We start from the raw sequence: 230,686 nt of genomic DNA, 5'->3' as shown, positions 1-230,686 counted from the left end.
AAAGGTATGGATAAAAGTAATAAGACTAGCCAACAACAAAATGTTAACTCAGAACAATTTGACCTTGGAAATGAAGATGAAAATAAAAATAAAAAATATACTGTATTTGTAGACCCAGGTCATGGGGGAAATGATAAAGGGACTCAAAGTAAAACTAGTAATAGATATGAAAAAGACCTAAATCTGCAGATTTCCAAAAAATTAGCAAATAAATTATCTAAACAAAAGGATATTCAAGTAGTAGTATCTAGAACTGATGATACGTATATATCGTTAAATGATAGAGTTAATTTAGCAAATAATAGTTCTGCTGATGTGCTTGTTTCCATTCATTTAAATGCAGAAGAAAATGGGAATACAGCAACAGGTATAGAAACTTGGTATAGGAATAAAGCTACAGATGGTTCAAAAGAACTTGCACAGACAGTACAAAGTACTATAGCATCTTATGTTAAAGTTAGGGATAGGGGCATAGTTGAAAATAACTTTGAAGTGCTTAGAGAATCAAGTATGCCTGCCATATTGGTAGAGTGTGGTTTTTTAACAACACCTTCAGAGGAACAAAAAATAATAAATGAAAGGTATCAAGAACAACTTGCAGAAGGAATTGTTCAAGGTGTACTTTCATACTTAGATTCTAAAGGGAATAAATAAGTTAACTTTATTTTATCATGTTAAAAATGTTGTTTGAGTTTAGAAACTATGAAATTAGATATTATTATATCTATATCTAATTTCATAGTTTTTTTTGCAAAAAATAGATATTTATGAAATTTAAGAAAATAAATTTAGTATAGTATAATGCAGTTCTTTATATGTGATTTTAACTTACATTGATTTGCTACCAATTGTGCTTTATAATTAATATATAAAAAGTTTAAATGTAAGATAACTTAAAAAATAGGGGAATTTATATGAATAAAAATAGTATGACAAAAATTTACAGTTTAAATAAAATAATTTTTATCATAATTGGAATTTTGGGAATAGTTTTACTTACAAGGCACATTGGAACAGACATTAAAGTTTTAATTTTAATTTTATTGACCTTATTTAGTATAAATGTATTTATTTCATATCTTAAAATTAAGCTATATGAGGATAAAATTAATTTAGAATTAATAAATAATCCAGATAAGCTTATAAATATTACTAAAGATGAGAATTTTCTAAAACATATTCAAAATTATATCATCAGCAATAAGAGAGAAAACTGTGTTATGGCTTGTTTTGATTTATGTAGACTCAAACTTATAAATGATATATATGGTTATGAGCTAGGGGATGAAGTATTAAATAATATTTCAAGTAACTTAAAAAATTATTTTAGAGAAGAGGCTGTTTATGGAAAGTTAAAAAGTGATGTTTTTATATTAATAATAAAGCTTGAAGATAGAGAACAGAAGATTCCTTACTTAGTAAATCTTATTAAGAATAAAATTGTGACATTAAGTCAGATTGACAGTTTTAAAATGGATATAAATATTGAGGCTTCTATTGGAATTTATAGATTTAATAATGATGAAATTAGTATAAAAAAAGCTATGGATAATGCTGATATGGCAAGGATTAAATCAAAAGGGCTAAAGCATATAGAGTATGTAGAATTTGATAATGAGATGAAAGAGGAAATACAATCAATTATGAAAATAGAGCGAGATTTATTTTTAGCTATTAAAAATAAAGAGTTTGTAATTCACTATCAACCCAAAGTCGATTCAAATACAAATAAAATTATAGGTTCAGAAGCATTAATAAGATGGGTACATCCATCCTTAGGTATGGTTGGACCAAATAAGTTTATACCTATAGCTGAAAGAAATGGTCTGATAAATAATATTGGTAGGTGGCTAATTCAAGAAGTTTTTATTACTATTGATAAGTGGATTGCAGAAGGCATAAATGTCCTACCAGTTTCAATAAATCTTTCTAGAGTAGAACTATATAAAAATGATTTAGTTGATTTTTTTAAACTGATGTTTAATACATATAATGTTCCTAAAGAGCTTATAGAATTAGAAATTACAGAAACAACAGCCCTAAGAGATGTAAACTTTATAAGTGAAAGGCTTTATGAGATTAAATCTTTAGGTATGAATATTTCATTAGATGATTTTGGTGTAGGTAATTCAAATTTTATCAATCTTAAGGGGATACCACTAGATATTATAAAAATTGATAGGTCACTTATATTAGATATAGTTACAAATACAAAAACAAAATTTATGGTAAAAGCAATTATTAATCTTTCACATGATTTAAACTTAATTGTTATATGTGAAGGGGTAGAGGATATGAATCAGGTTAACGTTTTAAATGAAATGGGCTGTAATTTCATACAAGGCTATGTGTTTTTTAAACCTTTAGATGAGATTAGTTATAAAAGACTTCTTATTGATAGAAATTATATGAATCTGGAGGATACTCTTTTAGATAAACGCATGGCAGTTGAGGAGGAATAAGGATGATTTCAGAAGATGTAGATTATTCAATAAGAATCATAAGAGCTATATTTAATAATGGAGAGGATAATCCAATAGATGCTAAAATGATATTAAAAAATGAAGATATACCAATGCTAACACTATATAGATTGCTTAGAAAGCTTTGTGCAAATAACATTCTTACTTTTAATAAAGAAGATGGCAAGAAATACATGTTAAATGTATCATTGGATACAATAAGTCTAAGAACTATTGTAGAAGTAATTGATGGAAAAATATATATAAACAAATGTACGAGATATGTATCTAATTGCGATAATTGCTTAAAAGGTTGTAAATTAAATCGCGAATTACTAGAAATAGAAAAAGAAATTTATAAACTTTTATCGAGAAAATCTATAAGACAAATACTAGAATAAAAAATTTTCAGCTATGATAATAATTGGAGGTTTTCGGTTATGGATGATATATCTCAAGATAATTTTCTACTATCTAAAGAGTATGAGAATAGTTTAGATGTAGATACTAAAAAAGCAAGTGGAATATATTATACTCCTAAAATCATTGTAGATTATATTGTAAAGAAAACTTTAAAAAATCACGATATAATTAAAAATCCATATCCACGAATACTCGATATTTCCTGTGGGTGCGGAAATTTTCTTTTAGAAGTATACGATATTTTATACGATTTATTTGAGGAAAATATATATGAATTAAAAAAGAAATATGATGAAAATTATTGGACTATTGATAACATACACCGTCATATATTAAACTATTGTATATATGGTGCTGATATTGATGAAAAAGCCATAAGTATATTAAAAGATAGCTTAAGGAATAAAAAGGTAATAAACGATTTAGATGATTCTGATATAAAGATTAATCTATTTTGTTGTGATAGTCTTAAAAAGAAATGGCGATATAAGTTCGATTACATAGTTGGTAATCCACCATATATTGGTCATAAAAAACTTGAAAAGAAATATAAAAAATTTCTCCTAGAAAAATATAGTGAAGTTTACAAGGATAAAGCTGACTTATATTTTTGTTTTTATAAAAAGATTATAGATGTCTTAAAACAAGGAGGAACTGGTAGTGTTATAACTCCAAGATATTTCTTAGAAAGTCTATCGGGTAAAGATTTGAGAGAATATATTAAGTCAAATGTCAATGTTAAAGAAATAGTAGATTTTTTAGGTGCAAATATATTTAAAAATATAGGTGTATCTAGTTGTATCTTCACTTTTGATAAGAAAAAATCAAAAGATACGCATATAGATGTATTTAAAATCAAAAGTGAGGATATATGTGTAAATAAATTTGAAACACTAGAAGAACTTCTAAACAGTAGCAAATTTGAGCATTTTAATATAAATCAGAGTTTACTATCTGACGAATGGATGCTTGTAAATAAAGATGATGAAATTTTTTATAATAAGATACAAGAAAAATGTAAATATAGTTTGGAAGATATAGCAATAAGTTTTCAAGGAATAATCACAGGATGTGACAAAGCATTTATTTTAAGTAAAGATGATGTAAAATTGAATCTTGTAGATGATAAATTTTTAAAGTGTTGGATAAAAAGTAAAAATATAAATAAGTATGTAGTAGATAAAAGTGATTATAGGCTGATATACTCAAATGATATAGATAATGAGAATACAAATAAAAGGATACTAGATGAGATTATAGGGATGTATAAGACAAGGTTAGAAAACAGAAGAGAATGTAAAAGTGGAATAAGGAAATGGTATGAACTTCAATGGGGTAGAGAAAAGCTTTTCTTTGAAAGAAAAAAGATAATGTATCCTTATAAATCAAATGAAAATAGATTTGCTATAGATTATGATAACAATTTTTCAAGTGCAGATGTATATTCTTTTTTCATAAAAGAAGAGTATTTAAACAAATTTTCATATGAATATCTAGTTGGAATTTTAAATTCCAGTATTTATGATAAATACTTTAAAATAACTGCTAAAAAAATGAGTAAAAATATATATGATTACTATCCTAATAAGGTTATGAAGATAAGGATTTTTAAAGATAATAATTATGAAGAGATAGAGAATTTATCAAAGCAAATAATATCAATTTTATTAGATAAGTCTATGGATAAAGGAAAAGTAGAAAAATTGCAGATAAAAATAGATAACTTAATAATGGATTCTTTGGGTATATAAGCATCTGTAAATACAAAAAAATTACAAGGTATTAATTATTTATTTAAATTTAGAAATAAAAAGTTAGCCATATAAAAAATATTAAAAATATATACTTTTCAATATTTTTTTGATAAAATAAAAATGAATTTGTGCAATTTTATTTTTCTCCAATAACTAAAAATAGTTTTTTGAATTAATATTTGCTGAGGAATAAAAATCAGAAATGTTTTTGATATAGTAGGTGATAATATGAAAGGATTAGTTTTAGAAGGTGGAGGAACAAAAGGAGCTTACCAAATAGGGGCATATAAAGCTTTAAGAGAGCTTGGTATAGAGTTTCAAGGAGTAACTGGCACATCAATTGGTGCTTTAAATGGAGCATATATAATCCAAAATGATATTGAAGTAATGGAAGATATTTGGTTAAATTATGATTATACTCATTTTATGAATATTGATAGAGAAACCTATGAGAGATTTAAAAATGTAGATTTCACTACTAAAAATATCAATGCAGTGTTTGAACTTATAAATAAAGCTAGAAAAAATGAAGGTATAGATATAAGCCCTTTAAGACAACTAATGGAAACAACATTAAATGAAGACATAATAAGGAAATCAAAAAAAGACTTTGGACTTGTTACTGTTTGGTGGGATAAAAAGATTAATCCATATCCATTGTATATTGAAGATATACCGAAAGGAAGACTGATTGATTATTTAATCGCTAGTTCCAGTTTGCCTATTTTTCAAACGAATATGATGGATGATAAATTGTATCTTGATGGAATGTTTTGTGATAACATGCCAATTGGGCTTTTAGAAGACAAAGGTTATGAAGATGTTGTTGTAATTAGGCTGCTTGATGATTTTATTGGTAAAATAAATCTTAGTAGACACCAGAATATAAATGTAAAAACTATAATACCGTCAGAGTATCTAGGAGGTTCTCTTAATAAAGATAGAGATAATGTAGAAAAAAATATTCGATTGGGTTATTTAGATACTATGAAAGCATATGAAAGATGCACTGGGATTAAGTATTATTTTGATGTAGAATATAAGTACAATGAAGAATACTGTTTTGATAAATTTAAAAGTATGAGCAATGAAACAATACAATATATTTGTAATTTACTGAATATAAAAAGAGATGCTTCACTTAGAACTGTTATGGAAAGTGTAATACCAAAGCTTGGTGAGGTGCTTGGATTGCCAAAGGACTTTTCATATAGAGATTTATTTTACTGCATATATGAAAAAAAACTTGAAGAAAATAGTATAAACAGGATAAAATTATATGATTTTAACAAGGTTATAGATGTTGTAAATACAAATATTGATTCTAATAAAAATTTAGCTTCTAATTTTGAAATTAGACCTAAAATTAGTATTAAAAAGAACAAAAACACAAAATTATTGACAAATTGTATTATAAAAGACATAAAAAATCAAAGTTAAATAAAAAACAAAAAAAAATTTGTAATTATGCTCGAAAAAAGTGTATATTAGTAGTATAATATTTTTGTAGCACTAGTGGGAACAAAAAATGACCATAGGACAAAAAAGTACCACTAAGTACCATTAAAGTAAAAAATAGGAAAACAATTTTAAAAAATATAAAATGTAAAGTTTATAGGAGGATTTAAAAAATGGAAAAAGTAGTTAGTATCAAAAATGCAAGTGGATTACATGCTAGACCAGCAGGAATGTTTGTTAAAAAGGCAGCTGAATTTAAATCAACAGTAGAGGTTGTAGCAAAAGACAAAACTGTAAATGCAAAATCAATAATGGGAATAATGAGTTTAGGTTTAGCTCAAGGAGAAGAATTAAAGTTAGTTGTAAATGGAGAAGATGAAGAAGTAGCTTTAGCGGCAATGGTTGAATTAGTTGAAAGTGGATTTGGAGAATAGATATAATAATTTTTAAAAATTTGATATTTATAATCTAATTATTACTTAAAGTAACAAAGAAGTATTAAACGTATACAGACCAACATTTGTAGATATTTAATTTCTTTGTTACTTTCATGTTTATTTAATCAGAAGATTAAGACTATTGTTAATTGGGTATGAAAATACAAATATTTTAGAAGATGAAATAAGATATTTTTAATCATAAATTCAGAGTAAAAATATAGTAACAAGTAGTTTATAAAATTTTATAAAAAATTATTAGGGAAATAAAACTATAAAAATATAAAGTATTTATATAAATTTATAGAGTTTATACGTCAGATGATATTTTTTAGGAGGTAGGGTTATGGCTTACAAAGGAATAGGTGCTTCTCCTGGTGTTGCTTTAGGGAAAGCGTTAGTAGTTGAGCATAGTGAATTAGTAATTGAAAAAAAATCTATAGATAATATTGAAGTGGAAATTGCTAAATTAGAAAATGCAGTTGCAGTTTCTAAAGAAGAATTAGTAAAAGTTAAGGAAAAGGCTTCTGAAGAATTAGGAACAGAGGAAGCAGAAATATTTGAAGCACATTTATTAGTTTTAGAAGACCCAGAATTAATTGGTTCTGCAATAGATAAAATTAAAACTGAAAGTGTAAATGCAGAGTATGCTTTAAATGAAATAAAAGAGATGTTTGTTAGCATGTTTGAGTCTATGGACAATGAGTACATGAAAGAAAGAGCGGCAGATATAAAAGATGTTACAAATAGAATACTTAGACATATATTAGGAATTAAAGTTGTTGATTTATCTGCTTTAAGCGAAGAGGTTGTATTAATAGCACATGATTTAACTCCATCAGACACAGCAACTATGAATAAAAAAATGGTTTTAGGATTTTTAACTGATATAGGTGGAAGAACTTCTCATACTGCTATCATGTCTAGAACTTTAGAAATAGCTGCAATCGTTGGATTAAATGATATAACTTCAAAAGTTAAGGATGGAGACTTTGTAGTTTTCAATGGGGACACAGGTGAAGTAATCGTTAATCCAGATGAAGAGACTATAAATAAATATACTGAGTTAAAGGCTAAGTATGAGGATGAGAGAAAAGCGTTACAGCTATTAAAAGGAAAGCCATCTGTAACTTTAGATGGGAAACATGTAGAATTAGCTGGTAACATAGGAACACCTAATGATATAGAAGGTCTAATAAAGAATGATGCTGAAGGTGTTGGTCTTTATAGAACAGAATTTTTATACATGGATAGAGATTCTTTCCCAACAGAAGAAATACAATATGAAGCATACAAGGCTGTATTAGAAGGAATGGATGGAAAGCCTATAGTTATAAGAACCTTGGATATAGGTGGAGATAAAGAATTAAGTTATTTAAGTATGGAGCCTGAAATGAATCCATTCTTAGGTTACAGAGCAATAAGACTTTGCCTAGATAGAAAAGATATATTTAAGACTCAATTGAGAGCTTTATATAGAGCTAGTGTTCATGGAAGATTAAGAATCATGTTCCCAATGATTTCATCTTTAGAAGAGTTATTACAAGCTAAAGCAGTTGTAAAAGAAGTTTTAGCAGAACTTGATTCTGAAGGTGTGGCTTATGCTAAAGATGTAGAAATTGGTATGATGATAGAAGTTCCATCTGCTGCTGTAATATCTGATGTATTGGCTAAACATGTAGATTTCTTCTCTATAGGAACTAATGATTTAATTCAATACACTTGTGCAGTTGATAGAATGAATCAAAAGATAAGTTATCTTTACAATCAATTTAATCCAGCTGTTTTAAGACTTATAAAGACTGTTATAGACAATGCACATAAAGAAGGAAAATGGGCAGGTATGTGTGGAGAATCTGCTGGAGACCAAAAAATGATACCAATACTTTTAGGTATGGGATTAGACGAGTTCTCTATGTCTCCAATATCAATACTTCCTGCTAGAAAGTTAATAACTTCAGTTAAAGAGTCAGATATGAAAAAATTAGCTGATGATGTACTTAATATGGGTACTGCTGAAGAAATAAAAAGCTATATAGAAAAGACTTTTAATATATAATTAATATTATATAGTTACTAAAATTCATTTTTCTAAATAACAAAATTATATTTTACGAATTAAAAAGGATATGTTTCAAAATAAAAATTTGAAGCATCTCTTTTTTATAAAAGATTACTAAGAATTACTTAATCTGTGTAATAGTCGTTTTGTGAAAAAGCAAAACTACATTGTGACTATAGTAGATATGGATGTTATTAGCAATAAAAGTACTATTAAAATGAAGATTCATTCTTAAATGGTATCAAAAGTAGTTGTGATGGAGTAACATAATAATTTTGTAATGTAATAGTAAGAATTAAAAAAATATGGTATTGAAAAATAATTAAAAGTATTTAATAATAGAATTAGGGAAGAATAAGTTTATAAGTAAAAACAATTGATTAGTAGTTAATAAAATAAATGTGATATCCAAATAAATCCTAAATCTAATTTGAGTTTTAATATAGATAGTCTAAAGTTTGATTATTAAAGATTTAATTGTAAGTTGTTACAGTTGATGATATTGATTAGAGATTAAAGTTTAGAGTAGAAAGTTACCTTAAATTTAAAAATGCAAGATAACCCAATCTAAAAATTATAACCACTCGATAGGTTTAAGGATTTATTTGTTTATTATAAATAGGAGGGTGTCTCAAAATGAACTTTTTAGTTTATGAGGCACTCTCTTTTATATAGAATTAAATATATTTTATTATTTCAACAATGAAAAAGAAGCTTATCTCTATTTTGAGACAGCCTCTTTGTATACTATTATTAATTTAATTAATAATATAATTTAAAATTATAATACTAGTTAAGATTTCCTGCTTTATTAGTAAATAATTCTTTAATAGCATTGTTTCTGGAAACTAAATCACTATCAGAGTTGTTTGTTTTTTTCATAATCACTGAATAACGTTTTTTATTTATAAAAAATATTAAAATCTTATCATCATCAAAATTGTATTCTTTATATCTATCAATAGACTCATAACCTAGATTTAGAATGTTTTTATCTTTTATACTATCTACATCTAAAATATATGATGGGTCAGCCTTTAGTAATATATTAATTAAACATTTTTCTTCACCAGCACAGAATAACTCCATCTTACTTGATATAGATTTAGATTGCTCTGAAGTTATTTTTGCAGGAATAAGGTTGTCATTATCATCTCTTAGAAGATAACCATGTGTGTCTTGTTGATATACTAAATTAACTTTTTTCTTAGGAACACTAATCATTTTATCTAAATGTACATAATGATGATTTTCAACAAAACCTTCATTTAATATTTCAACAAAGTTATTAATTTTACCTAGGCAAAAAGATTCTATAGATTCTTTACAGAATTTATTTGTAAATGGTATTATGTTTACGTTTTCCTCGTCTGTATTCCATGCTATAGCATAATCCAACGAATATACTTCTTCCTCTATATCTGCAAAATTATATTGTACTATGTTTCCTTTCAAAATTACTCGACCTCCATCTTATAATATATTTAATATACTTTATAAAACTTATATTATATTTAAATAATATCATAAATCGGATAAATATGATATAGTAAATAAGAAAAAATTTGAAAAAAATCACTATAAATGAGTGATAAATATAAATAGTGTATACTAATGGGATGAGAAATGTCCACTATTAACTTTATTACCCCACATATATAAGATAAAATTATTAATATAAAATATAATCTATCGACAATGAATAGACTTTTAAAGAAACTTAATATAAAATTAATTAAATAAGTGCTTAAAAACGATTTACTTTAATGATAGAATCATATTAAAGGAGGATAATTTTATGGATATAAAGAATAAAATTAAATCTATATTTTTACCAGAAAAAAATGACTATTTAGATGATGAAGAATTTGAGTATGATATAGAAAATAATGAGGAAGATTTAAAGGAAGATAACAAAGTACATTTAAATGATTTAAGCAGAGTAAAATATGATTACAGAGAGTTAAAAGACATAGAAAACCAAACAGAAGAGATGTGTCTGCTAGCAGTAAAGCAGGATGGTACTATAATTGAATTTGTAAAGGACAAGACTTATAGAGTATGTATGGAAGCCGTTAAACAGACGTATAAAGCTCTTAAGTATATAACAAATCAAAATGAGAATATTTGTATAGAAGCAGTCAAACAGAACTACAGAGCTTTGTATTACATAAATAATAAGACAGAAAATGTATTAATTGAGGCTATAAAAAATGCATCAACTTACGATGTTATGGAAGTTTTTAAATTTGTAGAAGAGCAGACAGAAGATGTATGTATAGCATTTATAGAAAGGGCATCAAAAAATGATGTTGCAGAGATACTAAAAGGAATAAAAGAGCAAACTCTAACTATATGTTTAGAAGCTGTAAAAAAAGACGGAAAATCTTTAGCTTATGTCAAAGAACAAAGTAATAGTATATGTTTAGAAGCTGTAAAGGAAAACTATAGTGCATTATCTTGTGTAAAAGAGCAAACAGAAGAAATATGTATAGAAGCAGTAAAACAGAATGATTTTGCATTGTATTATGTAAATGAGCAGACAGAAAAAATATGTATAGAAGCAGTAAAAAGAAGTTATATGGCTCTACAGTATGTAAATAAGCAAACAGAAGAAATTTGCTTGGAAGCAGTAAGAAATGATGGAAGAGCATTACAGTATGTAAAAGAGCAAACAGAAGAAATTTGCTTGGAGTCAGTTAGACAAAATGGAAAAGTATTGCAATATGTAAAAAAACAGACTGAAGATATATGTATAGAAGCAATAAAAGGTTCATTTGAAGAGCTTGAAATAAAAGAAATCTTAAGCTATGTAAAGACACCAACGGAAAGAATATTTGTAGAAGCAGTAAAGCAAAATGGAAAAATTCTTAAATATATAGAAAATCAGACAGAATTAATATGCCTAGAGGCAGTAAGAGAAAATTATAATGCTCTACAATATGTAAAAGAACAAACAGAAGAAGTTTGCCTAGAAGCAGTTAATCAAAGTTATGAAGCTCTTAAATATGTGAGAGAACAAACAGAAGAAGTTTGTTTAAAAGCAGTAAAACAAGATTATAGAATGTTGAAATATGTAAATAACCAAACAGAAAAAATATGTTTAGAAGCGGTAAAGCAAAATTATAGAGCTTTAGAATTTGTTGATAATCAAACAGAAAAAGTTTGCTTGGAAGCAGTGAAACAGAATAGGAAAGCACTACAGTATGTAAAACAAAAACAAAGTTAAAAAGGTAAAAATATATAGAAAAATATATGTAAATAAATGAAAATTGATATTTTGTAATAAATAAAGACACATGGCTTATAGTAATAAGTTATGTGTCTTTATGCATATAAAGCTTAATAAAACTGTTTTATTATAATTTTTTTGTTATATAAATAATAGATAGAAAATTATATAAGTCTATTTTTGACCAGTTTTACAATTTTAACAACTAGTTTTGTAAAATATATTGAATTTTCTCAAAAAAGTAGGTACTCTATATATGTAAAATTTTTTGGGAGGTAAAAATGTTTAAGAGATATGCTGATAAAATGACATCTACTTTAATTTGTAATAAGATGATAGATAATAATGAATCTAAAGTCTATTCTTATGGCTTTGAAATATTGATAGCTTTCATAATTAATATAACCACCATATTGTTTATAGGTTTTTTATTTGGTAAATTTACATATGTATTGTTTTTTTTAATGTGTTATTGTCCAATAAGACAATTTTCAGGAGGGTATCATGCAGACAATTATTTTAGATGTCTATTGACTTTTGTTTTTATAATTTTATCTACAATATTAATTATAGAAAATCTAAATATAGACTTATTTAAAAATATTATTATGGTTATTGCTAGTATTAGTTGGGTTGGAATTTGTGTTCTATGCCCAATAGAACATAGGAACAATCCTATAAGTGATAGAGAGAAGTTGGTTTACAAAAAAATTGCTATACTTATATCTACAGTAGTGTCATTAATGACAATTTTAAGTTTTTCTTTGAGTATATTTGTAGATTATTTCATATATAGCGTATTTGCTATGTTTTGGATTTTTATGATGTTAGTATTAGGTAAGCTAAAAGCTAAAAATATAAGTAGAATATGTATGAGGGAGAATTAAGTTATGGAGAAATTTATTGTAAAATTTATGAAGTTTGCTAGTTCATTGGCACTTAGTACTGCTATCTTGACAGCTAATAGTACTTGCCCATGGATTATACATCAGCCTAAGGTACCTAAAGAAATCAGTAATTTAAAGAAGATAAATTAAACAAAAGCACTTATTTATACAAAATTATTATAAAAAAGAAATTATTATAAAAAAGAAATTATTATATTTTGATAAGGTTAAAATCATATAAAATCGGGTACAAAATTTATTTTATTTATTTTATAGGAGCCTAATACTTATTTGATAATATATTAGTGCGCCAATTTAGGGGGATATAGTGTATTCAATGAAATGACTTACGGGGAGTAAGTCATTTTTGTATTTTATGTATTTTAGGTAAACTTGTGATATAATGAAGGGTAAAGTTTAATTAAAACAATAAAAAACTTTAGCATAGATAGTAATTTAGGAGGTAGAGTATGAGTATGATACATAAATTTTCTATGAATGGATATAATATCGTTTTAGATGTGAATGGTGGAGCTGTTCATGTGTTAGATGATGTTGCATACGACTTATTAGATTTTTATAAAGAAAAAAGTAAAGAAGAAATATTAGAGATGTTAAAATCAAAGTATCAAGAAGAAAAAATAAATGAAGCATATGAAGAAATATCAAATTTGGAAAAAGAAGGTCTTTTATATACAGAAGATACATATCAATATCATCCAAGTTTTGTACATAGAGAGCCTGTAGTAAAAGCCTTATGTTTAAATGTAGCCCATGATTGTAATTTAAAATGTAAATACTGTTTTGCAGCTCAAGGTGATTTTGGAGGAGAAAAAGAACTTATGAGTTTTGAAGTAGGTAAGGCAGCAATTGACTATTTGATTGCTAATTCAGGAAGTAGAAAGAACCTAGAGATAGATTTCTTTGGGGGAGAACCTTTGATGAATTTTGAAGTTGTAAAACAATTGGTTGATTATGGAAGAAGTATTGAAAAAGATTATAATAAAAATATAAGATTTACAATAACTACAAATGGTGTACTGTTAAATGATGAGATTATAGATTATATAAATGAAAATATGCACAATGTAGTTTTAAGTTTAGATGGAAGAAAAGAAGTTAATGATAATATGAGACCAACTTTAAATGATAGAGGAAGTTATGATATTACATTACCACGATTTAAGAAACTTGTAGAAAAAAGAGCAAAAGACAAGTATTACTATATAAGAGGTACTTTTACAAGAGATAATTTAGATTTTTCTAAAGATGTTATGCATTTTGCAGATTTAGGATTTAAATTAACATCTGTAGAGCCAGTCGTTGGAGATGAAAGTAATCCATATGCACTTAGAGAAGAAGATTTACCTAAGATATTTGAAGAGTACGAAAAATTTGCTGTAGAGTATGCAGATAGACAATTACAAGGAGATGGATTTAAGTTTTTCCATTTTATGATAGATTTAAATCAAGGTCCATGTGTAATAAAAAGAATAACTGGATGTGGGGCTGGAAATGAGTATCTTTCTGTAACACCAAATGGAGATATATATCCATGCCATCAATTTGTTGGAAATGAAGAATTTAAAATGGCAAATATATTTGATGAAAAAATTGTACTTCCAGAAAACTTAAAAAATATGTTTAGAGAAGCTCATGTATATACTAAAGAAGAATGTAAACAATGTTGGAATAAGTTTTACTGTTCAGGTGGATGTCATGCAAATGCGATAAACTTTAATAATGACATATCAAAACCATATGAATTAGGCTGTGAAATGCAAAGAAAACGTACAGAGTGTTCTATAATGATACAAGCTAAGTTGATGTTAGAAGGAGCAACCAACTAAATTTATATTTTAAAGGAGTTGTTTATATGATTAGAGAGTATTTAGAAGATAAGCCTTTAATTGATGAAAGTGTATTTGTAGCAAAATCAGCAGATATAATTGGAAATGTTAAAATAGGCAAAGATTCAAGTGTATGGTATAATGCAGTAGTTAGAGGTGATGAAGGTCCAATAATTATTGGAGAAAATACTAATATACAAGATTGTTCTATAGTGCATGGAGATATAGAAACTATAATTGGTAATAATGTAACAGTTGGACATAGGTCAATAGTTCATGGTTGTAAAATTAGCGATAATGTGTTAATTGGTATGGGTTCAATAATATTGGATAATTCTGAAATAGGAGAATATACTCTGATAGGAGCAGGTACATTGATTACTTCTAATAAGAAGTTTCCACCAGGCGTTTTGATAATGGGTTCTCCTGGAAAAGTTGTTAGAGAACTTACAGAAGAAGATAAAAGATATATTGATGAATCCTATAAATGGTATATAGAAGCAGCACAAAATCAAAAATATTAAATTAAAGAGTGGTTGTTTCAAAACATATTTAAATCTGTTTTGAGACAACCACTAATTTATTTTATTAGATTTTGTTGATATTTTACTTTTTAAAGAGTATTTGATTAAGCTAGATATAAAATGTCAAAAATAAAAATCAACTGAGTTAAATAATTTTAATAAAATTGCTAGTATATGTGATAAAATTAAATATTAAAGAGGATATAAGATATTAGAATATCAATTGGTGAAATGATGTCATATATGATAAATTAAGGTGTAAGTTTTTGGGTATACCTATCTTAGGAGTGAAAAGATTTGAGAATAAGTTATAGAAATTTAAAGCGATATAGAGAAATCGGATATGTTTTAATAAAGTATGGTTTTAGTTTTATTGTAGAAAGACTAAATATAGAAGGAATTGCCTATAAAATACCACCATTTGACCCACCAGAAGAAATAAAAAATATGACAACTGGTGAGAGAATGAAAAGAGTTTTAGAAGAACTAGGGCCTACATATATAAAAATAGGACAGATATTAAGTACAAGAAAAGATTTATTAGACCAAGATATAATTGATGAGATATCAAAACTTAGAGATGATGTAGAAAAATTTGACTCAAATATAGCTATTGAGATATTTGAAGAAGAAGTGGGTTCAAGTATAGAAGAAATATTTTTAGAATTTAAAGAAGAACCAATAGCAGCAGCTTCAATTGGTCAAGTTTATGAGGGTGTACTTAGAACTGGAGAAGAAGTAATTGTAAAAATTCAAAGACCCAATATAGAGAAAATAATAAAATCTGATTTAGAAATTCTTAGAACAATTGCAAATACTTTAAAGGATTTAAAAAAAGATTTTAATTTAGATTTAGTACAAATGATTGAAGAATTTCAAACTCAATTAATGAGGGAACTTGATTACACATTTGAAGCTATAAATGCAACTAAATTTTCTAGGATATTTAAAAATAGTGATGAAGTATATATACCTAAAATTTACTCAGAATATAATACTAAGAAAATTTTAGTAATGGAGAAAGTTAATGGTACAAAGTTAAGTGATGTAGAAAAAATAAAGAGGCTAGGTTATAACACAAAAACTATTGTTGAAATAGGAGTTAGGTCTTTTTTTACACAGGTATTATCTCATGGCTTTTTTCATGCAGACCCACATCCAGGTAATATATTCGTAGTTGCTAAAAATAAGATAGCATATATAGATTTCGGAATGATTGGAATTATTGATAATAAAACTTTAAATCAATTAAATGAAATTGCATTAGCAGGTGTAGAAAAGAATGTTGACAAAATAATATATCTATTGATAGAAATGGATGCATTAAATGGAGAGGCTGATGTTAAAGGGCTTAGACAGGATTTACTTTATCTAATACATTACTACTATGATATTTCTATAGAAAAAATAAATGTAACAGATATATTAAATGAACTATTTAGATTTTTTAGACAGTACAAAATAGTCATGCCTGTACAACTTGTAACTCTTGCCAAGACGGTCATAACATTAGAAGGGACAAGTAGAACTTTAAACACAGATTTTTCTTTTAGTTCTATGGGAAAAGAGTTTATGAAACATCATTATAAGAGTAAATTTAATCCTAAAAATGTTGTTTTAAATTCAAGACAAAATGTAGAAGAAATATTACTAGATGTAAAAACTATTCCAAAGCAATTAAAAGCAATTTTAAAAAATATAGAAAGAAATAACATAAAAATGCAAATTGAAGATGTTAAAATGACAAGATTAGAAAATTGTATACTAGAGTTAACATCTCAAATATCTCTGAGTTTGGTGTTGGCATCGATTATAGTAGGTTCTTCTCTTATAATTGCATCTCCAAATATAGAAAATAATATATGGATAAAGTTTACTGCTATAGCAGGTTTCTTTATTTCTTTTATAATAGGGCTTTGCTTAGTTATAAGGAGTGTTAGGTCAAAATACAAAAAAGATTAGGGGGAATTAAATTTGAAAAAATGGATATTGAAATATAAAGGGGAGATAGAGGAAAGTGAATTTAGCAAAAAACTTAATATTTCCCCGGAAATCTGCCAAATTTTAAAAAATAGAGGTATATGCACTGAAAAAGATTCAGAAATATTTATGAATCCATCATTAGAGTATTTAAGAGACCCTTTTTTGATGAAAGATATGCAAAAAGCTGTTGATAGAATAAAGTCAGCTATTGAGAAGAACGAAAAAATTTGGATTTATGGAGATTATGATGTTGATGGTGTGTCATCTACTTCTATTTTGTGTATATATTTTAAGAGTATAGGTTATCATGTTGATTACTATATTCCTAATAGATTAGAAGAAGGGTATGGTATAAATGAGGAAGCTATTAAGCTTATAAGCTCTAGGGGATGTGACTTGATTATAAGTGTTGACTGTGGAATTACATCAGTATCTGAGGTCAATATAGCGAATGATTTAGGCATAGATGTTATAATCACAGACCATCATGAATGTCAGAATGAAATTCCATCAGCTTTTGCAGTAATAAATCCAAAACAAGAAGATTGTAACTATCCATTTGATTCACTATGTGGATGTGGTGTAGCATTTAAAATGATTCAAGCGTTGACTCCAAAAGAAGAATTTAAAACTAGTATGTATGATTATTTAGAAATAGTAACCTTGGCAACTATTTGTGATATTGTTCCACTTATAGATGAAAATAGAATAATTGTAAAAAATGGTTTAAAATCAATGAAAGAAGGCAAAAATATTGGATTAAGAGAACTTATAAAAGTTTGTGGTGTAGAAAGTGATAAAATAGGTTCTTCTCATATAGGTTTTGCAATAGGTCCTAGAATAAATGCTTCAGGTCGATTGGGATATTCTTACTTAGGAGTAGAGTTGTTTACTACTCAATCGCAAGAAGAGGCGGTAGAAATAGCTAATATATTAGAAGAAAAGAATAATGAAAGACAGATGATAGAAGCTAAGATGTATCATGAAGCTGAAGAAATCTTAAAGTCTAATAGTAGATATAATGATGATAAAGTTTTGGTTTTAGCCAAAGAAGGTTGGCAACATGGAATAATAGGAATTGTAGCATCAAAGCTAACCGAAAAATACTATAAACCGACGATTCTTTTAGGGATAGAACATGGAGAAGCTACTGGTTCAGCAAGGTCAATAAAAGGATTTAATATATTTGAAGCTCTTGTAAAGTGCAAAGACTTAATGAACAAATTTGGTGGTCATGAACAAGCAGCAGGGCTATCTTTAAACTCAAACAATGTTGAAATTTTGGCTGATGAAATAAATAAGTTTGCAGATTATAATTTGACTGAAGATGATATGATAGAGAATATAAATGTTGAATTTGAATTACAAGAAAAGGTGATAAATTTAAATCTTGTAGAAGAATTACATAAGTTAGAACCTTTTGGATTAAATAATCCAAATCCTAGATTTATAGTTAGGAATTATATTTTAAAAGATTTAAGAATTATAGGTAAAAATCAACAGCATCTGAAATTAAGTATAGAAAAAGAAAAAAGCTATGAATGTATAGGATTCAATATGGGTCATTTAAAATCATTGTATGAAGTAGGAGACAAAGTAGATGTATTGTTCCAATTAGATGAAAATAACTATATGGGAAATAGGAAAGTACAATTTTTACTTAAAGATATAAGATTAGCTCGACCTAAAAATGCAAGTAATGACAAACTTTCACTAAAATTAATGTCAAAAATAATACCAAAAGATACACAAAACTTGTATAATATATCTGTATCTGACTTTGAATTATTTGATGGAAATACAGATATAAATATATTTGATTATTTTGCAAAAGATACATTAATAATATCTAATTCTATAAATGGATTTTATAGAGCGGTATCAGATATATCACTTATAGATTTGGATTTTAACATAAATTACAATATTATTGAAGATATTAGCAAAAACACTGATAAATTAGAACTTATATTTTCTCCTAATATTGATAAAATAGACTTAAAAAGATATAATAATATTATTCTTTATGATTATTTATACAATAAAGGCGAATATTCGTATATATATGAGAATAAAAGAGAAGAAAGTGAAATTATAAAATATTATAATAAAACAGACCTATTATATTTAAAGAATGTAGTTAGTAATATAGTTCCATCAAGAGATGAATTTATAACAATTTATAAACAAGCACTCATAAAAAAAGAAATTGATTTGGATATGGTAAATATAAGGGGAACTTTTAATGTAATTCCATTAAAGTTTTTTACGATATTGAATGTATTTAGAGAATTAAAGTTACTTGATTTTAATTTAAATTATGAAAAAAATTCTGTACTCATAAGAATATTGCCAAAACCACAGAAAAAATTAGACTTAAATGAGAGTTTAATACTCAATAATCTAAAAAATTTAGAAAAACAATACAATAGCAGTTATTAGGAGGCGTTTCCCATGGATTTAAAAAACTTTATAAGGAATATTGATGATTTCCCAAAGCCAGGTATAGATTTTAAAGATGTTACAACTCTATTTAAAGATGGAGAGGCATTTAAATATGCAGTAGATTCTATAGTTGAAGAACTTAAAAATAAAGGTGTAGATTTAGTAGTAGGACCAGAAGCAAGAGGATTTTTGATGGGTACACCTGTAGCATATGCTTTAGGAGTAGGATTTGTTCCAATTAGAAAACCTGGAAAATTACCAGGAGAAGTTGAGAGTTATGAGTATGGCTTAGAGTATGGTACAGATACTTTAGAAATACATAAAGATGCAATTAAAAAAGGTCAAAAAGTGGCAATAGTAGACGATTTATTGGCTACTGGTGGAACTATGGAAGCTGCTGCTAAGCTTGTAGAAAAATTAGGTGGAGAAGTAGTTTCTATGCAATTTTTGATTGAGCTAGAATTCTTAAATGGGAGAGAAAAATTATCTAACTATGATGTTAATTCTCTTATAAAATACTAGTATTTTTACAATAGTTGGTATAGCACCAACTATTTTCATATATATTAAAATTTTATACAAAATAGGTGGTTATATGCATGATAAAGAATTACAAGAAATAATTGAAAAAATAAAAGTTTATGCACCTAATGCAAATTTTGAAATGGTTGAAAAAGCCTATAATCTTGCAAAAAAAGCGCATGAAGGACAATATAGAAAATCTGGAGAGCCATATTTAATTCATCCATTAGCAGTAGCGAATATTTTAATAGAGATGGAATTAGATATTGAAACTATAACAGCTGGTTTACTTCATGATGTTGTAGAAGATACGGAATATACCTATGAAGACATAACAAAAGAATTTGGCAAAGAAGTGGCGGATTTAGTTGATGGAGTGACAAAACTTGGTCAAATAAAATATCGTTCAAAAGAAGAAACTCAATCTGAAAACTTAAGAAAAATGTTTTTGGCAATGGCAAAAGATATAAGGGTTATACTTATAAAACTTGCCGATAGATTGCACAATATGAGAACATTAAAATACATGCCTCCAGAAAAAGCAAAATATAAGGCAAAAGAGACTCTTGAAATTTATGGAGGTATAGCACACAGATTAGGTATTTCCAAGATAAAGTGGGAACTAGAAGACAGAGCATTAAGATTTATGGACCCAGAAGGGTATTATGATTTAGTGAATAGAGTGTCAATGAAGAGAAGTCAAAGAGAGGATTATATACAAGGGATTGTTGAACTTCTTAAAGATAAGTTTAAAGATTTAAGTATACCATGTGATGTATATGGTAGACCAAAGCATTTTTACAGTATTTATAGAAAGATGCAAAAAAAACATAAGACTTTTGAAGAGATTTTTGATTTAACAGCTGTAAGGATATTAGTTGATAATGTAAAGGATTGTTATGCAGTGCTTGGTATAGTTCATACATTATGGAGACCTATTCCAGGTAGATTTAAAGATTATATAGCAATGCCAAAACCAAATATGTACCAATCACTGCATACTACTGTTGTAGGTCCTGATGGAGAACCTTTAGAGATACAAATAAGGACTCATGAGATGCATAATATAGCTGAAAATGGTATTGCAGCCCATTGGAAGTATAAAGAAGGTATCTCTAGTAAAGAATCTAAGGTCGAAGAAAAACTTCAGTGGTTGAGACAGATGATGGAGTGGGAAAAAGATTTAAAAGACCCACAAGAGTTTATGGATGCACTTAAAGAAGATGTATTTAATAGTCAGGTTTATGTATTTACTCCAAAAGGAGATGTAATTGAATTACCAGCAGAATCAACACCTATAGATTTTGCATATAGAGTTCATACAAATGTAGGTAATAAATGTGTAGGAGCTAAAATTGATGGAAGAATAGTTCCTATTGATTATAAGCTTCAAAATGGTAATATTGTCGAGGTGCTTACATCATCTAACTCTAATGGACCAAGTAGAGATTGGCTTAATATAGTGAAGACCCCAAACGCAAAAAGTAGAATTAGACAATTTTTCAAAAAGGAAAGAAGAGAAGAAAATGTCGACCGTGGAAATACAATATTAGAAAGAGAATTTAAGAAGCATGATATACCACAAAAAGACCCTCTTGTTGAAAAATATATGGCATTAGTTGCTAAGAAATTTAATCAACCAAGTGTTGAGGATTTAGTTGCTACTGTAGGTTATGGTGGTATAATGTCATCTCAAGTTGTATCTAAAGTAAAAGACTTATATTTAAAAGAGATTAAAAAAGCTAAAAAAGAACAACAGATACAAGAGGAAGATTTGAATAAACACAATATAAGTGAAACAGAATACAGTAAAAAAAGAAAGAAAAATGCATCACAAGGGATTATAGTAAAAGGGCTTGATAATATCTTAGTAAGATTTGCTAAATGTTGTAATCCTCTTCCAGGAGATGAAATTGTAGGATATATTACTAAGGGTAGGGGAGTAGCGATACACAGAGCTGATTGCCCAAATGCAAATAATAATGGAGATTTTTTCCAGAATAGATTGGTGGAAGTTTCATGGAGTTCAGCAGGAAAAGGTAAGTTTGAAGCAGAGATTCAAATAAAAGCTATTGACAGAAGAGGAATTGTTAATGAAATAACTCATATTGTTGCAATGGATAAACTTAGTTTAAATGGAATAAATGCAAGAAAAGGTAAGGATAGTATTGTAAGTATAAACTTACTTGTAGAAGTTAATGACACAGAGGAATTAAAAATTCTAATGAAAAAATTAAAAGCAATTCCTGGTGTAGAAAGTATTTATAGAATGACAAATTAGAGTTAAAATAATAGGGAGGAAGCTATGAGAGCAGTAGTGCAGAGAGTATCTTCATCTAAAGTTACAGTAGATGAAAACACTATAGGTCAAATAAATAAGGGGTTACTAGTATTGTTAGGAGTGACTCATGATGATAAATCAAGTGATGTAGATTATATGATTGACAAAATATTGAATCTGAGAATTTTTGAAGATGAAAATGACAAGATGAATTTATCTCTAATAGATATAGGTGGAGAGCTTTTAGTAGTATCTCAATTTACTTTATACGGAGATTGCAGAAAAGGAAGAAGACCTGGATTTAGTAATGCAGCTAGACCAGAACTTGCAAATAGTCTTTATGAAGAGTTTGTAAAAAAGGCAAAAGATAAAGGCGTAACAGTTGGGACAGGTCAATTTGCAGCTCATATGATGGTAGAATTAACTAACGATGGTCCAGTAACAATACTATTAGACTCAAGTAAATCTTTTTAAGGGGGAAAACTTTAATGATTATAAAAAAATTTGTAGATACTTATTTTGGAGTAAATACTTATGTATTAGGTGATGAAAAGACTAAAAAATGTGCAGTTATAGACCCAGGTGGAAGTTTAGTAGATACATTAAGCTTTGTAAAAGAAAATGAATTAAATATCGAATATATAATCCTTACTCATGGGCATGGAGACCATATAGGATATGTTAAAGATATTAAAGAAAAAACTGGTGCTAAGGTAGTTGCACATATTGATGAAAAAGAATTATTAAATGATAAAAATAAAAATTTAAGCTATACAATGAGATGTGGAGCACAGGAGTTTGATGCAGATATATATGTAAATGATAAAGACAAGCTTGAACTTGGTGAATTAAAAATGACTTTCTTGCACACTCCAGGACATACTCAAGGATGTATGTGCATAAGAGTTGAAGATGAAATGTTCACAGGAGATACTTTGTTTGCTGGAAGTATTGGTAGAACTGATTTGTATAGTGGAGACTTTCATCAAATGGAAAAATCACTTAAGAAATTATGTAAATATGAAGATGCTATTAGAGTATATCCAGGACATGGTCCAGCTAGTACTCTAGGGGTTGAAAAGAAGACAAATCCTTATATGTAATTTTATAGTAGTATTAAATAATGTATCAAACATTTAATAACTGTATTAGAGATGGGGTTCTTCTACTGTTAAATAGAAGGAGTTAAGTTGATGTTATATGTTTTTTTAAAAGGACACGATTATAAGTATGAAGTAGCAGAACTTATAAAATTGTTTACTAATGAATTTAGTTTACTGACTCTGATAAATGTAGTAATAATATGGAGTCAATGTATTTAATAAATAGATTGATTTATGAAAATGGTGTATTGTCTTCAAGTACTGAGTGTTGTGAAGATGGAAACTTAAAGTATGAATCAATACAAAATATAGAAAATATGAATCTTGAATTTTTAAATGGATTTGATAATAGCAAATCAATTGAAGGTTTTTTGAATAAGTTAGATAATGAAAGTAAGAGAAACTTTAAAAAGTTATGTAAAGAAAGTATCAAAAAAAGCATGTTTATAGTGCTTAAACAAATATTTAATTCTTATGTACCATGGGGAATTTTGACTGGCATTAGACCAGTCAAAATTGTCCACAATCTAATGGATAAAAAGCTAGATGATAATAGTATAAGAACCATTCTAAAAGATAATTATTTTATAATAGATGAGAAAATAGATTTAGCTCTGGAAATCGCCAAAAAAGAGCGAGTATTTATGTATCCTATAGATAAAAATAAAATTTCTCTTTATGTAAGTATTCCATTTTGTCCAACTAGATGTGTATATTGTTCATTTCCTTCAAATTCATTAAAGCAATTTGGGCATTTGAAAAGAGAGTATGTTTATAAATTGATTGAAGAAATTAAAGGTTTTGCCAAGATTATTAAGGAGACTAATAAGGAAATTGAAACTCTATATATTGGTGGTGGAACTCCAACTACACTTGATGAGGAAGAATTAGATTTGCTTATAGATTCATTATTTAATGAATTAGATTTAAGTAAAATTAGAGAATTTACTGTAGAAGCAGGTAGACCCGACACTATTACAGAGCAAAAACTAAGAGTGTTAAAAAAACACAATGTTAGTAGAATTAGTATAAATCCTCAAACTATGAATGATGAGACTTTAGTGAAAATTGGAAGAGAGCATAGAGTCTCTGATTTAGTAGATTGCTTTAATATGGCTCGTAGAATGGGATTTAATAATATAAACATGGATATAATTTTAGGGCTTATAGATGAGGACTTAAATATGGTAAAGAACACATTGGAGGAAATAAAAAAGCTTTCTCCTGAAAGTCTTACAGTTCATACATTAGCCATAAAGAGAGCTTCCAACTTAAATATAAATATGGATAAGTATAAAGAACATCTAACACAGTATGAAGAAATGGTGAAAATGATAGATTTATCAATGAAATATGCAAAAGATATGGGGCTAAATCCATATTATATGTACAGACAAAAACATATGTTAGGAAATTTAGAGAATATAGGTTATGCTAAAGAAGGATATGAGTGCATTTATAATATACAGATTATGGAAGAAAAACAAAGTAACTATGCATTAGGTGCAGGTGCTATATCGAAATTTGTTTATGTAGATGAAGATAGAATTGAAAGAGTAGAAAATGTAAAAAATGTTGAACAGTACATTGAAAGAGTAGATGAAATGATAAAAAGGAAGAAAGAAGAGGTATATAAAAATGTTGACTAAAGCTCCTAGAGGAACTAAAGACATAACTCCAAAAGAGGCTTATAAATGGCGTTATGTAGAAAATAAATTTAGAGAAATATGTGCTTTATATGGATATGAAGAAATGGTAACACCTATATTTGAACATACAGAACTTTTTAAGAGAAGTGTTGGAGATACTACAGACATAGTTCAAAAAGAAATGTATTCTTTTAAAGATAAAGGTGATAGAGAAATCACTCTAAAGCCAGAAGGTACAGCTGGTGCAGTTAGAGCATTTATTGAGAATAAACTATACGCAGATACTCAACCAACTAAACTATTTTATGTTACACCTTGTTTTAGATATGAGAGACCACAAGCTGGTAGACAAAGACAATTTCATCAATTTGGTATAGAGGCACTTGGAAGTGATACACCTTCAATGGATGCTGAAATAATAGCATTAGCCGTTCAATTTTTTAATGAAGTTGGTTTAACTGACTTAGTGGTAAGTATAAATTCAGTTGGTTGCCCAGTTTGTAGAAAAAAATATAATAATTTATTAAAAGAATATCTTGATTCAAAAGCAAGTGTGTTATGTGAAACTTGTAATGAGAGAAAAGAAAAAAATCCAATGAGAGTTATAGATTGTAAAAATCCTACATGTAAAGAAAATATTAGAGATATACCATTTATAGCAGACAACTTATGTGATGATTGTAAAACTCATTTTATGAAATTACAAGAATACCTAAAAGAGATGGATATAAACTTTGTAATTGACAAGACAATTGTTAGAGGCTTAGATTACTATAGAAAAACTGCTTTTGAAATTATATCTAATGATATAGGTGCACAAAGTACTGTATGTGGTGGAGGCAGATATGATGGTCTTGTTGAGCAACTAGGAGGTCCAAAAGGGATAAGCGGAATTGGATTTGCATTAGGTGTCGAAAGACTTTTACTTACGCTTGAAAGCAATGGAATTGAAATAGAAAATCCACAGTCTACAGATATATTTATAGTAACAATAGGTGAAGAAGCAAATACAAAAAGCTTTAAACTATTAAAAGAACTGAGAAAAAATCATATAAGTGCAGATAAAGACCATATAGAAAGAAGTGTCAAGGCACAATTTAAATATTCAGATAAAATAAATTCAAAATTTACAATAGTAATTGGCGATGATGAACTTAAAAACGACACTGCAACATTAAAAAACATGAAAACATCAGAGCAAACTACTGTAAAATTAAGTACATTAGTTGAAGAATTAAAGCAAAAGCTGTAAAATAAGAAAGTATGATGTTTTGTGTATTAGATAAATATATAGCATTAAAATTAAATAAAATGGAGGTAGTATCTTGGAAACTTTAAAGGGTTTAAAGAGAACTCACTACTGTGGAGAGTTGAGAGAAAAAAACATAAATGAAGAAGTTGTACTTATGGGATGGGTACAGAAAAAAAGAAATTTAGGTGGTCTTGTATTTGTTGACTTAAGAGATACAAGTGGCTTATGTCAAATAGTTTTTGATACAGATGTAGATAAAGAAGCTTTTGAAAAAGCTGAAAAATTAGGGTCTGAATTTGTAATAGCTGTAAAAGGAAAAGTATGTGAAAGACAATCTAAAAACCCTAATATGCCAACTGGAGATATAGAAATATTTGCAACTGAACTTAGACTTTTAAACAAGTCAGAAACTCCACCTATTTATATAAAAGATGATGATGATGTTTCTGAAGCACTAAGATTAAAATATAGATACTTAGATTTAAGAAAACCATCTATGCAAAGAAATTTAAAATTAAGACATAAAGTAATGAATATTACAAGAAATTACTTATCAAACAATAGATTCTGCGAAATAGAAACACCATTTTTAATAGCTCCAACACCAGAAGGAGCAAGAGATTATCTTGTACCAAGTAGGGTTAACCCAGGAAAATTTTATGCGTTACCACAATCACCACAATTATATAAACAATTATTGATGGTAAGTGGTATGGATAGATATTTCCAAATAGTTAAATGTTTTAGAGATGAAGATTTAAGAGCGGATAGACAACCAGAGTTTACACAAATAGACTGTGAAATGTCTTTTGTTGAGCAAGAAGATGTTATGAGCATGATTGAAGGTTTGCTTGAAGTGATATTTAAAGAAGTTTTAGATGTAGAGTTGACACTTCCGCTTCCTAAGATAACTTATGCAGAAGCTATGTCTAGATATGGTTCAGATAAACCAGATACTAGATTTGGATATGAATTAACAGACATATCTGATGTTGTTTGTAATTGTGGGTTTAAAGTGTTTGCTGATGCTACACAACCAGGAAAAAGTGTTAGGGGTATAAATGTAAAAGGAAAAGCTGATGATTTTACTAGAAAACAAATATCATCACTAGAAGAACATGCTAAGACATATAGAGCAAAAGGTCTTGCTTGGATGAAAGTAGGACAAGAGGGAGTAACTTCTCCAATAGCAAAATTCTTTAATGAAGAAGAAATTAATGCTATACTTACAAGAATGAATGCTGAAGTAGGAGATTTACTTTTATTTGTAGCTGATAAAAATTCAATAGTATTTGATGCTTTAGGGCAAGTTAGACTTGAAGTAGCAAATAGACTTAATCTACTAGATAAAAACGTCTATAATTTATTGTGGGTAACAGAATTCCCAGTTTTTGAGGAAGATGAAGAAACAGGTACATTCTCAGCAATGCACCATCCATTTACATCACCTATGGATGAAGATTTAGATAAGCTAGAAGAAGGTGACAAGGCATCTTTGAGAGCTAAAGCTTATGATATTGTATTGAATGGTTATGAAATAGGTGGAGGCAGTGTTAGAATATCAAATTCTGATGTTCAATCAAAAATGTTTAAAGCACTTGGTTTTACAGAAGAAAGAGCTAATGAAAAGTTTGGTTATTTACTAGAAGCATTCAAATATGGGACTCCTCCTCATGCTGGACTAGCTTTTGGTCTTGATAGACTTGTTATGTTACTTGCAGGAGCCGATAATATAAGGGAGGTTATTGCTTTCCCTAAAAATCAAAATGCTGTTTGCCCTATGACAAATGCTCCAACATTAGCAGAAGTTGAGCAATTAGAAGAATTAAGTATAAAGGTCGATATAAAAGACAACGAATAATATGTAATTATTAAGAAGTTAAAATATAAAAAGTCTGGGTATAAAGTGTATTTATATTCAGATTTTTTTGTTTATTAAGACTGTCTTTATCTTTGCTCTTCTAGCCATATTTTAATATATTATCCTTATATTCTTGTCTAATATAATGAAAATACTATATTTAAGAATTTTATTATATATTAGTTTTTAAACATTATAATCGTTATAAAACTAGTTTTTAAAACAATTATAATGTTTTAATTAAAAGGTGTATATGTAAAAAATTTGGAATAAATCTAATATATGTTTTAATAGGTTAAATTAAAATAATAATTTTAGACTATTTATCTATCTATAACTTAAATTATATCAAATTGATAACAAACTAGATATTATACTTTTTTGTAGAGTAGAATTATAATTATATAAAGAAAAAATTCTACTAACAGTGAAAAAAAAGTAGAAAAAAGTAGAAATTGTTCTTTTATAAAGAAAGGGAGGGATAATATTGCAAGAGAGAGAAGAATTAGTTTTAAATCCAGTTCCAAAAGAGGAAAGAGTTGGATGGTTAGCCCCATTATTTAATATGCTTGGTTCTAACATAGCTATATCTGAACTAATGGTTGGAGGTACTTTAATTTTAGGAATGACTCTTTCTAATATGATTATTACATCAATTATAGGGAACTTAATATTAGTTGCAATCATTATGATACAAGGCTATATAGGTTACAAAGAGGGACTAAATACATACGTATTAGCTAAGGGGGCATTTGGAGAGATAGGAGGAAAGTATCTTATATCTCTATTACTTGGTATAACTAGTTTTGGATGGTTTGGTGTACAGGCAGGGGTTGCAGGATTATCAGTACAAAAGATATTCCCAAGTGTAAATCTAACACTAGTTACGGTTATACTTGGATTATTAATGGTAGTTTTTGCATTGTATGGCTTTAAAGCTATGGCTAAGTTTAATTACTTAGTTATACCACCACTTATAATATTAATGGTATGGGGAGTTTTTAAAGCTTTTTCCACTTATGGGGTCGAAGCTATTTACAACTATACTCCTCAAACAACAATGAGTATGGTTGAAGGTCTTAATATTGTAGTAGGTCTTATTATAGTTGGTGCAATTATATCACCTGACCAGTTAAGATATACGAGACGAGTAAAAGATATTTGGATTATTGGTTTTTTAGGTCTAGGGATTATTTCATTATTCCAGCAAGTTGCAGCTGGTGTAATGTCTATGGGAGCACCTACTTGGGATATAACCGAAGTATTGGCTAATTTAGGTTTTGGATGGGTAGCATTTGTCATTTTAATACTTGCATCTTGGTCAACTAATGTATCAAATGCTTATTCAGGTGGATTAGCACTAAAAACTATTTTTCCGAATGTAAAAAGAAATATTTTGACTTTAGCTGCAGGTCTAATAGGTACAATAATAGCAGCTACTGGTATAATATTTAAATTTCAATCATTTTTATCTTTCTTGGGAATAGCAGTTCCAGCCATAGCAGGAATTATGTGGTGTGAGTATTATTTTATACAAGGAAGAACTTATAAGCATAGAGATGGAATAAATTGGATTGCAGTAATAAGTTGGCTAATAGGTTTTGCAGCATCATATTATAGTTCAAAAATAAATTTCTTAATACCACCAATAAATGGAATTGTAGTGAGTATGATTATTTATTATATATCAATGAAATGCTTTGGAATCAAAAATAAATAAAGGGGGCAATGATATGGGTCGTAAGGTGAAAATAGGTATAATTCAACAGCACAGTGTACTTGGAGATGTTAAAAAAAATATAGAAAAAGCAGTAGAGATGATAGATGATTTAGGAAAACAAGGGGCAGATATAATTTGTTTACCAGAATTATTTGCTACAGGATATAATTTAGAGTCTTTAGGTGGAGTTAAAACATTAGAATTAATAAGAGAGCATAACAAATACATAGAAGAATCAATGTCAGAAGCCGCTAAAAGAAATAATGTATACCTGATATCTCCGTATGGAACTTTAGAAAAAGGATCTACACATGTTTATAATTCAGCAGTTATATTTGATAGAAAAGGTAAGATTATGGGAGAATACTGTAAAAATCACCTATGGTCATTAGAAGCAGTATACTTTAAAGTAGGGGAAAAAGTAGAGGTATATGATGCTGATTTTGGTAGATTTGGTGTAATGATATGTTATGATGCAGGTTTTCCAGAAGTATCTAGAGAATTGACATTAAAAGGTTCTGAAATAATATTTATACCATCTGCATGGAGAATACAGGATGAAGATATGTGGGATTTAAATGTATCTCAAAGAGCCTTAGAGAATACTATATACACAGTAGGTGTAAACTTAGTAAGTAATGATTCTAATTTAATACTGTTTGGGAAGAGTAAAATATGCAATCCTAGAGGCACTGTAATAACTCAATTAGATACATATAGAGAAAAATATGTCTTATCAGAGATTGATTTAGATGAAATAAAAAAGTATAGGGAAGATATCCCATATTTGAAAGACAGAAAAATCAGCTATAACATATAATTCTATGCTATAATACAAGTTTAATATAAAATAACAAGAAGAGGATGTATCAACGTCAAGGCTAAATTTATTGTAGTTGATATATCCTCTTTAATATTATCAACTTTGATTTAAATATTTTTAAAATAGTTGATAAGAAAGTTTTTAAACAACAACACGGCTTTAGATTCATAGTTTTCACTGAACCATGAAAGATTTAAATATCTTTTAAATTCAATGTCTTTGATATGTAACAATTTAATTTCAGGGTCTTGAGATAATCCCCATGATTTTCCACATATAAACCCAACTCCTTGAAGTGATTTTATAAGAGCATAAATTGTATATGGTGAATCAGATTCAAATGCTATTTTGGGTTTGAAATTAGCTGATTCACATAGAATATCTATTACCTCTCTATAATTCTCACCCTTCGTTATAACTATAAAGTTTTCATCTGAAACTTCACTTAGATATACTTCATCCTTTAAGGATAAAGGGTGGTTTATTGAAACTCCTAATAATATTTCCTCGCATGTTAAAGTTATACTATTTTCTGAGTTTAGTTTTGTAAATGAAGAAGATATGTACAAATCAAAATCACTTTTTTTATAAGATGATGGCAAAGTATGTGACACATTAAAAGTAATATTAGGATATAGTTTTCTAAAATTACTCAAAAGTGGTGGTAGCACATTAGCCGCTGCAGGAGATAATATCTTTACTTCTCCTGTATTTTCTAAAGAAGTATCTTGTAATTCCTTTTTTGAACTTTCTACTAAATCTAAAATGATATCTACTCTTTTTAGAAACAATCTTCCATACTCATTTAAAACAATGTATCTCCCTTTTCTATCAAACAACTGAACTCCAAGTTCTTTTTCTAAGGACGAGATAGTTTTACTTAAAGCTGGTTGTGCTATATTTAATTTTTGTGATGCTTTTGTTATGTGCTCCATTCTAGCAACAGTTTGAAAATACTTAAGATGCAATAAGTCCATAATATAAAATACACCTCTTTTAATATAACCTTAGTTATATAGACTTGATAATTAATTATATATTATACATTATAATACAAAACTTGTATAATAAACTATAATATATCAAAAAGTTATTTAAATAGTTATTAATACACTTTGCATAATCTAACTAATATAAGGAGATATTTAATATGAAGTTGACTAAGGAAATATTGGAGTATGCTCTAATAGGAGGTACAATTTTAGGTGGAGGAGGTGGAGGTGCAAAGGAAAGTGGAAGAGAGCTTGGAGAATGTGCTTTGGAATATGGATTTCCAGAGCTAATAAGTATAGATAAATTACATGATGATGCAATTATTTTAAATGTATCAGCAGTAGGAGCTCCAGCTGCACCACTTAAGTATGCCGATAGCAATGATTATATAAATACAGTAAAAATTTTTGTTGATAAATTAGGATTAAATGTACAAGGTATTATTACAAATGAAAATGGAGGATGCGCAACGATTAATGGATGGCTTCAGTCTTCTGTACTTAAAATACCACTGATAGATGCTCCTTGTAATGGAAGAGCTCATCCAACAGGGCTTATGGGAAGTCTTGGGTTGCATAGAGATAGAACATATAAGTCTTATCAAGCTGTGTCTGGAGGAAATCCAGAACTTGATAATCATGTAGAGGGGCTTGTAGAGGGGTCTTTAGATAAGACTTCGGGAATTGTTAGACAATGTGCTGTAGCTGCAGAAGGATTAGTAGCAGTGGCTAGAAATCCTGTAAAAGCTTCTATTGTAAAAGAAAATGCTGCGATAGGAGGAATAAGTCATGCTATAGATTTGGGAAGAGTATTTTACTTAGGTTTAGCAATATCAAAAGATGAGGCAATAAATAAAGTTGTGGAATTTTTGGATGGAGAGATAGTATCAGAAGGGGTAATAGAAGTTTTAGAGTTAGAAACTACAGGTGGGTTTGATGTAGGTAAATTGATTGTAAACGGTTGCGAGGTAACTTTTTGGAATGAATATATGACAATAGAAAAAGATAATAGTAGAATTGCAACGTTTCCAGATTTAATTATGACTTTTGATAAAAATACGAGCATGCCTGTTACATCAGCAGAAATTAGAGAAGGACAAGAGATAATTTTAATAAAAACTTCTAAAGAAAATTTAAAACTTTCAACAACGATGAAACAGGAAGAACTGCTAAAAGATATAGAGGATATATTAGATAAAGAGATAATTGCATTTAATTAATGTATATAGTAGTTTAATTGCTTGAAGCATTAGAATTAATTAAATTTAAAAAAGTAGAGAGCCTATAAACACGTACTTAGTAAAAAATTTATAAAATATAAATAAAAAAATAATAAAATGTTTGTACCAATATAAATATTACAGGAAAATTACAAACAAAAGAAACTAAAGTTGGATGGTGAGCAAATATGATGTTAAAACAAATTTTAGAAGTTTATGATATTGTTGATAGTGCAAAAGTTGATGGGGAATGTGTAAAAAAATATTTAGAAAGTTATGGCGGAAAAGATATATTAGTAAAAACTTTGAGTACAGAAAAAGGCTCTACTGATTTAGTAAAGTTTACAATACCTGGTAAAAATGGAAAATCCTCAGGAGGAACGGCTAAGACACTAGGTGTGTTAGGAAGATTAGGAGGGATTGGAGCCAGACCTGAAATGATAGGTATGGTTTCAGATGCTGACGGTGCTTTAGTAGCAATAGCAGTTGGAGCAAAATTATTAGATATGCAAAATAAGATGGATTTTCTTGAGGGAGATGTAATAGTTTCAACTCATATATGTCCAGATGCACCTACTAAAGAACATAAGCCAGTTCCGTTTATGGATTCTCCAATTGATATGAAGACCATGAATGAAAACGAAGTTGATTTAAACTGTGATGCTATATTATCAATAGATACAACTAAAGGAAATAGAGTGATAAATACAAGAGGATTTGCTATATCACCTACAATAAAAGAAGGATATATACTAAAAACAAGCAATGATTTATTAAATATAATGCAGACCACTACAGGAAAACTTCCTTATGTGTTTCCTGTGTCAATACAAGATATAACTCCATATGGAAATGATTTATGTCATATAAATAGTATTCTTCAGCCATCTGTGGCTACAAAAGCACCTGTAGTAGGTGTAGCTATAACAACTGAAACGACAGTTGCAGGTTGTGCAACTGGAGCAAGTAACTATTCTGATTTAGAAAGTGCAGGTAGATTTGTTGTTGAAGTAGCAAAATACTATGGTAATGGAAAGTGTGAGTTTTATGATGAGTCTGAATGGAGTATTTTGATGAAGAGATATGGAAGCTTAAACAAGTTCCAAACCTTTGGTAAAGAATAAGGTTGTACTTTATTAATGTTTTAGAATAGTCAATATGACTTAGATTTTTAAATAAATTTGTAGAACAATAAAGAGAACTTTTAATATACAGAGAAATCTCTTTATTGTTCTATAATATTGTATTTAATAATTATTTCTATTTTGATAACTTAATTCTAGGATTTATTACTATGCATATTACCAACATACAAACACTTAAAATCCAATGCCTAATTCCAAATTTAGATATTAATAAATTCAATCCTGCTATAGTAAATAAGCAATATTTCATTATAATTAAAAGTGCATTTATAGAAATTCCTTTCATAGAAAGTATTCTAAATCCAATGAGAGACATTCTAAGTCCTATAAATGCCAACAATATACCTGTAATATCTTGAATTAAGTAATAGTATTCAAATTTCATATTCAATCAACTCTTCTCTTAACAGTGTCAAATATCTCTAACTCTTCAATTTCATCATCTGTATATGTAAGCATAGTAAATCCAGTTACACCATAAATAAATGAAATTATAGGAGTAATCCAACTTAAGAAACAATATGGAATAAATTCTAGTGGGCTTACACCAAGAGTCTGAGCACAGAAAACAGCATTTGAATTCCATGGTATTAATGGACCACCAAGTGTAGCTGTATCTTCTATAATTCTAGATAGATTTTGTGGTTTTAATTTAAATTCTTTATATATTGGAGACATTAAAGTTCCGACAAATACAGAAGTGAACATCATTGATGAACTAAATGCATTTGCAAAGTAACTTACTATAAAAGTAGACCCAACCAATTTAGTTCTTGATTTTCCTATTTTAGTTATAAGAGGTTGAAGTAGTACTTCTAAGAAGCCGGTTTTTTGGAGAATACCAGCAATAACGAAAACTACAAATACTAGTAAAACGGTTTCAGCCATACTCATTATTCCACCACGATTTAATAGTTTGTCAGCATACACAAATCCAGTATCTATAGTAAATCCTGATAACATGTAATTCAAAACATCACCTATTTTTTCTCCTTCTTGAAATACAGCTATAATAAGTCCCATGATAGCTGAGCTTAGTATAGATATAATAGGTGGTTTTTGTAATAATAAAAGCAATAATAAAAATAATATTGGAATCATTGCTACTAAACCAATATGAAAGTTTGAATTTAATACATCTTTGATTTGATTTATTTGAACATAGTCGATAGTATTATTTGAATACTTGAATCCGATTACTGTATACAGAACTATACATATTGCATATGCAGGTCCTGTTGTGTAAACCATGTGCTTCATATGTGTAATTACGTCTGTCTTACAAACTGCTGCAGCTAAGTTTGTAGAATCTGATAGAGGTGACATCTTATCTCCAAAGAAAGCACCAGAAATGACTGCACCAGCTGTTAAACCAAGAGGAATACCCATGCTAGTACCAATACTCATCATTGCTATACCAGAAGTTCCAAGAGTACCCCAAGATGTACCAGTAGCAACAGAAGTCAGTGAACAGACTATTAATGTTGTAAGTAGAAAATATTTAGGTGTTATTATTGTTAGACCACTATATACTACTGTTGGTATTGTACCAGCAGCTATCCAAGCTGCTATTAGTACACCAACAGAAAGTATAATTAAATTTGATTGAAAGGCATCTTTACCAACTTCAAATCCAAAAGCTTCTATTTCATCATTAGTATAACCAAGCTTCATAGCTGCAGGAACTACTATAAGCCATGAAAGTAAAAACATTGTAGTTATAGAAGCATTAAATACAACTATACCAACTGATGTTAAAGCTATTATTGCAAGCATTACTAACAAGGAATATCTAAATGAAGGTATTTTTCTTTCTGTATCCATTTTCATAGTACAAATTCTCCTTAAATATTTTTAGTTAATTGCATTTTTTATTCTTATAAGAGCTTCTTCAAGCATACTTCTTGGACAAGCTAAGTTTATTCTTTGATACCCACTCCCTCCAATGCCAAAACTGTTTCCTTGATTTAAAGCAACCTTCCCCTTTTTTACAAGTATACTTTCTAGTTCTTCATCACTTAATCCAAGTGCACTAAAGTCTACCCATAATAAATAAGTACCTTCTGGTTTTCTAACTTTAAGTTTTGGCATATTTTCATTTATATATTTTATAGCAAAATCTATGTTAGATTCTAAATATTCCAAAAATGATTCTAACCAAGGCTCACCATTATTATATGAAGCTTCTGTTGCAACTAAGCTAAAGCAATTATTTCTCTTTATATCAATTCTAGTAAAGGCATCATCTAACAATTTATAGTCTTTTTCATCTGGTAGTACTACATATGATGATTGCAGGCCAGCTATATTAAAAGTTTTAGTTGGAGCCATACAAGTAATTGTATTTTTTTCAAATTCTTTAGAAATAGATGCCATAGGAATGTGTTTATGTTTTTTTAATATAATGTCACTGTGTATTTCATCAGATATTATTTTTACATTATGCTTAAGGCAAATATCTCCTAGTTTTTTTAATTCATCTTTTGTCCATACTCTACCAACTGGATTGTGGGGATTACAAAGTATGAATAATTTTACATCTTTAATTTTGTTTTCAATGTCTTCATAATTCATTACATAGTTTCCATCTTCTAGTTTTTGTAATGGGCTTATAACCAATTCTCTACTATTATTTTTTACAACACTATTAAAAGGGCTGTAAACTGGTTCTTGTATCATTATTTTATCGTTTTCTTTTGTAAGTTCGTTTATTAAAAGACTTATGGCTGGTATTACACCTGGACTATAAATTAACCACTCACTTTTTATTTTCCAATTATGTCTTCTATCTAGCCAATTCACTATAGATTCATTGTAAGAATCTGGTCTTGTTGTATAGCCATAAATCTCTTGTTCCAGTCTATTTCTTAAGGAATCAATTATACAAGGTGCAGCTTTAAAATCCATGTCAGCTACCCACATAGGAAGCAAATCATTAGTTCCATACTTTTTTTCCATCTCTGACCATTTAGATGAAAAATTATTGCTTCTATCAACAATTTCGTTAAAATTATAATTCATTATAAAAACCTCCAGTAATTTTAAATTTTATGTTAATAATATTAAGCAAACAACATGCCAAGATTGATAATAAAAAATATTTATCCATAAGTTAATATGTAATACTAAGTAATTCCAGAGTATAGATAAGATAAAAATATTAACTATATTTAGAAGTTTGTGGAAAAGGTTATTTCTAATAAATTTTCAGATATATGAAAATGTAATTAAATAGGTTTAAATGGTTCAACTGTTTAACTTATTAGACCTATTTATATTTTTTAGAAATTCAACTCCTTTTGGTGTTATAATTGAGCCACCACGACCAACAAGTATGTCAACAAGTCCAAAGTCTTGTAATTCTAGAAGTATATTTCTAATCTGTTGTTCCGTCAAAAATCTATTTTCCTCTAAAGCTATTTTATATAAGCTTTTTCTGCCAATTCTTTCTTTTAAATCATAAGCTTTTTTTAAATTATCCAGTATAAATATGTATTCATCTAGAGACCTTTTAAAATTATAGTCGTATTTTATAAAGTTTTTTTCTTTGTTAATGTTGAATTGGTACTTTCCTATATTATCAGTCACTTTATTACAGATAGTTCTGCTATAATTTGAATCTATGGTATCCAATATGTACTCAGGCAAATCACATATTTCTATAATATCTTTTCCCAAGTAACAGAAGTATTCTCCTAAGTTTCTTAATTCTCTTACATTTCCTTCCCATTTATACATTTTAAAGATTTCTTTTACTTCTTCACTTAGACTAAAATTACATGGAATATCATATTTTAATGAGCCAAAAATTTCAAATATATCAACAGGTCTTTCTCTAAGAGGATGTATTTTAAGAGGAAGAACATTCAACCTAAAATATAAATCTCTTCTAAACATATTTCTAGATACAAGTTCCTTTAAATTTCTATTAGTAGCTGCAATTATTCTTACATCAATATCAATGACATTATTAGAACCAATACGTCTTACTTGTTTTTCTTGTATGACTCTCAGTAATTTAGATTGAGAGTTTAAATCCATTTCTCCAATTTCATCTAAAAATATAGTTCCATTGTTAGCTAATTCAAATAAACCAATTTTTCCACCTTTTTTAGCACCAGTAAAAGCACCTTCATCGTAGCCAAATAATTCACTTTGCAGTAGATTTTCTTGAAAAGTACTACAATTTACTGCTACAAAAGGTCCATCTTTTCTCCTAGAAGCACTATGAATGGATTGAGCAAATAATTCTTTACCAGTACCACTTTCACCAATTATCAAAATAGATGAGTTTGATTGAGCCATTTTATTAGCAATTTTTTTTGTATTAATAGTTTGTATACTAGAACCTAATATGTCATCAAATGTATATTTACTGATATTACCGGAGTTTACTAATTGTGCTCTTAACTTAGCTTGCTTTTTTTCTAATTGAGAGAACTTTGTCATCTTTAGTATAAATCCATCAAATACATTTAATTGTATGTGTTTAATTTCTAAATTTATATCAATATGATTTATTTTAATCAATTTCTCAAAAAATGGAGTTTTATTGGTCAATATGTTTTGGAAATTGATGTCCTTTATACAATCACCAATGAATGAGTCAATCATTTCATTTGCATTTATAGATAAAATTTTTCTAGCCATATGGTTATAGAATTGAATTATCCCATAATTATTTGTGCATATAATTCCATCATCAATTATAGATAATAATAAATCAAACTGTCTTTCAAATTTATTTGCATCTAATAATAATTCACCTGTACTATAACTTGTAGGAATTATTTTCTCAACGTATTTTTTTATTAAGTCATCCTTTATTAGATGTTTTAGTTTAGTTTTTGTAGCAATTTCAACAATACAACTTAAATCTATTATTCTGTATTTTAAGTCTATAACTTCACAATTTTTAAATTTAGGTAATATTTTCTCACCAGGAGTCAGGATTACAGCATCTGTGGGAGTAAATTCAATCTCTGGATAGCAAGGCAAGATATTGATATTATCTATTCCTAGTCTATGTATTAAAGAAATTGTTTCTATTGCCATATCCTTACTTAAGTTATATACATAAATAATTTTATCTTTTTCTAATTTAGATATCATATCAATACTGTTCTTTTCAAATGTTAACTTAGGAACAATAATTTGAGCATCATAGTGAGATAATTTTACTATTTCATCATACTTTAAATAAGCAGATAGGAGTATAAGTTTTTCTTTAAAAAACTTTAAATTTCCCTCTTCAAATGAGTATAAGTTTATTTTTAGATTATCACCTAAGAATTGTCTTATTTGGTTTTCATAAATTTCTCCAGCATCTTTTTTTAAACTTACAATAGCTAATTCCATTTGTTTCATTTTAACCTCTCATATAAATTTGACTTATTTTAGATTACATAACAATTAAATTGAATTAAATAATATTATTTAATTGTTATTATAAATTTATTATAGACTACACATTGAAGTAAAAGAAATAGCTAAAATTATTCCTTTTATTTTTGTTTTTTGTATCTATTTGGTATAATAGTATTAGAGCATATAATAATTTAGGCAAAGTTTTTAAACAAGTTGGTAAGTAGAGCACATTTGTATAAGACATCATTAGAGTATGAGGTGAATTTATGAAAGAGAGAAAACTAGCACAAAGCAATGAGAGAGAAGCTCTCATAAAAAGATTAAAGAGAATAGAAGGTCAAGTTAAGGGTATACAGAAGATGGTAGAACAAGAACGTTATTGTGTTGATATATTGGTTCAAATATCCGCTATAAGGTCTGCTATAAATAGAGTAGGCACAATTATCTTGGAGAACCATATAAAAGGATGTGTAGCAGAAAGTATCAAGCATGATGATGGTGAGCAAACTGAAGAGATGATAAAAGAACTTATGGATACTATAAATAAATTTACGAAATAAGGAGGCGGTTAGTTATGAATCAACAAGGATTTATTATGGAAATTGTTGATGATAAAACTGCAAAATTAAAAATGCAAAGACATTCAGCTTGTGCTGCTTGTGGAAAATGTGCTACTACAAATTCAGCAGAGTCAAAAGAAATATTAGTAGAAGTAGATAACACAATTGGTGCAAAAGTTGGTGACCATGTAGAAGTGAGTATGGATAATATGAATGTATTAAAAGCAGCTGTAATGGCCTATATAATACCTCTTATAGCACTTCTTGTTGGAACAATAGGGACTTATTATATATTGGGGGCAATTGGGATGACAACTGGGGTTGAAGCCGTAAGTGGACTAGTTGGAATTTGCCTTACAATACTTTGTTATTTGTACTTAAAGAAGAATGACAAAAAATTCAGAGATAGTAGAGAGTTTATACCAGTAATAACAAGAATATTAATTGACCTTTAAAATAATTATAATTAAAAACAGCAATGTACCTTTTGGATAAATACTCAATGTGTATTTGTAAAGTTTTAGTACATTGCTATTTTTATATTTTTATTTTGATTTTCTGTAAGGAAGAAAGTTTTTTCTGATTTTTAAAAGGTTCAATGTTCTTACAAAAGAAGTTACAACTAATACACCAAGTGATATTGCAGCGCTTAGAAACAGTGCATCTGTACCTTTTGACATAGCCAGAGAATAATTCTTCTGAATCAAAGATAACATTGTATTGTATAGCCCAATTCCTGGTATTAGAGGAAGAATTCCTGGAATTACGAACACAATAGCTGGTTGCTTTAGTTTTCTAGCCAAAGTCTCACTACATGCTGAAACTAAAGCAGCAGCTATAAAACCTGCAAAAACTGCATTTGTAGTAAAATTAAATAAATAAACATACACAATCCAACCAACTCCTCCAGTTATTCCAGCTGGAAGAAGTAGATAAAGTGGGGCATTAAAGAAAACAGCAAATCCAGCAGTTGCAATACCTGAAAATAAAAAATGTAAAATCATCGACATATCAGTCATTAGAAAGGACCTCCAATTCTATACCATGTATCAAGAACAAAACCAACTCCAGAAGCAATTGCAATAATAATCATAGCAGCATCAAAAGCACGAGAAATTCCTGATATTAAATTACCTGAAATTAAATCTCTAATAGCTTTTATAAAAGCAACTCCTGGGAGTAGTGGCATTATGGCACCAACTATAAGCATTTTAGGGTCGTCTAAAATGCCTATTTCAACTAGTAGAACTCCTGAAAGTGCAATTAAAAAAGAAGATACTAAACAGGAAAACGCAGATATAGCACTTATTTTCATCGTTTTATCGTAAGTAATTGCAGCAAAAATTGCTATTATAAATGTAAGTATAAAATTTAATACATAATTCCCTCCAAGCAAACAAGCAAAACAAGCAGATGCAATTCCTGTACAAGAGTAAAACAACCATAAAGGATAAGGTTTTACATCTTGGATTTCATAAAGACGTTCAATAGCACTATCAATATCATATTCTTTGTCACTAACAAATTCTCGAGAAAAGCTATTTAATAAAGAAATCTTATTTAAGTTTATACCTCTTGATTGAATCGTTTTCATAAACGAAAAACCATCAAATTTTTCATCTGAAATAATTATTACTGTAGGAGTTGTAAAAATATTTACATGATAAAATCCTCTTGACCTGCATATTCTAAGGACGCTGTCTTCAACCCTAGATGTTTCAGCTCCATTTTTTATCATAAGTTCCCCTACAAATAGAGCTAATTTTAGAATGTTTTTCTTATATTCAAGTTCCTCATTTTGATTCATAAATTCACCTCCAAATTAAAAAACGTAATATTGAAATTATATCAAATTTTTAAGCAATATTCCTTAATATATATATAAATATATTATCTTTTTTTTATTTCAAAATAGTCACATTTAAATTATATCCAATTAAAAGAATTAGACAATATTATTTATTATATTTTAACTTAAAAATAAAGAAAATAACTATATTAAATATGGAAAAATAGGAAAACACTTGACTATTAGTTAGTAAAGGACTATAATAATAAATTATCATATTGATAAAAACGAAAATTATGAAATGTCTGTAAAAATAAAATTTGAATAATAACTAGGAGGAGTAATATGTTTGAGAACTTGAAAAAAGCAGATCCTGAGATTTATGAAAGTATGAAAAGAGAGTTAAAAAGACAGCAAAGAAATATTGAATTAATAGCATCTGAAAATATAGTATCAGTTCCAGTAATGGAAACTATGGGAAGTCATCTTACAAATAAGTATGCAGAAGGTTACTCAGGCAAAAGATATTATGGTGGATGTGAGTACATAGATGAAGTTGAAACTCTTGCAATAGATAGAATCAAAAAAATATTTAAAGCAGAACATGCTAATGTTCAACCTCACTCTGGAGCAAATGCAAATATTGGCGTATATTTTGCTATGCTAAAACCAGGTGATGTTGTTATGGGAATGAATTTATCTCAAGGTGGGCATTTAACTCATGGTGCTCCAGTTAATATTTCTGGTCAATATTATAAATTTTATGAATATGGTATAGATAAAGACAGTGGACTTATAGATTTTGATGAAGTTAGAAAAATAGCACATGAAGTAAAACCTAAAATGATAGTTGCAGGAGCAAGCGCGTATCCTAGAGAGATAGATTTTAAAAAATTTAGAGAGATAGCTGATGAGGTTGGAGCATTACTTATGGTAGATATGGCTCATATAGCAGGTCTTGTGGCTGCTGGTCTTCACCAAAATCCATGTGAAGTGGCTGATTTTGTTACAACAACAACTCACAAAACTTTAAGAGGACCTCGTGGAGGTGTTATTCTTTGTAAAGAAAAATATGCTAAAGCTATAGACAAAGCAATATTCCCTGGGACTCAAGGTGGACCTCTTGAGCATATAATTGCATCTAAAGCAGTTTGTTTTAAAGAAGCTTTAAGTGAGGAATTTAAAAAGTATCAAATACAAGTTGCTAAAAATGCAAAAGCTTTAGCTGAAGAACTTATTAAAAGAGATTTTAAATTGATTTCTGGGGGTACAGATAATCATTTAATACTATTAGATTTAACTAATAAAAACATAACTGGTAAAGCAGCAGAAAAAAGATTGGATGATGCTTATATAACAGCTAATAAAAATACAATTCCATTTGACCCAAATGGTGCTCTTGTTACAAGTGGAATAAGACTTGGTACTCCAGCTGTAACTACTAGAGGTATGAAAGAAGAAGATATGGCGGTAATTGCTGAGGCTATAGACCTATGTTTAACTTATGATGAAGAATCTAAGGCTAGAACATTGGTTGTTGGTTTAACTGAAAAGTATCCTTTATATGAAGAATATAATATTATGGATTAATTATAAAGAATAATTAAGTAAAATACATTTAAATAATTACAATGATTGTATATGTATTTGAATATATGGATATGAAGAAGGTGTCTCAAAATGAACTTTTTAGTTCATGAGGCACTCTTTTTTGTATGAAATCAAATATATTTTCATCATTTAAATAATGAAAAATATGCTTATTTCTATTTTGAGATAGCCCCTTTGTGTTTTTTAATTAAAACTTTAAGATTTCTTAAGAATTATACTAGGTTTTTCTAAAGATTTAAAGTCTATACTTATAAATATAGTAATTAGAGGAAAAGAAAGACTTTAATGAGGAGGGAATCTTATGAAAGTATTAATTCTTACAGGAAAATTTGGCATGGGTCATTACTCAGCCTCAAATTCTTTAAGTGAAGATATAAAAGCAAAATTTAACAATTCAGAAATAATAATTAAAGATATATTTGAATACATTATGCCTAACTATTCAGAGAAAATGTACAAGACATTTTCTATTCTTGTAAATCGGGGAAGTAGTCTTTATAATTTGTTTTATAAATGTACTGAAAATGGAAATAAAGATATAAAATTTACTTTTTCAGATTATTTTTTAACTAAATTAGATAATTTACTTAATGAAGTACAACCAACAGTAGTTATTTCAACTTTTCCATTCTGTTCTCAACTAGTATCAAGATATAAGGAAAAGTACAATTCAAATCTTCCTTTAATAACATGTATAACAGATATAAGTAGTCACTCAGAATGGATTAGTAAAAATACAGATTGTTATTTAGTAGCTAGTAAATCTACTAAGGAAGAACTTGTTTTTAAGGGAATAGATGAAACTAAGGTTAAAGTTAATGGTATTCCAGTAAAAAAAGAATTTAAAAGAATAGGACATGTAAATCACTCAACTAAAAAAAATATTCTCATAATGGGTGGAGGATTAGGATTACTACCTAAATCAGAACAATTTTACAGAGAGTTAAATGATTTAGAAGGAGTAAAAACTACTGTAATAACTGGTAATAATAAAAAAATGTACTATAAACTATGTGGTAGATATGAAAATATAGAGGTAGTAGGTTACACTAATGAAGTATATAAATATATGAAAAATGCTGACCTTATTATTTCTAAACCAGGTGGAATAACACTATTTGAGACTATTTATTCAGAACTTCCAATATTAGCATTTAATCCATTTTTACAACAAGAAATAGATAATGCTGGCTTTATATTAAACAATGAGATTGGGAGAATACTTGGTAAAAATAAAAAATACTATGTAGATGAGATAAAAGATTTAATTTATGATGATGCTACTCTCAAAGAAATGAGTGGCAATATGAAAGAATTAAAAAAACAGTTTGATAATAATACCTTAGAAAATATTTTATTTTCATTTGATGAACAAGGAGCGTGTAGAGAATGTATGTAGTAGGTTTAATTATATTTGTTGCATTGATTTTTTTAGCCCATTCAATTATACCTACATACTATAATAAACTATTAAATAAAGAGGTATTAAAGAATATGACTGGAGAAAATGAAATTGCACTTACATTTGATGATGGACCAGATAAGAGATATACAGAAAAATTACTAGATGTGCTGAAAGAAAATAATATACAAGCCATGTTTTTTGTGGTTGCAAAGAATGCTGAAAAAGAGCCTGAAATTATAAAAAGAATGTTAAGAGAAAATCACATAGTCGGTTTACATTCATTGGAACATAAAAACGCATGGCTTTACAGTTACAATTATGTTAAAAAAGATTTTATGGAAAGTGTAAATATAATAAAAAATTTAGGTGTAGATATAAACTATTATCGTCCACCGTGGGGGCATACTAATATATTTTCAAACTACTTTGTTAAAAAATATAATCTAAAAATGACCTTATGGGATGTAATGGCAGAAGATTGGAGTAAAGATAGTACTGTAGAGATTATTATAAACAAGTTGATGAGTAGAACAAAAGAAAATTCTATAATTTGCCTGCATGATGCAGGTGAAAATTCAGGAGGTGCAGTAGATGCACCTGAACGTACTATTGAAGCTTTGAAAATAGCCATTCCAAAACTTAAAGATAGTGGTTTTAAATTTGTAACACCAGAAAGGATGTAGTTATGATAAGTAAAACTGAAAAGAAAAATAAATGCCTAGGTAGTGTAGCTTTTTTAGTTTTACTAATGGGCATAACAGGATATTTTGTTTTTAGAGGACAATCAATTGAATCATTAATAGAATCATTAAAAGGTGCAAGTCCTATGTTTATACTAATTGGATTTGCGATGATGATTATATATGTTGTTTGTGAAGGTATAAATATATATTTAGGTATAAAAGCGTTAAAGCAAAAAACAACTATTTTAAAATGTATGGGATATGCTTTTATTGGATTCTATTTTAGTTCAATTACACCTTCAGCATCAGGAGGTCAACCAGCACAAGTTTATTATATGAAAAAAGACGATATAAATATTTCTTATTCTTCACTTATACTATTAGTTATTGTTGTTATTCATCAAGTAGTTATATTGGCATATAGCGGAATAATGTTCATTATGGAGCGTGAATTTATACTAAACAACGTAAGTGGAATGAATATTTTACTAATATATGGTGTAATAACGAATTTTGCTCTTGTAATTGGAGTAATTGCAATTATATTTTCAAAAAAATTGGTAAATAATTTTATAATATCAATAACAAACTTATTAGGTAAGCTAAGAATAATAAAAGATGTTGAGGGAGCTAGAAAAGTTATAACTTCTCAAATTGAAGAGTATATAAAAGGCGCTCAATATGTAAAGCAGAATCCAAAACTTGTAATACAAATTTTAGGCATAACCATTATACAAATAACAGCTATGTTTTTAGTACCGTTCTTTGTATACAAAGCTTTCCATCTGTCAACATATACTGTATTTGAGATATTAGCAATACAATCACTACTTAATATTGCTGTTTCATCACTACCATTACCAGGAGCTGTTGGGGCTTCTGAAAATAGTTTTATGACATTATTTAATATATTTTTCCCAGGCAATTTACTAGTTCCAGCGATGTTACTTAGTAGAGGAATAAGTTTTTATGCATTTGTAGCTATAAGTGGATTGATATGTATTGTAGTACATGTAAAATCTTCTGAAAGAGTAAAATCAGTAAAAAAAGTTGCTTATATAAGAAATATTATGTAGATTATTTTTATTAATATATCAATTTGTGTATACATTTTAATTGAATTTTAAATATGTTTACAAGTGTAGAAAGTATTAAAATGTATGACATTGCTAAGCTTTTGCTAATAAAGTATAATATTTATATAGTTTGAAATATTTAAGAAATATAGCAAAAAAAGGAGCTTAGCGATGAATAAAGAGATTCCAAAAAAAATTTTAGTAGCTGATGATAATCCTGAAATTAGGGAAATCGTAGAAATACTTTTAACTGGTGAAGGTTATGAAGTTATTATGGCAACGAACGGAGAAGAAGCTGTAAACTTAGTAGATAGTACGATTGATTTAATTATTTTGGATGTTGTTATGCCTGTAAAGACTGGGTTTGTTGCATGTAATGAAATTAGAGAAAAAACGACAGCCCCAATATTATTTTTGACTGCAAAAACTCAAGATTCTGACAAGGTTATTGGATTTTCAGCAGGAGGAGATGACTATTTATCAAAGCCTTTTTCATATTCTGAATTAATTTCAAGAGTTAAGTCACTACTTAGACGTTATTATATATATCAGGGAAAGGAAAAGGAAAGAGAGGTAAACATATTAAAAACAAAAGAATTATGTGTAAATTTAGATACTCAAGACGTTACACTAAATGGAGAAGCTGTGTTTTTGACAACTATAGAATATAGTATATTAGTTCTTATGTTGAAAAATAGAAAAAAAGTTTTTTCATCTGAAAATTTATATGAAACTATTTGGGATGAGCAGTATTTTTATACAGCAAATAATACAATAATGGTTCATATTAGAAATTTAAGAAAAAAATTAGAAAAAGACCAAAAAAATCCACAATATATAAAAACTGCATGGGGAAAGGGGTATTATATTGATTAGCAAAATTAAGCCATCAAAGTTGGGAGTTATACTATTGATATATGTAGTAATCTCAGCTGCAGTGGCTTTCATTTTAAATATACCATTTTACTCTGCTGTTGAATCTATAGTAAAAGATGTATCAGAAGGAAAAGTGTATTTTAAAAAAGAAGTAGACCAACTTATGGATAATTTCCAAATTTATGTGAATGACAATGCTATAAGTTCAGATGATGGAGACGATATAGCAAAATGGAATGGTGATAATTGGTTTGTTTCTATGAAGATATATAAAGGAAATAAGGTTTTTTATGATACATTGTACTATCCTAATGAAGTGCCTGATAAGAGTGAGGAAAATGAATTTTATAGTAGCCCCATGGCTAGAAGTTATGAGATACAATTTTCTGATATTAAAACTAATATAATTGTAGTAGCTTTGTTTAGATTTAGATTTCAAAATTTTATAGAAGCAATTTCTATTACATTCATGGCGCTTACATTTATTATAACATTCTTACTATTGTTTAGTAGAAAGATAAAATATCTAAGAAAAATAGAAATGGGTATAAAGATAGTAGAGAGTGGTAGTTTAAAGTATAGAATTCCAGTAAAAGGTAATGATGAATTATCATCACTTGCATCTAGTATTAATGAGATGAGTCATACATTGGAGAATCAACTTATAAAAGAAAGAGAGATGAAGAATAAAAATAAAGATATAGTAACTTCAATATCACACGATGTTAGAACTCCATTAACATCAGTAATTTGTTATTTAGATTTAATTAAAGACCATAAATATAATAGTCCTGAACAATTGGAACAATACATAAAAAATGTAAGGTCTAAAGCATATCAAATAAAAGACTTAACAGATGACCTTTTTACCCATTTTGTTAATTCTGGAGAGGAAGTTTCAAAAGGGTATGAAAAAATAAATGCTAATGAATTTATTTTTCAATTGCTTTTAGATAGTTCATATACATTAGAAGAGAAAGGATTTCATATAACAATAGAGAATGAGCTTTATAACCAATATCATATTTATGTAGATGTTACACAATTTAGAAGAATATTTGATAATTTATGTTCTAATATAATAAAATATGCTAGGAGAGATAAGCCTGTATTATTTTTAATTAAAGTGGAAGATTCTAAATTATTAATTATACAAAAAAATAGAGTAAGCAACTTTTCTAAGAATGTAGAAAGTTTTGGAATTGGTATAAAGAATTGTGAGAAAATAGTTGCATATCACAATGGAAGTATAAATGTAAGTTCAGATGATAAAGAATTTTCTATTGAAATATCTATTCCAGTAAAAGAATCTTAAAAATTTAAATTGTATATTGTGTAACTGACTATTGTGTACCTGTAAGCAAGTAACAAGTTTACTTACAAGACCATATAATATTATTATCTTAAAAAAAGGGGACATAATAATATGGTTTTGACAGGAGCACATTATATTTACATTCTATTTATGGTAATTATATTAATTACTATGATTATGAAAAAGGATACAATAGTACCATGTATATTAGGTGTTTTTTTTATGGGCTTGTTCTTTGAAAAAAATATTTTTGGTGCTATAACAGCAGTATTTAACTCTTTTATTATATCTTTAAATGAATTGGGACCAATTATTTTAATTATAGCTATTATGGTTGCGCTATCTAAAGCTTTAGAAGCTAATAATGCTATACAGTATATGGTAAGACCGTTTTCGAGGGTTATAAAAAATTCTAATACAGCATTTTTTGTAACTGGATTTGTTATGTTAGTTCTTTCTTGGTTTTTCTGGCCAACTCCAGCTGTCGCCTTAGTTGGAGCTGTATTTTTACCTGTTGCTATGAGAGCTGGATTACCAGCAATTGGTGTTGCAGTAGCATTAAATTTATTTGGTCATGGTCTTGCCCTGTCTACAGACTTTGTTATTCAAGGAGCTCCAAGTATAACAGCTGGGGCAGCAGGAGTTGCAGTATCATATGTTATAAATGATGGTATGATTTTGTTTTGGGTTATGGGAATAGTAACCATATCTATGGCATTTTATACATTGAAAAGAGACATTAACAAAGGCATGTTTAGAGAAGAACTAAAAGGTTTTGTAAGGGAAGAAGTAGAAGAGTTTAATGGAAAATCTAAAATAGCAACTATTTTAGTAGCTTTAGGATTTCTCGCTGATATAATTGCTATGTATGTGTTTGACCTAAAAGGAGGGGATGCATCAGCTCTTTTGGGTGGAACAGCAGTATTTTTAATAATCATTATAAATACTATAAATTTTGGTAAAGGTAGTTTTGAAAATGTATGTGAGAATATAATAGATGGTTTTGTATTTGGTATAAAAATATTTGGGGCAATTATACCAATAGCAGCATTTTTCTATATGGGTGAAGTTGCACCTTTGATAGGTGTATTTGGAAAAGTATTAGCACCAGGTTCACAAGGTTTATTATCTGATATAGGTATAGCTCTTTCTCAAACAATACCACTTAATAAATTTGCTGTATCAGGTATAGAAACTGTAGTAGGAGCAATAACTGGGCTTGATGGTTCTGGATTTTCTGGAATTTCATTAGTTGGTTCACTTGCCTCTGTATTTGGAACTGCTATCAATGCAAGTGTTGGTGCATTAGCTGCATTAGGACAAATCAGTGGTATATGGGTAGGTGGAGGATGTCTAGTTCCTTGGGGGCTTATTTCAGCAGCCGCAATTTGTGGAGTTAGTCCAATAGAATTGGCAAAGCGAAATTTTGTTCCAGTTATAACCGGGTTGGTTGTAACAACCATAGTAGCAATGTTTATTATTTAATAAATTAAATAAACCTTTAATTGTACAAATTAAAAATAGATGTATAGCTATAATTTATCATAACGGTTTTGCTAATTCTAAGCCATACATCTATTTTTATTGATATTTTTATTAGTATTATTTAATAGAATAATATTTTTTATTATATTATATATAATATCTAAAATACTATTATCTATTTTAGTATATTGCCAAATTTCCTGATATTTTATTGCTTGCCCTACCAACATATATAAGGCATCACAAGTTCTTTTACCTATACTATTACCAAACAAAAACTCTAATTTTAATTTATTATTTTATTATCTATATTATATTAACTATACTAGTTTGTAGACTTTATGTGTAATTCTAAATATTAATACTTTAAGAGTTCAAATTCATATCCTAGTTTTCTTGCATTTGATATAAAATCATTTAAAATTTCTGTACTAGTTTTGGAAACTGCATGTAGTAGCAATATAGAACCATCATGTAGATTATCCATTATTTTTTGTGTTGCTTCTTCGTGTGATGGTTGTTTTTCAGTATCCCAATCTCTATATGCAAAACTCCAAAATACAGTCTTGTATCCTAAATTTTTAGTCATTGCCAAGCTTTTTTCTGAGTATTTTCCCATAGGAGGTCTAAAAAATTTAACCATATCTTTTCCAGTTACATCTTTATATAGTTTTTCAACATCATAGAATTCATCATTAAAGTTTTTTAAATTACTTGTTTTTGTTGGCATAGATGGATGAGTCTTACTGTGATTTCCAACTATATGCCCTTCAGAAACCATTCTTTTTACTAAATCGTTATTTTCTTTTATATATGGAGATGTAACAAAAAAAACCGCTTTAACCTGATTTTGTTTTAAAATATCGAGTATCTTTGAAGTGTATCCATTTTCATAGCCTTCATCAAATGTAAGATATAATGTTTTCTGACCATCCTTTGTAGGTCCATTGTATATAGCATCATAGTCAGAAAATTTAAATCCAATCTCAGTATTTACTTCTGGTGTTTGATGTTTATTGTTTGGTATATAAAACCAATCAAGAGCAGTGTTATCTAAAGAGGATACATCTAGTTTGTTATTATCATTATTATTAGTGTTTTTTGATGGTTTATCTGTTCCGTCTGAAACGACCACATTGGAAGTATCCTTATCACTATCTATTTTTTTAGTATCTTCTTGTAATTGTGTTTCATTATTTCGATTTGCGTTTTGCTTGCTTTGTGAATTTGAACATCCAACAATAAAAAAAATAGATATAGAAAGTAGTGTTAAAAAATATAATACCTTTCTAAACATTTTGAAGCTCCTTTCTGAATTAATAACAATTACATATAGTATTATTATAATTGTAAACTATTATTAATAATAGTTACATCTTCAAAAATAAAGTCACAATAGTATGATAAAGTATGAATAATCAATAAATAAAAAAATGAAAAAAATAAAAAAAGTAGTTGACCATACTGTGAGAAGGTGTTATTATAGTAAATGTGCTCAACAAGAAGTAACAAAATGACAAGCACAAAGAAGTTAATTGAATGAAATGAACTTTGAAAATTAAACAGTAGGTTAATTTATATTAAAAAACAAACCATAAAGCCAGATATTTTGATAACAATAGTATCTGAGCCTGATAAACTTTTATTTGAGAGTTTGATCCTGGCTCAGGATGAACGCTGGCGGCGTGCCTAACACATGCAAGTTGAGCGATTTACTTAGGTAAAGAGCGGCGGACGGGTGAGTAACGCGTGGGTAACCTACCCTGTACACACGGATAACATACCGAAAGGTATGCTAATACGGGATAACATATTTAAGAGGCATCTCTTGAATATCAAAGGTGAGCCAGTACAGGATGGACCCGCGTCTGATTAGCTAGTTGGTAAGGTAACGGCTTACCAAGGCGACGATCAGTAGCCGACCTGAGAGGGTGATCGGCCACATTGGAACTGAGACACGGTCCAAACTCCTACGGGAGGCAGCAGTGGGGAATATTGCACAATGGGCGAAAGCCTGATGCAGCAACGCCGCGTGAGTGATGAAGGCCTTCGGGTCGTAAAACTCTGTCCTCAAGGAAGATAATGACGGTACTTGAGGAGGAAGCCCCGGCTAACTACGTGCCAGCAGCCGCGGTAATACGTAGGGGGCTAGCGTTATCCGGATTTACTGGGCGTAAAGGGTGCGTAGGCGGTCTTTCAAGTCAGGAGTGAAAGGCTACGGCTCAACCGTAGTAAGCTCTTGAAACTGGGAGACTTGAGTGCAGGAGAGGAGAGTGGAATTCCTAGTGTAGCGGTGAAATGCGTAGATATTAGGAGGAACACCAGTTGCGAAGGCGGCTCTCTGGACTGTAACTGACGCTGAGGCACGAAAGCGTGGGGAGCAAACAGGATTAGATACCCTGGTAGTCCACGCTGTAAACGATGAGTACTAGGTGTCGGGGGTTACCCCCTTCGGTGCCGCAGCTAACGCATTAAGTACTCCGCCTGGGAAGTACGCTCGCAAGAGTGAAACTCAAAGGAATTGACGGGGACCCGCACAAGTAGCGGAGCATGTGGTTTAATTCGAAGCAACGCGAAGAACCTTACCTAAGCTTGACATCCCAATGACATCTCCTTAATCGGAGAGTTCCCTTCGGGGACATTGGTGACAGGTGGTGCATGGTTGTCGTCAGCTCGTGTCGTGAGATGTTGGGTTAAGTCCCGCAACGAGCGCAACCCTTGTCTTTAGTTGCCATCATTAAGTTGGGCACTCTAGAGAGACTGCCAGGGATAACCTGGAGGAAGGTGGGGATGACGTCAAATCATCATGCCCCTTATGCTTAGGGCTACACACGTGCTACAATGGGTAGTACAGAGGGTTGCCAAGCCGTAAGGTGGAGCTAATCCCTTAAAGCTACTCTCAGTTCGGATTGTAGGCTGAAACTCGCCTACATGAAGCTGGAGTTACTAGTAATCGCAGATCAGAATGCTGCGGTGAATGCGTTCCCGGGTCTTGTACACACCGCCCGTCACACCACGGGAGTTGGAGACGCCCGAAGCCGATTATCTAACCTTTTGGAAGAAGTCGTCGAAGGTGGAATCAATAACTGGGGTGAAGTCGTAACAAGGTAGCCGTATCGGAAGGTGCGGCTGGATCACCTCCTTTCTAAGGAGAATTACCTACTGTTTAATTTTGAGGGTTCGTTTTTACGAATACTCATTGTTAGCACTTTAAGCAACGGAATTTATTCGTTGGCGCTGTGCTTTAGCACTTTAAGCAACGGAATTTATCCGTTAGCACTTTGAAAACTGCATATATATTTAGTGATATGACATCTAATTTGTAATATATAAAGCTGATAACTTTTTAAAATTATCAAGTTGATAGACTTTAATCTATCAAACCTTTTTAACTGGTCAAGTTATTAAGGGTGCAGGGCGGATGCCTTGGCACTAGGAGCCGATGAAGGACGTGATAAGCTGCGATAAGCTTCGGGGAGTTGCACGTAAACTTTGATCCGAAGATTTCCGAATGAGGAAACTCACTTAGAGTAATGTCTAAGTATCATTAAGTGAATACATAGCTTAATGAGGGGAACTCAGGGAACTGAAACATCTAAGTACCTGAAGGAAGAGAAAGAAATTCGATTCCGTAAGTAGCGGCGAGCGAACGCGGATTAGCCCAAACCAATAAAGTTTTCTTTATTGGGGTTGCGGACATATCATAACGAAGAGGTATCGTAATTGAAGAGGTTTGGAAAGACCCACCACAGAAGGTAATAGTCCTGTATGTTAAACGAGAAGACTTCAGATATGATCCAGAGTACCACGGGACACGTGAAACCCTGTGGGAATCAGGAGGGACCACCCTCCAAGGCTAAATACTACCTAGTGACCGATAGCGTATAGTACCGTGAGGGAAAGGTGAAAAGAACCCCGGGAGGGGAGTGAAATAGAACCTGAAACCCTGCACTTACAAGCTGTGGAAGCACATTTCTTGTGTGACCGCGTACTTTTTGTAGAACGGGCCAACGAGTTACGTTAAGTAGCAAGGTTAAGCACTTAAGGTGTGGAGCCGTAGCGAAAGCGAGTTTTAACTGAGCGTTCAGTTACTTGACGTAGACCCGAAACCGGGCGACCTACCCATGAGCAGGATGAAGCGAAAGTAAAATTTCGTGGAGGTCCGAACCCACGAGCGTTGAAAAGCTCGGGGATGACTTGTGGGTAGCGGTGAAATTCCAATCGAGCCCGGAGATAGCTGGTTCTCCCCGAAATAGCTTTAGGGCTAGCCTCAAGGTGAGAGATACGGAGGTAGAGCACTGAATGTCCTAGGGGGTATTGCACCTACCGAAGACTATCAAACTCCGAATGCCGTCATCTTATACTTGGGAGTCAGACTGTGGGTGATAAGATTCATAGTCGAAAGGGCAACAGCCCAGATCGTCAGCTAAGGTCCCTAAATGTAAGTTAAGTGGTAAAGGATGTGGGATTGCACAGACAACCAGGATGTTGGCTTAGAAGCAGCCACTCATTCAAAGAGTGCGTAATAGCTCACTGGTCGAGTGATCCTGCGCCGAAGATTTCCGGGGCTAAAACTTACTACCGAAGCTACGGCATCATTATGATGGGTAGGGGAGCTTCCCATACGGGTTGAAGCATGACCGTAAGGACATGTGGACAGTATGGGAGTGAGAATGTTGGCATGAGTAGCGAGATGTGGGTGAGAATCCCACAGGCCGTAAACCCAAGGTTTCCAGGGGAAGGTTCGTCCGCCCTGGGTTAGTCGGGACCTAAGCTGAGGCCGAAAGGCGTAGGTGATGGACAACAGGTTGATATTCCTGTACTACCGATAACCGTTTGAGAGATGGGATGACACAGTAGGATAAGCTAAGCACACTGTTGGTTATGTGTGCCCAAGCATTGAGGCAGTCAGAGTAGGTAAATCCGCTTTGATAATGCTGGGATGTGATGGGGAGCGAAATTTAGTAGCGAAGTAGCTGATTTCACACTGTCAAGAAAAGTCTCTATCGAGGTTAAAGGTACCCGTACCGCAAACCGACACAGGTGGGTGAGGAGAGTATCCTAAGGCCAGCGAGAGAACTGTTGTTAAGGAACTCGGCAAAATGACCCCGTAACTTAGGGATAAGGGGTGCCACCATCCGGTGGCCGCAGAGAATAGGCCCAAGCGACTGTTTACCAAAAACATAGGTTTCTGCTAAGTCGCAAGACGATGTATAGGAGCTGACGCCTGCCCGGTGCTGGAAGGTTAAGGGGATCTGTTAGAGCAATCGAAGCAGTGAACTTAAGCCCCAGTAAACGGCGGCCGTAACTATAACGGTCCTAAGGTAGCGAAATTCCTTGTCGGGTAAGTTCCGACCCGCACGAAAGGCGTAACGATTTGGGCACTGTCTCAACAACAGACTCGGTGAAATTGTAATTCCGGTGAAGATGCCGGATACCTGCGACAGGACGGAAAGACCCCATGGAGCTTTACTGTAGCTTGACATTGGGTCTTGGTACTACATGTACAGGATAGGTGGGAGGCTTTGAAACCAGGACGCCAGTTTTGGCGGAGCCATCCTTGGGATACCACCCTTGTAGTACTGGGACTCTAACCATAGGCCATGAATCTGGTCTTGGGACACTGTCAGGTGGGCAGTTTGACTGGGGCGGTCGCCTCCCAAAAGGTAACGGAGGCGCTCAAAGGTTCTCTCAGTACGGTCGGAAATCGTACGTAGAGTGTAAAGGCAAAAGAGAGCTTGATTGCAAGACATACAGGTCGAGCAAGGATGAAAATCGGACTTAGTGATCCGGTGGTTCTGCGTGGAAGGGCCATCGCTCAACGGATAAAAGCTACCCTGGGGATAACAGGCTTATCTCCCCCAAGAGTCCACATCGACGGGGAGGTTTGGCACCTCGATGTCGGCTCATCACATCCTGGGGCTGTAGTAGGTCCCAAGGGTTGGGCTGTTCGCCCATTAAAGTGGTACGCGAGCTGGGTTCAGAACGTCGTGAGACAGTTCGGTCCCTATCCGTCGCAGGCGTAGGAAATTTGAGAAGACCTGTCCTTAGTACGAGAGGACCGGGATGGACGTACCTCTGGTGTACCAGTTGTCCTGCCAAGGGCATGGCTGGGTAGCTATGTACGGAATGGATAAGCGCTGAAAGCATCTAAGCGCGAAGCCAACTTCAAGATAAGATTTCCCACCGCAAGGGTAAGACCCCAGAAAGACTATCTGGTTGATAGGTCGAAGGTGTAAGTGCAGTAATGTATTTAGCTTATCGATACTAATAGGTCGAGGACTTGACCAATATTTATTTGATGTTTATTCAGTAAAATATATGTGTAGTTTTTAGAGTGTTAATTAAAAAATTAGTTCTACTATATAATAAGTTTGCTGGTGTGGCTCAACGGTAGAGCAGCTGACTTGTAATCAGCAGGTTGTAGGTTCGATTCCTATCACCAGCTCCAGTAAAGACTGTGTTCTTAACATAGTCTTTTTTTATTGTCTAATAGATTTATTATTTTATATTATATATTTTTAGTACTTTACAAGTTATAGACATAAATGATGACACAGTTTAAAATTTTTATTTTAAACTGTGTCTAGAAGTTTTAAATGCAGGGAGATTTAAATAAAATGTTCAAATACATATTAAAAATATTCCTAATTTGAAGCTAATTTACCATGAATAACCATTCTAGCATCATCAAATTCATAAGTACAAGTAGAAAGTGTAACTATTTTATCATTACCGTTTACCTTGATAGGTGATTTGTGTAATGATTTAGAAGTAATATCTTTTATGTAATTTTGATAATCTGATTCACTGTTAAAACTCGTTTTTAAATAATCATAATCTGATTCTACAATGTAAGCAGAAAAAACATCATATAAAAACTCTTTTTCATTAATTATAATTTTTATTTGGTTATTTTCTTTAAAAAATTTATCATCTTTAAACTTATTTAGATTATTAAACATAGTTTTATTTTTCATATTATGTCCATATATTATGACATTTTGGTCATCAAAAGATTTATTTCTATAATCCATGAACAATGTACCTGAAATGGATTCTTTTTTATAAAAATCTCTGTCAAGATAGTAAGAATTATCTTTAGATTGTACAACTGGATAGTTTATATTTGTATTTTCAACAGAAAGCCAAAATTTAAAATCACTGTTAATTTTTGATAAGTCCTCTTTTTTATATTCTTTTTCTTGAAGTTCTGAGGATGTTTTAGTGTCATGATTGTATTTGGTAAGTTTCGAGTATATATTAAATCCACTGTAAAATATTACTAATATTAGCATAATGTTAATTATTACTCTATATAATTTTTTCAATATATCACCTCAAGTTAAAAATAGTTTATATACCTATATTACACTATTTTTGAATAAATTTAAATTTTTAGTATAATATTACTTTGACATATCAAAGAATTTATGTTAACATAACTAAGTAAAATAAATATTAAGTAAGCCAGATAATCGCATGTAGTCTTACATGAGGAAAGTCGGAGCTCCATAGAGCAGGGTGCTAGGTAACGCCTAGTGGGAGCGATCCTAAGGATAGTGCAACAGAAATAAACCGCCACTTATGTGGTAAGGATGGAAAGGCGAGGTAAGAGCTCACCAGCAGCTAGGTGACTAGTTGGCTATGTAAACCCCACCTGGAGCAAGACCAAGATAGGAATAAAGAGTGCTGCTCGTACTCTCCGGTAGGTAGGTCGCTTGAGCTTATTGGTGACAATAGGCCTAGAAAGATGATTATCTAATACAGAACTCCGCTTACAGACTTGCTTAACTATTTTGATAGTCAAAACATCAGTTTAAACTGATGTTTTTTTATTTGTAAATTTGTCTAATCTACTTTTAAAATTTTGAGGAATATTGTAATATAAGTTAGTACAGATATTAAAAATGGTATAATATAAGATATATATAAAAAGAAAACGTAAAATGATGTAAATAATATGATATGATATAAGATGTAGCAAATTTAGTAAATAATTGTTTAAATATCATAATTAAATTGGCAACTTTACACAATGTAAATATTACAATAAAATAATTGATTTAAGGAGTGAAGGTTTTGAGTGAAAATAATATAATAAGAAACACTGTTTTAAATGTCACAGCAAGTTTTTTAAAACAAGAGTCTAAAATAAATGAAAAGCTAGATGGCGTTTTGGAAAAGAAATTTGAAAAAGTAGAATTTAATGAAGCAAAATATGCTGAGCTTTTAAAATTTAATATATTGTTTTATAAGACATTAGCAAGAAATACAGAACCACTTATTGGTAAATGGATAGTAGATAAGTACATACCTGAAATAGATGAATTAGAAAAAGATTTAGAATTAACTACAGCAAAATGTAGAAAGTATGTAAATAATGCAATGAAAGAAGGGTTAGACTCTCTAAAAGCCAATGATTTAAATAGTTTTTTAGCTTATGATAAAATGGAACTATCAGAGAGAAGAAGACGTTTAGAAAAGGATTATAAGGTTTTAAATCTATATAAAGACCTTCTTAACATATCTCTTAGAAAAATAAGTTTAGAAAAGAAAGAATGTGGAGGTTTATTTCTTAAAAATCAGGCAGATGCTAAAAGAGAATTAAAAAGAGAAATCATATTCTGTGTAAACAAAATATTAGCTAGCAATAAAGATGTAGTACCTAAGAATGTGGAAGCAAATAATGAAAAAGATAGAGTAGAAATAAAAGCAACAGAAATTGAAGATCTACAATTAGGCAAGGATAATTCAGAAAATGATATATTATTAAATGAAATTAAAAATTCAAAAGTAAAACGTGAATCAAAGTCAAATGATGTAGAATCGAAGTTTATGGATAAGTTAAATAGCTTAAATAATGAAAGCATATCTCAAACAATACACAATGAATATAAGAAGCTGTGTGGATTAGAAGAACTTCATTATGTTGAAGGATATGGTTTTGGTAAAGAAATTATTAAGGATTTTGCTTGTGCAACAGTCGTATTAGAATTTCTAAAGAGAAGAAATAGAGACCTTATAGAAGGTGCAATGAGACTGACTATAATTGGAGAATTTGGTTCTGAAAATTTTAAGGACTTTGTGGACTATGTAATTAAAAATAAAACAGAAATTAGTGAAGATACGTGGAATAAAGCACATAACTTAATAAAAGATAACTATAATGAATTAGAAAATCATGAGATTGCATCAAAAAGGACTAGAAGAAAAAAAGATATCGATATTGAAGAATACATTTACATGATAAAAAATGCAGATAAAGATATTTGTTTTAGAAGTAGTATTTCCATAGAAGATGATATTGAAGAAGAGGCTAAAAAAGAAGTAACTAGTCATAATGGAAATATAGGTGATGCGGTAGAAGATAAAAATAATATAGATAGAGAATACAATATCAATAAAGAAGATATAATTGAGTCAGAAAATAAAAAGAGTAAAAAGAAAGATAAATTATTTGGATTCATTAAAAAAGATAATGAAGAAGTTGAACAAGAAGATAATAATTTAAATAACATTTATTCTGATGTAACTTTAGATAAACCGATTGAAAATAATCAAGAAAAATTACAAGAAATAAAGCAAAAAGAAGTAAATCAAAATATAGAGGAAGAACGTAGTGTAAAAATAGAAAAACCAATAAATAATAACTTAGATGAAAAAGCATCTTTAAATAGTGAATCTAAGCATGAAAGAGAAGGTAAGAATTTAGAAGAGGAAAAAGTAAAAGAAACAAAAGAAGAAAAAGTAGAAAATGAAAAATCAATAGTAATACCTATTAATAAGAAAGAAAAAGGTAATAAAAAATTGAAACATTCTTCTAAGGACAAGTCTAGAGAACATAATACAGAAATGAAAAATTATGTATCAAATAAAGATGACTCTATAGATGATAAAGAGGTTACCTCTAAGAAGAGTAGATTAAAAGAAACTATTATAGCAGTAGTTATAGTGGCGATTGTTGGTGTGGGATACTTTATAACAGTAGGCAATAATAAGAAAAATGACAAAGATAATACTACAAAAACATTAACTCAGCAACAAGCAGGTAACACACTAACTGAAGAAGAGAAAAAAGCAAAAGCTGAAAAAGATAAAAAAGAGGCAGAAGAAAAGGCAAAAGCTGAGAAAGAGGCTCAAGAAAAAGAAAAAGCTGAAAAGAAAGCGAAAGAAATGGAAGCATATAAAGATGGTAAAGGTGTATATTACACTATTTATGCAGGTTCACTTAAAGTTGAAAAAACAGCGAAAGAAACAGCAAAAGAATATGAGGCTAAAGGTATTTCTTCAACAATAATTCAAGAAAATGGATACTATAAGATAAAAATAGGTGATTATTCTCAATATGGAGAAGCACAAGAAAAATGTAATGAACTAGCTAAGAAATCTATTGATACATATATAGCAATGTATGATAAGTACTATGATTATAAATTAGAAGAATTGAAAGAATCAGCTCCTTCGTTGAGTGCTGAAGAACTTAAACAAAAATATGAAGATTTAAGAAGTGAGTTAAAGAACAAGTCTGGATATAGTGAATATGTTAGACATTTAGATAAACTTTATGAAGAAATAGTTGAAGGTGTTTAGAACATTATAAAAAAGGAGAAATTATGTCTCAGAATAAAGAGTATTAAAAGATATTATTTATTTTGAGGCATTTTGTTCACCTTTAGAAAATACTTATAATTCTGTTTAGGTGGTGAAGGTATGTTGAAATTAGGAGAAAAAATCATATATGAGCTTTCAGATGGGTTTGAGCTTAGTGGTATCAGTAGATACTCAAAAGAATATAAAAAACTTCATATAACAAATCTAGGAAATATAATAATTAGCAAATCAGATGAAGTTAATAATGATACAGGGGTAAAATATATATATAGTTTTTCAGATAATAAAGAAAAATTAGAAGCAGTTTTAGAAGATTCTCAAATAATTGTCTGTGGAAATAACTTGCCTTTTTACATAAAAAGTGAAAATTCAAGTAAGAATGTTACAGCAAATTTAACCATGAAAATAACTTTGGATGAATATGATTTAATCTGCAAAAGCCAAAGGGAATTTATCTTTTACCTAAAGGATAATATGACTATATTAAGTTTGGATGACAATAAGTTTTATATGGGTGGAATTAATAAAGATAATGAGAAGTTCATATTTATCAGTGGGAAAAATAGATTTGAGATAAACTTTGACGATATAGAAAGATATATTTTAGAAGATAAAAAAGTGTCTTTAAAGGGATATTTTCATATGGAAAGAGAGGGGATTATAGTAAGGTCTGTATATATATTTAATAACAATATAGCGAGTGTAATCCCATCTGATTTAAATGAGAGGGTTAAAGATAATAAAAAAATAGGAAACCTTCCTAAAGATTGTGATATAGTATTCTGTAAGATATCAGGAAATATAGATGGATTTGATTATAAAAATACAAATATGCTTTTAGTGAAATATCAAGACCAATTAATTTTTATAAATAAGAAGTCTAAGAAGACTATTGTAAAGTCAGTAAAAGATAATTTTTCAAAGTTAAATTTGGAAGAAGATACAATATTATATGATAATAAAAATGTGTTTAACCTACATATAAATGATAAAAATAGAGAGATTATGCAAATAGATGATTTAAAAGATATAGAAAATGAAATAGTAGGATATACATTAAAACATGCTCCATTTTTTATTCAAGAGGATTTCGATAGTCTGACTATTCTAAAGTCTTTTCAAAAAGAAATCATATCTATAAAAAATAGTGATGTAAAAGATATTGTAATTAATAAAGAACTTGAAAATGAAAATTCTAATTTTGTAGAAACAGAAATAAAATTTAATAATCAAAAAATGATTTTAAATTTAAGTAAAAATATGGTTCAAAAACTTATGCAAGATGTCTTTATATATGCAAAACAACCTTTACTCAAAGAGAATTCTATTGAAGTTATATATAAGAATTGGTCTAAAGCTATGAATGATATGATAATATTTAATTTTTTTGGAAGTATTTATTATATGAAATCTGAATTTGATAAGATTTTAGAAAAAGAATTAAATGATGAAATAAGAATAGAAGTTATAAATTCACTTTATAAGCAAATACAAGAACAAAGAAACAATTTAGATTTATTGTCAGCATATATGCCAAGAATATTAGAAAATCAAGAAATAGATTTATTTGAAAAGTATAATGCTAAACTTGATATACATGTATTTAAACAGATTAAAAATTTACTGTCTGACTTATCATATAATATAAGTAGTTATTTAAATGAAGTTGAAAAAAGCTTAGATAATATTATATTTGTAATTTCAGGAGAAGATAAGAAGAAATACAATTATAGAATGTTAAAGGAAAGTGAAAGTGCAAGTCTTGATGTATTTTTAAAACAAGCTATATCGAGATTAGACCATTTAGTAGAAAATATGTATCCCTACTATGTGGATGAAACTAGTAGGGAAATGTTTAAGTTATTTGAGTTATTGTGGAAAAACTATAGAAATATTGATGATGATAGTATAAAAGAAATATTATTCGAGAGAATAACAAATACATATGTATTTAAACAATTGACATTAAACAATGGTACAAAAGAAAGAAGAAAAGACATAATTGAAAAAATATATAATTCTGTTGACTATGGAACCAATAAACTAGATGAGAATATGTTTTTCACAGGAGGAATAAAGTATGTCAAGTAAATACAATGTTTGGAATTTTAATTATGAGTTTTTAGGATTAAACTCAGGTGATGAAAAAGATAATGAAGTTTATTACGAGATTGATTTAGATGAAATTTTAAATGAAAACTATATAGATGAAGATATAGATGATGATTTAGATTCTGATGAAAATAGCATTTTAGGAGAATTAATATCAGAGATGGATATAGATGAAGATGTCAGCGTTGATATGACATATCAAGAACTAGAAGTTGATTTAGAAGATTTAGATTCTTATCTGGATGAGGATATAGATAGTGATATAAAAGGCATATTGGATGAAATTTAGTACCTGTATAAGTTTTAGATAAAATATAAACAATACAATATTAACTTATAAAACTAAAGGTAGATGAAATTTCATCTACCTTATATTGTCTTATGGCATTAAGTATTGGGATAATATAGAGTTTGAAGAAAAAGTATAAATATGGTATATTAATTTGGTACAATAGAAAATTTACGAAGAAGGGTGAAAAAATGCAGATGACAGTTAAAAAAGCGATAATACCAGCAGCCGGGCTAGGAACTAGATTTTTACCAGCAACAAAATCACAGCCCAAAGAAATGCTTCCTATAGTAGATAAACCAACTTTACAGTATATAATAGAAGAAGCTATAGAATCGGGAATTGAAGAAATTCTTATAATAACAGGTAGAAATAAAAAATCTATAGAAGATCATTTTGATAAATCAGTTGAATTAGAGTTAGAACTAGAGCAAAAAGGTAAGACAGAAATGTTAGAAATGGTAAGAGATATATCGAATATGGTAAATATTCATTATATAAGACAAAAAGAGCCAAAAGGTCTTGGACATGCAATTTTCTGTGCGAAGAGTTTTATAGGTGATGAACCTTTTGCTGTATTATTAGGTGATGATATAGTAGATTCAGATGTTCCGTGCCTAAAACAATTAATAGATACCTATAATGAGTATAAAACAACTGTACTGGGTGTTCAAAAGATAGCTAAAGAAGATACTAATAAGTATGGTATATTAGATGTAAAACATATAGAAGATAGAGTATATAAAGTTAAAGATATGGTTGAAAAACCTGCAATTGAAGAGGCTCCATCAGATATAGCCATACTTGGAAGATATATAATAACTCCTGCAATATTTAACATATTAGAGAAGCAAACACCTGGTAAAGGTGGAGAGATACAATTGACAGATGCACTTCAAACTCTTGGAAAACAAGAGGCTATTTATGCTTATAAATTTGAAGGTAAAAGATATGATGTAGGAGATAAGATTGGTTTTTTAGAGGCTACAATAGACTTTGCTTTAAAGAGAGAGAATCTAAAAGATGACTTAATGGATTATATGAGAAAAAAAGTAAGTGAAAAATAAATATTAGAAAAGAGGTAATTACAATGGCAGTTTTAGTAGCTGGAGGAGCAGGATATATAGGAAGCCATACAGCAATAGAACTTTTAGAATCAGGTTATGAAGTTGTTATAGTTGATAACTTAAGTAATAGCAACTCAGTAGTGGTTGATAGAATTAAAGAATTATCTAAAAAACCAGTAAAATTTTATAATATTGATATTAGAAATAAAAATGAAATGCATGTTGTATTTAAAGAAAATAATATTGAATCAATTATACATTTTGCAGCTTTAAAGGCAGTTGGTGAATCAGTAGAAAAACCAATTGAATATTATAGCAATAATCTAATAAGTACATTAAATTTATTTGAATTAATGAGAGAGTATGGTGTTAAAAAATTTGTATTTAGTTCTTCAGCTACTGTATATGGAGACCCACATACTTGTCCTATATTAGAGGATTTCCCACTTTCTGTAACTAATCCATATGGAAGAACTAAACTTATGGTAGAGCAGATGTTAGTAGATATATCAAAAGCAGATAAGTCATTGGATATAGCTCTTTTAAGATACTTTAATCCAGTTGGTGCCCATAAAAGTGGTAGAATAGGTGAAGAACCAAATGGAGTTCCAAGTAATCTAATGCCTTATATAACAAAAATAGCAGTAGGTAAATTAAAAGAATTAAGTGTGTATGGAAATGATTATCCAACACATGATGGAACTGGAGTTAGAGACTATATACATGTATTGGATTTAGCCGCTGGTCATGTAAAAGCACTACAAAAACTAGAAGAACATCCAGGGCTTGTTGTTTATAATTTAGGTACTGGAAAGGGATATAGTGTTCTTGATTTAGTAAAAGCATTTTCTAAGGCAAGTGGAAAAGAGATACCATATAAGATTGTCGGAAGAAGAGCTGGAGATGTAGCTATGTGTTATGCAGATTCATCAAAGGCAGAAAAAGAACTTGGATGGAAAGCTAAATATGAACTTGAAGAGATGTGTCAGGATTCTTGGAGATGGCAAAGCATGAATCCAAATGGATATGAGGAATAGAATATATATGTATAAATGTAACAAATTTGTAAATATAAGGTATTGGTAGTTTTATGTTATAATTAGACACATGTAGTAATGTTTCTAAAAGAGGGGGAAGTTATAGTGAAAAAAAGTCTAAAAAGGTATTTAGTACTAGTAATGACTTTAGTTTTAGTATTTGCATGTGGAGTACCAGAATCAAACGCAGCTAGCAAACATGTGATTATAGTAAACTCAAGAAAAAATACTTTAGGATACTTTGTAAATAGTAAACTTGTAAAAGAATTTAAAGTTGCAACGGGTAAAAAGGGGTCAGAAACACCAACAGGAAAAACAAGAGTAGTTAACAAGATAAAAAATAGACCATATTATAAAGGGAATATACCTGGAGGAAGCCCAAGAAATCCATTAGGAGATAGATGGATGGGATTAGCATTAAAAGGAACTTATGGAGATACATATGGAATACATGGAAATAATAATGAGAGTTCTATAGGAAAGCATATTTCTGGTGGATGTATAAGAATGCATAATAAAGAAGTTAGATGGTTATTTGACCAAGTTCCTGTGGGTTCAGATGTAATTATAGATTATAGTAATGACAGTTATGTAAAGATAGCAGCAAAATATAAGATAAATTTAAACCAAACAGGATGGAAAACAGAAAATGGCAAGAAGTATTATGTAAAATCTGATGGAACATACCAAAAGAATAGTTGGTTAAAAGTAAATGGAAAAATGTATTATTTTGATAATTCAGGAGTAATGCAAACAGGATGGAAAACAATTAATAACAAAAAATATTACTTAGGAACTGATGGGGTAAGAGTATCTGGATGGAAGGTAATAGATGGAAAAACTTATTACTTTAATTCAGATGGAGTAATGCAAACAGGATGGCAGGAAAAGAATGGAAATAAATACTATCTAGGAGATGACGGTCTATCAGTAACAGGATGGCAAGAAATAGATGGTAATAAGTATTACTTTGATAAAACAGGAGTAATGCAGACAGGATGGCAACAAATAGAAGGTAAATCTTACTATTTAGATAAAGATGGAAAGATGCTAACTGATACTCAAAAAATAGATGGAAAAGATTATACTTTTAATGAAGATGGAACTATAAATCCTACATGGGACACAATTATAGGGACAAATAGATTTGATACAGCTAAGAAGATAAGTTCAGTTGGAAACTGGAATGTTGATAGTTCAGATGCTGTAATACTAGTAAATGGTAATGCAATAGCTGATGGTATAACAGCAACGCCTTTAGCAAGTAGTTATAATTCAACAATACTACTTACTAATACAGATGAGTTACCAGCTGAAACTGTTGAAGAAATGAAGTTATTGGCACCTAAAACAGTAATCTTGATAGGTGGAGAAAGCGCAATAAGTTCTAAACTAGAGCAAGAAATAAAAACTACTTTCAATACAGAAACAAAGAGAATAGCAGGTCAAGATAGATATCAAACTGCTATAAGAATAGCTAAAGAACTTGGAAATCGAGAAGAAATAAAAACTGCTTATATGGTTTCTGGAAATGGAGAAGCTGATGCTTTATCTGTAGCTTCTAAAGCTGGAGAAGAAAAGCAACCTATAATATTAGTTAATAAAGATGGAATTACAGAAGAATCTTATATATGGCTAACAGAAAGAAAATTAGAAAATGCATACTTTATAGGTGGACCAAGTGCAATTAGTGATTCAGCAATAGCAAAAATGAATGAGATAACTACTGAAGATATTTCAGGAAATAGAATATATGGAGATAGTAGAGTAGATACTAATGCTAAAGTAATAGAAAAATTCTATGAAGATACTGATTTACAGGCTGTATTAGTTAGTAAATCAGATGCTTTAGTAGATGCCCTATCAGCTGGACCATTAGCCGTAAGATTACATTCACCAATAGTTTTAATGGATAATTCAGGACTATCATCAGAGCAACAAAGAGTCTTTGCAAATAAAAAAGTTGAAACTCCTTATCAAATAGGAGGAGGAGTATCTTATATAGTAATGGATAAATTAATAGATATTCTTGGAAAATAGTAAAACCATATATTGAAAAATAATTATAATTGAGATGTGAAAGTCAATCGATAGAAGATTGATTGTTTTACATCTCAATTTTTTAGTGTAAAATTAAGTTTAAGCTATATAAAAATCTTGGAATATTTTTAAAACTCATATAAAATAAATATAGATGGTATCATCATATGTTAAGAAGGTGAGTAAGATTATAAAGAAAAAATATATAATGTTTATTGATGAAAGTGGAAGAGCTGATATAAATCATGAAGAGCCATTTACATTGACAGGAGTAATTTTTGAGTATAAATATGCAGTGAGTCAAGGAGATTGTACTTGTTCTTTAAGGAAAGAAATGGATGCATTTAAAGAACACTGTTTTGGAACTAGCAACATAGGAATACATTTGACAGATATATCAAGAAAATCAAGAGCATTTGAAAAGTTTGACGATTTACAGATTAAGTTATTCTATGATGAGTTGCCTTTATTTCTATCTAGACTAGAATGTACTATAATATCAGTAACAGTAGATAAAGCTAGATTAAAGAAATATTATGTACCTTCAAAGGAACCATATGTCGTGGCTTTTATACATGTTCTTCAGAATTTTTATTCGTTTGTAAATAATGAAACTGTAGAATCTGCAAGAATAGTTATAGAATCAAGGGATGATGTTTCAAACTTAAAAGTACAAAAGGCATTTTTTGATGTGTTTAATAATGGAACAATATACTTAGATATAGATGAAGAATTAAGAGATAAGATTAAGGGTTTTATAATTGCTAAAAAAGAAGATGCATATTATAGAGAAGGTTTAGAAATAGCAGATATTTTATGTAATCCTCTTAGCAGGGCAAGAAGAGGGTTAATAGAAGCTAATCCAAAGTGTATTCAATATGGAGAAAAAAATAAAATATTTAAATCTGTAAGAAATAAAATATACACTCCAACTAGTGCGAATGATATAAGAAATTGGGGATTTAAAGAAGTTCCTCTTATAGAGCCTGTTGGGCCATGGCTTGAAAAAATGCGGTAGATAGAGTTGACAAGTTTTAAAAAATCTGTTATTATATAAGTAGATTAGTTATTCAGGAACTGAATTCAGTTGCTGTTATATAACGATAATTACTGAGACTCGGATGCCGACTGTCAGTTAGGAATCTATACTTTTAAGAGTATAGATTTTTTTATTTTATAAAAAATAAAGGAGGAGATACTTCTATATACAAATGTATATTATCAATACATATAATAAGATAGTAAAAGAAATTTATGAAGAAATAATTGTAAAATTAACTGAATTTGATAAACAATTTTAAATTTAGAATAGGTTTATATTAAAAATAATTAAAATTAAAACTAATAAGGATATTATTTACTGTTAGAAGATAGGGTATTTACATAATTAATATTACTAGAATTTAAATTTCTAGTAATATTTTTTTGCATAGAAATGTAAACTTGACGAAATAAGTAGTATAATCAATATAAATTACATCATGTAAGGGAGGAGAAATTAGTGGATAATGTTTTTAAGCAATTGCAGGAAGTTAAAGGTTATGATGGATACAAAGAATCATTTGAAATGAATTACCTATGTATATATGAAAATATACCTTTAAGAAAACAAGTAAATCTTGCAAATAATCTAGTGGATGGAATTTTAAATATGTATAGAAGTGAATCTAATGAAATCTATTTGTTGGAGAATAATACTAAGGATTTAATTTGCTATTTTGAAATTTTTATGAAAAAGATAAATACTTTGGCAAAAGAAATGATTATTGATGAGAAATGGTTATATAAATTAACTAAAGAATTAATATATAAAAGTAAAAAAGTTGAGTATGTCAAACTTGGGTTAGTTTTAAGTGAGAAATATCTAGATGTAGAAAACTTAAGAGAAGTTGTAGATACATTTTCTAAATCTGGAGAATACATATTTTATTTGAGTAATACTATTAAAAGGCTTGAATTTTACAATACATATCTATTTAATTTATCTAAAAAGGCTACAGGTTCAATAAAAGTATTTGCTATTATTAATATGGAAAATTTGGATTCTAAGATAAATTCCTATCTAATTGAAGATGGTTATAAAGATACAAAATATGAACAATTATTGATGAATTATATTATTTCTATTGTCGATTTGAATGAATATCTTGAAAAGCGAGATTTAGATGAAGAAAAGATAAATAATTTGGCATATCTTATATGTAACTATTTGCTAAGTGTAGAATTTAAATACATAGGAAATAAATTAGAACTAGTAAATCAATTTTTACCGATTGTAGTGAATTATGGAACTAACTTTGAAAGTTTATATTCGATTTTTTTAATAGCTATAAATATCTTAAAAGATGAAAGTATAGAGTGCAATAAGGTTGAGTTTGAAAAAGAAATGAATAATATTTTACTTAGTGAAAAATGGAAAAATACATATTTTAAAGCATTAAGAGATGCTAGTGGAAAAACAGAAGATATGATAAGATTGTCAGAAATTTATGATGTAAATTTGTCTTTTGATGATTTGTTGCCGTATTTGAGTAGAGACATTAGAGATTTTGAGGTATATTGGCATATATCTAAAAAGGGAGTGACAAGTTCTAGATTAAAATTATTAAATTTTTTTGAAAAGACATTTAAAATAGATAATTTAATTGGGAAAATGGAAGATATAGAAAAAGATAAATTAACTCAAGAGTATTATGATGATATGTTATTTTTTATTGTGCTTAAAGGTAGTAAATCACTATATCCTGAAGGAAAGAATATATCTTTAAAAGGAATATTTGGAAATATAAATGAGGTAAGAAAAGAATCCATAAATATTTTAAAAAGATATAGAGAGAAGTTATCTATTGAAGAATTAAAGATAGTTAAAGAAGCCTACGAAAAAGAAAAAAATGTCATATTGAAGGATGAATTGAGAAGAGTATTATATGAAAGTAATAATTTAAAGAAAGAATTTGTAAATATTGAAAAAATAAAAGTAGATGCTCATGGTAAGGATATCTATTTAACTTCAATAGATGTTGCTGGTTCAATATTTAGAAATAGAGAATGTCTTGAAAAAGAATTGGAGAAGAGTAATATGTACTATTTAACTAGAGAGAAAGATAATTTATATGATGAAAAAGCTATTAAAATAGTTGGCGAAACTGGATATGTAATAGGTTATGTTCCAAGAAAAGAAAACTATATTTTGAGCAATTTATTAGATGGAGGAAAACTATTATATTGTAGAGTAACTGAATATAATTTGTATGAAGATTATATTTATGCAAATGTGTATTTGAGTTATAAAGATGTAATTGAAACGGTTGAAAACTCTCTAAAGATGATTTTAGATAAAAGTAAAATAAAACTTATAAACTAAGACTTTTATAAATTGTTTATAAATTAGGTTGTAAACAATAATATCTGGTACTATTTGGTTGAAATGTAGAAAAATTTAAATACCTTAAGTTTTATGAACAAAGCTAATGAAGAGAAAATAAAAAATTGTTTTGTATATATGATGCATAAATATACTTATGTATTCATATTTACAAAACAATTGAAATTTATATTATTTTATGATTTTAAATTTAGATGGAATTTTAACTTCTGCCTTATCTTTTATTTTAGAAGCTTGTTCCTTAACTTTATTTAATAATTCAGCTTCATCTACAACTAATACTTTTCCTTCCTTCATCAACCATTTACCGTCACAAATAGTAGAGTCTACGTTTTCACTAGTCATAGAATAAACTATATTTCCAATTGGATTGTGCATTGGTAAACAATGAATTGTATCTGGATTTAGAATAATCATGTCAGCTTTTTTTCCTACTTCAAGACTACCAATTTCTTTTTCTAATAAAGCACATTTTGCTCCATTTATAGTAGCCATTTCCAATACTTCTTCAGCTGGGACGACTGTTGGGTTTAAAGTTCTACCTTTATGTATTAATGAAGTCAAATACATGTCTCTCATAAGGTCCATTCTGTTATTTGAAGGTGCTCCATCAGTGCCAATTGAAACAGGTATTCCTTTTTCTAACATTTCAGGAATTGATGCAAAACCTAGAACCACCTTCATAGCTGAACCAGGGTCATGAGAGACTTTTACATCATGTAATCTAAATAAATCAATTTCTTTATGAGTAAGCCAAACTGTGTGAGCAGCTAAAAGATTTGGTCCTAGCACACCTAATCTATCAAGATATTCAACTGTTCCAACTCCATTGTTTTGTTTTACAAATGAAATTTCATCGGCTATTTCGGCGATATGCATATGTATACCTGTATTGTACTTGTCAGCTAACTGTTTAGTCCTAACAAGTAATTCTTCAGTTGTATTAAAAATAGTTCTTAATGCAAACCATATTTTAATTCTCTCATTAGATGTATTATTAAATTTATGAAATAAGTCCAATTGAGTATTGATTTCCTCATCAGTAGTTTTTTGCCATGCCTCAGGAAGACCATCTCCTGTATCCATAACTGATTTAGCTAAACATGCTCTAAGCCCAGTTTTGTCAACAGCTTCAACCATAGCATCTACATATTGACCACCAGATTCTAAAAATGTAGTAACACCAGATTTTATTAATTCAACACAACATGCAGTAGATGAAATCAATGAATCCTCATAATTGAAGCTACTTTCATATGGCCAGATTCTTTCTCTAAGCCAAGTTAAAAGTACAACATCATCTGCAAGACCACGTCCTAATTGTTGAGATAAGTGAACATGTGTATTGACTAGTCCTGGCATTAGTATTTTTCCTTTAGCATCGTATATCTCAGCATCTTTATCTGCAATATTAATATCAAATTTGCCAACTTTTTTTATAATATTATTTTCAATAAGTATATTTCCATTTTCATACACCTCTCTATCTGCATTCATAGTAATTAGATATGCATTTTTTATAAGTAATTGTGACATAAATACCACTCCTTTTCTATGTATTTTTATATCTATATATTATGATAATAGATTTTCTATACAAAGTTAATAGCAAAATCAATTTATATATAATTTGATTTTGCTATTTATAAATTTAAAATAAATAAGATTTTATTCTATAGAATTTAAAATATTAACTTAGAACTAAGTTTATAACTGCAAGTAAACCTATAACCCAAAGTGTAATACTGATTTTATCAGTTTCTTTAGCTACAACATGCATTATTATATATGAAATAAATCCAAAGCATAAACCAATACTTATACTATAAGTTAAAGGCATCAACAAAACTGTAACAAAAGCAGGTACTGCTATTTTGCTATCGGCAAAGTCAATTTGTTTTATGCTTTCAAACATGAATACACCAACCATAACAAGTGCAGGTGACGCAGCATAAGTAGGAACTATGCCAAGTAATGGTGTAAATATAAGTGTAGCTAAGAATAATGCTGCTGTTACTATTGAAGCAAGTCCAGTTCTTGCACCTGCTGCGATACCAGAAGCAGATTCTCCAAATGTTGTAACTGTACTAGTTCCTAAGAATGAACCTATTAAAGTAGAAGAAACGTCTGCATATAACATTTTTCCTAAATCTTTTATTTCGCCATTTTCATCCTCAAGACCCATTTGTTTACAGCAAGTAATAAGAAATGCTAATGAATCAAACATGTCTATAAACATGAAAGAGAATATAGGTCCAATTAATGAGAATTTCAATGCACCTACAATATCTAATTTAAAAGCAATTGGTGCTATACTAGGTGGTGCTGAAATTATAGCTGTTGGTAAATCTACAAATCCAAATATAATAGATAGTATTGTTGCAACTACTATACTTATCAATATTCCACCTTTAACTTTTTTATATTCTAGTATTGCCATTAAGATAAGAGCAAAAAGAGCTATTAAAACTGTCGGTGTAAAATCTGCAAGTGAAACTATAGTATCTGGATTTGCTATTATAACACCCATATTTTTTAAACCAACAAAAGCAAGGAAAAGTCCTATACCTGCCGAAGATGCTACTGCTAGTTCTCTAGGAATTGCGTCTGCAATTGTCTTTCGAAGACCTGTTACTGCGAGTGTAAAGAATACACATCCAGATAAAAACACTACCCCAAGACCTGTTTGCCATGAGATTCCCGCCCCTATAACCAAAGAGTATGTGAAAAATGCATTTAATCCCATACCAGGTGCTAGAGCAAATGGTGCATTTCCTAAAAGTGCAAATATAAGTGTACCAATAGCTGTAGCTAGTATAGTAACTGTTATAAGTGCGGCTTTATCCATTCCAGTCTCAGATAATATTGCTGGATTTACAAAAACTATGTATGCCATTGTTAAGAATGTAGTAACTCCACCTATCACCTCTGTTTTAAGGTTAGAGCCACGTTCGCTAAATTTAAACATTTTGTCTAAAAAGCTTAATGATGAATTATTTCCATCTGGTTGTACGTTTTTAGTATTTGGTACCATTTTTACCTCCAAAAAACTTTAAGATATAAACAAAAAATATATATTCATATAGATAGAATAGAATATATATTCAAAGTTGACATTCTATTCATAGAAAACCCATTTAAGGTAGGCTTGTAGAAACTATTAGACCATATTACTAATATTATATGAATATTTTCTATTTGTTTTTCTGTTGTATTATATCGTAATATTGTATTATTTACAATAAATATAATAAAATTATTCGTTTTTTTGTCAATTTTATAAAAATTTAAGGATATTTACTATCAGAAATTATTATTTTCAATAATAAAATGTGTATGTGTATAGTGTCCATTATGTTTATAATATTTTATACTATTAATGGAAGTTTACTATAAATAAGTTTGTGATATAATTATAAAAGTATTGAATACACGGATATTTCGTAAAAACTTTTTAATATATCAAATATACATATATTAAGTTAATATATTAAAAAAAATAATGTCAAAAATAATATAATTTATAGTGGAGGGGAAAATGACTAAAATTATTAAAGTACAAAAACCTAAATTTACAGGAGAATTAGAAACTATTGAAAATATTGAGGATATGATTGAAGATATATTTAATGATGAAAAAATATTTAATAAAATTATAGAAAATAAAGTTATAAGTGATTTAGATTCTGTAAGAGTTAGCTTTGAATCTTGTATATTTAGAAATGTATCTTTTGAGAATTGCAACTTAAAAAAGATTGATTTACTGGATGTGGTATTTGAAAACTGTAATTTATCAAATACATTTTTTGATGGAGGAAGTGTATATAGAGTTGAATTTAAAAATAGTAAATTGATAGGAGTTAGATTCGATGATTGTATACTTAAAAACGTTTTGTTCAAGGATGTTTTAGGCAAGTATTCTAACTTTTCGTTCTCTAAATTTAAGATAGTTTCTATTTTAGATTCAAATTTTGAAAGTTCTGTATTCCAAGAAGTAAAAAGCGACAATTTAGTATTAGAATATACAAACTTAAAAAAATCAAACTTTAATGGAACTAAACTTTCTGGTGTAGATTTTGCTACTAATAATATTGAAGGATTTGAGGTTGGGATAAATGATATTAGAGGAGCAATTTTTGATGTGTCACAAGCAATTGATTTAACGAAATTGATGGGAATTATTATAAAATGAAAAAAAATTCACAAAATATATTGGGAAAACGTTAACAATGTATGAATTTTTACTAGATTGACATTTTTCTGAAAATAAAGTAAGATTATCTTAATATTCAAAATATTTTCAAAGGGGGTAATTTAGTGTGAGTAAGCAGATGAGAGATATTTTTATAGTTGGTTTTGCTTTATTTTCTATGTTCTTTGGTGCAGGAAATCTTATGTTCCCTCCATTTCTAGGAATGGAATCCGGTAAAGACTGGTTAATTCCTCTTGTTGGCTTTGTTGTTGCGGATGCTGGTATAACAATGCTTGTTATTATAGCAACTGCACGATGTAAGGGAAGCATGGATGATGTACTTAGGAGAGCTGGTAAAGGCTTAGCGAGAGTAATGAGTGTAGCTGCTCTAGCATGTTTAGCACTTCTTGTTATACCAAGAACTTGTGCAACAACATATGAAATGGGTATTATACCTATATTTGGAGACCATGGTACAGTAGCTAAAGCAGTATTTTCAGTAATATTTTTTGGATTAACTTTAGCATTTACTATTAGGTCTTCTAAGGTTATAGACATAATAGGTAAATATTTGACTCCAGCGTTATTATTAGTATTATTTGTTTTAATAGTAAAAGGTATAATTTCTCCAGCAGGACCTATGAGTCCAGAGCATATGATAGATAAAAATCTATTTGGTGAAGGTATAGCACAAGGTTATCAGACAATGGATGCCCTAGGTGCAGCATCTATGGCTACAATAATGCTAATGTCTATAATAGGTAAAGGATATACATCAGATAAAGACCAAATAGGTATGACTATTAAAGCTGGTTTTATAGCTTGCATATTTTTAGCAATAGTATATGGTGGTCTTGCTTATCTAGGAGCAACAGTTTCAACTATATATGATACTAGCATACCTCAAGCATCTTTATTAGTTGAGATAACCAGTATACTATTGTATGGTCAGACTGGAAAGATAATTTTAGGTATAATTGTAGCACTTGCTTGTTTGACTACTTCTACAGGTCTAACAGCATCGATTTCAAATTATTTTGAAGGAATAAGTAAAGCAACTTATAAACAACTAGTTATAGGTATATGTGTGGCTAGTATGGTTATATCAAATTTAGGTGTTGACTCTATAATTGCGATATCAGTTCCAATCTTACAAACTATATATCCTGTTTTATTAGCAATAGTTATCATGGAGTTGGCTGGCAAGAGTATAAAAAATGACAATGCATTTAAAGGTGCAGCATATGTTACGTTAGTGGTTAGCGTATTATCAGCTGTAAATGGAATGACAGGAAATATTCCATTTATGCAAATCTTACCATTTGCGGGTTTGGGCTTTAACTGGGTAGTACCAGCTATATTGGGTGGAATAGTTGGTAACTTTATAAAAAGCAATAAACAAATAGCATAATAATTTGTAATTAATTTAATTTTATAATATATAATTTTTTAGTACTATGGCTAGGTTTAATTAAAACCTACCCATAGTACTTTTTAGATTGGATTAGAATAGTATGCATATAATTTTTTATAATATAATTTTTCTTTGAAGTATGATAAAATTAGTAATAGTGATAAGAAAGTACAAATTTAGGAGGTTTTAACTAATGCTTAGAAAAATAACAGCATTTATGCTATCCATATGTTTAATCATTGGACTTACAGGCTGTAGTTTGCTTGCAGGTAAGAAAGATAAAAAGAAAATTATAGATGACTTTAAAGTTGCGGTAGTAACTCAACCATTATCTGAAAATAAAGTACAATACAATATGGTAGAAGATATGGTAAAAGAATATGAGGAAGCTAATGAAATTGATAAAGAAAAAGATGGTGAATCTAAAGTTAAACAAACTATAAAACATGTTGTATTACCATCAAATTTTACTTCTAATATAGATAGTTCTATAAATAAGATAGTAAAGTTGGCTGATGATGAAGAAATTCAGGCGATTGTAGTATCAACTGACCAAGCAGGGCTTTTGCCTGCTTTACAAAAGGTAAAGGAAAAGCGCCCAGAAATAATAACTATTTCTGCACCTATGGGAGATGACAAAAACCAATTAAGCCAATATGTTGATGTAAACTTAGGAATTGATACAGAAGAAAGAGGAAAGGTATTAGCTGAACGTTCAAAAGAAATGGGAGCAAAAGCTTTTATTCATTATGTTTCTACGGATGACTTGAAAGATGCTAATATAGCTAAAAGACTAGAAAAGATTAAGGATACTTGTAAAAATATAGGGTTGCAATTTGTACAAGTTAATACACCAAATATAAACACTGAAGAAGATATAAACAAAGTCAAGCAGTTTTTAAATGAAGATATTGAAAAACAAGTTAAAAAATATGGAAAAGATATAAATGTATTTGGTGTAAATGAGTATATGGATGAAGTTATATTGACTAAGGCTTTAGAATTAAAGTATATAGTTGCAGAGCAAAGTAATCCATCACCAATACAAACGTATCCTAGTGTTATGGGCTTAAAAATATCTAAAAAAGATGCTCAAAATTATGATAAAATAAACGATATGATAAGTGAAAAGGCTAAGGCTTTTGGTATGTCAAATAGACTTGGCGGATATCCTATGCCAACGGATGCTTTTATACAATCACTAGCAATTTATCTTGCTACTGAAATGGTAAAGCAAGACTTAACGCAAGAAGATGTATGTGACCCAGACTATTTAGAGGCATTTGCAGAATTAAAATTTGGAATTGGTTCAGAATTTACACCTTTAACAGACGTACTTTATAATTATCAGTCAATAATCTTAAATCAATTAATTTATTAATATTAAAAGCTATGAAATTAGTAATAAAATGCTAATTTCATAGCTTTTTCTGATATAAGTAAGTTTTATTCTTTTCTAAAAAAATTTATAGAAAAATAAAACCTTATAATTATAGATATAAAATTTGATAAAGTAAAGATGAATTACTATAGATTTAAATTATATTATTTTCTATTATTTTTATGCTTTTTTCAGTTATAGATGAACCCTTTCTTCCTTTACCAGAAATTAAGTATCCATTGAGTGTTAAATATTCTAGCATATTTCTTACTTCATATTCTGTAACATTATATTCCATAAATTTCATTAGCTTTGTTCTTCCCATTGGTTTCATGTACAATGATTTTAGGATAGAAATACATATGTTTTTGTCATATTGACTTAAATCATTGAATATAGATACATCATTTGACAGATGATGATTATTTAATTTTGAAGCTATATTTTGTGGCAAATCATTTATTGTAAGATAATTAGAGCCCATGTAAGCCATATATTCAATACAATTTCTTAGTTCTCTAGTATTACCCATCCAAGTGTATGAATTTAGAGCTTCTAAAAGACTTTTATCGAGCTTGATGTTTTTATAGGGAAGTTCTTTTAAAAATGATTCTAAAAGAAGAGGTATATCTTCTAATCTGTTTCTAAGAGGAGGTAAATCTAAAGTGAACATACTTATTCTATAAAATAAATCCATCCTAAATTTATTTTCTATAATTAATTTTTCTAAATCTTTATTTGTGGCAGCTAATATTCTCACATCAATTGGAATGATACTTGTACCACCAATCTTTCTGATTTCTTTTTCTTGTAAGACTCTTAAAAGTTTAACCTGCAAATTATGTGGCATGTCTCCTATCTCATCTAAAAATATAGTGCCAGTATGGGCTAATTCAAATAATCCTTTTTTTCCTCCTTTTTTTGCCCCAGTAAAAGAACCATCTTCATATCCAAATAGTTCACTTTCAAGTAATTCACTTGGTAATGAAGCACAATTTATTGCTACAAAAGGTTTATTTTTTCTATTTGAATGATTGTGTATTGATTGAGTAAAAGCTTCTTTGCCCGTCCCTGTTTCACCTGTTATTAATACAGGATTATCTGTGAGAGCCATTTTTTTTGCTTTTTTAATACAATCTTTTATAATAGCACTGTTTCCAATGATATTATTAAATTTATATTTAGCTACATAACCTCTTTTAACAGAATCACTTCTTATTTTCTGTTCCAATATTTCTATATTGTTCACATCCTTTAATGTAATTAAGCAACCCTCTATATTTTTATAAAGATAAAATGGTTTTTTAGAAAGTATGAATTTTTTATCTATTTCATCTATGTATATAATCATATTATCTATATTTAAATTCTTTGTAATTTTATCTAAGAAACTCTTTGGCAGATATTCCATTAAGGAGGGAGATTTTATAAGTTTTTTATCTAGTTCCAACATACTAAGCAAAGATTTATTTACAAAAGTAACTTTGTTAAAGGTATTAAAAAATATTAGACCGTCACCTATTTCATCAATAGTCATGTAAAGTATAGTTTTTAATTTAGATATATTATCTAATGACGTATTCAAGAAGTCATGACTTAGTGTCTCTTTAGATAATTTGTATAATTTTTCTATGAATTTCTCGTTTTTTAGCTTTAGTACCACTAATAGTGACATATATGTATCCAATGAAATTTTTCTCCATCCTAAATCAACAATATTTTTTATGTATTTTGGTATAAATCTAATCTGACCTGGTGTTATGGCTGTATCTAAATCATATATTTCGTCACAATCTGGATATGTTGGTACAAAATCTATATGATTTATTCCAATTTTATATAGATAAGTAGCCATCTCAAATGCTGAAGTTTTATTGGTGGTCATAAGCAATGATTTTGTACCTGGAGGTAATTGCATCATTTTTTCATAGCCAAGTTTTGAAAGTGCTTTAGCTCCATGAATAATTTCAATGTCTTCTTTAAAATGCTTTATTAAAAAATTACTAGTTAAAGGTGATAGAGAAAGAACTACATCTCCCTCTAAATTTTCTTTTATACCATCAAGTATATTTTGTGTTTCTATGATTATTTCATCTCCAAAAAAGCTTATCAACTCTTCTTTGTAGTGGTCACTGTTTAATTTATCATATGTTATAAGAATTAATTTTTTTTTGTCCATTTTGTTTCTCCCCGAAAAGTAGTATTTATTTTTCTTTAAAGTATAAGATAAGTTATATTATACAACAAATAATAGAATAAATTTAGAGATTTGATTAAATAATAGGTTTTTTTAGGCTTTTATCCTATAAAAACCTATTTATAAGTGTATTTTGAAAGATAAGTAAGGTGATTTTCTGTATTGTGAGGTTTATATTGGTAAGTAACAAAAAAAATAATCTACTTATAAATTTAAGAAGTTAGTAATTATAAGTTATTTGATTATTGGAATAAATTTACAGTAAAAATATAAATAAAAAACCCTTATCATTAAAGTATTGGCACAAGTTTTGCTTATTGAATAAATGTACTAATAAATTTTATTCAAATAGGAGGGAGAATTTACATGAGCAAATTGGAATCAACAACAGAAAAAGTAGAGGTAAAATGGTATGGATACGTAGCATTAATATTGGGTGCATTATTTTTTTCAGGAATATTTAAAGATGCACCAGGTCCATTAAAGGTATTGGACTTTAACAATGTATTGGGTTCTTTTGGAACGCTAGGAACCGTTAATGATGGTGTAGGTACATTGGCTGCAAACTTTAGAGGAGATGGAGGTACTGGTCCTAGAGATGGGTGGTTATATGCATTGACACTAATACCATCAGTTATGTTTGCACTTGGAGTAGTTAGAGTTATAGACCATCTAGATGGAATGAAGGCAGCTCAAAAACTTCTTAGTCCACTATTAAAACCATTATTAGGATTACCTGGATTTGCAGGGCTAACTTTAATAGCTAGTCTGCAATCTACAGATGCAGCTGCATCTATGACCAAAGAACTTAAGGATGATGGATATATAGATGAAAAACAAAAGGCTGTATTTTGTGCATTTCAATTTTCAGGTGCATCTGCAATAACAAATTTCTTTGCCTCTGGAGCAGCATTATTTCCATTTATAGGAGATGTACCAATATTTATACCACTTGCTTTAATATTAATTATGAAATTTGTTGGGGCAAACTTACTTAGATTATATTTAAATAAATTTGACAAGGGGGAAGCTTAATATGAGTGAGGTAGCAAAAAAAGAAGTAAAAGTTAAAAAAGGAAATGTGATAGACGCATTTATTGGAGGAGCTAGAAATGGATTTCAAATAAGTACAAATTCAATGGCTCCAAATGTTATCTTTGGTTTTGCTATAATTTCTGTATTCAATTTAACAGGTCTTTTAGATTTAATAGGTACAATATTTACACCTGTAATGAGCATATTTGGTCTTCCAGGTGTTGCAGCAACTGCTATAATGACAATATTTATATCAATGGGAGGAGCATCTGGAGTAATAGCAGGTTTGTTTACAGCAGGTCAGATAAACCAAGCACATGTTGCAATTCTCTTACCAATGTTATTGCTTTCAGGAGCTCAGATACAATTTATGGGTAGACTTTTAGGAACAGCTGAATTAAAGACAAAATACTATCCACACATGTTTGTAATAGCAACCTTAAACGGATGTATTGCAATGCTTATAATGAATTATTTCGTAGTATAGGTAATTATAATAAAAATTTAAGATAAATTTAAGGTTTAAAATTTTAAGGAGGAATTATATTATGGAAACTACCAAAGATTATATTGAGTATGTACATAAAGTGTATGACTATCTACACACTATACCAGAAAAGGGATTTGAAGAATACAAGACATCAGAGTTTATTTTAAAAGAGCTTGAAAAAATGGGGTTTGAAAATATTAATAAAGGTATTGCAGGAACTGGTATTATTGTAACCATAGACTCTAAAAAAGAAGGGCCAGTATTTGCTATAAGAGCAGATATGGATGCGTTGGAATTTATAATAGATGGAGAAAAGAAAATGATACATGCTTGTGGTCATGATGGTCATACTTCTATGCTTTTAACAGCTGCAAAGTTAATAAAAGAAAGAAATCTGGTAAAGAGAGGAAAACTAAAAATACTTTTTCAACCAGGCGAAGAAAAATTATATGGAGCATTAAGAGTAATTGATTCTGGTTTGTTAGATGATGTAGAAGAAATGGTGGGCATGCATTTAAGACCTGGACAAGATTGTAGGTTGGGGAAGGCTATACCTGCAATGTATCATTGTGCTAGTTGTATAATGGAATTTACGATTAAAGGTATTACTTGTCATGGTTCTAAACCACATTTGGGAGTAAATGCAGTAGATGCTGTTTGCTTAGCTGTAAATGCAATAAATGCTATAAGAGTAAATCCAGCTGTACCAAACTCTATAAAAGTAACAAATGTATCGGTTAAAGGAGAAACTTATAATAATATACCAGATGAAGCATTTATGGCTTTAGATATAAGGGCAGAAAGTAATGATATAATAGAGGAATTAAAAGAAAAAGCTATACATGCTGTAAAAACTGCTGCAAGTTCTATAAATGCAGAGGCTGTATTACTTTCAAAGGATGGAGTACCGGCAGCCGAATTTGATGAAGAGCTTGTAAACTTAGCTGAAGAAACTATAAAAGATGTATTGGGAACTGATGCATCAATAGGTATATTTAAAAATTCTGGAGGAGAAGATTTCCACTATTATACACAAAAACTAAAGTGTAAAACTACATATATTGGATTGGGAGCTGATGCTACACCAGGATTCCATAATCCAAATGTAACATTTGATACAAAAGCTTTAGAATATGGTGTAGATATATGGTGTAGATTGGTTGAAAAGAGATTAGGATAATATCCAAACTAATAATTCTCTATTTAAAATTATATAAATTATAGAAAAAGATTGCTTATGTTAATTGAAAAACAATTAATATGAGCAATTTTATTTTGATATAGTGAAATTATTTTTGCAATGTTGAAAAAAATTATGTTAATAAAAATAATTATATTTTAAACCTATTGGTCAAAAAAGTGTTATTATTATAATATGTATAATTGTAAAAATATGCTAAATTTCATCTAGTAATAGACTTAATAATTATATAATTTGTATTTTTAGGAGGGGTAAAATGAGTAAATATAATTTTGACAGAGTAATAGATAGAGTAGGAACAGATTGTATAAAATGGGATTTTAGAACTAATTGTTCACCAAAAGCGCAAAAAGATGGCTTACCTTTTTGGATTGCAGATATGGATTTTGAATGTGCAGAACCAATAATAGAAGCATTATATAAAAAAGTTGACCACAAAATATTTGGATATAGTTCTAATGATAGTGAGGAATACTTCAATGCAGTTTGTGGATGGTATAAAAGGAGATTTAACTGGGAAATAAATAGAAAAGATATTATTTTTAGTCCAGGTGTTGTACCAGCTATTGCTATTTTAGTAAGAATATTAACTGATTCTAATGAAGGTGTGATAGTTCAAAAGCCAGTGTATTACCCATTTGAAGCTAAGATAAAAAGCAATAATAGGGAAGTTATAAACAATCCTCTAGTATATGAGAATGGGACTTATAGAATGGATTATGATGATTTAGAAGAAAAAGCTAAGTGTAGTAAAGTACTTATACTTTGTAGCCCTCACAACCCTGTGGGAAGAGTTTGGAGAGAAGATGAATTAAAAAGGGTTGTCGAAATATGTAAAAAATACAATCTGTGGATAATAGCTGATGAGATACATTCTGATTTAATTAGAAAAGGATTTAAACATACTCCTTTACAATCATTATGTCCAGAGTACAAAGATAAAATAGTTACATGTATAGCTCCAAGTAAAACGTTTAATCTGGCTGGAATGCAATTGTCTAACATAATAGTAAATAATGATGAATTAAAAAAGAAATATCAAGAAGAGGTTACAGCTGTTGGAGTTGCAACTTCACCAAATCCTTTTGCTATTGTAGCCACAATAGCAGCATATAATGAAAGTGAAGATTGGCTTAATGAATTGAATGAATATTTAGATAGTAATATAAAATTTATTGATGAATACTTAAAAGAAAATTTACCAAAAGTAAAACTTATTTATCCAGAAGGAACGTATCTAGCATGGTTAGATTTTACTGCTTATGGATTAAATGAAGTAGAACTTGAAGAGTTAATGTTTAAAAAAGCTAATGTATTATTTGACGAAGGTTATATATTTGGAAAAGAAGGAATAGGATTTGAAAGAATAAATGTAGCATGTCCACAGTCTTTATTAAAAGAATGTATGGATAGATTAAAGACTACATTTGAAAATTTATAAAGTATAGGTAAAAAGTTCTAAAGTGTTTAAAAATAAAAAAATAATAAACTTGACAAATTTTAACTAATCACTTATCATACTATTATGAATAAATAGAAAACATAAGAGAGCTAAATTTTACTGAATTAAACTCTTAAAGACGTTGAAAGGAAGAGTAGTTATAGAATGTAATTAAAGCGAGTTGGTGATGGTGTGAGACCAATATGAAGTCTATAGTGAAGAACATCCTGGAGTTGCTAACCGAAATTTTAAAAGAGTAGGCTTAGTCGGAACCAAACCGTTATCATATTGGGATGTATCGAGTAATATCTGTACATTATGAGCTGGGTTTGGATTTATTTCAAGCTAATCAGGGTGGTACCGCGGAAAAGCAACCTTTCGTCCCTTTTATATAGGGATGAAGGGTTTTTTTAATGGAAAAATATATAAATTAGGGAGTGAATAATATGAGCACAATAATACCAAAGGATTATAAAAGTAGTTTGAATGTAATTGATACACAAATAGCTATAAAAAAATTAAAAGATTTTTTTGAAATGAGACTAAGCAATGAATTAAATCTTATAAGAGTTTCTTCTCCATTATTTGTATTGCCAGAAACAGGTGCAAATGATAATTTAAATGGAGAAAAGGCTGTAAGTTTTGATATACCATTTATGAATAAAAATGCAGAAATTGTTCAATCACTTGCAAAATGGAAACGATTAGCTCTTAAAAAATACGGTTTTGAAGTTGGTAGTGGTTTATATACAGATATGAACGCAATAAGAAAAAATGAAGAATTGGATAACATACATTCTCTTTATGTAGACCAGTGGGATTGGGAATTGGTTATAGATAAAAGTAGCAGAAATGAAAAGACTTTAAAAGATGTTGTAAAAAGATTGTATGGAGTGTTTAAAGATACTGAAATATTTGTATGTAGTATGTATGAAGGTATAAAAGAAATATTACCAGAAGAAATAACTTTTATAACATCACAAGAATTAGAAGATATGTATCCAGAATTATCTCCAAAGGAAAGAGAAGATAAAATTGTAAAAGACAAGAAGGCAGTATTTATAACTCAAATAGGAAAGACATTAATATCAGGAGAAAAACATGATGGAAGAAGCCCTGATTATGATGATTGGGAACTGAATGGAGATATATTATTTTATAACCCTATTTTAGATTCAGCATTAGAATTATCTTCAATGGGAATTAGAGTTGACGAAGAATCTCTTGATAGACAATTAAAACTTGCTGGATGTGAAGATAGAAAAGAGTTTGACTACCATAAGATGCTTTTAAATGGTGAGCTTCCATATACAATTGGTGGAGGAATTGGTCAGTCAAGAATATGTATGTATTTCTTACAAAAAGCTCATATAGGAGAAGTACAAGTTGGAGTATGGCCACAGGATATGATTAAAAATTGTAGTAGTGCAGGAATTGAGTTATTATAATTTAAATGTAAATTAATTGATAAAATTTATATCTAATATATTCATCAAATTAATTATATCGGTTATAATGTAGAATAACCTATAATTATAAGAGGTGATAAATATGGATTTTCTAAAAAGAGTTATTAATATAATTTTAGATGTTCTTAAAAAAATTTTGGTGAGATTTAAAGATGCTAAATTTGGTTTGATTTTTGTATTTGATTTACTTAAACTACCGGATTTTATGACAGATAAAAGAATTAATATAGTTAATAAAATAAAAGTAGTTTCTGTATTAATTTTTACTATATCCTACTTTGTATCTGGAGTTGATATAATTCCTGAGATGATTGCAGGGGCATTTGGTTTTATAGATGATGCTATAGTATTAATTTGGAGTATAGGTATCGTGAATGAAGAAATTAATAAGTATAGAGTTATTGCAAAACAGGATAAACATTCAAATATAATTGAAAATGTCGACTTTTCTATAAAAGATGAAGAAGAATAACAATTTATATCTGTTATTCTTTTTTTTATTAACAAAAAATGGTTAAATTGTTGACGGAGAGGTAAAACTCTATTATCATAATAAGTGGATATACAATATTTAACTAAGTACTCAATGTACAAGGATACTTAATTTAAAAAAGTTATGGAGGGTAAATATTATGAAGAAAAAACTAGGTTTAGTGCCCAAACTAATCATCGGTATCATAGTCGGTATTTTAATCGGAAGTTATGCACCAGAAATAATTGTACAAATATTAGTAACAGTTAGTACTTTATTCTCAGCATTCCTAAAATTTGTTATACCATTTATAATTATAGGTTTTGTAACAGCAGGTATAGCTGATTTAGCAACAGGTGCAGGAAAGCTATTGGGAATAACTACAGCAATAGCATATGGTTCTACTCTAATAGCGGGATTATTGTCATTTGTAGTATCTACATTAGTCTTCCCAAATTTTATTGATGCAAGTGTTGCAAGTCAAATTGGAGACCCAGAGGCAGGAATGTTAGCTCCAATATTCACAATTCCATTAGAGCCTATGGTAGATGTAACAGCAGCAATAGTGTTTGCATTTGTAATGGGACTTGGAATATCAGCTTTAAGAAATCACGGAAAAGGAGAGACTTTATTTAATTTCTTCCAAGAATTCCAAGATATCGTAACGAAAACGTTGTCAACAGTAATTATACCTTTATTACCTTTATATATAGCAGGAACTTTTGCAAATATAACTATAGCAGGACAAGTATGGACAATATTAGGGGTATTCTGGAAAGTATATTTAGTAGTAATCCCTTTACATTTTGTATACATGGCATGTCAATTTACAGCAGCAGGAATGTTTTCAGGAAAAAATCCAGTAAAAATGTTAAAAAATCAAGTGCCTGGATATTTAACAGCGATAGGTACTCAATCTTCAGCAGCAACTATACCAGTTAATGTTGGTTGTGCAGAAAAAAACGGAGTAAGTAAGCAAATAAGAGAGTTTGTTGTACCTCTTTGTGCAACAATACACTTATCAGGTAGTATGATATCAATAACAGGATTTACAACAGCTGTTTTGATGATGAATGGTATGCCACATGGCGTAGATGTATTATTCCCTTATATTGCAATGTTAGGTATAGCAATGGTTGCAGCACCAGGAGCACCAGGTGGAGCTATAATGAGTGCACTTCCTTTCTTACCAATGGTTGGAATACCATCAGATGGTGGTCTTGCAAGTTTAATGATAGCTTTATACTTAACTCAAGACAGTTTTGGTACAGCATGTAATGTATCAGGAGATAATGCAATAGCAGCAGTAGTAGATAAAATAAATGATGGAATGAGTAAAAAAGGAAATATAGAAAATCAAAGTGTTTAGTTTGTAAATAATGAAAAAGGAGGCTGTCTCAAAATAGATAAGCCTCTTTTTCATTGTTGAAATGATGAAAATATATTTGATTTAATATAAAAAATTATAAAATAAAGTAATTTTTTATTTAAAAATTGCCTTAAGAGATGACATTAGTAATTTATTTTCATTAGGTTTTAATATACATACCCTAAAGAAATACTCATCTAGCCCTTCAAATGAATAACAATCTCTTATTATTATTTTTTGCGGAATTAGTTTCTCGCGAAGAGATTTAGCAGTCAATTCCCTTGTCTTAATTTTACACAGTATGAAGTTACCCTTAGTATCATATACATCTAAGCTTTTTATATTTTTAAGTTCTTTAAGTAAGTAATCTCTTTCAGTGTTCATTAAAGAAATAGTACTTGATATAAAGCTTAAATCACTAAACATGATTTCTCCCATTTTAGAAGCTATTATGTTTATATTCCATAAATCTAGATTTTTATTTATTTCATTTTTAACATTAGTATCAGATATAAGACCATATCCAAGCCTTATGCCAGGTGTTGAAAAAAACTTTGATGTACCCCTTATAACGAATAAATTAGAATAATCATCAACTACTTGAGTACAAGAGTATATATCTGTATCAGTAAACTCTACATAAGTCTCATCAATCATCAAAAATGAGTCTGTGTTTTTTAAAATTTCTATTACTTCTACTTTAGTAAATGCAAATCCAGTTGGATTATTAGGATTACAAATTACTACCAAATCATAATCTTTAGCGTTTATAGTCTTTATAAGATTTTCCAAATTTATATGAAAATTATCTTCTTCTTTGGCAAAGTATTTATCTATAGAACAATTAATTTTGGATAGCTCTTTTTCATACTCTGAATAAGCAGGAGAGAGTAAAAGAGCATGTTTAGGATTAATTGTATGTATAAATGATGAAATTAGTTCTGTAGCTCCACTACCAAGTACTATATTATCTATAGAACATTTGCAGTAACTGGATATAGAAGTTTTTAAGTCTATGTAATCAGGGTCAGGATACATAGATACTATATCCATATTGTTTACAATGTATCGTTTGGCTAAATTTGATGTACCAAAAGGATTTATATTTGAGCTAAAATCCATAAATTCTTCTTTTGAAAAGCCATATTTACTAGATAAACTATATAGATTAGCTCCATGGTTTGTGCTCATAAAAGTACCTCCAAAAATAAAATTATATAATTGATAAAAATAGCTGATTAATATGTGTACATATAGATTATAATACAAAGGAATATTTATTCCAAATTTTTAATGGAAAAAGCAAGAAAGTATGGATAAGCTGTTAATTTAGATTTAAAAATCCTGAAAAAGATTTTAATTGATATTTTGGTATGCTATAATATATAAGTTAATAGAAGGAAAGCGGGAGGATACAAAATGTACAAAGTTACAGGAAAAATGTTGACAGAAAAACAAATAAAAGAAAAAGTTTATGAATTAGGAAAAGAAATAGAAGAAGACTTTAAAGGTGAAGATTTACTAGTGGTAGGTATACTTAAAGGAGCTAGTGTATTTGTTTCAGATTTAATAAGATGTATAGATTTGGATGTAAATATAGATTTTATGAGTGTTACAAGTTATGGAAACTCAACAGAGTCTTCTGGAACAGTTAAAATATTAAAAGATTTGGATGTAGATATTGAAGGAAAGAATGTGTTGATTGTAGAGGATATAATAGATTCTGGTTTAACATTAAGTAATCTAGTTGCAGCTTTAAAAACTAGAAATCCAAAATCTTTAAAACTATGTACTCTACTTGACAAACCTCAAAGAAGAAAGGCTAATATACCTGTAGACTATGTTGGATTTGTTATAGAAGATAAGTTTATTGTTGGTTATGGAATAGATTATGCTGAGAAGTATAGAAATTTACCTTACATAGGTATAGTTGAGGATGTAGAATAGACTTAAATGTGAATCAAAAGCACTAATCTCTAAGGGAGTTAGTGCTTTTTGGTTAAGTGTATAAAATTTTAGTAAAGGAGATACTGTATGGATATTCAATTAAGTATATTATTATTTTTCCAAAATTTGAGAAATCCAATTTTAAACTTTATATTTCTTTTATTCACGATAAGTACAGAAGCACCATTATTAATATTAATTACAACAATCATATACTGGTGTATAAATAAAAAATATGGACAGAAAATACTGTTTGCTATAATTGGAAATTTTGTTGTAAATTTAGGTATCAAAGAGTTTGTAAAAGCCCCCAGACCAATAGGAATAAAGGGGCTTGAGTCACTTCGAGTTTCTACGGCTGGAGGTTATTCTTTTCCAAGTGCTCATACTCAAACTGCAACCACGTTTTGGGTTAGTATTATGACTATATTTAAAAGGAGATATATCCATTTAATAGGTGTAGTAATGGTTTTAGGAGTAGGATTGTCTAGGCTATACTTAGCTGTTCATTGGCCAATAGATGTGATAACTGGTTGGATATTAGGTATATTTTTTACAGTAATATTTGTAAAAATATTTGACTATATTGATGATAATAAAAATTATATTTTACTTGTAGCTTTACTTGTACCATTTGTAATAGTAGCTATATTTCTAAATAGCCCAGAATATTTTGAAAAGTTTGGTATTATAGTAGGGTTTGTGTTTGGATATATAGTTGAGGATAGATTTGTTAAATTTAACACAGATAATAATAACAAAAAAATTAACTTTAGTAGTAAAAGCAAGAAGAGTAAAAATATAATTTTTTCAAGAATATGTAGGTTTTTGACTGGGATAGTAACAATAGGAATGTTATATATTGGCATTAAGTTGTTTATTTCAATGCTAATAGTCACTTTAAATATAAGTGACTCTAGTATTAGTATAATTTTTATGAATTTTATTAAGAATACAGTGGTTGTTTTTTATGGAGTAGCAGGAGCTCCTGCACTGTTTAAACTTTTGAAATTAAATTGATTTGAGTTATATGGTAAATGGTTTAAATTAAAAATATTAAGGGTAGAAAAGAGTGATTATTTGAAGAAGGTAGTAGTAATAGGTGGTGGACCAGCAGGAATGATAGCTGCATCAACTGCATGTGAAAGAGGCTGTGATGTAATATTAGTTGAGAAAAACCATAAATTAGGAAAAAAACTTGCAATAACAGGGAAAGGTAGATGTAATATCACTAATGCTTGTGATATAGAGGAATTAATAGAAAATGTTCCTACAAATGGAAAATTTTTGTATAGCGCTTTTTATACTTTTACAAATGATGATGTAATAAGTATGTTTAATAATCTTGGGGTAAAAACTAAAACAGAAAGAGGGAAAAGAGTTTTTCCAGAAAGTGATAAAGCATTTGATGTTGTAAAGGCTCTTGAAAAACAACTCAAAATTAAAAAAGTAAATATATTATTAAATTCGAAAGTAGAAAAAATAATATCTAAAAATAATAAAATTGAGAAAGTAATTTTAAACAATAAGAAAGAAATTAAGTGTGATTCAGTTATAGTGGCAACTGGTGGATTAAGTTACCCACTTACTGGTTCTACTGGTGATGGATATAAATTTGCAATTTCACAGGGACACACAATTGTAGATACAAAACCATCTTTAGTTGGTATAGAAGTACAAGAAAATTTTACGAAAGATTTAGAAAAATTATCATTGAGAAATGTTGAGATAAGAGTATTTAATAGCAAAAAAAAGAAAGTTTATAGTGATTTTGGAGAACTTGAATTTACTAAGTTTGGTTTAGATGGACCTATAATCAAGTCTGCAAGTTGTAGAATGAAAGATACGAGTAAAGAAAATTACACTATATTGTTGGATTTAAAACCTGCATTAGATGAAGAAAAATTGGATAAAAGAGTTCAAAAAGATTTTCAGAAGTATACAAATAAAAAATTTGAAAAAGCATTGGATGATTTACTTCCAAAAAAACTTATACCTGTAATAATAAAATTGAGTGAAATTAATCCAGATACAGTTGTTCATCAAATTTCTAGAGAGCAGAGAAAAAACTTAGTCCATTTATTAAAAAATTTAAAGTTTACAGTAAAGAGATATAGACCTATTGATGAAGCTATAATAACTTCTGGTGGTGTAAAAGTAAATGAAATAAACTCAAGTACTATGGAATCAAAATTAGTAGAAGGTTTATTTTTTGCTGGAGAAGTAATAGATATAGATGCATATACAGGAGGATTCAATTTGCAAATAGCTTTTTCTACTGGATATTTGGCAGGTTTTAATTGCTAAAAATTACCTGAATTAAAAATGTTTAAAATCACATAATATTATCAGCAACACAAAATAAATTAAACAGAAGGAAGGTAATCAACATGGCAAGTAACAATAACAACAACAGAACAGTAGTACCAGGAGCAAAAGAAGCTTTAAACCAAATGAAATTAGAAATAGCTAATGAACTTGGTATGACTAATTATCAACAAGTTGATAAAGGAAACCTTACTGCAAGAGAAAATGGTTATGTAGGTGGATACATGACTAAAAAATTAGTTGAAATGGCTGAACAACAAATGGCTGGAAAAAGCAACAGATAGTTAATAAATAATTATTTATAACTATTGGCTATTAGTTTAGCTAGAGCTATCTCAAATATAGAAAGTAATTTCTAAATTGAGATAGCTTTTTTTTATTAAATTTTAGATAGATACATTTTTATGTAATAAATTTTATGGATTTGGATAAAATAATACAAATGAATATGTTACATAAGGAGTGATGTAAAATGAGTAGTGTAAATTTTGAGGATTTAAAAAACAAATTTATTAATAGTGACCTAGATGAAAAAATAAGAATATATACAACAACAGAAGGTTTATCAGTAGAACAATTTAAAGAACTATTGAAGTATTATCCAATACAACATTTATCTAAATTAGAAAAGGCACTTGGATAGTATTGTTTAGTCCAAAATTAAAAAGGCAATTTATTTAATATTAAAAGTATTTTTTATTAAATAAATTGCCTTTTTATAATAAATTTAGATTATCAAGCTTTTGATATATAATTATAGATTCTCTCATTTCCAAGTTCAATAGACCCAGTATTAATAAGAGTAACGATTCCTTCTATATCTTTAGAAGTTAAGTATTTATATGGAATTAATAAGTTATAGCCAGTACTATTTAGTAAGTTTTTTAATTGGGTTACTTGAGAGATATTGAAACACTTTGCAGTTTTAGTAGATTTTTTTCTTAGGTTAAATAAATTTTCATTCTGAATCTTTATTAAAGTTTCGATATAGTCTATATAAGATGCCTTAAATTCTGATTCATTAACTATTTTTTCATCAACTATACTACCGATAAAATCATGAGATAATATATTATCTGCAAATTTATCTGCTGTTAATTTTCCAGATGTTATGCCTTTTTGGTATTTTCTAAGAATTTTTTTAGTGTAGCAGTATATTTTATTTCTCGTTTCTAAATCAAGTTGTTCTATTTGCACAAAACCACTTCCTTCTAATTATAAAAATATTTATTAAAAAATCTATGCTTAACTAATAAAGCTTCAATAACTTATTTACAATAAATACTAAATCATAAAATATTTGTTATTTTTTATTATTACCAAGTATAAAAAATATTATAATTGTAAAACTTACAAGTATATGTAAAATATTTAGAAAATATTTAGGAGTGATGAAAATGTTAAATGGGATAATAAAACTTTTTTATTCAGAAATTGTAAAAACAAAGATTAATAATTTAGATTCAAGTGGATATTCCTTAAGAGATGAATGTAAAGAAATTAGAAATATAACTTTAAAGATAGACAGTGTATTTTTTAAACTCTTAAAGCTAGCTTTTGGTTCAATATTGCTTATGGTAGCATTCAATTTAAACTTGGTATTAGGTATAGGAGTGTTTTTAATTGGTGTAGTTTACATTCTCTATAAAAGAAATATGGAAGAACAAGTAAAAGAGCATATAAATAATGTAAAGAATAATATCGACATTTCCAAAATTACTTTTATGGATGAAAAAGGGAGAACAGGTCTAAATGCATTAATTACATTGCTACTTATAGGATTATTGACAGGATTTAACTGGATATTAGTTGCTAGTTTTGTCGTTATTTTTGTTTTTACTATAAAGAATGTATGTTAAAATACTAATAAATAGTTTAATATATAGGGGGAGAAATTGAGTATGACTAATGGCAGTTATAAAATGAAGAATTTAGTGGAGATATCCGCTATGGTGACTGAATCTACAGATTTTTTTAATATAAAAGATGACATAATAGAAAAAATGTTAGAAGTTGTTCATCCCACAAAGGCATGTGTAAATCTATTTTATAAAAATGATTCTAAATATGCCTACTTAGTATGTTCACAAACCTTAGAATATGTACCTCAAATTTTTCCAATAAATAGTCTTAAAGGTGCAAAAATTGATTTTGACACGTATCCAGAGTATATACATGAAGCTGTAAATGAAAAAAAGATAATATATGTGGAAAATGTATTTGAAGATTCTAGGGCAGAAGGTGAACGAGATTTAGCAAAAGCTGAAGGTTATATTGGGAGAATCGTTTTTCCTTTTATAATAAATAATGTAGTTGTTGGATTTATGACTTGCTTTTTAAAAGAGGATGATTATTTAACAGAACAAGATATAGATTTTATATCCTCTGTTGCATCACTCCTAAGTTTGTCAATAGAAATAACTAATAAAAATAATAATGTACAAATTTTAATTGATAAGTTAAGAGGCTCAATAAGTGCTATAAATGAAGCTACGAAAAAACTATATCTTAATAAAAGTATTGATGGGTTTTTAGAAAATTTAAGTAAACAAGCGTGCAATATTACTAATAGTAAAGAAGCTTTAATAATTATAACTGGTCATCGTAATAAGGATACTATATTTAGCTGTTACAATGTTGAGCAAAAAAAGAAAACCAATTTATATCCTATGATTGATACATTTTTAAAGAAAGAATCATTAGGAGGGTACCTAAATAACTTAAAACCATGTTCAAAAAAGGGAATAAATTTGGAAAGTTATATATATTACAAACTTCAGGATAAAAATGAGACTATAGGATGTATAGTTTGTGCAAATAGTAAAAGCTATACTAGTGATGATTTAAATATTCTTAGTATATTGTCCAAACAAGTTTCTGTTGGGATGCAATTATATGAATATAATGAAAAGGAAGTAAAACACAAAGTTCTTGAAAATGAGTTGAATATACTAAATAAACAACAACAGCTTATTATGGATAAGGGTAAAATGGATTGCAATGATGAGAAAGAACTTTATTTTTACCATAAACCAGCAAGGGTAGTAGGTGGAGATTTTTATTATGCTACAAAAGTAGATGATGAACATATAGTTTATATTGTTGCTGATGTAATGGGACATGGAATGGTATCAAATTATGTTGTCGCAATGATAAAAGGTGCTTTTAAAGTATTATGTAATCAATATAATACACCAAGAGAAATAATGACAAATTTAAATAGAATGCTATATGATGAGTTTGACAAAATGGGGGTATTTACAACATGCTTGGTAGGTATTATAGATACTAAAGAAAATATTATTACAATATCTAATGCAGGTCACTATAGTCCTGTAGTTGTAAAGAAGGATGGTACAATAGAAACTAATTTAAATTGTAAAAAGGGTATACCTATTGGAATAATGGAAGATGCTACTTATGAAAATAATACTCTTTCAATGGAAGATTATGCAATGGTATGTATGTATACTGATGGAATTTTAGAGATAAAGAATTCATCAAAAGAAGAGTATGGTATAAACAGATTAGAAAACTTTCTAAAAGAAAACTTTAGATTAAATCAACAGTTAATAGTAGAGAATCTAAAATTGGATTTAAAGAACTTCTCATCAAAAGATAGTTATGATGATGATATTTTAATAGTTATGTTAAAGGATAGGTAGATTGATTATGGGTTTGAATGATAAAAAAGAACTTAAAAGTCCAGAGATTATGATAATAAATGGAAGTCCAAGAATTAATAAAAATTGCAGTTTTATAGCGAATGAAGTAAAATCTATGCTAGAAGAGAATGGATTAAGTTGTAAAATATTTAATATATACGATATGGATATTGAATATTGTACAGCATGTGGGTTTTGTGAAAAAACAGGATATTGTAAGTTTAATGATGATATGAAACCATTATATAAAATGTTTGACGAGTCAAAAGGAACTATAGTAGTAAGCCCAGTACATTTTGATTCAATATCAGCTAAATTAAAGACTGTTGTTGATAGAACTCAAGCTATATATGCAAGTAAATATGTATTAAATAAACCTTCAATTGATAGAAGTAAGAAACGGATAGGAATGTATATTGCAGTGGGGGGTAGTAAATCATATGACTCACAATTTAAAGGTGGACAGATTGTTATGGACTTTTTCTTTAAGAGTATAAATACTAAACTTTTACACAATATATATTTAAACAATACAGATAATGTATCCTATATAGATAATCAAGAATTTAAAGATATAATATATAAAAATTTAAAGATATATATTGATTCAATATAATTTGATTTTGTAGGTAATATTATGTATAATTGTATTGCAATAATTTAAAATAATTAAAAGGAGGGAATTTCAATGAAATTACCAATAGCATTATCTAACAAACATGTTCATTTGAGTCAAGCTGATATAGACATATTATTTGGAGCAGGTCATGAGTTAACTAAGTTTAAACCATTATCTCAACCAGGACAATATGCCTGTGAAGAAAAAGTGGATTTAGTAGGACCAAAAGGAACTTTAAAAGGAGTTAGAGTACTAGGGCCAGCTAGAGCTCATACTCAAGTTGAAATATCTTTAGCAGATGGTTTCCCATTAGGAGTAAAAGCACCAATAAAAGAATCTGGTGATATAGCTGGAACTCCAGGTGTTAAATTAGTAGGGCCTGCTGGGGAAGTTGAAATGAAAGAAGGAGTTATAGTTGCTTCTAGACATATACATATGAGCAATGAAGATGCTGCTAAATTTGGTGTAACTGATAAACAAATAGTAAAGGTTAAAACATCTGGACCAAGAGCATTAGTATTTGAAAATGTATTAGTAAGAGCTAGTGATAGCTTTAATTTAGAGATGCATGTTGATATGGAAGAAGGAAATGCAGCAGGTGTTAAAAACGGAGATTTAGTAGAATTAATAGTTGATTAATATTATAAATTAAATTTATGCTAGTAGATATTTTATTTGCTAGCATATTTTTAAATGTAATAAATTTCTATAGGATAAAATTAATCTATTAGATTAATTTATAAAATAAAGGGGTATTATAAAAAAGGTAATAAAAACTTACAAAAATATGATGTAATATGGTAAAATTATAAATATAAAAATTTACATATAATGAAGATAACTATTTTAATTTTTATACTGATACAAACAAATAGATAAAAAAGTTTGAAAAGTCTAACTTAATTTATTATATATTGTATACAAAATTATGAAAAAAACTTAACATATTTAATTTTAAAAAAAATCTACTTAAATATGTAATTAATTTACAATTTTCAAAGGAATTTTATCTAATCTGTAGTATTATATTAGAAGATAGAGTATTTGCGCGACTATATGTGTGTTTGTATTTTTGTTGTGTAAATTATATGTAAATATAAAAAATAGACTTGTTATAAACAAGTACAATTGTAGCTATCAAGGAGGATACATATTATGGCTAAGTTTATGAAAACACTTGATGGAAATACAGCTGCAGCTCATGTTGCCTATGCGTTTACAGATGTAGCAGCTATATATCCAATCACACCATCTTCAACTATGGCTGAAGTAGTTGATGAATGGGCGTCACAAGGAAGAAAAAATATATTTGGACAAACAGTTAATGTTGTTGAAATGCAGTCAGAAGCAGGGGCATCAGGAACATTCCACGGTTCTTTACAAGGAGGAGCTTTAACTTCTACTTTTACAGCATCTCAAGGTTTATTATTAATGATACCTAACATGTATAAAGTTGCAGGAGAGTTATTACCAGGAGTATTCCATGTAAGTGCTCGTGCTTTAGCATCTCAAGCTTTATCAATATTTGGTGACCATCAAGACGTTATGGCTGCTAGACAAACTGGATGTGTATTATTAGCTTCTGGTTCAGTTCAAGAAGTAGCTGATATAGCGCCTGTTGCACATTTAGCTGCAATAGAAGGTAGATTACCATTTATACATTTCTTTGATGGATTTAGAACTTCACATGAAATCCAAAAAGTTGAATTATTAGAAAATGAAGATTATGCAAGTTTATTAAACTTTGAAGCAGTTCAAGCATTTAGAGATAATGCTTTATCTCCAAATCATCCAGTTGCTCGTGGTACTGCTCAAAACCCAGATATATATTTCCAAACTAGAGAAGCTTCTAATAAATACTATCAAAATATAGTAGGTATAGTTGAAAAATACATGGAAAAAATGAGTAATTTAACAGGTAGAAAACATAGTTTATTTGATTACTATGGAGCAGAAGATGCTAAATACGTATTAGTGGCTATGGGTTCAGTAACAGAAACAATTGAAGAAACTATAGATTACTTAAATGCTAAGGGAGAAAAATATGGTTTAGTTAAAGTTCATTTATATAGACCATTCTCAATGAAACATTTCTTAGATGCTATGCCATCTACTGTTGAAAGAATATGTGTACTTGATAGAACTAAAGAGCCAGGTTCAACTGGTGAACCATTATACTTAGATGTACGTGATGTATTCTATGGAAAAGAAAATGCTCCTATGATAATAGGTGGAAGATACGGATTAGGTTCAAAAGACACTACTCCTTCAGATATAAAAACTGTTTTTGATAACTTAGTTTCAGAACAACCTAAAAATGGATTTACAGTAGGTATAGTTGATGATGTAACTAACACTTCTTTAACTCCATCTGAATCAATTAAAATAGCTTCTAAAGGAACTATAAGATGTAAGTTCTGGGGATTAGGTTCTGATGGTACTGTTGGAGCTAATAAGCAAGCTATAAAAATAATCGGTGACTATACTGAAAAATATGCTCAAGCTTACTTTGATTATGACTCTAAAAAATCTGGTGGTGTGACTATGTCTCACTTAAGATTTGGTGATAGTCCAATAAGAGCTACTTATTTAATAGATGAAGCTGACTATATTGCCTGTCATAAACAATCATATGTTTATCAATATGATTTATTAAAAGGTCTTAAAAAAGGTGGTACGTTTGTACTTAACACTATATGGGACCAAGCAGGGATTGAAGAACATTTACCAGCTCATATGAAACAATATATAGCTAAAAATGATATAAAATTCTATACAGTTAATGCTGTTAAACTAGGACAAGAAATAGGTCTTGGAAATAGAATAAACATGATAATGCAATCTGCATTCTTTAAATTAGCTGAAATAATACCAGAAGAAGATGCTGTTAAATACTTAAAAGATTCTATAGTTAAAGCTTATGGTAAAAAAGGTGAAAAAATAGTTAACATGAACTACGCTGCTGTTGATGCAGGAATAAATGCTTTAGTTAAAGTTGAAGTTCCAGCTTCTTGGGCAAATGCTGTTGATACAGATAAAGAAGAAGTTAAAGAGCCAGAATTCATAAAAAATATACTAAGACCAATGACTGCACAAGAAGGAAATAACTTACCAGTAAGTACATTCAATGGTATAGAAGATGGAACATTCCCTTGTGGTACTGCAGCTTATGAAAAACGTGGTATAGCTGTTGATGTTCCTGAATGGATAATAGATAACTGTATCCAATGTAACCAATGTTCTTTTATATGTCCTCATTCATGTATAAGACCAGTATTGGTTACTGAAGAAGAATTAGCTAATGCTCCAGAAGGATTTGAAGCTAAAAAAGCATTAGGTAAAGGATTAGAAGGATTAAAATATAGAATTCAACTTAGTCCACTTGACTGTACAGGATGTGGAAACTGTGCTGATATATGCCCAGCCAAAGAAAAAGCTTTAGTTATGAAGCCAATAGATACTCAACTTGACACAGAGTTAGATAATTGGGCATTTGCAGTAAATCCTGATAAGGTAGCTCCAAAAGGTGATGTTATGCCTGTAAACACTGTTAAAGGAAGTCAATTTAGACAACCATTAATGGAGTTTTCAGGAGCATGTGCTGGATGTGGAGAAACTGCATACATTAAAGTAGTTACACAATTATATGGAGATAGAATGATGATAGCTAATGCTACTGGATGTTCTTCTATATGGGGAGCTTCTGCACCATCAATTCCTTATACTTGTAACCATGAAGGTAAAGGTCCATCTTGGGCAAACTCTTTATTCGAGGATAATGCTGAATATGGATTTGGTATGTATACAGCTGTTAAGCAAATAAGAAATAAAATAGTAGATGCTATGACAGAGTTAGTTTCTATGGATATCTGTGAAGATGCTAAAGCAGTATTTACAGAGTGGTTAGATTCTAGAAATGATGGAGAAGCTTCTAAAGTAGCAAGTGCTAAGGTTGTTGAATTATTAGAAAAACCAGCTTGTGATTGTACAGATGCAAAGGCTAAAGAATTAGTAAAAGCTATAAAAGATAGAAAAGATTATCTAGTTAAGAGATCTCAATGGATACTAGGTGGAGACGGTTGGGCATATGATATCGGTTATGGTGGATTAGACCATGTTCTTGCATCTGGTGAAGATGTAAATGTGCTTGTATTTGATACAGAAGTTTATTCAAATACAGGAGGTCAAGCATCTAAAGCTACTCCAGCTGCTGCTATGGCTAAGTTTGCTGCTTCAGGTAAAAAATCTAGAAAGAAAGATTTAGGAATGATGGCTATGACATATGGAAACGTATATGTAGCTCAAGTTTCTATGGGTGCTGATAAAAATCAATTTATCAAAGCAGTTATAGAAGCTGAAAAACATGATGGACCATCTTTAATAATAGCTTATGCTCCATGTATAAACCATGGATTAAAAGAAGGTATGGGAAGAACTGTAGCTAATGAAGCACAAGCTGTTGCTTGCGGATATTGGCATTTATATAGATTCAATCCAGAAGCAAAAGCTGAAGGTAAAAACCCATTCACTTTAGATTCTAAAGAACCAACTGCAAGCTTCAGAGATTTCATACTTGCACAAGTAAGATATTCTGCTATAGCTAAACAATTCCCAGAAGAAGCTGATGGATTATTTGCTAAGGCTGAAGCTGATGCTAAAGAAAGATATGAAGGATACAAAAAATTAGCTGAATAATATTAAAGTATTATAATGCTTATATAAAACTGATAAAAAGGGGTGTCTCAAAGTGAACTTTTGTTCATGAGGCACCCTTTTTTGTATGAAATCAAATTAATTTATCATATTATTTTATTCTTTTTTTGTTAGTATATAATAGAAGAAATTTAATGGCACCTATAAGGAAGTTTTTATTTTTTTATAAGTGATTTTTAAAGGATATACTGTTAAATAATATTTATGGTATGTATACTTGGATTTAATAATTTTAAATATAGATACAAAAGAGTATCTCATTTGTGATTTTTTTTATCACTGAGAGATACTCTTTTGATATGTATGGAAAAAGAGTACTTTATCCTACAAATATTTGTGTCCAATAAATTGAACCACCATTTTTTTGTGCTACTCCAACACCTATTTTACTGAAATTTGGATTCATTATATTTTTTCTGTGACCTTCAGAATTCATCCATGCATTTACAACTTCTTTTGGAGTCTTTTGACCCATAGCTATATTTTCACCAGCTGTTTTATAGCTTATTCCAAACTTTTTTAACATGTCAAATGGAGAGCCATAAGTTGGAGAATTGTGTGAAAAGTAATTGTTATCAATCATATCTTGAGATTTTTTTGTAGCAACATTTGATATAGAAGAATCAAGAGTAAGAGGATTTAATCCAGCTTTAGATCTTTCTATATTCACTAAGTCAACAACTTCTTTTTGGTAAGCTGAAAAATTTTCACTTGTAGAACCCGAGTTGTTATTATCATTAGGCTTATCAGTAGAGTCTGAATTATTGTTGTCTTCAGGTTTATTAGACTCTGGTTTATTGTTATCAGGTTTATCAGTAGAGCCTGAATTATTGTTATCCTCAGGTTTATTAGACTCTGGTTTATTGTTATCAGGCTTATTATTAGAGTCTGAATTATTGTTGTCTTCAGGTTTATTAGACTCTGGTTTATTGTTATCAGGTTTATTAGTAGAGCCTGAATTATTGTTATCCTCAGGTTTATTAGTGTTGTTGCAATTCTTGTCATTATGATTCTTATCTTTGCAAGAATTATCTTTATCAGGCTTAAGTTCTGGTTTTACAGAACAATTTGGTTTTGCAGAAAATTTGTATTTAGTATTACTGTATACTAAACTTTTGTTACTTATATTTACATTATTTTCAAGTGATGAAGCACTTGCAGTAACAGCACTGGAAGCTGTTGCTAAGGTTAGCACTCCTAAAGCTAATATAGTTTTTAATTTTGTTGGTATATTTTTTCTCATTATTAAACACCTCTCAATCTAAAAATTCTAAAAATGTTACTAATTTGTAACCTTTAGTGTAGGGGGTACCCGTGAATCTATACTAACATAAGAACAAGCATTTTTTTACTGTAAAGATATGTAAAAAATATATATATGGAATAAATAGGTATATTTCAGGAGTCTGGAAATTTGTATTAAAAATCTGTGTAGTATGGAATTACTACTTTGGAGCAAATAATATTTTTATAATAATTCTATAATGTAAATTTATACTTATAATAAATTTTTTTATATATTTAGTGAAATTTATTAAATAGATGATTTAGTATTAGTAAAAAATTATAATTATTCAAATCTTTAAGAAATAAGAAGGGGCTAAAATAAGAAGAGGCTGTCTAAAAATAAAGATAAGCATCTTTTTTATTATTGAAATGCTGAAAATATATTTTATTTCATACAAAAAAGAGAGTGCCATGAACTAAAAAGTTCATTTTAAGACACTCATTTTATACTATAAATTCTAATTTGTTTTAGTTTAATACATTAATAATCCTAATGTAATTACAATGATTTCTGCTATTAATGAGCCAACTGCAACTACAATGAAAGTTTCTTTAAATCCAGTTTTATGTGTTAACTTAGATAAGCTTAAGAATGTAAGAAAAACACCACTTTGTGGAACTATAGTTAGTATATTTGAAGCTATTGTAGCAACACGGTGAATTAACTCTGGATTTAGACCAGTACTTAAATAATAATCTGCAAAGTTTGGCATTACTATTCCTAATGCACCAGAAGATGACCCTGTTATTGCTGACATTGTTGAAGTCAAAACAGTAAGACTTATAAGTGGACTACCTGGTATTGACATTATAAGTTTACTAAATACATTAAAACCTGGTGCAGCCATTATTACCGCTCCAAATGCAACAGCAGAAGATGTAGCAAATATAGGACCTATAGAACCACTAGCACCTATACTCAATGTCTGAATTTTAGATGACAAAAATTTACGGAATAAAAGAGCAGATAAAAGAATTGCAACTATTAAAGCTATGTAAATTACATTTTTTTTCATAAATTCTGAGCCAAAAGTACTTCCAGTTATAGCTATAATTACAAGTGCTAATAGAGGAAAAATACTTGCAAAAAATCCTGGTAATTCTCTATCTAAAGATTCTTCTTCTAATTCTGAAGTATAAGTTGCATAAGTTTCACCTTTTCTAAGGCTTTTGTTCAGAGCATATTTCATGTAGATAAGTCCAAACACAGCACAACCTATACTACCTGCGATACTTGGTATAGTAGCTGCAGTAAGAGAAGTATTTAGGTATTGAATAGGGATAACATTTTGAATGGCTGGTGTTCCAGGAATTATAGTCATAGTAATTGTAGCAATACCAAGCCAAAGAGGTATCTGAATAAGGTTCCAAGAAATATCAAGTTTTTTAAATAGAGTTCTTGCAAGTGGAATGACTGCAAACATAACTACAAATAAACTTATACCACCATATGTTAATATAAAACTTACTATAAATATAGCAACTAAAACTCTATAAGGATGATTAGAGCCAAATTTATTTAAAATAAAATCAGCTATGGATACAGTAGCTCCACTTTCCTCCATAAATTTAGCAAGTATTGAGCCTAATAAGAATATTGCAAAATAGCTCATTATATAGTTTCCAAGTGCTCCCATATAATTGTTTTTGTCAGCACCTAGCATTGATGTTACAACATCCATTTTGTTTAAGAGAACAACTATTAAAGTTGCTATTGGAGCAGCTATAGTTATATGAATTTCTTTAATTGAAAAATATATAATAGCTATGATACCAACAATTATACCAATTGGTGCGATAATACTCATAAATATCCCTCCTTAGTAGAAGGACCTGAAGAATAATTTCTTCAAGCCCTAAATATAATAACTATTGTGCAGTATATCCTCCATCTAGAAGGCAAGCTTGTCCTGTAATACCCTTAGCCTTATCACTTGCTAAGAACATAGCATAATCGGCAATTTCTTGGACATCTAATAGGCGTTTTTGTGGTACAAGTGGGTATAAAACCTCTTCTAAGACATTTTCTAATGGTATATTACGAGTTTTTGAAAGGTCATTAAACTGACCTCTGACAAGTGGAGTGTCTACATATCCAGGGCATAAAGCATTAACTGTTATACCAGAATCAGCAGCTTCAAGAGCAGCAACCTTTGTTAATCCTATAAGCCCATGCTTTGCTGAGTTATAAGCAGCCTTGCCAGCAAATCCTATTACACCATTGATTGAAGCCATATTTATTATACGACCGAAACCTTGTTTTTTCATTATAGGGAACGCTTTTTTAGTAGCTATAAAAGGTGCTGTTAGCATTATTTTTATCATAAATTCAAATTTGTCAGTTGGGAAATCTTCTATCATAGAAACGTGTTGAAGCCCAGCGTTATTTATTAATATATCTAATCTGCCATATTTTTCAACAGTTTTGTCTATAGCGTGGTTAATTTCTTCTTCTTTAGTTACATCACACTTTACATTCATGCAATCATAACCTTCTTTTTGTAACTCTGCTGTAGCCTTATTTAAGGCTTCTTGATTTATATCAGAGAACATTACTTTAGCACCATTTTTTAAGAATGATTCAGCTATTTGCTTACCTATTCCACTTGCAGCTCCTGTTACGAATACAACTTTGTCTTTAACCATTTTTATTTCCTCCAATTTTGTTTTATTTTTATATTAATATTTTAAGTAATATAAATTTATATCTAATACATTTTTATTTTCTAGTTTTAATTACCTTAAACAACAGATGTGCTTCCATTCAATGAATCTGATAATATTAAAGGTGCTTCAGTAGCAGAAATAACATCGTCCAATGTGAAAGCTGGATTTATTTCCTTAAGTAAAATTCCATCTGATGTTACTTCCATAACTCCCATTTCAGTAACTATCAAATCTACAGCGTTTGTTGCAGTAAGTGGAAGAGTACAACTATTTAATATTTTTGCTGAACCTTTTGAAGTATGTTCCATTGCTACAATAACCTTCTTAGCTCCAGTTACTAGGTCCATAGCTCCACCCATACCTGGAACCATCTTACCTGGAATCATATAATTTGCTATGTTACCATATTTGTCAACTTGAAGGGCACCAAGAACAGTTATATCAACATGACCTCCTCTGATTATTCCAAAAGAAGTAGCACTATCAAAGAAACACCCTCCAGGAAGTATAGTAACTGGTTGACCACCTGCATTTACAATAGTTTCATCACTTGAATGTCCATCTTCAGCTGCTCCTAAACCCAAGAAACCATTTTCAGATTGTAAGATAACGTTTACATCATCTGGAATATAATTTGCTACTTTGGTTGGTAAACCTATACCAAGATTTACAACAGAACCATCTTTTAATTCCTTAGATACTCTGTTTGCAATATATTCTTGCATTTCTAATTTATTCATTATAAATTACCTCCTTCAACGATGTAATTCACAAAAATACCTGGTGTATTAACTTCATTTGGGTCAATATCACCAATTTCAACGATTTTATCTGCTTCAACTATTGTAATTTTGGCAGCAGAAGCCATTAAATTATTAAAATTGTTCATAGAACCCTTATAAACTAGATTACCTGCCTTATCAACTTTTGATGCAAATAGAAGAGCAATATCTGCATGAAGTGGTTTTTCAAGAAGGTATTCTTTATCATCAACAACAATTTTTTGTTTTCCTTCTTCAACAAGAGTACCAATACCAGTAGGTGTTAGTATACCTCCCAAACCATAACCAGCTGCACGTATTTGTTCAGCAAGAGTGCCTTGAGGAACTAATTCAACGTCTGTTTCATTGCTGTTCATTTGTCTTCCAGTTTCTTTATTTAATCCTATGTGAGAGGCAATTATCTTTTTGAATTGCTTATTTACAACCATTTTGCCAACACCTTTGTCAATAAAGCCAGTATCATTACAAATTAGTGTCAAATCTTTTATATTTTTACTACATAAATAATCAATTAAATTTTCTGGTGAACCATTAGCCATGAATCCACCAACCATTATTGTATCTCCATCTTTTACATGAGATAGAGCTTCATCGATGCTAACTATTTTATTCATATTTCCTCCTATCGTGAAACCACCATTGATATTCCTTGACCACCACCAATACAAAGTGTTGCAAGACCAGTTTCAGCTTTACGTTTTTGCATTTCATAAATTAGAGTAACAAGTATTCTAGCACCACTTGCCCCTATTGGATGTCCTAATGCTATTGCACCGCCATTAACATTTAACTTTGATGAATCTATTTGAAGTTCATTTTTGACAGCTAATGCTTGAGCAGCGAATGCTTCATTTGCTTCTATTAAGTCTATATCATTGATATTAAGCCCAACTTTTTCTAATGCTTTTTTAGTTGCAGGGATTGGACCAGTACCCATTATTTCAGGTTCAACACCAGCTGATGCATATGATTTTATTTTAGCAAGTGGTCTAATTCCTAGTTCGTCTGCTTTTTGTTGGCTCATTAATATCAACATAGCTGCACCATCATTAATACCAGATGCATTTCCAGCTGTTACAGTACCATCTTTTTTGAATGCAGGCTTAAGTTTAGATAAATCTTCAAATGTAATACCTAATTTAGGATATTCATCTGTGTCAACAGTTTCCATTTTTCCACGACGTATTAAAACATCTACTGGAACGATTTCCTCTTTAAAACGATTGTTTTTTATAGCTTTCTCAGCTTTATTTTGACTTTCTAATGCTAATTTATCTTGCATTTCTCTAGTAAATTCAAATTTAGTTGCAATATTTTCTGCAGTTATTCCCATGTGATATTGATTAAAAGCATCAATAAGACCATCTGTTAACATACTATCTACCATAGTTATGTCTCCCATTTTATTACCAAAACGGGCAGTTGGAACAATATAAGGAGCTTGGCTCATATTTTCAGTGCCACCTGCAATGACTACATCATTTTCACCAGATGTGATTGATTGAGCAGCTAGCTGAACACTTTTAAGCCCTGAACCACACAATTTATTTACTGTATAACTTGGGACAGCATTTGGTATACCTGAATTTATGGCAATTTGTCTAGCAACATTCTGTCCAAGTCCTGCTTGAAGTACATTTCCAATTATTACTTCATCTATTTCAGATAAATTAAGCCCTACACGTGATATCGCTTCTTTAACAGCTATAGTTCCAAGTTGAACAGCAGAGGTATTTTTAAATACTCCTCCGAAACTTCCTATAGGTGTTCTGACTGCTGATACGATTACTACATCTTTCATATCTAATAGTTACCTTTCTTGAATGATAATTAAAAATTTTCTGAATAAAAAAATTAAGGAACTCTATAATTTACTTTTAATACAAGCTTGTTTTTAAGTATTTCAATTATTTTTATTCCTAATGCTTTAGGTTTTCCTGTTTCTAATTATAGATTACGGCGAAAAAAGCGTTTTGTCTAAGTCTAATTTTTTATATAGTGTATAAGAAAAATTTATAGGATAAAAATTTAGAGAAGATTTAGAAAAATATTTTGTTAAAATATTAATGAAATTATGTTGATTTTCCTATAAAATGTTCTTATAAGAAAAAATATAATCTAAACTATACTTTTAAGAAAGGTGGTTTAAAATGGATATAAAACAGTTAAAATATTTTGTTGAGATAGTTAAGTCTGGTTTTAATTTGTCAATAGCGTCTAAGACACTCCATATATCCCAACCAGCACTAAGTCAAATTATAAAAAATTTTGAAGAGTGTGAAGATGTGTATTTATTTGAAAGGTATAAAGGCAGATTAAATGGATTAACACCAGCAGGAGAAAGATTTTATGTAAATGCAGAACATATTATAAATGAATACAAAAATATGATGGAAGATTTAAGAGAAGATTCAGTTCAATTTAAGGGAAAAGTTAGAATAGGAATACCTCCGCTTATACTTGGAATAGCCTTTTCAGATGTAGTTGCACAGTTAGTTGCAAACAATCCAGATATAGAATTTGATATAGTAGAGAAGGGAGCATATGATTTAAGTAGGATGCTTATCTTACAAGAATTAGATTATGCAGTACTATTACATCCACATAAAATTGATAAAAGTGTGGTAACAGAACATGTACTTCAAGAAGATGAACTAACAGCCTTTTTAAATGTAAATCATCCACTTGCTAAAAAAAATAAGATAGATTGGAATGATTTGAATGAGCAGTTACTTGCAATATTTAACCCCACTTTTATGATACACCATAAACTAATACAAAAGTTCGCTGATGAAAATGTTAAGTTAAAAAGGTATATTATGTCTGGCTCATGGGATTTTTTATTGCTATCAACTACAAATTCTGATTTTATAACCATTTTACCATCACCAGTCCATGACTTCTTTGAAAATAGTAAAATTATAGAAAAACCATTTAATCATCCTATTACGTGGAAAGTTGTACTATGTAGACCTAAAAAAGAACGTTATAGCCATGTGGACCAGTATGTATTTAAATTTATTATAGATTTCTTTAATAAAAAGAATTTATAATATGTTATTAAAATAACGAAAAAAATGAAAAATTTCAATCTTATTTAAAGTGAACTATTAATTTTTCAACTACATATTAATTAAGGGATAACATATTCTACTTAATGTAGATAGTTATCTAAAACTAGAATCTATAAAACATTTATTTAAAAAAATAGGAAATAGTTTTCAATAATTTACTTGACATATATATTTATTTATAATAGAATAAAATCATAAATTGAATACAATATTTATGATTATTAACAAACTGGATTGTTACTGGAAAGCAGGCAATACCTAAGTTAAGATATACAGGTGAATTGTATCTTAATTTAGGTGTTTTTTTATGAATAAGGGAATTTGTATTTTGGGAGAGATATTGATTATGATTATTCAACAAATTTATAATAATAATGTTGTATTAGTTCTAGATGAAAATATAAAAAAAGAATTAATACTAACAGGATGTGGAATTGGGTTTCAAAAAAAGAAAGGTCAAGAAATAGACGAAAGTAAAATTGAAAGAACTTTTGTAATACAAGATGAAAGTTTTGTAGATAAAATTGGAAAACTAGCAAGCCAGGTTGATGAGAAGTTTTTTGAGATTAGCACAGATATAATTGCTTATGCAGAAAACATTTTGAATACTGAACTTTATGAATATATTTATGTGGCACTTACTGACCATATTGCATTTGCAATTAAAAGGTATAATGAAAATATAACTATAAAGAATGATTTACTACATGAGATAAAAAGGATTCATAAAAAAGAATACGAGATTGGTAAATGGGCTGTAGACTATATAAATAGAGAATTTAATGTGGAATTTCCATTAGATGAAGCTGGTTTTATAGCAATGCATATAGTAAACTCAAATTATAAAGGAAGTTCAAAAGAATCACTGTTAATTACTAAAATTGTAAAAGACATACTCAATATTATAAGATACTACTATAGAGTTGAATTTAAAGAAGATGATATAAATTATGATAGGCTTCTTACTCATTTAAAATTTTTTGCAAATCGATTAGTAAAAAGAGAGGAAATCAATGATACAAATAATGAAATTGTAGATATAATCAAAGTAAAGTATGAAAAAGATTATAATTGTGCATATAAAATAAAAACTCATGTAGAAAATAATTATGATTACTATGTAAGTCAAGATGAACTACTTTATTTAACATTACATATCAAAAGAGTTATATCTGTATTAAATTTATAATGAAGAGTAATTTAATGCAAAGTATATGAGTTTAATATATTATGTTTAATTTTAATATATTGTTTAAAATTTAATATCAAATAATAATTTTAAAACATTAAGATTGTTACTGATAATGCAGGCAAGACTTATGTTTATAAAAAAATTATAATAGTTTATTTTTAATTCTAAGATTAAGTTAATATAGGTCTATTTATATTAGCATAAATTTTATTTTAGGATTAAGTGTACTAATGTAATTTTTTATAAACTTAAGTCTTTTTTATTTAAAAAAATATAAAATAATAAGGGGAGAAAAGTAAATGAAAAAAATATTTGGTGTTTTACAAAAGGTAGGAAAATCTCTAATGCTACCAGTTGCATTACTTCCAGCAGCAGGTATATTGCTTGGTGTGAGTAATGCTTTAGCAGGAGACGCGTTGTTGGCTCATTTTCCAGCTTTGGCGAATCCTACATTTCAACTTATAATAAGTATAATGGAAAGTTCAGGTCAAATTATATTTAATAACTTACCACTTATATTTGCAGTTGGGGTAGCTGTTGGTTTGACTGAAGGAGAAGGTGTTGCAGCATTGGCAGCCATAGTAGGTTTTTTAATTCTTAATACATCTATGGGTGTCATGGCGGGTGTTACAGAAAATATGATAGATAATTCTATGTATGCAAGTATTGTTGGAATACCAACAATTCAAACAGGAGTATTTGGTGGTATTATTATAGGGATAGTGGCTGCTTATCTTTACAAAAAGTTTTATAAAATTGAATTACCTCAGTACTTAGGTTTTTTTGCAGGTAAAAGATTTGTGCCAATCGTTACTTCATTAGCTTCTATAGCAATAGGAATTATATTAGCTTTTGTTTGGCCACCAATACAAGAGGGATTACTTAGTTTTTCAAAAAATGTTATAGAAGCAAATCAAACACTAGCAGCATTTATGGAAGGTTCTTTAGAAAGACTATTAATACCATTTGGTTTACATCATGTTTTCCATAATCCATTTTGGTATCAATTTGGAGAATATGTAAATAAAGCTGGTGAGCTTGTAATGGGTGACCAAAAGATATTCTTTGCTCAACTTAAAGATGGAGTAAATTTCACAGCAGGTACTTTTATGGCAGGAGCATTTCCATTTATGATGTTTGGACTTCCAGCAGCAGCTCTTGCTATGGTGCATGAAGCAAAACCAGAAAAGAAAAAATTTGTAGCAGGAATAATGGCATCAGCAGCATTGACTTCTTTTTTAACAGGAATAACTGAACCAATAGAATTTGCATTTTTATTTGTTGCACCAGCATTATTTGCAGTACATTGTCTATTTTCAGGTTTATCATATGCAGTTATGCAACTATTAGGTGTTAAAATTGGTTTTACATTCTCAGGAGGATTAATAGACTTCTTGTTATTTGGTGTTCTTCCTAATAGAACTCCATGGTACTTAGCTATTTTAGTAGGTCTTGGATTTGCAGTATTATACTATAGTGTATTTAGATTTATGATAAGAAGGTTTAACTTAAAGACACCAGGAAGAGAAGATGAGTCAGAAACTAATATTGAGGCTATTGAGATGTCTAAAAATGAGTTAGCATCAAAGATTTTAATTGCTTTAGGAAATAAAGAAAATCTAAAGAGTCTAGATGCTTGTATAACAAGACTTAGATTGGTTGTAAATGATATAGATAAAGTAGATAAAGAAAAATTAAAATCACTTGGAGCAGCAGGTGTTATGGTTATTGGGAACAATGTTCAAGCTATATTTGGACCAAAATCGGATGCAATAAAGTCTGATATAAAAGATATAATAGAGGGAAAAACAAAGGTTGAAAATACTGCTAATAAAAATATTGATAAAAATAAAATGAAAAAAAATAATACAGAGGTTGACAAGATAGTAGATACTTTATTAGAAGAAGAGATTTATTCACTAACAAATGGAGAGATATTAGATATAGAAGAAGTGCCAGACTCTGTATTTTCAAGCAAATTGATGGGTGATGGCTTTGCAATTAAATCTAGTGATGGATTAATCTATTCACCAGTTGATGGAACTATTGGAGTTATATTTCCAACCAAACATGCAATAATAATAAAATCTAACAAAAGTGGAGTAGAAATACTTATACACTTAGGTATAGAAACTGTAAACTTAGAAGGAAATGGATTTGAAGTATTCGTGAATGTAGGAGATGAAGTCAAAGCAGGAGAAAAGTTAGTTAAAATGGACTTAGAGTATATTGAGAAAAATGGTCTATCAACTATAAGTCCTGTAGTATTTACGAATTTAGAGCAAAATCAGAAATTAAATATTAAAAAAGGAATAACTACAGCAAAAGAGGAAAATCGAGTGAGTATATTAAGAGATGATATTGAAAAAATAGGATAGATACATGATAATGTAATTAAAATTTATGTTAAATTTAATAAATATATATGAATAGGTTTAGTTAATATCCAATTTAGTTAATATATGTTTTAAGTGATAGAAATATATAAACTTATATTTTGAAATATTAGTAAACTTGAGGTATTAGTAAGAAAAATATACTAATACCTCAAGTTTTTATCAAAATAAAATTTACATGAATTGTTTATTCATCTAAAAGAGTAACATCTAAAGGATTTTTATTGTTTATATAATTTTTAGGAGATACACCATAGTATTTTTTAAATGCCCTTACAAAACTAGAATAATCGTTGAATCCGCATTTACTACAAACTTCACTCATAAGATGACCATTAATTATTAGTGATTTTGCCAAAATTAATCTTTTTTGCACTATATAATTGTGTATGGATGTTCCAGTATGAGATTTAAATTTTCTCATAAGATAGTATTTGCTTATAAAAAATTCTGAAGATATACTATCTATTGAAAGTTTATTATCTATATTTGAATTTATATAGTTTAATACTTTCTTAATAGTCTCATCATAAAAAACATCTTCTGTTGATTCTATATTTTCATTTTTTAGGAAAATTCTGTTTAAGAATATCATAAGTTGTATAAATAATGCATTTCTCAATATTTCATTTCCAAATTCAGTATTGGATTCAGAAATATTTATTTGTTCAATAAAAGTCTTAATGGATTCAATATCATGTATATTTAAACGCAATCTATTACATTTATTTTCTGTAGCTATTTTAAAACATTTTTCTAAATCACTAGTAGTATCACTATTTTTTTTCATAAATTCTGGGCTAATCCATATTGCAATTCTTTCATAAAATACATTTGAATCTATAACTGGTTTATGGATTTCATTATTGCTGATAAAAAGTATATCCCATGGTTTTAGTTTATAAGGAATACCTTCAACAAAATAAGTTACATTTCCATTTATAAATATAATTATCTTATTAAAATCGTGATTATGGTATTCAAATTTTATATCTTTTTTATCTCTAATATTAAATATTTTAAAGTTATCATTTAAGTACCCGATTTTATTATCCATAGTTTTTATAAAAGACCTTTCCTCAGTTATATTATAGAAAATTATAGAGCATTTTTTGCAATATTTCAAGCATTTTTAACCATTCACATAGTAAAAAATTCTTAATATAATATTATATGTAGTGTAATTTTAGCAGAAAGAGTTTAAAGGGAGGAAAGCATTTATGAAACTAAATGATATTATACAGGGGTTGGATATAATCAATGTCAAAGGTGAATTAAATATAGATATTAATAATGTACAATATGATTCAAGAAAGGTCACAGAAGGTACATTATTTATATGTATAAAAGGATTTGTATCAGATGGTCATAAGTATATAAAAGATGCCATAGAAAAGGGAGCAAGAGCCTTTATTATTGAAGAAGATGTAGAAATAAAAGGATATACATTTATAAAGGTAAAAGATACAAGAAAAGATATGGCAAAAATAGCTGATAATTTTTACAATCATCCATCTCAGAAATTTAATGTTATAGGAGTTACAGGTACTAACGGAAAAACCAGTATAACTACTATACTAAATGAGATATTAACTTTAAATAAAAATAAAGTTGGTCTTATAGGGACTATAAAAATTTTTGATGGAAAAAAAGACATTGTTTCTAATTCAACAACTCCAGAAAGTATAGATTTACAATATCATTTTAATAATATGTTGGATAATGGATGTGACTACTGTGCAATGGAAGTTTCATCACACTCATTGGCATTAAATAGAGTTGATGAAACAGACTTTAAGCTAGGCATATTTACGAATTTAACACCAGACCATTTAGACTTTCATGAAGATTTAGAGGATTATAGAAAAGCCAAAGAAAAATTATTTTTTAAGACTACTATGGCAAATATAATAAACATAGATGATGAAGGTGGAAAAAAGATATACGAAAATATAAAAGATATAAATGTACCTTGTTACACTTATGGTGTTGATACTAAAGCTGATTTTATGGCTAGAGATATAAAATCAGATTCAGATGGAGTATCTTATAGATTGATAACGCCTTCGTATGAAGAAGTTATATTTATACCAGTTCCAGGAATGTTTACAGTATATAATACTTTAGCAGTTATAGCTGCTTGTTATGTACTTGGCATACCTAAGCCAGTATATAAAGAAGGTCTTAGACTTTCTAATGGAGTATCAGGAAGATTTGAAACAGTTCCAAATGATAAAGGTATAAGTGTAATTGTAGACTATGCTCATACTCCTGATGCACTTGAAAATGTACTAAAGACAACTCAACAATTTGCAGAAGGAAAAATAATTTCTGTATTTGGATGTGGTGGAGATAGAGATACTGAAAAGAGACCTTTGATGGGAGCAATTGGACAAAAATATTCTGATTTATGTATTATAACTTCTGATAATCCAAGAACCGAAGAGCCAGAAGCAATAATAAAAGATATACTTGAAGGAATTGATAAGAAAAAAGAAAATTATCATATTGTTGTTGATAGAAAACAGGCTATAGCAAAAGCTATAGGTATGGCAAAAAAAGATGATGTTGTGATTATAACAGGCAAGGGACATGAAAATTATCAAATTATAGGTAAAGTTAAGCATCATTTTGATGATAAAGAGGTTGCAGGTGAATATTTAAGTAAAATGTAATATGAGAGTTCAATAAAATGTGTCACTTAAGAATGTAATATCAAACTTTATTTTGATATTACATTCTTATTTTCTATATGGAAATTATTGTAAAATAGATAATATGATAATATAAATTCTAATATCCACATTAATTAATTTATTATTGTAATAAGGTTTATAATTTTGTATAATTACAGTAAATATGGAAAAATAAGTATCATTATAAAATGCTTACAATAATTGACATAAGATAATAATTATATACATACAGGTTCTAGAAAGGCAGGAAGCATAATGTTAAGTGATGCAAAAAATAATAGGCATGGTTTGTCCATAATTGCTGTCATAAGTATCTTAGTAATTACAATTTCCTGTTTGATTTATGGTTCAAGGTTGAATAAGACATTAGGTGAAGAAACGAATCAATATCTTTCAGAAATAGCAAATCAAAGCGTAAATGTATTAAAAAAACAAATTAATGGAGATATAAGGTTACTAGAGTCAATTTCAATATTTATTGAAGGAGAAAAGTCTTTTGAGGTAGATAGTATCCTTTCTATACTGAAAAGAGAAGCTGTTAATAGTTCATTCAAAAGAATGGGAGTTATTTTACCAAATGGTACAGCATACACCACAGATGGTTATATAGGAGACTTATCTAAAAGAGACTATTTCTTAAAATCAATGCAAGGAGAAGTGGTTATAACAGGAAAGTTAAAAGATGTAATAGAAAATGATAAAAATACCAATAGTGATATTAATGTGTATTCTGTACCAATTTATGAAGATAATGAGGTTAAAGGAGTTATATTTGCTACACATAGCACAAAGCTGTATGAAAAAATACTTTCTGTACCTACATTTAATGGAAAAGGATATTCTTATATAACTAATAGTAATGGTGATATTGTTTTAAATCCAAGTAGTAAAAACGCCAATTCTACTAAAGAAAATTTATTTTCTTACATTGACAAAAGTTATGTACTATCAAAATCTACCCTTAATGATATGAAGTCAAATATAAAAAACTTTAAATCAGGTTCATTAAGTTATAATATGTCTGGAAGTGGATATTATTTAAGTTATGCCCCAATAGGAATCAATGGTTGGTATCTTTTTTCTGAAGTTCCTAAAACTGCTATATCTGCAAAATCATATGCTATTATAAAGCTTACATTATCAGCATGTGTAGCCTTGATTATAATATTTACGGCATTAACAATTTATATATTATTTATACAAAAAGAGAGTAAGGAAAAATTAGAAGACTTTGCTTTTAAGGATAACATTACAGGTATTGGCAATTCAAATAAATTTAATCTTGAAGGAGGAAAGTTTTTATCCTCTCATGACAAAAAAAATCTAGTTTTAATTTATTTCGATGTAGATAAGTTTAAGCTAGTAAATGATAGGTTTGGGTATGAAGAAGGAGATAGAGTATTAAAAGAAATAGCAGATATAATTAAGAATATATTTAAAGAGCAATCTGTATTTTCAAGAATTTCAAATGACAATTTTGCTATAATATTTGAAAAGAAAAAGGATGGGGAGTCAATTATAGAAATATGTGAACTTATACGTAAGAGGTTGTCAATGATAAAAACAAGTTTGGGAGTAGAACTCAATTTAATTCCATCTATAGGTGTATATTTTGTTGAAGATGAAGAAACAAATATTTCTACTTGTCTTGATAAAGCCATGATTGCAAAAACTGCAGTAAAAAGAAAATATTTAAAAGTTTATGAGATTTATGCCGAAAATTTAAAAGAAATTCTCATAGAAGAACGTGATATTGAACAAGAAATGCATGATGCTTTAAAAAATAAGCAATTTGAAGTTTACTTACAACCTAAAATTGAGTTGTCAACTACTAAAATTGTAGGTGCTGAAGCCCTTGTACGTTGGCAACATCCTAAAAAGGGATTAATAAGTCCAGGTGTATTTATTCCCATTTTTGAGAAAAATGGTTTTATAACAGAATTAGATATGTTTGTATTTACTCAAGTTTGTAAAAATATCAAACGTTGGGAGAATGAAAACTTACCTATATTTCCTATATCAATAAATTTATCAAGAGTACATCTTGAGAATCCAGGTTTTATATCTGAGCTTAAAAACATAACAAAAAAATATGGAATTGAACCAAATTTAATTGAGATTGAATTGACAGAAAGTGCAATTTTTGATAACACAAAAATATTATTTAAAATAATGCATACTTTGAAAACTGTTGGATTTAGAATTTCTATGGATGATTTTGGTTCAGGTTACTCTTCTTTAAATATGCTTAAAGATATGCCAATTGATGTATTAAAATTGGATAGACAATTCTTTATAACAGTTGGAGATACAAAGAAGAGCCAAATTGTAGTTTCAAGTATTGTTCAAATGGCAAAGCAACTTGATATAAAAGTTGTTTCAGAAGGGGTTGAAACCTTAGATCAAGCAGAGTTTTTAAGATTTATAGGTTGTGATATGGCTCAAGGATTTTTATTTGCTAGACCAATGCCAATAGGAGAATATGAAAAATTAATATTAGATAGATATAGTGTAAAAGGAAAAGAAATAAATTAAATAAATCTACAAAACATAACATAAAAATTTATAAAAAGTGAACTTTGTTAATTAATGTTCACTTTTTCATATAAAAAAGAGAGTTTTTCATTGTGATTATTATAAATCATTTGGAATAACTCTCTCTTTTAAAAAAAATATATTATTATTACAAGATAATAAAAAATTTTATTATTATAACTATAATCATTTAATCATAATACTTACAATAGTCAAAGTTTATACGATTAATCATTTTAAACATTAAATCTAAATAATATCACATCTCCATCTTTAACTATGTATTCTTTGCCTTCCAATTTAACCAATCCTTTTTCTTTAGCAGCGGCCATAGTACCATGCTCAACTAAATCATTAAAAGCTATTGTTTCAGCTCTGATAAATCCTCTTTCTATATCAGAATGTATCTTTCCTCCTGCTTGAGGTGCTTTACTTCCAACTTTTATAGTCCATGCTCTAACTTCTTTTGGACCAGCAGTTAAGAATGAAATTAAACCAAGTAAAGCATAAGATGATTTTATAAGTTTATCAAGCCCTGACTGTTCAAGACCTAATGTCTCTAAAAACTCTTTCTTTTCTTCAGCAGAATCAAGCTCAGAAATTTCTGCTTCTATTTGTGCACATACAACAACAACTTCAGCATCCTCTGTTTCTGCAAATGCTTTAACTTGTTGAACATATTTATTATTTTCTCCATTATCTGCCAAATCATCTTCAGATACATTTGAAGCATATATTACAGGTTTAGATGTAAGTAAATCCAATGAATTTACGAATGTTTGTTCATCTTCTGTAAATTGCATAGTTCTTACACACTTACTTTCCTCTAAAGTAGCCATAATTGATTTTAATAAATCAAGTTCAGAACCTAAAGTTTTATCAGCTTTAGCAGCTTTTTGAGTTTTATGAATTCTTCTTTCAAGAATTTCTATATCAGAGAAAATTAATTCTAAGTTTATAGTTTCTATATCACGAAGTGGGTCTACAGAACCGTCTACATGTACAACATTTTCATCCTCAAAGCATCTAACAACATGTACTATTGCATCAACTTCTCTTATATGTGATAAAAATTTATTTCCTAAACCTTCTCCTTTAGAAGCACCTCTGACCAAACCAGCTATGTCACAAAATTCTATAGCAGTAGGAACTATTTTTTCAGAATTATATAATTCTTGTAATTTGTTTAATCTTTCATCTGGAACAGATACAACACCAACGTTTGGGTCTATTGTACAAAAAGGGTAGTTTGCAGATTCTGCACCTGCTTGAGTTATTGCGTTAAATAGTGTGCTTTTACCTACATTCGGTAAACCAACTATACCTAATTTCATATTAATCGTCCTCTCTCTTATTCTTTTTATATTCTTTATATAACTTTAAACAATCAATCTGTGGGATTACAAAATTGTTTTAATTATAGGCATACATATTAATTATACATCATATATATCAAGCTTGTAAACTAGACTTTAAAGTATATTGACTTAAATAATATTTGTATTTAATTTAAATAAAAATATTGCTTTTAGAAAATAATAAAAAGGATATAATTAAATAGAAGGTTTTTATATGCAAGTGTATACAATTAAAAAATAAATAAATTTCAATTCAAAAATTGATGTTTAAATGAAAATAGGAGGTACATATGGTTAATACTAAAAAAATAATAAATTTAGGTAATAATATTAATCTTACTTTGATAAAAACAGAAAAGTTTAAATCGAATCTTATAAGTTTATATGTTCAGAGATTATTGGATGAAAAAGAAACTACAAAAAATGCTCTGATACCATCAATAATAGCAAGTGGAAGTGCGAAATATCCCAGTGCTAGAGCAATATCCAATAAATTAGATGATTTATATGGTTCATCTATGGGAGCTGATGCTGTAAAACGTGGAGAACGTCAAGTATTGAGTTTTAAAATAATCAATATAAGTGAAAAATATTTAGATGAAAGTATATTTGAAGACGTAGTAGAGTTTTTTAATGAAGTAATAAATAACACACTTGTTGTAAATGGTGGATTTAAAGAAGAATATTTAAATATTGAAAAAGAAAATTTAAGAGAAAAAATACAGTCAATAATAAATGATAAAAAAGAATATGCACAAGATAAATGTATTGAGGCTATGTGTAAAGGTGAGAGATATAGTGTAAGTGAATTTGGTTATGAAGATGAAATAGATAGTATAACTTCAAAAGATTTATATGAACATTATAAAAACATACTTAAAACATCACCAATAGATATAGTTGTAGAAGGTAATTTTGATGAAGATAAAGTTTTAGATATAATAAGTAAAAATTTAAAGTTTGAAAGAGAAGAAATTATAGATATACCAAAAGCGGATTTTATAAAAAATGTAGATGAGGTAAAGGTTATAGATGAACAAATGGAAATAACTCAAGGTAAGTTAGTTATGGGTTATAGAGCAAATGTGGATTATGCAGATACAGATAGATATTATGCTCTAGTAGTTGGAATTAATGTCTTAGGTGGTGGACCACACTCTAAATTATTTGTTAATGTAAGAGAAAAAGAAAGCTTATGCTACTATATATTCTCCTCAATAGAGAAGTACAAAAGTATCATGTTTATATCATCTGGTATAGAAACTAAGGATTATGATAAAGCTGTGGAATTGATAAAAGAACAAGTAGAAAGTGTAAAAGCAGGTGATATATCTGATGAAGAATTAGAAAATAGTAAACTTGCTTTAGTTAATTCTATGAAATCTATAACTGATAATATAGGTGGTATGTCTGATTTTGTTTTTTCTCAGTCTATGGCAAAGACAAATTCTGAAGTGCAGGACATAATATCTAGTATAGAAAAAGTTACTAAAAAGGATATAGTTGAAGCTATAAAAAATATAGAACTTGATACTATATACTTCTTAAGAAATTAATGGAGGAGATGTCTATGGAAAAAATAGTTAATGATATATTGAGAGAAGAAGTTTATTATGAGAAATTGCAAAATGGACTGGATGTATATTTTATGCCAAAAAAAGGATTTATGAAAAAGTATGCTATTTTGGCTACTAATTATGGCTCGAATGATTTGGAATTTGTACCAATTGGGGAAGATAAAAAAATTAGAGTGAATGAAGGAATTGCACATTTTCTAGAGCATAAGATGTTTGAGCAACCTGATGGAGGAGATGCATTTGATAAATTTTCTAAATTAGGAGTAAACGCAAATGCGTTTACTAATTTTACAATGACAGCATACTTATTTTCTGCTACTGAGAATTTTTATGAAAGTTTAGAACATCTAATCGACTATGTTCAAACGCCTTATTTTACAGATGAAAATGTTGAAAAGGAAAAAGGTATAATAGCACAAGAAATAAAAATGTACAATGATGACCCTGATTGGAATGTATACTTTAATTGTTTGAAGGCAATGTATGTGAATTATCCCACTAGAATTGATATAGCTGGTACAGTAGATAGTATATATAAGATAACTAAAGAAGAACTATATAAATGTTATAACACTTTCTATAATCCAGGGAATATGGCTTTATTTGTTGTTGGCGACCTAGATGTAGATAAAGTTATAGAGGTAACTAAAAAATCAAACAATTACGAAGTAGATAAACTTTCTAAGAGTATAGAGAGATTTTATCCAGAAGAACCAGAAAGTGTAAAAGAAAAAGAAGTTATAGAAAAATTCCCTATATCTATTCCTATGTTCAATATAGGTTTTAAAGATAGTAATGTAGGTTTAAAAGGGAAAGAACTTTTGCGTAAAGAGATTGTAACTGATATTCTTGTAGGTATGCTATTTAAAAAAGGAAGTAAGCTTTATGAAGATTTGTATATGCAAGGGTTAATAAATGAAAATTTTGGAGCTGGATTTTCGTCTCAAGTGGATTATGCTTTTAGTATAATAGCTGGAGATTCTAAAGAACCTAAAAAAGTAAAAGCGATAATTCTTGAGTATATAGAAAAATCAAAAAAAGAAGGATTATCAAAAGAAGAGTTTGAAAGAACTAAAAAGAAAAAAATAGGGTCATTTATTAAGTGTTTTGATTCTATAAACTTTATAGGAAATAGTTTTATATCTTATGTATTTAAGGACATAAATATCTTGGATTATTTAGATGTTATTAAAGATGTTACTTTTGAGGAAGTTGAAGAAAGGTTAAAGGAACATTTTAAAGAAGAATATTGTGTTATTTCTATTGTGGAGCCTAAATAGAAATTTAACTATAATAAGAATAACCAGTTAAATTTTATATTGTGTGTTTAAATATTTATTCTAAAAAGAAATAGACTTGTAAAATATATTTATATAAATTAAGTTGAAAAATTTAATAAGTATAAATAAAATATATAAGAGGTTGGTGTATACATGCACCAATCTTTTTGATTTCAAAGAATTTTACAACCTAGTGTGGAAAGCCCACTCCTTTAGGTGTGGGATGGATAGCACAAATAGTGTATAAACAAATAATGTATAAAAGGTATTGACACATACACGTATAATGTTAATATAAATACATGGAAAATAAATATAGAAGAACTCAAACAACTGTTAGTCTAATTAATTATCATTTTGTATTCTGTCCTAGATATAGAAGAAAAGTATTTAATATAGAAGGTTTAGAAGATAGATTTAAAACATTGGTTAAAAATAAGTGTAAGGAGATGGATATTGAAATTATTGCAATAGAATGTGATAAAGACCATACACATATGTTTTTAAATAGTCTTCCAACTTTAAGTCCTTCTGATATAATGAAAAATATAAAAGGTTATACAAGTAAAATATTAAGAGAAGAATTTATTGAATTATCAAAAATGCCTAGTTTATGGACTAGAAGTTATTTTGTATCTACAGCAGAAAATGTATGCAATGAAACTATTAAAAAATATGTAGAAAATCAGAAAACAAGATATTAGAAAGTGAGGTGAATATTATGTTAAATTATATATTAACATTACAATTAAAGACAGAAAAGTTTCAAGAAGATATTATATGTAATACTTTTGATAAGTATAGAAAAGTATATAATTCATGTTTATCAGAACTATTTAAAAGATATAACCACATGATAGAATCTAAGGAGTATCAAGCAAATTGTAAATATAAGGGTAAAGATAGAAATAAAATATTTAATGATATTACTAAGAAATATAATTTGACAGAGTATTCACTTCATAATTTTGTTAAACCTATTTGTAAATATTATAAATTACATTCTGCTATATCTCAGAAAATAGCCACAAGATGTTTTAATGCTTTTAGTAAGCAAATAAAGCATCATCAATGTTTTTGACTATGTTAGACAATAAGTTAAAATATAATGGTGAAAAATTATATAAGATAGATACTGCTAAATGTAGAGCTAGTCAATATAATCACTTTTCAGATGAATACAATAAGAAGGAATTAAAAGAGAGATGGAATAAGGGTGTGGATATTCAAAGAGATTGCTATTCTGCATTTTTAATAATGAATGTTAATGAATATTTAAAATCAATCAACAGAGAATTGTGTATTGAGACATATGATAACTTTAAAGTATTACATGACAAAGAAATAAGTAGATTAAAGAAATTAAAATTAAATGGTTATAAATTAATATCTAGTATGGGGATATAAAAACCATATAGGTTGAGAAACGAGCCTAATATTAATGTTAATGGTGTCAACAGATACTTTGTTAATAAAAGTCTTAGGGAATATGATTAGTGATAATATGTTGTAGGTTATGATTTATTGTAACTGAGAGTATTATAGAAATTCATGTAGTACCTAAGAACCCCATGCCTTTAGGCGTGGGAGTTTCAGAATTAATTGTAATTATGACATATTTATTTGGAAATATTTTCAATTTATACAAAGAGGTGACGTTATGGATAGAGTAGCATTTACACTGTTTGGAATAGACATCATGTGGTATGGAATACTTATGGCATGTGGAATGATTTTAGGGACTTTAATAGCAATAAAGGAGTCAAAAAGAGTAGGAATTAAAGAAGATGATGTATTAAATATAGCTATAATAGCAATACCAGTTGGATTAATCTGTGCAAGAATCTATTATGTAGTATTTAATTGGAGTTATTATGCTCAAAATATGTCTCAAATATTTAATTTTAGAGGTGGTGGACTTGCTATACATGGAGGGTTAATTGGTGGAATATTAGCGGGTTATATATACACTAAGGTCAAAAATATTAATTTCTTAAAAATGGCTGATACAGTTATACTTGGAATGCCTTTAGCACAAGCTATTGGGAGATGGGGAAATTTTATTAATGGAGAGGCACATGGAGGTGCTACTAATTTACCCTGGGGAATAATGGTTGATGGAGTGAAGGTACATCCAACTTTTCTATATGAGTCTATATGGGATTTTGGAATATTTATAGTTTTATTACTATTTAGAAAAAATAAAAAATATGAAGGTCAAGTTATAGTCACTTATATAACTTTATATTCAATTGGAAGATTTTTTATAGAAGGATTAAGAACAGATAGTTTAATGTTAGGTCCACTTAGAATGGCACAAGTTATAAGTCTAATCGGGGTTATTGGAGGTATAATTGCACATATCTATTTATTAAAGAAAAATAAAAACAATATTAATGAAGAATAGTTTAAAAAGTGAATTTAAGGAGGTAACTATGGAATTTCATCACGTATCAGTTCTTTTGAATGAGTGTATAGAAAATTTAAATATAAAGCAAGATGGAGTGTATGTTGACTGTACCATGGGAGGAGCAGGACATTCTAAAGAAATAGTAAAAAAACTGTCAGATAAGGGATTATTTATAGGGTTTGACCAAGATAAAAATGCTATAAGTACAGCAAAAGAGAGATTGAGTGAATATGAAGGTAGAGTGAAGTTTATTCACAGTAATTTTGAAAATATAAAAGAGGAATTAGAAAAAATAGGAGTTTATAAGATTGATGGTGTATTAGCTGATTTGGGAGTTTCATCTCATCAACTTGATGAAGCTGATAGAGGATTTTCTTATATGCAGGATGCGCCACTTGATATGAGAATGGATGTTAGGTGTGAGTTTTCTGCATATGATGTTGTAAATACTTATACAGAAGAGGAACTATCTAAGATAATAAAAGATTATGGTGAAGATAACTGGGCTAAACGAATAGCCAAGTTTATAGTTGAAGAAAGAGCAAATAAACCAATAGAAACTACAGGTGAATTGGTAGATATAATTAAAAAGGCTATCCCTAAAAAAGCTAGAATAGATGGACCTCATCCAGCCAAAAGAACTTTTCAGGCTATACGAATAGAGGTAAATAATGAACTTGGAGTAATTACAAACATGATAAATGATGCTTCTTCCATAATGAATGAAGGTGGAAGAATCTGTATAATAACATTTCATTCATTAGAAGATAGAATAGTAAAAAATGCATTTAAATATCTAGCATCAGATTGTATATGCCCACAACATTTGCCTATATGCCAATGTGACAAAGAATCTGAAGTAAAAATAATAACTAGAAAACCAATATTACCTAGTAAGGAAGAAATAGAAGTAAATCCACGTTCAAGAAGTGCTAAGTTAAGAGTAGTAGAAAAAATATAATTTATAGAATTTAAGATTAAAGAGTAGTACTATATAAATAAGATTTCTTATAATAAATTAAAGATTATGATATATTCTGTTGTACTAGTAAGGTAATTATAAAATAATTGATACTATAAGAAGTGTGAGCAACAGTTACTTGTTATTGATATGTATAATGAAGATTGAGACATAAAAAATATATATAGGTAATATTATGTAATATGATAAAGGGCTTAGTAATCGAAAATAGATAAAATAGTTACATATTGTATTTATGGAAGAAATTATCTAAAGATACTATAAGTGATAAAATTAAATAAAAATTAATAGCTAACCTATAGATTCAATATAAAAGTATAAGTGAATTTATAGGTTTTTTGTTGTGTATAGAAAAAAATACAATTAGATTGTGCAATAGTGTATTAATTTAGCGATGAAATTTTAGAGGAGGAAATATAATTAACAACAAATATAGTATAGAGGAAAATTTAAACTATATACTATTGGGGTGATAATTTGAAAAAAAATTATAAAATACATAATCTAAATGAATATAAAAATAAGAAAAAGAATAATTATAAAAAGAGAAATAATAAAAAAATAGGGGTTAAATGCATTTTATTGATTGCAATTTTTGCAGTAATAATATTAAATCTATGTGGTTATTCAAAAATCTCAGAAATGAGGTACGATATTTATTATTTACAAAAAGATTTAAGAAAAAAGGAGATAGTATTAGAGGAACTAAAGGCAAAAGAAACTGAAAAAACATCGATAAAAGAAATTGAGCTAAAGGCAAAGGAATTGCTCAATATGGACTATCCAAAAGATGGACAAATAAAGTATATAGATGTGGATAACTAGGGGGAATAGATTTGAGAAAAGTAAAGAGAATAAGTAAGAAAAGACTAGTACTCGTTCTTATTCTAGCATGTGCATTGTTTTTTTGCCTCGTTATTAGGACTGGGTACCTACAACTTATGAAAGGAAATTGGTTAAGTACAAAAGCTCTAGAACAACAAACAAGAGATATACCAATAGAACCCAAAAGAGGAACTATATATGATAGAAATATGAAAGAGTTAGCAGTAAGCGTAACTAAGTATACTGTTTGGTGTAAACCTGTAGAAGTAGAAGATAAAAAGGAAGCAGCTGAAAAGGTAGCTGATATTTTGGACGAAGATTATAAAGATATTTACGCTTTAATAAGCAAAAAAAATATGGCTCTTGTAAAAGTGAAAAGATGGATAGATGATGATAAGGCAAGTCAAATAAGAGATGCTAAATTAAGTGGAATATGGGTAGCAGAAGATAATCAAAGATATTACCCATATGGGAATTTTGCGCCATATGTACTAGGACATACTTCTTCAGATGCAACGGGTATATCTGGTATAGAAATGCAATATGATAAAAAATTAAAAGGAAAACCTGGAAAACTTATAGTAAGTACTGATGCTTCAGGAAGAGAAATACCACAAGGAATGGAAAAATATTATGAGCCTGTACAAGGTAACGGTCTTGTGTTGTCTATAGATGAAGTAATTCAACACTATACTGAAAAAGCAGTACAGAAAGCGTATGAGTTAAATAATGCAAAAAAAGTTACTGCAATAGCTATGAACCCTAAAACTGGTGATATACTTGCTCTAGCATCAAAACCAGATTATGACCCTAATGATTCAAGAACGCCAATATATCCATATTATCAAGAAGAGCTTGAAAAGTATAATGATAAAGATAAAATAAAAGGATATTATCAAATGTGGAGAAATCCAGCAGTAAGTGATACATATGAACCAGGTTCTACATTTAAACTTATTACATCTTCCAGTGCTCTTGAAGAAGGAGTAATTAAAGATGGAGAAAAATTCACATGTACAGGTAGTGTAACTGTTGGAGGAAGAAAGATTAAATGTTGGAGACATTATAGACCTCATGGAACACAAGAGTTTAAACAAGCAGTACAAAATTCTTGTAACCCAGTATTTGTTGAGCTAGGAAGTAGATTAGGTGTTGGAAAAATGTATGATTATATAGAATCATTTGGTCTTATGGATAAGACAGGTATAGATTTACCAGGAGAAGCTAAGGGAATATTGTATAACGAAAAAAATGTAGGTCCAGTTGAATTGGCTACAATATCATTTGGTCAATCTATATCAGTAACTCCAATACAACTTATAACAGCTATATCATCAATAGCTAATGGTGGAGATTTAATGCAACCAAGGGTGGTAAAATCTTATACTGACAATAAAGGTAATATAACTGAAACAGTAAAACCAAAAAAAGTAAGAAGCGTTATATCTAAAGAAACATCTAAGAAAATGTTAGAAATTGCAGAGTCAGTTGTAACTGAAGGTGGAGGAAAGATAGCATATATACCAGGTTATAGACTTGGTGGTAAGACAGGTACAGCTCAAAAAGTTATAGATGGTAAGTATGCTCCAGGAAAGTATATATGTTCATTTGTTGGAATAGCACCTTGTGATGACCCACAAATAGTAGTTCTTGCTATTGTTGACGAACCAACAGGAGTAAGTGCGTTTGGTAGTACTACAGCAGGACCAATAGTGAAAGAAATAATGAATGATTCTTTAAAATATTTAGGAGTTAAACCAGTGTATAAAAAAGAAGAAAAAGCTGAGTATGAAAAGAAACAAGTTAAAGTGCCAGATGTAAGAAATCTAAAAATCGGTGATGCTGTAAAGGCATTGGAAGATGTGAAGTTAAAACCAGATTTAGATGCAGATATAGAACTTCCAGAAGATACAAAGGTAAAAGACATATTCCCAAAACCTGGAGTAAAAGTTAATGAAGACTCAAGTATAACCCTATATTTTGACAACTAAAAAGTAACAGATAATTAACATATACCCATAAACATCTTCAAAAAAACAGAAATATAGTATATAATTATAAAGTTAAGAGTTATCGTAGGCAATGTATATATAACGGTATACATTGCCTTTTGTTGCTAAGAGAATATAGCTAAGGTTTTAAAGGAGGAGTTTAATAATGGAGTGCTTAACAATAAAAGAGTTAGTACTTGCAACTAATGGGAAGTTAATATATGGAGATTATAATGACTGTGTAAGTGATATAGTTATAGATAGCAGGGAAGCAAATGCCCAAAGTGCATTTGTAGCCATAGTTGGAGAAAATTTAGATGGGCATACATTTATGAAGTCCGCATATGATAGTGGATGTAAAACTTTTATAAAAAATGAAAGTAATGGAATAAAATTAGAAAGTTCGGATATAAATTTAATAGAGGTAAAAGATACATCCTTGGCTCTAGGAGATATTTCAAGATATTATAAAGAAAAATTTGATATTCCATTTATAGGTGTTACAGGTAGTGTAGGGAAAACTACTACTAGAGATATGATATTTTCTGCCATATCTGCAAAGTTAAATATACTAAAAAATGAAAAAAACTTAAATAATCATTTTGGAGTTCCATTGACTTTATTTAATCTAAATAAAGAACATGAGTGTGCGGTAATAGAGATGGGTATGTCTGGATTTAATGAAATAAAATATCTAGTGGATATAGTAAATCCCAAAATTGCAGTCATATCGAATATAGGATTATCACATGTAGAAAAACTAGGTTCACAAGAAGGTATTTTGAAAGCAAAGATGGAGATTACTTCAAACTTTGATGAAACAAATACTTTAATTGTAAATGGAGATGATAAGTTTTTATCTACATTAAAAGAAAAAGAACATGTATATGAGTTAAAAACATTTGGCTTCAATAAAAATAATGATATTTATTGTGAAAGTTATACTATGGAAGAGGATAGTTTGACATTTACATGTTTTATAAATGGAAAAAAAGAGGAAATATTTATACCAACAATAGGAGAACATAATATATATAATGCAATGTCTGCTATATTGGTTGGTTTGTGTCTAAATATTTCTTTAGATTATATAAAAAAAGGTTTAAAAAACTTTAAAGGGACAAAAATGAGACTAGATATAATAAAAAATGAAAAATTGACAATAATTAATGATTCATATAATGCTAGTCCAGATTCTATGGATGCTGCTTTAAAGATACTTGGAAGATATAAAGGGAGAAGAGTAGCAATACTTGGAGATATACTCGAAATGGGTGAAATTTCAGAGTATGGTCATAGATTAGTCGGAAAATCATCTATAAATAATACTGATATTATAATAACTATAGGTGAAAACTCAGTGTTTATTGGAGAAGAGGCAAAACAATTAGGATTCAATTCAGCCAATATATATCACTTTGAGAATAAAGAAGATGTATTTAACAAGTTAAATGAATTAGTAAAAACAGGAGACACTATTTTAGTAAAAGGCTCAAGAGGCATGAGATTAGAAAAAATAGTCGAATATCTAAATAAATAAGCTTAAACTAATGAGTTGATTGACAAGGGAGAGGAGTTTTATGATGTTAGGAATAACAGAGCTTACGTATACCGCATTGATTGCGTTTTTAATAGTAATCATAATAGGACCAATATTTATACCGATGCTTAGAAAATTTAAATTTGGTCAGACAGTTAGAGATGATGGACCTCAAACGCATCTAGCCAAAAATGGAACACCTACTATGGGTGGAATTATAATGATAGTTGCAATTTTAATAACTGGGCTTACAAGAGTAAAGGTCAGTCATGATATGGCAGTTGGTCTTATATGTATCGCTGGTTTTGGTTTTATTGGTTTTTTAGATGATTTTATAAAAATAAAGCTAAAAAGGTCACTTGGACTAAAAGCATATCAAAAAATAATCCTTCAAGTTGCATTATCTTTTTATGTTGCTTTTTATCAGTATACATCATCATCAAGTGCTTCACAACTTATGATACCATTTACGGATTTTGTAATAAACGTTGGAATATTATATATACCAATAATGATGTTTATAATTGTAGCAATAGTAAATGCTGTAAATTTGACTGATGGGTTAGATGGATTAGCATCAGGAGTAACTTTAATAGTTTCTGTATTCTTTATGCTATTTGCAAGTTCTATTGCTGGAAATACAGAAGTTGCAGTTTTAGCAGCAGCAACTGTTGGAGCATGTTTAGGATTTTTAGGATTTAATTCATATCCGGCTAGAGTGTTTATGGGAGATACAGGTTCAATGGCATTAGGTGGTGCAGTTGTAGCATTTTCAGTTCTAACTAACTCAGTGCTTATAATACCTATAATTGGAGGAATTTATTTTGCAGAGGCTCTATCAGTTTTAATTCAAGTTGGATATTTTAAAGCAACAAGAAAGAGATTCTTTAAGATGGCTCCAATACACCATCATTTTGAACAGTGTGGTTGGCCAGAAACAAGAGTTGTATTTATTTTTTGGATTATTACAGTTGTTTTAGCTTGGATAAGTATAATAGCAGTATTTTAGGCCTAGGGGGAATGAAAAATGGACTTAAAAGGAAAAAAAGTTTTATTAGTAGGACTTGCAAAAACTGGTATATCTACAATTAAACATTTAGATAAATTGGGTGCGAGTATAATAGTGAATGATATAAAAGATGAAAATAAATTGAGAAACATACTTGATGAATTGAAATCTATAAACGGCATAAAATACATATTAGGGCATCATCCAGAAGATGTGGATGGCATAGATATGGTTGTAGTGTCTCCAGGAGTACCACTAGACTTGCCATTCATATTGAAATTAAAAAATTCAGGCAAGTATATAATTGGTGAGGTAGAATTAGCTTTTAAATTATCAAGTAATCCAACTTTTATAGGAATTACAGGTACAAATGGCAAGACAACTACGACTAGTTTGGTAGGAGAAATTTTTTCAAGAGCCAAAAGAGATACATATGTAGTTGGGAATATAGGAAATCCTGTAATAGATACTATAGAAACTTCAAATGAAGAGTCTGTGCTTGTAACTGAACTAAGTAGTTTTCAGCTTGAGAGTATAGATGAATTTAGACCTAAAGTAAGTGCTATATTAAATATTACAGAAGACCATTTAAATAGACACCATACTATGGAAAAATATATAGAAGCAAAGGCAAATATATTTATGAATCAAACTGCTGAGGATTTCTGTGTATTAAATTATGATGATGAGATAGTAAAAGGACTAGCTGATAAGTGCAATGCTAAAGTAATTTACTTTTCAAGAACTCAAAAAGTAAATGGAGGAGTATATTTAGAAAATAATGACATAATAATAGATATAGATGAAAAAATAAAATTTCTAAATAAAGATGATGTAAGTTTACCTGGAGGTCATAATTTAGAAAACTGTATGGCAGCTATATTAATAGCATATGTCTGTAAAGTTGACTTAGAAGTTATAAAGGATGTACTTATGACATTTAAAGGAGTGGAACACAGACAAGAGTTTGTAAGAAACTTAGATAATGTAATATATGTAAATGATTCAAAAGGAACTAATCCAGATTCTACTATAAAAGCTGTACAGTCTTACAATAGACCTATAATACTTATAGCAGGAGGAATGGATAAGGGAAGTAATTTTGATGAACTTCTTGAAACTGCAAAGTCATATGTTAAATCATTGGTCTTATTAGGAGAAACTGCATCAAATATAGAAAATTGTGCTAAAAATAAAGGATTTAATGACATACATATAGTAAAAGATATGGAAGAAGCAGTTAAGACTTCTTATGAAATTTCAAAAAGTGGAGATATAGTGCTTCTTTCACCAGCTTGTGCAAGTTGGGATATGTATGAAAGTTTTGAAGTAAGAGGAAAAGACTTCAAAGATAATGTAAACAATTTAAAATAATCTCTTACCTCTAAACTTACTTAAATGGAAGAATGGAGGTAGATTAGTTGGATGCCTAAAGAAAATTTGAAAAAACAAATTGACATAAGGATGAAGACTGAGTTTGATGGAGTAGTGTTTTATACTACTATGCTTTTAGTATTTGTAGGAATAGTTATGGTGTTTAGTGCAAGTTTTATACAATCTTCATTTAAACACAATGATGCGTACTATTTTCTAAAAAAGAATGTAATATATGCTGTACTTGGATTTATAGTTATGATTATTACATCGAGAATAGATTATAGTTTTTGGAAGAAAAATGCTACAGCGATTGGAGCTATAGCAGTAGTACTATTATTGTTGGTTTTAACCCCTTTAGGGATAGAAGCAAATGGAGCAAAAAGATGGTTGGGAATAGGTGCTTTAACATTTCAGCCTGCAGAAATAGCAAAGTTTGCTACAATAATATTAACTGCAAAATTAATTGAAAAAAATTATGATAAAATAAAATCTTTGACAAAAGGTGTTGTACCACTTCTCGTAGTTCCAGGGATATTTTTTGCGTTGATAATACTTCAGCCAAATTTGTCAACAGCAGGTACTGTAATTCTGGTTACTTTTGTAATGATATTTGTTGCTGGAATGGATATGAAAATTGTATTTGCTATGATAGGAAGTGGGGCTGCTTTATTTGCTGCATTAGTAATTGCTGAACCCTATAGACTTAGTCGTGTTACATCATTTTTAGACCCTTTTCAAGACCCTCTTGGTAAGGGGTATCAGGTAATACAAGGTTTATATGCACTAGGTTCAGGTGGATTGTTTGGTTTAGGCTTAGGAAAGAGTAAACAAAAGTATTTTTATATACCAGAGCCACAAAATGACTTTATATTTGCTATAATAGGAGAAGAGTTAGGATTGATTGGTTGTATAATAGTTATTATGCTATTTGTAGCTTTAGTCTACAGATGTGTAAGAATAGCTTTGAAGACTTCTAATGTATTTGCTTGTATGGTTGTCATAGGTATAGGTGCACAAATTGGAATACAAGCAGCTTTAAATATAGCAGTTGCAACATCATCAATGCCAGCTACAGGTGTAGCACTACCATTTATAAGTTATGGAGGAACCTCACTCACCATCTTTATGGGAGCTGTAGGCATAGTGTTAAACATCTCAAAGCATGTCAAAATTAATTAACAGGAGATGATGATTTGATGAAAGTTTTATTATCAGGCGGTGGAACTGGAGGGCATGTGTATCCAGCTATAGCTATTGCTAACAAAATAAGAGATGAGCATCCAGACGCCGAGATAATTTTTGTTGGGACGGAAAAAGGGATAGAGTCAGAAATAGTTCCTAAGTATGGATTTGAATTAAAGACTGTAACAGTTCAAGGTTTTAAGCGAAAAATAGACTTCGATAATGTAAAAAGAGTTTTTAAGCTTTTTAAAGGTTTGGAACAATCAAGAAAGATTGTTAAGAAATTTAAGCCAGATGTAGTTATAGGAACTGGTGGATATGTTAGTGGACCTGTTTTATTTAATGCATCTATGGGGAAAATACCAGCCATAATACATGAGCAAAATTCTTTTCCAGGTGTAACTAATAAGATTTTATCCAAAACAGTTACAAAGGTACTTACAAGTTTTGAAGATTCACATAAAAGATTTCCTGAGGCAGCAGAAGAAAAGTTAGTTTTCACAGGAAACCCAGTTAGAAAAGAAATTTTGTTATCAAGAAAAAATATTGCAAGAAAAAATCTATCAATAAGTGAAGAAAAAAGAATGGTACTTTGCTATGGTGGTAGTGGAGGCTCAAGAAAAATAAATGATGCAATGAGACTTGTAATAAAGAACATGGTAAATGAAGATATAGCTTTTATATTTGCCACAGGCAAAAGCTATTATGATGAATTTATGGAAAGTATTAGCGATATAAATCTTAAGCCATACCAAAAGGTTGTACCTTACTTAGAAGATATGGCAAATGCACTTGCAGCAAGTGATTTAGTTATAGGTAGTGCAGGAGCAATTTCATTAGCTGAGATAACAGCTCTTGGAAAACCATCTATAATAATACCTAAAGCATATACTGCTGAAAATCATCAAGAGTATAATGCTAAGAGTATAGAAAAGCAAGGAGCAGGGATTGCTATTTTAGAAAAAAATCTAACTCCAGAAAGCCTAAATACAGCAGTATTTAAACTTTTAGGAGATAGAGAACTTTTGGTTGATATGGCAAATGCAAGTAAAACTATAGGGAAGCCTGAAGCCATAGACCTTATATACGATGAGATAATAAAAGTATACAATTTAACGCAAAAGTCAACTTCTAAAAAAACAAAAAAAGAAAAAATTGTTGAGGAAGTAAAAGAAATAAAAAAAGAAACGACTCCGAGTATAGAAAGTCAAGCTAAGGTAATAGGAATAAAGAAAAGGTAAATAAATATTTACCCCTAATTTATAATATATTAGATTTTCTAAATTATTATAAATTAGGGGTTTATTTGTATGTATACAAATTTAAATATATAAAAAGTATGTATCATACTATATTTATTTTGATGAAATATGGATTTATTTCTAATTTTTAATACTTTATTTGGATGTTATGTAACAAAATGAAAAAATTTGACTTTAAATATTATAATTTTTTTGTAGGAAAAATAAGCTCTAAAGGTGTATTTATTAACCAAAGGGGTTGATTATATTTGAAAAAAAGAAGAAAGTTAAATACGAATAATGTCATGATAGTTTTAGTCTTTATACTTATGTTATCTTTTGGTATATGTATAATTGTAAAAAGCGATTTATTTGATGTAAAGAAAATAGATGTAATTGGAAATAAGAGGGTAACTAAATCAAATATAATGAAAGAACTAAATATAAATCTACATGAAAATATATTTGCATACAATTTTAAAGATATGAAAAGTAAACTTATAAAAAATCCATATATAGAAAATGTGGAGATAAAAAGAAAACTTCCCAATAAGATAATTATAAGTTTAAAAGAAAAAGAAATATTTGCAGTATTAAAAGATGAAGATAATTATTGTTATATAGATAAAAAAGGCAACTTGTTGGAAGAACTTAGAGGTTCTAATGAAAGTAAAAAAGACTTAATAGTAGATGTAGATTATAGTGTAGATGAGACTAAATCTATAAAATTTAAAAATTATAAAACTAAGGAGAATGTATTCAAAACTTTAAATTATTTAAAAGAAGAAGGACTTTATAGAAAAGTAAATTATGTAAACTTAAGGAAAGAAAGCAATATAGATATACTTACAAGAAGCAATATAAAAATCTTACTTTCTAATGATGATAACTTAGATTATAATATATCTAGGGTAAGTAAAATTCTAATTGATCTTCAAAATAAAAATACTAATGGAGGGACTATAAATCTTAATTATGGGAAGTTGGCAGTGTATAGTCCAGAAGGATAGACAATTGTAAGGAAGTGATGTATTGAAAAAAAGATTTATAAATAAAAGTATAGTCATAGGAAGTATTGTATTGGGTGTTCTTGTTAGTTTACAACTTAAAATTATTAATATAGAAAATAGAGGGATGACAACTTTTAAAAGAGGAGAGCAACTTACAGAAGAACTTAAATCTTTAAAAAAAGAAAAAGAGGATTTACAGTCAGAAGTTAATAGTGTGAAGAAAGATATAGAGACTTATAGAGGCAAAAATAATGAAGGCGAACAAGATATACTTAAGTCAGAGATAGAAAAATATGAAACATTAGCTGGATATACAGATGTCGAAGGAACAGGTATAAAAATTGAGATAAATTCTACAAAAGACTTAGGAAACTTTGATAAGAACGATAGTGTACTATATAATTATGATTTATTATTATCAATGATAAATAAATTAAATTCCGCACAAGCAAGTGCCATATCCATAAACGACCAGAGAATAGTTTCTAATACATATATGTATTTAAAAGAAGACAAGCTTTATATGAATGACACTGTTATAAAAGAACCAATTATAATAAAAGCAATTGGTGATTCTGATACATTGGCTTCTGCACTCAATATAAAGTATGGTATTGTCTGGGAAATAGAAACGTATTATAATGCTAAAGTAAAAGTGACTAAAGAAGATAATATAGAAATAGATGGGCATAGTGATATAAACAAAGTAGAGGGGAAATAATAGTATGAAAAAGAAAATATTTATATTAGGAGCATTCATATTAGGCGTTTTCATATCAACCTATACAAAATCACTAGACCCCAATAGGGTGTACATAACGTTAAGTCAAACTGAAAGTATTGAGAGTGAGGTAGAAAATACAAAAAAAGAAATAAAAAATTTAAAAGAAACGCTTAAAAACAACAAAAAAACTTTGAATGAATATAAAGAAGCAAAAGAGAATGGAAATGAATCTATTCAAACACTTATGCAAAAAGAGCTTGAAGAAGTTAAAAAATTAAGTGGTTACTCAACTATTACAGGACCAGGCATAACTATTACTATGAAGGATAGTGAGAGAGAGTTAAAAGATGGTCAGAATCCAAATGATTTGATTATACATGATATAGATATTTTAAGAGTTTTAAATGATTTAAAAAAGGCGGGTGCAAAAGCAATTTCTATAAATGGGGAAAGAGTACTAGCAACAAGTAAGATAAAATGTTCAGGAGCTACTATTACAGTAAATGATACTACATATGGACAACCATTTATAATAAAAGCTATAGGAGATATAGATTTATTGAGTGCCGCTATAAATTCTCCAGAATCATATGCTAAGTCTCTTAAGGATATCTATGGAATCAATGTAAAAATACAGGAAAATAATGGAAATAAAGTGAATTTATTTGCAAAATAAAACGAAAAATACAAAAAAATAAAGAAAAAGTAAAAAAAATTAATAAAAAGGATTGTAATATAGTTGTGTTTCAAAGTAAAATAAAGAGGTGAAGATTTATGTTATGGGTTTTAGGAGGATTAGCATTTGGTGTAGTAGTAGGTTACTATATTCCATTTACATATTCTATGGATTATTCCATATATATGTCAGTAGCTATTCTTGCAATAATGGATTCTATCTTTGGAGCGATAAAATCCAGTTTTGAAGATAACTATGATAATGTAATTTTTGTTACTGGCTTCATAGGTAATGCTATATTGGCTATATTATTGACTTATATAGGAGAAAAACTAGGAGTTTCTCTTTATTATGTTGCTGTATTAGTTTTTGGTATGAGATTGTTTAATAATTTATCCATAATTAGGCGATATATTATTAGTAATATTATGAATAAAAAGCGTAGAAATTAAAGAGTATTTAATATATACATAAATTATTTTATACTTAAAGAGTAATATTTGACAATATAAGTAAGAAATTTAAAAAGGAAAATTTACGTTTTTGTGGAATATGTTACTTAAAGGTTAACAAAATAAAAGAAGAAAATGATATAATTAATACATACGATAACTTTGAATCATGAGAGAAGGGGGTTTATGATGCTAAACTTTGACGTAGAATTAGAAGAATGTGCACAAATTAAAGTAATAGGTGTAGGTGGCGGTGGAAACAATGCTGTCAATAGGATGGTAGAAGCTCAACTAAAAGGCGTTGAATTTATATCGGTAAATACAGATAAGCAAGCTTTATATACATCAAAAGCTGAATATAAAGTTCAGATAGGAGAAAAATTAACTAGAGGACTTGGAGCAGGAGCAAATCCAGAGGTAGGAAAAAGAGCTGCTGAGGAGAGTAAAGATGAGATAGTAAAGTTACTTCAAGGAGCTGATATGGTCTTTGTAACAGCAGGAATGGGCGGTGGTACTGGTACAGGAGCTGCTCCAGTGGTTGCAGGCTTAGCAAAGGAAATGGGCATACTTACAGTAGGTGTAGTTACAAAACCCTTTGCATTTGAAGGTAAGATAAGAATGAAGAACGCTGAAGGTGGAATAGCAGAACTTAAATCAAAGGTAGATACTCTTATAACAATACCAAATGATAGACTTTTACAGATAGTACAAAAAAATACATCAATGTTAGATGCTTTTGCAGTTGCAGATGATGTATTAAAACAAGGTATACAATCAATTTCAGACCTTATAGCAGTTGAAGGGTTAATAAACTTGGACTTTGCAGATGTTACTACTATAATGAAAGACAAAGGGCTTGCTCATATGGGTATAGGTAGTGCTAGCGGTGAAACTAGAGCAATCGATGCTGCTAGACAAGCTATTCAATCTCCGCTTCTAGAAACATCAATACAAGGAGCTAAAGGAGTACTTCTTAATGTTACAGGTGGTCCTAACTTAGGATTATTTGAAGTTAATGAAGCATCAACTTTAGTTATGGAATCCTGTGACCCAGAGGCAAATGTTATATTCGGAGCTTCTATAAAAGAAGATTTAGGTGATGAAATAATGATTACAGTAATAGCCACAGGATTTGAGGGATTACAAAATGGTGCCTTAGATTTAGATACTAAGCCTAAATCAAGCATACGTTCTTCATTAAATACAACAGTAAAACAAGCTGTAAAAGAAATTGAAGAAGAAGTAATTGCTGAGGAAAAAATAGAGCCTCCTAAAAAGGTAAGTATAATTGAAGAAGATGATGATGAGAGCATGGAGATACCTACATTCTTAAGAAGAAGAAGATAATATGTAAGCTTATAAAGAAGTCAATAGACTTCTTTTTATTTTGCCTAATTTAAATGGTTAGGTGTGTTTGGACTTTAAAAATACATTAAAATATTGCTAAAATGCAAAAACAAGTTCTTTAGTATAAAATGGAAATTAATATGTATAGAAAAAAAAGATAGTTATAGGAGCTAGTATAGTTTTTTGTGATTAGACAAGGGTAGTCTTATTTGTTAATATTAAATCTGAATTAAATGTAAATATTTGAGGAAAAAGACAAATTAAAGTCTGAAAGGGGATTAAGCATGATTAAACTAAAAAAGGTTCTTTCTTTAGTAATGATAGGTATTCTATCAGTATCAATTCTTGTAGGGTGTTCAAAAAAAGAAGATTCTAAAGGCAAAGATGGTAAAGAAAAGTTAGTTGTGTGGTCTGCACCATTAACGGATCATGATGCAGACGCATGGAAACCGATATTTGAAAAATTTGAAAAGGAAAACAACTGCGAAATTGAATTCCAGATAGTGCCATGGGATAACTACGCAGAAAAATATGCAACTGCAATAAGTGCAGGTGAAGGTCCAGATATAGGATACATGTATGCAGAAATGTTCCCTCAATTTATAGAAATGGGTGCAGTTGAAGATTTGACACCTTATCTAGAAAAATCAGGAACTTCAGATAATTATCTATACTTAGATGATGCAAAAATGATGGGTGGTATTTATGGCTTACCTATAGAAGCTGCTAATCCAGGTGTATTGTACTACAATAAAGATATACTAGAAAAATTAGGAGAGAAACCTCCAAAAACATGGGATGATTTTAAAAGAATATGTGAAAAAGCAACAAAAGACACTGATGGAGACGGAAAAATCGACCAGTGGGGTCTTGCACAAGGTTGGGGTTCTAAAGTATTTGGAAGTTTAAATTGGAATTGGTATCCTTATTTATGGCAAGCTGGTGGAGATATATATAATGATGATTTAAAATCAGTTAAGTTTAATAATGCAGAAGGTTTGAAAGCTGCAAACTTTATAAATGATATGAAAAAATATATTCCAGAAGATGCTTTATCAAAAGAGAGTAATGAAATGATTGAAAGTGTGTTTGGGCCAGGAAAAGCGGCATTTACTATAATGTTGTCTTCTGCCGCTACAAGTACGTTTGATAAATCATTCCCTGATTTAAACTGGGGATATGTAACATCCTTAGAAGATAAGACAGTTGGAAGTTTTGCTTCAGTAGATGATTTAACATTAATGTCAGCATGTAAAAATAAAGAACTTGGATTTAAACTTCTTGAATATATGTTAAGCAAAGAATCAATGGAAGCTTTCCACAAAGAAATACCTAGAGCCCCAGTCGCTAAAGGTGAAAAATACCAAGGAGACCCAAGATTTGAAGAAATGGTGACAAGAGATAAAGATATGTATAGACCATTGACAGTTGGACCTCATGGAGTAGAGATATATGAATATTTATGGAAACAACTTCAAATGATGATAGCTGGAGATATAACTCCAAAACAGGCACTAGATGAATCTGCAAAATATGCAAATGGATTATTAGCACAATAATTTAAATTTATATTTGAATTTACAGACTACATAATTTGGTTTTATATAAGTAAAAGATTTACTTGATATATTATTAAATTGTGTAGTCTTTTTTTATGGAAATATACCAAAAGTAGAACGAATAACTTCTACGTAGATATATTGGATTCTACAAAAAAATCTATTTGTTTGATATTAAAAAAATATCTTTTGGCGACATAAAGTATAAGACATATATCATTGTTCTTTTTAAATAGAATTTGTTTTGGATTCGACCATCAAAAGTGACATAAAATTTTGTACATACTATCTTATAATATGTTTAAAGGTTTTAAGGGGGGATACATGGTGTATATTGAGTACTATGTTATAGAAAACCTAGTAATAAATTATATTATTATAAGTTGTACTTCTATTCTTACTAAAAGATATAATCCTAAAAAAAATAAGTTATTGGGGGCTAGTTTAGGAGGTGCCTATTCTGTTGCTTATTTGTATCCATCAATGAATATACTATTTACTATACCATTTAAAATAATAATCATGAGTATAATAACTTTAATTTCGTTTAGAAGTAAGAGCAAAAAAGATTATGCTCGTGTAGCATTAGTTTTTTACTTAGTAAACATTTTTATTTCTGGAAGCACTTATTTTATAATTTATTTTACGGGAATAAGTCATTTAAAAATATCTTTCTTAATTGCATGTACTTATGTAAGTTGCGAATTATTAAAATACATTTATAAAGATTTGAAGATGCTTAAATACATTAAAGAGCTTACAAAGACTATAAATATAAATTTACTAGAAAAAAGTTTTTGCTGTAAGGCTTTAGTAGATAGTGGAAATTTGTTAAAAGACCCAATAAGTCAAAGTGATGTAATAATAGTTAAGTCAAGTGTGTTAGAAGGATTTATTCCAGAAAAACTATTAAATATTAATTATGAAGATATAGATATGAAAAAAGCACAAGAGATTATAGGAAGTTTAGATGATAAAACTTCAGGTAGAGTTAGAATAATACCTTATAAACATGCTGGAAGTAATAAGACAAGCATAATAATAGGTTTAAAAGCTGACTATGTAGAAGTAGATGAGCAAAAGATAGGAAATATAATACTTGGTATTTCAAATTTTAATGATAGGGAGTATGGAGCAATAATGAATCCAAATATATTGCCTGGATTTTAGGTGAAAATTTAAGGGGGACAAGGAATGTTACGATTGAAAGAAAGAATTATAAGCTTTATTACTATGTTAGGTATTAAATTAAAAATAATAAAGCCAAAGGGAATATACTATATGGGAGGGGCAAATATACTTCCTCCTCCATTAAAACCAGAAGAAGAAATGGAGCTTTTACAAAAACTAGAAACAGATGAAAGCGTAAAGTCAATTTTAATAGAAAGAAATCTTAGATTGGTAGTCTACATATCGAGAAAATTTGAAAATACAGGTATAGATGTAGAAGATTTGATTTCAATAGGAACTATAGGTTTGATAAAAGCAGTTAATACTTTTAAACTGAATAAAAATATAAAATTGGCAACTTATGCTTCAAGATGTATAGAAAATGAAATATTAATGTACTTAAGAAAAAATAATAAAAAGAAAACAGAAGTATCATTTGATGAACCTTTAAATATAGATTTAGATGGAAATGAACTTTTATTATCTGATGTTTTAGGTACAGAAAATGATGAAATATACAAAATAATTGAAGAAGAAATAGACAGAGATTTATTGGTTATGGCACTTGACAGATTAAGTGACAGAGAAAAGCAAATTATGGAATTAAGATTTGGTCTTATAGATAAAGGTATAGAAAAAACACAAAAAGAAGTTGCCGGAATGCTTGGAATATCTCAGTCCTACATATCTAGACTTGAAAAGAAAATAATTTCAAGATTGCAAAAAGAAATGAAAAAATTTGTATAATGTTAAATTAATTCTTCTTAAAAAGTATAAAAAAATTGGAAATGTAAATAATTTCAATAGATGAATACTTTTGAGAGAGGACTGAAAATATATGCAAGTTAATAAGGTTGAAATATGTGGTGTTAATACATCTGAACTTCCAGTTCTTAAAAATAAGCAAATGAAGGAACTTTTATTACAAATAAAAAATGGTGATGAAGAAGCCAGACAACAGTTTGTAAGAGGGAATTTAAGATTAGTCTTGAGTGTAATAAAAAAGTTTAACAACAGAGGAGAAAATATAGACGATTTATTTCAAATAGGTTGCATTGGTCTTATAAAAGCTATAGATAATTTTGATTTAAGTCAAAACGTAAGGTTTTCAACTTATGCTGTTCCTATGATTATAGGAGAAATTAGAAGATATCTAAGAGATAATAACCCAATTAGGGTAAGCAGGTCATTAAAAGATATAGCATATAAGGCACTACAAGTTAGAGAAAGATTAATTAGAACAAATTCTAAAGAACCTACAGTATCAGAAATAGCAAAAGAATTAGAATTAGAAGTAGAGTCAGTTGTAATGGCACTTGATGCCATACAAGACCCGATATCTTTATTTGATCCAGTATATCAAGACAATGGAGATGCAATATTCGTTATGGATCAGGTTCAAGATAAAAAAGATACTGATGAAAATTGGTTGCAAGAAATATCACTTAAAGAAGCTATTAAGAAATTAAATAGTAGAGAGAAGTTGGTGTTAGATTTAAGGTTTTACAAAGGAAGAACTCAGATAGAAGTTGCTGATGAAATCGGTATATCTCAAGCACAAGTATCAAGAATTGAAAAGAATGCTTTAAAAAATATGAGAAAATATGTATAAGTAATCCATGGACTGTAAACATTATTTTAATTTAAATGACCTATATAGGTCATTTTTTTTTACTTTAATACATATTTATTTTTAAAGAAAGGGTGAGTATAATATGATTAGAGTTTCTGATATAATGGAAAAAGAAATTATAAATGTAAAAAATGGAAAAAGGATGGGATTTATAATAGACATAGATATGGATATTCATGAAGGTAAAGTAGTCTCATTTACCATTTTTGGAGATGGAAATAGAAGTTTTTTTTCAAGAGGAGGGGATGAAGAAGTTATATTTTGGAATGATATACTTAAAATAGGTTGTGATACAATAATAGTAAATATAGGTTCAGAATTAAGCTTAGATGAGTTTGAGATATAGTTAAACAAAGGAGGAATATGGATGCAATGTCCTTATTGTAATTATAAAGAATCAAAGGTAATAGATTCTAGACATACAGATTTAAAATCTATCAGAAGAAGACGTGAATGTGAATCATGCAAAAAGAGATTTACTACGTATGAGAAAATAGAAACAACTCCTCTAATGGTCATTAAAAAGGATAATAGCAGGGAGTATTTTGATAGAGAAAAAATAAAATATGGGTTATTAAAAGCATGTGAAAAAAGACCTGTGTCTATTGAAGAGATTGAAAGTATTGTTGTACATATTGAAAATGAAATAAATAAATGTTTTATAGAAGAAATTGAAACCAAAAAAATTGGTGAGATGGTAATGGATAAATTGAAAGATTTAGATGAAGTTGCCTATGTGAGATTTGCTTCTGTGTATAGACAGTTTAAAGACATAAATACTTTTGTAAATGAACTTAAAAGTATATTGATAGAAAAAGGAGACAAATGATGAAAGATTATATAAATATAAAAAATGTACAAGATATTAAAGAGTATGTTAATTTAAATGGTAATTGTAGAGAACTTGATGAAAAATTAAATTCTATAAATCTGGTTATAACATGTAAGAATATAGATGCAAAAAATAGAGAAGATATGTTAAAAGTATGCAAAGAATGTGATTTAACATTTGAAAACTTAACTAGTAATTCTCAAATACATTCAGACATAGTTAACATAGTCAATAAAGATACTATAGGGAAAAGAATAGATGGAGATGCACTTATAACAAACTTAGAAAAAGTACCACTTTTATTGTTTACAGCAGATTGTGTACCTATATCAATCATAGATGCTAAAAATAAAGCCATAGGACTGGTTCATGCAGGCTGGAGAGGTACTTTTAGTAATATAGGTCATAAAACAATAAAATTAATGTCTGAATGTTATAAAACAGTTCCTGAAGACTTAGTATGTATAATTGGACCATCAATTGGACCTTGCTGTTATGAAGTATCTGAGGAGTTAGTAGAAAAATTTAACACAATTCTTACAAATAATGATGAAAAGTTCTATATAATAAAAGAGGGAAGTTACTATTTAGATTTATGGAAAATTAATGAGTATATGCTGAGATGTAGTGGAGTTAAAAAAGAAAATATAATAAATTTAAATTTATGCACTAGTTGTAGGGCAGATGAATTCCACTCTTATAGAAAACATAATAAGGTATCAGAACGAATAGGAACGGTACTACAGATAAAATAGAGAGGAGCTTTTTAATGAATACTAAAGTGCTTGTTATAGACGATGAAATGCATATAGTTGAGCTATTAAAATTCAATTTGGAGGTGTCAAATTATGAAGTTAGTTATTCATATGATGGGTTTGATGGGTTTATAAAAGCTAAGGAAATTAAACCAGATTTAATACTTTTAGATTGGATGTTACCAAATATAAGTGGAATAGAAGTTTTGAGAAAAATAAGAAGTGACAAAGATTTAAAAAATATTCCTGTTATAATGCTTACTGCTAAGAACATGGAAAATGACAAGGTTGAAGGGCTTGAAATAGGTGCTGATGACTATATAACTAAGCCATTTAGTATAAAAGAGTTGTTAGCTAGGATTAGTTCTGTTTTAAGAAGATATAACTTGACTAGCTTAGGTGAAGAAAATAATATACTTACTACAGGTAATTTAAAACTAGATTTATCAAAGCATGAAGTTACTAAAGGTTCTGAAAAGATAGAGTTAACGCTTAAGGAATTTGAATTGTTAAAATTATTAATTCAAAATAAAGGAAAAGTACTTTCAAGAAATTATCTATTGGATAAAATATGGGGGTATGAATACTATGGAGAAACTAGAACAGTAGATGTTCATATAAGATATTTAAGAAAAAAAATAGAAGATGAAGATAAATCAGAAAAATATATAGAGACTATAAGAGGTGTAGGATACAAAATAGATTAAAAAGGTTATATTTTAGGAGTGTTATCTTGTGGAAGAATTAAATAGTATATATTTTTTTATTGTTATGTTGTCTATAGCTATTGTGATATTAGCTGTGAGATATACAATAACGTTAAGAAAATATTTAAAGGAATTTATATACGTCTCAAAAAAAGTAAGTAATAATGAATATCATGCTAGACTTAATATATCAGCCAAAGGAGAACTTGGAGAATTAGCTAGAAATTTTAATCATATGATAAAGAATATGGATAAGACATTAGAAGAAGTACAATATAAGCATTTACAGTTAAGGTCTATATTAAAGAGTATATCTCATGGAATTCTGGCTATAGATGTGAATGGAAATATACTTCTGATAAATGATGAGGCAAAAGAAATGATAAAAAGTGAACCAAATCAGCTGGTTGAAGGTCACAACATCAATGTTGTAATAAAAGATGAAGAAATATTAAAACAGATACTTCGATTTATTGGTTCTAAAGATAATGAAACTGCCAATATTACTACTAAAGATGATATAGTATATAAAATAAAAGTAGACCCAGTTTATCTTCAAAATACTAACAATGTAATAATAGGTTCGATAGTAAATATAGAAGATATTACTAAAAAAGTTAAGCTTGAAAATATGAGAAGTGATTTTGTTGCAAATGTAAGTCATGAACTTAAAACACCTCTTACATCTATAAGTGGATTTGTTGAAACACTAAAGTCAAATGAAAATATAGATGTGAATACTAGAAATAGATTCTTAGAAATAATAGAAAGTGAATCAGATAGATTAAAAAGATTGATTGATGATATATTATTATTATCATTTGTAGAAAATAAAGATACTCTTCTTATGGAAAATGTTGTAGTATATGATGTATTTAAAGAGGTGTATGAAATAACTCAACATTCAGCTAGTGAAAAAAATATAGAAGTTTTATATAAATGTGATGATAAGTCAATAAGTATATTATCTAATAAAGATTATATAAAGCAAGTGTTTTTAAACCTAGTTGATAATGCTATAAAGTATACTCAGGATAATGGGATTGTACAAGTTGTAGTGTTAAAAGATGAAGAAAAAATAGTAATTAAAGTTATAGATAATGGTGTAGGGATACCAAAAGAAGATGTAGAACGCATATTTGAACGATTCTATAGGGTAGACAAAGCAAGAAGTAGGGATGTAGGAGGAACGGGTTTAGGATTGGCTATAACAAAGCATATAGTTAAATCGCTAAATGGATGTATAAAAGTAAAAAGTGAACTTGGTATTGGTAGCGAATTCATAGTTACAATATTACAAAAAAATTTCCTTAAATAGAAGGGAATTTTTTTTGTTTTTTGCACAAACTATATAAGAGAAGGAGCTGAGAAAATGGAAGAAAGTTTATTGAATGCAAGTTTATTTAGACACTCTTTTATAGTTGCATTAGTTGTAGGAATTTTATGTAGAGGATTAGTTTTAAGAGTTACAGACAAACAATACCCATCAAGACCACAAGATTATTTGGAACAGATAATTATATCTGGGCTTTCAGCTTCATTAGGTGCGATAGCGTTGCCTGCACTTATAGATAAGGAGTTTGCAGCATTGACATTTTTTGCAATAGCAATACAACAATTTCAAGGTCTTGCAGAACAAGAAAGAATAACATTAAAGAATATCGACAATGAAGAATTAGTACCAAAAGGTGATGCTTATGTGGAAGAAATAGCATCTACGTATGAATCTAGAAGTTATATAAGTCTCTTTTCTGCACTAGTATCTTCTATAGTTTATATTGTTTTTGCAAGAAAGTATGACCTTAGCTTTTTTTATTGTACAGTACTAGCTATTGTGTCAGGAGCTCTTGTAGGGTTAATTTTTAGAAGATTTTTAAGAAGAAACAGTATAGCAGATATAGCGGATATAGTTCCTGCGAAAATAAGTTTTGAAGGACCTATTTTAATGGTAAATGGAGTAATAATAACTAATATAGGTTTAGAGAGTACAAGAGAAAGATATAGAAATGAATGTTTAGCTATAGAAATTATACCAAGAGACTTAGGTGCATTTGGAATAGTAAATGATTTAGGACAAAGACAAGCTATAATACATAATCTATTTATTCATATGGGTATAGATAAAGATGTAGATGAGGTTGATATTGTAGCTATATCTAAGACTAACTTAAAAAAAAGCACTGTAGTTATACCATATATACCAATACTTAAAGATATAGACATCATGATAGATGTAGTGAAGAGTACACCTATTATAGAGACATCAAAAGGAAAACAGAGTGATTTTTCTAGAAAAACTTTGTAGATTTAAATGTAATATTTTAAATTAAATATTTTAGGAGTGATTTAATGGATAGAGTATTTTTTATTGCAGTTATTATTGGTATTATATCTAGAGTTATAATGTTGAATTTAGACAAGAAACAGTACCCGACACAACCAAACGTTTTATTATCTCAGCTTATATTAGCTTTTGTTGCATCTTCATTAGGAGCATTGTTGGTTCCAGCTCTTATAAACCGTTCTTATACATCTATAACATTTTTGTCTCTAGCAGCAGAGCAATTTAGACAAGTAAGAGCAAATAGAAGGAATACACTACAAAACTTAGAGGAAGTTCAACTTGTAAAGAGAGGAGCTGCCTTCATAGAAGAGATAGCTAGAACTTATGAAGTAAGAAATTATATGTGTATAGTTACATCTTTTTTAACAATAGGATTATATTATGTAATACTTTCAGAGACAAAAATAAGTGAAGGTATGAGTTTGGTAATAAGCTCAATTTGTGGGCTATTATTAGCTTTTATACTAAAAAAACTCCTTACTAGAAAAAGTATTGGAGATATAGCCGATGTAATGCCTGCTGAGATTAGTTTTGTGGACGAGTCTATATTAAAGATAGGAGAGTTAAAAGGTATAACAAATATAGGTCTAAAAAGTGATAGAGAAGTATATATTAATAGAGGTGTAGGAATACAAATAATTCCTAAAAATAAAGATTATGCTAATGCAGGAATATTATTTGATTCAGGTCAAAGACAGGCAATAGTATACAATATATATTCAAGGTTAGGCTTATATGGAGATTATGGAGAACCTTCATTTGTACCATTACCTAGAAGGAATAAAGAGGATGAAAGTATAATGATTGCTTATTTACCAGTGGATAAGAATGTAGAAAAAGTAATGGAAGCTGTAAAGTCATGTCCAATACTTTCAAGCTCTAAAGGAAAAAACTTATCACTAAAAAAATATAAAATAGAAAAGAAAGGAAGTGTATAAGATGGGAATGGATATAGGTTTAAATGAATATACCCTAGCTATAGTTACACTGGACAAGAATATGAAAAATGGTGGAGGTTGTCCAATATTTTATGCAAATGATGAGAAAGACTTACAAAATAAGGCGATGCTCATGTCAAAGTGTGTAGGTGGAATGGTTCATGATATGACAAATGGGACGTTAATCATAGTAAAACATTAAAATTATAAAATTTTTAATAACAAATAATATTCAAATTTTTAAGAGACTTAAATTTGAATATTATTTGTTTTAATCTATTTTATAGCTATTTACTTATATTGACTATTAGAATTAAAATGTGTTATTATGACATGAAATGCTTAAAAATGCTATTACAAAATATAATAAATTAACAAATTATATATAAAAATATATTATAATAAGCCTTGATAAATAAAAAGAGTGGTGAAAATATTGGAAGTAAATGTAAAAAAAATAAATAATATTATAAGTAAGGTTTACAAAGATAGTATTGCAGAAGAAATAGGTATAGAAGTAGGAGATTTACTTATATCTGTGAATGAACAGCCAATACATGATATAATAGAGTATAGATTCTTACTAAGTGATGAATATTTAGAAGTGGAAATACAAAAAAAAGATGGTGAAGTCTACATATACGAGATAGAAAAAGACTATGACGAAGATTTGGGTGTTGAATTTACAAATCCAATAATTGACCAAGCTAAAAGCTGTAGAAATAAGTGTATGTTTTGTTTTATAGACCAATTGCCAGAAGGTATGAGAGAAACTCTTTATTTTAAAGATGATGATTCGAGATTATCTTTTTTACAAGGAAATTTTGTCACACTTACAAATATGAGTGAAGAAGATATAAATAATATCATTAAATATAGAATAAGTCCTATAAATATATCTGTGCATACTACTAATCCAGAATTAAGACAAAAAATGATAAGCAATAAATTTGCAGGAAAATTATATGGTATAATGGAGAGATTGGCAGATGCTCATATAGAAATGAACTGTCAAATTGTTTTATGTCCAGGTATAAATGATGGAAAGGAATTGGATAGAACGATAAAAGAATTAGCTCAACTTTATCCGTATGTAAATAGTGTTGCTATAGTTCCAGTTGGGATTACAAAGCATAGAGAAAATCTAGTAGAATTAAATATATTTGATGATAAGGGTGCAAGTAAAACTATAGAACAAATACATGAAATGCAACAGAAATATCTTGAGAAAATAGGTACGCGATTTGCATTTTTATCAGATGAATTTTATATATTATCTAATAGTGAATTGCCTGAATATGAAGAATATGAAGGTTTTTTACAGTTTGAAGATGGTGTAGGTATGATACGTAAGTTAAAAACAGAGATTGAAGAGTATCTAAATACATTGTCTGAGGATATTCTTAAAAGGGAAAAGAAAGTATCAATAGCTACTGGTCATTCTGCATATGAATTCATACAAAGTATGGCATATGCTATGATGGACAAGTTTAAAAATCTTCAAGTAAATGTATATGAAATAAAAAATAAATTTTTTGGAGAGACAATAACTGTATCAGGTCTTTTGACAGCTAAAGATTTAAAAGAGCAACTTGAAAATAAAGAATTAGGAGAAGCTCTTTATATAACAAGAAGTATGCTAAAAGCAGATGATGAAATTTTCTTAGATAATATTGAATTAAATCAGTTAGAAGAACTTATGAAAATAAAAATTATCCCATGTTTGAATGAAGGAAAAGACTTTGTGGATAAAATCTTAAAATAGAAAACAAAAGATGGAAGGAGAAATAAAATGAGTATAAGCAGGCCAGTTGTAGCTGTAGTTGGGAGACCAAACGTTGGTAAGTCTACAATATTTAATAAATTTGCAGGAAAAAGGATATCAATAGTTGAAAATACACCTGGAGTTACAAGAGATAGGATATTTGCTGAAGTAGAATGGTTAGATAAATATTTTACATTAGTAGATACAGGAGGAATTGAACCTGATAGCGAAGATATAATATTATCTCAAATGAGAAATCAAGCGATGCTTGCAATGGACATGTCACATGTAATACTTTTTATAGTTGATGGTAAGGCTGGAATAACATCTGCTGATAAAGAAATTGCACAATTGCTTAGAAAGACAAAAAAACCAGTAATCTTAGTGGTCAATAAGATTGATAGTCAGAGTCAATTTGACAATATATACGATTTTTATGAATTGGGATTTGGAACGCCTTTTGCAGTTTCAGGAGCCAATAGTATGGGATTTGGAGATTTATTAGATGAGATAGTTGAAAATTTTCCAGCAGGATTAGATACAGAGTATGAAGAAGATATAATAAGAGTAGCTATAACAGGTAAACCAAATGCAGGAAAAAGTTCTATACTTAATAAGATACTTGGAGAAGAAAGAGTAATTGTAAGTCCAATTGCAGGAACTACTAGGGACGCAATTGATACTTATTTTGAAAAGAATGGACAGAAATTTCTTCTAATAGATACAGCAGGTCTTAGAAGAAAAAGTAAAATATATGAGACAATAGAAAAATACAGTGTAATAAGAGCTATGAGTGCTGTAGATAGAGCAGATGTGGTGTTGATAGTAATAGATGCTCTAGAAGGTGTAACAGAACAAGATACAAAAGTTGCAGGTATAGCACATGATGAAGGTAAAGGGTGCATATTTGTAATCAATAAATGGGATTTAATAGAGAAAGATAATAAGACTATGAGTAATTATACAAAAGATATAAAAGAAAAATTTCCATTTATGATGTATGCTCCAATAGTATTTGTTTCTGCAAAGACTAATCAAAGAATGAACAAGATATTGGATACAGTTGAGTATGTGTCAAATGAACATTCTAAGAGAATATCAACTTCAGCACTAAATGAAGTAATTGGAGAAGCCGTAATGTTAAACCAACCACCATCTGACAAAGGTAGAAGATTAAAAATTTACTATGGAACTCAAACCGACATTAGACCTCCTAAAATTACATTGTTTATAAATGATAAGGACTTAACTCACTTTTCATATCAAAGATACCTTGAGAATAAGATAAGAGAAAATTTTGGTTTTGAAGGAACCTCCATAAAGTTTGAGTATAGACAGAAGAATAAAAAATAAATATCTAAAATATAACTAAAGGGGGTAAATTCAGTGGAGATATTTAGTTATATAATTATTGCTGTAGTTGCATATCTTTTAGGCAATATATCGACTTCATACATAGTTGCAAAGCGAATTGCAGGGGTTGATATAAGGACTCAAGGTTCAGGTAATGCAGGTTCGACAAATGTACTTAGGACACTTGGAAAAAGAGCAGGAGCAATGACATTTTTAGGTGATGTTCTTAAAGGTGTAATTGCTGTTTTAATATCAGAGTTTGCAGCAAGATTGGTTGGTATAGATACTCTTTTAGCTGGATATCTGGCAGTTATATGTGTTGTGGCAGGTCATAATTGGCCAGCAGTTTTAGGATTTAGAGGTGGGAAAGGAGTTGCAACTTCGTTAGGGGCAATGCTCGCTGTAAATCCGGTAATAACGCTAATGTGTCTAGCAGTATTTATATTGGTGGTAGCTATAACAAAGTATGTTTCATTAGGCTCTGTTGTAGGAATAGGATGTTCGCCAATATTTATGCTTATAGTAAAAAATAAAGCTGGTTTAATTGTAGCTTTGTTCTTAACTGCATCAGTAATATATAATCACAGAGCAAATATAAAGCGATTATTAAATGGGACAGAGAGAAAAATTGGTCAAAAGAAAGAATAGTAAATATTATTATACTCAGGTGGTGTTAAACATGGAGAAAGTATGTGTATTAGGTACTGGAAGCTGGGGAAGTGCATTAGCTTTAGGTCTTGCAAAAAAAGGTAATGATGTGGGCATGTGGACTCGAAAAGAAGAACAAGCTAAAAAAATAAACAGAACTAAAGAAAATACAGACTATTTACCAGGAGTATTATTTCCCAATAATATAACTATAAGTACTGATATAGAAGAAACTATAAAAGATTGTAAGGTGATAGTTTTAGCAGTTCCATCACAAGCCGTAAGGAGTACTTGCAAAAAAATAAAACCATTTATAAAAGAGGGACAAATTATTGTTAATGTAGCAAAAGGTCTCGAAAAAGGTACTGGTCTTAGATTATCTCAAGTATGTGAAGAAGAATTGCCACAAAATCCATATGTAATACTATCCGGTCCATCTCATGCTGAAGAAGTAGCAAGGGATATTCCTACTACAGTAGTAGTTGCTTCTAAAGATTTAAAAATAGCACAGATGATACAAGATTTATTTATGAGCCCTAAGCTTAGAGTTTATACGAATCCAGATATAGTTGGAGTAGAACTTGGAGGAGCATTAAAAAATATTATAGCCTTTGGAGCTGGGATATGTGATGGATTAGGGTACGGTGATAATGCAAAAGCTGCCCTTATGACAAGAGGTATTAGTGAAATGAGTAGACTTGGAATTGCTATGGGAGCTAATATGTCTACCTTTGCAGGGCTTTCAGGTATTGGAGATTTAATAGTTACTTGTACAAGTATGCATAGCAGAAATCGAAGAGCGGGTATACTTATAGGTCAAGGTATGAGCTTAGAAGATACTTTGAAAGAAGTAAAGATGGTTGTAGAAGGGATAACCGCTACTGAAGTAGCACATGATATTGCTGAAAAGTTGAATATAGATATGCCAATAACTAATGCTATATACTCTGTAATAAAGAATGGTTCAAATTCTAAAGAAGTTGGAATAGAACTAATGATGAGAAGCAAAAAACACGAAATGGAAGAAGTAGTTTTAGGTGATGATATATAAACTTGCACAATAAATAATAAATTTGTTTTAGGGGTGTCTCAAAGTGAACTTTGTACTGCACCCCAATTGTTGGACTAAAAATCTAACGATTGGGGTGTTTCTATATGGCTAAATACGATTTTAATTTCAAATTAAAAGTAGTTAAGTCCTATTTAAATAGAGAAGGAGGATATGCTTCAATAGCAAAACAATATGGAGTTGCTAGCCATTCTCAAGTTGAAAGATGGGTTAATACGTATAATACATTAGGAGAGGATGGACTAAAAAGAAAAAATAAAAATACTTTTTATACTATACAGTTCAAGCTAGATGTTATAAACTATATGATAACAACTAAATCTAGTGCACAAGAAGTCGCTAACCATTTTGGAATGAACAATAGTACACTTATAGCAATATGGAAACAAAAACTTTTACATGGTGGTGTCGATGCCTTGTCTAAAACGAAAGGAAGACCATCAATGAATAAAAACAAAAACACTAAAGAAAAAAATAAATTAACAAGAGAACAAGAATTAGAATATGAAAATAAACTTTTAAAAGCGGAGCTTGCATTTCTAAAAAAGTTGCGTGCTTCAGGGATGAATGTTCCCGAAAGGTTAAAAAACAATACGAAGCAAAAGTAATTTATGATCTTCGTAAGGACTTTAAACTCTCCATTCTTCTTGAAGCTACTAAATTTCCTAAATCAACATATATGTATTGCCAGAAGAGATTTGATATTGAAAATCCAGATAAAGATATTGAAGAAAAAATCATGTCTATTTTTAAAGAACACAATGGCAGATATGGCTATCGCCGAATTACAGCTACATTAAAAAATAGTGGTATCCTTATTAATCAAAAGAAAGTTAGACGTATTATGAGAAAATTAGAACTTAAATGCATAGCATTTTCTCGTAAATTACGTAAATATAATTCCTATAAAGGTACAATTGGTAAGGTAAAAAATAATAAAATAAATAGAAGATTTAAAACATCAATTCCACATCAGAAAATAACAACTGATACATCAGAATTTAAAATATATACTACTGATAAAAATGGAAATTTAATTATAAAAAAAGCATATCTCGATCCATTTTTAGATATGTTTAATGGAGAAGTTTTATCATTTAGTATCTCAGATAGACCTAATTTTAAATCAATAAGTGATGCTTTAAATGAAACCATCAATATTACAAAAGATTGTCCTTATAGAAGAACTTTTCACTCAGACCAAGGTTGGGCATATCAAATGAATAAGTATGGCAAAACACTTAAGAAAAATAAAATATTTCAAAGTATGTCTCGTAAGGGTACATGCCTTGATAATTCTCCTATGGAAAATTTCTTTGGAATAATGAAGCAAGAAATGTATTATAGAAAAACATATAAAAGTTTCAACGAATTAAAGACAGCTATAACAGAATATATTTACTATTATAATAACAAAAGAATTAAAGAAAAATTAAATTGGCGTAGCCCTGTTAAATATAGACTTGAATATGAATCTAAAGTTACATAAAGTAAAAAAACAGGAATGAAAATTCCATTCCTGTATAAAGTCCAACTTTTGGGTCTCAGTACACTTTTTAGTTTGTGAGGCACTCTTTTTTTGAGACAGCCCCTATTTTAATTTTACTTAGCATGTTTTATTATGTATTCAATAGAAGAAATCATTTTCATAGTCAATTCATCATCATCAGAATTTTTTCCTGTGTTCTTTTTTAAGAATAATAGATTTTGATAAAAAGAAATAATTATATCGTTGATTATGTCTAAATCTTTAGATGGTATATATCCAGTATCTACAAGATTGTTCAAGAGTATTTTATTTCTTTCTTTTATACTTTTTCCTGTAATCATTAAAGATATATCACTGTCATGAATACCTAAATCTTCTGGAAACATATCGTAATATTGTTTTGTTATATAACCAAGTTCATCACTAGACAAGTTAAAAAATACCTGATAAAAAGCTTGAGCATTATCAAAAGAATGTTTACAAAATAATTTCCACATAATTATATATTTCTTGTATTCATCATTGACATTCTCTATACACCTTGAAATGTTCAAGTTATAATCTTTGAAATATTTTATAGATGCAAATGATATTAAATGGTCTAAATTTTTAAAGTAGTTGTATAGAGTTGAACTATTATAACCAGCCATATCTGCAACCTTACGAAGTGTAATATTTTCTATACCTTCATTCTCCATAATGTTTTGGGCAGCTTCTATGAAATACATTAATATCCTTTTTTTTTGTAATTCTTTATTTGTCATTTTATTCACCCACAAATAATCAATATAGTTTATATAATCGTGATTTTATCATTAAATTTACCATAAATCAAGAATAATGTTCTAAAACTTAATATAGATTGTTATTTTTTAGATAATTTAAAATAAAACTAAGATAAAAAATATTTAAAAATCTAATCATGATTGACAAAATAATCGTGATTATGATAAAATAATCACAAATAAATTTGAGTTACATACAAATACAACAAGGATTAAAATATTAAAAACTTTAAAAATGAGATATTTATCACTGGTGTATTGAATAAATTATCTAAATATTAAGAAAGAGGTGTACTATGTCAAATAACATGAGACTAGAAAGATTGAGAAAGTATATGAATGAAAAAAATATTGAAATTGGTTTAATATTTGAACCAGATAATCAATTTTATATTAGTGGATTTAAAGCAATAACTTATTCTAGACCAATTGTAACAGTAGTAACTAAAGATAAAATAGAACTAATAGTACCTGGATTAGAAGAATTACATGCTAAAGAAGTTGCAAAAGTTGATAATGTATATGTATATTATGAAATACCAGAAATGAAAAAACATGGAATATCACATAAGCATTATTTAGATGTAATTTTAAGTAAGTATCCTAAAGGAACAATTGTTGGAATAGAAAAAGATATAGTGTCTGCAAGCTTCTCAGAATATATAACTGATAAATCATTTGATATTAAAGATATTGGAAGTAAAATATTTGAAATGAGATATGTAAAAGACGCAGGAGAGATAGAATTTTTGAAGATAGCTGGTTATTTATCTGATATAGGTATAAAAGGGTCTTTGGAAAATGTTAGAGTTGGTATGAGTGAGTTGGAATTTGATGTTGCAGGGGACAATGCTTTATTAAAATACGTATCTGAAAATTATCCTGATACATATATAGGATTTGCCAACTGGACTTGTTCAGGTATTGATAGAACAGCACAACCACATTTAGATTCTAATACTAGAATACTTCAAAGAGGAGACATAGTAATACATAGTAGACAGGTTTGGTATGAAAACTATAGGGCAGAAAATGAAAGAACTTTTATCATAGGTAAACCAACAGAAAGACAAAAGGAAGTATTTAAGATTGCAGTAGAGGCTCAACAAGCTGGATTAGATACAATAAAAGCTGGTATACCAGCAAGAATGGTGGATGAAGCAGCAAGAGCTGTTGTTGCAAAGTATGGTCTAGAGTTATATTCAAATCATAGGATTGGTCATGGTTTAGGCTTATCAGAACATGAAGAGCCGTATTTAAGATTTGACAATGAATTAATATTAGAAGAAGGAATGGTATTTTCTATGGAGCCAGGAATATATATACCTGGAGTTGGAGGATTTAGACACTCAGATACAGCAATAGTAGGTAAAAATGGTTCTACAATTATAACTAATTATCCAAGAAGTGTTGAAGAACTTATACTTGATATTTAAATTAGTACATTATGTATAGGTTTAAATAAATTTGAAATTGGAGGAATTACAGTGAAAAAGAAAATTGGATTTTGGGATTTAGTATTTATGAATATATCAGCACTATTTGGGATTAGATGGATAGCTAAATCTACTGCCTCTAGCTTTGGATTGGGTCTTGGTTCTATACCAGTTTGGTTATTGTTTGCTTTTATATTCTTTGTTCCAGCATCACTTATATGTGCAGAACTGGCTGCAACATATCCAAAAGATGGCGGACTTGGAGAATGGGTTAAACAGGCTTATGGAGAGAAGTGGGGATTTATGGTGTCATGGTTAAATTGGACATCAAAGATATTTTGGTATTCTTCTTTCTTGACATTCCTAGCTATAAATATTGCATATATGCTTGGAAATCCAGATTTATCAAACAATAAGATGTTTATTTTATCGCTTTCACTAATAATATTTTGGATGTTGTCCCTAGTAAGTACTCGTGGGATGGCATTTGGAAAATTCTTTACGAATACAGGAGCATTAGGTTCTACAATTCCTGCTATATTGCTTATAGTGATGGCATTTATGTCTGTAGTTATTCTCAAAAAAGCTCCATCAGCATCTGTATATACAATCCAAAATATAATACCAAAAATAGATGCAAATTCACTAGTTTCTATATCTGCTATAATATTTGCATTATCAGGAGCTGAAACGACTGCTAATTTCATAACCGAAATGGATAATGCTAAGAAAAACTTTCCTAAAGCTATATTAACAGTGGCTGTTTTAATAGGAGGAATCTATATCCTAGGTTCAGTAGCAATAACAATGATACTTCCTCCAGATGAAATTGCAGCATCTACAGGAATACTAGATGCACTAGCTAAAGTTGCACAAGATTTAGGTATAGGAAGTTGGTTTATAAGAGTAGTAGCATTTGGAATAACTTTATCAGTACTTGGAGCGTTAATACTTTATATAGCGGGTCCAGTAAAGATGCTTTTTGGAAATGTAAAAGAAGGTGTATTTCCTAAGCAATTAACTGTTACAAATAAACATAACATACCATCAAATGCAGTAATAATTCAGGCTATAATAGTGAGTCTACTTCTTATAGGAACAAATTTATTACCATCTGTAGATAATATATATAATGTTCTTGTTACTATGACAGCATTAACGGCATTATTCCCATATGTATTGCTTTTTACATCTTATATCAGACTTAGAAAGACAAGACCAAACGAAGAAAGACCATATTCAATTGCAAAAAGTGATTCAACTTGTGTCAATATTGCCAGAATGGTACTTGTAGTAACTGTAGTTGGGATACTTTTCTCAACAGCACCAGTTATGGAGACTTTAAAGGATAATATAGTCTATGAGATTGAAATGATAGGTGGAGGTCTTTTTGTTATAGTAACAGGTTTAATGCTTTGGAATAACTATGAAAAAAAGATATCTAATAATTCTGGACGTTCCTACAAATAAAAATGTAATTATTTTGGTGAGCTAAAAGAGTTTATTTTTAGCTCACCAAAAGTTATAAATAAATTAATCTAATATATTAATAAATATATTGAGATATTGAATAAACAATCAAATAAACAATAATTAGTTATTATAAAAATTTACGGGGATTTACATAAGGAGGAAGTATGTCAGTTGAAGTAAATAAACCAAGCATTTGGAAAAATTTCAAAGTCTTGATAATACTCTTTGTATCAGGAGCATTTATATATGCTTTACCATATTTAAAGAATTATTATTATGATACTTTTGCACAAGCATTTAATCTTACAAATACACAAATGGGAAGTTTAGGAAGTATTTATGGTCTACTCGCAATGGTATCATATCTTTTTGGTGGTTTTTTAGCAGACCGTATTTCAGCCAGAAAATTACTTTCAGGTTCTTTAATTATTACAGGGGTATCTGGTCTTGTATTAATACTTTATCCTCCATATATCGTTGTGTTTTTAATCCATGCTTTATGGGGGATAACAACAATACTTACTTTTTGGCCAGCTCTTGTAAAAGCTGTTAGGATGTTAGCATCTGAAAATGAACAAGGAAAGGCTTTTGGATTTATGGAAAGTGGTCGTGGAATTACTAATGCAATTCATCTATCTCTAGTCTTAATACTATTTGGGTATATTTCATCAAAAGTAAGTGATAAATCTGGTCTTACAACAATTATAGTGCTGTATTCAGCCATAAATGTAATAGTTGGAGTATTAGTATTTTTCAAGTTAAAGGATAATGAAAAAGAGGTATCAGCAAAATTTGATAAAGAAGCTTTCTTTGCAGTAATAAAAATGCCTCATACATGGATAATAACAATAATAATGTTTTGTTCATATTCAGCTAATATGTCATTTTACTATTTTACACCTTATTCAACTGAAGCATTTGGAACAACTGTGGTATTTGCATCTGCAATATCAATATTAGCTCAGTATTGTAGACCAGTAGCATCAGCTACTTCTGGATTACTTGGAGATAAAGTTGGTTCATCAAAGATTATATCTTATGGATTTATACTTATGATTGCAGGTCTTTTAGGTGTAATATTTACACCGACAAAATCATCTATGATTTATATATTATTGATTGGATGTGTTGCAATATATGTATCTATGTATGCAATTCAAGGTTTACACTATTCATTACTTGAAGAAGGTAATTATTCATTATCAATATCAGGAACTGCTATAGGTATAGTTGCTACATTAGGATATCTTCCAGAAGTACTTTGTCCACTAGCAGCAGGAAAGATATTAGATGCATTTCCAGGTGTGACTGGATATAAGTATTACTTTATAGTTCTTACTATAGTAGCCATAATTGGATTGGTGTTTACATTTATATGGATGAACATGACTAAAGAAAGACGTAAAGAGCTTATTGAAATGAATAGTAAGTCAAATAAGAATACTACTAAAGTCAGCTAATATAGCACACTACTATTTGGACCAGCGATATAATTTAATTTACATTGAAATTTACGAATTTCTATCTGTGAACTAAATTAATATTGCTGGTCTTTATTTTTCTATTTTAAGAATATTAACCTCGAAATCTAAATATAATTTAATAAGATTAGATGTATAGGAGGAATAATATGAATAATAACATATACGAAGATATATCCAAAAGGACTCAGGGGGATATATATATTGGAGTAGTTGGACCTGTAAGAACAGGAAAATCAACTTTTATAAGAAAATTTATGGAAAAGTTGGTTATACCTAATATAGACAATGAATTTAAAAAGGATAGGACAAGAGATGAGATACCTCAAAGTGGTTCAGGTAAAACAATAATGACAGTAGAGCCAAAATTTGTACCAGCAGATGGTGTAGAAATAAAAATAAAAGACACAGTATCTTTAAAAGTAAGAATGGTAGATTGTGTTGGATACATAGTTGAAGGTGCTTTAGGGCATGAAGAGGGTGGAAAACAAAGATTGGTATCCACTCCTTGGTCTCAAGAAGCTATGACATTTGAAAAGGCAGCAGAGATAGGAACTAAAAAAGTTATAAAAGACCATTCTACAATAGGGATAGTTGTTCTGACAGATGGTTCAGTTACTGGTATTGACAGAAAAAGCTATGTAGATCCAGAAGAGAGAGTTATACAGGAATTGAAAAGTCTTAAAAAACCATTTGCAGTGGTTTTAAATACGTTAAGTCCAAAAAGTGAGGAAACGAGTATGCTTAGAAATGAATTGGAAGAAAAGTATGAAGTTCCAGTTCTTCCGATGAATGTGGTTGAAATGGAAGAAGATGATATAGAGGAAGTTATGGAAGCTGTATTATATGATTTTCCACTTACAGAAATAAGAATTAATTTACCAAAATGGGTTGAAGGTCTCGAGAGAAATCACTGGATAAAAAGTAGCATAATAACAACATTAAAACAAAGCATTATAGATATAGGTAAAATAAGAGATATAGAAGGTATTATGCAAGGATTTTCTGAGTTAGAGTTTTTGGAAGATACAGGTGTTGATAATGTAGAGTTAGGAGAAGGTGTTATAAATATTGATTTGCAGACAAAGCAAGACTTATTCTATAATGTCCTTGAAGAAAAGAGTGGATTTAAAATTGAAGGAGATTATCAACTGCTTAGTCTGATAACTAGACTATCTAAAGTTAAAAATGAGTATGATAAAATAGAAAGTGCCTTAATAGATGCCAAGATAAAAGGATACGGAGTAGTTGCACCTTCCTTAGAAGAACTTAGTTTAGAAGAACCAGAAATAATGAAACAAGGAAAACAATATGGTATCAAGTTAAAAGCCAATGCACCATCACTTCATATTATAAAAGCAGATATATCTACAGAGGTTTCTCCAATAGTTGGAAATCAAAATCAAGGTGAAGAAATGATAAAATATCTTATGGAAGTATTTGAGGAGCAACCAGCAGATTTATGGGAATCAAATATGTTTGGCAAGTCACTTCATGACCTAGTAAAAGAGCAATTACAAAGTAAATTATATACTATGCCAGAAGAGATAAGAGTTAAAATGCAAAAGACTTTACAAAAAATTGTAAATGAAGGAAGTTCTAATATTATAACTATTTTGTTATAAAAGTATAGCTACTTATTAAAGTGAAACGTTTGTTTGCTTTAGTAAGTAGCTTTTTACTTATAAAAGTTACTAAAAGTATTTATATAAATTTACAATAATTAATAATTATAGAAAAATTATAATGGATAAAGTATATTTTTCGCTAATACTGTTTTAAAACTAAAAAAACTCTATTAGGTATAGAATGAAAAAGTCTTATGATTGCTTCTATATTGGTTGTAAATCCTGATACAAGAAAAAATATAGTTGAATTCATAGAAGTAAAAAAATAATTTTTAGAGGGGGTTATTTAGGGAATTGTGAGATTACTGAGTAATAACTTTCATTGTTATGAAAAATATGTTTATTATTGAGAAAGCATGCATAATACATGAATTTTCTAAATAGTATAAAAATAATAGAATATTGAAAAAAAATTGACAAATGAATATGTAGGTATTAAAATATATTAAATATATACATAAAAAGTGATTTACTAACAAATAAATGAAACATATGTTAATACATAGTTCAATTTGTAAAAATATAAGATTTATAAAAAAATAAGGGAGGATATTATTATGAAAGCAATTTTAACAGTAATTGGAAAGGATAAACCAGGTATAGTAGCAGGAATTAGTGATGAATTATACAAGCAAAACATCAATATAGTAGATATATCACAAAAGATATTGCAGGATTATTTTACCATGATTATGATAGTTGATTTAGAGGAATCATTAAATTCTTTTGAGCAAACGGTTGAAGACTTAATTGAAAGAGGAAATAAATTATCAGTAGATGTAAAAATTCAACGAGAAGAAATATTTAATTCAATGCATAATCTGTAGTAAGTAGTAAGGGGAGGTGATAACAGTGAATGTAGGAAATATACTTGAAACAATTAAGATGATAAATGAAGAACAGTTAGATATAAGAACTATAACTATGGGAATTTCTTTATTAGATTGTATAGACCCTGATGGAGATAAAGCTAGAGAAAAAATATACAATAAGATTATGAATTCTGCTAAAGACTTAGTAAAGGTTGGAAAGGATATAGAGCGTGAATTTGGTATTCCAATTGTAAATAAGAGGGTATCAGTAACTCCAATTTCCATTATTGCAGGTGCGACAGATGAAAGTGACTATGTAAAGTTTGCACAGACGTTGGATAAGGCTGCGGAGGATTTAGGTATAGATTTTATTGGGGGATTCTCAGCATTAGTTCAAAAGGGATATACAAAAGGTGATAAGATACTAATTAAGTCAATTCCAAAAGCTCTAGCAAGTACTAATAAAGTATGTGCTTCAGTAAATGTAGGTTCTACAAGATGTGGTATAAATATGGATGCAGTCAAAGAAATGGGAGAAATCATAAAAGAAACGGCAGAATTAACAAAAGATGCAAAAGGTTTTGGTTGTGCAAAACTAGTAGTATTTTGTAATGCAGTAGAAGATAATCCATTTATGGCAGGTGCTTTCCACGGTGTCGGTGAAGCTGATAGAATTATAAATGTCGGTGTAAGTGGTCCTGGTGTTGTTAAGAGAGCTTTAGAGAAAGTAAAAGGAGAGCCATTTGATGTTGTTTCAGAAACAGTTAAAAAGACTGCATTTAAAATTACAAGAGTTGGACAACTTGTAGCAAAGGAAGCTTCTAGTAGATTGGATGTTCCGTTTGGGATAATAGACTTATCATTAGCTCCTACACCTGCTATTGGTGATTCAGTAGCGAACATCTTAGAGGAAATGGGTCTTGAAGTTGTTGGTACTCATGGTACTACAGCAGCATTAGCTCTTTTAAATGATGCTGTTAAAAAAGGAGGAGTAATGGCATGTTCACATGTTGGAGGGCTTAGTGGAGCGTTTATACCAGTATCTGAAGATGCAGGTATGATTGATGCTGTTATTAAAGGTGCTTTAAGTATAGATAAGCTTGAAGCAATGACTGCCATTTGTTCTGTAGGTCTTGACATGATAGCTGTGCCAGGTGATACTACAGCAGGTACTCTTGGAGCTATGATAGCTGATGAGGCAGCAATAGGTATGATTAATAATAAGACTACAGCAGTTAGGATTATACCAGCACCAGGATGTGATGTAGGTGATATGGTAGAGTTTGGAGGACTTTTAGGACGAGCACCAGTGATGCCTATAAATACAAATTCATCTGAACTATTTACTCAAAGAGGAGGAAGAATTCCAGCTCCTATACATTCATTTAAAAACTAAGTGCGTTACATATAATAATATTTAAACAAAGATTTAGATGGCTAAATTAAAGAAGTTTATATATTTAAATATTATAATAAAGATAATAAATTTAAAAAATTAGTTGTTAAGATTGTGATAACAATAAAGCGATACATGAATATTTAAAGTCATGTATCGCTTTTATTTTAAGAATATCTAATTAATATAAAATTTTTATGTATCTAAAAAGTTATGCTATCTAATAATAAGTTATATTAATTTTTATTTCTAATATATCAATCAAATAAAAAGCTAATCAAAATAACAATTAAAAAATAAAAATTTATCTAAATATTCAACACACATAATAATCATAAATATAAATAAAAAATAAAACGCTTGCAATTAATAAAATTGCCTACAATATAAAACTCTACTATTTAAAATATAAATTTATAAATCTTATTGTTTTTAAGCAATTTCTTCTTTTATATCAGTACCACGTATTTCACTGGCAGTAAGAACCTTAAAGGTACTGAATATTTTTGAACCTAAAAATCCTGCAATTACATTAAATAAAGCACATAAACCAGCTGTTATAAGAACTTGCTGAACTGGATTATAGGCAAACATTATAGCAAATCCAGCTACAGGTGTAGCTGTACCTGGTGTCATGTTTACAAGACCCATCAAAGCTACAATGATACCAGAAAAAGCTCCTCCAAAGAAATTAGTAGAATATATCGGTATTGGATTAGCTGAAATTATATCCGATTGAGTCAATGGTTCAATAGCAACAGATATAATATCTTTCTTAGAACCTAATTTTAATTTTGTAAATAGCGTTGAGTTCATAAAAGCCGAACCAAAAGCACCTAATGCTCCTATTGCCATAGGAAGACCAGTAAGACCAATTATAGATGTAAGAGCCATTGAACTAAGTGGAGATGTTCCAACTACTGTTATTAGACCTCCTAGTATAATTCCCATTATTATAGGACTAATATTTGTAGCTTCTATTAAAACTTGTCCAATTTGTAGTAGTGTATTATTAACTAATGGGTCTACATTTAATGCTATAAGACGAGATAGCGGCGCACATAGAAGGATTACAACTACTAAATCTACTCCAGGTGGTACTTTTTTCTCTATAAATTTAATTAAGAAAGAAACAAAGTATCCAGCAACGAATCCAGATAATATAGAAAACTTTAAACAAGATAATCCTATTAAAACTGCATAAACTGGGGATACACCTAGAGCTAAAGGCACAAGTATAGCAGCAGCAACTCCACCAAGACTACCATTAGCAGCTCCTACACTTCTAAAAAATTCCATACCTAGAACATCACCAAGTAAAGAAAGGTTGAATGCCTCTACTAAGAAAGTAGCACATGCAGCGTTTGCTAGAGCTCCCATAGCCTTCATACCATATGGAGCTTTGTAACTAAAAATTGTGAAACAACATAGAACCAATAAAAGTAAACCTGTTCCTAATAAAATTTCTGACATAAGAAAATCCTCCTTGTATTTTTTTTAGGATATAAACCTTTGTTTTGATAACGTTATCCTAATGTGTAGATAATTAACTAATTAATGACAACAGAACAAAAGTAATTTTAAATTTTAATTGGTTTTATATTGTATCTAAAAATAAAAATAACTATAAAAGTATATAAAGTAAGTTCAATATGTAAAATGTAAATTAAACTTATACTTTATGATACAATTATATATAAATAATTCAGTCTTGTATAGGAAGATTGATAAAAAATAAATTTAATATGAAAAAAACAATTATTAGAGCATAAAATATTAGCTTATAAAAAAGGAATAAACATTTTTTAGAAGAAGTACTTATAATGAAAGAAATTTTATAGGGGGAGAGTCTTTGAAAAAGGTTAAATATACTAGATTAGTGATACTTGGTATTCTTATATATTTAGTATTTAATGTATTAGTAATGATAATTAGCAAAAATGTAGATACATTGGTACTAAAAAGTGAAAAAGTTGATGCAAAGATTAATGTAAAAGGGACTATAGAAAAAGATGCTAATGACCAAAGTAGTTATCTATCGACATACATCAGTAAAGAAGAGTCTAATAACTTAAAAAAAAATCAAAATGTAATAATTGAGTATCGTGAGCAAAAAATAGATGCAAAAGTTTACAAAATATATGAAAATAATAATAAAATAATGGTAAAATTAAAAATAAGTAACCAAATTGTTACAAATCAGGATACAAGTGTCGAAGAATTTGATATAATATATAATCAGATGGAATGTTTAAAAATACCTAAAACTTCTATAAAAACAAAAGACAATAAACGTGGTGTATATGTAATTGATGAACAATCACAAAGTGTAAAATTTGTCATATTAGAAGGGATAACTTATGAGAATAAATCTTCTGTATTTGTGGATTATTATAAAAATGACATAAATGGAGTCACAAGTGTTAATCTATATGACAAAATAATTTTAAGACCTAACAGTATAAACACAAATATAAGGATAAAGTAGGTGATAATAATGGGTTCTATTAAAGATAATTTATCTGAGATAAGAAGTAAAATTGATAAAGCTGCAAAAAAAGTAAATAGAGATAGCAAAGAAATTACCATCTTGGCAGTCACAAAAACTGTTGATGTTGACTTAGTCAATGAGGCAATGCAGGAGGGAATCACTTCTGTTGGTGAAAATAAACCTCAGGAATTAGCTAGAAAATATGATATTATAGGTGACAAATTAAACTGGCACTTGATAGGAACTTTGCAAACAAATAAAGTTAAGTACATAATCGATAAAGTTTGTATGATACATTCTTTAGATAGAATTGCATTATGTGAAGAAATTCAAAAACGTGCAGAACAAATAAATAGAGAAATAGATTGCTTAGTACAAGTGAATATATCTAAAGAAGAATCTAAGCATGGACTTGATAAAGAAGAAGTTGTAGACTTTGTCAAAGAAGTGTCAGAAAAATATAAAAATATAAAAATAAAAGGTCTAATGACAATGGCACCTTTTGTAGAAGATGAAAATAAAATAAGAGGTGTATTTAAAGGTCTTAAAGATTTATCAAAACAAATAAAAGAACTAAACATACCTAATGTAGGAATGGATGTTTTATCAATGGGAATGAGTCACGATTATGAAATTGCTATAGAGGAAGGGGCTACCATTGTCAGAGTTGGAACATCAATCTTTGGAGAAAGAAATTACAATAAAAAATAATTACTCAAATTTGAATAAATTCTAAGGAGGAAGTTAATAATGTCAAATGGAATAATATCTAAATTTAAGAATTGGATAGTTGATGAAGAAGAAGATTATATTGAAGATGAATATGAAGGTGGCATGGACGATATAGTTCAAGAAGAAGAAATGAGCAGTGGATTTAGTACTGCAAAAGCAAATAAAATTGTAAATTTACATACAACTAGCCAAATGAAAGTCGTAATAGTTGAACCTAAGGTTTATGATGAAGCTGCAACTATAGCAGACCATTTAAAACAAAGAAGGGCAGTTATAGTGAATTTGGAAGGATTGACTAATTCTGAAGTTCGTAAATCTATATTTAACTTTATGAATGGAGCAGTTTATGTCTTAGATGGAAGTATACAAAAGGTTTCTAAATCAATATTTATACTAGCTCCTAATAATGTGGATATAGATGCAAATATGAAAAAAGAATTAGAAAGTAAAGCATTCTTCCCTTGGCAAAATAAATAGTAAAAAGGCGGTTAATATATGGGAACAATAAGAATTGCACTTTATTATCTTTTAGATATAATAGCATGGATGATAGTTATAAAAAGCTTGATGACTTGGTTTCCAAATGGAAGACAAAGTAAAATTTTTGAGATTTTAGAAAATCTTACAGAGCCAATAGAAGGACCGATAAGGTCTATAATGTACAAATATACAAATGGACCTATAGATTTTTCTCCTTTAATTGCAATAGTATTATTGATGTTCCTGAGACAATTAGTATTGGTTATATTCTAAGGTGATAGGATGGATAAATTAAAATTAACAAATCACATAAAGGATATAGACTTGAAAAATAAAATGCTTAAAGTAATAGACAAGGCTAATAGTTGTATAAAAAACTATGATGTTAAGTCTACTGAGTTTCTTAATCCATATGAAGTAAAAAATGCTGTAGCAATATTAAATTCTACAAATGAAATAAAATACAGTGTGGATGGAGGTTATGAACAAGCTGAAAGAAGCACTGTATTTATTTATCCATTTTACATGGAATATGAAGATATAGAAGATACTCTTAGATTTTTACAAATAGAAGGAAATTTTAAATTTAAAAATATATCTCATAAAGATTACTTAGGGTCAATTATGAGTCTAGGTATAAAAAGAGAAAAAATTGGAGATATAATTATACATGATAGCTTTTGTCAAGTGGTTGTAAGTAGTGATATTTGCGATTTTATAATTGTAAATTTAGAAAAAGTTTCAAGAAATAATGTAATTGTAAAGGAAATTTCCAGAGAAAATATTGTTAATAGTTCTTTAAAATATAAGGAAGTATCATTTACAGTATCTTCAGATAGGTTAGATTGTGTGATAAGTGGTCTTTACAATATATCTAGACAAGATAGTGCAAAATACATAAATGGAGAAAAAGTCCATGTTAATTATGAAAAGATAACTTCAACTTCTAAAATAGTAAAAAATGACGATTTGATTTCTACTAAAGGCAAAGGAAGAGCTAGAGTAACACAAATAGGAGATATTACTAAAAAAGGGAAAATAAAAGTTCAAGCAAAATTAATTGTATAAGGACTAATTTAAATTATAGCTGGGAGGAAATGTAATGCTAACTCCAATTGAGATAGAAAATAAAGAGTTTAAAAAAGGTTTAAGAGGTTATAGAGATGAAGAGGTTGATGAATTTTTAGATATCATCAAGGAAGACTATGAATCTCTATGTAGGGAAAATACAGCTCTTAAAGAAAAATTAGGGTTATATCAAGACCAAGTAAACAAGTATGAAAATATTGAAGAAACACTAAAAGCTACTTTAATAACTGCTCAAAGTGCAGCAGAAGATACTTGCAGTGCGGCTAATAAAAAAGCTAAGATAATTGTTGAAGAAGCCGATTTAAAAGCTAGACAAATTATAGAACAAGCTAATAATCGTGTTATAGAGATAAGAAAAGAGTATGATGCTTTAGTCAAAGAATTTAAGATATTTAGAAATAAATTTAAATCACTGCTAGAAGATGAAATAAGAAGTGTTGATGAGATTTTTTATGATGTAGATGAAAAATGTGTAAATGCATTTGAAGGAACAACAGTGTATAATTATAGTAATGATGAAGCTGCTACAACTCTAGAATAAACTTGTAATTTATTTATTTTTTAGGTAGAATAGTTGTAGAAGTTTGAGAAATTTATAACAAAGATTAAAAATAGGATAAAAATGTAAGAAAAATAGAAATTATTATATTTTTCAAAAATATATTGACTATTCAAATTATTTGTTATAGAATTTCATATAAACACAGATAAATTTTTAAAAGCGTTGATAGAGACATTTATCTTTAGATAATTTTACAGAGAATTGGAGATGCTGAGAACCAATGAATTTATAAAGATAAAAATCACTCTTGAGCTGCAGGCTGAACGATTAAATTCTATTAAGCTGTGCCGGTCAGTACCGTTATACTATTAGAGTGTTATATGTGGCTAGTATTTAGTTCACATATAGAATTAGGGTGGTAACGCGATTTATAACTCGTCCCTTTGGTTTAAAGGGGGCGAGTTTTTTAGTATTTAAATTTATGTGAAAAATAAAAAATTTTGGAATTATAATATTTATAGGAAAGGGTGATTTACATGGCGAAATTTAAGCCACTGGTAGACAGTTCTGTAAAACAAGCAGAAGCACAAGTTTTTGATTATTGGAAAGACATAAATATACTTGAAAAAACTTTAGAAAAGGGGAAAGATGACCCAAGTTTCGTTTTCTATGAAGGACCTCCAACAGCTAATGGAAATCCTGGTGTACACCATGTTTTATCTAGAACACTTAAAGATTCAGTTTGTAGATATAAAACAATGTCTGGTTATCAAGTAAAAAGAAAAGCTGGTTGGGATACACATGGATTACCAGTTGAAATACAAGTAGAGAAAGAATTAGGTCTTACTAGTAAACAGCAAATAGAAGAGTATGGAATAGCTGAATTTAACCAAAAATGTAGAGAATCAGTTTTCTCATTTGAAAAACAATGGAGAATAATGACTGAGAGAATGGCTTATGAAGTTGATTTAGATAATCCATATATAACTTTAGATAATAACTATATAGAGTCTGTATGGTGGATACTGAATAAATTCAATAAAGAAGGATATATCTATGAAGGGCACAAAATACTTCCTTATTGCCCAAGATGTGGAACTGGTCTTGCTAGTCATGAGGTTGCACAAGGATATAAAGAAGTAAAAACTAATACAGTTATAGCTAAATTTAAGAAAAAAGATGCTGATGAGTATTTCTTAGCATGGACAACAACTCCATGGACTTTACCATCAAATGTTTCATTAACAGTAAATGCTGATGTAGATTATTTAAAAGTTAAAAAAGGTGATGAGGTATATTATGTATCTAAGCCTTTAGCTGATAAAGTACTAGGTGAAGACTATGAAGTTTTAGAAGAAATGAAAGGTAAAGACTTAGAAGGGTTAGAATACGAACAGTTAATGCCTTTTGTAGAAGTTGATAAAAAAGCATTTTTTATTACAGTAGGAGACTATGTAACTACTGAAGATGGTACTGGAATAGTTCATACAGCACCAGCATTTGGTGAAGACGACTATAACACAGGTAAAAGATATGATTTACCAGTTGTTCAGCCAGTAGATGAAACTGGTAAATTTACAGCTACTCCTTGGGAAGGTAGATTTGTAATGGAAGATGGGCTAGATGTTGAAATAATAAAATGGCTAGCTTCTGAAAATAAATTATATAGTAAAGAAAAAGTAGTTCACAATTATCCACACTGCTGGAGATGTCAAACTCCACTAGTATACTATGCAAAGCCAAGCTGGTATATAGAAATGACTAAACTTAAAGATAAATTAATAGAAAATAATAATGGTGTAAAGTGGTTCCCGAGTTTTGTAGGTGAAAAGAGATTTGGAAACTGGCTAGAAAATTTAAATGACTGGGCAATATCAAGAACTAGATATTGGGGAACTCCACTTCCTATATGGAGATGCGAATGTGGTCATACAGATTCAGTTGGTTCAAGAGCTGAATTAGCTGAAAAAGCTATAGAAGATGTAAATCCAGAAACAGTTGAACTTCATAGACCATATGTAGATGATATACACTTAAAGTGTGAAAAATGTGGAAAACCAATGACAAGAGTAACAGAAGTTATAGATTGTTGGTTTGATAGTGGGTCTATGCCATTTGCTCAACACCACTATCCATTTGAAAACAAGGAAAACTTCGAGCAACTGTTCCCAGCTGATTATATATCAGAAGGTATAGACCAGACTAGAGGTTGGTTCTACTCATTACTTGCAGTGTCAACATTTGTATTAGGAAAAGCACCATACAAGAGTGTTTTAGTTCCAGACCTTGTACTTGATAAAGATGGTAAGAAAATGAGTAAATCAAGAGGAAATACAGTAAATCCAATGGAATTATTTGATCAATATGGAGCAGATGCATTAAGATGGTATCTATTATATGTTTCTCCACCATGGACTCCAACTAAATTTGATATGGATGGCTTAAAAGAAATCCAAAGTAAATTTATAGGTACTATGAAGAATGTATATAATTTCTTTACTTTATATGCAAACACAGATGATATAAATCCAACTGAATTCTTTGTAGAATATAAAGATAGACCAGAACTTGACAGATGGATATTATCTAAGTTCAACAATTTAATGAAAGATGTAGAAGAAAATTTAGCTATATTTGAGTTAAATAAAACTTTAAGAATGATACAAGATTTTATAAATGATGATTTATCTAACTGGTATATAAGACGTTCAAGAAGAAGATTTTGGGCAACTGAATTAACAGAAGATAAAAAAGCAGTGTACAATACAACTTATGAATTATTACATGGTCTTTGTAGAGCTATAGCTCCATTTGCGCCATATATGTCAGAAGAAATGTATAGAAACCTAACAGGAGAAGTATCTGTTCATTTAGCTGAATATCCTAAATTTAATGAAGAATTAGTAGACACTAAGTTAGAAGAAAAAATGGATTTAGCTAAAAACCTAGTTACTTTAGGTAGAGCTTCAAGAGAAGTTGAAAGAATAAAAGTTCGTCAACCATTACAAAAAGTGTTAATAGATGGTAAGTTTGAAGATACAATAAGCGACGTAGTTGATTTAATAAAAGAAGAGCTTAATGTTAAAGAGCTAGTATTTGCTAAGGACTTAGATGAGTATATGAACTTTAGTCTAAAACCAAACTTTAAGGAAGCAGGACCATTGTTAGGTTCTAAGATGAATTTATTCGTTGGAGCATTAAATAAATTAAATGCTCATGAAGCTGTGAATAAGCTTGAAAAAGGTGAGACTTTAACAGTTAACTTAGATGGTGAAGCTTTTGAGTTCAATAAGGATTTAGTGTTAATAGGTATAACTGCTAAGGAAGGATTTAATGTATCTGTTGAAAATAATCTTTTTGTTATACTAGATACTAAGTTAACTGAAGAATTAGTTGACGAAGGTTATGCTAGAGAATTTATATCTAAAGTACAGCAATTGAGAAAATCTAATAACTTTGAAGTATTAGATAATATAGCAATAGAATACTGTGGTGATGATGAAATTGCTAAGGCTGTTGAACATTTTGATGAATATATCAAGTCTGAAACTTTAGCTTTAGAAATAAAAAGAGTAGATGATAAATCTTTAGAAGAACAAAATTTAAATGACCATATGACAGGTATAAAAGTTACAAGAAAATAAAAATAATAGTTAGTTAATTAAAATCCCTATAGGAATTAGTTCATAAATTTCTATAGGGATTTTTTAATACAGTATAATTTTCTATTCAATAAAATGTTGAAATATTCCAAAACTTACAATAAATAAATATGTATAAATCATATAAATTATTTATAGCATGTGATAGAATATTAGTGAATAAACGTTTAAGTGAGGGTGAATAATATTTTAGAGTAAACTACTTCTGATAAATTTATTTATAAATTTATCGTGTGTTGTGCAGGGTGGTTTATTTATTATGCAAAGGGGTGCGTTTAGATGTATGGTGAAAGCAAAAAGCTAAGTGTTGATAATAACATATTTTTACAATATGGTCTTATTATATTGGGTATGATTCTATCAACCTTAGGAATAAATTTATATCTAGCACCAGCTAAGTTATTAAGTGGAGGAGTAGCTGGAATTTGTGTCATATTATATAAATTATTTGGTATAAATCAAGGAATATCAAGTTTCTTGATGAATATACCAATATTTATTATAGCTAGAAAGTATTTTGATAATAAATTTTTGTTAATAAGTTTTGTCAATATGTTACTATTTTCTGTATCACTTGGGTTAACGCAAGACATTGCTAAATATTTCCCAATAGATGATACTATGCTACAGTGTATTTATGGTGGTGCATTAACAGGTATAGGTATGGGGTTGACTTTTAAAGCAAGAGCTACTGCTGGAGGACTTGACATAGTAGCAGCCATAATGAAAAGAAAGTACGATATACCTATGAAAAATACATTTTTATTTATTAATTTCTTTGTAGTATGTGCAGGAGCTTTCTTATTTGGAGCTAAGTTGGTAATGTATACTTTAATTGCTATGTATATAATTTCTTTTACGATGGACATAGGAAAAGATTGCTTTGATAGAAAAAAATCCATACTTTTAATATCAAATAAATATGATGAAATATCAAAAGTAATAATGAACAAGATGGGAAGAGGAGTTACTTTTTTGGAGGCAGAAGGTGCATATACACAAAATAAGAAAAAGATGATTTATTGCATAATATCTGCAAATGAAATAGGCAAATTTAAGGATTTAATTTACGACATGGATAGTGAAGCTTTTATTTCTGTAAATAATGTGGAAGAAGTAAAAGGAGGAGGTTTTAAGGATAAGTTTCTTTAAGATTATAGATGCTAAAAAATGTCATGTGTATTGAGATTATGCCTAGTTAGATGTATACTGTAATTAATGGAGTACATGAAGTACTCAATAATATACTATGAGGTATAAGAATATGTTAAGAGAGAGATTTGTAGTAAGAAGTCATGAACATTTAGATGGACATACGCATGAATATAAATAGAAATGTTTAAAATTCATAAAAAGATTTTTATTTTGTAATTCCATGAAGGTTTAAATAAAAATTTAATATTTTAAGTAAAAATTATTGATAGTAAATAAGAAAGTGAACTGTTAAGGCAAATAACTTTAATAGTTCACTTTTATTAATTATATAAGTATTAAATTTAAATCCAATGATTAACTAAAAAAGAAGCTATATTTTCATAAGGTATTTTTTCTGTTTTTAATAAACTTTGGACAACCAAACCATCAACTATAGACATAAGTAAGAAAGAAAATGATTCAGCATCCTGTTCATTTTCTCTACTATTATATTTTTCTAGTGATTCGACAATTTCAGATTTAAGAGTAGTTCTCCATTCAATATATTTTAATCTCATTCTTTCTTTTAAATCATCATTTGAAGTAATCGCCTCACAAATAAGATACATATGTACCCTACCACGACTTTCTATAGTAGAGATTTTCTCTAAGATTAAGTTAACCATTTCTATTTGAGATTTTTTTGATTTGACATTTTTTACGCAGTTTAGTATAGCACTAGTTATAACTTCTAAATGAGTATCCGCAATATCATATATAATATCATTTTTAGATGCGTAGTGATAATACAAAGTACCTTTACTTATATTTACATCTTTTGCAATATCAGCAAGGCTAGTATTTTGAACTCCATTTTTGGCTATTAAATTGGTTGCAGATGATAAAATAGCCTGTTTCATATTATTTGCTTTCATAAAACCTACCTTTCCATGTATATTTATAACAAATTAATAACATTATAAGCTTATGAATATTTATTGTCAACAAAGCGAGAATCTATATCTATTGACTTTTTTTCATTCAAAATATAAAATAATAATTAAATCGGTCGTACGACCGACTGAATAAATAAAATAATATCTTATAGTGAGGTTAATATGGATAAAATAAAATTGATAGTGGACAGTGCATGTGACTTACCTGATGATATAATAGAAAAATACAACATAGAAGTTGTTGGTTTAAATGTATCTTTTGGAGAAGAAAGTTATATATCTGGAAAGGAAATAGATAATGAAACTTTCTATAGAAAAATGAGTGAGAGTAAAGTGCTACCAAAAACATCATGTCCTTCACCTGATAAATTTTTAGAAGCATATCATTGTCATGAAGAAAGTGTATTGGTAATTAATATAAGTTCAGGATTATCTGGAACTTATAATAGTGCACTTTTGGCAAAGGATATGTTTGAAAAGGAAGGAAATAACAAAAAAATTGAGATTATAGATTCACTTAGTGGGTCAATTGGAATAGGACAATTAGTGTTAAAAGCAGCAATATTAATAAAAGAAGGAAAAGAAATTGAAGAGATTGTTTCAATAATAAATAAATATAAAGATAATCCCCCATTCTTTGGAACTCTTGAAACTTTAGAAAATGCTATTAAGGGCGGTAGAATAAACCCAATAGCAGGAAAAATTATAAATACCTTGAATTTTAAAGCGATAATACAAGTTGCAGATGGCATTGTAACTCCTATAGATAAGGCAAGAGGCGAAGGTAATAGCTTGAAAAAGCTGATTACTTTAGTAGAGTCAAAAATTAATGATAAAGAAGAAAAGGTTTTATTTATAGGGCATGCTAACTGTCCTGAAAAGGCTCAAAAGGTAAGGGAAGTTATGGAAAAGGATGTAAAATACAAAGATGTTGTAATCTGTGAAGTTGGTTCAGTGATGGGTACATATACTTCAAAAGGTGCAATTTTAATAACTGCAATATAAATAATGAGTTGAAAAATTAAAGGGGTTCATAAGAACCCCGAATTTATGTGATAATTGTTCTTTTAAAAACCAAAATCCAAATTTTGATTATAATAGATACATGTGTTATAAACACGTTGTACTTTCATTAGACGTTGAAACAATTATTTTAATATTATTTGAGTTAATCTTAGAATTAACCAACTACACATATTTCTTTATCAAGTTTGTTTAATATCTCGCAACCATCTTCAGTAACAAGCACTAAATCTTCTATTCTAACTCCAAACTCACCTGGTAAATATATACCTGGTTCTATAGAGAATATCATTCCTGGTTGTACAGTATCTGTATTTATAGAAGATACATCTCCTTTATCATGAACTTCAAGTCCTATAGAGTGACCAGTTCTATGAGTAAAGTATTGTCCATAGCCTTTTTCAGTTATGTAATCACGAGCAGCAGCATCTATATCACAGAATCTAACTCCTGGTTTTACAATAGATTCAGCTCTCTTATTAGCTTCAAGAACTATTTCAAATATTTCTCTACCTTTTTCAGGTATTTCTTTATAGAATACAGTTCTTGTCATATCAGCACAATAATTATCTTTTATACAACCTATATCTAATATTATTGCATCTCCTGGTTTTACAAGTGCATTTCCAGGTTCACCATGTGGATTAGCTCCATTAGGTCCAAAGCCTATAATAGGGTCAAATGAAAATCCATCAGTACCTAGGTCTTCATATATTTTAGATAACTTACCAACAAGTTGTTTTTCTGTAAGTTCACCAGAAATAGTAGCCTTAAGTTGTTCCATAGCCTTGTCATTTAATCTTGAAGCTATTCTCATTAGTTCTTTTTCTTCATCATCTTTACACATTCTTAGAGTATCTATTATATAAGATGAGTTTACAAATTTACTTCCTCCACCTAATTCTATTAAGTTTAATAAGAATCTAGCTGGCCAGTTTTTATCAACACCCATAGTAGCATTTTTGTCTATATGCTCAGCTATTATTTCTACTGGATTTTGAGTATCATTAAACCAAACCATTTCAACACCTAAATCTTCTGCAACTGGGAATAATTCATTTATAAATAATTTATTATTGCCATTTAAATTTAAGTATAATGATAGTAATCTTTCACCTGGATGGATTAGTACCCCTGTCAGATAAAATATCGAAGTAGGGTCACTTACTAACATTTGAGAAATATCATCTTTTTTCATTTGTTCAAGTACAGCATTTAATCTTTGAGTTTTCATAATAATTTCCTCCTAATCAAAATTCAATACAAGTCAATTTTAGCACTATTAAACAAAAAATAGTATACTTTTCTTCTAGAAATATAAAAAAATTTTGGTATATATTTTTTATATTAAATTTAATCATTGTTTTTACATTAAAATAGAAATAAAATGACATTTTATTGTGAAAATATTATAAAAATAGTAAATAAAATTTATAAAGCCACGTATTTAGGCTTTTTACATAATCATGAAAAATAATAAATAAAATTTTATATTAAAATAATATTGAAACAATCTTAAAAATTTAGTATGATTAAAATTAAAGTGGTAGAGTTTTTGAGATGTATCACTTTTAATAAAATTTGATTTCAAAGCATTTAGATTTTATCAGTAATGCTTTTAATAATGTGAATATTATGAAGATTATTGATTTGATGACAATGAATCTATTTTATCAATTTTGAAATCAATTTTTTACTAATTAATAGAGAGGGGAATTTAAATTAGGATGGAAAAGAAAAAAATAGGCCTATGGAGTTTGGTATTTATGAATGTATCAGCTTTATACGGTATAAGATGGATAGCTAAGTCTACAGCATCAAGCTTTGGTTTAGGATTAGGTGCAATACCTATGTGGTTATTATTTTCATTTATATACTTTGTACCAGGAGCTTTAATTTGTGCTGAATTAGCTTCTACATATCAAAAAGGTGATGGAGGTCTGTACGATTGGGTTAAGGAAGCCTTTGGAGAAAAATATGGATTTTTAGTTTCTTGGCTAAACTGGACAGCTAAAATATTTTGGTATTCTTCATTCTTAACTTTTTTAGCAGTAAATGTTTCTTATACAATAGGAAATCCAGCACTTGCAGACAATAAGATGTTTGTACTTATATTATCTTTAATAATATTCTGGGCATTATCTCTTATAGCAACTAAAGGAATAAGTTTTACAAAGATATTCACTAATACAGGTGCATTAGGTTCAACAATACCAAGTGCTATACTTATAATATTTTCATTTGTAGCAGTATTAGTACTTAAAAAACATGATATAGCTTCAACATATACAGTAGCTTCAATGACTCCAAAACTTAATATGGATGCATTTGTTGCTATATCAGCTATAATGTTTGGTTTAGCAGGAGCAGAAACTTCAGCTAACTTCATAACAGAAATAGATAAGCCTGAAAAGAACTTCCCTAAGGCTATATTAATATCAGCTGGAATAGTAGCTTCATTATATGTATTAGGTTCAATTGCAATAACAATGATAATACCACCAGACCAAATTACTGCTTCTAAAGGTGTGCTAGATGCACTTGCAGCTGTTTGTGAATCTTTAGGAATAGGTTCTTGGTTGGTTCAACTGATAGCTTTTGGTATAGCTTTTTCAATATTAGGAGCAATAGTTCTTTATATAGCATCACCAATAAAAATGTTATTTGGTAGCGTTAAAAAGGGAGTATTTCCTGATAGTTTGGTAGAAGTAAATGAACATAAGATACCTTCTAAAGCAGTTATACTTCAAGCAATAATAGTTACTATAATACTATTGGTGACTACATTAATGCCTTCTGTTGATGCTATATACAATGTTCTTGTTACTATGACAGCATTAACTGCATTATTCCCATATGTATTATTATATGCTTCTTATATTAAACTAAGAAAAGAGAGACCAGATGAAATTAGACCTTATACTATGGCAAAATCAACAAGTACTTGTATAGGTTTAGCCAAAATGGTTTTAGTTGTAACTGTAGTTGGTATATTATTATCTGCAGCACCAGTTATGCCTACATTTGCTGAAAATATTATATATGAGATAGAGATGATTGGTGGAGGTCTTCTAGTTATATTATCTGGTTTATGGTTATGGAATAGATATGAAAAGAAAACAGCTAAATAAAATGTATTTTAAAAATTTCTTTTGGATATTATAATATATAGTTGACAATTTATAGTGTAAGGAATATTATAAAATAAAGAAATTAATAAATTAAATCCTGAGATAAGAAATAGTAAATAAATATATTTTTGTACAGAGAATTAAGGTGGCTGAGAACTTAATAAAAAGTATTTATTGAATGGGTCTTTGAGGAGTAAAATGAAATGTAATTTAAGAAAGATTACAGAGTATTTGATATCGTGTATGCACGTTACAGCATATATTAAGATATATATATTCAATTTTGAGTGTATATAAATTTAGGTGGTACCACGGAAAATATATCCGTCCTATTGATTTAGGACGGATTTTTTAATATAGAAAATTTAGGAGGAAAAATGAACGTAATAGGAATTATAGGTGCAATGGATGAAGAAGTTAGTATTTTAGTTGATTTAATGGATATTAAAGAGACTATAAAAAAAGCTAGTTTAGAATTTTATAAGGGAACTTTAGAAGGTAAGAATGTAGTATTAGTAAAGTGTGGCATAGGTAAGGTTAATTCTGCTCTTTGTGCACAGATACTAATAAGCGAATTTAAAGTTAATGCTATTGTTAATACAGGTGTCGCAGGAGCTTTAAACGAAAACCTTGATGTTAATGATATAGTAATATCAACTGATGCTATACAATATGATGTAGATACTACAGCATTTGGAGACCCTAAGGGAGTTATACCAAGAATGAAGACTTCTGTATTTAAAGCAGATGAAAGACTTATAGATGCTGCTTATAAATCTTCTAGAGAGAGAATAAAGACTCACAAAGTATTGAAAGGAAGGGTAGTTACAGGAGATAAATTTATAAATTCTAAAGAATTAAAAGAAGAACTAGTAAATGATTTTGGTGGATATTGTGGAGAAATGGAAGGTGGAGCTATAGCTCATGTATGCTACTTAAATAATACTCCATTCGTAATAATAAGAGCAATGTCTGATAAGGCAGATGGCAGTGCTGATGTTACGTATGATGTATTTGTACATGATGCTGCTAATAATTCTAAAGATATAGTTTTAAATATGTTAAAATCAATATAATATATAAGGAGGTACAAATAAAATGAGTGAAAAAAAAGTTATATTTAGTGGCGCACAGCCATCAGGCAAAATGACTTTAGGAAATTATTTAGGAGCTATAAAAAACTGGACTGAACTTCAAGATAATTATGATTGCTATTATAGTATAGTTGATTTACATGCAATAACAGTACCTCAGGACCCTAAAGTTTTAAGAGCTAATGCTATAGAATTGCTTGCTCAATATATAGCTTGTGGATTAGACCCAGAAAAAAATACTATATTTATACAGTCACATGTCAAAGAGCATGTTGAACTTATGTGGGTATTAAATACTATGACTTATATGGGTGAATTAAGTAGAATGACTCAATTTAAGGATAAATCACAAAAGAGTGAAGCAAATCTAAATGCAGGTTTATTCACATATCCAGTTCTTATGGCTGCTGATATATTGTTGTATCAAACTGATTTAGTTCCAGTTGGGGATGACCAAAAACAACATTTAGAATTAGCTCGTGATTTAGCAAATAGATTTAATAATAGATTTTCACCTACTTTTGTAGTTCCAGAAGGATATTACCCAAAAGGTGGAGCAAGAGTGATGAGTTTACAAGAACCAACTAAGAAAATGAGTAAGTCTGATTCAAATGAAAATGCATTTATATTATTAGCAGATGATTCAGATTCTATAAAGAGAAAGATAAAAAGAAGTGTTACTGATTCTTTAGGTGTTGTAAAATACACTGATGAACAACCTGGTATTAAAAATCTAATTGATATATATTCTAATTTAAGTAAAAAGAGTGTAGAAGAGGTTGTAAACATGTATGAAGGAAAGGGTTATGGCGTATTTAAAGAAGATGTAGCTGAAGTAGTATCAGAAGCTTTAAGACCTATAAGAGAAAGATATGTTGACCTTCTTAATAATAAAGATTATTTAGAAAAAATATATAGTATGGGAGCAGAAAAAGCTGAAAAACAAGCTAGAAAAACTCTTAGAAAAGTCTATAAAAAAGTTGGATTTATAGAGAGAAGATATTAATTGTATTATTTATCTTTATGTTGTAAATAAATTTTAATAAAAAGTATATGTTAGGAAAGAGAGAGAATGTTATTAATACAATATTCTCTCTCTTTTTGTGATAAAAAAAGATGAGCTTTTGCTCATCTCAAAGGGGTTAGATTATTCTTACTTTGGGGAAAGTAGAATAAAGGTAAAAGTTAACTGATGTTAACTTTGTCTTTTTTGCATATCACTACTGAGCATAAAAAAATCAGAAAACCATAGCCTTCTGAACTAACTTCGAACATGTATACATCACATTTTATGCCCAATATGTAATTTATGAATTAATTTTAACTCTTATAATGAAAATTGTCAATAATATATCAAAAAAATATTTTTTAAATTTATATAATTAAATGAATTTATTTTTATGTATCTAATTTACAGTAAAAATATATTTAATTTAGTAGAAAAAAGAGTGTTTCATGAACTAAAAAGTTCATTTTGAGACACTCTCTTTTTTTGAATCAAATCTTATTTTTTATTGTATGTTTAATTTACTTTTCCACATACTATTTTTATGATATAAATATTAAAATTAGAGGTGTTAAAAATGGATACTAAAAAATATAAAGATAAATTATTAAAAGAAAGAGAAAATTTAACTAATTTAGTAGAGGATATGAAAGATAATACTTTATTTGGAGATACAACTAAACATACAAGCGAAAAATATTCATCAGGAGAATTATCTAGTTATGATAATCATATAGGAGATATGGGAACGGATTTATATATGCAAAATATGCAAAACAGTTTAATAAATCATGAAGAAGGAAGGCTATATCAAATCGATTTAGCATTATCTAAAATAGAAAATGGAACGTATGGAATTTGTGATTTATGTCATAATCAAATCGATTTAGAAAGATTAGATATATTACCTGATACAAGTTTGTGCAAGAATTGTGCAAAAAAAGAAAATACTTTATTAGGTGATGCAATGCAAAATCCTGATGTAGAAGATTCTAACTTTTATTCAGAAGACCTAACAAATTTAACTGATTTAAATAAGAATGGAACATTGAGAGATTAAAAAGCTGACATCATATATTGCTAGAATGAATTAGAAAAGAGGTAATGACATGAAGAAAGCAATATTGGCTATATGTATATGTTTATTATCTATAGTAGGTGTATATACATATAATCATAATACACATAATCAAAATAGTTTAAAAGAAACCTATAGTTTAAATGACAATATAAAAGACGATTATGAAGATGTAATAATCAAGAAAGGAAATGAGGATGAAAAAATTCTAGCGTTGACTTTCGATGATGGTCCAGATGAGGATTTTACACCACAAGTACTTGATATATTAAAGAAAAATGATGTAAAAGCAACTTTTTTTGTAGTTGGAGAAAAAGTAAAGTGCAACAAAGATTTATTAAAAAGACAGCATGACGAGGGACATGAAATAGGAAATCATACATTTACACATATAAATGTTGCAAAAAATAGTTATGGTAATGTAGAAAAAGAAATAACAGATACACAAAATCTTGTAAAAAATGTAATAGGAGTAGAACCAAAAATATTTAGACCTCCATATAGAGCCATGAGTAAAAGTGTGTGTGATATTATAGTTTCTAAAGATATGAATATAATTCTTTGGTCAAACTTGGACCCTAGAGATTGGTCAAATCCCGGAGTAGATACAATTATAAATACTATCCTTACGAAAGTCCAAAATGGTAATATAATACTTTTGCATGATTATAATACTAAAAGAAACGATAAGTCACAAACTATACAAGCTTTAGAAGTAGTAATTCCTAAATTAAAAGAGAGAGGATATAAATTCGTAACAGTATCTGAACTTATACAACACTTAGATAAAAATAAGCAAGTACAAAAATAAAAATATTAGTTTGAAGGTTAGTGGTACTTGTAAATTTAAATACAAGTATCATTAATCTTTAAGCTATAAAATACATAAAAAGTATTGAGTAGTATAGCACTTTTAAATTTTTTATACATAATAATAAGATTTTAAATTTGTAATAATTTATAATATAAAAAAATAGTATTATTTTAAATTTTGTGCTAGTTTTATTAAAAGAATACAATTTTAATAAAGTTGCTCTTTAGAGTATTTTTTTTGTATAATAGTAATAGTGTATTTCAGATAAAGTTGATTTTTAAATAATTTATAGGGGGAAAAATCATTGTTCTATGTATTAATAATAATTCTACTTATAGGATTAGACCAACTGTCTAAAATATGGGTATTGAATAATTTGGTAGGTGTATCAACTATACCAATAATAAATAATGTATTTCATTTGACATATGTCGAAAATAGAGGTGCAGCATTTGGATTATTACAAAACAATCAATGGATATTTATAATAGTTGCATTACTTGCAACCGTATTTGGATTGTATTATCTTAATACAAGAAAGGTACATATACTTGGCAAGTTTGGGGTTATATTAGTCATATCTGGTGCTTTAGGAAATTTGATTGATAGAGTGAGGTTGGGCTTTGTAGTAGACTATTTTGACTTTAGGATTATATGGGAATATGTATTCAATGTAGCTGATGTATTTGTAGTTATAGGAACTGTATTTTTATGTATATATGTTTTATTTTTTGAAAGTAAAAGTAGGTGATTTAATGGATGAAGTAAAAGAGTTTTTAGTACTTGAAGAGGAAGAAGAAGTTAGACTTGATATTTACCTAGCAGAACAATTAGGTGATATGTCACGAAGTTATATACAAAAAATTATAAAAGATGGCAAAGTAAAGGTTAATAATAAAGTAGAAAAGGCCAAATATCTAGTTAAAGAGGAGGATAAGATTGTTATAGAGATACCAAAACCTAAAGTATTAGAAGTTGTATCTCAAGATATTCCAATAGACATTGTATATGAAGATGATGATGTATTAATAATAAATAAACCTCAGGATATGGTTGTTCATCCTGCCCCTGGGAATTATGAAAATACGCTGGTAAATGGAATTTTGTATCATTGCAAAGATAAATTATCATCAATAAATGGCGTTATTAGACCTGGTATAGTTCATAGAATAGATAAAGATACTTCTGGTCTTCTTATGATAGCCAAGAATAATTATGCACATAATTTTCTAGCGGAACAATTGAAGAAACATACTATAACTAGGGAGTATGAATTTATATGCTATGGTGTGGTTAAAGAAGATAAAATAACTATTGACAAACCTATAGGAAGAAATCCTAAGGATAGGTTAAAAATGGCTGTAGTAAAAGGTGGAAAAAATGCAATCACTCATTTTGAAGTGGTAGAAAGATTTGATAAATTTACTCATATGAGAGCTAGGCTTGAAACTGGTAGAACTCATCAAATAAGAGTTCATGCTTTGTCTATAAATCACCCACTTTTAGGTGATAGTGTATATGGTCCAAAAGAAAATAAATTTAAACTAAAAGGGCAAACTTTACATGCTAAGAAGTTGGGGTTTATACATCCTACTACTAAGGAATATATCGAATTTAATTCAGAATTACCTGAGTATTTTAAGGAAGTTATTAGAAAAATAAAATAGGTATTTGTATAATACTTATAAATCATGTGTTTGTTTTTATATAAGTGATAAATTTAGTGAAATTTAAGTAAAATATTTCACATTAAAGTATTTTATTTAAAAAAGCTTGAAAAATTTGAAATATAAATATATAATTTGAGTTAATAGATTAAAAAATTATCTTTAAACGATACGGAGATATCGTAAGACAATTGCTAAATTAGACTGTATATTTTTATATAAGAGCTTCTTGTCTTGTGATGAGGAGTTTTTTGCTGTTTAAATTGAAATTTTAAGTAAAGATAAAGTTATAAAAAATTAAAAGAAAGGGGTATATTTGTCAAAGAGATATATTATATCTTTGGCGATAATTAGGATATGGTAGAAAAAGCTCAATTAATGGATGAAAAGGCAATAGCAAGAGCAATTACTAGAATAAGTCATGAAATAATTGAAAGAAATAAAGGTGTAGAAAATCTAGTTTTAGTTGGAATAAAGACTAGAGGTGTACCAATTGCAAATAGAATTTCTAAAAAAATAGAACAAATAGAAGGAACAAAAGTAGATACAGGAGATATTGATATAACTTTGTATAGAGATGATTTGGAAAAAATTGATGTTGACCCTGTAGTTAAGGGAACATACTTAGACTTCAATGTAAATGATAAGACAGTAGTTCTAGTTGATGATGTTTTATATACAGGAAGAAGTGTAAGAGCGTCACTGGATGCTATTATCGATATAGGAAGACCTAAAGCAATACAATTAGCAGTGTTAGTAGATAGAGGTCATAGAGAGTTGCCTATAAGAGCAGATTACGTAGGAAAAAATGTACCTACTTCTAGACATGAAATTATAGCTGTTAGTTTATTAGAAATTGATGGAGAAGATTCGGTTACAATCAAAGAATAATTATTTTTAAATATTATATAAAAGCTTAGCATTGAATAGTCAGGGAGGAGGATAAAGCTTACATAGATTGCACAAAATAAATATTATAATTTTATGGATGTGTGTCTTAATGTAGTCTTTATTCTCCTTTGTTTGAGTTTTTTTGTCGTAAAATATAAAATAATGATAAGTTATATAATAAGCATATAGAGATTAAAAAATAGAATCTAGGGAATGATAATTAATTAAAAGATATTAATTAGACAGAGGATTTATTTATATATAATAATTTTGGAGGTTTTTATGAAAAAAACAATAATGTCTTTACAACATCTATTAGCCATGTTTGGAGCAACCGTATTAGTTCCTATTTTGACAGGCTTTAATCCGTCAGTTGCAATTTTCTGTGCTGGTGTTGGTACATTGATATTTCATTTTTGTACAGAAGGAAAAGTACCTGCCTTTCTAGGTTCAAGTTTTGCATTTATACCAGTTATACTAGCAGCTAAAGATGTGTATGGAGGAGATTTAGCATATGCTCAAGGTGGTATAATAGTAGCAGGATTAATTTATATTATAATGTCGATTATAGTAAAAATAGTTGGAGTAAATAAAATTAAATTATATTTTCCAGCACAAGTTACAGGAGCTATGATAGTAGTTATAGGCTTAAATTTATTACCAACAGCTTTTAGTATGGCTTCAGCCAATTTTGTAATAGCATTCATAACTTTAGCAATAGCAATTTTAACTAATAAGTTTGGTAGAGGATTTACAAAACAATTAGGAATATTAATAGCTGTTTTTTCTGGGTATATAATCTGTTTGATATTAAGGTTAGTAGATGTGACTACAATTACAGAAGCAAGTTTATTTGCAATACCTAACTTTACAGTTCCTAAATTCAGTTTAGGAGCAATTGTTATTATATCTCCAGTTGTGTTAGCTGTATTTATGGAACATATAGGAGATATGACTACTAATGGTGCTGTAGTAGGTAAAAACTTTATAGAAAATCCAGGGTTAAATAGAACACTACTTGGAGATGGATTTGCGACTATAGTTGCAGGTTGTTTAGGTGGACCAGCTAATACAACTTATGGAGAAAATACAGCAGTACTTGCTATAACAAAAAACTATGACCCTTCAATACTTAGACGTACGGCGGTATTTGCTATATTACTTGCGTGTGTAGGCAAGTTTGGAGGATTCCTTCAAAGTATACCAGGTTCAGTTATGGGTGGAATTAGTATAATGCTATTTTCAATGATAACTTATGTAGGATTAAAAACTATAAGAGATAGTTCTTGTGTAGAAAGTAAGATAAATATGTTAATAATAGCAGTTATATTACTAATAGGTCTTGGAACAACATATTTATCTAATAAAGGTATTTCTATTGGAATACCTATAACAAGTACAGTAAAGATAACAGGTCTTAGTTTAGCTGCAATTGTTGGAATTGTATTAAATAGAATTTTAAATAATCAAGATTTTAAAGTTGAAGAATAATAAATTGTATCTTGTATAATTTTAAATAATTAATTTTCTATGGACATTTGTAATTATTGTTGATATAATGATTAAAAATAAATGAAAGAAAGGGCAAGGTAACTGGGACAATGAGAATATAATCTATTTTTTATAATTTAAAGTATTGTAATTTTTGAAAAGCCTATTTTGGTGGCTTTATTTGCGATGCTTAAATTAAGGAGAGTAGATTATAGTCTATACGTTTATTTGTTATGCCTATTTATATAATCTCTCCTTATATTTAAGTGTGTTAAGGAGGGATTTTTTTATGTTGTTAGTAAAGGTAGAGAATTTAAAGAAATATTATGCTGACAAATTAATTTTGGATATAGATAAGCTTGAAGTATCAGAAAATGATAAAATAGGTCTAGTAGGTTCAAATGGTCAAGGAAAAACAACATTATTAAAGGCAATATTGGGTGAAATAGAAATTGACGAAGGATATGTTTACCTTACAGACAGCTATTCTTATATAAGTCAGAGTGAAAATAATATTGAAACATGTAGTAATAGTAAAGAGAAGAGTCTTTTAAATGCTCCAGATAGGTTTGAAGAGTACTTATCAGGAGGGGAAAAAGTTAAACTAAAAATAGCAGATGCACTGAGTGATAAGAAAAACATCATAATAGCTGATGAGCCAACTTCAAACTTAGATAAAAAAAGTATTGGGACTTTGGAAGATATGTTTAAAAGGCATGAGGGAGCATTATTATTAATATCTCATGATAGACGTTTTCTAGACGAGTTATGTACAACTATATTAGAACTAGAAGATGGAAAATTAAAAGCTTACAAAGGCAATTACACTGATTATTTAATGCAAAAAGATGAAGAAGTAAAAAGAGCTGATTTTGAGTATCAGGAATATATTAAAGAGAAAAAAAGACTTGAAAAAGCTCTTTTATATAAAAAAGCTTTAAGCGATGGTATAAGGAAAACACCAAAAAGAATGGGTAATTCAGAAGCTAGATTACACAAAATGGGTGGTCAAACTAATAAGAAAAAGTTAGACTCAAATGTGAAGGCCATAAAAAGTAGAATTGACAAACTTGAGGTAAAGAATAAACCTAAAACTTCTGCAGAAATGAAGATTAAGATTCAAGATGGAATGGAGATAATTAGTAAAAATCTAGTAGAGATAAAGGATATGACTCTAAAGGCAGGAAATAAACTCCTATTAGATAATGTTTCTTTTAAAATAAAAAGAGGTAAAAAGATAGCGTTATTAGGTGATAATGGGTGTGGAAAAAGTACTATGATAAAAGAAATATTGACTAATAGAAATGACAATATAAAAATAAATAACAAGGTGAAAGTAGGTTATTTTGACCAACATCAAAGTTTATTAGATGAGGAAAAGAGTGTTCTATACAATACTAAAGTCAGTAGTTCATTTGATGAATCTTTTATAAGGATAAACTTAAACCTATTTGGATTTAAGGGAGATGATGTCTACAAAAAAGTAAAAGTACTTAGTGGTGGAGAAAAGGTAAAAATAGCATTATGTAAAATAATATTGGAAGATAATAATTTTTTAGTATTTGATGAACCGACAAATTACTTAGATATAAAATCTATGGAGGCACTAGAAAAAGCATTGATAAACACTGATAAAACTATGCTTATAGTATCTCATGATAGAGTGTTTATATCACATATTTGTAACTATATTATAGAGATAAGAGATACTAAAATAAGGGAGTTTGATTGTAATTATGATGAATATATAATTAGCAGAAATAAAAAAACTCCTAGTAGGGAAGATAAAGTTAAAAAAGAAAATCTTCTAGTATTAGAAAATAAACTTACAACTATTATATCTATGCTATCTATAGAAAAGGATAGTCTAAAAAAAGAACTGTACGAATCAGAATACAATGAGTTACTAAAACAAATCATCAAATTAAAAAATAGCTTTTAATATTAACTTTTTAATTATATCTATATAAGAAGACTAAAAATGCTTATTGGGAATATAAGTATAGCTATTAAAACATAAAAATACTTTGTTAGAAAATTAAAAGTGAGTTAAATAGAAAGTGGCATTCATATTGGATTTTATAAGAATGCCACTATTTTCATTGACAATAATAATGTATTATTATCTAATGCTCATTTTGTACTTAGTACAGAGTTTATTCAGATTTAACCTTAAGTTTAGCTACTGTTTCTTCTTCAGGAGTAACATAAATAGTACTGTTAGTCTCATAAATAACCATACCTGGTTTAGAACCACTAGGTTTTTTTACATTTTTTCTCTTAGTATAGTCTACAGGCACTTGAGAAGAAAGATTTGACTTACTAAAGAATGCCGCCAGTATAGCTCCTTCAAATATAGTATTATCAGGGACTTCCTTACCAGCGCACTTTATTATTACATGAGAACCAGGAATATTCTTTGTATGCATCCACAAGTCGTCATTATCAGCAAGTCTTAGTGTAAGATAGTCGTTTTGCCTATTGTTTTTACCAACTAATATTTTAAATCCATCAGAAGACACAAATTCATGTGGTTTTGTAGAAGGGATAGTATCCTTTTTACTGTTTTTCTTTTGAGTCTTGATATATCCAACCTTAGCAAGTTCTTCTTTTATATCCTGTAATTCAGCTAAATTTTCACAGTTTTCAATACTTAAAATTATGTTTTCTAAGTAATCTATTTCTTCTTTATTCAATGAAATTTGATGAGATATTTCAACTTTAGCATGTTTCATTTTGTTATACTTTTTAAAATATTTTTGAGCATTTTCAGATGGTGTCAAGTTTTTATTTAATTCTATTATTACATTCTTACAATTTTCATCATAAAAATTAGCAACTTCAATACTTTCCATACCTTTTTCTACCATGTAGATATATGAAGTAATCAATTCTCCTTTTATCTTATAAATATCTGCATTTTCAGACTCTGACAATTCTTCTTCCTGTTTTTTTAGTTTATTATAAAGTCTATCAAGTTTAACAGATATACTCTTCTTTAAGTCAGATGAACGTTGATTGATTCTATCCTTAATATCTTTAGTTCTATAGAAATCTTCTAGTATACGGGACATACTTTCCTTATTTATATAGGATAAATCACTAAATAATGTAAGATTTACACAGCTGAAATCAACTACCTTATCTACTTTTTTATCTATGACAATGCAAGGTGAGTATTTATTAGCATTTATATCATTGAATAAATTACAAAATTCTTTGTATAAAGAATCAAATTGTTCATTAGATATATCCCTTATGATAGTGTTTTGATTTACATCTGCTCGGTAGCAAATTTCTTTGGATATAGTAGGGCTTATACCTAGAAACTTAGAATATATGGACTTAAAGATAGGTCCTTCAGATTCACTTAGGCTATTGATAAACAAATCCTTAGGTATATTATCAAGAGGATTAAGCTTATTTTGTTCTGGTGGTAATGAATAATCATGACCCGGTAAAACTTGACGAACTCTACTTATACTAAAAGGTACTCTTTTTATAGAATCTATAATTTTATTTTCTTCACCATGGGTTATTATTATGTTGCTATGTCTTCCCATAATTTCAATCATAATATTTTTAATTGTCTTTTCCTTTAATTCATCTAAAGATTCAACACTTATTTTTATTATTCTTTCAAAGCCTATTTGAGAAATTTCTACTATATTTCCACCCTGTATGTATTTTCTAAGTAACATACAAAACATAGGTGCTTTTAGTGGGTTTTCTTTTTGATAATTGCTTGTAAGATAAACTCTAGGATTTGAAGCACTTGCACTCAAAACCAATCTAAAATTTTCTTTATTATTTCTTATATTAAAAATTACCTCATCATCTTCAGGCTGATGTATTTTATCTATTTTTCCACCTGTAAGTTTTGATGATAATTCATCTACTATTGAATGTATAACTAATCCATCTAATGCCATATATAGCACCCCTTTCTTTGACCAAAATGAGCCAGTAAATTAATTATACACATAATATACGCCTTGTGACTAGGGGAAATTTAAACAATAGAGATTAATATTTAAATTGTATAACTATTTATACTTATAGGAACGAAACATTATTTTTAAAATTAATAATTTAAAGTGGCTTAAATGTAAAATAAATATAGTATAATTATTGTGTAAAGTATAAGTTATGAAAGTATATGAACTTTGCAAAAATAAATCAATTTTAAAGTTTTATAGTATCTAATATGAAAGAAGGTTGAAAAAATGAAATTTATCGATTTAAGAAGTGATACTGTTACTATGCCTACTGATGAAATGAGAGAAGCTATGGCAAAGGCTCCTGTTGGAGATTCAATCTTTAGAGATGACCCTACTGTAAATAAACTTGAAGAATTAGCAGCAGCTAAAGTTGGAAAAGAAGATGCTATTTTCCTTCCAAGTGGAACTTTTGGGAATCAATTAGCCTTATTCACTCATTGTCTAAGAGGGCAAGAAATAATTATTGGTAAAGGATATCACATTGTAACTCATGAGGTTGGAGCACCTGCTGTGATAGCTGGAGTTCAGCTTAGAACTATAGATGAAGATGAAAATGGAGCTCTTAATCCTGAACTTGTTGAAAAGGCAATTAGAAGAGATGATATACATGAACCACAGACAGGGCTTATATGTGTAGAAAATGCATATTCAGGTGGAACTGTTGTGAGTCTTGATAATTTAAGAGAAATTAAAAAAATAGCTGAGAAACATAACTTACCAGTACATCTAGATGGAGCAAGAATATTTAACGCAGCATTAGCTTTGGGTGTAGAAGCTAAAAAAATAGCAAAGTGCTGTGATAGTGTTATGTTCTGTGTGTCAAAAGGTTTAGCTGCACCAATGGGTTCTATACTTGCTGGAAGTAAAGAATTTATAGCAAAAGCTAGAAGAAAGCAAAAAGTTATGGGTGGGGGAATGAGACAAGTAGGTATAGTTGCAGCTGCTGGTATAATTGCCATTGAAAAAATGACTTTAAGATTAAATGAAGACCATGAAAATGCAAAATACTTAGCTTGTGAATTAAATAAAATTGATGGCATTGAAGTAAACAATGTTAATCCAGACATAAGTATGGTGTTCTTTAAGATGGGTGAAGACGTTATAAAAGAAGAGGTTCTAATAAAAGAATTTTTTGAAAGAAACATAAAAATTAATAAGATGGAAAATGGTGAGTATAGATTTGTAACTCATGTAGATATTACTAAAGAAGATTTAGGCTATGTTTTAAAAACACTTAAAGAATTAATCGGTGTATGTTAGTAGGTATCTACTAAAGAATTATAGCTAGTTATTAGATATTTAATTAAAAAATTCATAGATAGTTTAAATAAAACATACATAAAATTCATATAGAAATATTATTATATAAACATAGAAAGAACTAGCTTAAAAACATAATATAATTACCCTAATTGTAATGGCAACTCTCCCTCACATCCTCAAATTATAGTTGTCATTACAAAACTTTTCCCATAAATTATAAGTTTATGGGAATTTTTTTATGTTATAATAGTTTAAGTGTTAATTTACGAAGGAGCGATACTTATGAAATTTTGGAAACTACATGGAATAGGGAATGATTTTATAGCAGTAGATGGAAGATTCGACCAAATAGACCCATCTGATTATACTGTTTTAGCAAAAAAAGTATGCCATAGAAGATTTTCTGTAGGAGCGGATGGATTGTTAGTTGTGAAAAATTCAAAAGTTGCAGATGTAGAAATGGTATATTATAATTCTGATGGTTCAAGAGCAGCTATGTGTGGAAATGGTCTTAGATGTTTTTGTAAATTTGTTTATGATAATTGTATAGTCAGAAAAGAAAATTTTACAGTAGATACATTAGATGGGATAAAAGATATAAAAATAAATCTTATTAATGGAGAAATAAACTCTATAAGAGTCAACATGGGAGAAGGAAGCTTTAGAGCTAAGGATGTTCCTGTACTTGCAGGGAAAGAACGTTTTGTGCAAGAAAGTATAAGAGTTTTAGATAGAGAATTTAAAGTTACTTCTATGTTGATGGGGGTTCCTCATACAGTAGTTATAGTAGATGAGCTAGATGTAGATGATGTTTGTAAATATGGAAAAGAGATTGAAAATAATAAAATTTTTCCTGAAAAAACGAATGTAAATTTTGTAAAGGTAGAAGATAAGTATAATATACATGTTTATACTTGGGAAAGAGGTTGTGGATATACTCTAGGTTGTGGGACTGGTATGACTGCATCAGCAATAGTGTGCAATCTACTTAATATGGTAGAAAGTAGTGTAAATGTAACTTCTCAAGGTGGAACAGTTAAAATAGATGTAGGAGATTTCTCTTATATGACAGGTTCAGCAGTAAAAATATGTGAAGGTGTTTTGGAGGTTTAATTAATGGCTATAAGTATGACTGGTTTTGGAAGAGGAGAATACAAGGATGATAATTATTACTTTTTAGTAGAGTGTAAAACGATAAATCATAAGTATTCAGATATAAACATACGTCTTCCAAGAAAAATTTCATTTTTAGAGGATAAGGTTAGAAATTTAGTAAAAAATTATGTAAAAAGAGGAAGAGTAGATTTATACATAAAATTTGACTTATTAGGCAAAGAAGATGTAAACTTAAACTTTGATGAGGTATTAGCATCTCAATATATAGATATACTAAGAGAAATAAAAAATAAATTTGACATTATAGATGATATTAGTGTTATGAATGTTGCAAAGTTTCCTGATATTGTGAAAATAGAAGAAAAAGAAGAAGATGAAGATTTATTGTGGTCAATGTTGAATCGAGCAGTTGAAGATGCATTAATCAAATTAAGAGAAATGAGAAGTGAAGAAGGTAAAAAATTAGCTGAAGATATTACCATGAGATGTGATTTATTAAAAAATCATATAGAAGAAATTGAAAAATATTCAAGCAGTGTTGTAGAAGATTATAGAGAAAAATTAAATTTGAGAATAAGTGAATTATTGGATGACCCAAGTATAATAGACGAGAATAGATTAGCACAAGAGGTTGCAATATATGCAGATAAAAGCAGTATAACAGAAGAAATAGTTAGATTTAAAAGTCATATAGGGCAACTTAAAAATACTATATTTAAAGACGACTCTATAGGTAGAAAAATAGATTTCTTAATACAAGAGATGAATAGAGAAACTAACACTATAGGTTCGAAGTCATCTGATATAAATATAACTAATTTAGTAGTGGAAGTAAAAAGCGAATTAGAAAAAATAAGAGAACAAATACAAAATATAGAGTAAGAATACAATATTAGAAGGGGAATGCTTAAATGTTTGCGAAAAAAGGATTATTGCTAGTTGTATCAGGACCATCAGGTGCAGGAAAAGGTACTATTTGCAAAGAACTACTTAAAGAAAATGATACAATAAAACTTTCTGTATCAGCTACTACAAGAAAACCCAGAACTGGAGAAGTTGATGGAGTAAATTATTTCTTCATAAGCAAGGAAAAGTTTGAAGATATGATAAAAAAAGGTGAGTTTTTGGAGTATGCTCAAATTTATGATAATTTTTATGGAACTCCAAAAGCAGCAATAATGGAATGTTTAGAAAATGGACAGGATGTATTATTGGAGATTGAAATGCAAGGAGCAAAACAAATAAAAGAAGTTTGCCCAGAGGGAGTATTTATATTTGTACTACCACCATCACTTAAAGAACTAAAAAATAGAATTGTTGGAAGAGGTACAGAAACAGAAGCTGAAATAGAGAAGAGATTTAGCTGTGCATATGAAGAAATTAAAATGATTAAGGATTATGATTATTTTATACTTAATGAAGATGTAAAAACATCTGCTAAAGAAATAGAAGGTATAATATCATCTGAAAAGAATAAAGTTAGCAGATATAAAAATATTATAATAGAGAAATTCAAGGAGGAATTATAATTATGTTAAAACCATCTATCAATGAGGTACTAGAAAAAATAGACAACAGATACTATTTAGTAGGGACTGTTTCAAAGAGAGCAAGAAAATTAATTGATGGAGAAGAGCCATATGTTTCAAATAAAGCTAAGGAGAAGCCTGTATGTGTAGCAACTAAAGAAGTTGCAAGTGGAAAAATAACATATAGATTACTAACAGAAGAAGAAATAGAGATAGAAGAAGCTAGACATCATGCTGAGCAACATCAACAAATTTCAGAAGAGGAGTAAAGTCATGCTAAAAGATAAAACTGTTGTAATTGGCATAAGCGGAGGAATAGCTGCATATAAGGCTTGTAATGTTGTAAGTAAGTTAAAAAAACTAAATGCAAATATCCATGTTATAATGACAAAATCAGCAACAGAATTTGTTAAACCACTTACATTTCAATCACTAAGTCAAAATTATGTAGTAGAAGATATGTTTGAAGAACCAAAAACTTGGGAAGTTGAGCATATATCATTGGCAAAAAAAGCAGATTTATTCTTAATAGTACCAGCAAGTGCAAATGTTATAGGAAAGATTGCAAATGGGATAGCCGACGATATGTTAACAACTACTGTTATGGCAACCAAAGCACAGGTTCTGATAGCACCAGCTATGAATACTAATATGTATGAAAATCCAATTGTTCAAAAAAATATACAAACTTTAAAGAATTTTGGATATAAATTTATTGAACCAGAGAGTGGAAGACTTGCATGTGGAGATATTGGAGCAGGTAAATTAGCTAATCCAGATGCAATAGTGGATGAAGTTTTGGTAAACCTTACTAAAGAGCAAGATTTAAAGGGTCAGAGCATAATAGTTACAGCTGGTCCAACTGTAGAAAGTATAGACCCAGTAAGATATCTAACTAATAGGTCTTCTGGGAAGATGGGATATTCTATAGCGAGAGAAGCTATATCTAGAGGTGCTGATGTAACATTAATATCAGGCCCTACAAATCTTTCTATTCCACAAAATCTTAAAAAGTTTGTTCAAATAGAGTCAGCACAAGACTTGTACGAAGCAGTAGTATCAAATTTAAGTGAAAATAAAATCGTAATTCAAAGTGCAGCAGTTGCAGATTATAAACCAAAAACTTATTCTGAGAAAAAAATTAAAAAGAAGAATGATGATTTATCAATAGAACTAAGTAGGAATTACGATATTGCTTATGAAATAGGAAAAATAAAAGAAGATAAGATATTAGTAGGCTTTGCAGCTGAAACTAATGACCTTATAGAACACGCCAAAGGAAAAATAAAAAAGAAAAATCTAGATTTTATTGTGGCAAATGATTTAACCAAAGAGGGTGCTGGTTTTAGAGCTGATACTAATATTGTAAAAATAATAGATGTAGAAGGAAATATTACTGAGTATCCTAAAATGAAAAAAGAAGAAGTAGCCAATGTTATTTTAGATAAAGTTAAAGCATTGCTTGAGAAATAAGACCTTTTTAAATATGATATTTGTGTATTTTATCACAGCTAAAGTGGCTGAAAGCTGCAATTTAATTTTAGCGAGTAAAAACTCGCAAATGTCAGTTAAATTGTAGTTTTCAGCATTTATTTTGTCATAAAGTATAAAATATGATTAATAGTTAATTATTAATATAGAGTTAATATTATTAACTTGAAATTTTTTATAAATGCTGAAATTTTGATATTTTGTAAAATATATTAAAATATGAACAGTAGATTAAATTTAAGTAGAGGTTTTACAATGAAAAAATATGCAAAGGTAATAGTTAGAAGTAATACTATATACACAGATAATTTATTTACATATCAAATTCCTGTATTTTTATCTGATGTTATAAAAATTGGACATAGAATATTAGTACCATTTGGAAAAGGTAATAAACCAACAGAAGCCTTTGTATTTCAATTTACAGATAGCTTAGATGAAAAAATAAAAATAAAAGAAATTATTGATATATTGGATGAAAATCCAATATTTAGAAAAGAAGACTTAGAATTGGTTTATTGGATGAAAAATAGATATTTGTGTACTTATATAGAATGTATAAATTTGATATATCCAAAAGGATACAAACTAAATAATTATAAAGTAGTCTTATTAGGTGAAAATTTAAGTGGATTAAACGATATTGAATTGAAGGAAAAAATATCAACTTTAAGTGATAAAAATAGAGAAATAGTAGAAAAAGTAATTGATAGTAAAGGTAAAATTAAGGTTGATAAGTTAAAATATATACCAAATCTAAATAGTTCTTTGTACGCAATGAATAAAAATGGAATTATAAAATTATGTTGGGAATACAAAAATCACAAAAATGAGAAGAAAGTATGTTATATATCTTTGAGTTTGGAAAGTGATAAAATTGACGATTATATAGAGCAAAATAAAATAAATGTAGGAAGTAAACAAAAAGAAATATTAACTTTTCTTAAAAATAATAAAAATGTAGAGATAAATGATTTATTGGATTTATTAAATGCTTCAAAACAAAGTATAAACTCTTTAAGTAAGAAAAAGTTAATAACCCTAGAATTTAAGGATTATTATAGAGAACCAAAAAGTATTTACAAATCCATATTAAAAAATATAAAATTAAACAATGAGCAACAAGAAGCAGTTGATGAGATAAAATCGAATATGCTTTTGGATGATAAAAAACCATACTTAATTCATGGAGTAACTGGAAGTGGAAAAACTGAAGTTTATATAGAAATAATAGAATTTGCTCTAAGCCAAGGTTTAGACAGTATATTCTTAGTACCTGAGATAGCATTAACTCCTCAAACAATAGATAGGCTAAAGAGTAGGTTTGGAGATTTAGTTGGAGTATTTCACAGTAAACTATCTGAAGGAGAAAAACATGATGTTTATAAGGCTGTCAAAGCAGGTAAAGTAAGAGTTCTAATTGGAGCTAGGTCGGCTTTATTTGCACCTTTTAATTCTTTAGGCTTGATAATAATTGATGAATGTCATGAGTCATCATATAAGTCTGAGAAGAATCCAAAGTTTAATGCTATAGAAGTGGCTAGATTTATGGCGTTAAAAAATAATCTAACTCTTATTTTAGGTTCAGCTACACCTTCAATTGAAGAGTATTATAGGGCAAAATCTGGAGAATACAAACTTATAAATATAAAGAGTAGAGCAAATGATAAACCTCTTCCAAATATTGAAGTGGTAGACATGAAAGATGAGCTAGATAAAGGAAATAGAAGCATATTTAGTTTGAAATTACAAAAAGAAATAAGTTGTGCGATTGAAGAAAATAGTCAAGTGATACTGTTTTTAAATAGAAGAGGTTATGCAAATTTTGTATCTTGTAGAAAATGTGGATATGTGTTCCAATGTGAAAATTGTGATATATCTTTAACTTATCATAAGAAAAGGAATATTGGAAGATGCCACTATTGTGGATATGAGAAAGAAATCCCAAAAGAGTGTCCTGAATGTAAAAGTAACTATGTTAAGCCATTTGGAGTTGGAACTCAAAAGATTGAGGAGGAATTAAAATATATTTTTCCAGATATAAAAACTTTGAGAATGGATAAGGATACAACTTCAAAAAAAGGTACTTTAGATGAGATACTAAATAAATTTAAAGATAAAGAAGCGGATGTACTGATTGGAACGCAGATGTTAAGTAAAGGGCTGGATTTTGAAAATGTAACTTTGGTAGGTATTTTATCTGCTGATATGATACTAAATTTTCCAGATTTTAAAAGCTTTGAAACTACATTTCAATTGATAACTCAAGTTTCTGGAAGAGCAGGGAGAGCTGATAAAGAAGGAAAAGTAGTGCTTCAAACTTATGATACTGAACACTATGCTATTAAACATGCTATTGAGTATGATTATGAGGGTTTTTATGAAGATGAGATAAAAATAAGAAAAGCATTTGGATATTCTCCTTTTAATAACATGTTGAGTGTAGTTGTTAGTGGGGAAGATGAGCAATTAGTAGTAAAAAACATAAAAAATATGCATGCATCATTGATTTATTTATTAGAAAAAAGGGGTATAAATGATTTAGGATTTATATTAGGTCCAAATCCATGTTCAATATCAAAAATAAATCAAAATTATAGGTGGCAGATACTCTTTAAAGATGAAAATATTGAAATTAATCTGTTAAAGGGTATAATAAAATATATATGTATAACAAAACGAGATTTGATATTTGATAAGAATATCAATGTATCTATAGATATTAATCCAAACAGTGTATTATAAATTTAGGAGGAAATATAATGGCTTTAAGACAAATAGTTCAAATAGGAGAACCGGTATTAAGAAAGAAATCAAAAAAGGTTGAAAAAATTGATGAAAAGATAATACAATTATTAGATGATATGGCAGAAACTATGTATAATGCAGATGGTGTTGGATTAGCTGCACCTCAAGTTGGAATCTTAAAAAGAGTAGTAGTAATAGATATTGGAGAAGAGCTTATAGAACTTATAAATCCTGAAATAATAGAAACATCTGGGGAGCAAATAGATGAGGAAGGGTGCTTAAGTGTTGTTGGAGAAGCTGGAGATGTTAGAAGACCAAATTATGTAAAAGTTAGAGCTTTAGATAGAAATGGTAAAACAATAGAGTTAGAAGGAGAAGAACTTTTGGCTAGAGCATTTTGTCATGAAATAGACCACTTAGATGGAATTCTATTTGTTGATAGAATAGAAAAGTAGTAGGAGTTGATTTAATGAAAATAGTATTTATGGGAACTCCTGATATAGCAGTTCCTTGTTTACAAAAAATAATAGATGAGAAGTATGAAATATTAGGTGTTGTAACTCAACCAGATAAACCAAAAGGAAGAGGTAAAAAACTGGGTATGAGTCCAGTAAAAGAACTGGCAATTGAAAATAATATACCTGTATATCAACCAATCAAGGCTAGAGATAAAGAATTTATAGATACAATGAAATCTTTAAATCCAGATGTAATAGTGGTTGTAGCTTTTGGGCAGATACTTCCAAAAGGAATATTAGAGATTCCTAGACTTGGATGTATAAATGTTCATGTTTCTTTACTTCCAAAATATAGAGGTGCGGCACCTATAAATTGGGTAATAATAAATGGTGAAGAAAAGACTGGTGTTACAACTATGTATATGGATGAAGGTCTAGATACTGGAGATATGATACTAAAGACAGAAGTAAATCTTGATGATAATATAACAGCAGGAGAACTTCATGATAAAATGATGAATATAGGAGCAGAAACATTAAAAGAAACATTAAAGTTAATTGAAGAAGGAACTGCTCCAAGAGAAGTACAAAATCATGAGGAATTTTCTTATGCTCCAATAATGAATAAATCATTAGGTAATATAGACTTTTCAAAAAGTGCTAGGGAAATACATAATTTAGTTAGAGGTGTAAATCCATGGCCAAGTGCTTATACTACCTATAATGGTGTTATAATGAAAGTTTGGAAAACTAAAGTGTTAGATGAAAAAAGCACCAAAGGTGCAGGTACAATAATTGATGTAAGCAAAGAGGGTATAAAAGTAAGCACTATAGATAAGGTGCTTTTAATTGAAGAAATTCAGATGCCAAATAAAAAGAGAATGTTGGTTGGTGAATATATAAAAGGGAATACTATAGAAACTGGTTTAGTATTGGGTTAGGTGAAAAGTATGACAGATATAAAGAAGTATTTAACAAGTGTTGGGATTTTAATTCTAATATTAGGGATTTTGGTAGGAGTTGTAAATTTTTTTATAATAAGTTTGACTCAAATATTTTCTTTAATAATAAATGTTATAATAATGTCGCTAATACTTATAATACTATGTTCAACAGCAGTTACTTATAGAGTAATTAAAGGAAAGAATGTTAACTCAAATATAATGAAAATAAATTTTAAGATTGTCAGTGGATTATTTCCTATTATATCTTTCATTGCATCATCCTTTGGTATGTCAAAAAGTGAGATTAGAAGAATATATATAAAGTTAAATAATGAATATATATACAGTAATAAATATAATTTTAATCCAGAGGATATAATAATTTTAATACCTCATTGTATTCAAGAGAATAGTTGTAAATTAAAAGTTACTAATGATATAGATAATTGTAAAGAATGTGGAAGATGCAACATAGGAGAACTAATTAAGCTAAAGGAAAGAACTAATGTAAAAATATTTGTAGCTACAGGAGGAACTTTAGCTAGAAAAATTATAATAGACAATAAACCTAAAGCTGTTGTAGCTGTTGCATGTGAAAGAGATTTGACATCTGGAATACAAGATATTAAAAAAATTCCTGTTTTAGGTGTATTTAACAAAAGACCTAATGGGCCTTGTGTAAATACTAATGTAGATATGGTAGATATTGAAAAAACTATAGACTTTTTAACAGGAAAAAGTATATTAGCTTGTAATTAAACTGTTTTTAAGTTATGTGAATATTAAGAGGATGTATAATAAAAATATATTTTAGGAGAGTGTTATTTATGTACCCTGTATATGGCGGTTTTTGGGGATTTGACCCAACGATGGTTGTATTAATTCCAGCTATATTATTTGCTTTATATGCACAATTTAAAGTAAGTTCAACAACAAATAAGTATTTAAGAGTAAATACACGTAGAGGATATACTGGAGAGCAAACAGCAAGAAGAGTACTTGATTCAAATGGTTTGTATGATGTAAGTATAGAAATGGTTAGAGGGCATCTAAGTGACCATTATGACCCAAGAAGAAAGGCTGTAAGATTGTCAGAAGATGTGTATTATGGAACATCTATAACTTCTGTTGCAGTAGCTGCACATGAATGTGGTCATGCAATACAACATGCTAAAGGTTATGCACCTCTTCAAATAAGAAGTAGCTTAGTACCAGTAGTAAATTTTGCTTCAAGTATATCTTGGTTTTTAATACTTATAGGATTTATTATGGCTGGTCCATTTTTAAAAATTGGGATACTATTGTTTTCGGCTTCAGTGTTATTCCAAATAATAACATTGCCTGTAGAATTTAATGCTTCAAGTAGAGCAATCGTCCAACTTGGAAATTTAGGTATTATAGATGAGAGTGAGTCAAGACAAAGTAGAAGAGTGCTTTCAGCAGCAGCTTTAACATATGTTGCAGCAGCATTGGTTTCAATACTTCAATTACTTAGATTGTTACTAATAGCTCAAAGAAGAAATGACTAAAAGTAAAGTGGGTTGTTTAGAAACAACCCTTTTTTATGTTTAATAATAAGGGAGAAATTTATATGGATGCAAGAGAAATTGGATTTAAAGTATTATGTGATATAGAAAAAAATGATAATTACTCAAATATTGCAATAAATAAACATTTTAAAAACTTAGAAATGAGTGACATGGATAGAGGGCTTGCCACAGAATTAATATATGGAGTAATAGAAAATAAGTATTATTTAGATTATATAATCAATAAACTTTCAAAAATAAAAGTAAAAAAAATGTCAACTTATGTTAAAATCTTTTTAAGAATGGGAACATATCAGATTTTGTTTTTAGATAGTATATCTGATTATGCAGCAGTTAATGAAACTGTAAAACTATCTAAGAAATATGATAAAAAGTCTTCTGGTTTCATAAATGCCATTCTTAGAAATGAAATAAGAAGTAAGGATACTATAATGGACATAACTGAGGAAGATAGTGTAAAATACTTATCTATAAAGTATTCCTATAACTCTTGGATTATAAAAAATTGGATAGAGAAATTTGGACAAGAGTTTACTGAAGATTTGTTGGAAGCGAACAATGAAAAGCCTAGTATCTATATAAGAACAAATACACTTAAAATAAGTAGAGAAGAACTTATTAAAAAATTAAGTGAAATGGGCATTTTATGTTTAAAAATTCCTATGGTAGAAGAAGCTATTAAAGTCGAAAAAATGAAAAATATAGAAAAAAATGAATTATTTAAGGCTGGTTTATTTACAATTCAAGATATAAGTTCTATGATAGTAGGGAAAGTAATTAATCCAAGAGAAGGTTCATTTGTTTTGGACGTATGTAGTGCTCCTGGAGGGAAATCTACCCACTTAGCCACTTTAATGAACAATACTGGTCAAGTAGTAGCTAGAGATATTTTTGAGCATAAACTAAAGCTTATAAAGTCTACTGTAAACAGATTGGGACTTAAAAATGTATGTATAGAAAGATTTGATGCTTCTGAGATTGATAAAAATAGTATAAGTAAATTTGATTATGTTTTAGCAGACGTTCCTTGCTCTGGTTTTGGTATAATAAGACGTAAACCAGAGATTAAATATAAGAAAGAAGAAGAGTTAAAAGACATCACTTTTATACAAAAGAAAATTCTAGAAAATGCATCTAAGTATGTCAAAATTGGTGGAACTTTAGTATATAGTACATGTACAATTCAAGATGTGGAGAATATAAATATAGTTAATTCTTTTGTTGAAGAAAATAACAATTTTGAATTTACTCCGATTGATACAGTAAATGTAGATTTAGACAATCAGGATAAAGGATACTTAAAGATATATCCTAATATTCATGGTACAGATGGTTTTTTCATAGCAAAATTAAAAAGAATAAGGTAGTGAGAAAATGGAAAATAAAAAGGTAGTATTAAAGAATTTTACTGAAGTTGAACTTAAAGAATTTATGAAAACTATAGATGAAAAACCCTTTAGAGGAAGCCAAATATTCTCTTGGATATATAAGGGTGCAAAAACTTTTGATGATATGAATAATATACCAAAAAGTTTGAGAAATAAATTAGAAGAGGTTTCATGTATAGGTCATATAGATATAGAATTAAAGTTGGAATCTAAGGTAGATAGTACAAAAAAATATTTGTTTTTATTAGATGATGGAAATATAATAGAAACTGTGATGATGGATTATGATAGTAGAGTTACTGTCTGTGTTTCTAACCAAGTAGGTTGTAGGATGGGGTGCAATTTTTGTGCATCTACAATGGATGGATTGATTAGAAACCTAGAGCCATGGGAGATTTTAGACCAAGTTATTAAAATTCAAGAAGATACTGGCAAGAGGGTATCAAATCTTGTCTTGATGGGAAGTGGTGAACCACTTGATAATTTTGAAAATACAAAACAATTTTTAAAAATAATTAACGAAAAAAATGGTCTTAATATAGGGTATAGACATATAACTCTTTCAACTTGTGGAATAGTACCTAAAATGTATGAGTTGGCAGATTTAGAAATAGCTATAAATTTAGCTTTATCACTTCATTCGCCCTATGATGAAGAAAGAAGAAAAATTATGCCTGTAGCAAATGCCTATTCTATTAAAGAAATATTAGATGCATGCAGATATTATATAAAAAAGACAAATAGAAGGGTTACATTTGAATATTCTCTTATAAAAGGAGTAAATGACTCAGAAAAAGAAGCAAAGGCATTAGCTAAGCTCCTAAAAGGTATGCTGTGCCATGTAAATTTAATACCAATAAATAAAGTTGAAGAAAGAGAATACGAAAAGCCAGATAAAGCATTTATTTATAAGTTTAGGGATAGTTTGGAGAAAAATAATATACCTGCCACAGTTAGGATGTCTATGGGTTCTGATATTAGTGGAGCTTGTGGGCAATTGAGAAGAAAATACAAGTAATTTGTAAGGAGGAAGTCGTATGGTTTATAGTTGTGCCTCCCATATAGGAAAAATAAGAAAAAACAATGAAGACTATTGTGAGGGAGAAGTTATAGATACAGAACATGGTCCAATAGGAATATTTGCCATAGCTGATGGAATGGGTGGACATAAAAAAGGTGAAGTCGCCAGTAAATTAGCAGTAGAAAATATAATTGATTTTCTAAAAGAAAACTTATTACAACATGATAATGTAAAAATAGACTATATAGATGATATATTAAAACAGGCTTATAATAGTGTAAACTCAATTGTGCACAAAAAATCTATGGAAGATATAGAATTTGAAGGAATGGGAACTACATTAGTTACAGCTATAGTGTATAATAATGTCTTATATGTGGCAAATGTTGGAGATAGCAGATGTTATTTGTTAACAGATGAAAAATTTGATAAAATAACTATAGACCATTCCGTAGTTGAAGAACTTATGATGGCCCACGTTATTACAGAAGAAGAGGCGAGAAGACATCCACAGAGGAATAGAATAACTAGAGCAATTGGAACAGATGATATGGTTGTTGTAGATATTTTTAAGAAAGAAATCAAAAAAAGTGATATAATACTTCTTGCGACAGATGGATTAACTGGGTTTATTAATGATGAAGATATAAGAGATTTAATATTAGATTATGAATATGAGAGAATTAGTAATATAAGTGAAGAATTGATAAGTATGGCCAATGATGTTTCTGGTAAAGATAATGTTTCGGTTATAGTGATAAAAGTATAATTAGGACGGTGATATTGTGGGAGATACAATTTTAGGAAATCGATATGAAATCATCAGGAAGATTGGTGATGGAGGAATGGCCTTTGTATATGAGGCTAAAGACAGGTTATTAAACAGGACTGTTGCACTTAAGGTACTTAGACCTGAATTTGTAGATGACGATGAATTTTTAACAAAGTTTAAAAGAGAGGCAGAGGCAGTAGCAAGTCTTTCCCATCCAAATATAGTAAATGTTTATGATGTTGGTGAAGATGGAAAAGTTCACTACATTGTAATGGAATTTGTAGATGGGAAGAATTTAAAAGAGATTATACAAGATGAAGGTATATTAGATGAATATACTGCACTAGATATAACAAAACAAATAGCTATGGCACTTAGTGCTGCACATAAAAAGGGGATTATACATAGAGATATAAAACCTCATAATATTCTCATATCTAATGAAGGAAGAGTAGTAAAAGTAGCTGACTTTGGTATAGCCAAAGCTGTTTCAAATTCAACAATGACAAATATTGGTAGTATAATAGGTTCAGTGCACTATTTTTCGCCAGAACAAGCTAAAGGTAAATTTGTAACTAATAATGCTGACCTGTATTCTTTAGGTATAGTTTTATATGAAATGTTGATAGGAAAAGTTCCGTTTAGGGGAGATAGCCCAATTTCTATAGCCCTTCAACATATTAATGATGATATAGACTTTACATCAGAAGAAAAAGTTAGAATTCCTCAAAGTGTAAGAACTACAATAAAAAAGCTTACAGAAAAATCTAGTGCAGATAGATATCAAACTGCTGAAGAGTTGATAGAAGATATAGAGTATATAGAAAAAAACATTGATTTAGATTTTATAAAAGAATATGATGATTTTGCAACTAAAAAAATTGATGAAAAGGAAATTAATAAGGTTGTAAATCCAACATTTGCAAAACCAGCTCCTGAAAGAGTGGTTAAGCCTGTTGAAGTAGCTGATTTGGATGATGATGAAGATTACTATGATGATTTTTATGAAGAAGATGAAGATGAAGAAGAGGAAGAGATAATGAGAGCTAAAAAGAATCAAAGACCTAAGAATACTCCAAGTAAGAGAACTAAGAAAAAGAAGAAAAAACAGGAAAGCCCAAAATCTAGAAGAAGATTAAAAGTAATTGCAGCTGTTTTAATATTGATATTATGTGCTCAAGTATTCTTAGCATATAAGTTTTTATTTGCTGGAGGATTTGGCAGTAAATCTTTGACTGTCCCTAATCTTGTAAATATGACATTAGAAGAAGCTCAAAGTGCTGTTGAAAAAGAAGGATTATCCTTAAGTGTAAAAAGTGAAGAGTATAGTAGTGAAGTTGATGAAAATTGTATAATATCACAGACACCTGAAGGTGGAAGTACAAATGTCAAAGAGGGTGATACTATAAATGTTGTTGTAAGTAAAGGTTCAAATCAGGCTTCTGTTCCTAACGTAGTGGGACTTACTTTAAGTAATGCAAAACAACTTATTGAAGAAAACAACTTAAAAGTGGGAACTGTTAAGTATGAATATAGTTCAATATATAAAGAAGGTACGGTTCTAAACCAGAGTCCAGGAGCTAACTCATCAAGAGTACAAGAAGGTGATGAGATAAACTTATATGTAAGTAAAGGTTCAGAGAAGTCATATACACAGACTCCGACAACACCAAATAAAACACCAACTACACCAGATGATAATACTACAACGGAACCTGGTTCAAACTCAGGAAACGGTGGAGGAAATTCAGGAGGTTCAAATTCAGGAACTAGTGGAGGAAACTCAGGAAATAATGGAGGAAATTCAGGAGGCTCAAACTCAGGAAATAATGGAGGAAACTCAGGAGGCTCAAACTCAGGAGATAATGGAGGAAACTCAGGAGGTTCAAATTCAGGAGATAATGGGGATAATTCAGGAGGCTCAAGTTCAGGAGGCTCAAACTCAGGAGATAATGGAGGAAACTCAGGAGGTTCAAGTTCAGGAGGTAACGGAGAAACTCCATCAGGCACTGGTGGAAATACTGGTAAAACAGAATAAATTTTAGTAAAATAAGAGCTGTCCTTTTATAGAAAATATTTTCTTTAAAGGGCAGTTTGTTTTGTATAAAATATTGAATTGGTTATAATATAAGGAGAAAAGTATCTATGAAAAATAAAACAGTTTTAATTACAGGAGGCTCTAGAGGTATTGGTAAAGCTATGTCTAAAGCTTTTGCAAAAGAAGGTTACAATGTATTAATAAATTTTAATAAGTCAGAAAGTGAAGCTAAAGAGTTGTTTACTATATTAAATGAAAAAAATTTTTCTGTAAAACTTTTTAAGGCTGATGTTTCAAATAGAGAAGATGTAGAGAATATGATAGATTATTGTGTAAAGGAATTTGGAGGTTTGGATGTACTTGTGAACAATGCTGCTATAAGTCAAGATAAGTTGTTTACAGATATAACTGACGAAGACTGGGATAATATGATGAATATTAATTTAAAGGGAAGCTTTTATTGTTCACAAGTTGCTTTAAAATACATGATATCAGAAAAAAAAGGAAATATAATTAATATATCTTCAATTTGGGGTATATCAGGTGCTTCTTGTGAAGTGCATTATTCTATAACAAAAGCAGGTATAATAGGAATGACAAAGGCATTAGCTAAAGAAGTAGGTCCATCAAATATTAGAGTAAATAGTATAGCTCCAGGTGTTATTAATACTGACATGTTGTCTGGATATAATGAAGAAGATATAAATTTTCTTGTAGAAGAAACTCCTCTAATGAGGCTAGGAACTTCAGAAGATATAGCAAATTGTGCTATTTTCTTGGCATCAGATAAATCAAATTTTATCACTGGTCAAGTAATTAGTCCAAACGGAGGATTTGTTATTTAAAAAAAATATGGTATTATATAAAAATAGGAGAGAATAACACGATATACTACTCATAAATAGTATATGTTTGTACAAATTTTATAAAGGGAGGCATTTGATGCTAGAAGGAAAAATTATAAAGGGGATTAGTGGATTTTATTATGTAGATACAGATAATGGCATTTATGAATGTAAGGCTAGAGGAATATTTAGAAAGCAGAAAATAACACCTCTAGTTGGCGATAGAGTCAAAATAAGTATTGTTGATGAAGATGGAAAAAAAGGTATCTTAGAAGAAATAGATAGTAGAGATACAGAACTTATAAGACCTCCTATAGCAAATGTAGATAAGGCATTAATAGTATTTGCAATAAAAAATCCTAAACCAAACTTATCTCTTTTAGATAGATTTATAGTTTTGGCAGAAAAAGAAAATTTAGAAACTGTAATAATCCTTACAAAAGCAGATTTAGATGATAATGATATATTAGAAACTGTTAAAAATATATATGAACTTAGTGGATATAAGGTAATACCTGTAAGCAATATTACTAAGTTAAATATAGATAAAGTAAAAGACGAACTAAAAGAAAATGTCGTAGTATTTGCAGGTCCATCTGGAGTTGGAAAATCAAGCTTGCTAAATGAAATAGATGAAAATTTTAAACTTCAAACAGGAGTGGTAAGTGATAAAATAAAAAGGGGAAAACACACTACTCGTCATGCTGAGCTTTTAAAATTGGAATTTGGTGGAATGGTTGCAGATACGCCAGGTTTTAGTTCACTTGCACTTGAAGATATAGAGGAAGTAGAACTTAAAGATTACTTTATAGAATTTGATAAATTTAATGATTGTAAGTTTGGTTCAAAATGTATTCATGAAAATGAACCTAATTGTGCTATAAAAGAAGCTGTCGCAAATGGAGAAATATCTAAAGAAAGATATGATAGTTATATACAGCTACTAAATGAAATAAGACAAAATAACAGTAGGAGGTATTAGAAACATGATTAAATTAGCACCATCAATATTATCAGCAGATTTTGCAAAATTATTAGAGGATATAAGAAAGGTAGAAAGTGCAGGATGTGAATATCTTCATATTGATGTAATGGATGGACACTTTGTACCAAACATTACATTAGGACCACTTGTAGTTAAAAGTTTAAAGAAAGAAAATATAAATATGGTATTTGATGCTCATCTTATGATAGAAAATCCAGACCAGTATATTGAAGAGTTTGTAAAAGCAGGATGTGACATAATAACTGTTCACCAGGAGGCTTGTGTTCATCTACATAGAACTATACAAAATATAAAATCACATGGAATAAAAGCAGGTGTAGTACTTAATCCAGCTACACCAATAGATACTATTAAACATATACTACCTGATTTAGATATGGTATTATTGATGTCTGTTAACCCTGGATTTGGAGGGCAATCATTTATACCTTGTGTTTTAGATAAGATTAAAGAGTTAAAAGCTATTATAGATAGTCAAGGGTTAAATATCGATATAGAAGTCGATGGCGGTATAAGCCCTAAAAATGTAGCTGAAGTTGTACAAGCAGGAGCTAATGTGATAGTAGCAGGTTCTGCAATATTTGGAAGTGATGACATTCAAGAAACAGTTAATTTATTTAGAAAGAATTCTTCCCTTGAAGAATTAGTTTAAGTTTAAGAATGAAAATCTGTATTGTCTTAAATGGTGAAATTGAAAATTATGAAGTTACAAAAGATATTATAATTAAAGAATGTTATGACTGCATAATATGTGCAGATGGAGGGGCAAATCACACTTATAAAATGGAAATAATGCCAGATTATATATTAGGAGATTTAGATTCAGTAGAAGAAGATAAGATAAACTTCTATAAAAATAAAGGTGTTAAATTTGAAAAATTTCCATCTAAGAAAGATGAGACTGATACAGAACTTTGTCTTTTTTTAGCTAAGACCCTTAAAGCAAATCATATTGATTTTTTTGGTGCCTTAGGTGGAAGGATTGACCATACTCTTGCAAATATAAAGCTATTATATTATTTAAAAGAAGATGGTATATATTCTAGGATACTTTCTGATAAAGAAGAGATGTATATAGTTGAAAATGAGGAAATTACATTGTATGGAAATTCAGGTGACACTATTTCTGTAATAGCTATAAAAGGTGACGCTAAAAGTGTAACACTTACTGGTTTAGAATACCCTCTAGACAACTATTATATGAAATACTCTATACCTATTGGAATATCAAATGTTATGTTGAGTAATTCTTGTAAGATTAAAGTAGAGCAAGGTTGTGTACTTGTAGTTAGAAATTTATAAAAGTTGATTTTGACAATTGATTTTATATTACAGAGCAGATACAATCAAGTAAAATATATTTATGATTGTATCTGCTTTTTAGTATATAATTATAGATAGATAATAAATTTTGACATAAGGGGGATTTTTTGTGGTAGATAGTATTATTTTTGATTTAGATGGAACGTTATGGGATTCAACTGAAGAAGTATGCAAGGTCTGGCAGGATGTTTTAAGTAAACATAAAGAAATCGATTTAAATGTCACAAAAGATTTATTTAGAAGTGTTATGGGGCTTTCTTTTGATGAAATAGCAAATCGTTTATTTCCAAATTTAAATGAAGAGGAAAGAATGAATTTATTGAATGAATGTTCTTTAAAAGAATGTGAATATTTATCTGAAAATGGGGCTAAATTGTTTGATGATATAGAAGATACTCTTAAGTTACTCTCTAAAAAGTATAAATTATTTATAGTAAGTAATTGTCAAGCTGGATATATAGAATCTTTTTTAAAAGCACATAAGCTAGAACAGTATTTTATAGACTTTGAATGTCCAGGAAATACTGGTTTACACAAAGGGGAAAATAATAAACTTATAATTGAAAGAAATAAATTAATAAACCCAATCTATGTTGGAGATACGCAAGGTGATGCAAATAGTGCTAAGTTTGTAGGTATACCTTTTATATATGCGAAATATGGATTTGGGAATGTGGATGTATATGATTATTTTATAGACTCATTTAAAGATTTATTAGAACATGATATATTAAAATAAGATGAGTTTAAAAATTATATTAAAATAAATAAAAAGCTATAGGGGGATTTAAAAATGGAATTACAAGATACTATTTTTAAAAGACAAAGTGTAAGAAAGTTTAAAAATAAAGATGTCTTAGATGAAGATATTTTAAAAATGATAAAAGCAGCAGGGGCAGCTCCATCAGGAAAGAATATTCAAAACTGGCATTTTGTAGTTATAAAACGCCGTGATTTGATGGAAAAGATAGCAGATGTGATAACTAAAAAACAAGAAGAAATACTTGTAGAAATGGATAAAGTTTCAGAAGAAAAGGCTAATAGATTTAGAAAATTTGTGCCAAACTTTACATTATTTTATTTAAAAGCTCCAGTTTTAGTATTAGTTTTTACAAAGGTATATAATCCATCAGGATATTATGAATTAGAGCTTATAGATGCATCTAAGGAGACTATAGATAAATTATTCATAAGAAATCCAGGTATGCAGAGTTTAGGTGCTGCAATTGAAAACTTTACACTATCAGCAATTGAACTTGGATATGGTTCTTGCTGGTTGACAAGTCAAAACTATGCAGCAGATGAGATAGAGGCTGTTTTAGAAGCAGAAACTGGATTTGAAAAGGGAGAGTATTTTTTAGGAGCAATGTTAGCTCTTGGAGTACCAGAGGATAACCTAAAGAGCCCATCTAAAAAACCAGTAGAAGAAATATGTACATTTATAAAATAAAAAGTAATAACATTCTAAAAACAAAATAAATTAAAAATAAATATCTTAAAAATTAAAAAGTAGATTTTATTGATATTAATATTATATTTCAAAGCATTGATTTAATTGATACAATAAGAGCTACTTTTTTTGTGCATATTAATTTTGAATATATTTAAATCTTTAGAAAATCTTTAGAAAAGTATATATAATATCTTAAGTTTTTAACTTTAATATTAAGTATATAAACAAAATGAAACAATACTAAACGTATACTAGAAGGAGGTCTTCAAAATGGGAATTAAGCACAAATAACTAAAATAAAAATATATAAATATATATAAAAATGGAAAAACTTCTATCATATTGTATAATCATAGATATAAAGAAAATTTACAAACTAATTGATATAAAGGAGATTAAAATGAATTCATATAATATTTTGGTGGTAGAAGATGAAAAGGAAATAGCAGATGCTATAGAAATATACTTATTAAATCAAGGATATAATGTTTTTAAGGGGTACAATGGACTGGAAGGTCTTAAGGTTATAGAAAAACAAGAAATACATTTAGCAATAGTTGATATAATGATGCCTAAAATGGATGGAATAACACTTACAATGAAGCTTAGAGAAAATCATAATTTCCCAGTAATAATGCTATCTGCAAAATCAGAAGAAGTTGATAAAATAATGGGGCTTAATATAGGAGCAGACGACTATGTAACAAAACCTTTTAAGCCATTAGAGTTATTGGCTAGAGTTAATTCACAACTTAGAAGATACACTAAGTATCTAAACCTGATTGGAAATAAAGAGCAAAATGTAGAAACTAACGATAGTATCTTTGCAATAGGTGGATTAGAATTAAATGAAAATACAAAAGAAGTTAGTATTGATGGAAAGTATATAAAAACAACTCCTATAGAATTTAAAATACTAAGCTTACTTATGAGAAATGCAGGAAGAGTTTTTTCTGCTGATGAAATATATGAAAGAGTTTGGAATGAAAATGCTGTGAATACAGATACAGTTATGGTACATGTTAGGAATATAAGGGAAAAAATAGAAATTGACCCAAAAAATCCTAAATATTTAAAGGTGGTGTGGGGTGTTGGATACAAAATTGAAAAAATTTAAAGATAAATATATAGTTACTATTATAGTTTTTATACTTATGTTATCAGCATCATTAGGTATGATTAGTCAATATTCTACCATACAAGCAGGTGCTAAGGGTGGAGCAAAAAACCCATTTGAACAAGAACGTTTTGTAGATAATATATATAAAGGAAGTTATGTTTTATATCATAATATGAAAGAAGAACAAGAAGGTAAGATGATACAACCATCAAAACTTTTTATAAGTGAAGAAACTATGAACTATATAAAAAATGTAAGTAAAGAAAAAGATTCTTATGGTGGTTCAGAGGTTTATTATACGGATGATAGTATTAATGCAGATTTTAATGAAAACTTTGAAAGCTGGGAGTCTTTCATTAAAGAGTCAGGAAAAAATTTAAAATATTATTTAGTTGATAAAGGAAGTAATTTTGAATTTTTTAATGATAATAAAGAATTAGGAGCACTTGATACAACAAAGAATGATGCCTCAAAAGAAAATTCTGATGGAAATCATTTAAAAAACACAGAAATAAATGATGAGGAAAGACAAAAAAAGATTACGGATATAAAAGAAAACTATAGATTCTATATTGTAATGAATTTTGATAAAGATGGAAAAGTAAATGTTGTGGATTCTTATGGAGTAAATCAAAAAGTTATTAATCAAATGTTGTTATCTAAAGCAAGAGAAGATTTAATGGATACGGATTTAGGTGGAAATTCGATTTCATATAAGTTATCTCCAATAAAAAACATGACACTAGTATATGCTGTACCTAAAGTAATAAGTAAAGGTGATAGTGGAGAGTATAGTTATGGAAGTATTTATAATAATGATAATATAAGTTCATATATAAATAACGTAGAAAATACTTCTTACTATAAAATTTCTGAAATGATTTTAAAAATTATATTAGCTATAGTTGTGATTGTATCTTTAGTATTCCCATATAGAAAATCTAAGGAGTTACTAGGATTTGATACATTATCAAGAATACCACTAGAGATACTTTTTATTGCTATTTCTATTGTACAGGGGATTGTAGATTTATATCCGACTGGTATAATAAGTGATACCTTGAATGGAAATTATGTGGAGTATCTAATAAACAATGACATAAGTGATAAGACGGCTAGTATATTGGTAAGTTTAATGAATTTAACTTATTGGTTTGTAATCTTCTCAATAATATTTGTATTTATAACACTTTTAAAACATATTTTAAATGTTGGAATAAGAGAGTATTTTATAAAGAATACTGTAACAGGAATGTTTTTTGTATGGTTTAAAAAAACAGGAAAAAAAGTTATTAATCATATTAGAACAATAGATTTAAAAGAAAAACCAAATAAAACTATAGTTATAATTCTGGGAATAAACTTATTAATTATAGTTATAATGTGTAGTATGTGGTTCTTCGGGATAATACTTGCATTAATTTACTCAATAGTTTTATTTAAAATACTATCAGATTACTCTAAAAAGACAGTCTGTGAATATAATCAACTTTTAGATGTTACAAAGAAAATTTCAGATGGAAATTTAGAAGTAAATATGGAAAAAGATTTAGGATTTTTTAATCCTATAAAAGATGAACTAGGAAATATTCAAACTGGATTTAAAAAAGCTGTTGATGAAGAAGTTAAGAGTCAAAAGATGAAAACGGAGCTTATATCGAATGTATCACATGACTTAAAAACACCTTTAACATCTATAATCACTTATATAGATTTATTAAAAGATGAAAGTATAACAGATGAAAATCGTAAGTTGTATATTGATACATTAGATAGAAAGTCACAAAGATTGCAGCATTTAATAGAAGACTTGTTCGAAGTAAGTAAGGCGAATAGTGGAGATGTTCATTTGAATATAGTAAATGTGGATATTGTATCTCTAATGAAACAGACCCTTTTAGAATTAGATGACAAACTTTCAGACTCATCTCTAATATTAAAAAATAATTTTTCTAGTGAAAAAATAATATTACCATTAGATAGTCAGCGTACATTTAGAGTATTTGAAAATCTTATAATAAATATAAGTAAGTATGCAATGCCAAATTCAAGAGTGTATATTGATATTTTAGAAACAGATAATGAAGTAATTATCATGCTTAAAAACATGTCTGCAACTGAGATTGATTTTAGCGTAAATGATATAATGGAGAGATTTGTAAGAGGAGATAAGTCGCGTAATACAGAAGGTTCTGGGCTTGGTCTAGCAATAGCAAAAAGTTTTGTAGAGTTACAGGATGGTAAGATGAATATAAGTGTGGATGGTGATTTATTTAAAGTTACAATTACTTTTAATAAAAAATAGACTAGACTTCTATAACAGGTTACAACTGTAAAATCTATAAAATAAAATTTTGTAAAAGTTGTCTTGAAATATAATGTTAATTTGTACAAATAAAAAGGTGAATCCTGATATACTGGGTTCACCTTTTTCAGTTTATAAAACATATTATGTATATCACTTTAATACTTTATTCATTAATCAATGAAGTTGCTAATATGGCACTTCCTATTAATCCTGCATCATCTCCTATTTCTGCTAACTTTATATTAACATTAACTGTTTCAAAAACCATTTTTTTAACTTGGGACACAATATCTTTTAAGTAAGTGCTATTATGTAGTATTATAGAGCCTCCAAGTACTATAACCTCTGGGTCTACTATTACTATAATATTGGCTATTGCTTTTGAGATATTTATTACCCAGTTATTTATAATTTCCTTGCAATATGGATTTTTTAATTGAGCTTGTTCAAAAACTTCCTTTGTAGAAATATGTTTGTTTAATTTTTCAGTGGCAATTCTAGATATATTAATTCCACTACATTGACCCTCAAGGGCTCCTTTATTTAGTCCAGAATGAGAGTAAGTATCTTCATTAATAATCATATTACACAACTCTGCTGCTACATTATTAAACCCATTTACAATTTCTCCTTTATATATATATCCACCTCCAATACCAGTTGATAGAGTAATATAATACACACTTTCTGAATCTTTTCCTGAACCCACTTTAGCTTCACCATATCCTGCTACATTAGCATCATTGTTAACAGCTACAGGAACACCAAACTCAGTTTCTATAAATTTCTTTATCTCAAAATTTTCCCAACCTAATAAATTAGGAGGGTTTAAAATTTTTCCTTGTCTTAAATCTAGTGGACCTGGACATCCTACACCTATAGATTTTATGTTGTATTTGCCCCATATTTTTTTTATATAATTACATAAGTCACCTATATTTTTGCATGGCCCTTCTGATACATTATTTTGTATTTTAATTTTATCTATCATACTATAGTTTTCATTCAATATAGCAGCTCTTATGTTGGTTCCACCTATATCAATACCTATATAATAATTCATAATTTTTCCTCCTATGTTTTGTGTAGTACTCATATTTTTCATAATATAAATTTTCGGATTTTATTGTATATATTATATCAATAACTATTAGTATTTTATATAATCTATAAAAAGGCTTATAAAGAATAAAATCCTATATAAGCCGTTTTATATTATTTAATTACGATTGTTTGTACTTTACAATGTGATAAAGAATTTATTTCTACAGTTTTTACATTTATTTCATACTGGTTAGCGTTATCATAGCTTTCATCCAGCATTGCACTATAAGCACTGGTAATATTCTTATTAATACTAAAACCTCCTTTAGTATATTTATTTTTCATACCATTGAAGATTCTAATTACAATTCCGTCTCCTTTTTCCTCTTTCTTTATTGCACTTACAGTAAAATTTGAATTATTTACATTTATTAAACTGTATTCATTTTCATATGTTTGTTCTTCATCTCTAAATGCAAATATAAGTCTACCATTTAAAAAATCAGCGTATTCATATATTTGTATAGGTGTTAAGAATCTCTTAGCTGTATTAGCTACATTTGCTTCATCAAATTTACTATTGTAGATGTAAAGACCAAAGTCAAAGTTTAACTCTTTAAGCAATTGTGCATCTGGTGTTGCTATTATCTTTTCTCCAGAAGCTCTTCCTGGTCTATAAAGTAAATTTTCTCTTCCCATATATCCAAATGACCTGAATAGTGTTAATGCGATTGTGTCTAGATTAGTACCGACTATTTGATATTCTCTTACACAATCAGTCATCAATGCTATACCTCTTTGTCCATCCTCTAGAGTAACAAAACTTTGCATTGGTTCAATCGTTATAGGTTTTTCTTGCCAAGATTGATTATCTCTTTCCCATAATGCAATATCTTTTTCTAATACTGTTGGTCTTTGTATTATTCCAAATTGTTGGTCTGCTATAGAAAACTTAGATGCTATTTCAGTATTAAATAAAACTCTTACTCTATGAGATAATGCTTGGTCATTTTTTATATTAACATTAAACTTAATTATTTGCTCTTTAGGCTCTAATGTAATTTTCATTGTTACTGGCATTTTCACAGAAACTTTACCTCTAGCCCTTTCTTTTAGTGAAGCTGGTATGGTTAACGAATACTTAAGTATCATTTCTTCTTGAACATCTGATTTTAGTACTTCTACTAAAGATACAGAATCTAAGGATGATACATAAATATCTTCTCTTGGTGGAGAATAGTTGTATGAATCTCCATCATCTCCATTGTCTTCAATTACAGCTTGGTTTTTATAAGTTTTATTAGATTCTTTGTCTAATATTTCTACGGAACCATTTTCATTAGCCGTTATTTTGTAATATTCGTTTTCTATTTCTTTGCAATTACTTGTTTTTACTTCACATTTATTCTTAGTATCCAACTCAAACACTAGTTGAGTATATCCCATTGGTGGTATATCTTTTATTGAAAGTGCAATTTTTGCTCTATATACAGTTTCTGGTATATATATTTTTTTACTTGGGTTTAATCTTATTGTTTGAGTTAATACGTAATCTGTAATATCTTCTTTTTCTTTTACTATATAATTAAGAGTTTCTCCGTTTTTATTCTTTATCACAAAATCTTGACCTGGGATATAAGTATCAAATTCAACAACTTCATTTCTAACTTCTGGTAATCCATTGAATACTGTTAATGTTATTTCTTCATTATTATTTTTGATTTGAGTACTTATAAGTCTCATATGCAAATCTAATAAATTTATACTTAAATCTCTAGCTTGTTTGTATCTTGTATATACATCTTCATTTGTCGTGTCACTATTACAAGAACCTATACTGTCATGAGCTGCATTTTCAAACATAAGCTTCCATATATCCTTTATAACTAGGTGAGGGTATTCATTTCCAAGTGAATAACTTAATGTTAATAATGGTTCAAGTACATTTGTAATATAGTTTTCTAACTTGTTATTCATTATCTTAAGGTCTGACCTTGAGGAGAATATTGATTTGTGTATTCTCATATGTTTAGCATTTACAAGCTCTCCTTTAAGCTCTGAAAATTCATTTCTTTCATTTCTTACTGAATCTATATAGTTTTCTATACTGCTTATTTCGTATTCATTTTCGTTATCTATTTCGTTAGCTTTTTTTAATATATCAGGAAGATTTTTTCTTATCGGTGCCTGGTCAAATCCATTTGGAAAATATACATTGTTAGTAGAGGCCTTACTTTTAAGTTTTCCAATTGTATATTCTAGATATTCTTTTAAATCTGAATCATCTTCTGGTATATTACCTCCATAGTAATAACCAAATGGTATTTGAACTGCTAATACTTTTGAACCATCTGAACCTTTCCATATAAATTCTGTCGTGTCTACCATATCATCAGAAACTCCACGCCAAAACAATGAACTATCTATTCCAAAGCCTTTATATATTTGTGGCATTTGAGCTGATTGCCCAAAAGAATCTGGTACATATCCAACCTTCATAGGTTCACCAAATTCATTGCATCTATCTATTCCATAGTAAAGGTTTCTAACTATAGATTCTCCTGATATAACTAATTGGTCTGTTTGAGTGTACCAAGGTCCTACAACTAATTTTTTTCTTTGAACTAAATCTCTTATTCTATCTTTATCCTGAGGTTTCCATTTTAAATAATCATCTAATAGAGAAGCTTGTGCATCCATAGTAAAGTATTTAAAGTCTTCTTTTTCTTCTAATGTGTCTAGTATATCTTGAAAATCTTTCATTAGATATATTTTTGACCTTGATGTTGTAAAATACCATTCTCTATCCCAATGACTGTGTGGAACTACATGTACTTTTGTCTTCTTCATAAAACCCTCCCAAAATTTAATTGAGAATTGAGGGTAATCTCAATTCTCAATTACTCAAAATTAAGTTTTTAATTTACATTATATCTAATTCTATTTCATCAAATTTTGCATCTTCAGTAGTGTCATCTTCCTTAAAGTCTACTAAAATTGTTGCTAATATTGCTATTACTAAAGCTCCGAATATTGCACCTACTAAGTAAGCCCATCCAGAACCTACTGATATAAATCCATATAACCCACCAACTGGAGGCATTATAGCGTGTACACCTAATAAAGCTGATAGTCCTACGCCCAAAGCACATCCTATCATATTAACAGGAACTAATTTTAATGGATTTGTTAAAGTGAAGGGAATTGCACCTTCTGTTATTCCAATTATACCCATAACTATATTACCTTTTCCTGTTTCAGCTAATGTCTTAGAGAATTTTGATTTTCTTATGAATGTAGCTAAACCATATCCTAATGGAGGTATAACTATTGCACAGTTTACTAATATAGCTGGTAGATAGATGCCTTCTAACATCAATGCATTTCCTGCCATCCAGGCTGCTTTATTTACTGGTCCACCTAAATCGAATCCTATCATTGCACCTAAAATTAAAGCTAATACTACCGAATTTGTTCCATTTTGACACATTTCAGCTACCCAAGCATTTAATGAAGTATTTATGTTTCCTAAAGGTCCTGCCAATATGACACTCATTAAAAAACCAGTTAAACCAACTGTTATAAGTGGCATTATTATAAGTGGCATCATTCCTGCTGCTGAACCAGATATTTTAATTTTTTCCTTTAAAAATTTGCAGATGTATCCAGCAAAGAAACCTGCTATTACTGCTCCTAAGAATCCTGCGTTAGTATTACTTGCTATGAGTCCACCAATGAAACCTGCACCCATAGCTGGTTTTTCACCTATTGAAAATGCTATAAACCCTGCTAATACAGTATTTAATAGACCTATACCAGTCCAACCTACCTGTTCCATCAAGTAAAGAATGTGATAAAAACCTGATACATTTTCATAAACATCTAAACTTGTTATTCCCATTGCTAGAGCTGTAAGCTTTGGTATAGCTACAACTAAAGATGAGCCTATTATAAGTGGTAATATATATGAAATTCCTGTCATCAAGTGACTTTTAAGTTCACTTAAAAGAGATTTATTTTTTTTACTCATTTTTAATTCCTCCTATATAAGTTTGTTATATTTTTTGATAATATGTTATAATTACATTAGACAATTTTATTTTTTTTTATTTTCTCATTCTATATTAGGGTGAGATTTTTTTATTAAGAGATAGCTTCTATACACTTTGTTAAGACGGCTTCTGGTTTTTTTAACGCAACGCCTATCTTAACTTTTAGTACTTTTTTACCATCAAATCTTTCCATTCCGGATATAGTTTGGTCAGATGCTATAAGCACAAAATCTGCACTTTGAGCTTCTTCTTTTGTTATAGCATTTACTTGTCCCATAGCACCTTGTTGTTCTACTTTGATTTCATGACCCATTTTTGATGCAGCTTGTTCTAAAGCTTTTGCTGCCATAGGTGTGTGTGCTAATCCTGCTATACATGATGTTACTGCTACTATTTTCATAATTATTCCTCCTTCATTTTATTAGTTATATATTTTACTAAATGATTTGCATCACTAGCATTTTTAACTTCACTTATAAAATCATCTTCCATTAAACATGTGGCTAATTTAGACAAAGTTTTTAAATGTATATTTCCTTCATTTTCATGTGGAGCTAATAAACTAAATATATATCTAACTTTGCTATCATCTAAAGTTTTCCATTCTAACTCATGAGTTGTTTTAATATAGAGTATAGAGGGTTCTTCTACATTTGCACTTTTTGTGTGAGGTATTGCAAATCCATCTCGTATTCCTGTTGGAAATTCATTTTCTCTTTTTAAAAGATCTTTTAGAAGAGCATCTTTATTAGTTGTAATGCCCAGTATATAAGCTCTATCTGCAATAAAATTTAGCACTTCTTCTTTGCTTTTTAGGTCTTTATCTATAAATATATTCTTTTCTTGTAGTATCATATATTTTTTCCACTCCATTTCTTACTGTCTTAACTTATATTTCTATTGTAATCGTTATCCCAATTAAATTAAATATAACTAATTTCCACTTCGACATGGAAATTTATATTATGATAATAACTAATTTCCACTTTAAACTGGAAATAAATTATTATCATACAATTTTATTAGATTAATTGTATTATAGGAATGAAAATAGTATAATTTAGAAGAAATTCTATAAGGGGGGATATTTATGCATAAGAGATTACTCGCTTTGTTTAAACTATTAAATGAAAGTGATGATAAAATTACTTGTAAAACTTTAAGTAATTATTTAAAAGTGAGTGAGAGAACTATAAGAACTGATATTACTTCTATAAATAAAACTTTAGAGAAAAATGGTGCTATTATTAAAATAAAAAAAGGGGAAGGGTATTATATAGAGATTCTTAATTTAGCATTATACCAACAGTATCTAGCATTAATATCTGATGATATTATGGATTCAAGTGAAATACCAGATTCTCCTATGGAAAGAAATCAATATATATTAAAATATATTCTTTATAACAATACATATATAAAACTAGAAGATTTAGCTAATAGCTTGTACGTAAGCAAGGTTACAATACTAAATGATATAAAAAGAATAAAGTCTATTCTGTCAAAGTATAATTTAATATTAGTTTCTAAGCCATATTATGGAGTGAAAGTTGAAGGGAAAGAAATAGATATTCGAAGATGTATTTCTAATAACATGATAAATAGGAATTTTGATTAAAAAATAGCTACGCACACTTGTGACTTTGGTCATGAGTTAGTAGCTAAAATAGTCAGCATATAGGGAAACTTATATGTAGAGATAGGATAGAACCTATCCAATACTACTTGAATTGCTAAAAACCCCTAAAGCTAATCAAACTAAAACATAAGGATGAAATAAACCTAAGTGTGAAAGTTACGAAAGTAGAAAAAATTGGTTAGATGGTATAAGGTTAAACCCTAAGTACTTTAAAATGGGCAATCAGCAGGTAAGCTCCGAATAGGAGAAACTTCAACGACTATTCCTCTTGAGGGAAGTACACTACAAGCTATTGGTAGTGGAAGTGGGTAGACCTTAACGGATAATGCCGAAGGATAAGATATAGTCTGTGCTTACATGAAAGTGTAAGAAGTTCATAAGAGAACTGCATAGGTAGTAGCGGACTTATGTGAACGACAACCTCAAAAATGATAAAATTTAAGACTTATGGTTCTTGTATATGTTATTTAAAAATAAATATAAAATTCTTCAAAATACTTGTTTAAAAAAATTGCACTTGTTAATATTAGGATGGGTGATGAAAAATTGAAGTGACTCAGATATGTATATTTAGTACAATATATTATGTATCATTATGCTGTACTGATGTAGATATTGAAGCATTTGAAAATACTAATAATCAGATAGGTCTAGATTTAGGAATTAAAGAATTTTGTATCTCAAGTTGTGGACAATTTATTAAAAGAAGGATTAAGACTAATAAAAGTTTAAAATAGATAACTTATGTAAGAACCGTAGGAACTACGGGGATAGACTGTGGAGAATACATATTTTAGTATGTAAGATTTTATGAAGCAGGAACCCTGTTACTTTAGTCATGGGAGGTTCAGAATTATATAATTGGAATTACAGATAAAGAAATAGAATTATTTAATAATGTAGATTTAATAGAACTTCAAAAGATAGTACTAAGTGAAATTAATAAATTTAATATCAATTTCTTGGATTTTAATCTAAAAAACTTCATTATCCATCTAGCTATCACTATAAGTAGAATACTTGATGATTACTGCTTAGATAATGCCTTAGATATTGTTTTAACAAATTTTGAATTGAATACTGCTGTTGAAAATATATTTGATTATATTGAGAGCAAATATACTGTAATTATTTCAAAAGCAGACAGAATTTATCTATACAATCATTTTATAACTAAAAGTTCTCTTTTGGATAACGTTTCCAATGGGGTGGATACTAAAATTATGGAGTATGTTGAAGAAATTTTAGAAGTAATCAACAATCAATATACTTTTGACCTTAGGGGTGATAGCGTATTATTTAATGATTTAGTACTCCACTTTAAATCAATTCTTAACTCTAAATCTTATAATTTAAACAAGGTGAATCCTCTTATAAATACAATAAAGAGTAATTATCCTTTAGCATTTGAAATAACTTTAAATGCTATAGAAAAAGTTTTTAAAAAAAGTATTTACTCTTTCACAGAAGATGAAATTGGATATGTATCTCTTCATATAGGTGCTGGAATTGAGAGATTTTTTCAAAATAATATTAAGTGCAAAAACGTAGTATTAGTATGTGGTTCAGGGTATGGTTCAAGTAGATTATTAGAGGTTCAATTAAATAAAGTTTTTCATGATAAAATAAATATACTTCAATGTCTATCATTTAATCAATTTTTAGCTAGTAAATTGTCAGATGTAGATATAATAATATCAACGATTCCCTTAAACCATGATAGTATACCTGTTGTACTAGTAGATTTAAAACTATTAAAAAAAGATATTGAGAATATATCTAAATCAATAATTAATGATTCTCATACTTATAGTAATCTTTTGGACAATTTTTTTGATAAAAATTTATTTATTGTTAATCCTAAAATTAAAAATAAGGATGAGCTTATAAATTTGATGTGTAACAAATTAACTCAAAATGAAATTGTGTTTCCATCATTTACTGAATCTGTGTTTTATAGAGAAAGTTTATCTTCTACCAATATAGATGATTTTTTAGCTATACCTCATCCTATGGAATTAAGCTCTATAAAAACTAAGATTTGTATTTCTATATTAAATGAACCAATATATTGGAACAAAGATTCTACTGTTAAACTGATTATGATGTTAGCTATAAATAAAGATGATTATACAAAAATAAACTCCATTTATGATATCTTTTTAAAGATAATTAATGACAATGATATTAGAGATAGTATATCTAATTGTAATGATTTTGATAGCTTTCTTTCCATAATCAAGTCTATAATATAGATTTTTGTATTACATAAGTTTTATAAAAATTCAATAAAACAATTTTTTATTTGCAACATAAATAGTATAAGTAATTTTTATATTATTTGTTATTATTGTATATCGATTATATAATTATACAAGGGACTGTCTCAAAACAGAGACAAGTCTCTTTTTTATTGTTGAAATGATGAAAATATATCTAGTCCGGGCTGTTCTTTATCATAATATGATGTAAAGCGTTCATCACATACATACATCTGTGCTAAAGAGGCATGAGCTTTCTTAGAATATGTGTTCCAAGTGTAACTCAATCATTTATGATGTAATCTTGCAACTTCCTGAGCTAGTTCACTAGAGGCATCACCAGTTTTAAAAGCTTTTTTAAGTTTACTAATTATTTCGACACTTAGATTTTGCCAATCTTCATAATCTTGTTTAGACATATTTTTAAGTTTTTTATTTGATGTATTTATTGTATCTTTACCATATTTCTCTCTAATTTCAGTTCCATAATTTTTTTCGTTTTCATCAATCATCTTTTCTTTAAAACCTTCAAATTTCTCTATATCTGTCATAACGTATTTTCCCTCCTTTAGAGCTATAGTTTTAGTTACATTTTCTATAAGTAAATCAATTTGTTTTCTTTTAGCTAGTAATTTATTATGGTGTTCTTTTAATGCACTTAGGCTGTCAAAGGTTGGCTAGTTATATCTAAGTGTTCTGGTACTTATACCAGCTATATTGCTTAATTTTTGAACTGTATATTCCATTAGTAATACCTCCTATAAATTAAATATACACTTTTACGTAACGTCAATATCAATATATTAAAATATAAAAATTTATATCTTTTAATAAAAATATAAAAAAATATCTTTACTGGATATTTTACACACAAGTGTCAATAATCACTAGTGAAAATTAAAAAATAAAATTTATAGATTGTCTTTATTAAAATATAGAAAGTCTATAATCTGGGAGGAAATGTATGAATTTAAAAAGAAGCAACGAAAAACGAGAAGAGTATAGAAGAATGTATTCAGATAAAGAAAGTTTTTTAAGTTTGATTCAAAATTTTACAAGTATCTCAATAGCAAAAGAATTAACTCTTAAAAATATAGAGTTAGAAACATCTTTTATATGTGAATATAAAGGAAAGGAAGTTGATATAATTTATAAAGTATTTTCTAAAAAAGGTAAAGTATCACATTATATAGTGTTAGAATTTCAAACAGAAATGGATACTGATATTGTCCCAAGATTGAAATCGTATAGAGAACAAATTTGGAAAAGCTTCATTATGAAAAAGAGTCTTGAAGAAATAGAAGATAAAAATTTTAAACTTCCTAAAGTTATACCAGTGGTTTTATATAGTGGACCTGAAAGGTTAAGTAGAAAAAAAGGAATTTTGGATATTGTAGAATCTATATCAGAGTGCAGTAATAATTCTAGTATGAAAAATTAAAATTACATAATATGTTTATTGGTCTAAAATGGGAAACTGTCGCATAAACTTGAATATGAAAATATTTGTAGATACAGGTTCTATGTGGAGGTGTTCCATGAGAAATAACAAGTCTAAGGTATTGCTAGGAATACTATGTTTGGCAACAGGAATGGCTGTAATTCTGTCAATGTTGCTTCCTGGCTGGATTTGGTCAGCACTTACCGCATTAATACTTATTGGATGTGGAGCATTATTATTTTTTTGTTAAAATAGTTTTAACTATAAAGTGTGGGGTGAGTATTGATGAAAGTAGTAACAATAAAATTGCCAAAATGGATTTCAAATATAATCCTAAAATTCATGAGAAAGAGCAAAAATGATTAAATTAAAAAGCCTACTTACGGAAGTAGGCTTTTAAACGTGGTTACTAAGCTCTTTCAATTTTACCAGAACGTAAACATCTAGTACAAACTTTTACTCTCTTAGGAGCTCCATCTATAATTGCTCTTACGCTTCTTAAGTTAGCTGACCATGTTCTTTTATTATGTTTATTTGAGTGTGATACTTGGTTTCCAGAAACTTTACCTTTACCACATACGCTACATACTTTTGCCATCTACGCACACCTCCTTAAAATGATAACTATTTAAAGACTAAAAACATATTTATATTATCATAAATAACAAAAATTTGCAATAGAAATATATATTTGCCTTACACATATTGAAGAATTTCTTATTATCATATAAAATTATATATATAATTTTATATAAAGTAAATATATTTGGAAAATAATTGTTATTTTTCTTTGAATATATATACTATAGAAGAAATTTTATCCAAAAACTTTTCTAGGTTTAAATTATACCATATTTATAGTATGATATGATTATAATTTTATATAATAAATAAGTAAAAATAGTAAAAAATAAATTAAGAAATGTTTTTAATAAAAATAAGCTTAAGGGGGTCAACCATGAGTGCAAAGGTAACGAATCAATATGGAAGTATAGAAATAGATAATCAAGTAATAGCTCAAGTCGTATATAGAGCTGCAATGGAAAGTTATGGCTTAGTAGGTTTAGCATATAAGTCTAAAGGAATAGTAGAGTTATTAAAAGGTGAGAATGCCACTAAAGGTGTCAGAGTTGAGGAAGTAGAAGAAGATGCCATAGCAATAGAACTTTATGTTATAATACAATATGGTACAAATATATCTACTGTTGCCAATAATATAATAGATAGGGTAAAATATGTAGTTGAAAAAATGACTGGCGTAAGAGTTACTAGAATTGATATTAATGTACAAGGAATAAGAGTTAAGTAATTTCATAGGAGGAAACAAATGATTCAGTATATAGATGGTAAAAGGTTAAGAGAGATGTTTATTTCAGGTGCAAACAATCTCCAAAACAATAAAGATTTAGTTGACAAGTTAAATGTATTCCCTGTACCAGATGGAGATACAGGAACTAATATGTCATTAACAATATCTTATGCCTTAAAAGAATTAGCAAAAGTGGAAAATGATAATATATCAGATATCGGAAAAGCATTGTCTAAAGGTTCTTTAATGGGAGCTAGAGGAAACTCAGGAGTTATACTTTCACAAATAATCAGAGGTATAGCTAAATCTATAGAAGGAAAAAGTAAATTATCAACAGAAGATTTAGCAAAAGCTTTTAAAAATGGTTCAGATACAGCATATAAAGCTGTAATAAAACCAATTGAAGGAACTATACTTACTGTAGTTAGAGAGAGTGGAGAGTTTGCAATAAAAACTGCAAAAAAGGAGAAAGATATAGTAAGGTTTTTAAGTATGCTTGTGAAGGAATCTAATTCTTCACTAGAAAGAACTCCAGACCTTCTAAAAAATTTAAAAGAAGCTGGTGTAGTTGATTCTGGTGGAAAGGGTCTTGTACTTATATATGAAGGAATGTTAGCTTCTATAAAAGGCGATAATATAGAAATAAAAAATGCTGACTTAGATACTAATATTTCAGCAAGCATGGACTTTGCAAAAAGTACTACTAGCACGGATGATATAAAATATTGCTACTGTACAGAATTTATACTAGAAAGTTCTAAAATAGAAGATACTAAAATAAGAGATATAATGATGGCTTATGGTGATAGCCTAGCGGTAGTTGGAGATGATGGAGTCATAAAGGTACATGTACACACTAATGACCCAGGAAATGTACTTCAAGAAGCTCTAAAGTACGGTCAGTTATTAACTATAAAAATAGAAAATATGAAGTTACAACATGAAAATACATTATTAGATGTAGAAGAAAAGAAAGAAAATGGTAGTGAAAATTTAGAGGAAGAAAAAGAGTTTGGATTTATAGCTACTTCTATGGGTGAAGGATTGGCAAATATATTTAAAGATTTTGGAGTTGACCATATAATAGAAGGTGGTCAAACTATGAATCCAAGTACTGAAGACTTTATGAATGCCATAAAGAATATAAATGCTAGAAACATATTTATTTTCCCAAATAACAGCAATATAATAATGGCCGCTAATCAGGCTAAAGAATTGAGCGATAAAAATATAATAGTTGTACCTACAAAAAACACACCTCAAGGATTTGCTGCATTAGTAACCTTTAATGGAGAATTAAGCGAAGATGAAAATAAAGAAGCTATGATGAACGCTTTAAACTCAGTTAAGTCAGGTCAAGTAACTTTTGCTGTTAGGGATACAGTGATGAATGAAATTGATGTTAAAGAAGGTAATATAATTGGAATTGCAGAAGGGAATTTATTATCAGCAGGAGATTATGTGGATGAGGTAACATCAAACCTTATTGAAAAACTGGTTGATGAAGATACTGCTATAATAACATTATTCTTTGGTGAAGATGTTACAGAATCTCAAGCAAATGAACTACGTACTTCTTTAGAAGAAAAATTTGAAGATGTAGATGTAGAGTTATATTATGGAGGACAACCTCTTTATTATTACTTAATTTCAGTTGAATAATGATTATAAGAACCTGTATGACCAAGTAGCTTTTATAAAATTGGTTGTACAGGATTTTTGTGTAGTAGGTGATATATTTGTTGGATTTATATAAAGATGTTCAATATGTTAAAGGAATAGGACCTAAAAAAGCAGATAAGCTAAATAAATTGGGTATATTTACATTAAAAGACCTATTGTATTATTTTCCAAGACAATTTGAAGATAGAAACAATCTAAAGAAAATAGCACAATTAGAGGATAATGAGAAAGTTACAATAAAAGCAGTAATATCAAGTATAAATACATTTAGTCCAAAAGAAGGTATGACTTTAACAAAAATTGATGTAAAAGATGAGACAGGCTTAGCTAAATTAGTATTTTTTAATAAGAGCTATATAAAAAATACATTTCGTCCAGGAGATTCAATATTAGTTTTTGGGAAGGTTAAGAAAAAATTTAATTATTTAGAACTTACATCATGTGAATTAGAATATCTTACTAATTCACCTAAGAATACATGTAGATTTATGCCTGTGTACCAGCTTACATATGGTGTTACAAATAAAGAAATTATGAGTATAATTAGAACAGTGCTTGAAGATAAAGACTTAATTATACAAGAATATATGCCACAGAGAATTATAGAGAAATATAGGTTATGTAGTATAGATTTTGCTGTTAGAAATATACATTCACCAATTAATAAAGAATCATTAAAAATAGCTTTATATAGAATTGTATTTGAAGAATTACTTATACTACAACTAGGATTGTTTGTATTTAAAAGTGGAAGAAATAAAGAAAATGGAATAAAATTTGAAACAAGTAAAGATTTAAAAAAAATAATGAGTGCTTTACCATTTAAACTGACTAAAGCTCAAAATAGAGCATTAGATGAAATTATACAAGATATGAATTCAGAGAAAATAATGAATAGATTGGTTCAAGGTGATGTAGGGAGTGGTAAGACAGTAGTAGCTCTCTTAGCACTTGCAAATTGTGTTTTAAATGGTTATCAAGGTGCTTTGATGGCTCCTACAGAGATATTAGCAGGGCAACATTACATTTCGCTTACTGAGTCTCTAAAAGATTTTGGAATAAATGTAGGTCTACTAATAGGTAGTCTTACAAAAAAGCAAAAGGATACAGTATTAGAACAAATAAAAAATAATGAAATTGATATATTGATAGGTACACATGCACTAATTGAAGATAAGGTTGAATTTAATAAAATTGGTTTAGTTATAACGGATGAACAGCATAGATTTGGTGTTATGCAAAGAAGTAAACTTTCATTGAAAGGTGTAAATCCAGATATACTGGTAATGACAGCAACGCCAATACCGAGAACCTTAGCACTTATACTTTATGGAGATTTAGACATTTCTATTATAGACGAACTTCCTCCAGGAAGACAGCCAATAGAAACGCTTGCTATTGAAAAAAGTAAGAGAGATAGAGCATATAACAACCTTGTAAGAAGAGAGGTTGAATCAGGAAGACAGGTGTATATTGTATGTCCTTTGGTAGCAGAAAGTGAAGCTATAGAAGCTAAATCAGCTGTTGAACTTGTTGAGGAATTAAGAGCTGAATATTTCCATGACTTAAGGCTTGGGTTGCTTCATGGTAAAATGAAGTCAAGTGAAAAAGACGAAGTAATGGGACGTTTTAAAAATAAAGAAATAGATATTTTAGTTTCAACAACGGTTATAGAAGTCGGTGTCAATGTGCCAAATGCGACATTAATGATAATAGAAAATGCAGAGAGATTTGGACTTGCACAATTACATCAACTTAGAGGTCGGGTTGGAAGAGGTAGTCATAAATCGTATTGTGTACTAATTTATGATTCTAAAACAGATGTATGTAGGCAACGAATGGCTATAATGGAAGAGACCAATGATGGTTTTAAGATTTCAGAGAAAGATTTAGAAATAAGAGGTCCTGGAGAATTTTTTGGGACAAGGCAACATGGTCTTCCAGAACTTAAGGTAGCAAACCTGTTTAAGCATATAAAAATATTGAAGTTAGCACAGCAAGAAGCTCGCTATATATTGGGTGAAGATAAT

At 28.9% G+C, this 230,686-nt stretch carries 188 protein-coding genes, 1 tRNA gene, 2 rRNA genes, 1 other RNA gene, 7 pseudogenes, 1 riboswitch and 3 other annotated features (2 of these 203 running past the window's edge); of the genes and pseudogenes, 163 read left to right on the top strand and 36 right to left on the bottom strand.

The annotated features are described in order from the left end of the window. The 7 genes from JJC02_13380 to ptsP form a co-directional block, all read left to right on the top strand. On the top strand, window positions 1-654 hold the 3' portion of the coding sequence (locus tag JJC02_13380; protein ID UDN53881.1) for an N-acetylmuramoyl-L-alanine amidase. It extends 252 nt beyond the left edge of the window; the window shows 654 of its 906 coding nt (coding positions 253-906); its start codon lies beyond the left edge, outside the window; its stop codon occupies window positions 652-654. A 260-nt stretch (window positions 655-914) separates the two neighbouring features. Beyond that, window positions 915-2,462: an EAL domain-containing protein gene (locus JJC02_13375; GenBank protein ID UDN53880.1), complete on the top strand. Its 1,548-nt coding sequence runs from the start codon at window positions 915-917 to the stop codon at window positions 2,460-2,462. Window positions 2,463-2,464: 2 nt separating this feature from the next. Further along, on the top strand, window positions 2,465-2,863 hold the full coding sequence (locus JJC02_13370) for an Rrf2 family transcriptional regulator (GenBank protein UDN53879.1): 399 nt from the start codon (window positions 2,465-2,467) through the stop codon (window positions 2,861-2,863). 39 nt (window positions 2,864-2,902) lie between these two features. Next, complete coding sequence (locus tag JJC02_13365) at window positions 2,903-4,636, top strand: N-6 DNA methylase (protein UDN53878.1); 1,734 nt, start codon at window positions 2,903-2,905, stop codon at window positions 4,634-4,636. Window positions 4,637-4,867: 231 nt separating this feature from the next. Then, window positions 4,868-6,079, top strand: coding sequence for a patatin-like phospholipase family protein (locus tag JJC02_13360; GenBank protein ID UDN53877.1), 1,212 nt, complete (start codon window positions 4,868-4,870; stop codon window positions 6,077-6,079). 191 nt (window positions 6,080-6,270) lie between these two features. Beyond that, entirely contained in the window at window positions 6,271-6,531 is a 261-nt protein-coding gene (locus JJC02_13355; GenBank protein UDN53876.1) for an HPr family phosphocarrier protein, read from the top strand. A gap of 349 nt (window positions 6,532-6,880) precedes the next feature. After that, the gene (gene ptsP, locus JJC02_13350; GenBank protein ID UDN53875.1) at window positions 6,881-8,593 is read left to right on the top strand and encodes a phosphoenolpyruvate--protein phosphotransferase; all 1,713 of its coding nucleotides are present in this window, start codon (window positions 6,881-6,883) and stop codon (window positions 8,591-8,593) included. 792 nt (window positions 8,594-9,385) lie between these two features. On the opposite strand, the gene JJC02_13345 is transcribed toward ptsP, so the two are convergent. After that, entirely contained in the window at window positions 9,386-10,051 is a 666-nt protein-coding gene (locus JJC02_13345) for a hypothetical protein (GenBank protein ID UDN53874.1), read from the bottom strand. A gap of 343 nt (window positions 10,052-10,394) precedes the next feature. On the opposite strand from JJC02_13345, the gene JJC02_13340 reads away from it, so the two are divergent. The 16 genes and pseudogenes from JJC02_13340 to JJC02_13265 all read left to right on the top strand — a co-directional run bounded on the left by JJC02_13340 (window position 10,395) and on the right by JJC02_13265 (window position 30,725). Further along, a complete protein-coding gene (locus JJC02_13340; GenBank protein ID UDN53873.1) occupies window positions 10,395-11,825 on the top strand; it encodes a DUF4116 domain-containing protein in 1,431 nt (476 codons plus the stop codon). A gap of 284 nt (window positions 11,826-12,109) precedes the next feature. After that, window positions 12,110-12,715 (top strand): accessory gene regulator B family protein, encoded by a 606-nt coding sequence (locus JJC02_13335; GenBank protein UDN53872.1) that lies wholly within the window; start codon window positions 12,110-12,112, stop codon window positions 12,713-12,715. A gap of 3 nt (window positions 12,716-12,718) precedes the next feature. Then, the gene (locus JJC02_13330) at window positions 12,719-12,865 is read left to right on the top strand and encodes a cyclic lactone autoinducer peptide (protein ID UDN53871.1); all 147 of its coding nucleotides are present in this window, start codon (window positions 12,719-12,721) and stop codon (window positions 12,863-12,865) included. A 320-nt stretch (window positions 12,866-13,185) separates the two neighbouring features. Further along, complete coding sequence (scfB, locus tag JJC02_13325; protein UDN53870.1) at window positions 13,186-14,565, top strand: thioether cross-link-forming SCIFF peptide maturase; 1,380 nt, start codon at window positions 13,186-13,188, stop codon at window positions 14,563-14,565. Window positions 14,566-14,591: 26 nt separating this feature from the next. Further along, complete coding sequence (locus JJC02_13320) at window positions 14,592-15,089, top strand: gamma carbonic anhydrase family protein (protein ID UDN53869.1); 498 nt, start codon at window positions 14,592-14,594, stop codon at window positions 15,087-15,089. Between the two features lie 297 nt (window positions 15,090-15,386). Further along, the gene (locus tag JJC02_13315; GenBank protein ID UDN53868.1) at window positions 15,387-17,051 is read left to right on the top strand and encodes an AarF/ABC1/UbiB kinase family protein; all 1,665 of its coding nucleotides are present in this window, start codon (window positions 15,387-15,389) and stop codon (window positions 17,049-17,051) included. A gap of 12 nt (window positions 17,052-17,063) precedes the next feature. Beyond that, entirely contained in the window at window positions 17,064-19,514 is a 2,451-nt protein-coding gene (recJ, locus tag JJC02_13310; GenBank protein ID UDN53867.1) for a single-stranded-DNA-specific exonuclease RecJ, read from the top strand. 12 nt (window positions 19,515-19,526) lie between these two features. Further along, window positions 19,527-20,039, top strand: a complete 513-nt coding sequence (locus JJC02_13305; GenBank protein ID UDN53866.1) for an adenine phosphoribosyltransferase — start codon at window positions 19,527-19,529, stop codon at window positions 20,037-20,039. A gap of 73 nt (window positions 20,040-20,112) precedes the next feature. Next, window positions 20,113-22,320, top strand: coding sequence for a bifunctional (p)ppGpp synthetase/guanosine-3',5'-bis(diphosphate) 3'-pyrophosphohydrolase (locus tag JJC02_13300; protein UDN53865.1), 2,208 nt, complete (start codon window positions 20,113-20,115; stop codon window positions 22,318-22,320). 24 nt (window positions 22,321-22,344) lie between these two features. Then, window positions 22,345-22,794, top strand: a complete 450-nt coding sequence (locus JJC02_13295; protein ID UDN53864.1) for a D-tyrosyl-tRNA(Tyr) deacylase — start codon at window positions 22,345-22,347, stop codon at window positions 22,792-22,794. Window positions 22,795-22,808: 14 nt separating this feature from the next. After that, on the top strand, window positions 22,809-23,423 hold the full coding sequence (locus tag JJC02_13290) for an MBL fold metallo-hydrolase (GenBank protein UDN53863.1): 615 nt from the start codon (window positions 22,809-22,811) through the stop codon (window positions 23,421-23,423). Window positions 23,424-23,513: 90 nt separating this feature from the next. Continuing rightward, window positions 23,514-25,072, top strand: a pseudogene (locus JJC02_13285) (coproporphyrinogen III oxidase). Continuing rightward, window positions 25,062-26,324 (top strand): histidine--tRNA ligase, encoded by a 1,263-nt coding sequence (locus tag JJC02_13280; GenBank protein UDN53862.1) that lies wholly within the window; start codon window positions 25,062-25,064, stop codon window positions 26,322-26,324. The pseudogene JJC02_13285 and the gene JJC02_13280 overlap by 11 nt, the downstream one beginning before the upstream one ends. Window positions 26,325-26,397: 73 nt before the next feature. Beyond that, window positions 26,398-28,185, top strand: coding sequence for an aspartate--tRNA ligase (gene aspS / locus JJC02_13275; GenBank protein UDN53861.1), 1,788 nt, complete (start codon window positions 26,398-26,400; stop codon window positions 28,183-28,185). A gap of 487 nt (window positions 28,186-28,672) precedes the next feature. Further along, a complete protein-coding gene (locus JJC02_13270; protein ID UDN53860.1) occupies window positions 28,673-29,905 on the top strand; it encodes a cytosine permease in 1,233 nt (410 codons plus the stop codon). 13 nt (window positions 29,906-29,918) lie between these two features. Next, entirely contained in the window at window positions 29,919-30,725 is an 807-nt protein-coding gene (locus JJC02_13265) for a carbon-nitrogen hydrolase (protein ID UDN53859.1), read from the top strand. Between the two features lie 110 nt (window positions 30,726-30,835). On the opposite strand, the gene JJC02_13260 is transcribed toward JJC02_13265, so the two are convergent. Beyond that, the gene (locus JJC02_13260; protein ID UDN53858.1) at window positions 30,836-31,705 is read right to left on the bottom strand and encodes a LysR family transcriptional regulator; all 870 of its coding nucleotides are present in this window, start codon (window positions 31,703-31,705) and stop codon (window positions 30,836-30,838) included. A 173-nt stretch (window positions 31,706-31,878) separates the two neighbouring features. On the opposite strand from JJC02_13260, the gene JJC02_13255 reads away from it, so the two are divergent. Then, a complete protein-coding gene (locus JJC02_13255) occupies window positions 31,879-32,940 on the top strand; it encodes a DUF917 family protein (GenBank protein ID UDN53857.1) in 1,062 nt (353 codons plus the stop codon). A 188-nt stretch (window positions 32,941-33,128) separates the two neighbouring features. Next, window positions 33,129-34,064, top strand: coding sequence for a DUF1177 domain-containing protein (locus JJC02_13250; protein ID UDN53856.1), 936 nt, complete (start codon window positions 33,129-33,131; stop codon window positions 34,062-34,064). Between the two features lie 136 nt (window positions 34,065-34,200). On the opposite strand, the gene JJC02_13245 is transcribed toward JJC02_13250, so the two are convergent. The 4 genes from JJC02_13245 to JJC02_13230 form a co-directional block, all read right to left on the bottom strand. Further along, window positions 34,201-34,470 (bottom strand): hypothetical protein, encoded by a 270-nt coding sequence (locus JJC02_13245; protein UDN53855.1) that lies wholly within the window; start codon window positions 34,468-34,470, stop codon window positions 34,201-34,203. Between the two features lie 2 nt (window positions 34,471-34,472). Further along, window positions 34,473-35,915 carry a Na+/H+ antiporter NhaC gene (gene nhaC, locus JJC02_13240; protein ID UDN53854.1) on the bottom strand — a complete coding sequence of 481 codons (1,443 nt, stop codon included), beginning with the start codon at window positions 35,913-35,915 and terminating at the stop codon, window positions 34,473-34,475. Between the two features lie 24 nt (window positions 35,916-35,939). Further along, entirely contained in the window at window positions 35,940-37,106 is a 1,167-nt protein-coding gene (locus JJC02_13235; protein ID UDN53853.1) for a pyridoxal phosphate-dependent aminotransferase, read from the bottom strand. 225 nt (window positions 37,107-37,331) lie between these two features. Further along, window positions 37,332-39,452, bottom strand: a complete 2,121-nt coding sequence (locus JJC02_13230) for a sigma 54-interacting transcriptional regulator (protein ID UDN53852.1) — start codon at window positions 39,450-39,452, stop codon at window positions 37,332-37,334. A gap of 266 nt (window positions 39,453-39,718) precedes the next feature. On the opposite strand from JJC02_13230, the gene JJC02_13225 reads away from it, so the two are divergent. Then, window positions 39,719-40,012, top strand: coding sequence for a metal-sensitive transcriptional regulator (locus tag JJC02_13225; protein ID UDN53851.1), 294 nt, complete (start codon window positions 39,719-39,721; stop codon window positions 40,010-40,012). Window positions 40,013-40,026: 14 nt separating this feature from the next. Next, complete coding sequence (locus tag JJC02_13220) at window positions 40,027-40,467, top strand: SoxR reducing system RseC family protein (GenBank protein UDN53850.1); 441 nt, start codon at window positions 40,027-40,029, stop codon at window positions 40,465-40,467. 90 nt (window positions 40,468-40,557) lie between these two features. Here JJC02_13220 and JJC02_13215 read toward each other — a convergent pair whose 3' ends face one another. Together JJC02_13215 and JJC02_13210 are read right to left on the bottom strand one after the other, a co-directional pair. Next, on the bottom strand, window positions 40,558-41,031 hold the full coding sequence (locus tag JJC02_13215; GenBank protein UDN53849.1) for a threonine/serine exporter family protein: 474 nt from the start codon (window positions 41,029-41,031) through the stop codon (window positions 40,558-40,560). Next, a complete protein-coding gene (locus tag JJC02_13210) occupies window positions 41,031-41,819 on the bottom strand; it encodes a threonine/serine exporter family protein (GenBank protein ID UDN53848.1) in 789 nt (262 codons plus the stop codon). Before JJC02_13210 ends, JJC02_13215 begins: the two co-directional genes overlap by 1 nt. Window positions 41,820-42,146: 327 nt before the next feature. On the opposite strand from JJC02_13210, the gene JJC02_13205 reads away from it, so the two are divergent. From JJC02_13205 to JJC02_13175, 7 genes are all read left to right on the top strand, one after another. Continuing rightward, window positions 42,147-43,391, top strand: a complete 1,245-nt coding sequence (locus tag JJC02_13205; protein ID UDN53847.1) for a serine hydroxymethyltransferase — start codon at window positions 42,147-42,149, stop codon at window positions 43,389-43,391. Window positions 43,392-43,713: 322 nt separating this feature from the next. Then, window positions 43,714-44,811: a UDP-diphospho-muramoylpentapeptide beta-N-acetylglucosaminyltransferase gene (locus JJC02_13200; protein ID UDN53846.1), complete on the top strand. Its 1,098-nt coding sequence runs from the start codon at window positions 43,714-43,716 to the stop codon at window positions 44,809-44,811. Continuing rightward, window positions 44,802-45,500 carry a polysaccharide deacetylase family protein gene (locus tag JJC02_13195; protein UDN53845.1) on the top strand — a complete coding sequence of 233 codons (699 nt, stop codon included), beginning with the start codon at window positions 44,802-44,804 and terminating at the stop codon, window positions 45,498-45,500. The genes JJC02_13200 and JJC02_13195 overlap by 10 nt, the downstream gene beginning before the upstream one ends. A gap of 2 nt (window positions 45,501-45,502) precedes the next feature. Beyond that, the gene (locus JJC02_13190) at window positions 45,503-46,576 is read left to right on the top strand and encodes a flippase-like domain-containing protein (protein UDN53844.1); all 1,074 of its coding nucleotides are present in this window, start codon (window positions 45,503-45,505) and stop codon (window positions 46,574-46,576) included. Between the two features lie 171 nt (window positions 46,577-46,747). Then, complete coding sequence (locus JJC02_13185) at window positions 46,748-47,452, top strand: response regulator transcription factor (GenBank protein UDN53843.1); 705 nt, start codon at window positions 46,748-46,750, stop codon at window positions 47,450-47,452. Continuing rightward, complete coding sequence (locus tag JJC02_13180) at window positions 47,445-48,767, top strand: HAMP domain-containing histidine kinase (protein UDN53842.1); 1,323 nt, start codon at window positions 47,445-47,447, stop codon at window positions 48,765-48,767. Before JJC02_13185 ends, JJC02_13180 begins: the two co-directional genes overlap by 8 nt. Before the next feature lie 111 nt (window positions 48,768-48,878). Beyond that, a complete protein-coding gene (locus JJC02_13175) occupies window positions 48,879-50,252 on the top strand; it encodes a hypothetical protein (GenBank protein ID UDN53841.1) in 1,374 nt (457 codons plus the stop codon). Between the two features lie 77 nt (window positions 50,253-50,329). Here JJC02_13175 and JJC02_13170 read toward each other — a convergent pair. Together JJC02_13170 and pdaA are read right to left on the bottom strand one after the other, a co-directional pair. Then, a pseudogene (locus tag JJC02_13170) lies at window positions 50,330-50,539 on the bottom strand (hypothetical protein). A 71-nt stretch (window positions 50,540-50,610) separates the two neighbouring features. Further along, window positions 50,611-51,549, bottom strand: coding sequence for a delta-lactam-biosynthetic de-N-acetylase (gene pdaA, locus JJC02_13165; protein UDN53840.1), 939 nt, complete (start codon window positions 51,547-51,549; stop codon window positions 50,611-50,613). Between the two features lie 345 nt (window positions 51,550-51,894). Between pdaA and JJC02_13160 the strand changes: the two genes are divergently transcribed. The 3 genes from JJC02_13160 to JJC02_13150 all read left to right on the top strand — a co-directional run bounded on the left by JJC02_13160 (window position 51,895) and on the right by JJC02_13150 (window position 56,703). After that, window positions 51,895-53,397, top strand: a 16S ribosomal RNA gene (locus JJC02_13160). A gap of 249 nt (window positions 53,398-53,646) precedes the next feature. After that, window positions 53,647-56,543, top strand: a 23S ribosomal RNA gene (locus JJC02_13155). The 16S and 23S rRNA genes sit together here with 1 tRNA gene alongside, the layout of an rRNA operon. 85 nt (window positions 56,544-56,628) lie before the next feature. Beyond that, window positions 56,629-56,703, top strand: a tRNA-Thr gene (locus tag JJC02_13150). Between the two features lie 196 nt (window positions 56,704-56,899). Here JJC02_13150 and srtB read toward each other — a convergent pair. Further along, entirely contained in the window at window positions 56,900-57,583 is a 684-nt protein-coding gene (gene srtB, locus JJC02_13145) for a class B sortase (GenBank protein UDN53839.1), read from the bottom strand. A 131-nt stretch (window positions 57,584-57,714) separates the two neighbouring features. Here srtB and rnpB point away from each other — a divergent pair. From rnpB to JJC02_13100, 9 genes are all read left to right on the top strand, one after another. Then, window positions 57,715-58,049, top strand: an RNA gene (gene rnpB / locus JJC02_13140) — RNase P RNA component class A. A gap of 276 nt (window positions 58,050-58,325) precedes the next feature. Then, window positions 58,326-60,845 (top strand): SPOR domain-containing protein, encoded by a 2,520-nt coding sequence (locus JJC02_13135; GenBank protein UDN53838.1) that lies wholly within the window; start codon window positions 58,326-58,328, stop codon window positions 60,843-60,845. 120 nt (window positions 60,846-60,965) lie between these two features. Beyond that, window positions 60,966-62,957: a hypothetical protein gene (locus JJC02_13130; GenBank protein UDN53837.1), complete on the top strand. Its 1,992-nt coding sequence runs from the start codon at window positions 60,966-60,968 to the stop codon at window positions 62,955-62,957. Next, a complete protein-coding gene (locus JJC02_13125) occupies window positions 62,947-63,267 on the top strand; it encodes a hypothetical protein (protein UDN53836.1) in 321 nt (106 codons plus the stop codon). Before JJC02_13130 ends, JJC02_13125 begins: the two co-directional genes overlap by 11 nt. Before the next feature lie 197 nt (window positions 63,268-63,464). Continuing rightward, window positions 63,465-64,334 (top strand): UTP--glucose-1-phosphate uridylyltransferase GalU, encoded by an 870-nt coding sequence (galU, locus tag JJC02_13120; protein ID UDN56427.1) that lies wholly within the window; start codon window positions 63,465-63,467, stop codon window positions 64,332-64,334. 23 nt (window positions 64,335-64,357) lie between these two features. After that, window positions 64,358-65,371, top strand: coding sequence for a UDP-glucose 4-epimerase GalE (gene galE, locus JJC02_13115; protein UDN53835.1), 1,014 nt, complete (start codon window positions 64,358-64,360; stop codon window positions 65,369-65,371). Between the two features lie 105 nt (window positions 65,372-65,476). After that, entirely contained in the window at window positions 65,477-67,411 is a 1,935-nt protein-coding gene (locus JJC02_13110; GenBank protein ID UDN53834.1) for a cell wall-binding protein Cwp22, read from the top strand. A 154-nt stretch (window positions 67,412-67,565) separates the two neighbouring features. Further along, entirely contained in the window at window positions 67,566-68,429 is an 864-nt protein-coding gene (locus tag JJC02_13105) for a DUF3800 domain-containing protein (protein UDN53833.1), read from the top strand. A 483-nt stretch (window positions 68,430-68,912) separates the two neighbouring features. Beyond that, on the top strand, window positions 68,913-70,775 hold the full coding sequence (locus JJC02_13100) for an HIRAN domain-containing protein (GenBank protein UDN53832.1): 1,863 nt from the start codon (window positions 68,913-68,915) through the stop codon (window positions 70,773-70,775). 192 nt (window positions 70,776-70,967) lie between these two features. Here JJC02_13100 and JJC02_13095 read toward each other — a convergent pair whose 3' ends face one another. Both JJC02_13095 and JJC02_13090 read right to left on the bottom strand, forming a co-directional pair. After that, on the bottom strand, window positions 70,968-72,332 hold the full coding sequence (locus tag JJC02_13095) for an amidohydrolase (protein UDN53831.1): 1,365 nt from the start codon (window positions 72,330-72,332) through the stop codon (window positions 70,968-70,970). Window positions 72,333-72,486: 154 nt separating this feature from the next. Further along, a complete protein-coding gene (locus JJC02_13090) occupies window positions 72,487-73,830 on the bottom strand; it encodes an NCS2 family permease (protein ID UDN53830.1) in 1,344 nt (447 codons plus the stop codon). A 71-nt stretch (window positions 73,831-73,901) separates the two neighbouring features. Continuing rightward, a riboswitch (purine riboswitch) is annotated at window positions 73,902-74,003 on the bottom strand. Window positions 74,004-74,334: 331 nt separating this feature from the next. Here JJC02_13090 and JJC02_13085 point away from each other — a divergent pair. The 3 genes from JJC02_13085 (at window position 74,335) to JJC02_13075 (ending at window position 77,783) form a co-directional block, all read left to right on the top strand. Continuing rightward, a complete protein-coding gene (locus tag JJC02_13085; protein ID UDN53829.1) occupies window positions 74,335-74,988 on the top strand; it encodes a pentapeptide repeat-containing protein in 654 nt (217 codons plus the stop codon). A gap of 139 nt (window positions 74,989-75,127) precedes the next feature. Continuing rightward, the gene (brnQ, locus tag JJC02_13080) at window positions 75,128-76,399 is read left to right on the top strand and encodes a branched-chain amino acid transport system II carrier protein (protein ID UDN56426.1); all 1,272 of its coding nucleotides are present in this window, start codon (window positions 75,128-75,130) and stop codon (window positions 76,397-76,399) included. Window positions 76,400-76,595: 196 nt separating this feature from the next. Then, on the top strand, window positions 76,596-77,783 hold the full coding sequence (locus JJC02_13075; GenBank protein ID UDN53828.1) for a DUF3798 domain-containing protein: 1,188 nt from the start codon (window positions 76,596-76,598) through the stop codon (window positions 77,781-77,783). Between the two features lie 154 nt (window positions 77,784-77,937). On the opposite strand, the gene JJC02_13070 is transcribed toward JJC02_13075, so the two are convergent. Beyond that, window positions 77,938-79,962, bottom strand: a complete 2,025-nt coding sequence (locus JJC02_13070) for a sigma 54-interacting transcriptional regulator (protein ID UDN53827.1) — start codon at window positions 79,960-79,962, stop codon at window positions 77,938-77,940. Window positions 79,963-80,346: 384 nt separating this feature from the next. Here JJC02_13070 and JJC02_13065 point away from each other — a divergent pair, with 384 nt between their 5' ends. The 7 genes from JJC02_13065 (at window position 80,347) to JJC02_13035 (ending at window position 87,457) form a co-directional block, all read left to right on the top strand. Next, window positions 80,347-81,015, top strand: a complete 669-nt coding sequence (locus JJC02_13065; GenBank protein ID UDN53826.1) for a hypothetical protein — start codon at window positions 80,347-80,349, stop codon at window positions 81,013-81,015. A 1-nt stretch (window position 81,016) separates the two neighbouring features. Beyond that, window positions 81,017-81,502 carry a YjiG family protein gene (locus JJC02_13060; protein UDN53825.1) on the top strand — a complete coding sequence of 162 codons (486 nt, stop codon included), beginning with the start codon at window positions 81,017-81,019 and terminating at the stop codon, window positions 81,500-81,502. A gap of 61 nt (window positions 81,503-81,563) precedes the next feature. Next, the gene (locus JJC02_13055) at window positions 81,564-82,685 is read left to right on the top strand and encodes a M20 peptidase aminoacylase family protein (protein UDN53824.1); all 1,122 of its coding nucleotides are present in this window, start codon (window positions 81,564-81,566) and stop codon (window positions 82,683-82,685) included. Between the two features lie 277 nt (window positions 82,686-82,962). Next, window positions 82,963-84,147 (top strand): pyridoxal phosphate-dependent aminotransferase, encoded by a 1,185-nt coding sequence (locus tag JJC02_13050; GenBank protein ID UDN53823.1) that lies wholly within the window; start codon window positions 82,963-82,965, stop codon window positions 84,145-84,147. A 133-nt stretch (window positions 84,148-84,280) separates the two neighbouring features. After that, window positions 84,281-84,536, top strand: a binding site (T-box leader). A gap of 57 nt (window positions 84,537-84,593) precedes the next feature. After that, on the top strand, window positions 84,594-85,595 hold the full coding sequence (locus tag JJC02_13045) for an aspartate--ammonia ligase (GenBank protein UDN53822.1): 1,002 nt from the start codon (window positions 84,594-84,596) through the stop codon (window positions 85,593-85,595). Between the two features lie 103 nt (window positions 85,596-85,698). Beyond that, on the top strand, window positions 85,699-86,088 hold the full coding sequence (locus JJC02_13040; protein ID UDN53821.1) for a DUF1232 domain-containing protein: 390 nt from the start codon (window positions 85,699-85,701) through the stop codon (window positions 86,086-86,088). Window positions 86,089-86,248: 160 nt separating this feature from the next. Then, window positions 86,249-87,457 (top strand): dicarboxylate/amino acid:cation symporter, encoded by a 1,209-nt coding sequence (locus JJC02_13035; GenBank protein UDN53820.1) that lies wholly within the window; start codon window positions 86,249-86,251, stop codon window positions 87,455-87,457. A 114-nt stretch (window positions 87,458-87,571) separates the two neighbouring features. On the opposite strand, the gene JJC02_13030 is transcribed toward JJC02_13035, so the two are convergent. Further along, window positions 87,572-88,648, bottom strand: a complete 1,077-nt coding sequence (locus JJC02_13030; protein UDN53819.1) for an aminotransferase class I/II-fold pyridoxal phosphate-dependent enzyme — start codon at window positions 88,646-88,648, stop codon at window positions 87,572-87,574. A 228-nt stretch (window positions 88,649-88,876) separates the two neighbouring features. Here JJC02_13030 and hpt point away from each other — a divergent pair, with 228 nt between their 5' ends. The 5 genes from hpt (at window position 88,877) to JJC02_13005 (ending at window position 92,375) form a co-directional block, all read left to right on the top strand. Further along, a complete protein-coding gene (gene hpt, locus JJC02_13025; GenBank protein ID UDN53818.1) occupies window positions 88,877-89,404 on the top strand; it encodes a hypoxanthine phosphoribosyltransferase in 528 nt (175 codons plus the stop codon). Between the two features lie 87 nt (window positions 89,405-89,491). After that, a complete protein-coding gene (locus JJC02_13020; GenBank protein UDN53817.1) occupies window positions 89,492-90,424 on the top strand; it encodes a phosphatase PAP2 family protein in 933 nt (310 codons plus the stop codon). A gap of 60 nt (window positions 90,425-90,484) precedes the next feature. Continuing rightward, entirely contained in the window at window positions 90,485-91,711 is a 1,227-nt protein-coding gene (locus tag JJC02_13015; protein ID UDN53816.1) for an NAD(P)/FAD-dependent oxidoreductase, read from the top strand. Between the two features lie 83 nt (window positions 91,712-91,794). Continuing rightward, window positions 91,795-92,016, top strand: coding sequence for an alpha/beta-type small acid-soluble spore protein (locus tag JJC02_13010; GenBank protein UDN53815.1), 222 nt, complete (start codon window positions 91,795-91,797; stop codon window positions 92,014-92,016). 188 nt (window positions 92,017-92,204) lie between these two features. Continuing rightward, the gene (locus JJC02_13005) at window positions 92,205-92,375 is read left to right on the top strand and encodes a hypothetical protein (GenBank protein ID UDN53814.1); all 171 of its coding nucleotides are present in this window, start codon (window positions 92,205-92,207) and stop codon (window positions 92,373-92,375) included. 92 nt (window positions 92,376-92,467) lie between these two features. Here the strand turns inward: JJC02_13005 and JJC02_13000 are convergent, their stop codons facing one another. Continuing rightward, entirely contained in the window at window positions 92,468-92,929 is a 462-nt protein-coding gene (locus JJC02_13000) for a hypothetical protein (protein UDN53813.1), read from the bottom strand. Window positions 92,930-93,123: 194 nt separating this feature from the next. Between JJC02_13000 and JJC02_12995 the strand changes: the two genes are divergently transcribed. The 5 genes from JJC02_12995 to nifJ all read left to right on the top strand — a co-directional run bounded on the left by JJC02_12995 (window position 93,124) and on the right by nifJ (window position 100,711). Beyond that, window positions 93,124-93,591 (top strand): hypothetical protein, encoded by a 468-nt coding sequence (locus JJC02_12995; protein ID UDN56425.1) that lies wholly within the window; start codon window positions 93,124-93,126, stop codon window positions 93,589-93,591. Between the two features lie 42 nt (window positions 93,592-93,633). Next, entirely contained in the window at window positions 93,634-95,397 is a 1,764-nt protein-coding gene (locus tag JJC02_12990; GenBank protein UDN53812.1) for a SpoIIE family protein phosphatase, read from the top strand. 7 nt (window positions 95,398-95,404) lie between these two features. Next, the gene (locus tag JJC02_12985; protein ID UDN53811.1) at window positions 95,405-96,013 is read left to right on the top strand and encodes a flavodoxin family protein; all 609 of its coding nucleotides are present in this window, start codon (window positions 95,405-95,407) and stop codon (window positions 96,011-96,013) included. Window positions 96,014-96,085: 72 nt separating this feature from the next. Next, window positions 96,086-96,655 carry a phosphate propanoyltransferase gene (locus tag JJC02_12980; protein ID UDN53810.1) on the top strand — a complete coding sequence of 190 codons (570 nt, stop codon included), beginning with the start codon at window positions 96,086-96,088 and terminating at the stop codon, window positions 96,653-96,655. Window positions 96,656-97,171: 516 nt separating this feature from the next. Beyond that, the gene (nifJ, locus tag JJC02_12975; protein ID UDN53809.1) at window positions 97,172-100,711 is read left to right on the top strand and encodes a pyruvate:ferredoxin (flavodoxin) oxidoreductase; all 3,540 of its coding nucleotides are present in this window, start codon (window positions 97,172-97,174) and stop codon (window positions 100,709-100,711) included. A gap of 337 nt (window positions 100,712-101,048) precedes the next feature. Here the strand turns inward: nifJ and JJC02_12970 are convergent, their stop codons facing one another. The 6 genes from JJC02_12970 to JJC02_12945 all read right to left on the bottom strand — a co-directional run bounded on the left by JJC02_12970 (window position 101,049) and on the right by JJC02_12945 (window position 107,266). Continuing rightward, the gene (locus JJC02_12970; GenBank protein ID UDN53808.1) at window positions 101,049-101,972 is read right to left on the bottom strand and encodes a sporulation protein; all 924 of its coding nucleotides are present in this window, start codon (window positions 101,970-101,972) and stop codon (window positions 101,049-101,051) included. Window positions 101,973-102,489: 517 nt separating this feature from the next. Further along, window positions 102,490-103,824, bottom strand: coding sequence for a GntP family permease (locus JJC02_12965; GenBank protein ID UDN53807.1), 1,335 nt, complete (start codon window positions 103,822-103,824; stop codon window positions 102,490-102,492). Window positions 103,825-103,885: 61 nt separating this feature from the next. Beyond that, window positions 103,886-104,662 carry a 3-hydroxybutyrate dehydrogenase gene (locus tag JJC02_12960; GenBank protein UDN53806.1) on the bottom strand — a complete coding sequence of 259 codons (777 nt, stop codon included), beginning with the start codon at window positions 104,660-104,662 and terminating at the stop codon, window positions 103,886-103,888. A gap of 95 nt (window positions 104,663-104,757) precedes the next feature. Beyond that, window positions 104,758-105,423, bottom strand: a complete 666-nt coding sequence (locus JJC02_12955) for a 3-oxoacid CoA-transferase subunit B (GenBank protein ID UDN53805.1) — start codon at window positions 105,421-105,423, stop codon at window positions 104,758-104,760. Further along, the gene (locus tag JJC02_12950; protein ID UDN53804.1) at window positions 105,423-106,079 is read right to left on the bottom strand and encodes a CoA transferase subunit A; all 657 of its coding nucleotides are present in this window, start codon (window positions 106,077-106,079) and stop codon (window positions 105,423-105,425) included. The genes JJC02_12955 and JJC02_12950 overlap by 1 nt, the downstream gene beginning before the upstream one ends. Window positions 106,080-106,087: 8 nt before the next feature. Then, a complete protein-coding gene (locus JJC02_12945; GenBank protein ID UDN53803.1) occupies window positions 106,088-107,266 on the bottom strand; it encodes an acetyl-CoA C-acetyltransferase in 1,179 nt (392 codons plus the stop codon). A 349-nt stretch (window positions 107,267-107,615) separates the two neighbouring features. Between JJC02_12945 and JJC02_12940 the strand changes: the two genes are divergently transcribed. The 3 genes from JJC02_12940 to JJC02_12930 all read left to right on the top strand — a co-directional run bounded on the left by JJC02_12940 (window position 107,616) and on the right by JJC02_12930 (window position 112,109). After that, the gene (locus JJC02_12940; protein ID UDN53802.1) at window positions 107,616-108,518 is read left to right on the top strand and encodes a LysR family transcriptional regulator; all 903 of its coding nucleotides are present in this window, start codon (window positions 107,616-107,618) and stop codon (window positions 108,516-108,518) included. A 367-nt stretch (window positions 108,519-108,885) separates the two neighbouring features. After that, entirely contained in the window at window positions 108,886-109,728 is an 843-nt protein-coding gene (locus JJC02_12935) for a PRD domain-containing protein (GenBank protein ID UDN53801.1), read from the top strand. A 302-nt stretch (window positions 109,729-110,030) separates the two neighbouring features. After that, window positions 110,031-112,109 carry a PTS transporter subunit EIIC gene (locus tag JJC02_12930; GenBank protein UDN53800.1) on the top strand — a complete coding sequence of 693 codons (2,079 nt, stop codon included), beginning with the start codon at window positions 110,031-110,033 and terminating at the stop codon, window positions 112,107-112,109. Between the two features lie 205 nt (window positions 112,110-112,314). On the opposite strand, the gene JJC02_12925 is transcribed toward JJC02_12930, so the two are convergent. Then, on the bottom strand, window positions 112,315-113,184 hold the full coding sequence (locus JJC02_12925; GenBank protein UDN53799.1) for an AraC family transcriptional regulator: 870 nt from the start codon (window positions 113,182-113,184) through the stop codon (window positions 112,315-112,317). A 163-nt stretch (window positions 113,185-113,347) separates the two neighbouring features. Here JJC02_12925 and JJC02_12920 point away from each other — a divergent pair, with 163 nt between their 5' ends. Together JJC02_12920 and JJC02_12915 are read left to right on the top strand one after the other, a co-directional pair. After that, entirely contained in the window at window positions 113,348-114,802 is a 1,455-nt protein-coding gene (locus tag JJC02_12920) for a UDP-N-acetylmuramoyl-L-alanyl-D-glutamate--2,6-diaminopimelate ligase (protein UDN53798.1), read from the top strand. Window positions 114,803-115,078: 276 nt separating this feature from the next. Next, window positions 115,079-117,358 (top strand): EAL domain-containing protein, encoded by a 2,280-nt coding sequence (locus JJC02_12915; protein UDN53797.1) that lies wholly within the window; start codon window positions 115,079-115,081, stop codon window positions 117,356-117,358. 236 nt (window positions 117,359-117,594) lie between these two features. On the opposite strand, the gene ychF is transcribed toward JJC02_12915, so the two are convergent. After that, the gene (gene ychF, locus JJC02_12910; GenBank protein ID UDN53796.1) at window positions 117,595-118,692 is read right to left on the bottom strand and encodes a redox-regulated ATPase YchF; all 1,098 of its coding nucleotides are present in this window, start codon (window positions 118,690-118,692) and stop codon (window positions 117,595-117,597) included. Window positions 118,693-119,006: 314 nt separating this feature from the next. Here ychF and JJC02_12905 point away from each other — a divergent pair, with 314 nt between their 5' ends. The 36 genes and pseudogenes from JJC02_12905 (at window position 119,007) to JJC02_12730 (ending at window position 154,601) form a co-directional block, all read left to right on the top strand. Next, complete coding sequence (locus JJC02_12905) at window positions 119,007-120,272, top strand: insulinase family protein (GenBank protein UDN53795.1); 1,266 nt, start codon at window positions 119,007-119,009, stop codon at window positions 120,270-120,272. Window positions 120,273-120,286: 14 nt separating this feature from the next. Continuing rightward, entirely contained in the window at window positions 120,287-121,573 is a 1,287-nt protein-coding gene (locus JJC02_12900; GenBank protein UDN53794.1) for an insulinase family protein, read from the top strand. Between the two features lie 302 nt (window positions 121,574-121,875). Continuing rightward, complete coding sequence (gene tnpA / locus JJC02_12895; GenBank protein UDN53793.1) at window positions 121,876-122,277, top strand: IS200/IS605 family transposase; 402 nt, start codon at window positions 121,876-121,878, stop codon at window positions 122,275-122,277. A gap of 17 nt (window positions 122,278-122,294) precedes the next feature. Beyond that, window positions 122,295-122,654, top strand: a complete 360-nt coding sequence (locus JJC02_12890) for a hypothetical protein (protein UDN53792.1) — start codon at window positions 122,295-122,297, stop codon at window positions 122,652-122,654. Beyond that, the gene (locus JJC02_12885; protein ID UDN56457.1) at window positions 122,645-122,980 is read left to right on the top strand and encodes a hypothetical protein; all 336 of its coding nucleotides are present in this window, start codon (window positions 122,645-122,647) and stop codon (window positions 122,978-122,980) included. The genes JJC02_12890 and JJC02_12885 overlap by 10 nt, the downstream gene beginning before the upstream one ends. A 253-nt stretch (window positions 122,981-123,233) precedes the next feature. Beyond that, on the top strand, window positions 123,234-123,980 hold the full coding sequence (locus JJC02_12880; protein UDN53791.1) for a prolipoprotein diacylglyceryl transferase: 747 nt from the start codon (window positions 123,234-123,236) through the stop codon (window positions 123,978-123,980). Window positions 123,981-124,008: 28 nt separating this feature from the next. Then, window positions 124,009-124,944, top strand: a complete 936-nt coding sequence (gene rsmH / locus JJC02_12875) for a 16S rRNA (cytosine(1402)-N(4))-methyltransferase RsmH (protein UDN53790.1) — start codon at window positions 124,009-124,011, stop codon at window positions 124,942-124,944. A gap of 498 nt (window positions 124,945-125,442) precedes the next feature. Continuing rightward, window positions 125,443-125,790 carry a hypothetical protein gene (locus JJC02_12870; GenBank protein UDN53789.1) on the top strand — a complete coding sequence of 116 codons (348 nt, stop codon included), beginning with the start codon at window positions 125,443-125,445 and terminating at the stop codon, window positions 125,788-125,790. Between the two features lie 11 nt (window positions 125,791-125,801). Further along, window positions 125,802-127,781 carry a stage V sporulation protein D gene (locus JJC02_12865; protein ID UDN53788.1) on the top strand — a complete coding sequence of 660 codons (1,980 nt, stop codon included), beginning with the start codon at window positions 125,802-125,804 and terminating at the stop codon, window positions 127,779-127,781. A 166-nt stretch (window positions 127,782-127,947) separates the two neighbouring features. Continuing rightward, window positions 127,948-129,321 (top strand): UDP-N-acetylmuramoyl-tripeptide--D-alanyl-D-alanine ligase, encoded by a 1,374-nt coding sequence (locus tag JJC02_12860; GenBank protein ID UDN53787.1) that lies wholly within the window; start codon window positions 127,948-127,950, stop codon window positions 129,319-129,321. Window positions 129,322-129,361: 40 nt separating this feature from the next. Continuing rightward, window positions 129,362-130,330, top strand: coding sequence for a phospho-N-acetylmuramoyl-pentapeptide-transferase (locus JJC02_12855; protein ID UDN53786.1), 969 nt, complete (start codon window positions 129,362-129,364; stop codon window positions 130,328-130,330). Window positions 130,331-130,348: 18 nt separating this feature from the next. Then, the gene (locus JJC02_12850; GenBank protein ID UDN53785.1) at window positions 130,349-131,704 is read left to right on the top strand and encodes a UDP-N-acetylmuramoyl-L-alanine--D-glutamate ligase; all 1,356 of its coding nucleotides are present in this window, start codon (window positions 130,349-130,351) and stop codon (window positions 131,702-131,704) included. Between the two features lie 51 nt (window positions 131,705-131,755). After that, on the top strand, window positions 131,756-132,886 hold the full coding sequence (spoVE, locus tag JJC02_12845) for a stage V sporulation protein E (protein ID UDN53784.1): 1,131 nt from the start codon (window positions 131,756-131,758) through the stop codon (window positions 132,884-132,886). A 17-nt stretch (window positions 132,887-132,903) separates the two neighbouring features. Then, window positions 132,904-134,130, top strand: coding sequence for an undecaprenyldiphospho-muramoylpentapeptide beta-N-acetylglucosaminyltransferase (murG, locus tag JJC02_12840; GenBank protein UDN56424.1), 1,227 nt, complete (start codon window positions 132,904-132,906; stop codon window positions 134,128-134,130). Window positions 134,131-134,399: 269 nt separating this feature from the next. Beyond that, a complete protein-coding gene (locus JJC02_12835) occupies window positions 134,400-135,140 on the top strand; it encodes an FtsQ-type POTRA domain-containing protein (protein ID UDN53783.1) in 741 nt (246 codons plus the stop codon). A gap of 22 nt (window positions 135,141-135,162) precedes the next feature. Beyond that, window positions 135,163-135,861 carry a DUF881 domain-containing protein gene (locus tag JJC02_12830; GenBank protein UDN53782.1) on the top strand — a complete coding sequence of 233 codons (699 nt, stop codon included), beginning with the start codon at window positions 135,163-135,165 and terminating at the stop codon, window positions 135,859-135,861. 4 nt (window positions 135,862-135,865) lie between these two features. Then, window positions 135,866-136,540 carry a DUF881 domain-containing protein gene (locus JJC02_12825; protein UDN53781.1) on the top strand — a complete coding sequence of 225 codons (675 nt, stop codon included), beginning with the start codon at window positions 135,866-135,868 and terminating at the stop codon, window positions 136,538-136,540. Window positions 136,541-136,638: 98 nt separating this feature from the next. Further along, window positions 136,639-136,992 carry a small basic family protein gene (locus JJC02_12820; GenBank protein UDN53780.1) on the top strand — a complete coding sequence of 118 codons (354 nt, stop codon included), beginning with the start codon at window positions 136,639-136,641 and terminating at the stop codon, window positions 136,990-136,992. A 189-nt stretch (window positions 136,993-137,181) separates the two neighbouring features. Continuing rightward, entirely contained in the window at window positions 137,182-138,339 is a 1,158-nt protein-coding gene (gene ftsZ, locus JJC02_12815; protein ID UDN53779.1) for a cell division protein FtsZ, read from the top strand. Window positions 138,340-138,623: 284 nt separating this feature from the next. After that, window positions 138,624-139,898 carry a sugar ABC transporter substrate-binding protein gene (locus tag JJC02_12810; protein ID UDN53778.1) on the top strand — a complete coding sequence of 425 codons (1,275 nt, stop codon included), beginning with the start codon at window positions 138,624-138,626 and terminating at the stop codon, window positions 139,896-139,898. 297 nt (window positions 139,899-140,195) lie between these two features. Next, on the top strand, window positions 140,196-141,068 hold the full coding sequence (locus JJC02_12805) for a sigma-E processing peptidase SpoIIGA (protein UDN53777.1): 873 nt from the start codon (window positions 140,196-140,198) through the stop codon (window positions 141,066-141,068). Between the two features lie 24 nt (window positions 141,069-141,092). Beyond that, window positions 141,093-141,815: an RNA polymerase sporulation sigma factor SigE gene (gene sigE, locus JJC02_12800; protein ID UDN53776.1), complete on the top strand. Its 723-nt coding sequence runs from the start codon at window positions 141,093-141,095 to the stop codon at window positions 141,813-141,815. A 91-nt stretch (window positions 141,816-141,906) separates the two neighbouring features. After that, window positions 141,907-142,680 (top strand): RNA polymerase sporulation sigma factor SigG, encoded by a 774-nt coding sequence (gene sigG / locus JJC02_12795; GenBank protein UDN53775.1) that lies wholly within the window; start codon window positions 141,907-141,909, stop codon window positions 142,678-142,680. A 103-nt stretch (window positions 142,681-142,783) separates the two neighbouring features. Beyond that, a complete protein-coding gene (locus tag JJC02_12790; protein ID UDN53774.1) occupies window positions 142,784-143,047 on the top strand; it encodes a YlmC/YmxH family sporulation protein in 264 nt (87 codons plus the stop codon). A 21-nt stretch (window positions 143,048-143,068) separates the two neighbouring features. Continuing rightward, entirely contained in the window at window positions 143,069-143,530 is a 462-nt protein-coding gene (gene nrdR / locus JJC02_12785; GenBank protein ID UDN53773.1) for a transcriptional repressor NrdR, read from the top strand. Beyond that, the gene (pgeF, locus tag JJC02_12780) at window positions 143,527-144,288 is read left to right on the top strand and encodes a peptidoglycan editing factor PgeF (protein UDN53772.1); all 762 of its coding nucleotides are present in this window, start codon (window positions 143,527-143,529) and stop codon (window positions 144,286-144,288) included. The genes nrdR and pgeF overlap by 4 nt, the downstream gene beginning before the upstream one ends. A gap of 14 nt (window positions 144,289-144,302) precedes the next feature. After that, window positions 144,303-144,995, top strand: a complete 693-nt coding sequence (locus JJC02_12775) for a response regulator transcription factor (GenBank protein UDN53771.1) — start codon at window positions 144,303-144,305, stop codon at window positions 144,993-144,995. Between the two features lie 28 nt (window positions 144,996-145,023). Continuing rightward, window positions 145,024-146,313: an ATP-binding protein gene (locus JJC02_12770; GenBank protein UDN53770.1), complete on the top strand. Its 1,290-nt coding sequence runs from the start codon at window positions 145,024-145,026 to the stop codon at window positions 146,311-146,313. Between the two features lie 54 nt (window positions 146,314-146,367). After that, window positions 146,368-147,300 (top strand): YIEGIA family protein, encoded by a 933-nt coding sequence (locus tag JJC02_12765; protein UDN53769.1) that lies wholly within the window; start codon window positions 146,368-146,370, stop codon window positions 147,298-147,300. A 44-nt stretch (window positions 147,301-147,344) separates the two neighbouring features. Then, complete coding sequence (locus tag JJC02_12760; protein ID UDN53768.1) at window positions 147,345-148,277, top strand: YIEGIA family protein; 933 nt, start codon at window positions 147,345-147,347, stop codon at window positions 148,275-148,277. 1 nt (window position 148,278) lies between these two features. Continuing rightward, entirely contained in the window at window positions 148,279-148,479 is a 201-nt protein-coding gene (locus JJC02_12755; GenBank protein UDN53767.1) for a hypothetical protein, read from the top strand. Window positions 148,480-148,713: 234 nt separating this feature from the next. After that, window positions 148,714-150,042: a DUF512 domain-containing protein gene (locus JJC02_12750; protein ID UDN53766.1), complete on the top strand. Its 1,329-nt coding sequence runs from the start codon at window positions 148,714-148,716 to the stop codon at window positions 150,040-150,042. 33 nt (window positions 150,043-150,075) lie between these two features. Further along, a complete protein-coding gene (der, locus tag JJC02_12745) occupies window positions 150,076-151,395 on the top strand; it encodes a ribosome biogenesis GTPase Der (GenBank protein ID UDN56423.1) in 1,320 nt (439 codons plus the stop codon). 33 nt (window positions 151,396-151,428) lie between these two features. Then, window positions 151,429-152,043 (top strand): glycerol-3-phosphate 1-O-acyltransferase PlsY, encoded by a 615-nt coding sequence (gene plsY, locus JJC02_12740; protein ID UDN53765.1) that lies wholly within the window; start codon window positions 151,429-151,431, stop codon window positions 152,041-152,043. Window positions 152,044-152,074: 31 nt separating this feature from the next. Further along, complete coding sequence (locus JJC02_12735) at window positions 152,075-153,094, top strand: NAD(P)H-dependent glycerol-3-phosphate dehydrogenase (GenBank protein ID UDN53764.1); 1,020 nt, start codon at window positions 152,075-152,077, stop codon at window positions 153,092-153,094. Window positions 153,095-153,198: 104 nt separating this feature from the next. Continuing rightward, window positions 153,199-154,601 (top strand): annotated as a pseudogene (locus tag JJC02_12730) (IS3 family transposase). Between the two features lie 113 nt (window positions 154,602-154,714). Here the strand turns inward: JJC02_12730 and JJC02_12725 are convergent. After that, the gene (locus JJC02_12725) at window positions 154,715-155,365 is read right to left on the bottom strand and encodes a TetR/AcrR family transcriptional regulator (GenBank protein UDN53763.1); all 651 of its coding nucleotides are present in this window, start codon (window positions 155,363-155,365) and stop codon (window positions 154,715-154,717) included. 317 nt (window positions 155,366-155,682) lie between these two features. Here JJC02_12725 and JJC02_12720 point away from each other — a divergent pair, with 317 nt between their 5' ends. The 6 genes from JJC02_12720 (at window position 155,683) to JJC02_12695 (ending at window position 163,612) form a co-directional block, all read left to right on the top strand. Beyond that, window positions 155,683-156,822: an aminopeptidase P family protein gene (locus tag JJC02_12720; GenBank protein ID UDN53762.1), complete on the top strand. Its 1,140-nt coding sequence runs from the start codon at window positions 155,683-155,685 to the stop codon at window positions 156,820-156,822. A 51-nt stretch (window positions 156,823-156,873) separates the two neighbouring features. Next, window positions 156,874-158,292 carry an amino acid permease gene (locus JJC02_12715; GenBank protein UDN53761.1) on the top strand — a complete coding sequence of 473 codons (1,419 nt, stop codon included), beginning with the start codon at window positions 156,874-156,876 and terminating at the stop codon, window positions 158,290-158,292. Window positions 158,293-158,459: 167 nt separating this feature from the next. Next, window positions 158,460-159,755 (top strand): MFS transporter, encoded by a 1,296-nt coding sequence (locus JJC02_12710; GenBank protein UDN53760.1) that lies wholly within the window; start codon window positions 158,460-158,462, stop codon window positions 159,753-159,755. Window positions 159,756-159,925: 170 nt separating this feature from the next. Then, window positions 159,926-161,401, top strand: coding sequence for a stage IV sporulation protein A (gene spoIVA, locus JJC02_12705; GenBank protein ID UDN53759.1), 1,476 nt, complete (start codon window positions 159,926-159,928; stop codon window positions 161,399-161,401). Between the two features lie 560 nt (window positions 161,402-161,961). Further along, entirely contained in the window at window positions 161,962-162,231 is a 270-nt protein-coding gene (locus JJC02_12700) for an ACT domain-containing protein (protein ID UDN53758.1), read from the top strand. Window positions 162,232-162,256: 25 nt separating this feature from the next. Continuing rightward, window positions 162,257-163,612 carry a PFL family protein gene (locus JJC02_12695; protein UDN53757.1) on the top strand — a complete coding sequence of 452 codons (1,356 nt, stop codon included), beginning with the start codon at window positions 162,257-162,259 and terminating at the stop codon, window positions 163,610-163,612. Between the two features lie 432 nt (window positions 163,613-164,044). Here the strand turns inward: JJC02_12695 and JJC02_12690 are convergent, their stop codons facing one another. Further along, on the bottom strand, window positions 164,045-165,085 hold the full coding sequence (locus JJC02_12690; protein UDN53756.1) for a PTS sugar transporter subunit IIC: 1,041 nt from the start codon (window positions 165,083-165,085) through the stop codon (window positions 164,045-164,047). A 379-nt stretch (window positions 165,086-165,464) separates the two neighbouring features. Here JJC02_12690 and JJC02_12685 point away from each other — a divergent pair, with 379 nt between their 5' ends. The 8 genes from JJC02_12685 to JJC02_12650 all read left to right on the top strand — a co-directional run bounded on the left by JJC02_12685 (window position 165,465) and on the right by JJC02_12650 (window position 173,720). Continuing rightward, window positions 165,465-166,100, top strand: a complete 636-nt coding sequence (locus JJC02_12685; protein ID UDN53755.1) for a hypothetical protein — start codon at window positions 165,465-165,467, stop codon at window positions 166,098-166,100. A gap of 9 nt (window positions 166,101-166,109) precedes the next feature. After that, window positions 166,110-166,814 carry a YggS family pyridoxal phosphate-dependent enzyme gene (locus tag JJC02_12680; protein UDN53754.1) on the top strand — a complete coding sequence of 235 codons (705 nt, stop codon included), beginning with the start codon at window positions 166,110-166,112 and terminating at the stop codon, window positions 166,812-166,814. Between the two features lie 39 nt (window positions 166,815-166,853). Next, entirely contained in the window at window positions 166,854-167,312 is a 459-nt protein-coding gene (locus JJC02_12675) for a cell division protein SepF (GenBank protein UDN53753.1), read from the top strand. An 18-nt stretch (window positions 167,313-167,330) separates the two neighbouring features. Next, window positions 167,331-167,588, top strand: a complete 258-nt coding sequence (locus JJC02_12670; protein UDN53752.1) for a YggT family protein — start codon at window positions 167,331-167,333, stop codon at window positions 167,586-167,588. Window positions 167,589-167,597: 9 nt separating this feature from the next. After that, window positions 167,598-168,383 carry an RNA-binding protein gene (locus JJC02_12665; protein UDN53751.1) on the top strand — a complete coding sequence of 262 codons (786 nt, stop codon included), beginning with the start codon at window positions 167,598-167,600 and terminating at the stop codon, window positions 168,381-168,383. A 34-nt stretch (window positions 168,384-168,417) separates the two neighbouring features. Beyond that, window positions 168,418-168,945: a DivIVA domain-containing protein gene (locus tag JJC02_12660; GenBank protein UDN53750.1), complete on the top strand. Its 528-nt coding sequence runs from the start codon at window positions 168,418-168,420 to the stop codon at window positions 168,943-168,945. Window positions 168,946-169,119: 174 nt separating this feature from the next. Next, window positions 169,120-169,352: a binding site (T-box leader), on the top strand. Window positions 169,353-169,442: 90 nt separating this feature from the next. Beyond that, window positions 169,443-172,550 carry an isoleucine--tRNA ligase gene (locus JJC02_12655; protein UDN53749.1) on the top strand — a complete coding sequence of 1,036 codons (3,108 nt, stop codon included), beginning with the start codon at window positions 169,443-169,445 and terminating at the stop codon, window positions 172,548-172,550. Between the two features lie 297 nt (window positions 172,551-172,847). Then, the gene (locus tag JJC02_12650) at window positions 172,848-173,720 is read left to right on the top strand and encodes a YitT family protein (GenBank protein UDN53748.1); all 873 of its coding nucleotides are present in this window, start codon (window positions 172,848-172,850) and stop codon (window positions 173,718-173,720) included. A gap of 344 nt (window positions 173,721-174,064) precedes the next feature. Here JJC02_12650 and JJC02_12645 read toward each other — a convergent pair whose 3' ends face one another. Beyond that, the gene (locus tag JJC02_12645; protein UDN53747.1) at window positions 174,065-174,637 is read right to left on the bottom strand and encodes a TetR/AcrR family transcriptional regulator; all 573 of its coding nucleotides are present in this window, start codon (window positions 174,635-174,637) and stop codon (window positions 174,065-174,067) included. Between the two features lie 183 nt (window positions 174,638-174,820). On the opposite strand from JJC02_12645, the gene JJC02_12640 reads away from it, so the two are divergent. Next, window positions 174,821-175,663, top strand: a complete 843-nt coding sequence (locus JJC02_12640) for a DegV family protein (protein UDN53746.1) — start codon at window positions 174,821-174,823, stop codon at window positions 175,661-175,663. A 175-nt stretch (window positions 175,664-175,838) separates the two neighbouring features. On the opposite strand, the gene JJC02_12635 is transcribed toward JJC02_12640, so the two are convergent. Beyond that, a complete protein-coding gene (locus JJC02_12635; protein ID UDN53745.1) occupies window positions 175,839-176,915 on the bottom strand; it encodes an aminopeptidase P family protein in 1,077 nt (358 codons plus the stop codon). A gap of 493 nt (window positions 176,916-177,408) precedes the next feature. Between JJC02_12635 and JJC02_12630 the strand changes: the two genes are divergently transcribed. The 10 genes from JJC02_12630 to JJC02_12585 all read left to right on the top strand — a co-directional run bounded on the left by JJC02_12630 (window position 177,409) and on the right by JJC02_12585 (window position 188,795). Beyond that, on the top strand, window positions 177,409-178,812 hold the full coding sequence (locus JJC02_12630) for an amino acid permease (protein ID UDN53744.1): 1,404 nt from the start codon (window positions 177,409-177,411) through the stop codon (window positions 178,810-178,812). Between the two features lie 90 nt (window positions 178,813-178,902). Further along, window positions 178,903-179,147, top strand: a binding site (T-box leader). Window positions 179,148-179,189: 42 nt separating this feature from the next. Beyond that, window positions 179,190-179,888: a 5'-methylthioadenosine/adenosylhomocysteine nucleosidase gene (locus tag JJC02_12625; GenBank protein UDN53743.1), complete on the top strand. Its 699-nt coding sequence runs from the start codon at window positions 179,190-179,192 to the stop codon at window positions 179,886-179,888. 22 nt (window positions 179,889-179,910) lie between these two features. Continuing rightward, entirely contained in the window at window positions 179,911-180,912 is a 1,002-nt protein-coding gene (trpS, locus tag JJC02_12620; GenBank protein ID UDN53742.1) for a tryptophan--tRNA ligase, read from the top strand. Window positions 180,913-181,489: 577 nt separating this feature from the next. Further along, on the top strand, window positions 181,490-181,972 hold the full coding sequence (locus JJC02_12615; GenBank protein UDN53741.1) for a TraR/DksA C4-type zinc finger protein: 483 nt from the start codon (window positions 181,490-181,492) through the stop codon (window positions 181,970-181,972). Between the two features lie 49 nt (window positions 181,973-182,021). Next, window positions 182,022-182,801 carry a polysaccharide deacetylase family protein gene (locus tag JJC02_12610; protein UDN53740.1) on the top strand — a complete coding sequence of 260 codons (780 nt, stop codon included), beginning with the start codon at window positions 182,022-182,024 and terminating at the stop codon, window positions 182,799-182,801. Window positions 182,802-183,108: 307 nt separating this feature from the next. Next, the gene (lspA, locus tag JJC02_12605; protein ID UDN53739.1) at window positions 183,109-183,555 is read left to right on the top strand and encodes a signal peptidase II; all 447 of its coding nucleotides are present in this window, start codon (window positions 183,109-183,111) and stop codon (window positions 183,553-183,555) included. After that, complete coding sequence (locus tag JJC02_12600) at window positions 183,524-184,471, top strand: RluA family pseudouridine synthase (protein ID UDN53738.1); 948 nt, start codon at window positions 183,524-183,526, stop codon at window positions 184,469-184,471. Before lspA ends, JJC02_12600 begins: the two co-directional genes overlap by 32 nt. A gap of 357 nt (window positions 184,472-184,828) precedes the next feature. Then, complete coding sequence (pyrR, locus tag JJC02_12595; protein UDN53737.1) at window positions 184,829-185,362, top strand: bifunctional pyr operon transcriptional regulator/uracil phosphoribosyltransferase PyrR; 534 nt, start codon at window positions 184,829-184,831, stop codon at window positions 185,360-185,362. Window positions 185,363-185,644: 282 nt separating this feature from the next. Beyond that, entirely contained in the window at window positions 185,645-186,853 is a 1,209-nt protein-coding gene (locus tag JJC02_12590) for a uracil permease (protein UDN53736.1), read from the top strand. A gap of 289 nt (window positions 186,854-187,142) precedes the next feature. Then, window positions 187,143-188,795: an ABC-F family ATP-binding cassette domain-containing protein gene (locus tag JJC02_12585; GenBank protein ID UDN53735.1), complete on the top strand. Its 1,653-nt coding sequence runs from the start codon at window positions 187,143-187,145 to the stop codon at window positions 188,793-188,795. 214 nt (window positions 188,796-189,009) lie between these two features. Here the strand turns inward: JJC02_12585 and JJC02_12580 are convergent, their stop codons facing one another. Continuing rightward, on the bottom strand, window positions 189,010-190,785 hold the full coding sequence (locus JJC02_12580) for an NFACT family protein (protein UDN53734.1): 1,776 nt from the start codon (window positions 190,783-190,785) through the stop codon (window positions 189,010-189,012). A gap of 294 nt (window positions 190,786-191,079) precedes the next feature. Between JJC02_12580 and ltaE the strand changes: the two genes are divergently transcribed. From ltaE to JJC02_12465, 23 genes are all read left to right on the top strand, one after another. Then, window positions 191,080-192,114, top strand: coding sequence for a low-specificity L-threonine aldolase (gene ltaE / locus JJC02_12575; protein UDN53733.1), 1,035 nt, complete (start codon window positions 191,080-191,082; stop codon window positions 192,112-192,114). Between the two features lie 285 nt (window positions 192,115-192,399). Then, the gene (locus JJC02_12570; protein ID UDN53732.1) at window positions 192,400-193,230 is read left to right on the top strand and encodes a diaminopimelate epimerase; all 831 of its coding nucleotides are present in this window, start codon (window positions 192,400-192,402) and stop codon (window positions 193,228-193,230) included. A 3-nt stretch (window positions 193,231-193,233) separates the two neighbouring features. Next, window positions 193,234-194,115: a YicC family protein gene (locus JJC02_12565; protein UDN53731.1), complete on the top strand. Its 882-nt coding sequence runs from the start codon at window positions 193,234-193,236 to the stop codon at window positions 194,113-194,115. Window positions 194,116-194,144: 29 nt separating this feature from the next. After that, entirely contained in the window at window positions 194,145-194,762 is a 618-nt protein-coding gene (gene gmk, locus JJC02_12560; protein UDN53730.1) for a guanylate kinase, read from the top strand. Window positions 194,763-194,764: 2 nt separating this feature from the next. Next, window positions 194,765-195,031, top strand: a complete 267-nt coding sequence (locus JJC02_12555) for a DNA-directed RNA polymerase subunit omega (GenBank protein UDN53729.1) — start codon at window positions 194,765-194,767, stop codon at window positions 195,029-195,031. Between the two features lie 4 nt (window positions 195,032-195,035). Next, on the top strand, window positions 195,036-196,235 hold the full coding sequence (coaBC, locus tag JJC02_12550) for a bifunctional phosphopantothenoylcysteine decarboxylase/phosphopantothenate--cysteine ligase CoaBC (protein ID UDN53728.1): 1,200 nt from the start codon (window positions 195,036-195,038) through the stop codon (window positions 196,233-196,235). Between the two features lie 237 nt (window positions 196,236-196,472). Continuing rightward, window positions 196,473-198,998, top strand: coding sequence for a primosomal protein N' (gene priA, locus JJC02_12545; GenBank protein UDN53727.1), 2,526 nt, complete (start codon window positions 196,473-196,475; stop codon window positions 198,996-198,998). A gap of 17 nt (window positions 198,999-199,015) precedes the next feature. Next, window positions 199,016-199,456: a peptide deformylase gene (def, locus tag JJC02_12540; protein ID UDN53726.1), complete on the top strand. Its 441-nt coding sequence runs from the start codon at window positions 199,016-199,018 to the stop codon at window positions 199,454-199,456. 14 nt (window positions 199,457-199,470) lie between these two features. Beyond that, window positions 199,471-200,400 carry a methionyl-tRNA formyltransferase gene (locus JJC02_12535; protein UDN53725.1) on the top strand — a complete coding sequence of 310 codons (930 nt, stop codon included), beginning with the start codon at window positions 199,471-199,473 and terminating at the stop codon, window positions 200,398-200,400. 9 nt (window positions 200,401-200,409) lie between these two features. Further along, complete coding sequence (locus JJC02_12530) at window positions 200,410-201,162, top strand: DUF116 domain-containing protein (GenBank protein ID UDN53724.1); 753 nt, start codon at window positions 200,410-200,412, stop codon at window positions 201,160-201,162. A 68-nt stretch (window positions 201,163-201,230) separates the two neighbouring features. Then, window positions 201,231-201,932, top strand: coding sequence for a zinc metallopeptidase (locus tag JJC02_12525; protein UDN53723.1), 702 nt, complete (start codon window positions 201,231-201,233; stop codon window positions 201,930-201,932). 62 nt (window positions 201,933-201,994) lie between these two features. Further along, window positions 201,995-203,320, top strand: coding sequence for a 16S rRNA (cytosine(967)-C(5))-methyltransferase RsmB (gene rsmB, locus JJC02_12520; GenBank protein UDN53722.1), 1,326 nt, complete (start codon window positions 201,995-201,997; stop codon window positions 203,318-203,320). Window positions 203,321-203,327: 7 nt separating this feature from the next. Continuing rightward, a complete protein-coding gene (gene rlmN, locus JJC02_12515; GenBank protein UDN53721.1) occupies window positions 203,328-204,359 on the top strand; it encodes a 23S rRNA (adenine(2503)-C(2))-methyltransferase RlmN in 1,032 nt (343 codons plus the stop codon). 19 nt (window positions 204,360-204,378) lie between these two features. Continuing rightward, window positions 204,379-205,131 (top strand): Stp1/IreP family PP2C-type Ser/Thr phosphatase, encoded by a 753-nt coding sequence (locus tag JJC02_12510; GenBank protein UDN53720.1) that lies wholly within the window; start codon window positions 204,379-204,381, stop codon window positions 205,129-205,131. A 16-nt stretch (window positions 205,132-205,147) separates the two neighbouring features. Next, complete coding sequence (gene pknB / locus JJC02_12505) at window positions 205,148-207,172, top strand: Stk1 family PASTA domain-containing Ser/Thr kinase (protein UDN53719.1); 2,025 nt, start codon at window positions 205,148-205,150, stop codon at window positions 207,170-207,172. Window positions 207,173-207,279: 107 nt separating this feature from the next. Then, window positions 207,280-208,017 carry an SDR family oxidoreductase gene (locus tag JJC02_12500; protein ID UDN53718.1) on the top strand — a complete coding sequence of 246 codons (738 nt, stop codon included), beginning with the start codon at window positions 207,280-207,282 and terminating at the stop codon, window positions 208,015-208,017. A gap of 97 nt (window positions 208,018-208,114) precedes the next feature. Further along, a complete protein-coding gene (gene rsgA, locus JJC02_12495; protein ID UDN53717.1) occupies window positions 208,115-208,999 on the top strand; it encodes a ribosome small subunit-dependent GTPase A in 885 nt (294 codons plus the stop codon). 4 nt (window positions 209,000-209,003) lie between these two features. After that, window positions 209,004-209,675, top strand: coding sequence for a ribulose-phosphate 3-epimerase (locus JJC02_12490; protein UDN53716.1), 672 nt, complete (start codon window positions 209,004-209,006; stop codon window positions 209,673-209,675). A gap of 8 nt (window positions 209,676-209,683) precedes the next feature. After that, a complete protein-coding gene (locus JJC02_12485; protein ID UDN53715.1) occupies window positions 209,684-210,325 on the top strand; it encodes a thiamine diphosphokinase in 642 nt (213 codons plus the stop codon). 130 nt (window positions 210,326-210,455) lie between these two features. Further along, window positions 210,456-211,085 carry an HAD family hydrolase gene (locus tag JJC02_12480; protein ID UDN53714.1) on the top strand — a complete coding sequence of 210 codons (630 nt, stop codon included), beginning with the start codon at window positions 210,456-210,458 and terminating at the stop codon, window positions 211,083-211,085. Between the two features lie 54 nt (window positions 211,086-211,139). Beyond that, a complete protein-coding gene (locus tag JJC02_12475; protein ID UDN53713.1) occupies window positions 211,140-211,796 on the top strand; it encodes a nitroreductase family protein in 657 nt (218 codons plus the stop codon). 403 nt (window positions 211,797-212,199) lie between these two features. Then, window positions 212,200-212,916 (top strand): response regulator transcription factor, encoded by a 717-nt coding sequence (locus tag JJC02_12470; GenBank protein UDN53712.1) that lies wholly within the window; start codon window positions 212,200-212,202, stop codon window positions 212,914-212,916. Then, the gene (locus tag JJC02_12465) at window positions 212,891-215,224 is read left to right on the top strand and encodes a sensor histidine kinase (GenBank protein ID UDN56422.1); all 2,334 of its coding nucleotides are present in this window, start codon (window positions 212,891-212,893) and stop codon (window positions 215,222-215,224) included. The genes JJC02_12470 and JJC02_12465 overlap by 26 nt, the downstream gene beginning before the upstream one ends. Window positions 215,225-215,390: 166 nt before the next feature. Here the strand turns inward: JJC02_12465 and JJC02_12460 are convergent, their stop codons facing one another. The 5 genes from JJC02_12460 to JJC02_12440 form a co-directional block, all read right to left on the bottom strand. Further along, a complete protein-coding gene (locus tag JJC02_12460; GenBank protein ID UDN53711.1) occupies window positions 215,391-216,290 on the bottom strand; it encodes an ROK family protein in 900 nt (299 codons plus the stop codon). A gap of 152 nt (window positions 216,291-216,442) precedes the next feature. Next, window positions 216,443-219,121 (bottom strand): mannosylglycerate hydrolase, encoded by a 2,679-nt coding sequence (gene mngB / locus JJC02_12455; protein UDN53710.1) that lies wholly within the window; start codon window positions 219,119-219,121, stop codon window positions 216,443-216,445. A 73-nt stretch (window positions 219,122-219,194) separates the two neighbouring features. Next, window positions 219,195-220,301 (bottom strand): PTS fructose transporter subunit IIC, encoded by a 1,107-nt coding sequence (locus tag JJC02_12450; protein ID UDN53709.1) that lies wholly within the window; start codon window positions 220,299-220,301, stop codon window positions 219,195-219,197. Between the two features lie 113 nt (window positions 220,302-220,414). Further along, window positions 220,415-220,723 carry a PTS fructose transporter subunit IIB gene (locus JJC02_12445; protein UDN53708.1) on the bottom strand — a complete coding sequence of 103 codons (309 nt, stop codon included), beginning with the start codon at window positions 220,721-220,723 and terminating at the stop codon, window positions 220,415-220,417. A gap of 2 nt (window positions 220,724-220,725) precedes the next feature. Next, a complete protein-coding gene (locus tag JJC02_12440; GenBank protein UDN53707.1) occupies window positions 220,726-221,178 on the bottom strand; it encodes a PTS sugar transporter subunit IIA in 453 nt (150 codons plus the stop codon). A 235-nt stretch (window positions 221,179-221,413) separates the two neighbouring features. Here JJC02_12440 and JJC02_12435 point away from each other — a divergent pair. From JJC02_12435 to JJC02_12425, 3 pseudogenes are all read left to right on the top strand, one after another. After that, window positions 221,414-221,938 (top strand): annotated as a pseudogene (locus JJC02_12435) (HTH domain-containing protein). A 605-nt stretch (window positions 221,939-222,543) separates the two neighbouring features. Further along, a pseudogene (locus tag JJC02_12430) lies at window positions 222,544-222,666 on the top strand (transposase). Between the two features lie 132 nt (window positions 222,667-222,798). Next, window positions 222,799-224,217: pseudogene (locus tag JJC02_12425) on the top strand (PTS sugar transporter subunit IIA). A gap of 155 nt (window positions 224,218-224,372) precedes the next feature. Here the strand turns inward: JJC02_12425 and JJC02_12420 are convergent. Further along, window positions 224,373-224,969: pseudogene (locus JJC02_12420) on the bottom strand (TipAS antibiotic-recognition domain-containing protein). 218 nt (window positions 224,970-225,187) lie between these two features. On the opposite strand from JJC02_12420, the gene JJC02_12415 reads away from it, so the two are divergent. Both JJC02_12415 and JJC02_12410 read left to right on the top strand, forming a co-directional pair. Continuing rightward, a complete protein-coding gene (locus JJC02_12415; GenBank protein UDN53706.1) occupies window positions 225,188-225,664 on the top strand; it encodes an Rpn family recombination-promoting nuclease/putative transposase in 477 nt (158 codons plus the stop codon). Between the two features lie 97 nt (window positions 225,665-225,761). Next, entirely contained in the window at window positions 225,762-225,914 is a 153-nt protein-coding gene (locus tag JJC02_12410) for a 2-oxoglutarate translocator (protein ID UDN53705.1), read from the top strand. 159 nt (window positions 225,915-226,073) lie between these two features. On the opposite strand, the gene JJC02_12405 is transcribed toward JJC02_12410, so the two are convergent. After that, on the bottom strand, window positions 226,074-226,262 hold the full coding sequence (locus JJC02_12405; GenBank protein UDN53704.1) for a 50S ribosomal protein L28: 189 nt from the start codon (window positions 226,260-226,262) through the stop codon (window positions 226,074-226,076). A 360-nt stretch (window positions 226,263-226,622) separates the two neighbouring features. Here JJC02_12405 and JJC02_12400 point away from each other — a divergent pair, with 360 nt between their 5' ends. From JJC02_12400 to recG, 3 genes are all read left to right on the top strand, one after another. Beyond that, a complete protein-coding gene (locus JJC02_12400; GenBank protein ID UDN53703.1) occupies window positions 226,623-226,973 on the top strand; it encodes an Asp23/Gls24 family envelope stress response protein in 351 nt (116 codons plus the stop codon). Between the two features lie 18 nt (window positions 226,974-226,991). Next, a complete protein-coding gene (locus tag JJC02_12395) occupies window positions 226,992-228,635 on the top strand; it encodes a DAK2 domain-containing protein (GenBank protein ID UDN53702.1) in 1,644 nt (547 codons plus the stop codon). Window positions 228,636-228,715: 80 nt separating this feature from the next. Continuing rightward, a protein-coding gene (recG, locus tag JJC02_12390) for an ATP-dependent DNA helicase RecG (protein ID UDN53701.1) crosses the window boundary here: on the top strand, window positions 228,716-230,686 show its 5' portion. Its footprint extends 87 nt past the window's final position; only the first 1,971 of its 2,058 coding nucleotides appear in the window; its start codon is at window positions 228,716-228,718; its stop codon lies off the right edge, out of view.

Source organism: Clostridioides sp. ES-S-0054-01 (assembly GCA_021561035.1).
Taxonomy (GTDB): domain Bacteria; phylum Bacillota; class Clostridia; order Peptostreptococcales; family Peptostreptococcaceae; genus Clostridioides.
This window is presented reverse-complemented; position numbering and strand designations above follow the sequence as displayed.

Bases quoted from the DNA above. Each gene is read 5' to 3' on its own strand.
- JJC02_13185 (UDN53843.1), top strand. From the start codon at position 46,748: ATGAATAAAGAGATTCCAAAAAAAATTTTAGTAGCTGATGATAATCCT.
- JJC02_12810 (UDN53778.1), top strand. From the start codon at position 138,624: ATGATTAAACTAAAAAAGGTTCTTTCTTTAGTAATGATAGGTATTCTA.
- JJC02_12885 (UDN56457.1), top strand. From the start codon at position 122,645: ATGTTTTTGACTATGTTAGACAATAAGTTAAAATATAATGGTGAAAAA.
- rsmB (UDN53722.1), top strand. From the start codon at position 201,995: ATGGATGCAAGAGAAATTGGATTTAAAGTATTATGTGATATAGAAAAA.
- JJC02_12860 (UDN53787.1), top strand. From the start codon at position 127,948: ATGGAGTGCTTAACAATAAAAGAGTTAGTACTTGCAACTAATGGGAAG.
- JJC02_12615 (UDN53741.1), top strand. From the start codon at position 181,490: ATGGATACTAAAAAATATAAAGATAAATTATTAAAAGAAAGAGAAAAT.
- JJC02_12660 (UDN53750.1), top strand. From the start codon at position 168,418: ATGCTAACTCCAATTGAGATAGAAAATAAAGAGTTTAAAAAAGGTTTA.
- JJC02_12680 (UDN53754.1), top strand. From the start codon at position 166,110: ATGGGTTCTATTAAAGATAATTTATCTGAGATAAGAAGTAAAATTGAT.
- nhaC (UDN53854.1), bottom strand. From the start codon at position 35,915: ATGAAAATGGATACAGAAAGAAAAATACCTTCATTTAGATATTCCTTG.
- ftsZ (UDN53779.1), top strand. From the start codon at position 137,182: ATGCTAAACTTTGACGTAGAATTAGAAGAATGTGCACAAATTAAAGTA.
- JJC02_12735 (UDN53764.1), top strand. From the start codon at position 152,075: ATGGAGAAAGTATGTGTATTAGGTACTGGAAGCTGGGGAAGTGCATTA.
- JJC02_13360 (UDN53877.1), top strand. From the start codon at position 4,868: ATGAAAGGATTAGTTTTAGAAGGTGGAGGAACAAAAGGAGCTTACCAA.
- JJC02_12925 (UDN53799.1), bottom strand. From the start codon at position 113,184: ATGGATAATAAAATCGGGTACTTAAATGATAACTTTAAAATATTTAAT.
- JJC02_13375 (UDN53880.1), top strand. From the start codon at position 915: ATGAATAAAAATAGTATGACAAAAATTTACAGTTTAAATAAAATAATT.
- JJC02_13265 (UDN53859.1), top strand. From the start codon at position 29,919: ATGGGTCGTAAGGTGAAAATAGGTATAATTCAACAGCACAGTGTACTT.
- JJC02_12490 (UDN53716.1), top strand. From the start codon at position 209,004: ATGATTAAATTAGCACCATCAATATTATCAGCAGATTTTGCAAAATTA.
- scfB (UDN53870.1), top strand. From the start codon at position 13,186: ATGAGTATGATACATAAATTTTCTATGAATGGATATAATATCGTTTTA.
- JJC02_13340 (UDN53873.1), top strand. From the start codon at position 10,395: ATGGATATAAAGAATAAAATTAAATCTATATTTTTACCAGAAAAAAAT.
- pgeF (UDN53772.1), top strand. From the start codon at position 143,527: ATGATGAAAGATTATATAAATATAAAAAATGTACAAGATATTAAAGAG.
- spoVE (UDN53784.1), top strand. From the start codon at position 131,756: ATGCCTAAAGAAAATTTGAAAAAACAAATTGACATAAGGATGAAGACT.
- JJC02_13010 (UDN53815.1), top strand. From the start codon at position 91,795: ATGGCAAGTAACAATAACAACAACAGAACAGTAGTACCAGGAGCAAAA.
- coaBC (UDN53728.1), top strand. From the start codon at position 195,036: ATGCTAAAAGATAAAACTGTTGTAATTGGCATAAGCGGAGGAATAGCT.
- JJC02_13060 (UDN53825.1), top strand. From the start codon at position 81,017: ATGAGTGAGGTAGCAAAAAAAGAAGTAAAAGTTAAAAAAGGAAATGTG.
- JJC02_12920 (UDN53798.1), top strand. From the start codon at position 113,348: ATGAAACTAAATGATATTATACAGGGGTTGGATATAATCAATGTCAAA.
- JJC02_12655 (UDN53749.1), top strand. From the start codon at position 169,443: ATGGCGAAATTTAAGCCACTGGTAGACAGTTCTGTAAAACAAGCAGAA.
- JJC02_12855 (UDN53786.1), top strand. From the start codon at position 129,362: ATGATGTTAGGAATAACAGAGCTTACGTATACCGCATTGATTGCGTTT.
- JJC02_13225 (UDN53851.1), top strand. From the start codon at position 39,719: ATGAAAGAGAGAAAACTAGCACAAAGCAATGAGAGAGAAGCTCTCATA.
- JJC02_12475 (UDN53713.1), top strand. From the start codon at position 211,140: ATGGAATTACAAGATACTATTTTTAAAAGACAAAGTGTAAGAAAGTTT.
- galE (UDN53835.1), top strand. From the start codon at position 64,358: ATGGCAGTTTTAGTAGCTGGAGGAGCAGGATATATAGGAAGCCATACA.
- ychF (UDN53796.1), bottom strand. From the start codon at position 118,692: ATGAAATTAGGTATAGTTGGTTTACCGAATGTAGGTAAAAGCACACTA.
- JJC02_12395 (UDN53702.1), top strand. From the start codon at position 226,992: ATGATTCAGTATATAGATGGTAAAAGGTTAAGAGAGATGTTTATTTCA.
- JJC02_13195 (UDN53845.1), top strand. From the start codon at position 44,802: ATGTATGTAGTAGGTTTAATTATATTTGTTGCATTGATTTTTTTAGCC.
- def (UDN53726.1), top strand. From the start codon at position 199,016: ATGGCTTTAAGACAAATAGTTCAAATAGGAGAACCGGTATTAAGAAAG.
- JJC02_12985 (UDN53811.1), top strand. From the start codon at position 95,405: ATGGGTTTGAATGATAAAAAAGAACTTAAAAGTCCAGAGATTATGATA.
- JJC02_13070 (UDN53827.1), bottom strand. From the start codon at position 79,962: ATGGACAAAAAAAAATTAATTCTTATAACATATGATAAATTAAACAGT.
- JJC02_13065 (UDN53826.1), top strand. From the start codon at position 80,347: ATGAGCAAATTGGAATCAACAACAGAAAAAGTAGAGGTAAAATGGTAT.
- ltaE (UDN53733.1), top strand. From the start codon at position 191,080: ATGAAATTTATCGATTTAAGAAGTGATACTGTTACTATGCCTACTGAT.
- JJC02_12690 (UDN53756.1), bottom strand. From the start codon at position 165,085: ATGTCAGAAATTTTATTAGGAACAGGTTTACTTTTATTGGTTCTATGT.
- JJC02_12610 (UDN53740.1), top strand. From the start codon at position 182,022: ATGAAGAAAGCAATATTGGCTATATGTATATGTTTATTATCTATAGTA.
- JJC02_12585 (UDN53735.1), top strand. From the start codon at position 187,143: ATGTTGTTAGTAAAGGTAGAGAATTTAAAGAAATATTATGCTGACAAA.
- JJC02_12600 (UDN53738.1), top strand. From the start codon at position 183,524: ATGTTTTATTTTTTGAAAGTAAAAGTAGGTGATTTAATGGATGAAGTA.
- JJC02_12960 (UDN53806.1), bottom strand. From the start codon at position 104,662: ATGGTTAAAGACAAAGTTGTATTCGTAACAGGAGCTGCAAGTGGAATA.
- JJC02_13230 (UDN53852.1), bottom strand. From the start codon at position 39,452: ATGAAACAAATGGAATTAGCTATTGTAAGTTTAAAAAAAGATGCTGGA.
- JJC02_12625 (UDN53743.1), top strand. From the start codon at position 179,190: ATGAACGTAATAGGAATTATAGGTGCAATGGATGAAGAAGTTAGTATT.
- JJC02_12935 (UDN53801.1), top strand. From the start codon at position 108,886: ATGATTATTCAACAAATTTATAATAATAATGTTGTATTAGTTCTAGAT.
- JJC02_13330 (UDN53871.1), top strand. From the start codon at position 12,719: ATGGAGAAATTTATTGTAAAATTTATGAAGTTTGCTAGTTCATTGGCA.
- JJC02_12940 (UDN53802.1), top strand. From the start codon at position 107,616: ATGGATATAAAACAGTTAAAATATTTTGTTGAGATAGTTAAGTCTGGT.
- JJC02_12565 (UDN53731.1), top strand. From the start codon at position 193,234: ATGGCTATAAGTATGACTGGTTTTGGAAGAGGAGAATACAAGGATGAT.
- JJC02_12775 (UDN53771.1), top strand. From the start codon at position 144,303: ATGAATACTAAAGTGCTTGTTATAGACGATGAAATGCATATAGTTGAG.
- JJC02_12460 (UDN53711.1), bottom strand. From the start codon at position 216,290: ATGAATTATTATATAGGTATTGATATAGGTGGAACCAACATAAGAGCT.
- JJC02_12930 (UDN53800.1), top strand. From the start codon at position 110,031: ATGAAAAAAATATTTGGTGTTTTACAAAAGGTAGGAAAATCTCTAATG.
- ptsP (UDN53875.1), top strand. From the start codon at position 6,881: ATGGCTTACAAAGGAATAGGTGCTTCTCCTGGTGTTGCTTTAGGGAAA.
- JJC02_12675 (UDN53753.1), top strand. From the start codon at position 166,854: ATGTCAAATGGAATAATATCTAAATTTAAGAATTGGATAGTTGATGAA.
- JJC02_12445 (UDN53708.1), bottom strand. From the start codon at position 220,723: ATGAAAATAGTAGCAGTAACATCATGTATAGCAGGATTAGCACACACA.
- JJC02_13095 (UDN53831.1), bottom strand. From the start codon at position 72,332: ATGTCACAATTACTTATAAAAAATGCATATCTAATTACTATGAATGCA.
- JJC02_13105 (UDN53833.1), top strand. From the start codon at position 67,566: ATGGTATCATCATATGTTAAGAAGGTGAGTAAGATTATAAAGAAAAAA.
- JJC02_12580 (UDN53734.1), bottom strand. From the start codon at position 190,785: ATGGCATTAGATGGATTAGTTATACATTCAATAGTAGATGAATTATCA.
- JJC02_13050 (UDN53823.1), top strand. From the start codon at position 82,963: ATGAGTAAATATAATTTTGACAGAGTAATAGATAGAGTAGGAACAGAT.
- JJC02_13280 (UDN53862.1), top strand. From the start codon at position 25,062: ATGTTGACTAAAGCTCCTAGAGGAACTAAAGACATAACTCCAAAAGAG.
- JJC02_12525 (UDN53723.1), top strand. From the start codon at position 201,231: ATGTACCCTGTATATGGCGGTTTTTGGGGATTTGACCCAACGATGGTT.
- nifJ (UDN53809.1), top strand. From the start codon at position 97,172: ATGGCTAAGTTTATGAAAACACTTGATGGAAATACAGCTGCAGCTCAT.
- JJC02_13005 (UDN53814.1), top strand. From the start codon at position 92,205: ATGAGTAGTGTAAATTTTGAGGATTTAAAAAACAAATTTATTAATAGT.
- JJC02_13250 (UDN53856.1), top strand. From the start codon at position 33,129: ATGATGTTAAAACAAATTTTAGAAGTTTATGATATTGTTGATAGTGCA.
- JJC02_12820 (UDN53780.1), top strand. From the start codon at position 136,639: ATGTTATGGGTTTTAGGAGGATTAGCATTTGGTGTAGTAGTAGGTTAC.
- JJC02_13210 (UDN53848.1), bottom strand. From the start codon at position 41,819: ATGAATCAAAATGAGGAACTTGAATATAAGAAAAACATTCTAAAATTA.
- JJC02_13190 (UDN53844.1), top strand. From the start codon at position 45,503: ATGATAAGTAAAACTGAAAAGAAAAATAAATGCCTAGGTAGTGTAGCT.
- JJC02_12640 (UDN53746.1), top strand. From the start codon at position 174,821: ATGGATAAAATAAAATTGATAGTGGACAGTGCATGTGACTTACCTGAT.
- JJC02_13235 (UDN53853.1), bottom strand. From the start codon at position 37,106: ATGAATTATAATTTTAACGAAATTGTTGATAGAAGCAATAATTTTTCA.
- JJC02_12915 (UDN53797.1), top strand. From the start codon at position 115,079: ATGTTAAGTGATGCAAAAAATAATAGGCATGGTTTGTCCATAATTGCT.
- JJC02_13220 (UDN53850.1), top strand. From the start codon at position 40,027: ATGAATCAACAAGGATTTATTATGGAAATTGTTGATGATAAAACTGCA.
- JJC02_13075 (UDN53828.1), top strand. From the start codon at position 76,596: ATGCTTAGAAAAATAACAGCATTTATGCTATCCATATGTTTAATCATT.
- JJC02_13255 (UDN53857.1), top strand. From the start codon at position 31,879: ATGAAGTTGACTAAGGAAATATTGGAGTATGCTCTAATAGGAGGTACA.
- JJC02_13030 (UDN53819.1), bottom strand. From the start codon at position 88,648: ATGAGCACAAACCATGGAGCTAATCTATATAGTTTATCTAGTAAATAT.
- brnQ (UDN56426.1), top strand. From the start codon at position 75,128: ATGAGAGATATTTTTATAGTTGGTTTTGCTTTATTTTCTATGTTCTTT.
- JJC02_12955 (UDN53805.1), bottom strand. From the start codon at position 105,423: ATGAATAAATTAGAAATGCAAGAATATATTGCAAACAGAGTATCTAAG.
- JJC02_12645 (UDN53747.1), bottom strand. From the start codon at position 174,637: ATGAAAGCAAATAATATGAAACAGGCTATTTTATCATCTGCAACCAAT.
- JJC02_12700 (UDN53758.1), top strand. From the start codon at position 161,962: ATGAAAGCAATTTTAACAGTAATTGGAAAGGATAAACCAGGTATAGTA.
- JJC02_12825 (UDN53781.1), top strand. From the start codon at position 135,866: ATGAAAAAGAAAATATTTATATTAGGAGCATTCATATTAGGCGTTTTC.
- JJC02_12530 (UDN53724.1), top strand. From the start codon at position 200,410: ATGACAGATATAAAGAAGTATTTAACAAGTGTTGGGATTTTAATTCTA.
- nrdR (UDN53773.1), top strand. From the start codon at position 143,069: ATGCAATGTCCTTATTGTAATTATAAAGAATCAAAGGTAATAGATTCT.
- JJC02_13290 (UDN53863.1), top strand. From the start codon at position 22,809: ATGATTATAAAAAAATTTGTAGATACTTATTTTGGAGTAAATACTTAT.
- JJC02_12440 (UDN53707.1), bottom strand. From the start codon at position 221,178: ATGATACTACAAGAAAAGAATATATTTATAGATAAAGACCTAAAAAGC.
- sigE (UDN53776.1), top strand. From the start codon at position 141,093: ATGTTACGATTGAAAGAAAGAATTATAAGCTTTATTACTATGTTAGGT.
- JJC02_12415 (UDN53706.1), top strand. From the start codon at position 225,188: ATGAATTTAAAAAGAAGCAACGAAAAACGAGAAGAGTATAGAAGAATG.
- JJC02_13045 (UDN53822.1), top strand. From the start codon at position 84,594: ATGAGCACAATAATACCAAAGGATTATAAAAGTAGTTTGAATGTAATT.
- JJC02_12410 (UDN53705.1), top strand. From the start codon at position 225,762: ATGAGAAATAACAAGTCTAAGGTATTGCTAGGAATACTATGTTTGGCA.
- JJC02_12555 (UDN53729.1), top strand. From the start codon at position 194,765: ATGTTAAAACCATCTATCAATGAGGTACTAGAAAAAATAGACAACAGA.
- JJC02_12890 (UDN53792.1), top strand. From the start codon at position 122,295: ATGTTAAATTATATATTAACATTACAATTAAAGACAGAAAAGTTTCAA.
- JJC02_13205 (UDN53847.1), top strand. From the start codon at position 42,147: ATGTTTGAGAACTTGAAAAAAGCAGATCCTGAGATTTATGAAAGTATG.
- JJC02_12980 (UDN53810.1), top strand. From the start codon at position 96,086: ATGAAATTACCAATAGCATTATCTAACAAACATGTTCATTTGAGTCAA.
- JJC02_12755 (UDN53767.1), top strand. From the start codon at position 148,279: ATGGGAATGGATATAGGTTTAAATGAATATACCCTAGCTATAGTTACA.
- JJC02_13200 (UDN53846.1), top strand. From the start codon at position 43,714: ATGAAAGTATTAATTCTTACAGGAAAATTTGGCATGGGTCATTACTCA.
- JJC02_13020 (UDN53817.1), top strand. From the start codon at position 89,492: ATGGATATTCAATTAAGTATATTATTATTTTTCCAAAATTTGAGAAAT.
- JJC02_12900 (UDN53794.1), top strand. From the start codon at position 120,287: ATGGAAAAAATAGTTAATGATATATTGAGAGAAGAAGTTTATTATGAG.
- JJC02_13365 (UDN53878.1), top strand. From the start codon at position 2,903: ATGGATGATATATCTCAAGATAATTTTCTACTATCTAAAGAGTATGAG.
- JJC02_12970 (UDN53808.1), bottom strand. From the start codon at position 101,972: ATGAGAAAAAATATACCAACAAAATTAAAAACTATATTAGCTTTAGGA.
- JJC02_13355 (UDN53876.1), top strand. From the start codon at position 6,271: ATGGAAAAAGTAGTTAGTATCAAAAATGCAAGTGGATTACATGCTAGA.
- JJC02_12905 (UDN53795.1), top strand. From the start codon at position 119,007: ATGGTTAATACTAAAAAAATAATAAATTTAGGTAATAATATTAATCTT.
- JJC02_12450 (UDN53709.1), bottom strand. From the start codon at position 220,301: ATGAGTAAAAAAAATAAATCTCTTTTAAGTGAACTTAAAAGTCACTTG.
- JJC02_13090 (UDN53830.1), bottom strand. From the start codon at position 73,830: ATGGTACCAAATACTAAAAACGTACAACCAGATGGAAATAATTCATCA.
- JJC02_13035 (UDN53820.1), top strand. From the start codon at position 86,249: ATGAAGAAAAAACTAGGTTTAGTGCCCAAACTAATCATCGGTATCATA.
- JJC02_13370 (UDN53879.1), top strand. From the start codon at position 2,465: ATGATTTCAGAAGATGTAGATTATTCAATAAGAATCATAAGAGCTATA.
- rlmN (UDN53721.1), top strand. From the start codon at position 203,328: ATGGAAAATAAAAAGGTAGTATTAAAGAATTTTACTGAAGTTGAACTT.
- sigG (UDN53775.1), top strand. From the start codon at position 141,907: ATGCAAGTTAATAAGGTTGAAATATGTGGTGTTAATACATCTGAACTT.
- JJC02_12995 (UDN56425.1), top strand. From the start codon at position 93,124: ATGAAAATGTTAAATGGGATAATAAAACTTTTTTATTCAGAAATTGTA.
- JJC02_13175 (UDN53841.1), top strand. From the start codon at position 48,879: ATGGTTTTGACAGGAGCACATTATATTTACATTCTATTTATGGTAATT.
- JJC02_12510 (UDN53720.1), top strand. From the start codon at position 204,379: ATGGTTTATAGTTGTGCCTCCCATATAGGAAAAATAAGAAAAAACAAT.
- JJC02_12485 (UDN53715.1), top strand. From the start codon at position 209,684: ATGAAAATCTGTATTGTCTTAAATGGTGAAATTGAAAATTATGAAGTT.
- JJC02_12950 (UDN53804.1), bottom strand. From the start codon at position 106,079: ATGAATAAAATAGTTAGCATCGATGAAGCTCTATCTCATGTAAAAGAT.
- JJC02_12590 (UDN53736.1), top strand. From the start codon at position 185,645: ATGAAAAAAACAATAATGTCTTTACAACATCTATTAGCCATGTTTGGA.
- JJC02_12570 (UDN53732.1), top strand. From the start codon at position 192,400: ATGAAATTTTGGAAACTACATGGAATAGGGAATGATTTTATAGCAGTA.
- trpS (UDN53742.1), top strand. From the start codon at position 179,911: ATGAGTGAAAAAAAAGTTATATTTAGTGGCGCACAGCCATCAGGCAAA.
- JJC02_12965 (UDN53807.1), bottom strand. From the start codon at position 103,824: ATGAGTATTATCGCACCAATTGGTATAATTGTTGGTATCATAGCTATT.
- JJC02_12805 (UDN53777.1), top strand. From the start codon at position 140,196: ATGTTTAAAGGTTTTAAGGGGGGATACATGGTGTATATTGAGTACTAT.
- JJC02_13125 (UDN53836.1), top strand. From the start codon at position 62,947: ATGTCAAGTAAATACAATGTTTGGAATTTTAATTATGAGTTTTTAGGA.
- JJC02_13245 (UDN53855.1), bottom strand. From the start codon at position 34,470: ATGAAATTTGAATACTATTACTTAATTCAAGATATTACAGGTATATTG.
- JJC02_12725 (UDN53763.1), bottom strand. From the start codon at position 155,365: ATGACAAATAAAGAATTACAAAAAAAAAGGATATTAATGTATTTCATA.
- JJC02_12990 (UDN53812.1), top strand. From the start codon at position 93,634: ATGACTAATGGCAGTTATAAAATGAAGAATTTAGTGGAGATATCCGCT.
- rsgA (UDN53717.1), top strand. From the start codon at position 208,115: ATGCTAGAAGGAAAAATTATAAAGGGGATTAGTGGATTTTATTATGTA.
- JJC02_12765 (UDN53769.1), top strand. From the start codon at position 146,368: ATGGAAGAAAGTTTATTGAATGCAAGTTTATTTAGACACTCTTTTATA.
- JJC02_12670 (UDN53752.1), top strand. From the start codon at position 167,331: ATGGGAACAATAAGAATTGCACTTTATTATCTTTTAGATATAATAGCA.
- pyrR (UDN53737.1), top strand. From the start codon at position 184,829: ATGGTAGAAAAAGCTCAATTAATGGATGAAAAGGCAATAGCAAGAGCA.
- JJC02_12400 (UDN53703.1), top strand. From the start codon at position 226,623: ATGAGTGCAAAGGTAACGAATCAATATGGAAGTATAGAAATAGATAAT.
- JJC02_12710 (UDN53760.1), top strand. From the start codon at position 158,460: ATGTCAGTTGAAGTAAATAAACCAAGCATTTGGAAAAATTTCAAAGTC.
- gmk (UDN53730.1), top strand. From the start codon at position 194,145: ATGTTTGCGAAAAAAGGATTATTGCTAGTTGTATCAGGACCATCAGGT.
- murG (UDN56424.1), top strand. From the start codon at position 132,904: ATGAAAGTTTTATTATCAGGCGGTGGAACTGGAGGGCATGTGTATCCA.
- spoIVA (UDN53759.1), top strand. From the start codon at position 159,926: ATGAATAATAACATATACGAAGATATATCCAAAAGGACTCAGGGGGAT.
- mngB (UDN53710.1), bottom strand. From the start codon at position 219,121: ATGAAGAAGACAAAAGTACATGTAGTTCCACACAGTCATTGGGATAGA.
- hpt (UDN53818.1), top strand. From the start codon at position 88,877: ATGTACAAAGTTACAGGAAAAATGTTGACAGAAAAACAAATAAAAGAA.
- JJC02_13260 (UDN53858.1), bottom strand. From the start codon at position 31,705: ATGGACTTATTGCATCTTAAGTATTTTCAAACTGTTGCTAGAATGGAG.
- JJC02_12665 (UDN53751.1), top strand. From the start codon at position 167,598: ATGGATAAATTAAAATTAACAAATCACATAAAGGATATAGACTTGAAA.
- JJC02_13085 (UDN53829.1), top strand. From the start codon at position 74,335: ATGACTAAAATTATTAAAGTACAAAAACCTAAATTTACAGGAGAATTA.
- JJC02_12470 (UDN53712.1), top strand. From the start codon at position 212,200: ATGAATTCATATAATATTTTGGTGGTAGAAGATGAAAAGGAAATAGCA.
- JJC02_12405 (UDN53704.1), bottom strand. From the start codon at position 226,262: ATGGCAAAAGTATGTAGCGTATGTGGTAAAGGTAAAGTTTCTGGAAAC.
- JJC02_13130 (UDN53837.1), top strand. From the start codon at position 60,966: ATGTTGAAATTAGGAGAAAAAATCATATATGAGCTTTCAGATGGGTTT.
- JJC02_12535 (UDN53725.1), top strand. From the start codon at position 199,471: ATGAAAATAGTATTTATGGGAACTCCTGATATAGCAGTTCCTTGTTTA.
- JJC02_12650 (UDN53748.1), top strand. From the start codon at position 172,848: ATGTATGGTGAAAGCAAAAAGCTAAGTGTTGATAATAACATATTTTTA.
- JJC02_13215 (UDN53849.1), bottom strand. From the start codon at position 41,031: ATGACTGATATGTCGATGATTTTACATTTTTTATTTTCAGGTATTGCA.
- JJC02_12850 (UDN53785.1), top strand. From the start codon at position 130,349: ATGGACTTAAAAGGAAAAAAAGTTTTATTAGTAGGACTTGCAAAAACT.
- JJC02_12630 (UDN53744.1), top strand. From the start codon at position 177,409: ATGGAAAAGAAAAAAATAGGCCTATGGAGTTTGGTATTTATGAATGTA.
- JJC02_13295 (UDN53864.1), top strand. From the start codon at position 22,345: ATGAGAGCAGTAGTGCAGAGAGTATCTTCATCTAAAGTTACAGTAGAT.
- JJC02_13040 (UDN53821.1), top strand. From the start codon at position 85,699: ATGGATTTTCTAAAAAGAGTTATTAATATAATTTTAGATGTTCTTAAA.
- pdaA (UDN53840.1), bottom strand. From the start codon at position 51,549: ATGTTTAGAAAGGTATTATATTTTTTAACACTACTTTCTATATCTATT.
- JJC02_13335 (UDN53872.1), top strand. From the start codon at position 12,110: ATGTTTAAGAGATATGCTGATAAAATGACATCTACTTTAATTTGTAAT.
- JJC02_12760 (UDN53768.1), top strand. From the start codon at position 147,345: ATGGATAGAGTATTTTTTATTGCAGTTATTATTGGTATTATATCTAGA.
- JJC02_13055 (UDN53824.1), top strand. From the start codon at position 81,564: ATGGAAACTACCAAAGATTATATTGAGTATGTACATAAAGTGTATGAC.
- JJC02_12880 (UDN53791.1), top strand. From the start codon at position 123,234: ATGGATAGAGTAGCATTTACACTGTTTGGAATAGACATCATGTGGTAT.
- JJC02_12790 (UDN53774.1), top strand. From the start codon at position 142,784: ATGATTAGAGTTTCTGATATAATGGAAAAAGAAATTATAAATGTAAAA.
- galU (UDN56427.1), top strand. From the start codon at position 63,465: ATGACAGTTAAAAAAGCGATAATACCAGCAGCCGGGCTAGGAACTAGA.
- tnpA (UDN53793.1), top strand. From the start codon at position 121,876: ATGGAAAATAAATATAGAAGAACTCAAACAACTGTTAGTCTAATTAAT.
- JJC02_12635 (UDN53745.1), bottom strand. From the start codon at position 176,915: ATGAAAACTCAAAGATTAAATGCTGTACTTGAACAAATGAAAAAAGAT.
- JJC02_13320 (UDN53869.1), top strand. From the start codon at position 14,592: ATGATTAGAGAGTATTTAGAAGATAAGCCTTTAATTGATGAAAGTGTA.
- JJC02_12720 (UDN53762.1), top strand. From the start codon at position 155,683: ATGTCAAATAACATGAGACTAGAAAGATTGAGAAAGTATATGAATGAA.
- rsmH (UDN53790.1), top strand. From the start codon at position 124,009: ATGGAATTTCATCACGTATCAGTTCTTTTGAATGAGTGTATAGAAAAT.
- JJC02_13300 (UDN53865.1), top strand. From the start codon at position 20,113: ATGCATGATAAAGAATTACAAGAAATAATTGAAAAAATAAAAGTTTAT.
- priA (UDN53727.1), top strand. From the start codon at position 196,473: ATGAACAGTAGATTAAATTTAAGTAGAGGTTTTACAATGAAAAAATAT.
- JJC02_13305 (UDN53866.1), top strand. From the start codon at position 19,527: ATGGATTTAAAAAACTTTATAAGGAATATTGATGATTTCCCAAAGCCA.
- JJC02_12945 (UDN53803.1), bottom strand. From the start codon at position 107,266: ATGAAAGATGTAGTAATCGTATCAGCAGTCAGAACACCTATAGGAAGT.
- JJC02_12500 (UDN53718.1), top strand. From the start codon at position 207,280: ATGAAAAATAAAACAGTTTTAATTACAGGAGGCTCTAGAGGTATTGGT.